A 206,074-nucleotide genomic window follows, 5' to 3' on the forward strand; every position below is an offset into this window, starting at 1 on the left:
ACTAAATCACTCAATCGTAGCAAGCCAAAAGATACAACAACCGTCGCGGGATGGAGCAGCCCGGTAGCTCGTCAGGCTCATAACCTGAAGGTCGTAGGTTCAAATCCTACTCCCGCAACCAAATTCTTACAATGATTACAATGTACTAGCGCCCCAACGGGCGCTTCTTGCGTTTGTCCCGCCGAAAGTGTGGAAGCACTGTGGAAGCATAAGGAACGCGTTTGGGGATGTGGTGAATAAGCAACATTCTATACTCCAGAAAACCACTCTGGGTTCACGGTCACTTGCTCGACCATTTCGGTTTGCACGCCCAGCTTGTTGGCTTTCAACAAGTCGCACAGGCGCTCGCCATCGATCAAATCGATTGCCTTTGCACCGTCGCGCGTTGCTTCCTCTGAGGCTTGGCTGGTGAAATGGCCCGTGGTGATGAACAGGCCCTTATCTGCACGGCCCTCTAATGCGCCGCGAAAATCTCTGATCTCTTTTGATCCAACGCTGCCCTTGTAGCGTTTGCACTGAAAGTAGACCTGGAATGACACCAAGTTGACCCTGAGCACGCCCACGCCATCGATCCCGCCGTCACCGGATTTGCCGCGCACTTCAACCTTCACGAAACCTGCTTCCCTCAACAACCTTTGCGCCAAGCGTTCAAAGGCATCGGGCTGCATGGCCTTCATCACGTCCAACAGATTAGATTTCCAATCGTCGCCCACATCCGGCGTGTCGGGGATATCTTGAGCGCTCTCGTCTTCTGGCACTTTTCCCTGCACCTTTGCCGCCTGTCGTTTGGCTTTGGCGCGGTCGCGCTCTTCCTGCTTTACCTGCTTATAGATCGCCTGGGTGGCCGAAAGCTCCGTTATCTTGGCGCCTGTGTCGGTCAAGGCCCAGACGCCACGCGCCGAGTTCTCCAGCGCGCCGCCGCGTTTCAAATAGGTGCGCGCCCATGACAAAAAGTAGTTCACACGCGGCATATTGTTATTGGCCATCATGTAGCTTTGCTCGGCTTCGGTGACGCCTTCTAGCGATATGGCCTCTTCGTCCAGTTCCTGGATTGTGGCCGAGCCGCCAAGCTTGCGCAGCGCCTCGACTGTGGCCAGCATCATGCCTGCCAGATCCGGAAGGCTGTCTTGGTCGATTTCAAATCTGCGCATAGCTATGTCCAATCATGCCATTAGGCAGCATATTTTCCGTCGTCTGTTTTGTCAGCCTGACCAAGGGCGGCTAGGCTTTCCAGCAGTGGTTGCACGGCGGTGGTGCGGGCGCGTGCAAAGCGGCGGGCGATTTGTTCAGGCGAGGCCTCGCCCATCTCGACCAGAGCCTCGCGCACGGCGGCGATTTGGTCGGGCAAGCCTTTTGGCCATGCGGCTTTTTCCACCTTGGCGACAACGCCGAGATCCATGTCTGTGGTTTTGCCTTTTTCGACCTTGGCGCCGGTTGGGTTTTGATAGTCGGGGCGCAGCCAGCGGATATGGCCTGAAGCCTCCTCTGCCGCGCGTTCCTTGTTGAGGTCCACCAAACGCATTAGGATCTCTTCGTCGCTCAGATCAACAGGCCAGCCATAGGCATCGGCCACGGCGGCGTCGATTTGATCATGCAGATCGCGCAGGATACCGATCAGGCCCTGGTCGTAGATCTCTTTGTCCTTACCCTCGATCGCCTCGCCTGCGCGGAGTTTTTCCAGCACGTTGTACATATTGGTCAGCGTGAGTTTCGGATGCGCCGCCTGTTGGCGTTTGCGGTGCGCGTCGAGCTCCTCTCCCAAAGCGCGGAGCGTTTTCTTTTGGGGGTCTGTGAGGTCGGGGAATGGGAAGGGATCGAAGCAACGGGTTTTGTTATAACGGATATTGCCAACGAAGCCTCCTAAGCTAGCCGCGTTAGCTTCGAACCAAACTCCATGAATACGGCAGGTAAGTACACTCAGGAAATGAGTTTCATCCAACGCAAACATGACGGTTGTGCTATCACAAACCGTGTTTGTATCAAGCATGGAAAACACTCGGTTAGCGGACGTAAGTGTAGTTACAATAACTTTGTCAATTTGTTTAATTGCAGGCCTAAAGGTGCTACGGCACTCCTCAAACAACCACCACCTCTCTCTAACCGCTCTTCGAGCATTTTCACTTCTATCAGGCCAAACGTAGTCAAGTAAGTGTTGATAGATAATAGGAAAGTTCTTCTTAGCCTCCTCTTCGGTATGTGGCCAAAGATCAATTGCGAACATCGGCGCACGTTGTCTTTGGAGGCCCATGCCGTTCATCCAGAGCTTTAATAACGAGGAAACATTCGGATCATCATCAATCCACTTATTACGCTTTTCTGGGCTGATCAGAAAACCCTTTCCATTGATTTGGTAGCCAACACTGGCCAATCCAACATTTGAACTTAGAGACTTGGACGAAAGAATGTCCGCCCCAATACGTAGGTTTGCCAAAATCTTCCCCTTCTGGAGATCAAATTCAAGCGCAACACTATCTTCAGAGGCGTCTTCGGCAACTTCCTTAGATATTGTATGGAGCAGCCCTTCTCGAAGGCCCGAAGCGCAAACCGTCATAGCAATTCTAACTGCAGCTCCATCCGCCGAATCGACCCAAGGATGGTCAGGAATAGCAAATAGTATCGAAAGCGGCTTCTTAGAATCTGAGAGAAACCTTTCCGTTACTGCCCTATTGAAAGTTTAGTTGATGGAGTTTGTTGTGATCAAGCCAAATCTACGCGTTCCTTTTGGGCCAAGCGGCTTCGATGACGGACAGTAACTTGCCGCTTTTTCCCACCAATACATTACGTAATTAGCGTTCTCCGGAATTTTTGGGTATGCAACCCTCAAAGCCTCTACATAGCCATCGGAATAGGCTTTCCGAATATTGCGCAATCCAATAAACGGCGGATTGCCCACGATAAATGTCGCCTTGGGCCATGTGGTCGCTTTGGGTTTGGCATAGTCATAGACCTGCACACGGGCCTCGGGGTCTGGCACCTCTTCGCCGGTGACTTGGTGGCGCACCGTGGTCACCCCGTCCCAACGGGTCACAGGGGTGCCATTTTCATCGACACGCGGCGTGCGGGTGGACCACTCCAACACCGCATCGCGGTTCTCAATGTTTTTGAAGTCGCGCAACACGGGCTCTGACGGGGCGGCAATGCCATGGGTGCGGTAGTGCCATTGCAGATAGCCGATCCACAGCACCAGCTCTGCGACATTGGCGGCCCAGGTGTTCAGCTCAATCCCCAGAAACTGATGCGGATCAACGGTGATGAAACTGGTCTGGGTCTCGCCCAGCTCCTCCATCAGGCTGGTGACCTCGCCCTCCAGCCGTTTCATCATCTCCAGGGCGACGTAGAGAAAGTTACCCGAGCCACAGGCGGGGTCTAGCACGCGCACTTCGCACAGGTCGTGGTGAAAGTCCTTGACCAGTTTGAGCGCCTGATCGGTTTTGCCATCGGCGTTCAGGCGTTGCACCGCGATCTGCACGTTGCGCCAGTCATCGCGCAGGGGCTCCATGATCGTGGGGGTGACAAGGCGTTCGACATAGGCGCGCGGGGTGTAATGCGCCCCCAGTTTGTGGCGCTGCTTGGCATCCAGCGCACGTTCCAGCAGGGTGCCAAAGATGGCGGGCTCAACCTGTTTCCAATCGGCTTCGGCTGCCTCGATCAACAGGCCAAGTTGCAGATTGTCCAGTGGCAGGGCATCGGCATCCTTGAACAGCCCGCCGTTAAAGCGTTTGAGATCATGCATCAGCACCTGCGAAAACCCGCCGCCATTCATGGTCTGCCAAAGACCTTTCAAAGAGGGCTGGGCGTGTTCGGGGTGACCACGCAGTTTTTGCAGCAGCTCGGTGAAACTGCCTGTGGGGATCAGATCGACATCTTCGGCAAACATTGAAAACAGGCAGCGCATGAGGAACCGCGCCACGGTCTCGCTGTCATGGCCCTGGCCTTCAAAGCTCTTGCCCAGCTCGGCCAAATGCTCAGCAATTTCGCGGGTGACTTCGGCGGATTTAAGCGAGGGGTCCAGGCTTTGCGGATCGCTCCAAATGGCGCGCAGCAGATCCAGCGTCTCGGGTTGGCGTAGGTCTTCCAGATATATGCGATAGCGGTTGCCATCGGGAAACTGGGTGTAGCCCTGTCCCTGGCCCGAGAAATCGGAATAGAGCTCAATCACATGGCCGACATCGACGATCATCAGGAAAGGCGGCCAGCCGTCCTCTTTTGACACGGCGCGGGCGTAGTTGTCTGCCTGGGCGCGCGCTTTGAGCATAGTATCGTCAAACTTGGCGGTGCCGCGTTTGCCGTGCCCGGATTGTTTTGGCGCGTCTTTGCCAAGGAACATTTCAAGGGTGTTTTTGTCTTTGGTGTCGGTTGAGGTGAACTGCTTGGCCTCTAAAATGAAGTGGCCCTTCTTGTACAGATCGATGCGACCATTACGCGTGCGTCCCGTGTGGGTCAGCGTGACGGGCCGTTCAAAACGGTAGTCTAGGAAATCGCCGTCCTTGTCCGAGACATAGGGACGCTCCACGCCTAAAACCTCAGTCAGTTCGATCGCAAAACTCTGTGCAGTTGCCATTTCGCTGCCACCAGAGCCTTGCCAGCGCTCAATAAATTCTTCGATATCCATGCCGACTGCCCAAAGATTCAACCAATGGGGAAGTTGCGCATGAAAATAGGGTTTGTTCAATCCCCAGGGGGGAGTTCTACTTAAACCGATACCGCGCGGCTGCCTTGCTTAGGCGTTCTGGTAAGGTCGTGGGGTGTTCTTCTGATAGCCGTTTCAGTGTTTCGATATGGCTATCCAGGAAGTTTTGAAATTCCGCTGGCTGGACCTCAGACGCGGCAGCCCTTGATACGAACAACCCAAGAATTTGCCGGTCCAGCATCCGCATGTGTTCGGCGCGGTTGGTCTCGATCACTTCGCTTGGCAGGACGCCGGAACAGTTCTCGTGCAGGTCATTGGCGATGACGCTGGCGACTGCGTGCCAAAGGCCATGTGTGGGCCAGCGGGCGCGGTTGCTGTCACTGGTGGGGCAGGTGTAGCGGATCTTTTCGCAGAACTCGGTGTAGGCATCGCCCACCAAGTCGCGCAGATCCTGCCAGGACCGCATTTCCCAGCGGTTGCGCAGTTGTTTGGCCCCCATGCGTAGCTCACAGCGCCAGACTTGGCTTGCCAGTCGGTCGGACAGATCCAGGGGCGGGCGGTTCAATTGGGCGCGGGCGTCGTTCCAGATGGTGAGCCAGCCCAGCTTGCCCTTTTGCATGACCTCTTGCCGTTTGTCATAGATCGCCAATTGCCGGTTGGCGACGGCCCCAGCACGCAGACCGGTGACGCGCGCGCCTGTGGCATGGGTCTCGGTTTCATCGACCCCCGTATATTCCTGCACGCGGGTGCCGGGTGGCACCACCAGGGCCTCGCGGTCTGGTTCAAACCAGGGGGCCAGGAAGTCGATGGCATAGTCCACGCGGGTCACGCGCAACAGGTGATCGGCATAGCGGATACCAAACGCATCCATGCAGGTGCGAAAGTGTTTCTCTGCGGCGTCCAGGCCACCAGTGGCCAGCAGGAAGGCGCGAAAGTCTACGGTAATGCCAGGATTGTTTGCAGGGCGGTTTTCCGGGTCAAGAAAGTACCATTCCGCCCCGTACTCGCCAGTATGGGCGGAAAAGGCGGAGCCGCCTGTACGGCGCACTGAGAGAGCTACAGGACCGAATTCCACAACGGTCTCGGCATTGGTCTTGATTGCCAGGGCCTTAGCCTCTGCCAGGGCTTCCCGCAGGGCGGGCGGAATATCGGTTTCCACGGTGAATTTCAGCCCATCAAAGCCAGAATGCAGGGTATCCGCGTCCATTTGCGCTGACCTTCGCTTTCGTATTCGTGGAGGGGGGTGTTACAAGACCCCCCTTAATTTCGCCGTCTTGGCGCTGCGGTGTGGGGAGTGTTTATTGGGTGTTGCCCGCCGGTAATGGTGCCTCCGGCGGGGCAGCTTTAGGTTTTGGGGCCGGGCGGTGCCCGGCTTGGCTGTTAGTGCTGGGCGCTCAGTTGTCTGCTGATCCAGATTTCTGCGCGTTCCGCGCATTTGGCGATATTCAGCAGGTCAGAATGGAAGAACCCGGATGTGTTTTTCCACTCGCCATCCGCGTTTTTGTAAGCGCGGGTAATATCGACGGAGTATGACCCGTCATTTTTCCAGATGGTGGCGGTGGTCAGGCCCAGTTTGATTTTATGGGCGGGAAGATTAGACATGGTATGTCTCCTGAATTGAATGTGTGAATTTGGATGTGGGAAAGGCGCGGGATGCCATTTGACCCCGCGCCTTAGTGAAGCCATCCGGCCCCAAAATCCCGCGCGGTGCTGCCAAGCCCAACGCGGGCAAAACTCATGCGGCGTTGTAGCTGCTGGTGCTGCCGTGGCGGCGTGTTTCGCCCCAGGCCAGAAGGTCGCGGCGGCGATAGCGCACAGAGCGACCCGATTTGTAGAACTTGGGGCCGTATCCGGTGACGCGCCATTTCTGGATGGTGCGGACGCTTTGGCACAGGAAATCTGCGGCCATGCGTTCGTCAATAAACCCGTCCAGGTAATCCTGTGCGGGGGCGTTGTTTGTGTTGGCTGGTGTCTTGTTGAGCATCGTCAACTCCTCTTTGTTGATTTGATGCTCTTGTCTTCGCTCAATTAGAAACCAGTAAAAACAACAGTAAAATCTCCAGCAATTTACTGTTTATTGGTTTTCTTCAACTCATTGAAAAGAGGCGAAAAATGGGTACGAATACCTTCGTCCCCAGGTTTGGTATCGCTGTAGCTTGCTCCAGGTTGGATTGTCTGGAGGCACTGTCGAACGAGGGGGAAGTGGGATTTGGCTGACTTGGATATGTCTATCAAGCCCTTTTGCAAGAGAGTTGCGAAGGCTTCTTCCACATCTGCTTTGATTGATGGGCGGCCCCGTTGCAGATCCGTGGTGGTCTCGTGGCTGATACCGACAAGCCTGTCACGTACTTGTGTCGCCAGCACACGAACTTCGATGAACTCTAAGCCGTTGACCGTGAGTGTCGCGTTGTCCCATCGGACGCGGCCTGCCCAATAGGCTGCGGGGATTTCATAAGGCTGACTTTCCATCCGGCGGGGCGGCTCGAATCCATAGCCAAAGAGATTGCCGTGTGTCAGGTGATGCAGAATAAACTTGCGCATTCGATCATCCCATTCCGTACGTGCAGACAAGATCTTTTGCGGTTCCGTAAGAACTTCGCTCACTGCATCAACGCCAGATCGGCCAGTTTCTTGCATCTTGGCCATGGCGTCAGACCAGGCCGTTATCGCTGATGCCTCATAAAGACGTTTGTACTCTGCCTTGTCCGCTTTGGGAGCGAAGGAATGAGGAGCTTGGTTTAAGCGGATGCCGCGTTGCCAAAGGGCCTGGAGGGTCGTGGTCATGGTGTTCTCTTATGCTTTTCTTCAAATAATCTGTCAGGGCGACGCGGCAATAGGTTACCTAGGCATATGATCTTGGTCGGTGGCTCACGCCCCCCCTACGTAACATAACGTAACGCGCGAGGCAGCCGGTCCGGTAGGCAATCCATTTCCTACGTATAGGTAACGGTCGGTGAGTGGGTCTAGAAACCCTTATACGTAACGTACGGGATTGGCAGCAACCTCGGCTCCCAACGTATCGTTACGTGGTCCTATACGGCACGCAACATCGGTCGCCTCAAATCCCCGACGATAGATCCCAGCCGCGCGGCATTTTCTTCCGCTGCCTGCCGTACCGGATCATCCGCCAGATGGGCGTAGCGCATCGTGGTTTGGATCTGGCTATGCCCCAGCAATCGCCCGACCATCTGAATAGGCATGCCAGAGGATACGGCATTCGACGCATAGGTGTGGCGCAGGTCGTGGATGCGGACCCCGGCCAGACCTGCCCGCGCTCGGATGCGTCGCCAGGGGTGCTGCAAATCTGTGGCGTATTTTCCCGCAAGCTTGCCTTCAATGACATAAGGATTGCCGGGGCTGCGCGGCAAATGGGTCAGGACGTCCCGTGCAGGTTGGGGCAGGGGGATGCGCCGCGCCCCTGTCTTGGTGTCCGGCAGTTCCATCCCGGTGTCGGTAATGTAATCCCATTTCAAAGTCTGGATCTCCCCCAGGCGGCACCCGGTCAGGATCAGCAACCGGAACGCAGCCACCACAAAGGGTGTTTCCGTGCCGTCGCGTTCAACCTCACTCAGGACATGGCCAAGGCGTTGCAACTCATTCTGGTTCAGATAGCGCTCGCGTTTGATTTCGCGGTATTTCGGAACATGGCGGCAGGGATTTGAGCCATCCGGGCGCAGCCCCCAGATCTCAGCCAGATTGAACATCTTGGAGAGCACGCCCAGGGTGCGATTGGCCTGATAAGGCTTGTCGCGGAACTTATGGTGTAGCTCGGCAATGTCGCGGCGTTCCACATCGACCACCTTGAAACTGCCGATGGCGGGAACAATGAACAGGTCGATGGCGCGGCGGTATTCCTTTTGCGTCGAAGGCTTGCAGCGTTCCTTGGCATGGGCCTCAAAGAACCGTTCACAGAGCGCGGCGATTGTGGGGGCTTTGCGGTGCTGGGAAATGTCCTCGGCGGGGTTCTCTCCCTTGGCGACCTGTCCCATGATCTCTTTGGCCAGCTTGCGGGCCTCTTCCACGGTGATCTTGCCATGCCGCCCCACCGAGACTCGCCGGGTGCGCCCGCCCTTGCGATATTGCGCCTGATAGGTCTTGGCCCCGGATGGCATTACCCGCAGCCCAAACCCGGCAATCTGGCTGTCCCAGACAAAGTAATCTTTAGCCGTTGGTTCCAACGCATCAACTGCGCGTTTGGTGAGTTTTGCCATCTCTTTTTCCCTACCCCTGAAAGCTCTCGTGGAAGCACTGTGGAAGCAACTGGAAGCACACCACGGGGTAAGGCGTAGAAGGTGAGCGCGCGGCGCGTCAATTTAAAATAAGCAATAACAATAAGATAGAGTGGGTGGGCGCGAAAGGGCGTAGCCCGTGCAACTCGGCCTAGGCTCTCTCATAACCTGAAGGTCGTAGGTTCAAATCCTACTCCCGCAACCAAAATTAGCGAACAAAATAAGACACTTAACGCCTCCCTTGGGAGGCTTTCTGCGTTGCTGCTATATGGGCAGTGCTACGGTGGTGCTACGCACCACAGCAAACAACAGCAGCATATCTGAAGGATTGGGGCGATCTTCATCGGGTTGCGGGGCAATTGGGGCCCATGATTGGCGTTTCCGAGCATGCCTGGAACCTCGCTCAGGACCGACTTGGGCCTCAAATCGCAACAGCGTCGCTGGTTCTGACCTTTGACAAGCATTGCGCCGGTGAGGTGGCTTCTCCGGGCGGATATCTGCGGGGCATTGTCCAAAAAGCCGGGGCAGGGGAGTTGCACCTCGAGCGCAGCTTCTATGGCAGGCTCAGTGGGCAAGCGGCATGAAGAAGGCGGTCCACCGGTCGATGCCCGCAGGTTTACTGAACAGTGAATCTGCTGGATTTAGCAAATATGAGTCCGAACCTTTCGCGAGCCCGCCTGGGTGCTCTACCATAGATCATAGTGCAGGGCAGGGGATGTGCTAGAAGTGTTTTTCGTGCTGTTCTGCGAATAAACCGGAGATAAATTCGTTTTATGTGGTTTAGATCGGAGTTTATAACGGATTATGATGTGAAACCTTGATTTATGTGAGGCGTGGCTTTATACCGGAGAAAATTCCGGGCTAAGCCTTTGAATCCGGAAAAATGTCCGGCGTAACTCTTGGAGAATGTTGTGAGCTCGTTGCAAGTTATATCCGCTTTGTCGCAGCTCGGTCGCGATATCCAGACGGCGCGCAAAAGGCGCCGCATGTCGGTTGCTGATTTCTGTAGCCGGATTGGTGTCAGCGACAAGACACTTGCAAAGCTTGAGAGGGGCGATGGTGGTGTCCGGCTTGAGACCTTTGCCATGGCGCTCCTCGCTCTGGGTATGCTGGACCGGTTGGCTGAGATCGCAGACCCATCTTCTGATTCCACTGGCATCGGACTGGATAGGGAGAAACTCCCAGAGCGCATTCGGCAGCGCGGCGCGGGCATCAAAACCATCCCCGTTAAATCGAAAGATGCGCCAAAAGGGACGGTTGTTGTTGATGATGATGAAGGGACAGCATTTTAATGCCTGAGGCTTTTGTTGTTCTTGGGGACGCCTGTATTCCCGTCGGTCGTTTGATTTTTGAAACCGATGGACGTCGGTCTCACTCCACTTTCATCTATGATGAACGATGGCTTGAAAACCCGATAGGGTTTGATCTCGCGCCGGACATGCCCCGCGGCCGCGCGCCTTTTCATTCTTCGGCAGAGGGGCGAGAAAGCCGTCGTCGAGATGTTCTGGCGGGGCCCTTCACGGACACATCACCTGATAGTTGGGGACGAAAGCTCATTCGCCGGGTGCATGGCGAGGGCGTGGCGGAGTTTGACTATCTGGTTGCTGCCGACGACAAAGCTCGCCAGGGAGCCTTGCGGTTTTTGAATGAAGAGGGTGAGGTGTTCCACCCGGATCAAGCCCCTGTGCCACGCCTGGCAAATATTGAAGAGCTTCGGGCGATCGCAGCACGGTATGAGCGGGATCCGGATGGAGCTGAAGCCGAAGCGCGTGATCTTGTAGGCGCAGCGGGTTCGCTTGGTGGTGCGCGCCCCAAAGCCAATGTCGTGGACGGTGACGACCTGTGGATCGCAAAATTCACCTCAATTGATGATACATGGCCCGTCGAAAGGTTGGAAATCGCGACTCTCAATATGGCGCACGCGGTCGGTCTTCGAACACCAGAAGCGCGGCTTGAACTGGCGGCGAGCAGGCACCCTGTCGGTCTCATCAAGCGCTTTGATCGCCGCCAAGGTGGTCGCCTCCCTTATATGTCGGCCCGTACCGCTTTGGGGAAAAGAGGTTCTGCCCATGGGTACTACACCGACATTGCGGATGCTCTTCGTCAAATGTCTGTTCTGCCAGACAGGGATATTCTGGAGCTGTGGCGGCGTCTGTTGTTCACCGTGCTGATCACAAACACTGATGATCATCTCAAAAACCATGGTTTGCTCTATGTGCGCGATAATCGGTGGCGCCTGTCACCGATGTTTGACGTAAACCCGCAGCCACGCAGGCAACCCACTTTGGAAACGGGGATCAGCGACATTCATGGCTTTGAGCCTTCCGTGGAAGCGGTGATAGATGCCGCACCCTTCTTTGATATTGAGGAAGCTGATGCCAAGACCATGGCCAGGGAAATGGCAAATACGGTAACCGAGATCTGGGGCGAAACGCTCCGCCAGCATGGCATTACCGGGGCCGCGCATAGAAGATGCGCACCAGCCTTTGAACATGAGAGGATGGAGACGGCTCTCGGTTTGTAAGCTGGTTCAGCTGCAGCAAATTGATTGCTGCATTGATGAATGTCTGAGGACATAAGCCACTAGGAAAGCTAATAAAACTATGGCTTTGGTCAGGTTCACACGGATCCGGTTGCGGCGGTGCACGTTCCGTTTTCAACCTGCTTCAATACAAACGCTTTCCGCGCAACTGTGAACTTGCTCTTCTTCATCGGAATCTCCTTCCACCATTCCTGGAATTATGTGTGGAAAATCCGAGTTTCGGCTGGTACAGCTTTTAGACAGTAGGTCTCTAGGGGGACTGTTGCATTAGTTCGCCCAAGTCGCAGGTGATCAATTCGGTGTGTTGGGTTACGCGGCTTCGAACAGCGCACTTATGAACTGGATTTCGCCTCTGACGCCTGGTTGTTTGTTATGAATGTGGCCACGTTTGATGGTTCGGATTGTCTCGATCCCGCTGAGGGTTGCTTTGGCTGATCGCAAGGTTCGGAAACTTTGTCGGTAGCCGAGCAGACGTTTCATGGCGGCGTGATCGCTCTCGATCAGGTTGTTTCGCCATTTCTTATCGATATGTCGGATGCTGTCGAAGTGCGGATCATACCGATGATTGATGTCGCGAATGACGCGCCTATAAGTCGGCGCTTTATCAGTGCAAATCGTGACGGGACGATGGAGCCGCACGCGTTCAATCGCCTTGTTTATAGAGGCCTTCGCTGCTTTCGTATCGCGCCGGGCGGTAAGGCGGAAGTCGACCATCTGGCCATTTGCGTCGACGGCGCGCCAAAGCTATCGCCACTTGCCGCCAACGCGAATGTAGGTTTCGTCCACGTGCCAGTCGACACTGGCACGCCGCAGATGTGTCTCAGTCCGCTTGGTCAGTTCAGGACCGAACTTCTGCACCCAGCGATACACCGTAGAACGATCAACCGCGATGCCGCGCTCGGCCAGTAAGTCGACAACATCCTGATAGGACAAAGGATAGCGAAGATACCACCGCACGGCACAAAGGATGATCTCACGCGGAAAACGGTGGTGCTTGAACGGTGACTTGCGCGGCATGCCCAACCCCAAAAAACCAAACCCGGCGATTAATGCAACAGTCCCCCGTAAAGCTAATACGGCTGCCCGCATAAAGTGCGACATGGCGGCATGACCGCCCTGAGGCTTTCCTCCAAGTAGATCTCGCGCAGGCGCGGCGCGACCCTGCCTGGGGTTCCGTCGCCCAGCTTGACGCCGTCGATCTCGACCACCGGCATCACGAATTGCGCGGCGGAGGTGATGAATGCCTCGTCGGCCTGCTGCGCCTCGCCAATGGTAAAGCTGCGCTCCTCGACCTCCAGCCGCGCTTCAAAGGCAAAGCGCAGCACGGCGGCGCGGGTGATGCCATGCAGGATATCAGTCGATAGCTGGCGGGTGATAATCTTGCCGTCCTTGACGATATAGGCGTTGTTCGAGGTGCCTTCGGTGACAAAACCGTCCTCCACCATCCAGGCGTCGTCGGCGCCCGCCTGCATGGCCATCATCTTGCCCATGGACGGATAGAGGAGCTGGACCGTCTTGATATCGCGGCGTCCCCAGCGGATGTCGTCGATCGAGATCACCCTGATACCGGTTTTCGCCACCGGATTGTCGGCAAGACCGGGCCTGGACTGGGAAAAGAGCACCAGCGTTGGTTTCACCTGGGCGGGATTAGGAAACGCAAAGTCACGGTCGCCAGCCGAGCCGCGCGTGACCTGCAGATAGATCGTGCCTTCGGTCATATCGTTGCGGCGGATCAGTTCGCGGTGGATGTCCAGCAAATTGTCGAAGGCCGCAGGTTTTTCGATGCCAAGCTCGGTCAGCGAGCGTTCGAGGCGGGTCCGGTGGCCGTCAAAATCTATCAGCTTGCCATCCAGCACGCCGGTGACTTCATAAACGCCATCGGCCATCAGGAAGCCACGGTCGAAGATCGAAATTTTGGCTTGGTCTTCCGGCAGGTAGTCTCCGTTCACATAAACGGTGCGGGTCATCGGGTCATCCTCTCTTGGGTTTGTCTGCATGGTTCGCGCGGAGTTAGGCCGGGGTGCCCTTGGCACTCCTGCACGGGCAGAGGCCGGGTCTGACGGTCTGCCCGCGCAGGTTTGTGTGCAAAGGGCGCACGATTGTTGTGCCTTTTCGGAAAGGTAACCGGTTCATGCACTGCCACGTGCGTGGCGCTCCCGGGATATTGGCAGAATGCATTTCTACAATGTCTCCGAAACGCTCTGGCGGACTTCAAATTTCGGCGGGCCTCATCGTTCAACGCCCAGCATTCGTGATCGGTTAGACTGTCGGGGCAGTGCGCCAGTTGCAAGCTGCTGGAAATGGACAGCGGAGCAGACCTTCAGTATCGCAAAGTCGACTGTCTAGGATTCTGGTTACCCCGAACCAGGTGTCGTTTTGGTGGTTTGCGCAAACGGGTCGCCCACGCGCGGAAAGTAGTTGCCGTCGCGTTTAGTGAGCGGCAGTTTCGCCCGGTCGATTTCGCAGGCGCCGGGACTGCCCATGTGGATCACCTTGGCGGCAATCGGGGCGAAGCCTGCGTAGAAATGGTTCATGGATTTCACCACCAACGCCCTCATCTGCGTGATGTCGATGCCGAGATCGGTGAACACGGATGGGTTGAAACACTGGGCGCGGATCGAATTGACGAGGATATGCACGCCGTCGGCTTCCAGCCAAACCACATCGCCGATGTTCATTGCGGCATCGCCAAGAAACTGCGTCACATTCTTGCGGATCGCGCGGACCGTTGCTTCAAGGTCAACGGGATCACCGGATTCCGGCGCGATCTTGCCACCCACGCGCACCTGCAGCCGTGCTCCTTCTCCCGCATCCTGGCAGATGGCGACCAAAACCGGATCCCAGAACAGCGCCAAGGCAACGTCAGTCATACCCCGGTCAAGCATGGCGCGCAGCACGTGGGTCGACTCCGAAGGTGCCCCTGCTCCGGGATTGTCGGCCATGTCCGCCAGCACATAGGGCCGGTCGCGCGCCGCCGCGACCTCGTCCAGCGCGGCCTCGATCCCCGGGCGCGGAAAATAAAGCTGATGACGCAGAGCCCATAACCGGCGCCCGAACTGCTCAGCCACTGCGCTGGCCTTTTCAGCGTCGCCGTCAGTGATGGCGATCATCCGCATTCCGACCCTCTCCACGTCGCCGTAAGAAAATCCGTGGGTCAGTGACAGAGACAGCACACCATCCTTGCCTTCGGTCTGCTTCATCTCCTGGACGAATGTCCGGCCGGGCTCCATCAGGGTTGGAACCATGACCAGCATCCGGCAGTCATAGTCACGCATCAGCGGCCTGATCTTGCCCTCGGCGGTGTCAGCCGCGATCTGAAACAACTCACGCGCGCGCTCGGGGGCGTCGATGTGGGGGTATTCCTTAAAACTGATAATCGCCGTGGCATTTGTCAGCATGTCTTCGGTCATGTGATTGTGCGGATCAAGTTCCAGCCCGATAAACTGATCCGCCCCCAGAATCGCGCGAGCACGTTTCATCATGTCGCCTTCGCAATCCTCATAACCATCGGCCACCATCGCGCCATGCATCGAGATCAGGAAGATATCCGGCATTGCGGCTTCTAGATCGGTCAGGATTTCGTCGCGCATCGTCTCGTAGACCGATCGTGGCGTAATCCCAGCAGGCTCGGCAAATGTCGACAGGCTCTCGACCACTTCCCAGCCACGATCCTCGGCCATCCGCCTCCATTCATGCAGCGGCGCCGTGAACAGGTTTGCTGGTTCGCGTGTCGCGGTACGGGTGTAATATTTCGCCTTCCATGCGTTCCAGCCGGTTGGAAGTGGCGCATAGGTGTTGGTTTCCGTGGCCAGGCAGGCAATGAAGATTTTCATGTCACTCTTTCTTTCGGTCCGATGTTTGGCGTTCGAGGCAGGCGTACCTAATAAAAGCACGGCCTGACCGGGCGCGTTTAGACGAACAGGTTCGCCGGAACGCAATTTCAACGCATGGCTTCAGGTATTCGTTCGCTCGGATTTCGCCCTCAAACGCGGCGGATCGCCATGCCCGGCCGGGCGCCGGTCGGACTTCCATCGACCCATGTGCACTGTCCGTTTACGAACACACGTTCTATACCCATGGACGCTTGACAAGGTTCTTCGAAACTGGCGGTGTCGATAATTGTCACCGGATCGAACAGCACGAGATCAGCAAAGAATCCTTCCTGCAGGATACCCCGGTTTGCGAGTCCGAAATTACGGGCTGTCAGTGAGGTCATCTTGCGCACCGCCTGTTCCAGCGGAAAAAGTCCGACGTCGCGGGCATAGTGGCCCAGAACCCGGGGGAAGGTGCCCCATGCGCGCGGATGAGGATGCACATCCTGCACGATCCCGTCCGAGCCGATCATAGTGTCGGGATAGGAAAGAATTCGCCGGACGTCCTCTTCGTTCAACTGAAAATAGACCGCTCCGCCCGGAAGCAACCTTTTGGCAGCAACTTCGTCCGAACAGCCCATTTCCCGGGCGATGTCAGAGAGGAACCGGCCAGACGCTTCGGGCATGGCTTCGGACCAGGTTATCAGGACCCGCTCGCTGATGGCCACCCGCTCGGGCAAGAGCACCGTCGAACTGGCGACATATGGGTACACGTCCAGCCCAACACTTTGCGTCTTGCGCGCCTCGTCGATCAGCTTCAGCGTCATTTCTGATTTGCCGTGATTGGCGCAGCCGACGCATTTGTGATGCGACACGATCACCGGCACACCCGCCTTGGCGCCGATCTCGAAGGTCTCTTTCAAGGAGGCGGCGACACCGTCCGCCTCATCGCGCATATGGGTAACGTACAGCGCGTTGAATTTGGAGAGTGTCTGGGAAATCGAGATCACTTCCTCGGTCGGCGCCTCGCGTGCGGCCGGGTAGTAAAGCCCTGTTGAGAGTCCAAGTACTCCAGCATTCAAAGCATCTGTCAGCAGCGCCTGCATCTGGCCTATTTCGCCAGCCGTTGCCGGTCTGTCCATGTGCGACATAACGGCGTGGCGCAGGTTCGAATGGCCACACAAACAGGCGCTGTTCACCGCTGCCGGAGATTTCTCCAACGCGGAAAAATAGCTGGCAAAGTCTTTGAACGTCCGGCGCTCGCCCTGAACGAACAGTGTCAGCGGCGGCAGCGGATCAGGGCGGTCCGGCAGTACCGGGGCTGCGCTGACGCCGCAGTTGCCGTTGATCACCGTGGTCACTCCCTGACTGATTTTTGGTTCAAGAAGAGGTGTTTCGAGAATAGCGTAGTCATCATGGCAATGGCAGTCGATAAACCCAGGGGCCAACGCCAGGCCCTCGGCGTCTATTTCGTGAGCGCCTGATGCGCCGGACAGGTCGCCGATGGCGGCAATCCGGTCGTCCGTAACCGCCAGATCACCGAAGACAGATGGGCCGCCTTCCCCATCAATCAGGCGCGCGTTGCGAAACAGGATGTCAAACTCAGGCATTGGACTCTGCCTCCTCTTTGCTGGATTTGTCACCAGCCCAACGGGCAGCGAGATGCAGTAGGATGACGCTCAGCGAAATCGGCACCGCGATCGCGACATAGACTGTCGAAAACTCGAGCGTCTCCGAAAAGGTCTTGGAATGCCGCATGAGAAACCCGCGCGAGACACGCATGCCTGGTCCGAAGAACGAATAGAACAGCACAGGAAGAACGAATATTAGAACAGAAAGGCTCTGCGCCAACATCGCAATCCGCTGCATTGCAAGCGAGCGATTGGGTTGAAACACGGCTGGGTCGAAATACCGTTTGAATGCCAGCGTCGCGCCGAGCAGCCCTGCCCAGATCATCAGGTAGCGCGAAATCTCTTCGGTCCAGACGGGCGGCTGAAAGAAGACATATCTAGCAAATACTTGAAGCATCACGATAGAGACCAGCAGGATGATGGCCACAGTGGCGATGCGGAACAGAACCGCATCGACCACGTTGCTTGCTGAAACGATCAACTGTCGCATTGCGCACCCAACCTACTTGCGGACCTTGGCAAGCGCATCGTGATACGCTGCAAGGGCTTCTTCCGACAGCACGTCTGAATGCACGGTTTGCGCCAGGGCACGCATCTTATCACGTTCGCCCGGAGCCAGTTGAGTGACCGTTACGCCTGCTTCCGCAAATTTCGCCTCAACCTTCGTGGCCCAGTCGACAACCCATGCCCGATTGGCGGCAACGCCTGCTTCGATTGCTTTTTCAATCGCTGCCTGATCGTCGTCCGACAGACCAGACCACCAGTCTTCCGAAACCATGACAACGCGCATGGAAGGCACCAGATCAGCCGGAGTGAAATGTTTGAGATATTGCGTGTGGCCAAATCGAAGTGCCGAGTTGGGCGGGTTCACATAGCCGTCGACAATGCCAGTTTGAAGGGCGTTCGCGACCTCACCCCACGCCACGACAGCCGAAGCAACACCCATGGACTGGTAGAAGGCAACTTGCCCCTTGTTGAGAGCGCGCATCCGAAGGGTTGTCATATCGTCCAGTGCAGCGACCGGTTTCCTCGAGTTGAAGATACCGGCATCCAGACCACGCTGGTTGAAGGCAACCAGCCTCACGCCGCTTTCAATCAGGGGACCGTTCAGCTTGTCCAGCAGATCGGTACTGGCAAAGGCGGCATCGAACTCTGCGGTGTTCTCGAACAGGAACGGCAACAACAGACCGCGAACCATGGGATTGATCGACGCGGGCGTCGTAGAAGTAGACAGGTTCACATGGATCAGACCTTGTGAGGTTTGCCCCAGACGCTCTTTTTCAGAACCAAGAGAATCCGTTGGGAAGACCTGAACGTCCATGCCGCTGCCTTCCAGCGCATCGCGGAAGCCTACGATAAAGGCGTATTCCGAGTTTGTCTCAATGTCCTCTGCCCCATTCATCGCGATCTTGATCGTTTCTGCTAGCGACGGTGCGGCGGAAGCCGCAACAATTGCCAGCGCGGATATGGCTGCTTTCCAGTGTTTCATATCTTTCTCTCCTTGGTTTTCGTTGTTTGGGTATCCGGCACGGCCTGACCCTCGGTTAGGGCATCAGGCCCAGCCAGGTCGGAAGGGTCAGGGAAATGGATGGGAAGGTGACCAACACAGCCAGCAACAGAACTTCGATCAGAAAGAACGGTAGGGTTGCCTTAATCAGCTTCCAGTAATTCGCGCCTGTGACGGCAGCGATGATCAGGATCACGCCCCCTAGTGGCGGCGATAGCAGGCCCACCGTGATATTGAAGCAGATCACGATACCAAGATGCACCGGATCGACCCCCATCAGCAGCGCAGGAGGCACGAAGATCGGTGCCAGAAGGGCAACCGCTGCTTTCACGTCCATGATCATACCAGCGATCAGGAAAACGATGTTGAGCACCAGAAGATACTGTATCTTGCTCAGGCCAAGCGCGACGACCGCGCCCGAGATCTTCTGCGGCCACTGTGCCAGGGCGGTCACGTAGGTAAAGGTCGAAATGGCGCAGAGAATGATGAAAATTGCCCCCAGCAGCATCAGGGTGCGCTCTGCGGCAAGCACCAGTTGCTCTTTGTTGAGCTCCCGGTAGGCAAAGCCGATGATCAGCGCCGCCACGACAGCGATCCCGGCGGATTCGGCCGGCGTCATCCAGCCGAACAGAACACCGCCTAGGATGATCATCGGCAAGAGCAGGGCCGGAAGCGCCTTGCGCGTACTGGGCCAGAAGGCGGGCAGTTCGCTCCCCTTGCCGCCCGGATGGTCATAGACATGTGCTGCCACACCGTTCACCGCCAGCAACACGCCACCCAGCAACAGGCCCGGCAGAATGCCCGCTGCGAACAGCGCCGCGATCGGCGTATTCATTAGGGCCCCATAAAAGATCAGGATAACGCTTGGCGGAATGATCGGCCCAATAATTGATGAGGCGGCCGTCACGGCTGCAGCGTAATTCAGTGAATAACCCTGCCGCTGCATCTGTGGCACCAGCGTGTTGGACAACGCGGCGGCATCTGCCGCCGCGGACCCGCTGATGCCGGCAAAAAACACCGAGGTCATGATGTTTACGTGTCCCAGACCGCCCTTGAAGCGTCCGACGATGGACATTGAGAAATTGATCAGCGCTTGTGCGATCCCGCCCCGGTTCATCAACTCCCCGGTAAGGATGAACATTGGCATGGCCAGGAATGCAAAAACATCAAGCTGGCTGAACATGCGTTGGGGAAGAATGGCGAGATATTCCGGCCAGCCCATCACAATGAAGGTAAGGACCGACCCAGCGCCAATGGCATAGGCGATGGCGCCACCGAGCACCAATGTCCCGATAACGTAGCCGACGACTAGCCACCCGGTCATAGCGCAACCTCCGTTGGTTGAAGTTTACGATCATTCGGGGTGCGGTCCGTGCCTTGACAGACGCCAGGGTCGGTCACCGTAAACTGCATACAGGGTCGTCCGGCTCCACCGCGCGAATCCCAATCCAAGCCATACCCAGCTCCAAAAAAAAATTTCATCCAAGCCTCCCAACTCGACTCTGATCTAACATGAGTTTTCGTATTCGAAAAGAAAAATTTTCGAATACGAAATATTTGACTGGCCATAGAAGCTGGCGAACCCTACCCTGCAAGCATGACCGAACACCTTGCCAAAGCCTCTTCCGGGAAAGAACAGAACCGCCTGCAAAACAACCTGCGAGCGATACGAAAGCGCAAGAAGGTGACGCTCACAAAGCTCGCCGAGATGTCGGACGTATCAATCGCCACCCTGTCAAAAGTTGAGCGAGGTCTCAGCTCTTTGGGATTCGAGCGATTCAACAGGGTCGCAAGCGCCCTGGGCGTTGATTTCGCGTCACTTTTCTCGGATGGAGAGCCATTTTCACCGGATCTGGTGACCGTCGCACGATCCGGTGATTTCGTGGAGAACATCACCGAAAACTACGACGTGGAAATCCTGTTCCCTCATGTGCATGGCAAAACGATGACCACGATAATGCTGACCCTGAAGAAGGGGCGCATTCCCGACCTGCCGCGATACGTTCGACACTCCGGGCAGGAAATTGTGCATGTCGTTTCGGGATCGGTGCAGATTCTATTCGAACGGAAAGAGTCTGTGATCCTTCATACTGGCGAAAGCGCCTATTTTGATTCGTCCCAAGGCCATCTATATCTCCCATGGAAGGGTAAGACGGCGCGAATTCTGGTCGTTTGCACGGGGCAGAATATCGATCCACCGTCAGGATGATCTCTCGCCGCCTGACTTCGTTCGGTGCACCAGAGAATGGTCAGTCGGCTGAATTTCAAGGTATGCCTGAAACGCTACGGCGCCACTACGATCCAGTCGCGAAAGGCGACAACTGGGGGGTATTGGTCCAGGCTTTCATGCCAAACGAGGTAGTAACTGCCGAAATGGCATTGCCAAGTTGTCTGATACTGGACACGATTAGCCGTAGGCTGTGTCGTCAGGCGTTCATTTCGCGTGCATATCCGTGCCACAGATTGAAAGCGTCGGATCTGGTCGTGGGCGGCGAGGAACCTTTGTGCCTGGCGCGGGGCGTTTTAAACGCCCCATCAGCTTCTCGCGTTTCCGGGTCGGCCGATGTGAGCCTTCAATGAGGTTGTTCAATCTGACCTACCCCCCGAGGCTCCCTCATTCATAAGGAGAGCCTGCGGGTTTGGATTTCATATTCTTCGTCGTTGGTTTGGGCAAGCGCGGCGGGCGCGGAGCCCTCAAATTGCTCAAGCGCCCGCCGCGCTTCTACGGGAGCTTGGTTTCCGAGCGATGAGTGCGGCCTGACTTGGTTGTAGTCGTATCGCCACAGCGCCAGTTTGCGCCTTGCATCATCCAGGCTGTAGAATATCTCCTCATTCAGCAGCTCATCGCGCAGGCTGCCGTTGAATGACTCGATGAAGGCGTTCTGCTGAGGCTTACCTGGGTCAATGTAATGCCAGTCGACGCCGTGGTTGTTGGCCCATTTCAGGATCGCCCGGCTGGTAAACTCGATCCCATTGTCGCTGACAATGCTGGCAGGTTTGCCATAGACGCGGACAAGTGCGTCCAGTTCACGGGCCACCCGCGCGCCCGAGATGCTGGTGTCAGCCATCAGGCACAGGTTCTCGCGGCAGCAATCGTCATTCACAGCCAATATGCGGAACTTGCGCCCCTCTCATGCATGTAAATATGCATTGCCGGGCAGTGGATGCGCCGAACGTATCGGACAGAAAGTCCAGCGACCAACGCTCGCCGGGGTGCAGCGCCTCAGGCATCGGTGTCCGCGATTCACGGGCCCGTTTCCGGCCCCGCCGACGCCTGACGCCCAGCTTCTCCTCGGTATACAGCCGATGCAGCTTCTTGTGGTTCATGATCATTCCTTCGCGTTCCAGCATCACGCAGATCCGTTGGTAGCCGAACCGACGCCGCTTGTTGGCGACAGCTTTCATCTCTGCTCTGATCTCAGGATTATTCGGCGGGCGTTCACGCCGGACGGTCTTCGGATCGACACCGACAAGTCGGCAGCCCCGGCGCTGCGAGATGTCATGATCCCGCATCGCCCTGAGCACTGCCTCTCGCCGCTTATTCGGCGTCGTCAGTTCTTTCCCAGCAGATCCTTCAGCACAACGTTATCCAGCATCGTGTCGGCCAACAGGCGCTTGAGCTTGGCGTTCTCGTCCTCCAGCGCTCTCAGCTTGGCCGCGTCAGACACCTCCATGCCGCCATACTTCGATTTGAACTTGTAGAACGTGCCCTGGCTGAGACCGTGCTTGCGGCACACCTCAGCAGTCGGCATCCCGGTTTCTTGCTCTTTGATCATCCCGATAATCTGGGCTTCCGTGAAACGGCTCTTTCGCATTTATTTGCTCCTTCAAAAGGTTGAGCAAACTCTACTTCAAAACGAGGGAAGTTTCGGGGGGCAGGTCAGGCGCCAAACCGGTTCACCCATTGCCTGACAGTTTCCCGACTGACGATCACTCCGCGTTCGGCCAGCAGGTCTTCAACATCCGCCGTGCTCAGGGGGCGAAGCGATGGTAGGCCCAAACCGCGTATGCGATGATCTCTCGCGGAAAACGGAAGCCTTTCAGACGCTGCATATCGGATGGTATTTTCATCCCCGTCACCTAGGCGAAAACGAGACCGCGAACAACTTGGCGATGCCACCGAGGCCGATCATGCACTAACATTCAAAATGGACCAATTGGGTGGGGCTGATCACGTCATCTACTGGCTATGAATCTTGGCCCTAAGCCCTATCACGTTCAAGGAGCGAGCTATGAAAGCTTAAGTTGTCGTCCACGAAACCGGCAGCAGGCCAAACCGTTTAGTATTTTTCAATACTTGACGCTTCCAGTTTGTAGGCGACATCAACGGCAGTTGAACCATCGATATAGCTTACAGTGTGGGTCGCTTGGTTTGCTCTCAGGCGACCTGATACCCAGACCGCAGTATAAAGACCCTTTGCTTCAAAACCTTCTGGATAGCGCACGTGGACCATTTGGTTTGCGGGAGGAGGCGGGGTATGGATACATGCTCCCACTGTCGGAACCAGAAGAAACTCTGTTACTTTGCGATCATCCACACGTAAGGGCAGCATATAGCCAGCTATTTTCACGGATGTGTTTACTAGTGTTGGATTCGTTCCAGTGGCAGCGGCGGTCCGTTTTTCAATAACTATCTCTCGTTGTCTACGTAGGTAGTCGATATCGAGACCATCGGCCTCTAACCGAGACTTAGCTTGGTTCACGGCGTCTGTTGAAGACAAATCCTCCGCAGTCATCTCGTTTAGCAACACCATGCGTAAGTCTGAGATTTGCTGCGTTGAAAGCTTTTCGAACGGGTTTTCGTAAGGCTCCGCTTCAGGAGCGAGTTCTCTCCAAACGATTTGCCGTTCTTGAGCCTGAGCTATGCCGAACCCAGTCAGCAAGGCGACAAAAAGGACTGTTGACAGACACATTTTCAGAGGGTGCATTTCAGTTATTCTCCGTTTGTCAAAGCCTGATGCTGAGACCATCAGAAAGGGTCTGCCGAAAAACTCGAGATGCCGGGATTACACTAGCCACCAGGGCTGCAATCAAAATGAAGCCTATTATGCCAATTTCCCAACTTGAAAGCGAGCTAAACACTAGCGTAAGTCCATACTTTTGGGTGAACACGGGTGTAAGAATGGGTAGAATTACTGCGAGAGAAAGAAGACCGATCAATATGCCTGCTAAAGCAACCATCATCGCTTCAACCAAAACCAAACCCGCGACATAGGTTGGTGTAGCACCGATGGATCGTAGAATGGCAAATTCTCTACGCCTTGCATCCAGTGTAGCCGTGAACATAACAACTAGTCCGAACAACCCAGCCAAAACCACTGCAGCTGACACCGCACGAAGGGAGGCTTCGGCAATTGATGTTATTGACCATAAACGAAAAAGCGTTGCAGTAGGCATTGCTGCTGTAAGAGGCTCTGCCTGAAACTCGCCGACATATCTCTGAACGGCCAAAGCTGCCTCAGGTGCAGTCAATCCAACATATATTGCATTGATCGAACCCCGCGCGTGTTCATGATCGTCATGGCCTTGGTCCATGCTGTTTGTCGTGGCTCCATCCACATCGGTCGTTGTCATATCCAGGCCAGTATTGGAAAGTGGGTCAAGTGTACTTTCGTTATCTTCGCTGTGTATCGCTGCAAACCCTTCGAGAGATACGAAGACCATGCGATCAACAGGCGATCCCGTTCGCTCAAGCACTGCAGAAATTGTGAACGGTGTTTCGCTGTGTACTTCCGTTTCAATTTCGCCGCCACCATGAGCGTTCACGATAGTCATGCCTACTTGGTACCCCAACGACGAGGCCACTTCGAATCCGATTACCGCATCAGTGTCATCAATAAGCATCTGTCCATCTTTGAGCGCCAAAGGCCGACCTTTTCCATAGCGGTAGTGGTCGAAATACTCAGGCGTGGTACCGACCACCGGGAAACCTGCGTGAGTATCTCCAAGGGCCAACGGAACAGCCCAAGCAACATTTGGCAGATCGCGTATTTCCTCGTACGTTTCCCAGCTTACGCTATTAGCTGTTGAACCGATGCCAAACACCGTAGCCAGCAGTATTTGCAAGTCATCACCCCTGGCGGCAACAATCAGATCAATTCCAGACACCGTGTCGGAGAAACCATTGCGGGCAGCTTCACGTATTCGCTCGACCCCAATCAAAAGAGCCACACTCATTGCAACAGCCAGTACTGTCAAAACAGCAGTGAAAAGTCTGCTCTGCAGGCTTTTTAACGCTAAACCAATCATTTCTAAACAGACCTGTTTTCGTTGACTGTCATCCAATCGATACTTCTATCAAAACGACCTGCGATCCCCGGATCATGGCTGACAAATAGAAGCGTGGAACCTGCATCAAGGCATTCTGCCAGAACTAAATCTAAAAACGCATCGCGTGAAACCGGGTCTAGCGCGGAAGTGGGCTCATCAGCCAAAATTATGGGCGGGTACCCAATGAGAGCACGCGCTGCTGCGACACGCTGTTGCTGTCCGACGCTGAGTTCTGAAACCGGCATGCTAAGAAGCTGCTCTCCATCCATGCCCATAGCTGAGAGTAAACGTCTGGCTTCGATGCGTGGATTGTCCAGATCTTTCTGACGCCGCCGCGAAAAGCGGCAGGGTAAAGTCACATTATCCAAGGCATTTAAGAAGGGAAGAAGATTGAATAGCTGATGTATCATTCCAATGTTGTCTGATCGAAATCGGTCACGCTCGGTGGAAGACAGTTCTGTAAGGTCTGTCCCACAGACGCTTAGCGTACCTCGCTGTGGTTCGATTGTTCCTGCGATCGCGGAAAGAAGCGTGGATTTACCGCTGCCGCTTCGGTCACTGAGCAGAACACGCTCTCCAGGTTCAATGGAAAATGATTTTATGTTCAATGTGCTTTGGTTGGCGCCTGGCCAAGCGAATCTCAAGTTCTGTATTGATAGAATGCTCATCGGTTGCTCGAAGGTCTATTGACGCTATCCGGCTTCGTACTTGAAGTGGAGGCGGCGGATGGCATGTTAATCTCGGAGTCCAGTAAAGCTCTGGCAAACTGGGTGAACACTGCAACAAAAACCCCAACTCCGACGAAGATGTAGAGCACGGTAAATAGCTTGCCAATTTGAGTTTGTGGAGAAAGATCGCCAAGTCCGACAGTTGAAATCGTAGTCACGCTGAAGTACAGCGAGTCTGTCCAACTCCAGCCCTCTACACTGTGGTAAAATAGAGCCCCTGAAAGGAGAATCGCCGAGGCCAGAACCAGCGCAGCTCGGAAGTTTTTATCGTTCCAACTACGCAAAACTGCCTTGATGAACCTGTAAAGTGTGAGGAAGAACGAAATCAATGCACCAATACCAGTTTGAGCTTGCCCGCAAATAGGGTACATGTGAGTAGATAAATTGGATCCATTCATCCATTCATACCATGCTGTGAACTTGCTTCGCCACAAAAAAGTTGACTGTGTTACTCCTTCATGTTTTGCGTATAATCGGTGGTCAGGTTCTCGTGTCGTGATTTTTCTTAATTGCGGTGTGCGAGAAACATTTGCCATGCCTTACCCGCAATCGATGACAGTTGTTACGAGCACTATTTGAGGACAGAAGGGATTTCTGTAATCCGTTGTAAAGGTTTGCTAAGGACAGGACCTATTGATTTCTGCCAGCAGACGTAGTTCTGCCGCTCGCATTCGAAACATGACACACACGAAACCAATGGAAACGCACTGCGTCCTGACCTGCGACTATTCTAAAGGATCGATCGCTTCAGTAAAGAACTGTTCCGAAAAACTGGGTTTGGAAAACCGTGTTTCGAATCGATTGTGGGTCGTGCAGAAAAGTTGAGAAAAGCCCATACCTGACAAATTTCCTGCGCTGTCTTCCCTAAGTTTTTTGCTCAACATACTGACATCCACTCCAGTCGCACGAACCAGGTCATCTAAGGTGCGCAGGGCATTTTTATCTTCATTGAAGTTTGAGGCATCTGCAGCAATCGTTGGTACTTTCGCGCTCTGCTGTAACTCTTGAGCACTAGCATCAGATGCTGAGACAACTGCAACAATGATCATTAAGACCGCGCGCATACACTTGCTTCCCTGTTCATCCCAATTTTCCAGTTTTGGAATGATTTCACGTCATAACAGTTCGGGTGAACACCACCGTTTCGGAGCGGAGCTTTCACGTAAGGCTGTATTGACCAATCAGCTGAGACTGAAATTTTACGTTTCCAAGCCGTAAGCCGCTGTGTAGCCGGTCCCACTGAATGGATTTTCAAAAGGACCGGACTTAGCGTTAGTTATTTGAAGCCGACTGGGCAAGAGAGCCGTCATCAACAGTGAAACCTGCAATAGCATGGTGCCGGTCCCAATTCTCACGCGTTATCGGTTCAAAACGCCCCTCAGCCTCTACGGGAAACCGTATGGATTTCCCTGGGCGTACGTCAAGCTGAAACTCGTTTTCTCGCACAACCTGCACTCCATTTACAATGACATAAGGAATACCGGTAGTAGGAAGCCCCTGCGCCCCGGCCTTATAGGTTGCGTTGTCTTTTACAGTTTCCGGGTCAAAGATGGTAATATCTGCAACCATGCCTTCCTGCAGGCGACCACGTTCTTGCATTCCCTTTAGTCCAGTTAGACCCAAATGATAAGCGGGCCAATAGGCCATTTGTGCTATCGTAAACATTAGTGGTACGCCTTGCTGGCGACCTCCAGCCAAAACTTTTCCACGGGTCCCTGCCGTGCGCGGATGCCCTACATACTCCTCGGGGGGCAGATCCCAAGATTCTAGACCTTTGCCAGACCACATTGCATCTGACGCTACGATCATATGCGGCATTCGTTGCCAGTACGGTAACCACTTGTCCCGGTTCGGGTTGAAAGCAAAAATGGAGCGACCAGGAAACTCCGCAGAAGTCTTTTCCCACTCTTCCTGTGTTAGGAACTTGTCCTGAACGGGATCATAGATCGTTTCCTCGTAAGGTCGTCCACCGGAAATAATCGCAAATTTGTCTGGGTGAAAAAACTCCGCTGAAATAGCTGTCGAGGCCGCAGAGTAAGGGTAATACTCTGACCACACATTGTAGCCTTGCGCGCGCGCTTTTTGCAGCTTTTCCTCATTTTCCCACCATCCGTATTCGTTATTATGGTTGAGAGAAAACGGAGCATCAAGCGCCATAGCGTTTGCCAATAGTTCACTGGTTCCCAACGGCCCCTCGGGGTTCGAAGGATTACCGTGAAAACGGACATGTGCTCCGAGGAAGCGACCATATTTGGCAGCGACTTCCTGAGTTTTATACATTTCGAAAGTGGTGACCCCTTCAGTCATATACCCGATGGTTGAGGCTACACCGAGAGAACCCTGACGCATTTCTTCATCGATGTAGGAAAGGATCTGGTTGAACTGATCCGGATCACTACGAGAAACTGACCATCCGGGCACACCATCCTCTACCGCCTTAGCGCGCAGCTCAAAAACGCTGGTAGCGTCGTGCCAGCCACTGGTATCGACTTCCGGGTCATGGACACGCGTTCGTGTCATTTCCTGACTAACGGCAGTGCCGTAATTCAAGGGCCAGCCGGACTCCTCTTTTGCGGCGTACCAGTCTGCGACATGGATTGCCCCAGCCTCTAGATCCATGCCTGTTGTAACTCCGTCAAGGGCGGCCAACTTAAGCGACAGCCCGTCCAATGCATGAAAATGCAGGTCTATAAAGCCCGGAGCAACCACATGACCGCTGGCGTCGATGGTTTCGGTACCTACGATTTCCGCCGGTGTTATAATTTCGATTCGACCATCCTTTACGCCCACGTTCAATGTTGCATCAAGCATTGTCTCCGGATCCATTACGCGTCCATTCACAATGACAAGATCATATTCCTGTGCATGCGCGGTGGAAGCGGCCAATGAGATCAATAACGTGGTTGTGAGCAGCTTTTTCATAACTTTCATCCTATCATTTTTTCGTTATTTGGGGCGTAAAGATAACTATTAAGGTTATTTAGAAGTTCAGAACCTTATATCCAACTTGCACCGACCAATCTGCCGGTGCATCGCCTCCAAACATAACGCCCGGCTTGATGAATATCTGACTATCGCCACCAAAAGCCTTACCTGTCATCATTCCGAATGTAACCTGAAGACTACCGAACGTCGCGTCTGTCTCCCAATCATGGATAATCGCAGGGTCGGCAGTTATGTAATATTTTGGATTATTCAGCTTAGGTACGTAATAAAAATCGATCGTTGTTGTATTTACATCCACGCCTCTGCTATTGCCGCCCTCCAGTCCGAAAGTATGAACTAGCGCCGGTGCAAAGATCGAACCGTTGTCAAGGAACCACGCATAATAAGCGGAGGCTTCGGCAGCGAACTGGCCGTATCCGGCTGTTTCCGTCTCGGCTGTGTCAAGGAATAGCTCAAAGGTGGCGGCCGCACCATTTTTCTCTGTCACCCCGAAGACCTTGATCAGCATAAGACTTATATCACCCAGCCGTAACTCTTCGCCGACGGATGGATTGGTTGCAGCAATGCCTGCGGTCCCACTGATGAGGGGATGAGCATTAAAGGGACTGTCTGAAAAAGGCAAAGTAAAGCGGAAGGATTGCGAGCCATCTCCAAATGGTTTTGTATACGCCATTTCGAGTAGTCCAGTATTAAGGCTGGAATTAATCTGATTAAATTGGTACTGGAAAGCTATCTGACTGGTGAGCTTGACTGGATTCGTCCCATTATTGATTTCCTCTTGCGCCATTATGGGCGACGCAAGGCTGATCAAAAAGGCCATAGATTTCAATAAAGGCATCCTCATTGTCGCTTGAGCGCACTTCTGGATTTTATTCATATGATCTCCGAATCTCTTAACGTACGGGATATGAAGCTTGTTTGATAATAGCATATGACGCTCTCCTTACTGGTTGATTTAAATCAAACTTTGAAGTGTGGCTCACAAGAAAATCGGCACCATACGGTATATAATTCGGCTTGATCATTTCGCTAAAGATATCTAGATGATGCGCATAGAAACTCTAACGTTCTCTATATTTAGAAAGCCATTCGCATACGCAGGCCGAACAGTGCGATAGTGTCCTCAACTGGATTGAGTGCTGGGTTCTTGATGAGCTGAAGGCTTGGGGTGATCTCGAAACCTTCGGTTAATTGGATCTTGTGGAAAGCCTCGACAGCCAACTGATTATCCAGTTTGCCGCCAAATGTGTCTTGATTTGGCCTGCTCCAGTTCACACCAATTCCGGTCAGGCTTCGAGATGGATCCGCGCTGTACCCCGTGCCGATACTGACCGCTGCTTCGTATAGACTCCCGCCGCCATCGGCCCACCCCCCTCGAATGAATGGAAGCCATGCCCCATCAACCGAGTGGGTGAAAGAAAAGGCGACACCATGCCCCTCGGACGTGCCTGCCGCTTGTCGGTCGTCGATATGCCAGAAAGTTAGATGTGCGTTATTAACGAAAAGCGCCTCAGCCCCAGTTGTCCAGCCGACTTCCAGCGACTTGAACGTTTCGCCAGCGTCAAACAATGTGTCAAATCCGCCAAGCAGATCAGTGGGGTCGGCGTTTGCATCAGCAATACCAGATGCGACGTAAACATTGTTGGATAGAAAGCCTCCCACCATTCCACCGAGTGCCCCGTCCGGCAAGCCGCCTATCGTCCCAGACCCCGTCTGGAAGGCTAAATTAGAAAACCCACTCCACGGACTGGCCAAAGCGTAGACATCAACGAAATCAGTCACGTCTAACCATCCGAGATAGGCAACACCTCTACCCTGCGCAAATTCCTGTTGCCAATACAAATGAGTAGCTCGCCAACCTTGATCGCTGAACACAGAACTGACGAGCCCCGCATACCCAAGTTCCGCGTTGAAACCAGTCGGGGGCACGTCAGAAAAACTGTGCCTATTCTCGAACTTGAAAATCAGGCTACCTGTGTTCGGCCCGTCTCGGTCGATCAGATCCCACGTCCCATACAGGCGGAACGCCCCACTTGCTGAGGTGCTATCAGCAAGACTGGAACTGGCGGTATATCCAAGCGCGTTGTAATCAAACCCGAAATCCAACCCTGATCTTCTTTTGATGCCAGCTTTCCATTCATCGAAACTTTGCTGCATATTTACACCCAGCACATCGTTCTTTTCCTGCGCACCTTCATTCAAAATGTTAGGTGTCGCATTCGGTCCTGAGAGTGCCGCGCTTGCCTGCTGTGCTGATGAAATTGAGGGAACTGTCAATGTCAGATAGGTCATGAACACAAGAAACACTTTTCGGGGCAGAGTATTCAAGTTCAGTCTCCTCAAACCGATACTAAGAAAACTCACTGGGGGCTGGCCCCAGCGAGCCACACACTAAACCCTTCCCCAATACGGAGTGCTATCAGTGACCGAATCTGCATGCTTAATCGTATTCTACCAACTTGATTGGAGTTTGAGGAACGTATTGATTGAAAATCCTGACCTGTTCCCCTGAAAAGTCCGCGGTTTGAAGTTAGCCTGTTTTTCAAACGAAGAGAGACAGACGATGCGGGAAAGCCGTTTCAGCGAAGAGCTGTTCATTGGGATCCTGAACGAACATCAGGCGGGAATAGGCGCCAAGGAACTGTGCTGGAAGCACGCCATCAGCGGCGAAAGTTTTCCAAGTGGCGCTCGAAGTATGGCGGCATGGAAGCATTTGAGGCCAAGCGGTTGAAGGCGTTCGAGGCCTAGAACGCGAAGCTCAAGAAGATGCTCGCGGACCACATGCGTGATGTGGCCACGCCGAAGGAGATGCTGGGAAAAAACTTCTGAAGCCCGGTGCAAGGCGATGAGCTGTGGACTGGGCCATGACAGAGAAGAATTACAACCAGCGGCGGGCTGGTGCGTTGGCTGGGATTGATCCGCGCGTCTATCGGCGACGATCAACCATGCCGATAGATGCGGAATTGCGAACAAGGCTGAAGGAGCTGTCCGGTGAACCGCGGCGCTTTGGCTATCATCGGCTGCACCTTTTGCTGGGGAGACAGGGTTGGACGGTGAACTTGAAGAAGCTCTACCGGATCTACCGTGAAGCAGGCCAGACAGTGGGCAAGCGTGGCGTCCGCAAGCGAGCGATCGGAACCCGTGCGCCCATCGCGATCCCGCAGGGGTCGAACCAGCGATGGTCCCTGAACTTCGTCTCAGACAGCCTCTCGGACGGCCGTCGCTTCCGCGTGCTTTGCGTCATCGACGGACTTCAGCCGGGATTGTCTGGCCTGTATCGTTGATACGTTCTTGTCCGGGCTTCGCGTGGCCGCGGCCTCAAGCGCGTCACGCCATTTCCGCCTCCCGGTTGGGGAAACGGGGACCGTGCCCCCCCACACCTTCACTTCTTCCGGCATCATTCCATCTAGCATTGCCACCTCCTTTCTTCAGGTGGCGCCAGTATCTCAAACCCCTTAATTTATTGAAACATGGGGTCTTTGCACCGCTTACATTGTTACTCCAAGTCGTCTTTGTAGATGGCACCATCTTTCATGATCAGGGCGATGTTGTTCGAATCCATCAACACCCGAATGTCTTGGGTCGGATCACCGTCGACGAGAATGATATCCGCGTAAGCGCCTTCGGCGATGACACCGAGCGGTCCGTCAACGTACGGGTTCTTCAAGCCACTCAAGGAGAGAATCTCTCCGTTCACACCGGTGACTTGCCGCATCTGTTCGATGGGTTCGTAGAACTCGTCACGAAAGGCGAATTCCTGCCGGAACGTTGCAAAGATCTCGTTTGCTCCGAAGACATCACTTCCCCAGCCCGTCTTGACGCCGTGTTTAATACCCCATTCGAAGGCTTGGCGCGCGCCTGCATTGACCTTGGCTAACTTAGCGTTCTGGATCGGATCCTGAAACAGCGGATTGCTCGAGACGTCCTGAAGCGCGAGAAACGCCTGTGGGATCCAGTAAACGCCTTCTTCGGACATTCTCACCATGGTTTCCTCTTCCATGATAAGGCCGTGTTCGACAGTCTTCACGCCAGCATCCAGCGACGCCACAACCGCATTATTGACCTGCGCATGTACGGTCACATAGGTGCCGTAACGCTCAGCCTCTTCCACCGCGGCATTGAGTTCTTCCTGGGTGTATTGGGCTGCCTCCAGCGGGTCTTTGAAACTGGTTACGCCGCCACCGGCATGCACCTTGATTTGGGACGCCCCCCGGAACAGCATTTCACGAACGGCGGCGCGCACGTCATCGACGCCATCCGCGATGATGGTGGTTTTCGTCGTATTGGCGACACCGGAGGCCGCAAAACCGTCAAACCGAGGGTGCCCATCGTTCGTCATCCGAAAGTCGCCATGTCCGGATGTTTGCGTGATACTGGCGCCGCCGCAGTAAATCCGAGGCCCGGGCGAAACGCCCGCGTCGATGACATTCTTTACGCCAAAACAATTTCCGCCCAAGTCTCGCACAGTGGTGAACCCGGCATCCAAATAGGCCTTCGCACGTGCCGCGCCGCGAGCCCCTTGTTCGAAGGTATCCTGCGTAATCAACTGGGTCACGGGATCCGAATGCAGCATGATGTGTGTGTGAGTATCGATCAGCCCCGGCATCAGCGTACGGCCGCCACCGTCGATCACCAGACCACCGGCGACTACAACATCTTCGGTGGTGATCGCCACAATCAGGTTACCGTCGACGACGACATTCACGTCCTCGATCAGTTCCTCGCTCACCCCATCGAAAACATTCACATTGGTTATGACTATAGGGACCGTTGGATCGTTCTGCGCCCCCGCGACCGACGCCGAAAAAGCAAAAGCGGAAGCGGTTAAGAATCGTCTAAGCATCGCAATTCACTCCATGTCGTATTTGTAGATGATACCGTCCTTCATGATCATGCCGAAGTTCGCTTTCGCGTCGCTGATCAGGTCGAGGTTCTCGAGCGGATTACCGTCCACGAGGATCATGTCGGCGTAGGCACCTTCCTCGATCACGCCGAGTGGTCCCAGCGGATATGGCGTGACTTTCTGCGACATCTTCAGCAGTTCCGCATTGTCGCAGGTGGCCATTTTCAGAACCTCGTAGGGCGTGAACCAACGCTCCATCTTTGCCAGCACAGCGCCCTGTCGTTTGGCAAGATCCGCGCTGAAGAGCGTATCGGTGCCGAAGGCAATCTTCAGGCCAAGTTCCTTGGCGGTACGGTAAACGAAGTCGGTTCCGACGACGACGGATGTATATTTCGCTTTCTGGAATTCGTTAAGTGTGGGCGCGTCCTCGTCATCAAGGAAGGGCTGCATGCTGAGCCAGACGCCCTCATCCTTCATCATCTGGAGCGTTTCACGCGTGGCCATGTGACCGTGTTCTACGCTGCGCGCCCCATTCTCGATGGAATGCTTCACCGCCTCGTCGCTGATGGCATGGGTGGTGACGTAGGTGCCCCAGGCTTCGGTCGCTTCCACCGCAGCCTGAAACTCCTGATCCGTGAACTGAATGGTGTGGATCGGATCGTAAGACGAGGTGACGCCACCGCCTGCCATCAGTTTGATATGCGTGGCCCCCTGCATGAGGTTCTCCCGCACCCGCTTCAGAACATCCGGAACGCCGTCGGTAATGTAAAACATGCTGCCGAGCTCGAATGAATGCAGATTATCCCGCGTGGCAGGAACATCCCGCGTCAGGCGAAAATCCTGGTGGCCGGCCGTGATCGACAGGGCCGGACCAGATGGAAAGACGCGCGGCCCGTCGATCAGCCCCTCGTCGGTAGCGCGGGCAACATCGAACATCGGCCCGGCCACATCGCGCAGCGTCGTGAACCCGCGATTCAATGCATTGTTGGATGCTCTGGCGGCCAGAAGGTTCCAGTAGCCTTCGCCGGTCAACATCAGCTGCCCGATCGTCGCCTCGGCGAAAACCCCGTGCCAGTGATTGTCGATCAGGCCGGGGATGAGAGTGTAGCCTTGCGCGTCGATCTCGAAAGCCCCCTCCGGCGCTTCAACGTCTGCGCCGATGGCCGAAATCAGCTGTCCGGAGACCAGAAGATCGGCCTGCGCTAGCTCTTCGTCGCAGCCGTTGAATATCTGGGCGCCGCGGATCACGACGTTGTCGAATCTCATCTTGACGCCCGTCGCTTCAATCTCTCCGACGGCGCCTGCGGGAAGAATGGCATGGTTGTCTTCATGTGCCACGGTAGCAGCAGGTGAAACCACTAACGAGGTGCAAAGAAGAGTGGTAAGAACTCGGATTTTCATGTTATGCCTCGTTTAACAAATGCAGCTAGATACTTTCCACCCGCTGTCCACGCATCTCACGGTCGTGACAGGTACAATAAGCAAGAAATGGAGTTTTCGACTTCATTTTATCGTGGCCTTAGAGATTACTTCCTGTCAAGGTGCATTTACTTCTCAGAAGTTAAGGCCGCCGATTGAACACAAAGGATTTGGTCAGTGCCCCTTTACCTGACGAGCGTTCGCATATTCTGCGCCGTGATCGCGACTGCCAGCGTCGTTCAATTTGGAACATCAGTGGCTCTGGCTCAGTCAAGTCCTTCACTCGTGCAGATGGGAAAACCTACCGCGATTACATCAAGCGACTATGGTCTGCGCAAAGGCTCTTTGATCGTAGCCCCTGTTCCCTTCTCTAACCCAATGATCGGTAAGGGACTGGCCATTGGCGCAGGATATTTGTTTACTCTACCAGGGTCTAAGCCATCTGGCTTTGGCATTGGAAAGATGAAGTCTTCCAACGGCAGTTCAGGCCTAGCTGCAGCAGGGGCTGTCAGTTTTGCAGAAGGAACGTGGGACGTCTCTGTGCTCGCAGGGGAGGCCGATGTTTACTACGATCTCGTTTTTAAAGGGTTGGACGTTCCGGTTCGCCACAATGGAACGTTGATAGCTTTCAGCGTCGAAAGGGCAGCCTCCCAGAATCTGAGTTTTGGTGTCGATCTCGAGTACCTTGAGACAAGCCTCGCTTTGAATAGTCCGGTATTTCAACAGCTGCCCGAGCTGCTAAAGCCACAAGCAGAATTGGACATGACAAAAATTACGCTGAACGCAACTTATGACACTCGGGACAATACATTCTTTCCAACCTCTGGAATGCTCGCTTCTGCCAAAATCGGTTACGCTTTGGACGTCAGTTCCATTTTACAAGGCGGACTAGAATTGGAGCGAAATCGTTACAACAAGAGCATTTTTTCTCTCGCATCGTACCACGAAGTCGGAAACACAGGCGTTCTTGCAGCGCGAGGTGTCCTATGCTCATCTTCCAGTCAAGCACCATTTTTCGACAACTGCGGAATTGGGTTAGCAAGCGGGCTCCGCGGATTTCCAACAATGGAGTTCATCGACGAGGCCTCTGCGACTGCCCAAGTTGAATATAGAGGGCGTATCAACGACCGTTTTGGATACGTCGCATTCGCGGCAATCGGAGGAGGCGGACCTAAAATTTCATCCCTCTCATTAAATGAAGGCGGAGTGTCATTCGGAGCAGGGTTGCGCATTCGGTTATCAAAGAAATACAAGCTTGACTATGCGATAGACTATGCGCAGAATAATAATTCTGAAGGTTATTTGTACATAACACTTGGGCAAAAGTTCTGACGGCACCAAGCTAAGTTCATGACTTCGGTAAAGGGATCGCTTCAGTCAAGCGATGTTACGCAATAGAATTTTGGACTTGGCCAAAAAAGTGTAGAGCACCAACTGAGGAACCAGGAGGTGCGGCATTGCCAACTTGCCGTTATTCCTGGCGGAGTTTAGCTGGTCAACATGAATATTTCAGCTGAGATGCCACGCCTGAAAGGCTATCGTTTCCCCCGTTCAATTGTCGCCTATGCAGTTTGAGCCTATCATCGCTTCGCGCTCAGCACGGCGGATGTTGAGGATTTGCTGGCCGAGCGAGGCGTCATCGTTAGCCGGGAAACCGTTCGAAAATGGGTCAACCGGTTTGGTCGGCATTTCGCCTGTTGCGTAAAACGCGACCGACCTGCTGCGGCGGATAAGTGGCATCTGGATGAAGTCGTTGTCCCGATAAACGGCATTAAGATGTGGCTGTGGCGCGCGGTCGACAGCAATGGCGACGTGCTCGATATTCTGGTGCAACCAAGGCGAAATGCCAAAGCGGCAAGGCGATTTCTTCGGCGGCTGATCGCTCGATTTGGCCAGCCCCGCGTTATCGTCACGGACAAATTGCGCAGTTACATCAAGCCGATCCGCCAGCTGGCGCCGGCCGCAGATCACCGGGCTCACAAGGGCCTGAATAATCGTATTGAGGGCTCGCACCGACCAACGCGGAAACGAGAGAAGCTCATGGGCCGGTTCAAGTCGCTCAGGCAGGCGCAGCGCTTCCTCTACGCCCACGACCAGATAAACACGATCTTCCGTCCCCGCCGCTATCGCCTGTCCAGCATTTCCTACCGCCACGCCCGATCAGATGCCTTCGACCTGTGGCGCAGCTACGCCGCAGACATAACCACGTGATCGTACCCGCCTGGGGCTTTTGCGATCAGTGCAGAACAAGTTGGCAATCCCCATTGACACGTTAAGTTGAAATGAGTTTTCTGTTTCAGCTTACACGGAGAGACAAATGATCTCTACCTGATCAAACTTTTCGAGAAAGGAAGATATGATGAAACTAGATTCGAGCAAAATCCTGATGTTAAAGGGCAGCAAGGCTGCCGCTGCTTCGAAAGTGGGTGAAATAGCCCCGCCAGGTACCGGTTTCTCTGCTTAACGGACACATCAATCCAAGTTTTGAAGAGAGGGGCGGTCTGCAAAATGACGGGCCGCCTCAATCATGCTTCCAGCCTTATCCTGCTTTATTTTGGAAACAAGACAGTTGCTGATGACCACAGACCCGCAAATGGACCAAACGTTTCGTTCAATTGCGCGCTTGACCAAAAATTGGCCGGGCCGTTCAGTTGGACCTCATGGAGCGGGAAGATACCTGAATTCAGCCGGTTCTCTCCCTCCGATCCTGTGGTTCTTCAATGCTGGGCACGAACCAGTGAATTTCTATGCTGCACTGGATCCAGAGCAGCAGTTTTTTGCACTCCGCTCTCTTAGCGTCATCATGAAACCATCGCCTGAACGGGATCAGTTGGGGGCCGAAATGGCACAGCACCTAGCGGAGGAACTGACAGACATACTCCCCAATGACATTGCGCTTGTGGGGGGGAATTGCCAAGGGGCACCTTATGCCATCAGCTTTGCGCAGCGACTCCTGGAACTTGGCCACGACATTAAATCGGTTGCCGCTATTGATGCCATACCCGACAGGGCAATAGCCGTTCCTGCGTTGCTCAATTTTGGCGAAGGAGCCCCGGAAAGAAACCCGTTCCTGAGTGATTTTGCCCTGACCAGCAAGCGGGTGAAAAACCTGTTTCCGGCTTATCGGCAAGCCCGTTTGCCCTGTGGGCATGGCCACTACTTCGATGAGGAAAACCTCCCTTACCTCCTTGCGAACATTGAAAATTTCATAGGGACCCGTATTCGTGCCGAAGTGCATCAGTGAGCGTTACCGGGGTGGAATGTGAAAACAGAATGGATGGATGAACTTCCGTTCCAAGACATCGACCAATCAGGCGACACAGTTCAACGGCTTTCAGGGAATCCCCGCCCAGGTCAAAAAAATCACTGTCTTGCAACAGTTCGGCATCGGGAAAGCAGGTATTGAATGCGTCTGTGACACAATCGCCTAGCTCAGAGGACATGGCATATCTCCGGAGCGTTTACGATCAGCTGATGCAGGTGTGCCCTGGCGACTTTGAGACCGGATGTCTTGGGGAGCGCCTGCATCAGCACGATTTTATCCGGCCTTGTCAGTGGTGACAGATGTGCTCTCAACCGGGTTTTGAAATCACTCAGCTGGCTTGGGGCGGCTTCAATGACGGCAATGATCTGGTCTTCATCACCGGCCGCGCCAGGGCTGGAAATCACGCAGCAAAGCGCCGCGCCGGTAACCATCTGTATTTGATTTTCCAGGTCCGGCGCATTGAAGGAAACGCCGTTGCGGCACAGGTATTCCTGAACTCTTCCCACAACATACAGATATCCGTCGTCATCCAGGTAGCCGCGATCACCGGGGCGAGCGGTATTTTCATTCACCTGCGTTTCAATATGGCCGACCTCATTTGTCGGCAAGGACTGGCCTTGGTCGTCGACGATCCTGATATGATGATGTGGAAGCGGCATTCCGACGGAGTTCGAATGGCTGTCAACCTCATTCCCTTCAAGGCGGGATATTATGCCCGTTTGCGTCGAAGAATAAGTAACGCAAAGCGTGTCTGACAGGATGGACTTTGCTTCGGTCAGAGCAGGGCTAAGTAATGGGCCGCCGATACTTTGCATTTTGACCAAGCGGTCATAGCGCGGCCCATCCCCGACCAGCCCCTGGTCCTTGATGTGCTGGACCAGGCCGCGGATCAATACCGGCGGCAAGGTGACTTCTTCAGCATTCTCGTGCATAAGGGCCGCATCAAGTTCCGCATAGCTGAAAAAAACTGGAACAGTGATGATCTTTCGGCCGCTGATCGCGTTGCGGTACCAGATATAGCGTGTTCCCGGAAAGCTGAGATTGAGGCAGGAGACGGCATTTCCCCAATGGCCTCTTTCGCCACCGAGGGCCATGCGGTCAAGCGCGCTCAAGAGTTCCGCATGAGAGACGGGGTGCAGCGCCGGAACCCCTGTTGTTCCAGAGCTCATGATGAAATCTGCCGTACCACCCGGCACGGCTGGAAAAACCAACCCGTCCGAAGTGTCAGTCGCCACAACAACTCTTGGAAATTCCAAAATTCCATCGTGCTGCGCCAGCTTCCTGAAGTCCGAAAAGATATATGCAGCACGCGCCCTCGTGGCCCTCTCCATAATGTCCGAAGGCGGGCTTCTGAAATCGAGCACCAGGGGCGATACCCCCAATGCCCATAGCGCAAAAATTGCGGCGAACGCGTCAATCTGGTTGGTGTTGGCAAGCCCCACCACCTGACCTGCGGCAACGCCGTGTTCTGCAAAGGCCAACCGCGTCAACTCGATACGTGCTTTGAAGTCTGAGTATGTGAGACGCCCGATCCCGGTTCCGATTCCAGTCCCGCCGCCGACTTCGAAAAGTATGGCTTGGGGGGTGGCCTCTACCTGTTTCAGAAAGGCCGCGCCAATGGTGTCAGCAGCGTACATCTGACATCGCCCTCTGTGCGTCATCAAACAATTGTCGGCCCAATGGCGTCATACGTGCATGCCGCTGAATTTCAGTGGCACAATCCTGATAGATGATAGAAGCCTGCGTGCTTTGGCGGCGCAGCTCTTCGGCGTCCGACCCACAAAAGCCATTGTCGAGAATGCACGTCGCGGACTGCACCATGCGCGCGGACACCCAGGCGGCATGGAAAATCCCTTCCATAGGGCGCGGCGAAGACCGAAGCGGCGACGTGTACCGCTCGGTATCCTTATTCAAAAGGACCGGGTCATCAAGATGATACAAGAACAGCTTTGCATGAGAGCTTTCGTGAACCAGCGTCATCAGAACCGTTGGCAGCCTATCAATCTTGTCAGAATTCACCAAGATCGACCCGAAAGCTGCGAAGACCGTGGCACCGACAAAGCCGCTCTTCGTCGGATCTTCGTTAACGGCAAGGTAGATCTGCGGCGCGAGGAGGTCGAATTCCCTGGCCCAGTCAGGCGCGTAGGTCTGCAGCATCTCTCTTGCCAGATTGATCTTGGCAACCGCTTTCTTCGCCTCCTCGACGCCGGGCGCGTGCAGATCTGCTGTAAGCCCGGCATCATCGCAATAGGCACGACGAAGAAGGTCACATGCGGTGGGCCCCAGTTCTTTTTCAGACAGGCCGCGCACCCTGAGGCCGCTTGCCTGCACCTGATCGGGGAGCTGTAGAAATTCCAGACAGGCCCGTTCAAAGCCGGGTTCATCCTGTGAAAGCGCAGCATTCAATATCGCGTCATGGGCGGCATAAATACAGCTGTCGGGGTGCCCCTGACCAGAGAAAATACGCTTCAGTTTTTCTTCTGCCCTCGCATTGTCTTCGGGGCTGTCCCAGACCTCAAGCAGCAAGTGCCGCAACGAGGTTTCCAGCCTGTCGATTAGCCGAGTGATCGTTTCCCGAATATCATCCGCATTCGGGAGCAAGGTTGTTCCAAACTGGGTTTCCATAAGACTTACCTGGTAGATGATTTGTACTTAAATGATCCTGCTTTCTGGAGAGGTTTGCAGTTCAGCAATAACGCACCCGGGAAAGGTTCAATGCCGTTTTGTCTACCTGCTCCGGTACAATGTATGCGTCGTCAGACGTTCGTTTTTCAAGTGCTGTTTGTGGATTTGCTTCATGCTTAGGGAGAGAGGAGGACCGTTCAGGATACTTCCTGCGCATTACCGGCCTTGTTGCCAACCGCAGCACCGGAGGCGGTTATTGAGGGCGGATGAAACGCAGTTTTCTGCAGTTCGGCCATTGGCCTTCGCCACCGCAACACTTTCATTGCTGTGCCTGGCACAAATGTCGCGATTGGGCCGACTGGAGCCAACTAGCGGTCGGAATCAGGTGCGATATCGCTGCAACCACGCTGCCGCATATCCGCTTCGAGCCCATTTTAACCGATCCTTGCAATGGAAAGGGTAAGAAAGAAGTTTTCGGGAGATCCAATGACTAAGGAAACCGCCACCCTAATCGCCGCGGGCGTTGCGGCTGTAATATCGATCTTGAACTTGCTCTTAACCGCTCAAATTGCGAAAGCAAGAAGAGGTGCGCGGGGCTATTAGGCAAGCTGCGGCAGAAAACCTGAATGATGTTGGACGCTTGGTACATGAAGTTATTGCACTGAGCTATGTGCTTGCGAAGGTCAGTTCTGATCAAGCCCACAAGGAAAAACACGAGAAGGCTCGGGAAGCTGCCGACAGGCTGAAGTCAAAGCGATTGGACGTTAGGTACTCTCTTTGGGGTATTGAAGAAGGCTTGCGAACCCTTACACGAATTCCCGATTGGGTCGCACACATGCGAGTCGATACTAAGCGAAGAGAGCAACTTTTGGTTGCTGCTTCCGAATTGGGCGCAATCTTAAATGATGTTATCCGGAAGACGTACCTTACCGGAGCGGTTCCTGGCAGGTGTTCAAGATGGCGAGTTCAACGAAAAGCGGCCAAAGCAAAGTCGATTTTCGACGACTTTATAAACACCAAGGCTTGAGGCGGTGTCGCAGAGATCGGATAAATAGTCTGCATCCAGTCCATTCGGTGATGATTGGTGGATTCACCCGCGGCGAACGGCCGCTCCTGACATGCTCATGCAGCATGGTTGCTCCTCCCAGCTGACAAGTCCCAAGACTTTGCAAATGGCGCTTTCTGCGCAGAGCTGCCATAGGAAGATATGCTACCGCGTCTTCGAGAACATTAGCTCAGTTGCCCTGTCTACGCTTTCGCGGACCGGGTCCAGGTTTAGCCTGGCATAGATAGCGGTGGACTGTTGCGAGCGGTGGCCAAGCGATTTGCCGATGATATAGCCATTGGCCCCCGTCGCCGCTTGATAGCTGCCAAGTGTGCGGCGCAGGTCGTGTATGCGCAGGTTTTCAATGCCTGCTTCTGCCAAAATACGGGTCCAGGCTTTCTTGGGGTCGGCCAAGTGGCCGCTCTTGCCGGAGCCTGCAAATACATAGGGGCTGTCCGATCTCAGCTTACGTTCGATCAGCAATTCAACGGCTTGCTGCGGCAGGTGGACTGTCAGCGGGTCGGCGTTTTTGGTTTCCTCAATGCGCCAGGTTGCGGCTTCAAAGCTGATATCCTTCCACATCATTGCCAGGGTGTTTGATTTGCGCGCGCCAGTCAGCAGAGAGATCATAAAGAAATCCCGCGCGGCCTCATTGGGTTCATTCGCCAGGGCTTCAAAGAAACGGGGCAGCTCATCTGGTTGCAGGAACCTGTCGCGGCTCTGTTCACGGAATTTCTTGATCCCGGTCGCCGGGTTCACGCCCTTCCACCCCCATTCGATCCCCTTGTTGAAAATGGAACGAATGCGTTCAAGCAGGCGATTAGCCTGATATATGCCGTTTTCCTTACCGATCTTTGCATGCAGCCTTTCAACCTCGGCCCGGTCAATGCTGGAAATTTTACGGCGGAACCAGTGCGACAGATATTTGTTCACCTCGCGCTCGTCGTATTTCCACGATTTTTTATGAACCTTGGAGTATTTATCCATGTATTCACCAAAGAAGAAGCACGGCGCGATGTCTTTGAGTACATCGAACTGTTCTACAACTCAAAACGCAAGCATACGAACAACGGCTTGCTTTCGCCCGTTGACTTCGAAGAAAGACAGCTCAAACTGGAAAAGGTAGGGGTCTAGGAAACTGGGGGCACCTCAAACCCACTGTCGGGGCTGTCAGCACTGTCAGAGGCACACCGTGAAAGCATCGAATCTGACGGCTTTTCAACACGGATACCCCCAAGACTTATAAGATCCGCGCGTATCAGGGCGCGCTGTCCGCCTTCTTCGGGGGGGGGCAGTGGCTGCATAGAGAATCAGCCCCTGCAAGAAGTCGGCTGGCGTTCTGCGTTGGTGCGACACGCGCAGTACACATGTTGAAGCAAGCGGAGCGGAATGAAGCCCTTGAAAGCGCGCTTATGAAGTATTCAAAACCTGGGCCATCACGACAAAGTTCTTGGGTTGGAGCTTTTAGCCCGATTAACTTCTATGATCTAGTCTGACGACCTGTCCCGACAAGGCAGAACTCATGCATGCCAGGGCGACAGCGAGTGCTGAGCGACCATCTTCGGCTGTGGCCGATGGCGTACGATTTGTTGTCACCGCATTGTGGAATTCGTCCAGCGCTCGATAGAATGAGCTATCATAGCGTTCGAGAAAGAAATGTTTGAGCGGTTCGCGGGCAACGGTGCGGCAGTTGTCCCAGCGGACTAGATTGTCCTCCCGGTGGTTCAGCGTCTGCACCATTCCTTTGTCGCCGAATGCTTCAAGGCGTTGGTCGAATCCATAGGCACATGAGCGGGAATTGTTGATGTGAACCAGTGCGCCAGATGGCATTTTCAACGTTGTCATCGTCAGATCGAAATCGCCCTCGGCACCGATTTGGTCGTCGAACATGCAGGAGCCGAAAGCCTGCACTTCCACCGGGCGTTCCCCCGCGATCCAGCATAACAGATCTATATCGTGAATCGTGGCGTCAACGAAATAGCCGCCAGAGGCCCGAACATATTCAATGGGTGGTGTGCTGGGTTCTCTGGACCAGCTCATCAGCATATTTAAACGCCCAACCTCGCCTCTCTTGACCGCCTCGCGCAGCGCATTGTTGTCCGGATCAAACCTTCGGTTGAAGCCGAGCATGAAGGGCACAGGGTTGGCGTCGAGTGCTGCCAGGGCCTGATCCACCCGATCAAGTGACTGATCCAGAGGCTTCTCACAATAGATCGGCTTGCCAGCTTTTGCGGCTGCGATGATATAGTCGACATGCGTGTCTGTCGGGGTTGCGATAATGACCGCATCGACGGCTGAATCCGCCAACACAGTGTCCAGATCATCCATGGCCCGTCCACCATATATTTTTGCGACCTTTTGGGCAGATTCCATGCGCGGGTTGAACACCACTTCCAGCTGCAGTCCGGGGTGTGCGTTAATCTTGGGGCCATAAACATGCGCCATTCGTCCTGTCCCCATCAGGGCCAACTGCAAGGTTTTCATCAAATATTCCTCCGCGTATCTTCAAGGATCATTGCCGCTGCTTTTTCGCCAATCATGATCGAGGCTGCGTTGGTATTGCCCGTCACAATGCGCGGCATGATCGAGGCATCCGCGACCCGAAGCCCGTCGATCCCATGGACCTGCAGGCGTGGATCAACCACGGCGTCTGCGCCTGTGCCCATTTTACAGGTGCCAACCGGGTGCAGCAGCGATAGGCCATTGGCCCGACAATACGCCAGTAGTTCAGCATCTGTTTGCACATTTTCTCCGGGGGAAAGTTCGTAGTCCACACAGTCCGACATTGGGGAAGTTTCTGCAATTTTGCGTCCGAATTTCAAACCCGCGATTGCGGCGCGTTGATCGGCTTCATCTGCAAAGAAATTAAATTGGATCTCCGGCTTGTCCCGCGCAGACGCACCAGAGATCCTGACATGCCCGCGGGAGGACGGGCGCATGTGTTCTGCGAGAATAGTAAACCCGGGAAAAGGGTGAGGCTTGAGCTGTTCATCGGTGCACCATGCCATAAAGGTGACCATCATATCGGGGCGGTCAATTTCTGGACCAGAGCAGATGAACGTATTGGAATAGTTGCCATTGTCCGCAAAAGGTCCGGTGCGGAAAAGCAGATGGCGCAAAAGTTGCAACCCGCCTTTGAACTTGTTGTTATACAGATCATTGACGGTTGAATGTACCGTCGACCGGTATTCGGCACCGATACCAAAATGATCCTGCAGGTTCTCGCCAACGCCGGGCATTTCGTGTTTCACGTCGATTCCGTGCTTTTGCAAAAGCGCACCGGGGCCAATGCCGGAAAGCTGCAATAGTTGTGGTGAGTTGAATGTCCCACCGCTGAGGATGACCTCACGGCGTGCGCGGGCTTCGTGTTTGCCGCGTTTGTCGGTCCATTTCACCCCGGTGGCGCGTCTGCCATTTAGCGTGACCTTGTAGACCATCGCGTTCAACTGCAGGTCGATGTTATCTTTTGCCTTGCCTTTCAGATAGCCTGCAGCGGTGCTCCAACGCATCCCGTTTTTTGTGGTCGTTTGCACGTACCCCGTGCCTTCCTGCTGCGCCCCATTGAAATCGTCATTGTGCGGCACGCCAAGCGCTTCGGAAGCCGCGTGGAATGCTTCGCCCAATTCGTGCTCTGTGCGAATATCGGAAACTGCTACTGGCCCTCCTGTGCCGTGGAACTTGTCCGCGCCACGTTCTTGATCTTCGCAGGATTTGAAGAACGGCAAGACATCGTCCCACCCCCAACCGGTGCAGCCATCCTGTTCCCAACCGTCGAAATCTTGAGGTTGGCCGCGCATATAGATCATGCCGTTGATCGCGCCAGTGCCGCCCAACACCTTGCCGCGCGGTTGGAACAGGCGGCGATTGTTCAGATGCGGCTCGGGCGCGCTTTCATAGCACCAGTTCACCTTGGGATTGGCGTAAAGCATAGAGTAGCCCAAGGGAATGTGGATGAACGGATTGCGGTCCTTGCCGCCAGCTTCGAGCAATAGAACCGAATATCCCGCTTCACCTAACCGCCCAGCGACGGCACATCCAGCTGAGCCAGCTCCGATCACAATGTAGTCGTATTCTGTGCGCGCCATTCTTGTCTCCGCCGATAAACCTTTTGGCGACAAGTTGCACCTCGGTGGCCGATTACTGAACACGCAAATTATCAGTTTTGGACATAATTGCATCTGGCACTCTTTGTCAGGTCTGAAACCATGGCAAGATAGCTCAGGCAGGATGACAGGGGATATCAAATGACACGTGAGGAACTTCTTCGAATCTTGACCTTTGTGGATTCGAACCGAGAGCTGTCTGAAAAACGCACAAGTCTTACGACGGTGGATCCGCGATGGAACATTGTGTCTTATGCGATGCGGCGCCATCTGGAGGGGCGGCTGTTGACCGTGACCTCTGCGGCAATGGCGGCGGACGTACCCTACGGAACCGCCATGCGGCGTATTTCAGAACTTATTGACGAGGGATTGCTGCTAAAGCGCCCCAAATCCCGAACGGGCAAATCATTTTCGTTGCATCCGACACGTGCATTGATTGCCGAATTCGAAAGTTTTGCGATGCAATTGAAGGCGATGGTTGGTAATACGTTCGGTTTTACCACTGGCGACGGGGAAATGAGTGATTTCTATTTTGGTGGCTACTACATGGCATCCAAGACGTTACCCTATCCAAATGCGATGCGTGCGGGTATCGCAGTCGATCGCAGTTTTCGCATTCTCAGTTCGCTCGATCCCACCTTTCAGACACTTAACGAGTTTTCGTCCAATTTGGACGAACTTTGCGGCACCAATATGGAAATCATTAATTTGTCGCTTGATGAACTACACTGTGAGATCATGGTGAATGCGCAGCTGCCGGTTTCCAAATACGATCTGGTTGCGGTGGATTTGCCCTGGATTGGGCAACTTGCCACCGAAGGCCTGATCGAGCCCTTGGATCAAATCATGCTGGAAGAGCGTTATAACCCTTCTGATTTCCACAATGCAGCCTACAAAGGCTCATCCTGGAACGGTAACCAATATGGTTTGCCCATCCAGCCAACCGCAGAATTGCTTTTTTGCCGCTCTGATTTGTTTGCCGAGGCTGGACTGTCCGCGCCCAGGACTACGGAAGAGTTATTGTTGGCGGCGCGTGTCTTGCATCAGTCCAGTTTTAGCATGTCGGGCATTGTCATGAATTTTGGGCGCGGTACGCCGGTTGCGCATAGCTTTGTGCAGACCCTGGCGGATTTCGGTCAACCGATCATCAATCTTGATCCGATTGGTGATGATTTCAATATCACTATGATTGAAAAGGAAAACTACCGGCCTCGACTGGACAGTGATGTGGCGCGTGAAACGGCAGAATTCCTGTTGGAGCTTGTCAGTTTTTCTCACAAGGAAAGCCTGACCTGCAACTGGGATAAAAGGATCAATATTTTCTCCAAAGGCGAGGCAGCAATGACCTATGGCTGGAGCATCCGGGCCGCTGCATTTGAGTTGAACCCGGCCTCTCCGGCCCACGGAAACGTAAAATTCGTGCCTCACCCACATGGCCCGGGTGCGCGCACCGTGTCACCGATTGGAGGCTTTTCGCTCGCGATGCCTGCAGGGTTGGCACCAAAGCGCAAGGCGGCCTCTTGGAAGGTCATGGAATACTTGACCCGCCCGGAGATGCTGAAATGGTATGTGCTGAACGGTAATCTCACCAGCCCGCGGTTTTCCACCAGCGCGGACCCTGAAGTACAGGCCAGTTCGACCTTGATCAGTGAGGTGGACGCCATGGAGCGGCGCGGTGAACTACAGACCTGGCCTCGTCCACCGATCCCGGAATTCAGCAGTCTTCTTAACGTCTTGGGGGATGAGATCCATTTGATGCTACAGGGAACGCAGTCTGTGAAAGAGGCCCTGAGTAAATCTCAAAACCGGATCGACGCCATTATGCGCAAAAGCGGTCACTACTGAACAGAAAAGGCCGCGCCCGAGGACGCGGCCTTGGTTGTCATGCGGCTGCCCTTACCAGGAAGGGCGCCCGAAACTATCTACATTCTCCGGCAGAACTTTTGGCGTTTCGATACCCTGAAGCGACGGCACTTCGATCCCGTTGGCAACCTTGATTGCCGTTTGGATCGCGAGGATCGCATCATCAATTGGGCTTTGCTTGTTCGAGCCTGAGTGCCAGCCGGACTTCATCGCATCCCAACCTTCGCCGAACTGGTTACATGTCACTACCTTCACATCTCCCGGTGCTTTACCAGCGCCTTGCAGCGCGCTGATGACACCTAGTCCCATGCCGTCATCAAAAGCATATACGCCGTCGATCTGGTCGCCAAACTGGGTTAGGAAGGTTTCCATTACGGTCTGTGCCTTCTCACGATTCCACTCGGCTGTCTGGCTGGCCAGAATGTTGATGTTGGGATAATCATCGGCCATCTTGTCGAGGAAGCAGTTTTTACGCAGGATCGAAACTGAATATCCCGGCGTCCCCTCAACAACCACAATATCACCTTCGCCACCAAGCGAGTCGGCAAGCATTTCGGCAGATTGCTCGGCCTGAGCACAGTCGTCGGGACCAGTGTGACTGACGATGTAGCGACGGCCTGCTTCGCCGATGGGCGAATTCGACGTTATCACAGGGATACCTGCGCGCGATGCATTACGGATTGCAGGGATAAGCGCATTTTGTGACGTAGGCCAGACGACGAGTGCGTCCATGTTTTGGGATGCCATATCCTGAATCTGGTCAAATTGAACGGCCGGGTCGCCTTGAGGGTCCATCACTGTCGCCTGAATACCCAGTTCCTTGGTATAGGCCTCGGCGGTTTCTGCGTATTTCGCTTGATAGGCGTTTGAGCCGGGATAAAGCAAGGTTATGCCGATGCGGGTTTCCGACAGTGGTTTTTTCAATTCACCGCCTAACCATTCTGGCGCGTCCTCTGCAAATGCGGCACCTGCGCTGAATGCCACAGCGGTGGCGAGACCGAGTGCTTTGGTCCAATAAATCATGAGTTCCTCCTCTGAATGCCACCATTTTTCCAGTGCGTGACCCCCGTTGGCAGCATTGGCGGGGTGCTTGTCCTCAAGTGTTCTGCAGATCACAACAGCGCTCAATCGTAGAAATATCCAAATCTGATTTTTCCACATTGGCTTTAGTAGCACGATCGCAAGTCCGCGCGCTTCAAAAAGGTCGAAAGATTCATTTTGGATAAATCGGCCGTATCTCGTGAAATATGGGTTGCCTATCGTTGGATCAGGGAGGACGTTTTACTATGCAGCAATCGATCAATACCGTCCTAAGACGTCATGGGCTGATTTTGGGCTTTCTCGTATTTTTGGCAGCGGTTGCCCTTAGTGCAGATGCATTTCTGACGCCGGGCAATATCCTTGATGTCCTACGGCAGGTTTCAATAACAGGAATGATGGCGCTTGGCGTGACTTTTGTCGTGTTGACGGGGCGCCTGGATCTTTCGGTGGGGTCGCTTCTGACGCTGCTCACCGTGATTGTTGTGGATCAGCACAACATTGCAGGGCCCTTTCCAGCGATTATCATGACGCTCGGTGCGGGGATACTCATCGGTGCATTCAATGGGATTTTGGTGGGGTTTGTCGGATTGAACGCGTTGATCGTGACTCTGGCAATGTTATCATTTTTACAAGGGCTTGTGCTATTTTACTCGGGTGGTTCCAACGTGAATGTGCAGGACGCGCAGAACACCTGGTTTGCCGTCTTTGGACGCGGTGATTTTCTGGGCCTACCAGTTCCGGTGATCCTTTTCCTTCTGGGTGCGATCATTGCCGGACTCGTGCTTCAATACACGACCTTCGGACGCCGCGTTTACGCTGTGGGCGGCAATGAAACCGCAAGCGTCTTTTCCGGGGTGGATGCCCGCTGGACTGTGTTCTGGACCTATGTGCTGTCGGGCCTCACCACTGGGTTCGCGGCGATCATCATGGGGAGCCGAGTTATGGGGGCACAAAACACGATCGGGCAGGGGTATGAGCTGACGGTTCTGGCCGGTGTGATCCTTGGCGGTACGTCGTTGCTGGGTGGGTCTGGAAGCATCTGGCGGACGGTGATCGGCATTTCGATGCTTGGTTTTATCCAAAATGGTCTGCTGCTGCTTGGGTTCGCCTACTATGTGCAGTGGCTTGTGACTTGGGCGGTTATCATCATTGCGGTTTGGATTGATCTGGGCGCAAAACGCGGGAGGGTTTTCGCATGAGCCACACTATGGACTCTCGGCCGAACAGGGCGTTAAGCGCGGCGCTGTCATGGCTGCTAAGAAATCACATCTGGGTGTTTCTGGCACTTACGGTGGTGGTGTTTTCGGTGGCCAGCCCGTATTTTTTGACCGTTCACAATATTGGTAACATTTTAACCCAAGGCGCATTTATCGGTATTCTTGCCATTGGCATGACCATGGTCATGATCGACGGCGAGATTGACCTGTCGGTTGGTGCAATTCTTGCGCTGGCCTCGGCATTGGCGATCGGATTGCAGGATCATATGGGCGTCTGGCCTGCAATCTGTCTTGGGCTGTTGTCCGGGGCCGCGCTGGGTTTTGTGAACGGCACTCTGGTCGCTCTGTCAGGCATGCATTCCTTTGTGGTGACACTTGGCGCGCTTATTGGCATTCGTGGGCTGGTGTTTGTCTATACCGGTGAAAATGCCCTGATGGTGCAGGATTTCAGCTATACTGAAATTCCGGAAATCTACATTGGCCCAATCTCGATTACTGCGATCATCTTTTTCGCGATGGCGCTATTTTTCCAATGGGTGCTGTCAAGCACGCGCCACGGGCGCGAAACCTATGCTGTGGGCGATAATATCGAGGCTGCGCATGGCGCTGGCATCAACGTCAAACGACACAAGATCATCAATTTCACCATTTGTGGCACACTCGCGGCGGTCTGCGGAATCCTTCTGTCGATGCGACTTGGCACGGCCGAACCCAATGCTGGCAAGGTTTGGGAGCTTTGGACAATCATTGCCGTTGTTCTGGGCGGCATACGTCTTCAGGGCGGATTTGGCAGTATGTGGATGACCATTGGCGGCGTGCTGACACTGGCTGTCCTGCGCAATGGGCTTCGTTTGCTCAATACACCTAACTACGTTGAGCTGATGGTGATGGGCGCGGTACTTGTGCTGGCGCTGGTATTGGACAAATTGCTGAACCATGGGGGAGATGAGCGATGAATGCCGCTATTCTTAAGGTTAAGGGTATCACCAAGGTGTTCCCTGGGGTCAAAGCGCTAGACAACGTCAGCTTTGATATCCGTCCCGGAGAGGTTCATGCGCTGGTTGGGGAAAACGGTGCAGGGAAATCGACCCTGATGAAGGTTCTGGCCGGGCTACACAAACCTGATGGCGGAGAGATCATCTATCAGGGTGAGCCGATACAGGTGGCGGGACCGCTGGATGCAAGACAAAAGGGCATCCTGCTGATTCATCAGGAACTGTCACTGTCGCCGGAATTGTCAGTTGCCGAGAATATCTATTTGGGGGCTTGGCCGACCAATCGGTTTGGTGTGCTGAAAAAGCGTGAGCTGCGCCGCGATGCATCCCGCGCGCTTGAGGCACTGGGATGCGGGTTTGGGCCCGATGTAAGGGTAGGGACCCTTTCTGTTGCCATGCAGCAAATGGTCGAGATTGCGCGTGCCGAGGCCTTTAGCGCGAATGTCGTGATCTTTGATGAACCGACCGCATCGCTGACGGACAACGAGAAAGATCAGCTGTTCCAGACCATACGGGGGTTGAAAGCGCGCGGTGTGGGCATTGTCTATATCTCGCATAAGATGGACGAGATTTTTGACATCACCGACAGGATCACTGTGTTGCGTGATGGTCAAGTGCAAGGCACGGTAGAGACCCAAGACACCGGTCTGAACCAGGTTACGCGCATGATGATCGGGCGTACGCTTGATGCCTATTTCGTCAAGGCTAAGGAAATGTTCGGGGCAAAAGTGCTGTCTGTCGATGGTCTGAGCAAAAATGGTCAGTTCAGCGATGTTTCTTTCTCGGTTCGCGAAGGTGAAGTTCTTGGGCTGTACGGCCTTGTCGGTGCGGGACGCTCGGAATTGGTTGAAGCCATTTTTGGTGTGCGTCGCGCTGACGCGGGCACGATTTTTTGGAAAGGTGCGCCGATCGAGCTTCCCACCCCGCGTCAAGCCATCGATATGGGCATGGCACTGGTTCCTGAAAGCCGTAAGGAACAGGGGTTGGTCCTGATGATGGGGGGACGTGAAAACACCTCGCTGCCGCATCTGAAACAGTTTTCCGAAATGGCTGTAATGAGCCGGTCGAAGGAATTGGCCACCTATGAGAAATACCAATCGGCGCTTGCGATCAAGACGACCGGACCGGATCAGGCAATGTCGCAACTGTCAGGCGGCAACCAGCAGAAATTCGTGCTGGCGAAATGGCTCTGCGCTGAGCCCAAGCTGATCATCCTTGATGAGCCAACACGGGGCATTGATGTGGGGTCCAAATCAGCGATCCACGAATTGATCGCCGAGCTGGCGGAAAAAGGGCTGGCCGTAATCGTGATTTCTTCGGAAATGCCTGAGGTGCTGGGCGTCAGCCATCGCGTTTTGACCATGTCCGAAGGCGCCGTCGTGGCTGAGTTCAAAGGCGACGACATGACGGAAGAAAACCTGATCGACGCCGTCTCTCATCATCGCGGTTCTGACGCGGCTTAGGCCAAAAAACAAAGAGGGCAAGACATGGGTAAATCGGAGATCGGGATAGGACTTGTTGGGTCAGGCTTCATGGGACGTTGCCATGCGAATGCGTTCCGCTCTGTTTCAGGCCTGTTTGATGTGCAGGCTGAACCGCGCTTGCGCGTGCTGGCGGATATCAATGATGAAATCGCACGCGATGCGGCGCAAACTCTTGGCTTTGAGCAGTCAACCGGAGATTGGGCAACGCTTGTCAATGATAAGGGCGTTGATATCGTTGCTATCACTGCACCGAATATATTTCATGCACCGATTGCCTTTGCTGCGATCAAGGCCGGTAAAACGGTCTACTGCGAGAAACCGCTTTCAACCACAGCAGCCATCGCACTGGAAATGACCCAAGCCGCCGAGGCCGCAGGCATTGTGACCATGGTGGGCTTCAACTTTCAGCGCAATCCGATGATAAAATTAGCGCGGGAGATTATCACATCGGGCGAGATTGGTGAGGTTACAGGCTTTCGTGGGCGTCACGCCGAAAACTACATGTTCGATCCGAACGTGCCCCATTCTTTCCGTACGGATATTCAGGGCGGCGGTGCTTTGGCCGACATTGGCAGCCATATTATCTCGATGGCGCGTTATCTGCTGGGGCCAATGGCAGAGGTTCAGGCGGATTGCCGGACAATCCACCCAACACGGCCCAAGTCCCATCGTACGACAGAGCGCGCGGCCGTTGAGGTTGATGACATGACCCATGCGCTGGTTCGCTTTCAATCCGGGGTGAGCGGCAGTCTGGAGGCCAATTGGGCAGCGACTGCGCGCACGATGGACCTGTCTTGGGAAATTACCGGTACAAAGGGAGCACTGGCGTTCACCCAAGAGCGTATGAACGAGCTTGCCTTTTGGTCTGGTCAGCCCGGACGGAGTGGCTACACGAAAATAGAGGCAGGTCCGGCGCATCCGCCGTACGGCCAATTCTGCCCGGCACCGGGCCATCACCTGGGGTTTAACGACCTCAAGGTGATCGAGGTGGCCGAATTGCTGGCTGCGCATAGTGGTGGTGTTACCTGTGGCCCCGATTTTCGCGAGGCCTATGAAGTTCAAAGAACCGTAGAAGCGATGCAGCAATCGCATGCAAGCAGGCAGTGGGTTTGCCTCTGAGGCTGGGGCACACCTTTGGTGCTTTGGTGCTTTGGTGCGGGTGTCCTTTCCCCCAAAGCCGGGCCGCTTTTTCATGGCTATGATCCCGCGTAGATTCAAAAGTGCACTCTGCGAAATCAAATGCGGCAGGTGTCGACAAAAAGGGTCGTCAAGATCCGCGTGCTGTCCATAGTGCGCCACGGCGGATGATCTTGGTCACTTTCGCGGCCTTGTCGCCAACTCGACGAGGCTGTTAGTGACATCGCAGCCGACCTCGCGGGCGAAGTCGGCTGCTTCATTGAGCGTGCGGTTCCAGACCGTAACCTCATGCCCGGCTCGCACCAGATTGCGCACCATATGTGCGCCCTATTCGGCCATCAGACGCGCATCAGGCGGCTTTGTCTGAAGACAATCCGGAAATGGCTTGTATCAGGCTTTCCTCAGTGACTTCTTCTGACGTGAAAGTTCGCATTACCTTGCCCGAATACATGGCCACGATCCGGTCGCTCACATGCAGTACCTCTGGCATCTCTGAACTGATCACGATCACCGCGTATCCCTGCGCCGCCAAGTCACGGATCAGATTGTGGATTTCGGCTTTTGAGCCCACATCAATGCCACGCGTCGGTTCATCCACAATCAGGACGCTGGGGTGCATGGATAGCCATTTGCCAATGACAATCTTTTGCTGGTTTCCGCCTGATAAGTTCCCAACGATTTGTTTCCAGCCGGGCGTGCGGATATCCAGCTTGTCGCGATATTGGTCAAAGATCGCAACTTCAGACCCTTCAGCCACGAAAGGCCCGGCGGTCAGATCATCGACCTGCGGCAGGGTCATGTTGTCTCGGCAGTTCATGCCCAGAACCAGCCCTTGGCCTTTGCGATCTTCTGGGACCAGCGAGATGCCCTTGGAAATTGCATCGGCTGGGGAGTTGATCGTCGTTTCCACCCCATCAAGCAGGACCGTGCCGGCACTTGGGTCACGTAAGCCAAAGAGGGTTTCGGCAATTTCGGTCCGTCCGGCGCCGACCAGACCGTAAAAACCCAGAACCTCGCCGCGGCGCACTTCGAAACTGACGTCGGTATACAGATTGCCACAGCTAAGCCCGCGTACTTCTAGCGCGACATCGCCCAGTTCATGGTGGCTTTCGTTGCGACTCAGGTCGAGCGAACGGCCGATCATCAGTTGTGTGATGGATTCTTCGTTGGTGTCGGCCGTGTTCACGGTGCTGCGATAGCTGCCATCGCGCAGCACGCTGATGCGATCGGTGATTTTGAAAATCTCTTCCATCCGGTGCGAGATATAGACGATGCCAACGCCCTGCGCCTGTAGGTCGGAAATGACTTCGAACAGCACCACTTTTTCAGCATCGGTCAAAGACGCTGTTGGCTCATCAAAGATCACAGCTTTGGCTTCAACCGTCAGAGCGCGCGCGATTTCCACCATTTGCTGGTTGGCAATTGACAGATCCCCCACAATGGTTTTCGCGTTGAAGCCCACTTTCAACTTGTCGAGGATAGCATCGGTGCGCCTGTAAAGCGTGTCCCAATCGACCATGCCAAAACGTTTGCGAGGTAGCTCGCCGAGGTAGATGTTCTCGGCCACGGAAAGCTCATCCGCGAGGCTAAGTTCTTGGTGAATAAAGACGATCCCCTTGGCTTTGGCATCTAGCGGAGAGGACATCACCGAGGGTGCCTCGCCAACAATAATCTGGCCCTCATCTGGTTGATAAATGCCTCCGAGCACTTTCATCAACGTCGACTTTCCGGCACCGTTCTCGCCCATCAGGGCATGAACTTCGCCGGGCATGATGTTAAGCGACACGCCATCAAGGGCACGTACACCTGGGAAAGTTTTGACGATGCCCTCCAGGCGCAGGACGGGTGTTTGATCAGTCATACCTTCAACTCCTCTTTACCTTTTATGTTCAACTGACGGTCCAAGAAGAGCACTGCGATCAGAATGAGGCCGATCACCAGATTGACGGTCGAAGTGTCTGCGCCGATATGGCTTAGGCCTTTGCGCAAAAGTTGGATCGCAAGAACGCCGCCAAATGTGCCAACGATAGACCCTGCGCCGCCGGTCAGTTTGGTGCCGCCAAGCACAACGGCCGTGATTACCCAAAGTTCGTAGAGTTCCCCGTCGTTCGGGTTGACCGATCCGCTTTCAGAGTAGAACACAACGGCAGACAGTGCCGACAAGAAGCCGATGATCATGAAATTGATCATTATATGTGGGCCGACGCGGATACCCGCATTGACTGCAGCTTCGCGATTGTTGCCAATGGCATAGGCGTTGCGTCCGTGCACCGTGCGGTTCATCAGGAACCAGATTGCGGTGGTTGCGATAAGCAGGAACCATGTCGGCGTGTGCAGCCCCAAAAATTGCGCCTCGGCGAAATCCACTAGTGTCCAGTTGAGATGGCTGGTGGGCTGCTCACCGTTGTACATGAATACCAAGCCGCGATAGCCCAGCATCGAACCCAGCGTCACGATGAAGGCGTCCACGCCGGTTTTCCAGACGATTAGCCCGTTCAATGCACCTAGCAAGACGCCAACCAGCAAAGCCAACGCCCAAGCCACAGGAATCACACCATCGCCAAGCGTTGCGAACATGGGCCATGTCATGCTGTCCAACAATACAATGGCGCAAATGGCATAGATCGCACCGACGCTCAGATCGATGTTCCCATTGACCATGATGATCGTCATGCCCATCGCGATGATCCCGATGGGCGCCGATTGCTTGAAGAGCAGCAACATGTTGTCGGCATCCATGAAGGCTTTGTCAGAGAGCGACAAGAATTCGCCCGCGATGGTGAAGAAGATCAGTTCAAGGACGATAAAGCCCCAAATCGCGCCGCTCTTCAGGTATTTGCTGTATTTGCCGGTTTCCATGTTCAATACCTCACGCAATTGGTGACCAGAGCTTGCCGCGCTTGGCAGCGATATCGAGCCAGACAGCAAGGATGATGATGACCCAAGTCACGACGAACTGGACGTAGAATTGCAGGCCAACGAGCAGCAGACCGTTCTGGATGAACCCCAGAATGAGCACGCCAATGACGGTTTTGAAGATCGTACCGGACCCGCCAAGCAGCGAGGCTCCGCCAAGAATGACGGCTGCCAGCACTTCAAGCTCAAGCCCTTGGCCAACAGTGTTCTGCGAGCCCAGTGACCGGCTGGCTTGAATAAGCCCAGCTGTTGCGACGCAAAATGCTGACAGGATGTAGCACATGAAAACGACGCGCGGCCTGCGGATGCCCGAGAATGTTGAGGCCACGCCATTGCCGCCCACCGCATAGACTTTGCGTCCGAAAGGTGTTTTCGACAGCAGAATTCCCAAAAACGCTGCGAGCAGGACGAAAATCAGGATCGGCACGGGAATACCCAGGGCGCTGCCCTGACCGAACACGCTGAACCAGGTGCCTTCCTTGTCGATGATATCCATGTTTTTGCCGCCCGAATAGGTCAGCGTCAGACCATGGATGGCCGAGAGCATGCCAAGCGTGACAATGAGTGAATTGAGCTTGAGATAACCCACAAGAAACCCGACGAAAGCCCCGAGACACAGCGTCATGGAAAACATCAAAGGGATCGCCATGGTCGGCCCGATCTTGTCGTGCAGATCCAGCACCACAATGGTGGAGAACGACATCATCGATCCAACTGAAAGATCAAGATTGCCGCTAATCACCACAAAGGTGACCCCCAGCGCCATAACGCCCAAAATGGCCGAGGAGCGGATAACGCCCATGATATTGTCGGGATCGAGAAAGCGGCCGTTAGCCAGCGCAAACCCGATCATAAACAAAGCGAAGGCAATCAATATCCCCTGACGGGCCAGAAAGCTTCCGATCTGTGCTTTAGTAACGCCTCCCATGCGCCCCTCCCTTGTAGCACCATGTCGGTGCAAAATCGTTTGTAGAGCGGCGCGCCTTCAAAGCTGTTGCGCAGCCTTTATCAAACCAATGTCATTCCGCCGTCGATCATCACGATCTGACCGGTCATATAGTCGCTGTCCTTTGAGGCGAGGAATGTAGTCGTTCCCGTTATATCCTCTGGCTTGGCCACGCGGCCCTTGAGAATCTCGGAAGAGAATTCGTCCATCGCCTGTCCCGGTTTTTCCGAGGCACCGATTTCCATCAGAGTGCGGTCGACTTCTTCCCACATCTCGGTTGCCACTACGCCTGGCGCGAACCCTGTAACGGTGATATCATGTTTTGCCAGATCGCGTGCGCCTGACTGTGTCAGAGCAACAACACCGAACTTGCTGGCACAATAGGGGGCGACGTTGTCAAACCCCTGACGACTGGCAATCGAGGCGGTGTTGATGATCTTGCCCGGTGTTCCCTGCCGAATAAACTGTTTCGCGGCTTCCTGCATCCCGATAAGACACCCCAGCCCATTGATCCGCATTATGAATTCCCAATTTTCCTCGGTCACATCGAGAAAGTTCATTGGTTTGTTCACGCCCGCATTGTTAAATTTGACGTCGATCTTACCAAAGGCGTCCACTGCCTTGTCAATCAAGGCGCGCACCTGTTCGCGCTCGGCGACATCGACTGCCGCCCAAATGACTCTACCGCCGCTTTGGTCGGCCCGGCCTGCATTGGCCTCTACCACTTTTGCAACCAGATCGCCGTTGATATCTGCAAAGCAAACGTCGGCACCTTCGTCGAGCAGAGCTTCACCAATCGCGCGGCCAATACCGCGTGCAGCTCCTGTCACGATGCATGAACGTCCCGTTAGACGGCCCATGGCACTCTCCCCGAATGTTTGTAATTTTTAGAAATTCTGGGCGCGGTGCTAAGCCGCGCCCACTACGTCGTTTGTCTTAGAAGACAGGCTTGGTGAACTCGCTTTGGTTACCCTGAGTGATCTTCGGCGTGTCGAAGTAGTTCAGGAAAGGCAATTCTTTGCCGTTCAGAATGTCGAGGGCTGTTTTTAGAGCCGCTTCGGCGTCATCAACAGGTGACTGGTAGATGGAACCCCAATACTCGCCGCGTTCCATGGCTTCATAGCCAACCGCGAAGTTCGTAGCGCCAACAAAGATAATGCCTTCGCGACCTGCTGCTTTCGCCGCGTTCAGTGCGCCGACGCCCATGTTGTCGTCGCCAGCATAAACGCCGTCGATGTCGTCATACTTGACAAGGAAGGCTTCCATGACTTTCTGGGATTTCTCACGGTTCCAGTCACCTGGCTGTGTGTCGACGATTGTCACGTTCGGGCAAACTTCTGGCAGACGATCGTCAAAGCCCTTGGCGCGCTCAATTGCTGTGGTGTAACCGGGCTGGCCAGTAATGTGCACAACCTGCGCTTCGTTTTCGATGCCCATGGCCTTGAACTTGTCACACATGATCTCGGCAGAGCGTGAGCCTTGCGTGATGTTGTCAGGACCGGAGAAGGATTTGACGAATTCAAAGCCGGCTTCGGCAATGTTAGAGTTTGTTACGACGACAGGGATACCAGCCTTGTGGGCCTTGCGAACAGCTGGGATTACGGCCTCGCCGTTGGTTGGCCAGATGATGATTGCGTCGACTTCTTGCTGGATCAGGTCTTCCATCTGAGCGATCTGACGCGCAACATCGCCGCCCGCGTCAAGCACAACGGCTTCAACGTTGTCATTTGCTTCTGCTGCCGCGATGAACGCTTTTTCATAGGTCGTCTGGTAGCTGTCCACGCCAACGTTGTTCTGCGTGATACCGATCTTATAGCCGCCGTGGCCGTCAGCAAATGCCGCGCCTGCAAGCGCCAGAGTGGCTGCTGTGGTTGTGGCCAAAATATTGCGAAGTTTCATTTTAGATCTCCTCCCAGGTTGCCCCTAATTAATCTCGACCCTCGACCCTCCTCCGGATCGGGGAATCATTGGCCTCTGCCGAATGACTGGATGAGAGCATGCAGGTTCAGCTCACAGCAAAATCCACCCAATATATCCGATATGAACATTTGAACGTCCAAAATGGATATTTGTCGAGTACACTTTGGACGCCAGAATGAACATTCTTAAGGGAGCTTTGAAGATGAGCGATTCTGATTTGTCCAAAATGAACATCAAGTCAAACCAGAACAGGCGGCATCCAAACCGCAATGATGAGAGCAAAATGAACGTCATGGGAACGAAATTCGAGCAAACACCGTCTTCGCCCCAGGCGAGGACCGAGATGCTTGAGTTCATGGCGTTTCTTCAGGATTTCAATAACGAGTTGGAAACAACGCTGGACCTTATTGCGCCGAACCCTTTCCTCAGAATGGTCCTGCATCTTCTTGAGGCGCATTTTGATGGCAAGACGGTAACGCCGACCTCTCTTATCAGCGCAAGCCGTGTGCCCTACGCAACCGCGAACAGACGCCTAAAAGATATGCATGACGCGGGTTTGATCGAGCAGCGCCCGCGTACGCAGAGCGGGAAAAGCTTTTCGATGCACCCAAGCGAAAAGCTTCTTTCCCAGTGGGTTCAGCTTTTTGGCCGCTTGCGTCGCCTTGGCGAAGCGGAATTTGGTGGCCAGTTAGGAAACCCGGAAACCAAAGACTATTATTTCGGCGGAAGTTATGCTTCTGCCCGCTCTATCCCACCATTGCGCGCCCTTTCAAAGCCACTGAAACTGGCGGGCGGTATCAAGGTGCTCGTGCACGGCGATCCCACCTTCATGATTATGGACAATCTCAAGCGCCGGTTTGAGCAGGTCATAGGCACCCAAATTCACCAGCGCGCGTTTTCGATTGATCGCCTGCGCGAAGAGGCTTTGCGCAACGCGCAGCGGACAAATAGCCAATATGACATTATTGCGGTGGACTTGCCCTGGATCGGGGAGTTTGCGGAAAAATCCGTTTTGATGCCCTTGGATCAAGCAATGGACATCGCCCAGCTGGACCCGGCGGATTTTCACACCGCAGGATGGAAGGGTGCGCATTGGGGCGGACGCCCCTATGCGGTGCCAGCGCAAACCACGCCAGAGTTGCTGTTTTATCGCAAGGATCTATTTGCAAAGGCTGGTTTGACGCCGCCATCCACAACGGATGAGTTATTAAGCTCGGCTCAGGCGCTGCACGATCCACGGCATGGGCGCTACGGCATCGCCTGGAATGCGGCGAAAGGAACGGCATTGGGGCACACCGTTCTTATGACAATAGCGGATTTCGGTCAGCCGGTGCTGAACATGCCCGAGATTGCGGGCGGCTACGGAACCGATGATCTGGCCAGCGGAAGCTACCGCCCTACCATCGACACAGAGCGCGGATTGCAGGCAGCAGAGTTTTTGATGAAACTCATGGAATACTCACCGCCCGATATCCTGTCGATGTCCTGGTACGAACGGGTGCGCCCCTATGCTTCGGGCAAAATTGCCATGGCCTACGGCTATACTTTATTGGCGCCATACTTCGAATTGGACGAAACTTCGCCTGCCTGCGGGCAAACCGGATATCTGCCACACCCTACGGCTGCGGGCATTGATCCGATTGCACCAGTTGGCGGTTATGTGATGGGCATACCTGCGAATCTGGCCCCGGAGCGGGTTCGCGCCGCGGTCGAGGCGCTGCTTGTCTTCACGTCTCCCGAGGCGCAAAAGCTTTACGTTCAGAACGGAAGTTGCACCATTCCACGCTATTCGGTTGGTGCTGATCCAGATGTGCGGCGCATTTCGCCAATTTTTGAGGCTGTCGATGCCATGTCATGGCGCGACGAGCTGCAATATTGGCCACGCCCGCCAGTGCCAGAGATTTGCGACATCATCCAGATCTGCGGCGAAGAATTTCACGACATGCTGCGCGGAATCGTGTCCCCGCGCGAGGCGCTGCGCCGATCTCAGGGCCGTGCGGATGCGCTTTTTCAACCCAATCAATCGCCATAACAGGAGAAAGACCATGGACCCCAATCGTCTCAAAGGCAAAAACGTTCTGATCACCGGTGCCGCACGCGGCATGGGCGCTGCCAACGCCGAAAGTTTTGCAGCCCAAGGGGCGAATGTCTGTATTGGTGACCTTGATGGTGTCGAAGCCCAAGTCATGGCCGACAAGATCAACGCTGCCGGAAACGGTAAGGCGATTGCCGTGACAATGGACGTGACCAAGCGCGAAGACAACGCTGCGGCTGTCGCTGCCACCGTTGAGGCATTTGGCTCTATTAATGTCGGTCTGTTCAATGCCGGTCTCAACAAGCCTCGTTTCTTCATGGATATCGATGAAGACAACTGGGACATGATCATGAACGTCAACACCAAGGCGATGTGGCTGGGCATGCAGGAGACGGCGCGCCAGATGATCGCCCAGGGTCCGATGGAAGATCATCCATACAAACTGATCAACGTGGGCAGCATCGCATCGCGCAAACCGCTGGTTGATGTCACCGTCTACTGCACGTCGAAATATGGCTGCCTTGCTCTCACTGAATGCGGCGCGCTCGGGCTGGCCGAGCACAACATCACCGTGAACGGCTATGCGCCTGGCGTGGTCGTAACACCGCTATGGGAACAGTTGGACAAAGACCTGGTCGAAATTGGCTTCAAAGAGCGCGAAGGTCAGGCTTATGACGACATCGTCGAGAACAACCTTGTGATCAAGCGCGTCTCCTACCCCAAAGATATCGTGGGCACTGCGTCGTTCCTCGCGTCAGACGACAGCGACTACATGACTGGCCAGATGATCTCGATCGACGGTGGTTGGGTCACGAAATAGACCCGCGCTCCCAAAATTTTCAGCAACAAACCGGGTAGGCTTGACCTCACCCGATAGGAGATTTCAATGTCAGAACGTCCGGGCAATGCCCTTATGCCAAACCTGCTCACCCCAATGGATCTTGAACCGAACTGGGAATGGCGCGACAAGCTGCCAGCCCATGGCCACATGTCCGTGGATTTTGAACGCCGCATCGACCACGATCGCCTGCGTCGTTACCGCCTTGCGCGGACTCGTCAGTCTCTTAAGAACTCGAACGCGGGCACGCTGCTCTTGTTTGATGTGAACAATATCCGCTACGTCTCGGCCACCAAGATTGGCGAATGGGAACGCGACAAGATGTGCCGCTTCTGTCTGTTGACAGGTGACGACAGCCCCTATGTCTGGGATTTTGGATCAGCAGCAGAGCATCACAAGCGGCATTCCGACTGGCTGGAACCCAGCCACTGCCTCGCCGGCGTTGTCGGCATGCGCGGAACCATCCCGCCAGAATTCGGCTTGATGCAGAAGTATGCCAAGCAGATCGCCGGTTTGATCCGCGATGCCGGTATGGCCGATATGCCCGTTGGTGTGGATTACGCTGAAACGGCAATGTTCCACGCGCTGCAGCAAGAAGGGCTCAATGTGGTCGATGGCCAGCAGATCATGTTGGCGGCACGCGAAATCAAGAATACGGATGAAATCCAGCTTTTGACCCAAGCCGCTGCCATGGTCGATGGCGTCTATCACATGATCTACGAAGAGCTGAAACCTGGCATCCGCGAGAACGATATCGTCGCTCTGTCCAACAAAATGCTCTACGAGATGGGCTCTGACGATGTGGAGGCGATCAACGCCATTTCTGGTGAACGCTGCAATCCGCATCCGCACAACTTTACAGATCGCCTTATCCGCCCCGGCGATCAGGCCTTCTTTGATATTCTGCAGTCTTATCAGGGCTATCGGACCTGTTATTACCGGACCTTCAACGTGGGCCGTGCGACACCGTCGCAAAACGATGCCTACGTGAAGGCGCGTGAATGGATTGATGCCTCTATCGCGATGATCAAACCGGGCGTGAGCACTGACAAAGTTGCCGAAGTTTGGCCGACAGCCCAATCGCTTGGCTTTGCGAATGAAGACCAAGCCTTCGGCCTTCAGTTCGGTCACGGCCTCGGTCTGGCGCTGCACGAACGGCCGATCATCAGCCGCGCGGTCAGCATGGATCACCCGATGGAGATCAAGACCGGCATGGTCTTTGCACTGGAAACCTACTGCCCGGCGACTGACGGATATTCTGCTGCACGGATTGAGGAAGAAGTCGTCGTCACCGAGACAGGTTGCGAAGTCATCAGCCTATTCCCGGCCGAAGAACTGCCGATCGCCAACCGCTACTGACCGGCGGACGAACCCTGCTCTGCATGCTCTCCCTATTCAGAGCAGGGATCACCCTATCGCCCAAGAGGACATCATGGCCAAGACCAAGACCAACACCGAAGATTACCTGCGGATGTACAAGCAGATGGTCCGCATCCGTTCTTTCGAGGACAATGCCAACCAGCTTTACCTTTCAGCCAAGATGCCGGGGTTGACCCATATGTATTCCGGCGAAGAGGCTGTCGCCGTCGGTATCTGTGAAGCGTTGACAGACGATGATCGCATCACCTCGACGCACCGGGGCCATGGTCATTGCGTGGCCAAAGGCGCGAACTTCAGAGAAATGTTCTGCGAACTCCTAGGCAAGGAAGAAGGCTATTGCCGCGGCAAGGGCGGCTCGATGCACATTGCGGATCAAAGCCACGGAAACCTTGGGGCCAACGCGATCGTTGGTGGCTCGATGGGGATCGCCACAGGCTCCGCGCTTCGGGCGAAATTGCAAGGTGCAGACGATGTGACGGTTTGTTTCTTCGGCGATGGAGCCACCGCGCAGGGCCTGCTTTACGAGGTGATGAACATGGCCGCGTTGTGGAACCTTCCGGTGATCTACGCTTGCGAAAACAACGGCTACTCCGAATACACCAAAACCGAGGAAATCGCCGCTGGCTCAATCACTGCGCGCGCCGAGGCTTTTGGCATCGAGGCCCATCAGGTCGATGGGCAAGATGTTATGGCCGTCAACGAACTGACCCAAAAGCTTGTCGCGCGTGCGCGCAAAGGCGAGGGCCCGTTCTTTATGGAACTGATGACCTATCGCTATCACGGCCATCATGTAGGCGACATCAACCGCGAATATTACCGTTCCAAGGAAGAAGAGCTTGATTGGAAGGAAAACCGCGATCCGATCATCAAATTCCGTGGCTGGCTTGTAGAGCAAGGTATCGCCTCTGAGGGCGAGATCGAGGTGATGAATGCCGAGATCAAGAAAGACGCCGAAGAAGCCGTCGAATATGCGCTGGCCGCGAAGTACCCCGCCGAAAGTGAAGTCGACATGCACGTGTTTGCGGATTGAGGAGATCAGATATGAGAAACATTACCCTGTCCCAAGCCGTGAACGAGGCTTTCGCCGAAGAAATGCGACGGGATGAGACGGTGTTCATCATCGGCGAAGACGTCGCCGAAGCAGGCACGCCATTCAAGATTCTGTCCGGACTGGTCGAAGAATTTGGCACCGAGCGCGTGATTGACACGCCAATTGCGGAACCTGGTTTTATGGGCCTTGCCGTTGGCGCGGCCATGACCGGCTCGCGCCCTGTGGTCGATCTGATGTTTGGCGATTTCATCTTTCTGATCATGGATCAGCTGTGCAATCAGGCCGCCAAGACGCATTACATGTCAGGCGGCAAGATGAACGCACCACTCGTGGTGCGAACCAACATGGGCGCAACCCGCCGTTCGGCCGCGCAGCACAGCCAGTCTTTGCACGCTTTGGTGGCGCATATTCCAGGTCTGAAGGTGGCCATGCCATCCTCTGCCTACGAGGCCAAGGGTTTGTTGAAATCCGCGATCCGTGACAACAATCCTGTCGTCATCTTCGAAGACAAGTTGATGTACAACGACAAGGCCGAAGTCCCTGAAGAGGAATATTTGATCCCCTTCGGCGAAGCGAACGTGAAACGGTCAGGCAGGGATATCACCCTAATCGGCACGTCCTCTATGGTACAAGTCTGCGAGGCTGCCGCTGAAATCCTCGCCAAAGAGGGCATAGAAGCCGAAGTCATCGACCCGCGCACAATCGTGCCACTGGACGAAGAGACTCTAATCGCATCTGCTAAGAAAACCAGTCGCGTCATCGTTGTGGATGAAGGTCACCAAAGCTTTGGTGTGACAAGTGAAATCGCCAGCCGGATAAATGAAAAGGCATTCTACCACCTTGATGCGCCTGCGATGCGTATGGGGGCGATGGATGTGCCTGTGCCATTCTCACCCGCGCTCGAAGATATCACGGTGCCCACGCCTGAAGGCGTCGCAGAACAGGCGCGAAAACTTATGAGTGGGGAGATGATCCATGCCGCATGAGGTGATCATGCCCGCGCTCGGCATGGCGCAGGATACTGGGTTGATCGTCTCGTGGCACAAAAATGCCGGTGACGCAGTCAGCGTGGGTGACGTGCTGTTCGAGGTCGAAACGGACAAAGCCACAATGGAGGTAGAGGCCCAAGCTAAGGGTTTTCTCTCGAACGTAGGCTTTGCTGCGGGCTCTGATGTGCCGGTGGGTGATGTTATCGCGCTGATCAGCGAAACAGCCGAGGCTGCCGCCGACGCAGCGGCAGGCGCGCCTGCCGCTGCACCCGCCAATGAACTGCCCTCGGGCAAAGAGGTGATCATGCCCGCGCTTGGCATGGCGCAGGACACCGGGTTGATTGTCGCTTGGCACAAATCGCTCGGCGATACGGTCAGCGCGGGGGATATCCTCTTCGAAGTTGAGACTGATAAGGCAACGATGGAAGTAGAAGCGGGCCATGACGGCTTTGTGGCCGCTTTGCTGGCAGAGGCAGGCGAAGCTGCTCCTGTCGGCGAGACGATTGCGATTATTTCGGGCGACAAGCCACAAAACCCCGTGCAACTCAGCCGCAACGCAACGCCGGCCCCAACGGGCAAAGCAGCCCAAGCGCTAGCCGAAGCTGAAGCAAAGTCTGCCCAAAAAGAAGCTGAACCGGTGAAGAAAGGCGGAGCAGTCTCCGCTGATGGGCGTATCTTGGCATCTCCAAAAGCAAGACGGCTTGCGCTGGAGCAAGGGCTGGACCTTGGCAGGTTGGTCCAAGTAGGCCATCCGCAACCCTATCATGCTGCCGATATCGAGATTTTGAAATCCTTACCCGAGAAACCTGCGGGAGGCGTAGTGGCCTCTGCTGCGCGCCGTCTTACGGCTGATCTGCCAAGCGAGGGCTTCGCCGCCTTTGCCGCATGGGCCATCGATGCTGCAGGGATCACCGACCAGTACGCGCTTCTGGCTGGGCTGGCTGCTGCGAGCCTTGATCAGGGCGAGACAACAGTTGCGATCGAGAGCTTTGGCCAAACGAAAAGCTATGTCGCGCGGCCTGGCACCTTGGGGGATGTCGCCGAGGCAGACGAGGGGGCCTCAGCCGATCTCATCATCCGCGACCTTCGCATGAGCCGGATCTCCAGCGTCGATCAGGGCGTAGAGGACGTGCCGATTCTGACGCTTATGACCGCAGGCGATGGCCTGCTGATCACACTCGAATGCGCAAGCGACAGTCTTACGGCCGCTCAAGCCATCACACTTCTTTCCAATTTTGCAGGCCGGATGGAGCAACCGCTCCGCCATCTGCTCTGAACCATGGGGACTACGAACATGGAATGCACCGACCTTTATCTCAATGGCAAATGGGTCAAAACGGAGACGCGTTTTGACGTTATGAACCCCGCCACGGAGGAGGTTATCGCCTCGGTCGCTTCAGCCGATATCGCAGATGCGGATGCAGCTCTTGATGCTGCCGAAGCTGCGATGAAGGAATGGGCCGCGCGCACCCCGCGCCAGCGTTCTGAAGTGCTGCGCAAGGCCTGGGAATTGATGACCGAGCGCCTCGATGACTTTGCCCATCTGATCACTTTGGAAAACGGCAAGGCCCGCGCCGATGCGATGAGTGAGGCGACATATGCCGCAGAATTCTTCCGCTGGTTCGCAGAAGAGGCCGTGCGCGCCAATGGTCTGCTGACACATGCGCCTGCATCTGGTGCGCGCATTATGGTGCAGCACAAGCCAGCCGGTCTTGCTGTCCTGGTGACACCTTGGAACTACCCGGCGGCGATGGGCACCCGTAAGATTGCCCCTGCACTCGCCGCTGGCTGCGCCGTGATCATCAAGCCTGCTTCCGAGACACCGCTGACAATGCTGGCTCTCATGCCGCTTCTGGAAGAAGCAGGCGTGCCTGCTGGTCTGGTCAACGTGTTGCCGTCTAAACGCACTGGGGCTCTGGTAGATCACATGCTGCACGACCCACGCGTGCGGGTCGTCAGCTTTACAGGCTCAACTGGGGTAGGGCGTAAACTGCTACATTCTGCTGCTGATCAGGTTCTGAAACCCGCGATGGAATTGGGTGGCAACGCGCCAGTGGTGGTCTTTGAGGACGCCGACATGGATACTGCGATCGAAGGCACGATGTTGGCCAAGATGCGCAACCTCGGTGAGGCTTGTACCGCTGCCAACCGCATTTACGTGCATGAAAGCATCGCCGATGAATTCACCAAACGTCTTTCTGAGGCGATGTCCGCGCTGAAAATAGGTGACGGTACCGATCCATCGGTTGATGTTGGCCCACTGGTCAATGCTGACACCCGAGACAAGGTTGCTAAGTTCGTCAACGACGCCGTTGCAAAAGGCGCGAAGATCGAATGCGGGGGCATAGCGCCAAATGGCAAGGGTTTCTACTACCCGCCAACGGTTCTATCGAACGTACCAGAGAACGCTGAATGCGTGCGCGACGAGATCTTCGGTCCGGTCGCCGCGATCCAGACCTTTAAAGATCAGGAAGACGTTATCGCCCGTGCCAATGACACCGAATATGGCCTTGTCGCCTATGTCTTCTCCGAAGATATGAAACGTGCGTTGCATGTGTGCGAGCGGCTGGAATACGGCATGGTTGGTCTCAACCGTGGTCTGGTCTCCGACCCTGCGGCGCCATTCGGGGGGGTGAAGCAATCGGGTCTGGGCCGTGAAGGTGGTCACGAGGGTATGCTGGAATTCATGGAAACCCAGTATATTTCGGCCAGCTGGTAAGGGGACGAATATGTCAGACGTCATCGCACCTCCTTCGGTCAAGGCTCTTGCCCGCGAAAAGGGGATCGACCTGGAAAAGCTTGCCAAAGAGCTTGGGCGCACTTCGATCGCGCGTGAAGACTTGGACGGAAAGTCAAAACCCGCACCTGCCGGTGACATCTCTTATTGGGATGTAGATCACAGCGCCTTTGGCCCGGTGAGCGAAGAGCCCATGAGCCGGTTTGCGCAAATCGCTTCGGCCAATCTGGCGGCGGCGAATACACTGATCCCGCAGGTCACGCACCATGATCGCGCGAATGTCACAGCTATTGAGGCCCTGCGAAAGGAACTCAAGTCCGAATCACAGGTGCGGGGTGTCAAGTTGACGGCGCTTGCCTTTCAGGTGAAGGCACTTGCACGCGCGCTGCGCGAGTTTCCAAGGTTTAACGCGTCGATCAGCGCTGATGTTAAAACCCTGATCTTGAAGGACTATGTCCATATCGGGATTGCCGTGGATACAGCCCATGGGCTGATGGTTCCGGTTATTCGGGACGCCGATAAGAAAGGTCTCTGGCAAATCGGGGCCGAAATCACCGATCTGGCCAGCCGCGCACAAGCGCGCAAAATTGGGCCTGACGAAATGGGTGGAGCATCCATGTCAATCTCTAACCTGGGCGGAATTGGGGGCACGGCGTTCACGCCAATCGTGAATCCACCTGAAGTTGCCATTCTGGGCATCACAAAGACAGAGACTGTGACGGTTTGGGACGGCGACACACCGCGCCCCCTGCCCATGGTGCCGCTGGACCTGAGCTATGATCACCGAGTGATCAATGGCGCGGAGGCCGCGCGGTTCATGACCTATCTGGCGGGGCTGATCGCTGATCCGCGTCGCATCATGGTTTAGGGGGCGGACATGGCTGAAAATCATGCACCATTCATTGTCTTGGGCGCAGGTCCGGGTGGCTATGCCTGTGCTTTTCGCGCGGCAGACCTAGGGCTGGATGTAACCCTTGTGGACCCGCGCGCCAGCCTTGGCGGCGTTTGCCTGAACGAAGGGTGTATCCCCTCCAAAACGCTGCTCCACGCCGCCGAAGTGATCCGCGAAGCGGCGCATATGGACGACTGGGGGATCGGATTTGCCAAGCCCAAGATTGATCTGGACGCCCTGCGCGCCAAAAAGGACGACATTGTCGGTCAACTGACTGGCGGTCTCGGTGGTTTGGCCAAGCGCCGCAAAGTGACCGTGGTTCGCGGTACAGCGAAATTCACCGACGCAAACAGCCTTGAGATCGACGGCAAAAGCTGGAGCTTTGACAAGGCTGTGATCGCCGTAGGTTCGGCCCCCGTACAATTGCCGGGATGGCCAGAAGATGACCGAATCTGGAACTCGACCGCCGCACTCGAGCTGCGCAACGTGCCCAAACGGCTGGCCATTGTTGGCGGCGGGATAATTGGCCTCGAAATGGCTACGGTCTATTCAACTCTCGGCTCTGATGTCACCGTGATCGAATTCATGGACCAGATCGCGCCGGGCGCGGATGCTGAGGCTGTCAAAATCCTCGCCGCCGCGTTGGAAGGGCAAGGCGTGACGCTCCATACCGCCACCAAGGTCGCAGAGGTGGCAGCCACCAAAGCCGCGCTAAGCCTGTCTTGCGAAGGCATATTTGAAGGAACGATCAAGGCCGACGCGATCATTCAGGCGGTCGGACGTCGTTCGAACGGGGCGAAGGTCTCCCCCGAAAACGCAGGCGTCACGATGGACGAACGCGGCATTATTGCAATTGATGACAGCTGCCGCACGAATGTGGATGGTATCTTCGCTATTGGCGACGTGACGGGTAACCCTATGCTGGCGCACCGTGCCACCCATCAAGGTCATGTCGTGGCCGAAGTCGCGGCGGGTCATGCTTCGGCACTGGATACTGATCTGATTCCCTCGGTTGCCTACACAAGCCCTGAGCTGGCTTGGGCTGGTCTGACACAAGCGCAAGCCAAAGACGCAGGGACGCCTCATAAGGTCGCCAGCTTCCCTTGGGCTGCAAGTGGACGTAATCTTGCATCAGGCGGTGGTGATGGATTGACAAAAATCGTCTATGAACCTGAGAGCCACCGTGTCCTTGGCGCGACCCTCGTGGGCCGCAACGCGGGTGAGTTGCTTGCCGAACTTGTGCTGGCGATGGAAATGAGCGCGACGCTCGAAGACATCGCCCTTACCGTTCATGCGCATCCGACTCTTTCCGAAACGGTCGCTTTCGCGTCAGAACGGGCGCTTGGCACGCTGACGGACTTGTAAAATCGCTTGGGTCACAAATTGACCTGAGCGGAAAGACTGCGCTCGTGACCGATGTCAGCCGCGGGATCGGTTTGGCCATTGCGCGGGTTTTGGCGCAATGTGGCGCAGATGTCATTGGCGTTGGAACCACCATTTCCGGGCAAGGGCTTGCCGCGCATTTCGAGGGCTAGCCTAGCAAGTTTGCAGCTTGGGATTGTGATCTGAGCGACCGTGAACAAATAAACCGCCTGATCGCCGAGTGCGATGCGGTAGGGCACCCACTAGCCCGCGCTTACTTTGCCCTGCTCGATCACCGTGCGGAAGGATGTCGTGAACCGGCACCCGAGGCTGGCTGCGGTGACGAAGTCCATGCTCTCAGGCTTCAGATCGGCCTAGTGAATGATAGCCCTATACCCCCTCTGGCGAGAGGAGGCGGGAACCGCCTTGTCTGACTGTTAGTCTGTCTGGCCCCAGTTCTGATCCTGCATCTCCCGCAACCGGCTTGCCGTGCGCTCGAACTCGAAGGCGCCATCGCCTTCAACATACAGAAACTCCGGCTCTGCCGCAGCGGAACAGATCAGCCGTACGCGGGCCTCGTAAAGCGCATCAATCAGGGTGACAAAGCGCTTGGCTTCGTTGAAATTGCTGCGGCTGAGCTGGGGAATATTTTCCAGCACCAGTACTTTGACTTCCTCCGCGATGGCCAGATAATCGCCCGGCCCCAGCATGGCACCGCAGAGATCAAAAAACGTTGCCCGTGCAACCCCGTTGCGAAAGGCCGGCAGCACAACCTCGCGGCCCTTGACCTCTAGGTGCAGTGGCACGGCTTCACCGCCTGACAGATCCTGCCAGATCGCTTGCAAGCTGGTGCGGGCGGTGGCATCGGCAGGGGTAAAATAGACCGCGCTGCCGGTCAGGCGATCCTGCCGGTAATCCACCGGACTAACCATTTCCCAGACCTGCATCTTGTCTTTGATGAGGTCTATAAAGGGTAGGAACAGCTGCCGGTTCAGCCCGTCTTTATACAGTTCATCCGGCAATCGGTTAGAGGTGGTCACCACACAGACATCAGCGGCAAACAGCGCCTCGAACAGGCGTCCAACGATCATCGCATCGGTGATGTCAGAGATCTGCATCTCGTCAAAGGCCAGGACCCGTACCGAGTCCGCCACCTCCTGCGCCACCGGCGCCAGCGCGTCCTGCACGCCATCCTGACGGGCGGCGTGCATCTTGCTGTGAATTTCCTGCATGAAGGCATGGAAATGCACCCGCCGCGACGGAATATCGCCCAGGCTGTCGACAAAGAGATCCATCAGCATGGATTTCCCCCGGCCAACCCCGCCCCAAAGATACAGCCCCTTGGGGGGCGGCGGTGGGCTGGCACGACGAAACAACCCGCGTTTCACTGGCTCGGCCTGCAGCCCGGCCGATATGCGGTCAAATTGCGGCAGGACGGCTTCCTGGGCGGGGTCGGGGCGCAGATCGCCAGAGGCAATCTTTTGGGCATAGAGCGTGCTGAGATCAGTCATTCCAGAGCCATAGCGCGCGGCGTCACAGATGAAAAGTCAGAGCCGCGCAAAGCTGTGTCGGCGCAACAGATGAAACGCCCTAGCGCTGTTCCTGGCTTGACGCGTCTTGCTGACCGCAAGAGATGGGCAATATGGCGAAAGATAAGCCTGGCGGCAGCAATCCATGACAAGAAGACATGGACTGTCTCTTCATTGGTGGCGACTGCCGGACGGATAGCGTGCACCAGAGGGCGCGTGCATCAAATTCTACACATCAATTTTTCTTAACTATAGAGACAGAATTCTTGATTTGACGCAGGTGGCAATTCCCATACTGTCGCGCGTCTGATCAGGAGAAATATCCATGCCCCGTAGCGCTGCGCCTCTGTTCACGCCAGTTTTGATTGTCGGCTGCGTTATCATCATGGCCAGCTTTGCGGTGCGGGCGTCATTTGGGGTGTTTCAAATCCCCATCGCCGAGGAATTTGGCTGGCTCCGGGCAGAATTTTCCCTGGCGATTGCCATTCAGAACCTGGCCTGGGGCATTGGCCAGCCGCTGTTTGGTGCGCTGGCGGAAAAGATGGGGGATCGTCGGGCCATCGTCCTGGGCGCTATCATCTATGCCGCCGGGCTGGTGCTGAGCGCCGGTGCCACAACCCCCTTTGAGATGCAGACCTATGAATGGCTGGTGGGCTTTGGCATTGCGGGCACCGGCTTTGGCGTGGTGTTGGCGGTGGTGGGGCGGGCCAGTTCCGATGCAAACCGGTCGATGTCACTGGCGATTGTCACCGCAGCCGGATCGGCAGGGCAAATCGTCGGGGCGCCAACGGCAGAGTTCTTGCTGTCTCTGATGAGCTGGCAATCGGTCTTTCTGGTCTTTGCCGGCGTGGTTCTGGCGCTGATCCTGACGCTGCCCTTGATGCGCGCGCCACAGGTCGCCAGCAAGGCGCAGCTAGAGGCAAGCATGGGGACGGTCCTGAAACAGGCATTCAAGGATCCTTCCTTCACGCTGATCTTTCTGGGCTTTTTCTCTTGCGGCTATCAACTGGCCTTTATCACTGCGCATTTCCCGGCCTTTGTAACCGAGATGTGCGGGCCGATCCTTCCGGGCGGCGCGCTGCATAGCATTGGGATCACCACCACCTCGGCGCTGGGGGCGATGTCGATTGCCCTGATCGGGGCGGCCAATGTCGGCGGCACGCTGTTTGCCGGCTGGCTGGGCAATCGCTACAGCAAGAAATACCTGTTGGCGGGGATCTATACGGCGCGGACGATTGTCGCCGCCACCTTCATCCTGCTGCCCATCACCCCGCTTAGCGTGATTGTCTTTTCCATCGTGATGGGCTCACTCTGGCTGGCGACCGTGCCGCTGACCTCGGGGTTGATCGCCCATCTCTATGGGCTGCGCTATATGGGAACGCTCTATGGGATCGTCTTTTTCAGCCATCAGTTGGGCGGCTTCCTCGGCGTCTGGCTGGGCGGGCGGATGTATGACGTCTATGGCGACTACACCTTTGTGTGGTGGATTGGCGTTGCCGTGGGTGCCTTCAGCGCTGTGGTGCACCTGCCAGTGCGAGAGGCCGCGCCCAAGGGGCTGGCGGTCTGAAGCACTGACAATTTAAACGGCAACTGAAACGCCAGAGCAGGCGCTGCGGCGACCTGATCTAGCCGCCTGTGCTCAGCTCTGGGCTTTCCATTTCTGCAAGATATGGTGGCTAGTCATCAGGTCCAGATGCGCGCCACCGCCGTTTTTGAACAGGGTGATTGCGGCAGGGTCAAAGGCCGGAAACTGGTCAATGGCGTAGAAATCCGCCAGCACGTCGCTGCGCTGGATGATACCTTCTGCGAGCGGGATCTTGAATTCGCCAATGTGATCCAGCGTGGTGTCAAAGCTGTCGCAGTAGATCTGCGCCCGCGTTAGGGCGGTGTCATCCGCCTCGCGCATGTCGGGGCGATAGGCCCCGATCATGTTCAGGTGCTGGCCGGGGCGCAGCCAGTCGCCCTTGATCACAGGGGAGGAAGACATGGTCGAGGTCACGATGATGTCAGCCGCTTTCACGGCCTGTTCCAGATCGCTTTCTACGCGGGTGCCGGGGTAGCGCGCCGCCAGCTCTTGTGCCTTGGCCTCTGTCCGGTTGCACAGTCGGATCTGCGCCTGCGGATAGGCGGCGCCAAAGGCTTCGATCAAGGACCCTGCCACGGTTCCGGCACCGACGATCAGCACCTCGCGGCTGTCGGGGTTGGCCAGACGTAGCGCCCCCAGCAGGCTGTCACCCGCAGTCTTCCACTTGGTCACCAGATGGAAATCCACCAGCGCTTCCAGCGTGCCGTCCTGGTCAGAGTAGAGACAAACCGAGCCATTGATCATCGGCTTGCCCGCATCTGGGTTGCGCGGGAAGATATTGGCGGTTTTCACCGCCAGCCCCATGCCATCAATCCAGGCCGAGCGGCTAAGCAATGTGTCGGGGTCGCGGTAGAGAAAGGTATCGCCGATCTTGGCCTTGGGCAGGTCGTGGCCACGGGTCAGGGCCTGGGTGAATTCAATCCAATCCAGCAGGGCTTCTCCGGCGTCAAAGGTGATGAAGGGAATGTTCATTGGGCGTCCTCTTGGCTAAGCAACCCTGCCGAGACCAGACGCGTGGCCCAGCCTTCGGGCGTGGTGAAAAGATGGGTCTGCCAGCCGCGCGCTGCGGCGGCCTCGATGTTTTCGGGCCGGTCATCGGCAAAAAGCAGGCGCTCGGGCAGCACCCCGGTCCCCTGTTCCAGATATTGATAGATTTCATCGCCGGGCTTGATGCAGCCCAGATGACCCGAGATGTAGGATTGATCGAACTCATCCAGAAACGGGTAGGCCTGTCGCGCCAGATCAAAGGTGCCAATGCCAAAGTTGCTGAGTGCCAGAACCGGAACGCCACTGCGACGCAGGGCGCGCATTAGGCGCACCGAGTGGGCGATTTCGCGCGGGGCAAAGTCCAGCCAGTTGTCATGCCAATGGCAGATTTCCTTTTGCCATTCAGGGTGTTGTGCTGCCAGATCATAGACTGAATCGCGAAAGGGGGCGCCGCGATCCAGCCGCAAATTCATCTCATGCAGCGGGACTTCGGCAAACAGGCGTTGCCGAGTCTCTAGGCCGAGACGGGCATCATAGAACCGCTCGGGGTCCCATTCGATCAGCACCTTGCCAATATCAAAAACGACGGCATCTATGGTCATATCGGTTGCTTTCCTACCCGGCTGCGCGTGGGCGCGGGCGGGTGACAGGGCGGTTGTTACGCGTCTCGCGCCATACAGATACAAGACCGGCACCAATGATCAAGGCGCTTCCGATCCAGACCGGCAGATCGGGCCATTCCTGAAACACCAAAATCCCCCAGATCACCGCCATTGGCATGGTGATATATTCAAAGGGCGCTACCAGACCGGCTTCGCACTGGCGATAGGCAAAACTGATCAGATAGCCGCCGATTGATGCGGTAAGACCGAGGCAGACAAAGGCCCACCAATCGCCCGGCGCAGGCCAGATCCAGGCCCGCAGGATGAAATCCACCGCCGCATTGTCGCCGCCGGCAAAGCGGCCATCGCCAGTGGCGAACCCAACAAGACCGCTGATCAGCAGAAAGGCCAGCGAAGGATAAAAGGTCAGCGCCGCCGCACTATCCGCGCCACCTGCACGCCGGGTCAGCACGTGTAGCGTTGCATAGCCGCAGGCGCCTAAGAACGGCAACAGCGCTGCCGCCTGAAAACTGTCGGGACCGGGCCGCATGATCACCAGAACACCGGCAAAGCCCACGGCAACTGCGCCCCAGCGCCAGGGGCCAGGGCGTTCGCCCAGCAGGACAACGGACAAGACGGTGACAATCAGCGGGGTGGCAAAGGCAATGGCAACAGCGTCGGCCATCGGCATGGTGGCCAGGCCAGTATAAAAACAGAGATTGGCGAAAACCACCGCACTGCAGCGCATCAGATGTAACCGGGGCTGGCGGCTGCGCAGGACGTGATAACCGCCCTCTAGCGGCACGATGATCAAGAGCAGGATCGGCATCGCCACCACGGATCGCAGCAGAACCACTTGATAAAGCGGATATTCCCCCGAGAGAAATTTGACCAGCACGTCAATGATGGAAAAACAAACCGCAGAGCCCGCCGCCGCCAAAAGCCCCAGGATGCTGACCTTCAGGCTGTCGCTCATCTTTGTCTCCTGTTGTGCCCCGCCTTGATGCATCGCGCAAAAATTGCGCCGGGGCAATGGGGCGGTGGCAGAAATCAGGACAAAAGCGGTGACAGAGAGTAGGGCGGCAAAACGGTGGATTTTCTGAGAAGCGGTTTGAGGGGAAGAACTGCCCTCAAACGCGCCATACCGAGCCTATGTCTGGCCGATCCCGCCTCAAGGACAAGCCGCTGATGCGGGGGCCTTGCGGCCCTCCTTGACCCGCGATCTGCCAGGGTAGGGTAGGGTAGGGCAGGGCGGGGCAGCAGGTTAGCTGGCGGCTTTGGCCGCGCGGATCTCGCGTTCAAGCGCGTCGAGAAAATGCGAGCGATCCGCCTTGGTGAACCCCTTGCCAGAGCCGCCAGCGCCCAGCGGGTTGGCGGCGCGCAGGTCTGCCATCAGGTCGCGCATCGCCAGTTGTTGGCCGATATTGGCCGGGGTAAAGCGTTCGCCATTGTGGCGCAGTACCTGGGCACCTGCCTCGATGCATTTGGCGGCCAGCGGAATATCCCCGGTGACCACCACATCGCCCGCGCCGCAGCGTTCGGCAATCCACATGTCGGCCACATCCGCCCCATCGGCGACGATGATGTTTTCCACCAGCGGATTGCGCGAGGGGCGCAGGCCGCCGTTGGAGACCACATACATCTTGATCTTGTGGCGGCTGGCGACCCGCTCGGCCTCTTCTTTGACAGGGCAGGCATCCGCGTCGATATATAGCACGCTCAAGTGTTGGCCTGCGAGCCGCCCGCGTCCCCCGAGGATTTCTCCTTGGTATTGACGGTTGTCTTGGCCGATGACTTCGCTGACGTTTGGGCAGGGGGTTCTATGGGGCGCCGGACCTTGAACTCTTTGGGGATTGGCATCCGGTTAAAGGCGTCCAGACCGGCGATCTTATAGGCCTCGGCAAGGGTGGGATAGTTGAAGGTGTTCTGGACAAAATAGTCCACCGTGCCTTTCAGGTTCATCACCGCCTGGCCGATATGGATCAGTTCGGTCGCGCCTTCGCCGACGATCTGCACCCCGAGCAGGCGGCGTGTTTTCAGGCTGATCAGCATCTTCAGCATGCCATGTTCCAGCCCCATGATATGCCCGCGTGAGGTTTCGCGGAACCGTGCGATGCCAACCTCATAGGGGACGCCGCGTTCATTCAGTTCTTCCTCGGACATGCCGCAGGTGGACATTTCCGGCACCGAATAGATGCCATAGGGATACCAGGGGCTTTCGGGTACCGTCGGCACCTCCATCGCGTGGCAGGCGGCAACGCGTCCCTGCTGCAGCGAGGTCGAGGCCAGCGAGGGGTGGCCGATCACATCACCGCTGGCATAGATATGCGGCACCGATGTCTGATAGCTTTTGCGGTCCACCTCAAGCCGACCGCGGTGGTCGGTTTCAAGCCCGACAGCGGCAAGGTTCAGCCGGTCGGTATTGCCCATGCGCCCGGCTGCGAACAGCAGCATTTCGCCGCGGACATGGCGGCCGTTTTCCAGTGTGACCTCGACGTGGCCGCCCGCGTCTTCGATGTGTTCGATGGCAGAGCCAAGCCGCAGATCAACGCCGTTTTCGCGGATCTGATGGGTGAAGTCTTGGATCAGGGTGCTGTCGATGAAATCGAGAAATGTATCGCGTGGCTCGATCAGGGTGACGCGCACATCCAGCGCTGAAAACATGGTGGCATATTCAACACCGATCACCCCGGCGCCCACCACCACCAGCGAGCGTGGGATCTGCCCCATTTCGAGGAATTCGTCGCCATCCACTACTGTGGTGCCGTTAAAGGGTACGGTGTCGGGGCGATAGGTGCGGCTGCCAGTGGCAATCAGGAATTTACGCGCGGTGACGCGGGTGCTGTCGCCTGCTTCTGTTGCCACTTCGATTTCATGCGGCGCGATAAATTTGGCCATCCCGTAAAGGGTTTCGATGTGGTTGCGGTTAAACTGGTGCTCCAGCACATCGACTTCGTGGTCTAGGGTCATATGCAGCCGCGCCTTCAGGTCGTCGGCCTGGATCTCATCCTTGACCCGGTAGGAGCGCCCGTAAAAGCTGCGTTCGCGCCAGCCCGACAGATTCAGCACGGTTTCGCGCAGAGTTTTGGAGGGGATGGTACCGGTATGCACCGAGACCCCGCCCAGCCGATCTTTGCGATCCACCACAAGCACCCGGCGTTTCAGTTTGCCGGCCTGAATAGCTGCGGTGCGCCCCGCAGGGCCAGAGCCGATGATCACCAGGTCGTAGTCGAATTCAGTCTTGGGCATATCTGTCATAGGTCAATCCCGATACAGGGCTTCGGCGTGGAAGGTGACATGATCTTCCATGAAGCTGGAAACAAAGAAATAGCTGTGGTCATAGCCAGGTTGCAGGCGCAGGGTGGCCTCTTGACGCTGTTCGGCGAGGGCCGCTGCCAGGGCCTCAGGGCGCAGCAGGTCGATGAATTGATCGCTGGTGCCGGTATCTATCAGCACGGGGCCGTCAAAGCCGGTGTCGCGCATCATCAGTGTGGCGTCATGTTTGGCCCAGGTGGTCTCATCGCTGCCCAGATAGGCGCTGAGCTGCTTGCGGCCCCAATCGGCCCCCGTTGGGTTGCAGATCGGCGCAAAGGCGGAAACCGAGCGAAAGCGCCCCGGCAGACCCATCGCCAGGGTCAGGGCACCATGGCCGCCCATGGAGTGGCCGGTGATGGCCTGGCGGTTCAGATCAATGGCAAAGTTTTCCGCCAGAACGGCGGGCAGCTCTTCGGCGATATAGTCCCACATTTGATAATGCGCGGCCCAGGGATCCTGAGTGGCATTGACATAAAAGCCCGCCCCCTGGCCCAGATCATAGGCGTCGTCATCGGCGACGCCTTCGCCACGCGGGCTGGTGTCGGGAAAGATGATGGCGATGCCCTGTTCGGCGCACCAGGCCTGTGCCCCGGCTTTGGTCATGGCGTTTTCATGGGTGCAGGTCAGCCCGGAAAGATACCACAGGATTGGCACCGGTCCATCGCGGGCCTCTTCGGGCAGAAATAGGCCAAAGGTCATCTCGCAGTTGGTGGCGCTGCTGTTGTGGCGATAGACGCCCTGCTGGCCCCCAAAGGCCTTGTTTTGCGAAAGGGTTTCCATGGCGGGCTCCTGTGTTTTGGTTGCCTTATCGCTACCTGTCGCGGACGCGCGGGTCCAGTGCAGCCGCGGCGGCTGCGCCTGTTTTTGCGCCATTTGCGTTACAAAATCTTGAAGTCTGACCGCAAAACGGCGCTAGGACAGTGAAACCCAAGCAATGACCATGGGAACGGTCACAATAGAGGCGATGGTTGAAATCAAGATCGCCGCCGAGGCCCGATGCGGTGCAACTCCATAGTGCTGCGCCAGCATATAGACATTGCCCGCCACCGGCAGGGAGGCAGCGGCAATGGCAACGGTGGCGGCAAAGCTGGCAACCGGAAAGAGGTAGAGCACGCAGATCGCAACACAAAGAGGGTGCAGCACCAGCTTGGCAAAGCTGATCCAGGCAGCAATCTGCATCCGTTCCGCCGATTTCGACGCCAGCGAAGCGCCTATCGCAAACAGCGCTCCGGGGGTGGCCGCACCGCCAAGGATCGACAGAAAGTCATTCATCGGCACCGGGATCGGGATTTCAGCGGCAGACCATGCCAGCCCGGCGCAGATCGCCAGGATCATCGGGTTGCGCAGCAGCCCCAGCAATACCAGTTTCAGCGTCGCCAGCCCAAGACCGCTGGCCGGATCGTCCATCTGGATACCGCTTTGCGCCTTGCGTTGACCGATGTTGATCAAAATCACGATCAGCGAGGAAAACACTACAAGATCAATGCTGAGAACCACCATCATCGGTCCGACCGAGGCCTCTCCGAACAGCATCGACATCATTGGCAACCCAAGGAAGCCGACATTGCCAATCGCGGCGCATTGCGCTTCTACGGCGGTGGTTGGCATATCCAGCCCCCGCAGCATGGCGACAAGGGTGACAATCAGATAGACCGCCATGGTGCCCGCCAAATAGGCCAGTACCAGATCCAGCTCAAAAATCTCGCCAAAAGACAGATTGGCGGAAAAGCGGAAAATCATCGCCGACAGGGGGAAGAAAAAGACGAATTTGGTCAGATAGGCGGTGGCTTCTTCACTAAAAAACCGCGTGCGCCCAGCCCAGTATCCCAAGCCAATAATCGCAAAGAAGGGGAGGGTTCTGAGGAAAATATCGATCATTTTCGAAGTGGTAGCGGATTTGCCTGCAAAGGCAAAGTGGAAAGCGCGCCCTAACTGGTCTGCTTGGTTTGAAGGCAATCGCGACGGAAGAGTTGTTGACCCGCACCGCTGTCGTCTAGAATAGGGGTATTCCTGCCAGCGCCTTGAGGTCAGCCATGAACGAACACGCTAGTATCCTGCGAACGGGACGCAAATTTGATCAGGTGCTGCAAGGCGCGCGTGAGGTGTTCCTGGCGGATGGATTTGAGGGGGCCAGCGTCGATGACATCGCCCGCGTGGCGGGAGTGTCCAAGGCGACGCTGTACAATTATTTCCCCGACAAGCGGTTGTTGTTCATGGAGGTGGCGCGCAGTGAATGCGCCCGCCAGGCGGATGCGCCGATGGATCTGGCAGCCTGCAGTCGCCCTGCGCGCGAGATCTTGCGCCTCGCTGCCGGGCATATCCTCTCGGTCAGCCTGTCGGATTTTGGCCTGAGGATGTTCCGCATCTGCGTGGCCGAGGCCGACCGCTTTCCCGATCTGGGGCGGCAGTTCTATGAAAGTGGCCCGATGCTCGTGCGGGGGAAAATTCGCGATTACCTGCGTAGCGCCACTGCCAAAGGTGAGCTGGAGATTGAGGATTTTGACCTAGCAGCGGATCAATTCGCCGAGCTGTGCCGCGCCGATCTGGTGCCACGGTTACTGTTCAAGATCGACACGAGCTTTTCTGAGGCAGAGTGCAGCCGGGTGATCGAGGGGGCCATTGATACCTTTCTGGCCCGCTATGGGGCGCGTAACACCTGATTACCGCCTTTGACTTGCGACATCATTCATATCCTAACACGTTGAAATATTTGTTTCAGGCCGTGTTGGGCGATCCGGCTGCAACGCGAAACGCTTTAGTGTGTCACCGCCTGATTTGGGGTCCGGCGATAGGATTGGTGGCAGCTATGGCAGGCCTGCATCATCGCAGGAATACTGCGGCGCAGTCCGTTCAAAGAACCGACGTTAAGTTGTTTTGCCGCTATCTGGGCGGTCTCGGCGCGCTGCGTGAAATCCTGCCAACGGCTCCAGATTTCGGGGCGCGCGTGCGAATTCGGCTCCATCCGCTGTTTCTTGAACCGCTTGGTGATCTTGCGGGTGCTGCTGATCAGGGATCGCCGGGCAGCTCTGGCCTGGGCGGGGCTAAAGGTGCGGCGTCCGGCGATCATATCGCCGAGGGTGGTCAGGGCGGCTTTCTGGCCCTGCATCAGGGTCAGGCGGTCGCGGACGTGCTTGTCGGTGATGATAGCGCTGCCTGCGTTCAGATCGGCCGCAAGCATCAGCAGGCAAAGCGCCAGGGCAGAGACGAGCCCCCCGATAGGCCGGAGCGCCAGCCTGTGAAGGGCCAGCCTGTTAGCGCCTATCGGGCGCGGTAAAGGGGCAGTCATCGTGGTCTCTCCCTATTGGGTGCGTGGTTAAAGACGAGGTCTTGACCAGAGTAAGTGATCGGCGCGGGGGCGGGCCCTTGCCTGCGCCCCATTGGGCCGCACTGTGCTGTGCTGCCACCGGGCCTGCTGGCAGAGTTTCCGACAGCAGGGTTATTTCCGGGTTAAATATTGCAGCCCTGAGGGCATGCGGCAGCAAAAACCGCGCGGCTTGGCGCAAGGGGGATCAGGCCTGGTGCGAAAGCTCTTGATTTATGCGGCCGTTGCGGTGAATCTTGGGTATGAGCATAGAGAAAAATCCGCCCTCTCAGGGGGCTGTGATCCCGCAACAGGTGGCCTTTGATCGGCGCGAGATGTCGGTGATCCTGTCGCTCTATGGCCGTATGGTTGCTGCCGGAGAATGGCGTGACTATGGCATTTCCTGCCTGCGCGAACTGGCCGTTTTTTCGATTTTTCGCCGCACCGCCGAACATCCGCTGTACCGGATTGAAAAACAGCCCAAGCTGCGCAATCGACAGGGGCAATATGCGGTGGTGGGCATGGACGGCCAGATTTTGAAACGCGGCAGCGATTTGAAAGCAGTGCTGCGGGTGCTGGAACGCAAGCTGATCCGCGCCGTTAAATAGACTCTGCCCCCCGGCTGGAAGCTCTGGTCCAGAGCCTAAGCTGCGGAGAACATTCGCTTATGTGCGGTGACGGGGCCGTCGCCCTGGTCGGCAATGCGCTGGATTGCCGACTGGAGTGGTTCCAGCGCCACGGCCATGGCATGCACATTGGCATGCAGCAGCGTGTCGGGATCATAGACCCAGGCCACATGCCCCTTCCAGAACAACAGATCGCCGCGCTGATAGGCACTCCCCTCGGGCAAGAGGTAGCCGAGGGCATGCTCTTGTGGGGTGCTGTCGCCGGGGCTGGGGATGGCGCAGGCCAGGCAGGCCATCTGCACCAGCCCAGAACAATCAATGCCAAAGCGGCTGTTGCCGCCCCACAGATAGGGGGTGCCAAGGAAGCTCTTGGCCACCGCAACCGGATCGTTCAGATACTGGCCAAGCGGCGTCAGATGCGCCTTTGGCACAAAGCCCTGATCGGTGATGGCAAACCGCCCCTCGAACCCCGAAACCCGAAGCTGGCTGGCAAAACTCAGTGCTGCTGTGTCGCGGGATTTGAAGTCGGCTTGGGAATAGGCGTGGCTGGCCGGGGCGCTGATCCAGTGGCTGGCCTGCTGCGCGGGGGCCAGAGCAGAGCATGGCAGAAAACCGGTATAGCCATCTTTCGCCGCCTGCACCTGGGCCCAGTCCGTGTCTTGCTGCAAAACCGTGACACTCTCGCCGCACAACAGCTGGCGCTCTCGCGGGCCGGCGGGGGCACGCAGGAGATCGACAACCGGCAGGGCAATACGGGCGGTGTTGGCCGACATTGCGATCACAGGTCCAGCAGGGCGGGCAGGGCGGCAAACAGCGCCCGACCGCCCTGGCCGATACCGCCCTTGGGGCGGCCGGGGGCGGCGCTGGGCATCCAGCCGTAGATGTCAAAATGCATATAGCGGCTGTCAGCGGCAAAGCGGCGCAGGAATAGGGCGGCGGTGATTGAGCCGGCGAACCCACCCGAGGGCGCATTGTCGAGATCGGCAATGGCGGGTTCGATCATGCTCTCATAGGGGGTATGAAAGGGCATCCGCCAGACCGGATCCGCCTGCGGCGCCGCAGTGGCGGCCAAGGCCCCGGCATCATTGTCTTGATCGGTGTAAAACGGTGCCAGATCCGGCCCCACGGCAACCCGCGCCGCGCCGGTCAGCGTCGCCATGGATATGATCAGATCGGGGGTACCTTCCTCGGCCAGGGTCAGCGCGTCGGCTAGCACCAGGCGGCCCTCGGCGTCGGTATTGTTGATTTCAACGGTCAGCCCACTGCGCGAGGTTAGCACATCGCCGGGGCGAAAGGCGTTGCCAGCAACAGAATTCTCGACTGCGGGAATCAGGACGCGCAGTTGCAGCTTTATCCCGGCAGACATGATCATCCGGGCCAGCCCCAACACATTGGCCGCGCCACCCATGTCCTTTTTCATCAGCCCCATGCTGGCGCCGGGTTTGAGGTTCAGTCCGCCAGTGTCAAAGCAGACCCCCTTGCCCACCAGTGTCAGGCTTGGGCCGCTGCTGCCCCAGCGCAGGTCAATCAGGCGCGGTGCCTGTTCGGCGGCGCGTCCGACGCTGTGGATCAGCGGCAGATTGGCCTCTAGCAGATCATCGCCCGCGATCACCCCGACCGAGGCGTCAAACTCGGCGGCCAGAGCCTCGACGGCCTCTTCCAGCTGGGCAGGCCCCATGTCGGCGGCAGGGGTGTTGATCAGATCGCGGGTCAGGAACTCTGCCGCCGCCAGGTTTTCGATGGCGCTGGCATCCAGACCTTCGGGCGCGACCAGCTCGGCCTCCATTTCGGCGGCGGCTTTGTAGCGGGTGAAGCGATATTGGGCCAGCAACCAGCCAAGGCATTCAGCGGCCAACTGATCCGGCGACAGAAAGGCAGTTTTCCCGCTGCCGTGGATCAGCTGATAGCTGCCGGCGGGCAGTTTTTCGGCGGCAGCGGCCAGGGTGAATCGTTTGCGCGCGCGCAGTGTCTCTGTGCCGTAGCCCGCCAAGGCCACAGTCACGGCGGGATCTGCGCCCTCTGGTCCCCGTGCCAGTAGGCCGGGCACCAAGAGCGCCTGGCCATATGCGCCGGTAAAGCCATTTTGCGTGACCCATGTCTGCAGCGTCTCTGGCTGATCCGCCAGCCAGTCTTGCAGCTGATCCTGCGCAATCAGATAGAGCGGAACGGTAGCGGCAGTGGCTGGTGCAAAACGAGGGGCCATGGGGATACTCCGGTTGGGCGTCAAGAGCCGTCAGAGTATCTGTCCCCCAGCTGCCTGCAAGCCCTGGCGGTTATTTGTCGAAATAGATTTCCCAACTGGGGCCCCGGAATTGCGGCCAGGCAGCGCAACAGGTCAGGGTCGCCCGGCACCGATCTGGTCACCCTGGCGGCCTGGCCTGCTGCACAGGAGCGCAGAGCTGTTTAGACCGAGAGATCCTGCTGATCCCAGACCACGGTCAAAGAGCGCTCTCCGACACGCAACAGGCGGAACAGAATCGCCGCCACCGCTGGTGAATCTTTGCTATCAATCGCAAGTGTGACATCGCGCGCAATCGACGCCATTGCGCTCATGCCGATCTGATCCGCGATTGCAATCAAGGACCGTGCATTCTTGCGCAGATCAATCATGTTGTCTTGTCGCCATAGGCGTTCGCAATGCGTCAGGCGCACGGCGAGTTCCTCGATGGCGCGGCAGACGACGTCTTCGGCCCCTGCTTCGCCCAATTGTGCATAAAGCATGCCCAGTTTGTCTGGGTCCAGCTTTACGTTTTCTGCCTGCATGACAGTGAGTATATTAGCCACCACATTCACCCTAAAATTAATGTACCCCCACGGCACGCAGCCAATTTGACGCCGAGTGGTTGTCAAAAGGTTTCCGCCCGCCTGTTCAAATCGCTCGAATTTGCTAACAATGCAGGATAATAACCCGGCTAACACTCACACCAGGGGATGCTTCTTATGGAATTTGCCAAACCTCTACCCAGTTATCTGGTCAAGCGTTATCATGGCTGGAAGGCCACATCCTATGAGGAAAACCAGGGCTGGTATCGCCGTCTGGCCACGGAAGGCCAGCGGCCGCGCGCCATGGTGATTTCCTGTTGCGACAGTCGGGTTCACGTGACCTCTATCTTTGGGGCCGACCAGGGAGAGTTCTTTATCCACCGCAATATCGCCAATCTGGTGCCGCCCTATGCGCCCGATGGCGATCACCACGGCACCAGTGCGACGGTGGAATATGCTGTAACTGTGTTGAAAGTATCGCATCTTATTGTCTTGGGCCATTCGCAGTGTGGCGGAGTGCAGGGCTGTATCGACATGTGCAAAGGCCATGCGCCGATGCTGGAAGCCAAGGAGAGCTTTGTCGGGCGCTGGATGGATATTCTCAAACCCAAGTTCCAACTAGTGGCGGAAATCGAAGATGATGACCGCCAGGCCCGGCAGTTTGAACGCCAGGCGGTTGTGGCCTCGCTGGAAAACCTGATGAGCTTTCCTTTTGTCGACGAAGCGGTCAAAGGCGGCGGTCTCAGCCTGCACGGGCTGTGGACTGACATCGGCGAAGGCGGGCTGGAATGTTATGACCCTGCGACAGGTCATTTCGAAAAAGTCTGATCTTTGCCGCCTGGCCAGAGGGGAGGGGGGGGGGCTGTTTCGGCCCCCCGTTCCTGCCGGGCGGGCAAGAAACGCGCCTATTTTCCTATAGTTTTACCCATATTTTTAGCGGCGCGGGTATATCCACCGGCGCTGCCATCGACAAAATGCACGTGATCGTCGCGGCTTGCCGAGGGCACGATGCAGGTCAGGCGGGCCTCTTGCTGGCTGTGCAGGCCAAAGCGCACCTCTTTCGCAGCCTGCGCGCGTTGTAGAATGGCGGTGATCTGATCGCGGATCTCGGGCGTGCAGTCGAGGGTCATCTTCAGCCCATCGTCGAATTTGCGATAGTCGGCATTGGCGCTCATCGTTGCTTTATAGTGGGTGGGATCGAACTGCCCGGTGGGCCTATTGCGGCGAAACAGCAGGCTCGCCAGCAGCGCTGAGCCCAATAGCGCAAGCCGACTTCTCCAGAGCGACCGGCTGCCATGGGTTAGCTTGGCCTCAAGCGTGAGCTCGGGGGGCAGCAGGTTCATGCCGGGGCCTTCCAACGGGACGGGATGCCCCCCACGTGCCAGCTTGGCGGTGAGGGCGAGGATCTCGGCGGTGATATCGGCAAAGCGCGCCGGGCTGGCCTGTGGTCCAGGGAGCATCACCAGCGACAGGATCAAACCGTTGCGGGCTGGAATCGTGTTCCAGCGGCAGGACAATCCGGTCAGGTTTGGCGGGGTGTGATCCGCACTGTCGGCCAGCATGAAGCGGCCCTGTTTCATCTCGGCCTCGGCCCAGGCGAGGCCACCGCCGGAAAACATGGCGTAATCCGCATGATCTGATACAGCGTGGCGGGCTACGGTGACATCCAGCCCCTGGGCGCGGATCTCGGCCAGCGGAATGGCGGCCACCCGCAGGGTAATGCCAAACTCTTGCTGGACCCAATTGCGCAGGCGCACGAGGGTGCGCCGGGCTATATCCGCCTGCGCGGCTGGGACCGCAAACGAGGTGCCATCACCGCCAAAGACAAAGGGAAACGCGACGCCTTCAAAGGCGTTTTGCAGGGCCGCAATCACCGCGGCAGCAATCATGTTGACGGTCTTGTACCGGCCGGCCGCAATAAGACCGGTGGAATCGACGATATCGCTGCAACAGATCAGCCAATCATCCGGCAGCGGCGTAAAGGCGGCGGGCCGGGCCAGATTGGCAAAGCGTGGCTGCCGGGGGAGCGCGTCATAAAAACCGTCGGGTTTTGTCATGGGGCCACTCTCTCTTTGTCGCGGCCGCCCCCTGTCGTAAGGTCTGGCCGCGCTGTTTGTCAGCAACATAGGCTGAACCATCTGATCTATAAACAATTGTGTCGGTGCACCAAACATGCAAGCTCCACCTTCTGTGCCCCTCGCAAGATCCCGTGAGGGGGCGCAGTGTCTTGACCGCAAGAAAGGGAGCGCCGCAAATGCAGGCTGGATTGATCATGTTGTGCCTGGCCTATGTGCTGAGCCAGTTTTTCCGCGCCTTTCTTGGCGTTCTGACTACGGTCCTGGGGCAGGACATTGGCGCCACGCCTGCTGATTTGGCGGATGCCTCGGGCATGTGGTTCCTGTCCTTTGCCGCCATGCAACTGCCGGTGGGCTGGGCGCTGGACAAGATTGGCCCCAGGCGCACGGCCGCGTGGTTGTTGTTTCTGGGTGGCGCGGGCGGTGCAGCGGTCTTTGCGCTGGCAAGCAACCCCTTTCATGTCAGCATGGCGATGTTCTTTATCGGGATTGGCTGCTCGCCTGTGTTGATGGCGTCATATTACATCTTTGCCCGCCAGTACCCAGTGGCCCGCTTTGCCACCTTGGCGGCCTTGATGCTGGGCATGGGATCGGTCGGCAATCTGGTGGCCTCTTACCCGACGGCCTTTGCGGTAGAGCATCTTGGCTGGCGGGCGACGCTTTGGGGGCTGGCGCTGGCCTCTTGGCTCGTGGCTGCTGGTATCTTCCTGACGGTTCAGGATCCGGCCAAACCTGAAGGCGACCACAAGGGATCGGTGCTGGATCTGCTTAAAATGCCGGTTCTCTGGGCGATCTTCCCGCTGATGTTTGTCTGTTACGCACCCTCTGGAGCGCTGCGGGGGCTGTGGATTGGCCCCTATCTCAGCGATGTTTACGGTCTGGATACCGGAGAGATCGGGCTGGCGGCACTGGTCATGGGTGTCGCCATGGTGGCGGGCACCTTTGTTTATGGGCCGTTGGACCGGATGTTTGGCAGCCGTAAATGGGTGATTTTTGGCGGCAATGCGCTGGCGGTTCTGGCACTGGGGGCGCTGATTGCAGTGGACGGGGCTGCGGTCTGGATTCCCGTTGCGATGCTGGCGCTGGTCGGGTTTCTGGGCGGCTCTTTCCCGGTGATCATCGCCCATGGCCGCGCCTTCGTGCCGCCGCATCTGGTGGGGCGCGGGGTCACGCTGCTCAACTTTTTTGGCATCGGCGGCGTGGGAATCATGCAGTTTGTCTCGGGGCGGATACACGCCAGTCTGGCCATTGGCGCCGACCCTGCAGCGCCCTATCTGGCAATTTTTGGCTTTTTTGCCATCGCCCTGTTGCTGGGATGCGCAATTTATCTGTTCAGCCGCGACAGCATGGAGTGAGCAGCCCTTTATTTACAGGGCGTTTGCCTATAAGAGACCCCAGCCGGCCATAAGGCCGGGTGATACTGGAGAAACAATATGGGTTATCGCGTCGTCGTCGTTGGCGCCACAGGCAATGTGGGCCACGAAATGTTGAACATCCTGGCAGAGCGCCAGTTTCCTGCGGATGAGGTTGCCGTTCTGGCCAGCCGTAAATCGCTGGGGACCGAGGTGTCGTTCGGCGAGAAGACGTTGAAGACGCAGGATCTCGACACCTTTGATTTCACCGGCTGGGACATGGCGCTGTTTGCCGTGGGCTCTGACGCGACCAAGATCTACGCCCCCAAGGCCGCCAAGGCGGGCTGCGTGGTGATCGATAACTCGTCGCTTTATCGCTACGACGCCGATGTGCCGCTGATCGTACCAGAGGTGAACCCCGAGGCGATCCATGGCTATGCCAAGAAGAACATCATCGCCAACCCAAACTGTTCAACCGCGCAGATGGTTGTGGCGCTGAAGCCTTTGCATGACCGTGCCAAGATCAAACGCGTTGTGGTCTCGACCTACCAGTCGGTCTCCGGCTCCGGCAAAGAGGCGATCGACGAGCTGTGGGAGCAGACCAAGGCGATTTACAACCCGACCAAAGAGGTGCCGCCAAAGGTTTACCCCAAGCAGATCGCCTTCAATGTGATTCCCCATATTGACGTCTTCCTCGACGATGGCTCCACCAAGGAAGAGTGGAAAATGGTCGCCGAAACCAAGAAGATCATCGACACTTCTATCAAGGTCACAGCCACCTGTGTGCGAGTCCCTGTCTTTGTCGGCCATTCGGAATCGATCAATATTGAAACAGAGGATTTCCTTGACGAAGACGAGGCCCGCGACATCCTGCGCGAGGCCCCCGGCGTCATGGTGATCGATAAGCGGGAAGACGGTGGCTATGTGACGCCGGTCGAATGCGTTGGCGATTTTGCCACGTTTATCAGTCGCATACGCCAGGATTCCACCATCGACAACGGCTTGAACCTCTGGTGTGTCAGCGACAACCTGCGCAAGGGTGCCGCGCTGAATGCGGTTCAGATTGCCGAGCTTTTGGGCCGTGAAGTGCTCAAAAAAGGCTAAAGATCTTTGTACTTTTGGATAGGAGGGCCGCTTCGGATGAGGTGGCCCTCATTCTTTTGCAGGGGTGCCCAAATCTGGCCACAAAACCCAATATCCTAAGGGTGGGATATAAAAGGGGACGTAAGCCATGTACTCGAAAGATTTTGAACGCGAAACGTATACAACCGGTGATGCAGCCATGCAGCAGACCGCTTGGTCCAGCGCCAGTGACCAGGATCGCATGGACACCGAAATGGCAATCCAGCTGCGCATCCTGCTGACGCCGCACTTCCAAGACGCCACGACCTGGTCTGAACTGCGCAGCGGGCTACAGGCCAAGGGCTTTTATATGAAACGCACCAAGGGACATATGCACCTCTTTGATGCGCAGAGCCATGTAAAGATCTGCACCTGCGGGTTTCTGGGGTTTCCCTACAAAGATCTGGAACAGCGCTTCAAGCGGGTGCGCCCGGTGCGCAAGGCCCCGACACGCCCGGTGGCTGCTGCAAAGCCGGTTCAGCACTAAACCACGTTTCCTCCTACTCTCTCTCTAGTGTGTTCCATTGGCCGTGCCGGGGCTAGGCTGCAGTCAATGAGGTTCAAAACGGTGCCAGAATGGCGCCGTTTTTGTATGTGTAGCGCCATATTTTGTTAGGCAGGTTTGTTAGGTAGGGGGCGATGCGGTCTAGGCGGGGTGGCGGCCTTGATAGGGTCGGCGGATTTGTCAGTCACAATGGTCGCGCGGTTGCCCATGCTGGATAAGGGCGGCGATCAATTCTGACAGCACTTCGTCCCGGCTGGTGGTGGGGCGTCTGACGACGCCCAGTCGGCGATGGGCCGGTGGCGTGCCAAAGGGGAACCAGTCGAGCGCGGCAGTGATCGAATCCTGCAACACGACATAGGGGATGATGGCAAAGCCGATCCCGGCCCGTACGCAGCCCACCACCACTGTCATCGTGTTGACTGACACCACCTGTCGCGGCACGATGCCAATCTGGGCGATTTCAGTGTCGATCTGGCGTGCCAGCGGCACCTGCGGGCGATAGCGGATATAGGGCACGTCGCGGAGCAACTCGTGGATCGTCATGCCGCCGACGCCAGGCGGGGTAATCACCACCAGCGGCTCATTGAGCACCTCGGTCCAGCGCAGGCTCGGCGGCACCGCCACGTGTTCGGAGACCAGCGCAGCATCAAGCTGTCCCGAGACCACTTCGGTCATCAACTCTTCGGACATGCCGATACGCAGGCGGAAATTGAGTTCGGGGTATCGCCCCTGCAGGGTGGCCAGCGCATTGGGCACCAGCGAGTTGGCCCCGGTTCGCAGCGTGCCAAATGCAAGCGTGCCGCTGACATGACCACCGGTGACCGAGGATTTGGTTTCGGTAACGATGCGCAGAATCTGCCGGGCGGCGCGCAACAGCTCTGCACCCTTGGCGGTCAGCACCGGCGGTCGGCGTGACCGGTCGAATAATTCGGCATCTAGCTCGACCTCAAGCGCAGAAACCTGCTGGCTGACCGCCGAGGCGGTGATGTTGATTGCCTGCGCTGCCGCAGCAAAACCGCCATGCTGTTCGATGGCGAGAAGGGTTTCAAGCTGACGTGTGTCCATCCCCGTAACTTAAGTAATTCTGAATATAATGGCAAGAATTACGCGCTTTGTGAGCGTATGACTTGTGTTAACCCTGTCGGACAACACACCGTCGGCGGATGAACCGCTGGCCGAAACACAGGGAGCCTCCCCATGAAACTCCGTACGGGCCTTGCCGCCCTTCTTGCCGCCGCCACTCTGGTTGCTGCTCCGGCCAGCGCGCAGGATTACCCCGAGCGCCCGGTTGAATTCATCGTGCCCTGGTCGCCGGGCGGTGGCTCTGACACGCTGATGCGCCTGGTTTCCGGCAATATCGCCGACCACCTGGGCACTGAGATGCCGATCATCAACATGCCTGGCGTTGGTGGCACCATTGGCCTGCGCGAGGCCTCGCGCCGCGCCGCAGATGGCTATACCGTCAGTCAGGTGCACGAGGGTCTTCTTGTTGCCACCGAGGCCGGCATCACCGATCTTTCCTGGGATGATTTCGAACCGATCGCGCTGATGACTGCCTCGCCGCAGTATCTGGTGGTGCACCCCACCGAAGACTATACGGATTTCGCGGAATTCCTTGCCTATGCCAAAGCAAACCCCGGTGCGATCACCATGGGCGTGACTTTGGGCGGTCTGCCGCATTTGCATGCAGCGATGATCGAGCAGGCCTATGGGCTGCAGTTCCAATATGTTGGCTACGAAGGCACCGGAGAGCGCATCCGTGCCCTTGTCGGCGGCAACCTTGATGCGGCCATGGGCGATATCGCCTCGTCAAAGCAGTTTGTCGACAATGGCGACCTGCAGTTTCTTGCTGTCGGCACCCCCGAGCGCGTGCAAGAGGCGCCCGAGGTGCCAACCTTTGTCGAGCTTGGCGCCGATCTCAATCTGTTGGTGACCCGTGGCATCGTGATGCCAAAGGGGGCGCCGCAGCAGGCCCGCGACAAGATGGAAGCCGCACTCGAAGCGCTGTCTAAAGATGAGGCCTATATCGCGCAGACCAACAATGCGGGCTCATCGGTGATGTTCCGTGGCCAGGAGGCCTATCGCATCTATCTGACAAAGCTGGACGAGACAGTGAAATCGCTGGCCGAGGTTCTTGCGCCATGAGCGATGCCGGCTATGACAAGCAGCAGGCTGGGGAGGCAGGCGAGATTGCCCGCCTCCTGAGCTATGTGCTGACCCTCCTCGCCTCGGCTGGGCTGTTTGTCTCGGCCAATGCGATTCCCATCTCGCGTTTTGAACAGCTTGGTGCTGGCGCCTTTCCCAAGATCGTCTTTGCCGGTATCGCGCTGGTGGCCCTTATCGCCATCGTCGAGGCGCTGCGGAAAATTCCCGCAGGTGCCTATGGGCGCTTTGCACGGCAGACGCTGGCCTGGGCCGGGCGTCGCTATCTTGTCTTTGTTACGCTGGGCGCGCTGGCTGTCTATCTGGTGCTGATCCCGGTGCTGGGTTTTTCAATCGCGAGTTTCCTCTTTATTCTTGGGCTTGAGCTGGTCCTGATGCCACGTCGCGCCGCGACGCTGCTGGTTGCGGTGATCGTGGCGGCTGTCTTTTCCTTCGGGCTGAACTGGCTGTTTGCCGAGGGTTTCACTGTCTTCCTGCCGCGCGGGGTGTTTTGATATGGACAGCTTTCTTTCCGGCCTGGTGCAGATTTTCACGCTTGCCACGCTGATCTACATGTTTGCGGGCTCTATCGCGGGCATCATCGCTGCGGCTATTCCCGGCTTTACCGTCACCATGGCCATTGTGCTGACTCTGCCCCTGACTTTCACCATGGAACCGCTGCAGGGGATCGCAGTAATGCTGTCGGTCTATGTTGGCGGCTACACTGGCGGGCTGATCTCGGCGGCGCTGTTGGGCATTCCGGGCACGCCATCTTCGGTCGCCACCACTTTTGATGCCTTTCCGATGGCCCGCAGGGGGGAGCCGGGCCGGGCGCTGTCGCTGGGGATCTGGGCCTCATTCTTTGGCACGGTGATCTCGACGCTGGTGCTGATCGTCGCGGCACCGCCACTGGCGATGTTCGCGGTAAAGCTCGGCCCCTGGGAATATTTCTCGCTGATCGTTTTTGCGCTGACCATTGTTGCCTCTCTGGTGGGCGACAGCGTGATCCGGGGGATGCTGGCCGGGCTTATCGGGCTTGGCATTTCGACTGTCGGCACCGACCCTATCATGGGCCGCCCGCGTTTTGACTTTGGCATAGAGATGCTGCAGGCAGGCCTGCCCTTCCTGGTGGTGCTGATCGGCATCTTTGCGATCTCGCAGCTGACCTCCGAGGTGGAGGATCCGAAATCCGTCCGGTCCGGTAATGCGCTGGTGACCGGTGCCATCGACTTCCAGACCTGGCAGGTGATGAAAGAGGTGCTGATGCGCCCGGTGAACCTTATCCGCTCTTCCGTCGTGGGTGTGCTGATCGGCGCGCTGCCGGGGGCGGGGGGCTCGATCGCCAATCTGGTTGCCTATGATCAGGCCAAGCGGAATTCGAAAGACCCGGAAAGCTTTGGCAAGGGCAACCCTGATGGAGTTGTCGCCTCGGAGGCCGGCAATTCCGCCACTGCTGGCGGCGGGCTGATCCCGCTGATCGGGCTGGGCATTCCAGGCTCTGCAGTGGATGCGATCCTGATGGCCGCGCTGATGGTGCATGGCATTTCCGTCGGCCCGCGGCTGATTATGGATCACGCTGACCTCGTCTACGGTATGTTCATCGCCATGGCGGTCGCCTCGCTGATGATGCTGATTGTCTCGGTGCTGTCGATGCGTCTGTTCCTGCGGGTTGCCGAGGTGCCAAAATGGCTGATCGTACCGGTGGTGATGGTCTGCTGTGTTGTGGGCTCTTTTGCCCTGAACAACCGGGTAAGCGATCTCTACCTGCTGGGCTTTGTCGGGGTTGCTGGCTACACGCTGCGCGCGCTGGGCTATTCGTTGGCACCCTTGGTGCTGGGGGTGATCCTTGGCCCCATCGCCGAGACCAATCTGCGCCGGGCACTGATGACCGACGCGGATCCGACGCTGTTCCTGACACGGCCAGTCAGCCTTATCTTTCTTATGCTTGCCGTGATCTCGATTGCCTGGGCAATTCGCGGCCATCTCAAACACCGTAAACCCTCTGGGAGGAGCACAGATGCATCTGCGTCATAATTCCATCTACCCGTCGCGCCGCTCGCCGGTTCTTGCCGATAACGTCGTGGCGACCTCGCAGCCGCTGGCCACCCAGGCCGGGCTGGCCATCCTGCAACAGGGCGGCAATGCGGTGGATGCCGCAATTGCCACCGCCGCCGCGCTGACCGTGGTTGAACCCACGGGCAACGGGCTTGGCTCGGATGCCTTTTGCATCCTTTGGGATGGCAAGCAGCTGCATGGGCTCAATGCCTCGGGCCGGGCGCCTGCCGCCTGGACACCCGAGCGTTTTCCAGAGGGAATACCGGCGCATGGCTGGGACGCGGTGACAGTTCCCGGCGCGGTTAGCGCCTGGGTTGGGCTGTCAGAACGCTTTGGCAAGCTGGGGCTGGCCACCGTTCTGGCCCCCGCGATCCGCTACGCCGAAGAGGGTTTCATCGTCTCGCCGGTGATTGCAGCGCTTTGGGCCAAAGGGGCTGAAACCCTGGGCGAACAGCCCGGTTTTGCCGCGACCTTCATGCCCGGTGGCTGCCCCCCGAAAGCGGGCGAGCGGTTCTGCAATCCCGGCGCGGCGCGCACCCTGCGGGCCATCGCCGACACCAAGGGGCGGGCCTTCTACGAGGGTGAAATCGCCGAGGAGATTATCGCCTTTTCGCAGGCCAATGGCGGTGCGATGACGATGCAGGATCTGGCCGACCATGCGCCCGAGTGGTGCGGTACGGTCAGCCAGGCCTTTGATGAGGTTGAATTGCACGAGATCCCGCCGAATGGTCAGGGTATTGCTGCGCTCATGGCGCTGGGCATGCTGCAGCACAGCTCTATCCGCGATCATGGTCCGGACGATCTGATGGCTGTGCACCTGCAGATCGAGGCGATCAAGCTGGCCTATGCCGACCTGCATGCCTTTGTCGCGGATCGCGATCACATGACTGACGTGGACGAGATGGCTTTGCTGGACCCCGAGTACCTGAAATCTCGCGCCGCGCTGATCTCGGAAGATAGGGCGCAGGATTTTGGCCCCGGTGCGCCAAAACGCGGTGGCACGGTTCTGCTCAACACGGCTGATGAGTCGGGCATGATGGTCAGTTTCATTCAGTCCAACTATGCGGGTTTTGGATCGGGGGTGGTGGTGCCGGGCACCGGCGTCTCTATGCAGAACCGCGGCTTTGGCTTCACCACAGAAGCGGGGCATCCCAACCGCGTTGCAGGCGGCAAGCGGCCGTTCCACACGATCATTCCAGGCTTTGTGATGAAGAATGGCGCGCCGCTGATGGCCTTTGGCATGATGGGCGGGCCGATCCAGGCGCAGGGTCACATGCAGCTGCTGCTACGCACCGAGCTGTGGGGCCAGGACGTGCAGACCGCTGCCGACGCTCCGCGCTGGCGGATGATCGAAGGACTGGATGTGGCCTGTGAGCCAAGCATGACGCCCGCGCTGCTGGACGGGCTGAAGGCGCTTGGCCATCGGGTGCAGATCGAGGCACCCGACAATGCCTTTGGCTTTGGCGGTGCGCAGCTGGTGCACCGGCTGCCACAGGGCGGTTTTGCCGCCGGTTCGGATCCGCGCAAGGATGGCCAGGCTGCAGGGTTCTGACCCCGCTGGTGACATCTCAGACGAAATCCGGTAGGGCCGTGGCGTCAGTGTCACGGCCCTGCAATATATGGATCTGGCCGACGCGCCAAAGAGAACAAGAGCAGGAACCGAGATGAACTTTCTCAAACGTATCGGCATCGACACCTATATGCTGCTGCTGATCGCCACTGTCTGTCTGGGCCTGCTGCTGCCCGCGCAGGGCGTGGCGGCGCAGGGGTTAAAGCAGGTGACCTTCTGGGCTGTTGCGCTGCTGTTCTTTCTCTACGGGGCAAAGCTTGACCCGGGTGCGGTGCGCGCCGGCTTGCTGAACTGGCGGTTGCAGGGGCTGACCTTTGGCGCGACCTACGTCATGTTCCCGCTGATTGGCCTGGCACTGGCAGCGATTTTTGCACCGCTGCTTGGCCCGACGATCACCCTGGGGCTGCTGTTCCTGGCGGTTCTGCCCTCGACGGTGCAGTCCTCGATTGCCTTTACCTCCATTGCGGGTGGCAATGTGCCAGCGGCGATCTGCGCCGCATCGCTGTCCAATATTATCGGGGTGCTGCTGACCCCGGCACTGGTGGCGCTGCTGCTGCATCAGGGCGACGGCGGGGTCAGTTTTGATGCAGTGATCAAGATCGGCACCCAAATTCTGCTGCCCTTTGCGATTGGCCAGCTGCTGCGCCCCTGGGTTGGCGGTTTTGTGCAGAGACACAGGCTGCTGACCATGATCGTCGATCGCGGTTCGATCCTGCTGATTGTCTATTCGGCGTTCAGCGCCGGGACGACCTCGGGGCTGTGGCTGCAGATCCCAGTGATGAGCCTTATTCTGCTGGGGCTTGTGGTGCTGGTTTTCCTAGCGATTGTCATGGTCTTGATGATCGGCGCAGGTAGGCTCTTTGGGCTGGATTACCCCGATGAGGCGGTGCTGTTTTATTGTGGCTCGACCAAGAGCCTCGCCTCGGGTTTGCCGATTGCTGCCGCTCTGTTTGCCGCCGACCAGGTCGGGGCGATTGTGTTGCCGCTGATGATCTACCACATGAGCCAGCTGTTGGTCTGCGCCTTTGTTTCGCAGAGAGCGGTGGCAGTGCAGGCAAGCTGAACCGGACGGCGATATTGTCTGGCCCCCTGCCATTGGATCCTGTCATCCGGTTTTGCCCTGATGTGGATCTTGCGGCAGCGGGCTCCCGCCCAAAATACAATGGATCAAAGATCCCTGGATTTTCGTTGGGCCCAGCGCCGCTGTCGCGGCGCTGTTTTTGGTGTCGTGGGCCGCTGTCGCGGCGCTGTTCTGGATGATCTGGGTTACGGGATACCGCGCCGCCGGGCGACGGTTGCGGGCACAGAAAAGAGATCTGCTGAGAAGGCCATCAGGGGCAGGCCTGCCCTGATGCGCCTGTTTCAAGTTTTGAAAGGGGGGCGCGTCAAGGGTAAACCGCGCCCTGCGCGGCCGCATCTGCGGCCCTTGACCCGGGGGCTGACCCTAGCGTTTTTCGCGCAGCCGCCCCACGACCCCGGTCGGGAAGAAATAGACGCTAAGTATAAACAGCACCCCAAGCCACAACAGCCAGCGATCAGCGCTGAGCAATTCTGGCAGCAGGGGCAGGTCTTGGACCAGCTCTGAGGCGGCGCCCATCAGATTTTGCAGGTAGTTCTGTGCCAGCACAAAGAGCGTGGCCCCGATTATCGCGCCATAGAGCGTGCCCATGCCACCAATTACCACCATCAAGAGGATGTCGATCATCAGCTCCATCGACAGGACGGTATCGGGGCCGACATAGCGCAGCCAAACCGCATAGAGCGACCCGGCCAGGGCCGCGACAGAGGCCGAGAGGCAGGTGGCGGCCACCCGGTAGTAGACCACCCGATAGCCAATGGATTCAGCGCGGAAATCGTTTTCGCGGATCGCTTGCAGCACCCGCCCAAAGGGGGAGTTCACCACCCGCAGCAGGGTTAGAAACAACACCAGCGCGCCGATAAAGACAAAGTAATAGGCCAAGAGCTTGCCGTTCAGCTTGACGCCAAACAGTACACCACCAAACGTTTCCTTGCCAAATTTGAAGGCAGGACCCAGTTCGCGCGGTGTCTTGAAGGTCAGCCCGTCTTCGCCGCCGGTGAGGCCCGAGAGTTGGCTCACAAGCACTGCCACGGCCGAGGCCACGGCCAGGGTGATCATGGCAAAGAAGATCGCCCGCACCCTGAGCGAGAACAGCCCAATCAGCAGCGCCAGAGCTGCGGCAAACCCGGCGCCGGCCAGGGCGCCGATGGCGATGGCATCAAAGCCGCGCCCCAGATGGATAGAGGTTAGCGCCACGCCGTAGGCGCCGATGCCAAAGAACATGGTATGGGCAAAGCTGACGATGCCGCCATAGCCCAAAAGCAGGTCATAGCTGGCCACCAGCACGATAAAGATGCAGATCCGCGCGGCGGTATCGACGGTGCGCACACCGGGAAACAGGAACGGTGCCAGGGCGAGGCAGGCCAGAATGCCGCCCAAGATCAGGGCCAGCGGCAGGGAACGCGGCATATCGCCAGATAGAAGAGAGCGGATCATTTTGCTTTTACCACCGGAATCATACCCATAGGGCGCCACATCAGGATGGTGACCATCAGGGCAATATTGGAAATCAGCGCCGCCTTGGGTTCAATAAAGGCGATGTAGTTTTGCAGCAGCCCCACCAGCAGGGCACCAATGAAACAGCCCTCAACCGAGCCGAGCCCACCAATGATCACCACGATAAAGATCAGGATCATGGCGTGGTTGCCCATATGGGCGGTGATGACCTCTTGATAGAGAGCCCACATCACCCCACCAAGGCCTGCGAGGGCAGAGCCGGCGATGAAGACGCCGACAAAGACCAGCTTGAGCCGATAGCCGAGCGCCTCGACCATTTCGCCGTTTTCAACACCGGCGCGCACGATCAGCCCAATTTTGGTGCGTCGCAGCACCCAGCGCATCGCGGCAAAGACTGCAAGGCCAACCGCAACGGCCACCAGGCGGTATTTCTCGATTGCAGCCCCGGCAAAGGTCACGGCGCCTTTCAGGGCTTCGGGACGGTTGAAGTAGATCTCTTCCGGCCCCCAGAGCACGATGATCAGTTGTTCCACCACGATCAGCCCGCCCATGGTCACAAGGATCTGTTTCAGATGATGGCCGTAGACAGGCGCGACAATGACCTTTTCAAAGGCCCAGCCCATGGCTCCGGTGGCCAGAATGGCACCGATAACCGCCAAGAGTACGGCACCAAGGTTGAGCAGGAGCGAGGGCGCAGCGGTCATCTGCCCCAGGGCCATCAGCACGGTGATGCCGACAAAGGCGCCGACCGAGACAAAGGCCCCATGGCCAAAATTGATCACATCCATCAAGCCAAAGACCAATGTCAGACCCGAGGCCATGATGAAAATCATCATGCCCATCGCCAGGCCTGAAACGGTCAAGGTCAGCCAGCTTGCGGGGTTCATGATCGCCAAGAAGCCCGCCAGTGCGAGCAGTGGCACCAAGAGCACGGGCATATAGGGGCCGATCCGGTCGGCCAGGGTGGCCTGGGCCATTGTCGGTGCATGTTCAGGTGCGGCGCTCATGTCAGGGCCTCCGGAGGTCTACGGGTGTCTGCTCCAAGGCGGAGCCAAAGGGCGAAGCGCGGCAGGGCGCGGGGGAGGGTCATCAATGCGCTTCCATGCTGAGGCCCATGAGCCGTTCCTGTAGGGCGGCGTCGCGGCCAAGCTCGGCCATCTCGCCGGACCAGATCATGCGGCCATCATCCATCACATTGGCGCTGTCCCCCAGGGCCTTGGCGACAGCAAAGTTCTGCTCGACCAAAAGCACCGAGGATCCCTGCTGCTTGAGATCTTTCAAGGCCTTGGCCATGGTGGAGATAATCGCCGGTGCCAGGCCCTTGGTGGGTTCATCAATCAGGTAGAGCTTGCGTTCCTCCACCATGGCGCGGGCAATGGACAGCATCTGCTTTTGTCCACCTGACAGGGTGCCTGCATCCGATTTCCAAAAGGTTTTGAGCGGCGGGAAGGCCGTGAAGATCCAGTCCAGCCGGGCGGAATTGATCGGCCCGCTGACAGCGGCAAGCTGCATGTTTTCTTCAACCGTGAGATCGGCAAAGATGCCCATGTCCTCGGGGACAAAGCCAAGGCCAAGCCGGGCAATGGCCGGGGTGGGCAGTTTGGTGATGTCTTCCCCGTCAAACAGGATGCATCCTTGATGGGCGCGCCAGTGGCCAATGATGCTGCGCAGTGTGGTGGTCTTGCCCACCCCATTGCGGCCCAGCAGCATGGTGACAGCGCCGCGCGGCACCACCAGATCGACGCCCTGCAGAATGTGATACTGGGCGATATTTGTGTAGACGTTATCCAGCGTCAGGATGGCATCAGACATCTGCGAGAATCCCTTCCAGACCGCGGCCCATATAGGCCTCTTGAACCACATCCGAGGCCATGACCTCGGCCGGGGCGCCATCGGCGGCCAGCGCGCCATTGTGCAACACGATGATGCGATCTGCGAGGCTGCGGATCACATCCATCTTGTGTTCGACCAGCAGGATACTGCGGTCTTTTTGCTCTTTCAGCTCGGCGATGAGATCCAGTACCACCGGGGCTTCATCGACGCTCATGCCGGCGGTGGGTTCGTCAAACATATAGACATCCGGGTCCTGGGCGATCAGCAGCGCCACCTCCAGCTTGCGCTGGTTGCCATGGGATAATTCCGAGACCACCTGGTCGCGCTGATCCAGCAGCCGTACGCGGGCCAGGATGTCTTCGGCCTGATCCGTCAGATCCTGATGGCGCGAGACCATGGACCAGAGGTTGAAGCCCCGACCCAGCTTGGCCTGCACCACCAACCGCAGGTTTTCCAGCACAGATAGGCCGGGAAACAGATTGGTCAGCTGAAAGGCGCGGCCAATGCCGGCTTTGGTACGGGCAGACACGGAGGCGCGGGTAATGTCGCGCCCACGCAGGGCAACCCGACCAGCAGAGGCCGGGATCTGGCCTGAAATCAGGTTGAAATAGGTGGTCTTGCCGGCACCATTGGGGCCGACAATGGCGGTCAGCTCTCCGGCGTGAAAGGCGCAGCTTACGGCGTCTACCGCGACATGGCCACCAAAACGGACAGTCAGATCAGTGGTTTTCAGGATAGGGTCTGTCATTGAGATCTCAAGGTGCCTCTGGCCGTATCCCGTCACCAGGGTGACAGCCGGTCCGTCAGAAAAAAAGGGGCTGCGAAGGCAGGCGCTGCGCTGGCAGGGTGCCAGGTTGGCTTGCTTGAAACCATGGCCCAAAGCGCAACGCTCTGGGCCATGGCAGGCAAAGCGATGCCGCCTTACTGGTTGCGGATCGGGATCGGCATTTCGTCGATGGCCAGCTCGCGCACCAGTTCGGGCACGGCCCATTCAACACCGTCCTGCACGGTCAGCTTGAAGTGGTACATGGTCTGCAGTGCCTGATGGTCTTCGGGACGGAAGCGCATGGTGCCTTTGGGGGTCTCCCACTCCATGCCTTCCATCGCGCTGATCAGCGCCTCTGTATCGGTGGAACCGGCCTTGCGAATGGCCTCAACTGCGGCCAGCCCCGCGGCCATGCCACCGGCGGTGAAGAAATCCGGAGGGCTGTCAAAGCGCTCAAAGTGGGTTTTCACCAGCCAGTCGTTCACCTCGTTGTCGGGCAGCTCATAGTAGTAATAGGTGCCGCCCTCCATGCCTTCGTAGTCTTTAAAGCCCTTGAGCGCGGCGAGAATATTGCCCACCCCGGCAAATTCGATGCCAAAGCGGCCCGGATCCATGGCGTTGATCTTGCCCAGCGGGTTGCCACCGCCAGCCCAGATCACGAACAGCTTCTTGTCGCCGTCCAGATCCTTCATCGCGTTGAAGATCCGTTCGCCGGCGGCGGTGAAATCTGTGGTATCGGTGGGGGCGTATTCTTCGTGGACCAGTTCGATCCCCTGCGCTGCCAGGGCTTCGCGGAAGGCGGCGATACCGTCGCGGCCAAAGGCATAGTCCTGCGCCAGGGTGGCGATCTTGACGTTGTCACCCGCCAGGGCAATGGCGCTGGAAACTGCGTCCTGCGATGAATTGCGCGAGGTGCGGAAGATATAGCGGTTCCAGTTTTCACCGGTGATGCTGTCGGCCACGGCGGGTTCGACAATCAGGATCTTTTCGTATTCTTCGGCCACCGGCAGCATTGCCAGCGCCACGCCGGAACTGACCGGGCCAATGGCCAGATCGACCTCATCGTCGCCGTATGCTTCTTCCAGCAGGGCCTTGCCGTTTTCTGGTTTCAGTTGGGTGTCTTTTTCGATCACCACGATCTTTTCGCCGTTGATTTCCATGGTGCCGCCGGTGGCATATTCCAGCCCCAGCATCAGGCCATCGTGGCTTTGTTTGGCATAGGCTTCAAACGGGCCTGTCTTGCCGTAGATATGGGCAATCTTGATATCTGCAGCGGCGGCCGAAGCCAGTGCCAGTGCAGAGACCATTCCTGCAAGCAAAGTGCGTTTCATGTCGTTCCTCCCTGAGGGCGCGCCTATGTGTAGGGCTGGCGCAGTCTCGCTCCTGTGCCTTCAGGCTAACGGCGGCCTCGCATTTTGGTCAATTGCAGGGAAATACGTATGTCGCGTCTCTCCCCCCGCCCCAACGCTTACTTTGCCTCCTTCCCAGTCGCAAGGCGACAGAGAGAGGTTCGCGGTGGGGAAGAGACGCAGATCGGCGGCTAGAGCTGCGCTGCAATCTCGCAGATTACGGTATGGGCCATCATCACATCTGCCTCGGTGGTTTCAAACTGGCCGGCCTGAAAGCGGATCACCAGATCACCGTCCACCCGCGTCTGGGTCAGGTAGATCCGCCCGTCATCATTGATGGCATTGACCAGCGCCAGGTTCAGCGCATCCAGATCCTCGGTGCCCTGCGGCGCATAGCGAAAGGTCCAGAGCGACCACATCGGCGGGGTGATGATTTCGAAATCAGGCTCTAATGCAAGGGTATCGTGCAGTTTGGTGGACCAGTTGATGTGATTGCGCAGGCGGTCACGCAGGCCTTCCAGGCCATAGCTGCGGATCAGGAACCAGATCTTCAGCGCCCGGAAACGCCGCCCCAGTGGCACCGACCATTCCGAATAGTTGATGATGCCATCCTTGCCGTGGGTTTTCAGATACTCGGGGCTGATTGCCAGGGTTTGCACCAGATCATCCGGGTTTTTCAGGAAATGCGCCGAGCAATCGAATTGTACCCCCAGCCATTTATGCGGGTTGAAGACGATGCTGTCGGCGCGTTCCACCCCTGGCCAGTAGTGGCGATATTCGGGGCAGATCATCGCGGATCCGGCCCAGGCAGCGTCGATATGACTGTAAAGCCCGTATTCCTCGGCGATCTTAAGGCAGTCATCCACCGGATCAGTGGCACCGGTGCCGGTGCCGCCCACACAAAGGATCAGCCCGGCAGGCTGCATCCCGGCGGCAATATCGGCCTCGATTGCCTGACGCAGCGCCGCAGGGTCCATGCCGCGCCATGTGCCTTTGATCGGCACCCGAACCAGGTTTTGCTGGCCAATGCCCGCCACCCAGATGGCGCGATCCACTGAGGTATGCACCTCGGAAGAGCAATAGATGCGCAGCGGTTTCTGCGCGAACAGCCCCTGCTGGTTACCCTGCCAGTTCAGCGCCTTTTCCCGCATGGTCAACACGGCGGCCAGCGTCGCCGAAGAGGCGCTGTCCTGAATGACGCCCTGAAATTCACCGGGTAGGTCCAGCGATTGGCGCAGCCAGTCCATCATCCGCGTTTCCAATTCGGTCGCCGCCGGAGAGGTCTGCCACAGCATGCACTGCGGCGCGATGGCCGCAGTCAGGAACTCTGCCAGCACCGAGGGCGCAGCAGCATTAGAGGTGAAATAGGCAAAGAAGCGCGGGTGCTGCCAATGGGTGATCCCCGGCATCACGATCTCTTCAAAATCGGCAAAGATGGCCTCCATGTCTTCGCCGCCCTCGGGTGGAAAGAGGGGCAGGGAGTCCAGCACATCGCCGGGTTCGGTGTTTGCCCGCACCGGCCTGTCGCCCACCGTCAGGTGGTAGTCTTGCGCCCAATCCGCAATGCGGCGGCCCCAGCCCGAAAATTCATCCCATTTCATTGTCAAAACTCCAGTGTTCGGGCCTTGGCCCGGACAGCCCCCGACCCTCCCCATGGCAGGGGGCTTTCCCCCCCCCCAGCCAGGTTCGGGCGCTGTCCTATTGTTGTACTACGGTGCAATAATCGGCTGTGCTTTCAGTGCGCTGTCCTGTGTGGTGGCCCCTTCAAAGCTTGATCCTTCCTCAAACCAGCTGCGCGGTGCAGCCGCCCCCCAGAGGGTTTGGCGCTGGGGGTCGGTCAGCGACCATTTGATTGCCTCCAGATCGGGGTCAACGGTCTGGTAGTCCGAGCAGTAGATCTCGATCCGGTGATCATCCGGGTCACGTACATAAAGGAAGAAGGCATTGGAAATGCCATGCCGTCCGGGGCCGCGTTCGATATTGGCAACATAGCCGGTGGTGGACATCAGATCGAGCAGATCAATGATGTTCAGCGGCGTTGGCACCCAAAAGGCAGTGTGGTGCAGGCGCGGTCCGGTGCCATTGGTAAACGCCACATCATGCACGCCCCCTTTGCGGTGCATCCAGGCCGCCCAGACCTTGCCGCTTTCGTCATCTTCGGTGTATTCGGTGACCCTGAATCCGATCTCGTTATAGAAGGCGACGCTGGCATCCACATCCGCCGAGAACATGTTGAAGTGATCGATGCGCAGCGGTTTCACCCCATTATAGAGCCTGTATTGTTGATGAATTGGCGCCAGCCGATCCATCTTGACGTAGAACTCCAGTGGTATGCCCCAGGGATCGCGGGTGCGCAGGGTGCGGCCCATATGGGGGCGCTCGACCCAGTCCACCGGCAGGCCCTTGGCGGCAAAGAATTCGGCGGCCTTGTCTAAATCCGGTTCGTCATAGAGCTTGAAGCCCAGTACGCCGACTTCGGCCTCTGCAGCCTGCTCCAGCACGATACAGTGATGGCCACGCTCTTCCATGGCGCGCAGGTAGATGCGTGTGTCGTCTTCGCCGGTGACCTGCAGGCCCAGAATTTCGACATAGAATTTGCGCGACGCAGCCAGGTCAGTGACCCGGTATTCCACATGAGACAGGCGCACAATGTTGAAGGGCGGGTAGAGAACGGGGGCGGGAACGGGCATTTTGGGCTCCTTGGGTCAGGGCAGCAGCGCGCGGCGGCAAGGACCGGATCAAAAGTCGTCCTGCGTCCTATCGTTAACATGTGTAGTTTATTCGGTCCCCAATGTCAATTCTTTGAAAGGCTGCACTGGCAATTGCATTCCAGTCATGTTTGAGGCGATAAATGAGCATGAAAAACAAACTGCCCTCTACCTCCCGTTCTCTGCCCATTGCGCTGCTTCGTGCCCGCGAACGGGTCATGGGACCTATCCGTCACCTGCTGAGCGATGTCGACCTGACGGAACAGCAATGGCGGGTCCTGCGTGTGGTGCAGGAAAGTGGCAAAGTCGATCCCACCGAAATCGCCGAGCAGGCCTGCCTGCTTCTGCCCAGCCTGACGCGAATTTTGCAAAAGCTGGAACAGAAGGGGCTGATCAGTCGCGAACAGGATATGGTGGATCGCCGCCGTCAGGTGATCCGCATCACCGCAGCGGGCGAAAAGATCATCGATGCCAATATCGCTGCCAGCATCGCCATTGTGGACCGCACCCGACAAAAGATGGGCGAAGACCGCTATGAGGCGCTGCTGGATCTGTTGAACCAACTGGACGAGATCGAACTGTAGCTCTGCTTTCGCGTTAGCCGGGACGGCGCAGGAACAGCTGTACATCCGCCACATTGGTGCCGGTCGCGCCGGTGATCAACAACGCCTCTGCGGCTTTCAGCGCGGCATAGCTGTCATTGTTTGCCAAAAGCGCGGCACCGTCTTTGCCCGCCTTGGTAATGGTTTCCCAGGTGTGCGGTGTGACAATTCCGCCTGCCGCATCGGTGGGGCCGTCGCGCCCATCGGTGCCGCCCGACAGGAACAGCCAGTCGCCGCTTAGCTCGGTCGCGCCGCGCTGGGCCAGACGCAGGGCCAGTTCCTGATTGCGCCCGCCCAGCCCAGTCCCTTGCAGGCGCACGGTGGTTTCGCCGCCAAAGATCAGTGCCACGGGGCGATCACTGGGGGCGGACTTGGCCGCCTGAAGGATATCTTCGGCGGCCTCGGCCACGTCTCCGACGAGATGGTCGCTGACCAACTCTGCTTGCCAGCCGTGCGCGGAGGCCAGCTCCAGTATTGCAGCCAGGCTGTGGCGGTTTGATCCGATCAACTGGTTCTGCGCCTCTGGCAGCGGCAGGTTTTGTGGGGTGTGGGGTTGTTCCAGGTGGGAGCGCACTGCGGCCGACAGATCTTGCCAGACCCCGGCCTGTTGCAGCAAGGCGCGGGCCTCTGCCGGTGTTCCCAGGGCAGAGACGGTTGGCCCCGACGCGATGGCGCGCAGATCGTCGCCAATCACGTCCGACAGGATATAGGCCTGTACCGGCGCCGGTGCGGCATGGCGCAGCAGGCCACCGCCCTTAAGCTGCGACAGTTGCTGACGGACCAGGTTCATCTCGTTGATCTCCAGCCCCGAGGACAACAGCGCGGTGCTGACGGTGGCCTTGTCTGCCAGGGTCAGCCCTGGCGCGGGCGCCACCATGAGGGCCGAGCCACCGCCGGATACCAAGACAAAGACACGATCCTTGGCTGTTGTGCGGGACAGAAAATCCAGTACGGCCGCACCGGCCTCTGCGCTGGTATGGTCGGGCACCGGATGTGCCCCGGCCAGCACCCTGGCGCCAGGGACAGGGTGCTGGTTCTCTGGGTTCGTGACCACCAGCGCCTGGCGTGGTTCAGGGCAATGCACCAGCATTTCCTGCATCATCGGCACTGCTGCCTTGCCTAGGGCCAGAATATAGCTTTGCCCGCCTGTTTCCAGCGGTGGCAGCGGGGCGGCCTGAAGGGCCTGACGCAGAGCAGCAGCGGGATCGGCACGGGCAACAGCGGCGTCAAACAACGCTCTGGCCTCTTGGTCGAGAGTTTTCATCTTGGGTCCGCCTCTGTTTCTGTTTGCCAGCGGAGGATCTCTCGCTGTGTTACCGCTAAAGCTGGGGGCGGTTTTGCCCGACATCAGGGGCGTGGGTCAAGGGGCGCTGCGCTGCGCCAGAGCGACACGGTGGCTGTCAGCCCTGCGCCTTGTTCTGGCCGGGGCGCTGGCGCTGGCGCTCTTGCGGCCCTTGGGGGGTGATCGCCTTCAGCGACAGGCTGTGGTCCATGTTGCGCATCCGATGCCGCAGCATATGGCGGCCAAGCCGTGCCAGATCGCCTTGGCGTTCGAGATGGCTGGCGACATTTTCCATTTCGCCGGCGCCGTGATGATCAAACAGAAGCGGTGGCAGATCGGCGGCAAATTCAACCAGGGTGAAACGGGAATCGCGTAAAATACTCAGGTTAGACTCTGATATTTCGGTGCCGAGCGCCTGTTGCCAGTGGCTCGCGCTCTCGGCGCTGCCAAAGTCCAGCTCGGAAAAAGAATAGGAACGCCAGTCGGCGGGCGTCTCGCCACGCAACAGCGGCAGCAGCGAGGCACCATCCATGGAGTTGGGGATCTCTTGCCCGACCCAGTCCAGAATGGTGGGGGTCAGATCAATGGATTCAGTGATCTCTTGTACCACGCTGCCGGCGCGCTGGGCATTGCCGGGCATTCGAATGATCAGGGGTGTTTTATAGGCGGCGTCATAGACCGTCATCTTGCCCCAGCTGTGGCGGTCGCCCAGCATCTCGCCATGATCCGCGCTAAGCACCACCAGGGTGTTGTCGTCTTGGCCGCTGTCTTTCAGGAATTGCAGCACCCGGCCGATATGGGCGTCGACCTCGCTGGCCAGCCCCAGATAGAGCGCCCGCAGCGTCTGGATCGTATCATCGTTGGGCAGCAGATCGGGATGACCCAGCACCATAGAGGCCGGGGTTGCCACCTGAAGCGCCGCGGCAAAGAAGGGATGCAGTGCGGCCTCTGTGGCCTGGCTGCCGTGTCGCTGCGGCAGGGGCAGGCGGGCAGGGTCATATAGGGTGTTGTAGGGGGCCGGGGCCACCAGGGGGGGATGCGGGCGGATATAGGTGAGATGGGCAAACCAGCCCGGCTGCCCGTTGTCTTGTGGGTCAACCCTGGCATAGCCGGGCATGGTGGCCAAAAAACGATTGGTCAAAAAGGCGGTATCGCTGTCTTCGGCCCGGTAGGGGGCGGGGTCGTTCAGCCTTGGCACCCCGCCATCGGGCGCCACCGGCCGGTGCAGATCCCAATAGCTGTTGAATGTATAGCCCTTGTTGATTAGATCGGCCCGCCAAGGATAGGACATCTCCAGCCGCATCTCGAGCATCTCTTGGAAGCCCTCCATGTGCTGTTCATAGGTGCGGATGGCGGGGTCGTTGGGGTGATGGCGACCCGGGTCGCGGCTGGTGTCGGTATAGCCAAACAGCATCGGCGTATAGCCTCCCTTGCGCATCTCGCCGGGCAGAGTGGGGATGTCATGGCGCAGTGGCGTGCCATTGCGCACCGACCGGTGGTTCATGGCATATTGCCCGGTCAGAATAGAGGCGCGCGAGGGGCCGCAGGGATTCACCACCGTGTAGTTCTGGGCAAAACTCACCGCCTCGCCCATCAATGCGCGCAGGTTTGGCAGCGCCACATGGTCGGCCAGTGCCCCCATCAGGCAATCGGCGCGCATTTGGTCGATCAGGATGAACAGCACATTCTTGGGCTGGGGCGCAGCATGGCTCATACGGGGATCCTTTGAGTGCGGTGAGGCAGCAGATGGCGCGGCCAGCTAAGCGCCTTGGCGGTGATTTGAAAAGCAGTTTTGCTACGACCTTGCTGGTTTGTGACCGTTTTATTGGGTTTTTGTGGGTTTTTCCTTGTGGTTTTGGCCTTTCACTGCCAGGTTGGCAGATGTTTTGCCCGACTGTGGAGTCTGATCCAATGTTACCCTCTGCCACGCCATCCCACCGAGAGGTTGCGCTGCTGGATGCATTGCGCCGTCTTGGCGGATCGGGGCGCAGCGCCGAGCTGGCCACCATGCTGGACGTCTCGGAAGAGACCGTACGCCGCACGATCAAATCCCTGGCCAAGGTGGGGTCTGTCGAGCGTGTGCATGGCGGTGCCCATCTGGTGGGACCGGGCAGCACTGGCCAGCGTAGCGCCAGCTTTTTCCGCCGCATGGGGGAAAACCCGCGAGAGAAGCAGGAGATCGCCCAAGTGGTCTTGCCGCGCATTTGCGATGGTATGACGGTGTTTCTCGATGTGGGCTCCACCACCTCGTTTGTCGCCGAGGCCCTGCGGCTACGGCGAAACCTGACGGTGGTGACCAATTCCATTGGTGTGGCGCAGCTCTTGGCCAATCACAATGGAAACCGGCTGCACCTGCTGGGCGGCGAGATGCGCAGCGACGATCGTGGCACCTTTGGCCCGGTGACAGAACAGCAACTGGCCCGCTTTGCGCTGGATGTGGCGGTTCTCTCGGCGGATGCGCTCTCGGCCAAACACGGGTTGCTGTTCCACAACGCCGCCGAGGCACAGCTAACCATGACCATCACCGCCGCCGCCGAGCAGGTTTTTGTGGTGACAACCCATGCCAAATTTTCTGAACAGGCCCCCCACCGTGGCCCGCTGCCACAGCAGCTGGATCTGCTGGTGAGCGACCGTGAACCGGGCAAGAAACTGGCGCGGGCGCTGGTGGACTGGGGCACCGAATTTGCGCTGGCACAGCCGACCCCCGAAGGAGACTAGACGTGGCGATTTTGACCTTTTTGATCAGCCTGGCGGGCGCCACCATGTTCTTGCTCTTTGCGGTGCGCATGGTGCGTACCGGCATTGAACGCAGCTATGGTGCGTCTTTTCAGCGGCTTTTGACCGGCACCGGTAATCAGCTGCAGGCGGGCGGAGTCGGCATTGGCCTGGCGCTGGTACTGCAAAGCTCGGCTGCGGTGGCGCTATTGACCACCGGCTTTGCCTCTGGCGGCTATCTGGCCTTTCCTACCGGGCTGGCGATTGTTCTGGGTGGCGATCTGGGCTCGGCGCTGATCATTCAGATCCTGTCGTTCAAGCTGGACTGGCTGGTGCCGGTGCTCTTGGCGGTGGGCGGCTACCTTTTTGTCAAAACCGAGGGCAAGAAAACCCGCCAGGCCGGGCGTATCCTGATGGGTATTGCCTTTATCCTGATTTCGCTGCGCTTCCTGCGCGAGGCGATGGATCCGATCCGCGACAGTGCCTTTTTGCCTGCGGTGGCAGGCTATCTGGCGCGGGACTATATCACCGCCTTTCTGGTGGGCGCGGGGCTTGCATTTGTGATGCATTCCTCGGTGGCGGCCATCCTGATGTGTGTGACCCTGGTGCAGATTGGTGCCATTCCCTTTGCGGCGGGGCTGTCGCTGGTGCTGGGGGCCAATTTTGGCTCGGCCTTTATTCCGGTCTGGCTAAGCCGTGGATTAAGCCAGAGCGCGCGGCGCATCCCCTATGCCAATCTGGGGCTGCGCGGCAGCTGGGCGGTGGCCTGCCTGCTTGCGGTGAATTCCGCGCTGGGGGCGGGGCTGCTTGAGGGGCCGCAAACTGGGCAGATGCTGGTCTATGTACATCTGTTGTTCAATGGCTCTCTGTTGATATTGGCGCTGCCGATCTGTGGCCAGATCGAACCCTTGATGGTGCGGCTGATGCCGGAACCGCAATTGCCGGATCCCGGCCTGGATGGGCGTCCTGTCAGCGCGTTGGAGCCGGGTGTCTATGGCACGCCTGTCCAGGTTATGGCCAATCTGAAGCGCGAATTGCTGCGGATGTGCGATCTGGTCGAGACCATGTTCCGCCCCTTGGCTGAGCTGTATAAGACCGGCGAGCGCGATCAGATCAAGGCGCTGCAGGCGCTTGATGCAGAGGTCAACGCCTGCCTTTCGGGTATCCGCTCTTATGTGGCGGATATTCCGATCGACAGCTTTGATAAGGAAGCGATGAAGCAGGCGCGCGAGATGGTGGAATATGCCATCCGCCTAGAGACCGCCGGCGATGTGGCCTCGCAGCGTCTGGCAGTGTTGGCCGGGCGGCTGAACAAAAAGAACCTGCGGTTCTCGGCCGAGGGCTGGGGTGAAATCCTGCGTATGCACGAGGCGATCATGGCCAATCTGCGTCTGGCGTCGAATGTACTGATCTCGGATGATCTGGAAAGCGCGCGCCTACTGAACCTGGAAAAGACAGAACTGAAGCGGATGGAACGCGACAGCCGCAAACGCCACCTGAAACGGTTGCAAAGCGGCGAGCGCTATAGTTTCGAAACCTCGGATATCCACTTGGAAACCCTGCGCGCCCTGCGTGAATTCAATAGCCATGTCGCGGCGGTATCCTACCCGGTTTTGTACAAAAACGGCCAGCTTCTTGAAACGCGCCTGATCGAAGATATGGGGGATTCAGAGGTTGGAACATGACGCTAGATCAGGCTCCAATATATGATTTAGAGCCTGATTATTTTCCTTTACCACCATTTCTTTGATCTGTTTGAGCCACCGCGAAAGGTGCTTTGCCGATGACGCCCTTTGTTGTCTTTATCATCCTTTCGGCGGCGCTGTTGCACGCGGTTTGGAATGCGATTGTCAAAACCGCTGCTGATCGCACCACGACCCTGGGGCTGGTCGCCCTGGGCCATGTGATCCCCGGTGTCATCATGGTGATGATCCTACCGCTGCCAGAGCTGGAAAGCCTGGGCTATGTGGCGCTGTCGACCCTGATCCATTTTGGCTATTTCTACATGCTGGGACAGGCCTACAACCATGGCGACCTTAGCGTTGTCTACCCTATCGCCCGCGGTATCGTTCCGGCGTTGGTGGCGCTTTGGGCGATGTTCTTTGCCGATGAGTTCCTGCCGCTGCAGGCCTGGGGCGGCATTGCGCTGATCGCGCTGGGCATCCTGCTGAGCAGTTGGAAGGCGCTCAAATCCGGGGTTGGCGGCGTGGCGCTGCTCTATGCGCTGGGCACCGGGCTTTGTATTTCTTTCTATTCTACCGTGGATGGGCTGGGGGTGCGCCTGTCGGGCAATACGCTGAGCTACTGGGCCTGGGGGGCGGTGGCGCATATATTTGTGACTGCCGCTATCGGGCTGCGCCGCCGCCGGGTGCTGCGGCTGATCCCGCTGCGCAGCTGGGTGATTGGTATCACCGGGGGCTTTGTGTCGATGACGGCCTACGGGTTGGTGCTCTTTGCCAAGAATTTTGCCCCGCTTGGTGCGGTCTCGGCGCTGCGTGAAACCTCGGTGATCTTTGCCGCGCTGATTGGGTTTCTGGTGCTGAAAGAGGGCAACTGGATGCGCCGTCTGGGTGCCGCCATGGTGATGGCGCTGGGGGTGGCGCTGATCGGCCTGTCGGTTTGATCCCCCTTTGGTCAGCCCGGTGATACCTCTCGTGGCAGACTGGCGACAGGCTGTCGATGGGGTGTAGATGGGCCGGTGGTCAGCCTGCCCAGGTTATCCATCCGTCTGTTTTATAGGCATTTCCTGGCGCAGGGCTGTGTTCGGCATCTGTCATGTTGACGGAATGGGCTGCGGCGCGCAAACTCTTGTTACAACACCACCTTATTCTGCCGCAGCTAAGGGGAATCGAGTGGTGTTGTAACAAGACTGGAGCCATGATTTCGCAGTGCTGCGGCATTTTGGCCTTATCAGTTTTTGAAACTGTCACTGTTTGTTGGGCGTAATGCCTCGCACTCTTTCAATATAAAAAAACAATAAGAAACAAGACCAACAACCCACTAGGGAGAAAATTGAACATGACTACCAAATCTAGCGTCACTCGCCGGACCCTGCTGAAAAGCGCCGGTGCGGCTGCTCTTGCAGCGCCGCTCTATTCCAAAAGCGCGCTGGCGTCTTCGGGGGAAGTGAACATTCTGATGTGGTCGGATTATCTGCCGCCTGCCTTCATCGAAGGTTTTGAGGCAAAGACCGGCATCAAGGTAAATTACACTGGTATTGGCTCGAACGAAGAAATCATCAACAAGATGAAAGCCACCAAGGGGCAGGGCTTTGACATTGTTTCGCCGACCAACAACCGGTCGTTGCAGTGGGGCCCGCTGGAACTGCTGAAGCCATTCGACATGAGCAAGGTCAACATCGACGCGGTGAACCCCGCGATGGCCAAGATTGGCACAACCGCCTGGAACTTTGACGGGGCCGGTGTGCATTGGCTGCCACATATCTGGGGCACCGAAGGTATTGCTTATCGCACTGACAAATGGCTGCCAGCGGGCGATGCGCCGTCTTATGGCGATGTCTGGTCCGAAGAAAACGCCGGCAAGACCATGGGCCGTGCCCATTCTATGATGCTGGGTGCGGGGCTCTATATGGAAGCCTCTGGTGAAATGGAGCCGGGTTCTGTCTGGGCCGCCTATGGTGACGAAGACACCATGCGCGATGTCTGGGGCAAGATCACCGATTGGTGCATGGCGCGCAAAGACCGGATCAAGCTGATCTGGAACGATGCCGATACGCAGAAAAACGGGCTGCTGAATGAAGGCGTCGTGGTTGGTCAAACCTGGGATGGCCCACCTCTGGCGCTGAAAGCTGCGGGCGAGCCAGTGCATTACCAAGCCCCTGTTGAAGGTGCGATGGCCTGGGTCGATGGCATGTCTATGCCGGTTGGCGCGAAAAACGAAGAGCAGGTCTATGCCTTCATCGACTATGCCTTTGGCCAGGAAGCCGCCGGCAAGGCGATTGACAGCCATGGCTACAACTCGCCGGTTCTGGGGGCCGACACCTATTCCGGTGACGTCTACAAAAAGAACTTTGCCGAAGCCTATCCCGCCGACAGCCTGGCCAATCTGAACCCATGGCCTGCCGAAGCGCCCTGGTATGCCGCAGTGCGGACCGAGTTCGTCAACAAGTTCAAAAGCGCCTGATTTGTTTTTGACAAACTGGCCTCCGGTTTTCCGGGGGCCAGTCCAAGCGCCCTGTGCGCAGAACACATCTGAATGAATAGAGCAGCCTGTTTGCGCCGGGGGTATTCTCCACCGGGCAGGAGAGCTGTGAGCTGAGGAGAGACCACATGAGTGCTGGGGTCGGCGTAGATCTTGAAAACCTCTGGATCCGCTTTGGAGATTTTGTCGCCGTGCGCGACGCAAAAGTGCATATCAACGGAGGGGATTTCTTTTCCTTCCTTGGCCCCTCGGGCTGTGGCAAGACAACGATCTTGCGCGCGGTTTCGGGATTTCTGGAACCCAGCGAAGGCCAGGTGTTGATTGGCGGCAAGGACATGAAGGGGATCGGCCCCAACAAACGTCCCACCGCGCTGATCTTTCAGAACCTTGCCCTGTTCCCGCTGATGAAGGTCTGGGAAAACATCACCTTCTCGATGGAAATCAAAGGCGCATCGGCGCGGGAGCGGCGCAAGCGCGCTGATGAACTGCTGGACATGATTGCCCTGCCGGATCAGGGGGACAAGCTGCCCTCGGAATTGTCGGGCGGTCAGCGCCAGCGGGTTGCCATTGCGCGTGCGCTTTGTGCTGAACCCGATGTCTTGCTGCTGGATGAACCTCTCTCGGCGCTGGATCTCAAGCTGCGCCAGCACATGCGTACAGAGCTGCGTGAAATCCAGAAACGGGTGGGCATCACCTTTATCTACATCACCCATGACCAGGGCGAAGCCTTGACCATGTCCGATAATATTGCGGTCATGCGGGCCGGTGTCATTGACCAGATTGGTGATGGAAAAACCATCTACAACGATCCCTCGACAGCTTTTGCCGCCTCTTTTGTTGGGGAAAACAATGTCTTTCGTGGCACCGTGAAGCAGGTGCAGGGCGATACTGCGCTGATTGCCACCAATCGATCCGGCGATCTTTTGGCGCGGGTGTCCAGTGCCAATCAGGGCAAGATGAAAGCGGGGGACGATGCGATGATGTTCATCCGCCCCGAAGCCTTTGCGCTGGCGCCGGTGGGCAGCGAGGGCGACCATTTTGTCACCGCCACCGTCACCAACGAGGAATTTGAAGGCAATGCGTTCAACATCTTCATGGAAGGCGACGGCGGTAAGGAAATGAAGGTTTCGCTGCCCAATCTGGGCCAGTCCTTTGATAGCCACAAGGGGCAGTCGATGACCCTGCAATATGATGTCCAGAACGCTGTGGCCTTGCCGGCCGGCGATCTGGCCACCGAATAGGGAGACTGGCGATGCCCCGTTTCCTAAAAGAATTTTTTGATCGCAACGGTCTGGGCATTGGCTCCTTGATGCTGGGGCTGGTGCTGTTCTGGACCATTGGTCTGATCATCATGCCGCAGCTGTCGATGCTGGACTTCTCTTTTCGGCCCAACCTGCCGCCGCCAGAAATTGGCGGGCCAAAAGACGTCTACACGATGGAAAATTACAAATATCTTGTCTTTGGCCCCGAAGGCGGCAGTCAGGACTTTAATGCCGTTGATCTGAAGGTGTTTTACCGCACCCTGATTGCGGCGGTCTTTGTTACCATCTTCAACCTGATCCTGTGCTACCCAATCGCGTATTACCTGGCTCAGACCAAGGGTAATCACATCCGCATCTTTGCGCTGATGCTGATCATTCCCTATTGGATCAACGAGATCCTGCGCGCCTTTGCGCTGCGGATTATCTTTGGCGAGACTGGCGTATTGAACAATCTGCTGGTGGCGGCTGGGGTGTTTGACACGCCGTTTGATTTCATCCGCAATGACATCGCGCTGTATGCCGGGCTGGGCTATGCCTATATCCTGTTGATGATCTTTCCGATCTACAACGTGATCGAAAGCCTGGATCGTAATCAGATCGAAGCTGCCCGCGACATGGGGGCGAGCTGGCCGATGATCCACCGCCGCGTGGTCATCCCCTATGCCAAACCGGGGATTAGCTCGGGCTGTACCATGGTGTTCATGCTGTCTGCCGGGGCGCTTGCGGCGCCACAGATTCTGGGCGGGCCGTCTTCGCTTTGGTTTACCCAGCTGATCTATCAGCAATTCAACGACAACTCTGACTGGCCACAGGGCGCAGCCTATGCCGTGGTACTGCTGGTCACCTGTATCCTTCTGGTGCTTGCAGTGATGCGCCTGTTCAAGGTGGACATGGGGGATATCGGCAAATGAAGAACCTTTCTCTTATGCGCCTAAGCATCTGGGCCTATCTGGCTATCTTCTTTGCCTATTTGCTTGGGCCTTTGGTGATCATGTCGGTCACGGCCTTCAACTCTCCCGAGTTCCCCCGTGCCACCCCCTGGGAATGCCTGACCTTTGAATGGTTTTCGGCTCTGTTTCACGACGAACGGATCCTCAACGGTATCAAGAACTCTGTTCTGGTGGGCTTTGGTACCGTTATCCTGTCGGTGGCCATGGGGCTGGCAGGGGCCCTGATGCTGACCCAAATCTGGCCCAAGTTGCGGGCGACCTATTACACCATCATCATTGCGCCGATCCTGGTGCCCGGTGTGGTGATCGGTATCTCGACGTTGGTGTTCTGGGACCGGATCAACCGGATGCTGGGGCTGGGGGCGGATAGTTTCCTATCCAATGGGCTGTTCCTGACGGTGATTGGCCAATCCACCTTTATTGCCAGCTACTGCATGCTGGTGCTGGTGGCGCGTCTGCAGCGCTATGATGCTGCTCTGACAGAGGCGGCGCTGGATCTGGGTGCCACCCATGCACAGGCCTTTCGCAAGGTTCTTCTGCCCTTCATGAAGCCTGCTATCGCAAGTGCCGCAGTGCTGGCCTTTCTGGCGAGTTTCGAGAACTACAACACCACCACCTTTACCTTTGGCGAATACCCCACTCTGACCATCGAGCTGGCGCAAAAGGTTCGCTATGGCATCACCCCGGCGATTTCGGCGCTGGCCTTTATTATTGTGTTGCTGACGGTCTTTGCCGCGCTGTTCAACGAGGCCAATATCCGTCGCAAGGAACTGGTGTTTGAGGCGCGCAAAGGGGCAACGGTCGAAGAGCTCAGCTCAGGTCGCTTCAAGATGCCGGGCTTTCTCAGCTCTAATTGGGCGGCGGTTGCGCTGGTGGTCGTGGCCTGTGCGACGGTGGTCGTGGTGGGAACCGCAACAGTCTATAGCCCGCAGCAATGTATCGCCAATGTGCAGGAGCAAAAGCGCCTGGAGACAGAGATACGTATCCAGGAGTTGCAGCGCCAGCGCGAGCTGCGCCGCCAGCAGCAAGAGGCAGAGCAGGGCAGCACAGCCCCAGCCCAGTCTCAACCTGCGGATAACAACTCTGGCTTTGGTGGCGTCTTTGCTCCCAATACCCTGTCGGGTGAGGAAGAAAGTGGCGCGGCTGAGCCTGCAGAGGAAAGCTCGGGGTTTGGTGGTGCCTTTGCCCCCAGCACTTTGAGTGGCGATGGCAACTGAGCCTGCGCCTTCTGCGCCCCTCTCCTGCGCGCCGCTATGCAGGAGGCATGATCCCCCGCCCGACATCGCTGTCGGGCGGGGGTTTTGCACCATTTGCATCAAATAGGGGGGGGGCAGGATGCCCTAATGCGGGCTGGCCAGGGGCTTGCTGGTCAAAACACCTGGGGCGTCTGTGGCCAGGGGGGCGCCTGACAGCCGGGCCATATGCCAGGCTAGGGCCTGATTACTGCTGATCACGGGTTTGCCAATGCGCTGCTCCAGATCGTCGATAATGTCCAGTGTGCGCAGATTGGTACAGCTAAGAAACACTGCCTGAACCAATGGATCCGCCCCTACCTGCAGCGCGGCGGCATGGATCGAGGCAGGGTCAATGCGGGCGACATTGGCCTCGACCTCTTCGCCAAAGGAGACAAGGCTTGGAACCTGTAGGCCCGCCGCCTCGAAGGTTTGGCGCATCGGGCCCGAGACCGAGTCTATATAGGGTGAAACCAGCCCTACCGATGTCAGATCCAACGCCGCAAAGGCGGCCAGCGTTGCATCAAGCGGCTGGGCCACATGCCGGGTGGTCAGGGCGCCCTGCACCAGATCAGCCACCCGTTCGGGGCCAATCAGGGTGGTGCCAGAGGTGCAGCCATAGGCGACCACATCAAACGCCACCCCCTGCGGCAAGAGCGCCGCCGCCGCAGGAAGGTCGCGTTCCATCTGGGCGATGGTTTCCGGGGTCAGCGCCGCGCCAGAGGGGATGCGATTGACATAGATCGCGATGTCGCGACTGGGAAACAGGCGGCGAAAATCCTGCTCGATGGTTTCATCCACCTGCAGGGCAATCAGGCCAAGGGTGGCGGTGGATCCGATTGGTCCGGTCAGCTGATATGGGAAATGCTGCATGGCGCTGGGCTCCTGGTAGGGAAAGGGCGAGGCGCAGCTTTGCCGGTTCTGGCCGCCACCGCAAGGCTGCTCCTACGCCTGCCAACTGATGTTGGGCTTTGTGTTCGGCGCTAGCTGTCGTGGCGGCTGCCTGTCTGGTCGTGGCAGCGCAGACCACATTTTTCCCTTGAACGCCATATATTTACCGCAGTTGAGCCGACTCTCTACCGTTTTTACATGACAGAGCTATGCCTTGAAGCGGAGAACTCCACCGGCCTACAGCACGTGTTGCTAGGCGATCCGCAGGTAAGGGCTTGGTAGGGCGACATGGCTGTTTTAGACAATGCAATCTGGTTGACCGGGGCAGACGGCAGTGCCGAAAACGGTAGCACCACCCTGTTCGAAGCGGGGCAGAACACCACGGTCACCGGGCGCTTTACCGCTGCGGCCTGGGATGCCAGTCAGTCTGGCACCAAGGTTTCGGATTTTGGTGCCTTTGGGGTCACCGGGCCGATCACCGCAGAATATAGCTTTTCCAATCCAATCACTCAGCTTGCCTTTGATCTACAGCATGTGAATGCCTCTGGCAGCAGCCATGACGACAAATTCACCCTACGCATTCTGGATGCCTCTGGTGTCCTGGTCCCGGCGGATGAGGTGATCGCAGGCCTGACCGGTGTGACCCACCATAGCGTCACTACAAACCCTGATGGCACCGTTTCAATAGAGGCAGAGGGCAGCACCGCTGATGATATCGGCGTGGCGCTGGAGGGGCCGATTTCGGCGCTGGTGGTGACCTATGAAAATGGCTCTGATGCGCCTCAGTCAGGCGGCGCGGGGATTTCGGATCTGTCATTCTCTATCCCGCCACCGCTGGATTACCAGGTTGAGGGCACCGCCGGTGATGACCTGATTGATGCAAGCTATCTGGGCGATCCCGAAGGCGACCGGGTTGACAATAGCGATGCGCAGGATGGCTCTCAGGATGACACAATTCTGGCGGGCGATGGCAATGACACCGTGCGCGCGGGTGATGGCGACGATTCCATCGAGGCCGGCGATGGCAACGATTACGTCGAAGGCGGTGAGGGCAATGATACCCTGCGCGGCGGCTGGGGCGACGATACGCTTTATGGCGGTGCGGGGAATGACAAGCTGGAAGGGCTCTATGGTAATGACCTGATCTATGCGGGCGATGGCGATGATCATGTCTTTGGCCGTGATCAGGATGACCTGATCTATGGCGAAGGGGGCAACGATACCCTGATCGGCAGCAAGGGCACGGATACTGTCTGGGGCGGCGCGGGCAATGACACCCTGGCGGGCAGCCAGGGCAATGACGAGATGCACGGCGGCGCAGGCAATGACCTGGTGTTTATTGGTGTCCATGAAGATTCCGACCGGATTTTTCTGGATGAAGGCAATGACTTTCTTGATGGGGGCTCGGCCGGGTCGTCGTTTTACGGCGAAGGCGGCACTGGCGATGACCGGATGAACAGCGGCGTCGGCGATGACACACTGCTGGGCGATGCGGGCCGCGACACCCTGGATGGCGGCGCGGGGGCTGATCAGCTGGACGGCGGCGCGGATGACGACAGCATCGTTGGCGGCACCGGCAATGACACGCTGATCGGTGGCACCGGCGCAGATACCCTGCAGGGCGGTGATGACCGGGATGTTTTTTTTGGTGGCAGCGGCGATCTGGTAGATGGCGGCGAGGGCGGCGATGACCACGATGTGCTGGACCTGCGCGGTGCGGGGCGCAGTACGGTCACCTTTGACCCGGATGACGGCGAGGCTGGTCGGGTCGATTTCCTGGATGACGCGGGCAAGGTCACAGGCAGCCTAAAGTTTTCCAATATCGAAGAGGTGATCCCAGAGACGGTGGCCTGTTTCACCCCCGGCACCCTTGTGCTGACCCCGGCTGGGCAGATCCCGGTGGAAGAAATCACGCAGGGGGCGCGGGTTTGCACGCTGGATCACGGGGTCCAGCGGGTGCGCTGGGTTGGGACGCGCCATCTTGATGCCTTGGATCTGGCTGCGCGACCTGGGTTTTGCCCGGTGCGGATTACGGCGGGGGCCCTGGGGGACAACCGCCCCAAGCAGGATTTGCTTGTGTCGCCCCAGCACCGCATGCTGCTAAGCGGTGCCCATGCAGAAATGCTATTTGGTACTGCAGAGGTTCTGGCTGCTGCCCAGAGCCTGGTGAATGGGCGCACAATTCTGCGCGTCGAACCCGGCTCGGTGACCTATATTCATCTGCTGTTTGATAGCCATGAAATCATCTGTGCCAATGGTGCCTGGAGCGAGAGTTTTCAGCCCGGAGAGCAAACGCTGTCCGGTATGGCGGTGGCGCAGCGGGCCGAGGTTCTTGCCCTGTTTCCCGAAGCGGCGCTGATCGGCAAGCGTTTTGCCGCGGCCCGCCCATCGTTGAAATCCTATGAGGTGGAGATATTGCAGAGCTTTGCAGGCCCTCTGACAGGTGCGCTTGAGGGGGCGTACTGATCCAGGAGCAAATGCGGCTAAATGCGCAGGAAACGGGTCGCGCTGCGCGCTGAGCCCCTGCAGGGTTGGGGTCTGTCTGCCCTCTGTTGAAGAAAGCGCGCCCCGTGACCAAACCTGCCTCTCCTGCAATTGATCTGCCAGCCGGGCTCTTGCTGGCGGCGCTGGCGCTGGTCTGGGGCGGGTCGTTCTTTTTTGCCGAGATTGCATTGCGGGCGCTGCCGCCGCTGACCATTACCCTCTTTCGTGTCGCCCTGGCCGTGCCAGTGTTGTGTCTGGTGCTGCGCTATAAACGGATTGCCCTGCCACGGGATCTGCGGATCTGGCGGGCCTATCTTGTCATGGGGGGCCTGAACAATGCGCTGCCGTTTTCACTGATCTTTTGGGGGCAGACCCAGATCGAAAGCGGGCTGGCCTCAATTTTGAACGGCACCACGGCGATATTTGGCGCTGTTGCAGCGGGGCTGTTGCTGAAGGACGAGCCACTGACTCCGGCAAAACTCATTGGGGCGGCCCTGGGCGGACTGGGGGTTGTGGTGATCATGGGGCCTGCGGCCCTGGGTGATTTGGATCTGCGCAGCCTGGGCCAGCTTGCGGTGCTGGGCGCCGCGCTGTCCTATGCCCTGGCCAGTGTCTGGGGTAAGCGCCATCTGGCGGCGCAGCCACCGCTGATGAATGCGCTGGGGATGCTTTTGGGCAGCACGGTCTTGATGCTGCCGGTGGCGCTCTATGTCGATGGGCCGCCCCGGTTTGATTTCGGCACTGAAACCTGGGCCGCGCTGCTGGGGATTGCGTTGCTGTCCACGGCTCTGGCCTATCTGCTGTATTTCGAGATATTGCGCCGGGCTGGTTCGGCCAATCTGATGCTGGTCACCCTGCTGATCCCGCCCGTTGCGGTAAGCCTTGGGGCGGCGCTGTTGGCCGAGCACTTGCCGCAGGAGGCCTATCTGGGATTTCTGGTGATCGGTCTGGGGCTGGTGGTCAGCGATGGCCGCCTGTCCAGAAAGATCCTGAACAGGCGGCGCGGGCGCATTGATGCACCCTGAAGGATTAGTGAACGGGCTTCACCGCATCCGGGTGGGCTGCCGCAAAGGCGGGGTGTGAGGTGCAGGTTTCCTCTACGGTGCAGATCCGTGGCAGATCGGAAAAATCGACCCCCCAGCGACGCGCATTGTAGAGCTGCGGCATCAGGCAAAGATCGGCCAGGCCAGGCTTATCCGCAGTGCAGAACGGCGCGGCGTCATAGGCCTGCAACAACTGTTCAAAGGCCTGCAATCCGGGGCGGATGAAATGCTGCATCCAGCCGCCGGGCATATCCTTGGCCCCATCCGAAAGCAGGGTGGCCTGCTTGGCCACCCGCAGGTTGCAGACCGGATGCAGATCAACCGCAATGCTATGCGCCAGCGCCTGGGCCTGGGACCGCCCCGCCGGATCCTTTGGCAGCAAGCCCAGATCGCGGGTTTGATCCAGATAGTCCAGTATCGCCAGCGATTGGGTCAGGCGCAGCCCGTCGATATCCAGCACCGGCACCAGACCCTGTGGATTGCGCGCCAGATGGGCGGGGCTTTTGTGTTCGCCTTTGACCAGGTCCACCGCGATCGCGCGATAGGGGATGTTGGCAAGGTTCAGCGCAATGCGCAGCCGATAACTGGCCGAAGAGCGCCAGTAGTCATAGAGGGTTACCTCAGACATCCTTGGTTCCCTTGGCAGAGGGTAGCGCGGCGGCGGCCAGCGCCTGTTGCAGCACCGCCGTGTCGCCAATGTGATTGGCCAATATCAGGATCAGCCGGGCGTTGAAGGCCTCGCTATCGGCTTTGTCCCGTCCCTCATGGGCGGCAAGCAGATCGGCGTAGAAATCATCGGCACCATTGATATTTGGCTCTAGGATCAGTTTTGAGTCAGACATTTCGGGTTACTCCTTTCCAACGGCGCGGCGCAGGGCGGCGCGGAATTGGTTGTCGTCATAAGACGGACGGCGGGCTGCGACATGCTGATCGGGGCGGATCAGGTAGACGCCGCTGGGGGCCTTGCCCAGATAGCGATCTTGCAGCGCCCCGGTTTTGTCATCCTTGACCGAAAGCGCCAGGCGTTTCACGGTGAGGCCTGCTTCGGTAATTTCATCGGGCGCTTCTGCGTCGATGGTCAGCAGGATAAACTGATTGCCCAGCTTCGGGAGCAGGAAATCATCCCCCAGCGGCGCATCGGGGCAGGCCGATCCAGGCCGGGTGCGCTCTGGTCCATCGGACAGGGCATCTGCCGAATTCAGCGGCGATCCATCATAGGTGCAGGGCTGTGACAGGCGACCGGAATTCACCAAGGGGCGGGCAAAGGCATGGTGTTCGCTTAGGTCGAGCACCGCATCGCGCAACAGCCGCGACATCTCTGACTTGGGGGTGATGAAATCGGTAGACCGGCTGGAGTTGAGGATGTTTTCCTCGGCACCCTGCACCCGCTCCAGGTTATAGCTGTCTAGCAGGCTTTCGGAGGCCTTGCCGTCGATCACCAGTTTCAGTTTCCAGCACAGGTTGTCGGTATCCTGCAGGCCGGAATTGGCACCGCGTGCCCCAAAGGGAGAGACCTGATGCGCCGCATCGCCGGCAAACAGCACCCGGCCGTGGCGGAAGTTTTCCATCCGGCGGCATTGGAAGGTGTAGATCGAGACCCACTCGAGTTCAAATTCCACCTCATCGCCCAGCATCGCCTTGAGACGGGGAATGACGTTTTCGGGGCGTTTTTCGCGTTCTTTGTCGATGTCCCAGCCCAGCTGCAAATCAATGCGCCAAACACCGTCGGGCTGTTTGTGCAACAGCGCTGATTGCCCCCTGTTGAAGGGCGGGTCAAACCAGAACCAGCGCTCGGTCGGGAAATCGGCCTCCATCACCACATCGGCAATCAGGAAGTTGTCTTCAAAGATGCGGCCAACGAAATCCAGCCCCAGCATGCGCCGGGTCGGCGATCCGGCGCCATCACAGGCGATCAGCCAGTCCGCCTCTAGGTTATAGGCGCCTTCGGGGGTATCGATTTCCAGCGTCACATGGTCGGGGTGGGTGCCGATGGCCGAGACCTTGTTGCGACCGCGGATCTCGATTGGGGCACCTTGATCCTGCAGTTCGCGAAGGCGATCAACCAGATAGGCTTCAAGGTAATACTGCTGCAGGTTGATAAAGGCGGGGCGCTGATGGCCTGTTTCTGGCTGCAGGTCAAAGTCATAGACCTGCCGGTCATCAAAGAAGACCTTGCCCTTGTTCCACAGCACCCCCTTGTCGATCATCGGCTGGCCACAGCCCAGGCGATCAAGGATCTCTAGTGGCCGTTTGGCAAAACAGATGGCACGCGAACCAAAGCTCACCTTGTCGTTTTCATCGAGGATCACGACCTCGACACCTTCCTGTGCCAGCTCGATCCCGGCAGCCAGGCCAATCGGCCCGGCGCCAACCACCACCACGCGGTGGCGGGCCGGGGCGGCACTGTCCTGATCCGCGTGACGGGCATAAGGGTACATCGGGATTTCAAAGATCTTGTTCATCTGGTCTCCTCCCAAAGGGGGTGCCAATCCGATCACCTGATTGGCACAACTTCTCTGTGTCCCGGCAAGCTAGCCCTGCCGGGAGGATATCCGTATTGTCTCACATGTTTCAGCCCGGCGGTACGACCTGGATCAAAACGCGCCATGACAGGCTGAAACATCAGCGTGTGCGGGGGACAGTCGTTTACCCCTGCAGCGCCGCCCACATCTCCAGATCGCGCTCGGCGGTCCAGATGCGCGGTGTGTCAATACCACGGGCCTCGTCAAAGGCGCGGGCCACGTTGAAGGGCAGGCAGTGTTCGTAGATGGCATAGTCTTGGAACTTGGGGTCGCATTCGGCGCGCACCGCATCCCAGGCCTCTTTCAGGGTGCCGTTGCGGGCGGCAACCCGTGCCGCAGGGCGATAGGTGCTTTCAACAAAGTCGCGGGTGTTTTCAATCGCGTCATTGACCATCTCCTTGCCAATCAGCGCATCGCCACGACCGGGGGCAATGGCATCCACATCAAAGGATTTGATGGCATCCAGGGTGTCACCCCAATCGGAAAAATGACCATCGCCGCAGTAGCAGGCAGAATGGTATTCAACGATATCGCCTGTGAACATGACGTTTTCATCCGGCACATGCACCACGATGTCCCCGGCAGTATGGGCGCGGCCCAGATGCATCAGGTCAATACGACGATTGCCAAGATAGACGGTCATGTCTTCGTTGAAGGTGGTGGTGGGATAGGTCAGGCCGGGGATGCTCTCGTGGCCTTCAAACAGGCGGGGAAAACGCTGGAATTCGCTGTCCCAGTCTTCCTGGCCGCGTTCCACCACCATGGCGCGGGCCGCATCGCCCATGATCACCTGACCGGCGCCAAAGGCCGAGGCCCCCAGCACACGCACTGCGTGATAGTGGGTCAGCACCACATGGCTGATCGGCTTGTCGGTGACCGAACGCACACAGTCGATTACCTTGTTGGCCAGGCGCGGCGTCGCCTGGGCCTCGATGATCATTACCGAGTCATCGCCAATGATGACGCCGGAATTGGGATCGCCTTCGGCGGTAAAGGCGTAGATATCCTTGCCGACCTCCGTGAAGGTGATTTTCTTTTCGCTCATGTCCCCCTGGGACGCAAATGCCTTGGCCATGTCTCTATCCTTTTGTCACGGGTCAGGGGCGGAGAACCCGCCGCTGACAAATATCTAATGGGCCTGCCGTCAGGCGACTGGAGGCCAGGCCTTGGCAGGCAGGATCTTGCCCGTGCAATCGCCAAACCCGATGGTAAAGCCATCGCCACGGGCATTGCCGCGCAGGGTCAGGGTGTCGCCATCCTCGATGAAGCCACGGCTTTCGCCGGTCTCCAGGGTGAAGGGCTCGCGCCCGGCCCAGCTCAGCTCCATGAGCGAGCCGAACTCGGACCGCTCAGCGCCGGAAATGGTGCCAGAGCCCAGCAGATCGCCTGTGTTCATCTCGCAGCCACCAATGGCATGATGGCATAGCTGTTCAGCTGCCGAGTAATACATCCGGTTGTAGTTGGTCTTGGCGATCTGAGACGCGGTGGCCGCTCCTTCAGGCTGCATCAGCACTTCCAATTCGATATCATAGAGCCCATCCTTGCTGCCCTTCAGATAGGGCAACAGCTCTTTCTCACGGGCAGGTGTCGGGGCGCGGAAGCTTTCCAATGCAGCAGCGGTGACGATCCAGGGCGAAATCGAGGTGCCAAAAGCCTTGCCCTGGAACGGCCCCAGCGGCTGGTATTCCCAGCCCTGGATGTCGCGGGCCGACCAGTCGTTCAGCAGAACATAGCCAAAGATCATCGCGTCGGCTTCATCCACCGTGATGGGCTGGCCGAATTCGGAGCCGGTGCCAACAATCGCGCCCATTTCCAGTTCAATATCCAGCCGCTTGCTTGGCCCGAACGAGGGCGCTTCGGCATCAGGGGCCTTGGTCTGCCCATTGGGGCGATGGATCGGCGTGCCCGAAACCACAACGGAAGAGGCGCGACCATTATAGCCAATGGGAATATTCAACCAGTTGGCCGGCAGATCAGGTGATCCCCGCAGGATCGCCCCCATGTTCTTGGCATGCTGCATGCCGGCATAAAAATCGGTGTATTCTGCTACAGCCAAGGGCATGTGCAGGCTGGCCTCTGCCTGTGCGACCAACAGGGGCTCCAGCTTTGCCTGCTCCGCAGATCCTTCTTCTAGCAGCGCCGTCAGGCGGGCACGCAGCGCGGCCCAGACCGCAGGGCCCTCTTCCATCATCTCGTTCCAGAAGGGCATCTCAAACAGCGGATAGTCCGCCAGCTGCAGCAAGCCGACCTCTTCGGCGGCCTGGCAATCCAGGATCATATCGCCAATCGCCACCCCGCAGCGCGGATCACTATCGGCGGTGGAGAACACACCATAGGGCAGGTTGTTCAGAGGAAAGGGGTGCGCGGCGTCATTAGCCGAGCTCACCCAGGATTTCAGAAGCGGCATAGAGCCTCCAGTCTGTTGCAAGATCCGCAGATCTCATTTCATCTTTCCGGAAATACCTCCGGGGGTGAATGGGCCCTAAAGGGCCCAGAGGGGGGCGGCGCCCCCTTCTGTTTGTACTTGGTCTACCCGCAGCCTATTTCATACCGGGCGTGCCGTCGAATTTCTTCTCTATGTCGCTCCAGCACTCGATGTAATCATCCTGCATCGGGGCTTCCTTGGCGGCGAATTCGGTCAGGTGCTGCGGGAAACGGGTTTCAATCATAAAGGACATGGTATTCGCCAGCTTCTCCGGGCCGAGGTTGGAATTGGACGCCCCTTCAAAGGCGTCTTTGTCCGGCCCATGCGGGATCATCATGTTGTGCAGGCTCATGCCACCGGGGATGAAGCCCTCTGGCTTGGCGTCATACTGGCCATAGATATTGCCCATCAGTTCGGACATGATGTTCTTGTGGTACCAGGGCGGACGGAAGGTGTTTTCGGCCACCATCCAGCGATCACGGAACAGCACAAAGTCGATATTGGCCGTTCCCGGCACGCCTGAAGGTGCGGTCAGCACGGTAAAGATCGACGGATCCGGGTGATCAAACAGGATTGCACCCACCGGGCAATAGGTCTTCAGATCATATTTGTAGGGTGCATAGTTGCCGTGCCAGGCGACCACATCCAGCGGCGATTGTGCGATCTGTGTCTCATGGAACTGGCCGCACCATTTCATCGTCAGGCTTGATGGGGTTTCGCGGTCTTCAAAGGCGGCTACGGGCGCCTTGAAGTCACGCGGGTTTGCCATGCAATTGGCGCCAATCGGGCCACGGCCTGGCAGTTCGAATTTCTGCCCGTAATTTTCGCAGACAAAGCCGCGGGCAGGGCCGTCCAGCACTTCGACCCGGTAGACCAGGCCACGCGGAATGATGGCGATTTCCTGCGGTTCCACATCAATAACGCCCAGCTCGGTGGCAAAGCGCAGGCGGCCTTCCTGAGGGATCACCAGCATTTCGGAGTCGGCTGAAAAGAAATAGGCGTCCTGCATGCTTTCGGTCACCAGATAGACATGGGTGGCCATGCCGACCTGGGTGTTCACATCCCCGGCGGTGGTCATGGTTTTCATGCCGGTCAGCCAGGTCAGCTTTTGCCCGTCATGGGCAACCGGATCCCAGCGATATTGGCCAAGGCTGGCCAGATCGGGGTCGATACAGGGTGCTGACTTCCAATAGGGAAGGTCGATCTTGGTATAGCGATGCGAATGTTTCACCGAGGGGCGGATGCGATAGCACCAGGTCCGCTCGGGTGGATTGGCGGTGAAGGCGGTGCCCGAGAGCTGCTCGCCATAAAGGCCGTAGTTGCATTTCTGAGGGCTGTTCATCCCCTGCGGCAATGCGCCGGGCAGGGCTTCGCTTTCAAAATCATTGCCAAAACCGGGCAAGTAACCTTCATGCGGGCCAGCAAGAGAGGGGGCCTGAGTCAGTGGGTGTGAATCCGCAGCTTTGTTCATGTCGACGCTCCTTTTCTTCTTGCCGAATTAATAGTTGTTTTTGTAACTAACAAGGGTGAGGAGTATACCATGACTGAAAAAGATGATTTTTCGCTGCAGGATTTTCTGCCCTTTTTGCTGAACCGCGCCGCCGAGGATGCTTCGCTGGCTTTTCAGGCGCATTACAAGAACCGCTATGGCATGCTGCGCAATGAATGGCGGGTGTTGTTTCATCTGGGGGTGTTTGGCCAGATGACGGCCAAGGAAATTGGCCTGCGGGCCAAGATCCACAAGACCAAGATCAGCCGCGCGGTGGCCAAATTGGCGGAACGCCGCTTTGTGTCGCGTAGCCGTGATGAAAAGGACCGCCGAGCAGAGCATTTGCAGCTTACGCCGGCCGGCGAAGCAGCCTATCGTGATCTGCGCGCCGAGGCCGAGAGCTATGACGCCCAGCTGGCGGCACGCTTTGACCCGCAAGAGGTCGCTTTACTGCGGCGCATGCTGCGTAAGCTGGCATCAATAGAAGAGCCAGTTTCAAGCGCGCCAGAGCGAGACTAGGATTGAAGCCTGCGGGCGAATGAGAGAGAGGTAGAGCTAGCATGGACTGTGTGGATGCAAGAACGGCAGAGCTGATCCCTTGGTTGATCGAGCACGGATTGCGCAGCAGTGGCCGCCAGGAACTCCTGAACACCTTTTGCGAAAAATTGGTGGAACAGGGCGTGCCGCTTTGGCGGTTCCATCTGGGACAGCGGGCCTACCACCCGAAGTTTGGCGGCATTGGCTATAACTGGACCCGCAGTGGCGGGATCAGCCATGAACACTATGAACGGCGCCAAAACCCGCGCGAAGCCTGGCTCAAAAGCCCCTTTTATCAGATGCTGGAGCACAACATTGATGTGTTTCAGTCTGACCTGACTGGCCCGTTGCTGACCCGGCACCCCCTGCTGCAAGAACTCAAGGATCAGGGGGCAAGCGAATATCTGGCCCTGGCCCTGCGCTTTACCGAAGATGACACGGTCGCCGATCCCAATGCCCCACCGGAAGGGGTGCTGGCCTCCTGGACGAGTGATCGTGTCGGCGGGTTCTCAGACCAGGACAAGGCGCTGATCCAGGCTCTTTATCCGGTATTGGGGTTGGCGTTGAAATCGATTTCAAACCGGCAGATGGCCAGTGACCTGTTGCAAACCTATCTGGGCCGCGATCCGGGATTGCGGGTGCTCTCGGGGGAATTTCAGCGCGGATCGTCAAATGAGATCGACGCGGTGATTGGCCTGTTCGACCTGAAAGGCTTTACCAGTCTCGCCGGAGAGCTGCCGGGGCCAGCGCTGATCGAGATGCTGAACGACTATTTTGGTATCGCGGTTGAAACGACGCATGCCCATGGCGGCAATATCCTGAAGTTCCTTGGCGATGGGGTGCTGGGGATGTTCAACCTTGGCACGCTGGAGGAGGATGCAAAGGCGGCACTGGATGCCTCGGCAGAGCTGTCTCGCCGAATCAGCCTGCGCAATGAAGAACGCGCGGCAAGCGGGCTACCGGTTGCCGACTGGACGCTGGCCCTGCACGCCGGACGCATTCTGTATGGCAATATCGGTGCGGAAAACCGGCTGGATTTCACCGTGATCGGCCCCGCCGTCAATCAAACCGCCCGGATTGCCGACATGCACCGATCGGTGGGCCAGAACCTGATTTTCTCGCAGGTAGTACAGCGTGCGGCCTCTGGCGGTGCGCATGACATGGTTTCCCTCGGGCGCTATATGCTGCGCGGCGTCAGTGAGCCGATGGAATTGTTCACCATCTACCGACCCGATGGCGCCCTGCCCAGCCTAGCCCTCCATGCCAATGACTAGGCTCTGGACCGGGTTTGCATCTGCCGAGGCTAGATATCGATTTCCACACCGGGCAAGTTCACCGCCTTCATCATGTCGCGCAGTTCTTGCCGGGCGGCGATGTTGGAAATGTTCAGCTGCTTGATGCCAATATCCTTGAGGTCAAGCAGCGTCAGGCCACGCGGGAACAGCTCGCGGAAGATCACCCGTTCGGAAAAGCCAGGGGCAACGCGAAAGCCGATGCGCTTGGACAGCATGTTGATGGCGCGTTCCATCTTTTCCTTATTGACCATGCGCTGGGTGCCAACCCGGTTGCGGATCACCACCCAGTCGATGGGCTTGAGGCCGGCCTGGGCGCGTAGCTGGCGGGCGTTCCAGACCATCTCGGAATAGACCGAGGGGCCGGTAATCTTTTCGCCCTTCTGGTCGGTATGGGCCAGCAGGTCAAAATCAACAAAGCTGTCGTTCAGCGGGGTGATCAGGGTATCGGCCAATGAGTGCGCCACCTGGCTCAATCTTGTGTGCGATCCCGGGCAGTCGATCAGAATGAAATCATTGTCCGGTTCCAGGCTGGATACGGCAGCCGAAAGACGATGATCGTAGACGTTTTCGCCGGGCTGCAGGCTGTCGGCGTCGATCTCGGGGAGTTCGTGCAACTCCACCAGAGGCAGATCCAGCGCCGCCTTGGTCATGAATTCCTTGCGGTTCTCCAGATAGCGCCCGAGGGAGCGCTGCCGCAGGTCGAGATCGAGGGCGGCCACTTTATACCCCAGGCGGGCCAGGGTTGTGGCCACATGGATAGAGACGGTGGACTTGCCTGCGCCGCCCTTTTCGTTACCGACGACTATGATATGCGCCATCTTTTTGTCCCTTTGGTTCGCCGCGCTACGCGGGCCTGTTGTTGGCGCGACTATAGAGTCGGGGCGAATCAATGAAAAGCGCTCAAATGCGGCCAAAGCCCCAAGTTAGGGCCTGATATAGATCTCATTTGACGGGCTGACGCGGGCGCTAAACCGCGCTGTAGCGAAACCGGGCGGGCGACAAAAAAATGCCGCCCCAGAGAGGAACGGCATTTCTGAAAACCAAAAGCTTTGGGTGCTTAGAAGCCCAGGCCTTCGTATTTCTTTTTGAACTTGGAGACGCGACCGCCGGCATCCATCAGACGGGTGTTCCCACCGGTCCAGGCAGGGTGCACTGTGGGGTCAATGTCCAGCGACATCTGGTCGCCTTCTTTACCCCAGGTAGAGCGCATCTTCAGAATGGTGCCATCGGTCATTTTGACGTCGATGAAGTGGTAATCGGGGTGAATATCTTTTTTCATGATACCGCTCCTCAGGCCTTTTTGGCTTTGTAGTGTGAATCTTCAGCGATCCGTGCGGACTTACCGCGCAGGGCGCGCAGGTAGTACAGTTTGGCGCGACGCACGCGGCCACGACGCACGACGGCGATGCTGTCGATATTGGTGGAATGCAGGGGGAACACACGTTCCACGCCTTCACCAAAGGAAATCTTGCGCACGGTGAACGACCCGGAGATGCCCGAACCGTTTTTACGGCTGATGCAAACACCTTCGTAGTTCTGAACACGCGAGCGCGAGCCCTCGGTCACTTTGTAACCGACGCGGATGGTATCACCGGCTTTGAAATCGGGGATGTCTTTCCCCAGGGCGGCAACTTGTTCCGCCTCCAGCTGTGCGATCAGGTTCATCTGATCTTCTCCTATTTTGCTCGTGGTTTTTTCCACGAAGTTTTGCGCGTCCTCAGAGCTCTTGGTCTTCACCGGGTCCCGCAATGCAGCCCGCCAGAGGTTAGGTCGTCCGTTCGTTTAAGCTGTCGGTTCGGGCCGCGCTGCAGGGGCCGAAGAAGGCCGGGCAGGGTCGTGCGGTCCAATCACCAACGACTCGGAGACACGAAAAGCGAATCCAAGTAGGCGGTCTGTAGGCGATATGCGCCCCCGGATCAAGGGCTCTGAGCGCGCAGAGACCTTTGTTTTACTGCTTTTGCAGCAGCGCGCCAAAGAAGTTGATGCCGGTTTCCAGGTTCTCGATCGAAAGCCGTTCGTTGATGCCGTGAAACCGCTCCAGATCGCTGCTATCGATCTTGAAAGGATTGATCCGGTAGGCGGCATCGGCGGCCTGGGCGTAGTGGCGCGCATCGGTTGCGGCAATGGTCAGGCCGGGCACCGTGGCCAGGGGACCAAAGGCGGCAAGAATGGCGTATTCGATATCCAGATAGCCCGGCCCATCCGAGGCAGAGACCGGCGAGGCGGCGCTGGCAAAGCTGGGATCCAGCCGGATCTCGATCTCTGGGTCGTCGATGGTGGCGCGAACATGTTCGACAATACTGTCGACGCTGTCGCGCGGATGAATACGAAAGTTGACGGTGGCAGTTGCCTCGGCGGCCAGCACGTTTTCCTTGCTGGATCCCGATAGCATGGTGGGGGCGGTAGTGGTGCGCAGCATTGCGTCGGTTGACGGTGCGCCGGACAGGATGCCTTCCAGTACCGGGTTGAACAGCCAGCGATTGGCAAAGACCACCCGTTTGTCGATGGGAAAGTAGCGCCCAAGCGCATCAAAGAATTCTTCTGAAATACCGTTCAGCCCACCGGGAACCGGATTGGCCTGCAGCCGATCTACTGCGCGGGCAATACGCCCCACTGCCGTGACGCGCGGCGGCATAGAGGAATGCCCACCGGGAGATGTCGCCACCAGATCCAGTGTCACATAGCCCTTTTCCGACAGGTTGATGCTGGCCACCGGCTGGGTCAGGCCGGGGATGATCTTGTCTAGCACAAAAGAGCCCTCATCCAGGGCCCAGGCCAGCTGCACGCCCTGGGCTGTCAGGTGTTCGGCCACCGCTTTGGCACCATCACCGCCGATTTCTTCATCGCCGCCAAAGCTGAAATAGACGGTACGTTTGGGCGTGAAACCCTGTTGGATCATATGTTCGGCGGCGCTGAGCATGGCGACCAGTGCGCCCTTGTTGTCCAGTGTGCCCCGCCCCCAGACAAAGCCATCCGCCACCGTGCCGGCAAAGGGCGCGTGATCCCAGTGCTGCAGCGATCCGGGCGGGATCGGCACCACATCGTAATGCGCCGCCAAGAGCACGGGTTGCAGGCTGGCATCGCTGCCCTGCCATTTGTACAGCGGTGTCTGCGCGGCCAGCACCTCGCGGCTCATGGTGGCATGTACGACCGGGTAGCTTTGTTCCAGAAACTGCAAGAAGGCGGCAAAATCGGGCCGGGCCAGATCGTCAGACACGGTTTCAAACTGCACCGCCTGCGACAGGATTTCAGTGGCCGCGCCAGTATCCGCCCCCAGGGCAAAGCTTTCGGTTGTGGCGGTGACCTCGGGTGGGGTGTAGCGCATTGTATTGATGGCAAGCACCGCCCCCAGCACCAGGATCAGCACAAACAACCCGGCCAGAATGCGCAGCAAGATACGAAGCATCAGAAATCTCCTGTGTTCAAATGCCCCGCAGTGTCACCAGAGGCCGCTATCAATAAGTCACGTGGTCTGCCCATCTTGCCCAGCGAAACCGCGACTGTCCCGGTTGACGAGGCGTCACTTGGCCCGGCCTTTGCCCTTGGGTTTGGAGGGCGGTGTCTTGGCCTCATGCGTTTGCCATAGATCGGGGCGGCGGGTGCGGGTGATCTCCTCGGACATCTGCTGGCGCCATTCAGCGACCTTGCCGTGGTGGCCGGACATCAGCACGTCGGGGATCTTGCGGCCCTGCCATTCGGCAGGGCGGGTATATTGCGGATGCTCCAACAGGCCAGAGGAAAAGCTTTCTTCTTCGGTCGAGGCCTGATTGCCCAGCACACCGGGGATCAGGCGTACGGTGGCATCGATCAGCGCCTGGGCGGCCAGCTCTCCGCCAGTCATGACAAAATCTCCCAACGAGACTTCCTGGATGTTGTAATGCTCCAGGACCCGCTCATCGACGCCTTCAAAGCGACCGCAGAGCAGCGTCATGCCATCACAGCGCGCCAGGTTTTGCATCATGGCCTGATTCATCGGTTTGCCGCGCGGTGTGAGGTAGATCAGCGGCCAGTTGCCGCCCTGGGGTGCGGTGGTGTCCTGCATGGCGTGGTCGATGGCATTGCCCAGCACATCTGCCCGTAGTACCATGCCCGCGCCACCGCCTGCCGGGGTGTCATCGACGTTGCGGTGTTTTCCGACGCCAAATTCACGCAGATCCACTGTTTCCAGCTGCCACAGCCCTTCCTGCAGCGCCTTGCCGGTGAGGCTCTCGCCCAGCACGCCGGGAAAGGCGGTGGGAAACAGCGTCAGGATCTTGGCCTTCCAGACGCCGACCAGTTCAGGCGTTGGCGTCATCAGTTCACGCGGCTTCAGGGAGGGGCGGATCGCCTTGCGGCCATGGGATTTGTTTGGTGTACTCATGCAACCGTGTTTAGTTCAGATAGATTTGCGCGCAATACAAAGCTTAGGTGTTTTGATGAATTTGGAAAACCCGCTTGATCTCGCCGAGGGGGCTGGCGTCGATGCGGGCAAGGAGGCGCAGGCGCGCACCGAGGCGCTGTGGCCCAGGGTCGCGACCAGTATCGGGCTGCCTGAGGCGGATGTCACGTTTCGCAGATTGCAGGTTAACAGCCGCCGACAGGGCCGCCGCTGTGTTGTCGAGGTCAGACTTCCGGACGGCGACCGGTTTGTGCTGCGCGCGGATTTTGACGCAGAGCGGTTGCCCAGGTTTGCCAATGTCCTGGCGCGACACCGGTCAGCGGTACAGGGTTTGCGCCCTTTGTCCGGGGTATCGGCACCGGCTATTCTGTGGGAAGATCCGCAAAACTCCTATTACCTGATGGCCTTTGCCCCAGGCGATACCGCGTTCCGCACTCTGGCGGCGAGTGACTATGGGTTTGGCGCGCGCGGCGCTGTCTTGCGACAGATCGGCCAGGCGGTGGCGGCGCTGCATCGGGTTTCTGAGGTCGGAGAGCGGCAGTTCCGCCCCAAGTCATTTTTGACCCGGATTTCTGCCCGCGCTCAGGCAGTACGTGGCGGGCAATTGGCCGTGCCCAAGCCCAATAGATTTCTTGGCCTCTGCGCCTTTTTGCATCGCGCGGCGCGGCGGGCGCGGCAACAGTCTTTTATCGGTGCGGTTGAACATGGTGACCTGCATCTGCGCAATATGCTGATGACCGATAGCATGGTCTCTTTCATTGACTTCTCCAACCATAAAGAGACCTACCCGCAGCGGGATCTGGCCTCGATCTGGCTGGCAAACTGTCCGGATCATCTGGCAAAGGATGGGCGCGAACCCGGCTATGGGCTGGTCGCCAAAGAGGATTGGGCGGCCTTTCAGGACGGCTATGGTGCCAATCTGGTAGATGACCCGGTGTTCAGGTTTTTCTTTGCGCTACGCCTTTTTACATCCTGGTCTCTGCTGGCCCAAAAGCCGCAACCGCTGGATGTGAAAACGCTCCGGCGTGCAGATGCGTTTGTTGCCGTCTTCGACGCGCTTCTGGCCGAGGAGACCGACTAGCATGTTGCGCAAAACTGGGCACCGGTTTTGCGCATCTAAAACATGCGAAATCATATGAGTAGAGCTTGTCACGTGAATGTAAGTGAACGCGGAAAGCTCTAGAACAGCCCCTCTGGCGGGTCGGCGATGATGCGGCCCTGCTCCAGATCGACTGTGGGCACGGCTGCCAGGGTGAAGGGCAGAAAGACGGTGCCCTTCAGGCCTTCGCCCTGCAATTCCAGCAGATCGCTGGCGCCGTGGTTCTGCACCGATTTCACTCTGCCCAACAGGGCACCGCCGGTATCATAGACCGCCACCCCGATCAGATCGGCATGGTAATATTCATCGCTGGGCAGGTTCGGCAATTGATCGCGGCTGGTGAACAGGCGCAGCCCTTTCAGGGCATCGGCCTGTTCCTTGGTATCCACCCCGCCGATACGCCCGGTAAAGCCGCCTTTGACGGCCCGGATCAGCGACAGGCTGAAGTGCTGGCTGCCATCTTCATTGCTGAGCGGCGAATAGTGCTCAATCTCGTCGGGGATGGCGCAAAAACTCTTGAGGCGCACTTCGCCGCGTATGCCGTAGGACCCGGCAATGGCACCAACACAGATCAGATCGTTTGCAGGGGGCGTTTGGGGGTCGCTCATTGGGTCACTCTCCCGCGCAAAATCCGGCGCGCATCCATTTGCCGCCAGAAGTTGCGCATAGGTCCTTTTGATGGCTGCGCTCGAATAGAATGCCAGAGGTAAAGGCGATCGCAACAAAAATTACAAGGCGGATCAGACGTCCCATGCACTAGCGCGTCTCGATCGGCAAGGCAGCGCGACGGCTTTCCCAGCCCAGGCGCTCTAGCTCGGGGGTGTCGGCCTGTTCCTGTGGCCAGCCAATGCAGAAATAGCCAATCAACCGCCAGCCCGCAGGCACGGAAAGATCGCGGGCCAGTTGATCCGGGTCCAGCACCGAGACCCAGCCCAGCCCCAGGCCTTCGGCCCGCAGAGCGAGCCAGAATAGGGTCACGGCACAGACCACCGAATAGCGCCGCATTTCAGGCATGGTGGCCGCGCCAAGCCCGTGGCCCTGGCTGGTTTCATCATCGCAGAACACAGCCAATTGCACCGGGGCCTCGCGCATGCCCGAAAGTTTCAGCCCGGCATAGCGGGTTGCCTGATCGCCGGAATATCCTTCCAGGGCGGCGGCATTGGCCTGTTCAAAATTTCGCAGGGCGGCATCGCGGGCGGCATCGCTGTCGATGCGCAGGATGCGCCAGGGTTCGCTTAGCCCCACCGAGGGGGCCTGCTGGATGGCCTCGAGGCAGCGCGCCAGCACTGCCTCGTCAACCGGATCTTTGCGGAAGCGGCGCACATCGCGCCGCATCCGCATCAACAGGTCAAGCTGGTCGCGGAACCCGGAGTCAAAAGCGCCCTCAGGGGGCTCTTGGCTGTGCCCGCTTGGGGGCAGGTCCCGCGAGTCCATTGCCTTATTCCGCGTCGGCGGGTGCGGCTGCCTTGGCTGCTTTTTCTTCAGCGCGTGCCTGGGCTTTCTTGCCAGGAGTACCCTTTTTAGGGTTGGAGCGCTCAGTCTTTTCGCGCACGCCAGCTGCTTCCAGCATACGGGCGATACGGTCAGTGACCTGGGCGCCCTGGTCGAGCCAGTACTGAACGCGCTCCATGTCCATTTTCACGCGCTCTTCGCTGTCTTTGGGCAGCAGCGGGTTGTAGGTGCCGAGCTTTTCAACAAAACGGCCATCACGTGGCATGCGGCTGTCAGCAGCCACGATGCGGTAGAAGGGGCGTTTTTTTGAGCCGCCACGGGCCAGACGAAGTTTGATAGCCATGGGGTAGTCTCCTTTGATGGCGTTGACAGGGATGTCCCTGTTATTCCTGGTGTTTCTTGTGGTGTCTGATGACTTCCTGAATGATGAAACTCAGGAAAGCCTTGGCAAAATCGGGGTCCAGGTTGGCCCGTTTTGCCAAATCTTCCAGCCGTGCGATCTGCGTGCCTTCGCGGGTCGGATCGGAAGGCGGCAGGTCATGTTCAGCTTTCAGCTGACCAACGGCCTGTGTGTGTTTAAAACGCTCGCCCAGAGTATAGACGAGGATTGCATCAAGCCGGTCGATGCTTTCGCGGTGACCGGCGAGAATTTCCGCTGCGCGTGCCACATCGTCGAGATCGGCACTGGCTGTGGTGTTGTGATCAGTCAAGGGCCCATCCTTTTGGTTTGAACAGGGGGTCGGCGTAGTGGCTGATTTCCATTTCGATGCCATGCGCGATCTGGCTGCCCGGCAGCGCCTGCGGGCTGGGGTGGCGATAAACCGCGTCATTACCGTCAATGGTGTGGGCCGCATGGTCTTTCACCGCGCCAAGCCGTTCCGCCAGGCGGATCGAGTCGAGGTTCTTGGGGTCAAGATAGCTGACAGCAGTGTCCCAGCCCAGGGTGTTGTAGAAATAGGCGCGGGCCGCATTTGTGGCCTCTAGCGCATAGCCGCGCCCCGCTGCATCCGGCCAGATGATCCAGGCGATTTCCCGTTCGGGCCAGCCTGCGGGCTGCCAGCCGCCGGCCATGCCGTAGGTTTCATCCGTCACCTTGTCGTGGATCATCCACATGCCAAAGCCATGAATCTGCCAATGGCCGATTTCGGCAGCATAGAGCATCCAGGATTCATAAGCGTTCAGCGGCCCGCCCATGAAGCGTGCCCGGTAAGAGGAGAATGTCGCCTCAAAGTTGGGGTAATCCGACGCCTCGGGGCCGCGCAGCACTAGGCGCTGGGTCTCGATGATGGGGATGCTCTGGCTCATGCTGCGACCTCCATCTTGGGGTGGCGCCAGATCTGACAGGGCTTTCCCAGCAGTTCGGTATCGCGTTCAAAGCTTGCGCCCAGGCGTGTCGCCAGTGCCATGGAACGGCTGTTGCTGGGGGCAATATAGCTGATCACCCCGTTTAGGCCTTGATGACGGGCCGCATAGACACGCGCAGCGGTTGCCGCCTCAAAAGCATGGCCCTTACCCTCGGCGCCCTCAAATAGGGTCCAGCCCAGTTCTGGTTCGGACCAGGTGGGAGCAAAGATCATGCCGGTCCAGCCTATAAAGGCCCCAGAGGCTTTTTCAACGATATGCCACAGCCCATAACCATTGAGCACCCAATGCCCCAGCCGCGAGACCAGCGAAGTATAACTTCCCATGGCATCGCGAGGGCCGCCAACCATATGGCTGCGTGTCGTCTCAAAGAAAGCCACCATTGCTTTCAGATCGCCGGGCTGCGGCGCACGCAGGATGAGGCGTTCGGTTTCGATCACCGGGATAGGCAGTGGGAGCACGGTCATGCGTAGCTCTCCATGCCGCCACTGGCGAGATCATCCGGGCTCATGTGGCGCCAGACCTCCAGAGAGCCCATTCGGACGTGGCTGAAATCGCCGTCCCGGCAGGCGCCCAGGCGCTGCGCGACTTTTCGCGAGGCATGGTTCTCAGGCGCAACCAGGCTGATGGCCGTGGTCCAGCCCAGGGTGTCATAAGCAAAGGTGCGGGCGGCAGTGGCCGCCTCGGTAGCGTAGCCCTTGCCGCCAAAGCCTTCGAACAGGTCCCAGCCGATTTCTGGCTCTGGCCAGCCTTCGGGGTTCCACAAGCCGATGATGCCTGCAGGTTTGCCGGTTTCTTTTTCAACAAGCGTCCAGCGGCCATAGCCTCGCATCTGCCAGTGGCCGATTTCCAGCGCCAGGTGGCGCCAGACCTTGTCGGGCTCCATCTGGCCACCAACAAATTCGGCGCGCGGTGAGGCATAGAAGGCGCACAAGGCGTCGAAATCTTCGAGCATCGGCACGCGCATCACAAGGCGCTGGGTTTCTATGGAGGGGATCTGGATCATGTTATTTCTTTTTGCCAAACCCAGAGAGACCGCCGGGCAGGCCCATGCCGCCCATGCCGCCAAGACCGGGCAGGCCACCGGGCATTCCCTTGCCGCCACCCATGGCTTTGGCCGCCGCTTCCAGCGCCTTGGGGTCCATCTGGCTGGGGTCCATGCCCGCCATATCGCCCATGCCGCCACCTTTGCCGAGCATGCCCTTCATGGCCTGCTTCAGCATCTTGCCTTTGCCCATCTTACCCATCTTTTTCATCATGTCCGACATCTGCCGGTGCATTTTCAAAAGCTTGTTGAGGTCCGAAACCTGCATGCCAGCGCCGGCGACGATGCGTTTCTTGCGGCTCGCCTGCAGCAGGGCAGGGTTGGCGCGCTCTTTCTTGGTCATCGACTGGATCATGGCGATCTGGCGTTTGATGACCTTGTCGTCCATGCCGGCGTCCTGCACCTGCTTGGCCATTTTGCCCATGCCGGGCATCATCGACATCACGCCTTCCATGCCGCCCATCTGCTGCATCTGTTCCAGCTGCACCTTCAGGTCATTCATATTGAAATGACCCTTCATCATGCGCTTCATCATGCGCTCGGCCTGTTCGGCCTCGATGGTTTCCTGCGCTTTTTCGACCAGGGCAACAATGTCGCCCATGCCAAGGATCCGACCTGCGACCCGCTCTGGCTCGAAGGTTTCGATGGCGTCCATCTTTTCGCCAAGGCCAACAAAGCGGATCGGCTTGCCAGTCACTGCGCGCATCGACAGGGCGGCACCGCCGCGCCCGTCGCCATCCATCCGGGTCAGCACCACGCCAGAAATGCCGATCTTGGCGTCAAATTCTTCCGCGACCTCGACCGCGACCTGGCCGGTCAGCCCATCGACCACCAGCAGGGTTTCACGCGGCGAGACCACATTGCGGACGTCTTCGACCTCTTGCATCAGGGTTTCGTCGATATGCAACCGGCCAGCGGTATCCAGCATATAGACGTCATAGCCGCCCAGGGCCGCCTGCTGCTTGGCGCGCTTGGCGATATCCACGGGCTGCTGGCCGGGCACAATGGGTAAGGTGTCGACGCCAATCTGTGCGCCCAGCACTGCCAGCTGATCCATCGCCGCGGGGCGATAAACATCAAGCGAGGCCATGAGGACGCGCTTGCCGTCTTTTTCCTTCAGCCGTTTGGCCAGTTTGCCGGTGGTGGTGGTCTTGCCAGAGCCCTGCAGGCCCACCATCAGGATTGGCGCAGGCGGGCTGTCCACCTTGAGTGTGCCAAGATCTGCATCGCCACGCAGCACATCAATCAGCGCGTCATGGACAATTTTCACAACCTGCTGACCCGGTGTTACCGATTTGGTCACCGATTGGCCCGTAGCCTGTTCCTGAACTTTCTTGACGAAATCACGTGCCACCGGCAGCGAAACATCGGCCTCTAGCAGTGCAACACGCACTTCGCGCAGGGCGGTTTTGACATCTTCTTCAGACAGGGCGCCCTGTTTGGTCAGCCGGTCAAAGACCCCGGAAAGCCGTTCGGATAGATTTTCAAACATGGCTTACGGCCTCCTTTGCCGACGATAAAACCAGACAGCCCCTATGTAGTGAGCGGGGTGCCCATGCGCAATTGCCCCCTGGGCAGCGTGTCAGTGCGAGAGCAATCCAAACAGAATTGCCCCCACGGGCGTAACACGCTGGTGGAGGGCGATCCCCGACATGTCAGGGACCGGAAGACTCGACTGGCTTCCGGATATTCGCCATGCGTTACGATGATTGATGGGCGGAGTCAACAGGGAGGAGCGGCGCGCGGTCTGGCAGCCAGGGCTCAGGTGAAAGGGTCAGCAGGGCAGGAATGGGGCAACCTTGCAATCCAGCCCCCCCCGCGGCGTGACAATCCCGCAAAGGCGCCCTTATGGCGCTTGACAGGCAAGGGGGTGCTTGGCCACCATCAAGGCATAGCCCCGCTGATTCACTCTGCGTGTTTCGCGTGCCGGACCTTACCGGCGCAGGGATCTCAGTCGCATAGAGATCGCAATGACATGGGCTGTCACGGGTGCAGGATAGCTACAGGCGGGGCAGCGCATGGTCGGACGCGTTTTTTTGCCGTCTGCGGGCGCAGCCGGGTGTGCCGTTGGCGCATTTGTCGTCGGCCAGTCAGGCAGTCACTGGCCCCTGGACATCTGGGGGCGTGGGCCCGTTTAGGGCAACCCCAGCCGAGGAAAGGTCCGAAGTCATGCGCGTTGTCACCATTCTAGGTCCATCACAATCGGGTAAGTCTACTCTGACGCGGGCATTGGCGGATCTGGAAGGAACCCTGTGCAAGGTACATGAAACCACAGAGGTGGCCGCCATGGTGTCCTTCACCTTCATGGCAGAAGACTGGGCTGCCATTGATATCTCAGGCGGGGTGGAAAATCTGAACCAGGCAGGCCCGGCGCTGGCGGCCAGCGATGCTGCGGTGCTCTGTGTGCCGGCCGATCCAGAGGCTGCGGTGCTGTCCGCCCCCTATCTGCGCCGGTTGGAAGAGGCGGGGATTCCAGTCTTTTTGTTCATCAACCGCATTGATGAGGCCTCGGCCAGGGTGGCTGAAATTGTTGCGGCGCTGCAGACCTATTGCAATCACGCCATCATCCTGCGCCAGGTGCCGATCCGCGAGGCGGGGCAGGTGGTTGGCGCGGTGGATCTGATCTCGGAACGGGCTTGGAAATATATCGAAGGTCAGCCCTCGGCCTTGATTGAATTGCCCAAAGACATGCAGCAACGCGAACAAGAGGCGCGCGGAGAGATGCTGGAAGCGCTGGCCGATTACGACGATCATATCCTGACAGAGTTGATCGAGGATCAGCAGGTTCTGGCAGAGGAAGCCTATGATGTCGCCCGCCGGGTTTTACAGCATGGCGATCTCTTTCCCGCCCTGTTGGGCGCGGCAGAGCATGGGAATGGCGTCTGGCGGTTGATGAAATCCCTGCGCCATGAAGCGCCGCCGGTGGCAGCTACCCGGTCTCGGCTGGCGGACATGGGGCAGGTGCTGGCTGTTGGCTGCATGGCCGATCAGGTGCGGCATCTGGGCAAAACCGTTGTGCTGCGCATGCTGGACGACGGCCAGGTCGGCAATCCGGCTGATGATCACAATCGTGATCCGGGTGCTGCGCAGAACGGTGGGCGCACAAACCATCAAGGCGCAGCTCTGGGCGGGCATACCCTGGGCGGGCTGGCCGAGATCGCGGCAGGGGACGGCGCTGGCGGCCGCCCTGGAAAGGACAAAGAAAAGACCGGGACAAGGGGCAGGGGCTGGGGATCTGCATGGGCAGATTTGCAACCCGGAGATTTGGGTCAGGCGGTGAAGTCAGATCATCTCAACCTTGGGTACTGTTATTCCGCCGAGGGCAGCACTGCGCTGCCGGGCTGGGCGCAGCCGCGCCCCTCGACCTATCGCCGCTTGTTGATTCCTTTGCGGGAACGGGATGAAACCCGCTTATCCACTGCACTGGCCCGGCTGGAAGAGATCGATCCGGCGCTAAGGGTTGAACAGGATGCGATTTCGGGGCGGGTACTGCTGAATTTGCAGGGGCCACTGCATTTGCGCCGGATTCTGGCAACACTGGAAAGCGAATTCGGCGTCGAGGCGCTCAGCGAGCTGGTGCCGCCGGCCCTGTGCGAGACGATATCGCGTCGGGTGGAACTCCCCTATCGGCATCGCAAGCAATCCGGCGGCGCAGGGCAATTTGCCGATGTGCGCATCGAAATCAGCCCCTTGCCGCGTGGTGGCGGTATTTGTTTCAGCGACCGGATCAAGGGCGGTACCGTACCAAAGGCCTATATACCCGCTGTCGAGGCCGGCGCGCGAGAGGCCCTGCGCGAGGGGCCCAATGGGCATCCGGTGGTGGATCTTGCGATCTGTTTGACGGATGGCAAGCATCACGCGGTGGACAGTTCCGACTTTGCCTTTCGCACGGCTGGCAAAATGGCCACGCGGGCTGCCCTGGTGCAGGCGGGACTGGTGCTGCTGCAACCGATTATGAAGGTCACGATTCACGCGCCCTCTGTGTTTACCGGCGGGCTGGTGCCAGTGGTGAATAACCTCAAGGGGCAGCTTTTGGGCTTTGCGCCGGAACAGGGCGCGGCGGGCTGGGATATATTTGAGGCCTTGCTGCCCCTGACAGCACAGGAGGCATTGAGCCAGAGCTTGGCCCGTGCCACCCGCGGTACCGCCTGGTTTGAGACCGCCTTTGATCACTATGAAGAGGCCAGGGGGCTTGCGCTGGCATAACGTGTGACGGGGGCTTTGCCTCTGCTATTGGCGGCGGGGCGGGGGGGGGCATGCGTGCTGATCCCCTCTTGCATCTGTGGTGATTTCCGCGTGATCTGCGCCCGATGCGATGCCGCAAACGGAGGCCCCCTTTATGACCGCAGCGACAGACATAGCCGCGACAGGTTCAGACGACACTAGGGTAGCTACCCTGCCGATCAGCTCGGATACGCTCTTGGCGCAGTTGGCAGACTGGGGGCTGCAGTATCGCCTGTTCAGCCACATTCCCCTGCGCACGGTGGCCGAAGCCAAACAGGTTGAGGCAGAAATGGCGCAGCCCGGCGTCGCCAGCCTTAAGATCAAGAACCTCTATCTGCGTGATCGCAAGAAGCGCAATTACCTGATTTCGGTAGAGCAGGACCGGGTGGTGGACCTTAAGGCGCTGGGGCAAGAGATCGACGCGCCGGGGTTCAGCTTTGGTTCTGCGGATCGGTTGCTGCAGATGCTGGGGATCCTGCCCGGCGCGGTCAGCCCCTTGGCGATGATTACTGGGGCGCAGAATGATGTGCGCTTTTACATGGATACCGCAGCGCAGGCGGCGGATGTGATCCATATGCACCCTTTGGTCAATGACCGCACCGTGGCGATGCCGCGCGCTGATTTTATGGCCTTCATGCAGCGGCTTGGCTGCACAGTGAATTGGATTTAGGCAGACCCTGCGGGCAGGCTGTCCAGTACATGACAACGGGCCGCCATCCTGCGATTGGATGGCGGCCCGTGCTTGGAGGACGTGTCGCGGCCTTAGGCGGCGAGAGCAGCAATGGCTGACTTGGCCCGCGCCATCGAGCCGTCGGAATCCTTGACCAGTTGGTCTGCAGCGACCAGCTCAACCTCGGTGATGCCAATGAAGCCCAGCACATGGCGCAGATATGTGCTGGCAAAGTCGATGTCAGACCCGACCTGCGTCCCGCCAGAGGCCACTGCGATGATGGCGCGCTTGCCAGTCAGCAACCCCTCTGGGCCTGTTTCGCTGTACTGAAACGTGACGCCGACGCGGGCGACCAGATCAATCCAGGCCTTGAGCGTCGAGGGTACCGAGAAATTGTAGATCGGTGTGCCAATGACCACGGTATCGGCCTGTTTCAACTCTTCAATCAGGGTATCTGATTGCGCCAGCAGCGCCTTTTGCTCTGGCGTGCGCTGATCGGCAGGGGTGAAGTTCGCGTTCACCCAGGCCTCGTCCAGCAGCGGCAGTGGCGTTACCAAATCGCGGCGGATCACGTGATCAGGCGAGAGCTGCGCGGTGATTTCAGCGCTCAGCGAGCGGGTAACCGAGTTTTCGGAACGGGCAGAGGAATCGATATGCAGAACAGTAGAGGTCATGGCCGGGTTTCCCATTTTGTGTTTCGTCTTCTGAGTAAATGGGGTATAGCAAATATGAACGCAACTGCGACATAAGCACTTCTAGTGTGCGTATTTGCGCAGATCTTGCCACTGCAAGTGCTTGGCAGGGCTGTGATGGGGTGCAGGTAGAGCAGCGAGGGCATTTGAATGGAAAATTGGGACGAGGTGCGGACGGCCTATCAAGTGGCACGCATGGGCACGGTCAGCGGCGCGGCAGAGGTTCTCGGCGTCCACCATGCGACGGTGATCCGACATATTGATGCGATTGAGGCGCGATTGGGGGTCAAGCTGTTCCAGCGGCATGCGCGTGGTTATACCCCGACGGAATCGGGGCAGGATCTGTTGCGTGTGGCACAGGCTACCGATGATCAGTTCAGCCAGCTGGTCGGGCGGCTCAAGGGGCAGGGGGACGAGGTTTCTGGCGAATTGGTGGTGACGTCGCTGTCATCGATGTCGCATCTTTTGGTTCCGGTGCTGAGCGAGTTTCAGCAGATGCACCCCGGCCTGGTCATTCGCTATCTGACTGGCGAGCGCCTGTTCCGGCTGGAATATGGCGAGGCCCACGTGGCGCTGCGGGCCGGCAATGCCCCGGATCAGCCCGACAATGTGGTGCAACCTTTCCTGAAGCAACGGGTCGGCCTGTTTGCGGCGCAAAGCTATGTGGATCAGCACGGTATGTTGGACGGGATCGAGGACCTGAAGAACCATCAGTTTGTGGGGTCTGACAATGCCGATAGCCGGGCGCCGTTTAGCAAATGGCTGCGCGAACACACGAGCGAAGAGACCATCACCTTTCGCTGTTCCGATGGGGTGGCGATGAGCGAGGCGGTGATGGCGGGCGCAGGGATCGGCTTTATGTCCCTGTGGGAGGCCTCGCGCCATCCTGGCTTGGTCAAGATGATGGAGCCACGGGCCGAATGGGCTGGCAGTCTCTGGCTGGTGACCCATGTCGATCTGCATCGCACCAACAAGGTCCAGAGCTTTTTGAATTTCTTGAAAGAGCGGGCGAAGGAGTGGCAGGCATGACTCCGGCGCAGCGCGCCCATGGCGCGATGCTGCTGTTTTCGATCCTGGTGGCGGGGTCGTTTTCGCTTGGGGGTCTTATCGCCAACGATATTGCCCCCATGGCGCTGAATGCGGCGCGTTTTGTTATTGCTGCGGTGGTGATTGGTGCGGTGGCTGGCCTGACCGGGCAAATCAGGGGCAGCTATTACCAAGCGCCCTGGCGCTATCTGGTGTTGGGGGCGTTCTTTGCCTGCTATTTTGTGCTGATGTTTTACGGGCTGAAAACGGCAGATCCGGTCAGCGCCTCTGCCGTTTTCACCCTTACCCCGGTGCTCAGCGGTTTCTTTGGTTATCTGCTGCTGCGACAGGTGACATCCCCGCGCATGGCGCTGGCGCTGTGCATTGGCGCGGCAGGGGCGCTCTGGGTGATTTTTCGCGCCGATCTGGCGGCGCTGCGCGCCTTTGACATTGGCCGCGGCGAGGCAATCTATTTTGTCGGCTGCGTGGCCCATGCCATCTATACGCCGTTGGTGCGCCGGATGAACCGGGGCGAGTCAGCGATTGGTTTTACCTTTGGCACCCTGATTGCGGGCGCGCTACTGCTCTTGGTGGTGGGCTGGGGTGATATCTGGGCCACCGATTGGGCAAATCTGCCGCTGCTGGTCTGGGTTGGCCTGTTTTATGTGGCGATCTTTGCCAGTGCGGTGACTTTCGTCTTGCTGCAATTTGCCAGCCTGCACCTGCCGGCCGCCAAGGTAATGGCCTATACCTATTTGACGCCCAGCTGGGTGATTGTCTGGCAGGTGGCGCTGAGCAATCCGGCACCGCGAGGGCTGGTGCTGGTGGGGATCGCACTGACGGTCGTGGCCCTGGTGCTGCTGCTTGAGGACGCGGCCAAGCCGATGCGCCGAGCTAGGGCCTGAAGGGGGCGGTCTCTCTCAGGCCTCGGCAGTGATGTCTGCCGTCTCGGGCTGGTCATCCAGTTCGCTGGCCAGGAAGCGTTCAAAGGCATCCAGGTTGACCGGTTCAAACTGGCCAAATCCCTGCATCCAGACCGAGGCCGCCCGCAGGGCGTCTGGCTGTAGCTTGCACCATTTCACCCGTCCGCGCTTTTCCTGCGCGATCAGTCCGGCCCGTGTCAGAATGGTCAGATGCTTGGAAATTGCGGCCAGGGACATTTCAAACGGTTCTGCCACATCGGTCACGGCCATATCATCCTCTAACAACATGGTGAGGATGCGCCGACGAGTCGGATCGGCCAGGGCGGCAAAGGCAGTATCAAGTTCGCTGGACATCTGGTGCGACCCTAGACTGCAATTCCCGTGAAGGAAAGACGCGCTGACCCACTAGCAGGTCCGGCGCTGGCGGTTTGATTTCTAAATCAACCAAATGGTTGAATAAGGAAAAACCTGCAAAACCTGTGCATGGTGAACCCCAGGGAGATTGACTGAAATCGAAGGTGGCTGGAAAGTCATTTAATTACAGTCGTTTGCGGAAAATTTCGCTGCGGCGCTTGAACAATTGACTCTGCGGCCCCAGCGCCTTAGCACCTCTCATAGAAATCGCGTGAGGATGGCGCCCGTGACAGATGATGACCAAAAGCAGCGCATGGCGCAGCTGGAGGCAAAGCTGGCTGCGGCGCGTAAGGCCCAAGAGCCCAAGCCGCGCGCGGATGAACATTATTCGATGGCCAATCAGGCCTGGCGGATGGTGATAGAATTGGTGGTCGGTCTTGGGATCGGCTTTGGCATCGGATTTGGGTTGGATCACCTTTTTGGGACCCTGCCTATCTTTATGGTGCTGTTCATATTGCTGGGACTTGCCGCTGGCGTGAAGGTGATGCTTCGCACCGCGCAGGAGATCCAGGAACAGAAACTGGCCGAACAGGCCGATGAAAATGCAAAGGCTCAGGACTGATCGCGTGATCAACACCTGACGACAGGAGAAGCGGAACGATGGGCAAGCTGTTCTTTTACGTAGCATTGGCACTGGTAGTGGTGTCTGGCTTGGTTTTTGCGCCACCAGCAGAGTTGGCTAAGCTCGCCATCCATCCGATGGAACAGTTCGGCGTGGCCTCCCTAACGGGTGGTGCCGTCAGCACCTTCGCAATCACCAATGTCACCCTCTGGCTGGCCCTGGCTGTTGTCTGCGTCTTCCTCTTGATGGTTGTGGGCTCTTCGCGCCGCGCCATTGTGCCAGGTCGCGCCCAGTCGGTTGCGGAACTGACCTACGGGTTCATCTACAAGATGGTTGAAGATGTCGCTGGCAAAGATGGCGTCAAGTTCTTCCCATATATCATGACTCTGTTCATGTTCATCCTGATGGCCAACTTCCTTGGTCTGATCCCGATGTCCTTTACCACCACCTCGCATATCGCTGTCACTGCGATCCTGGCGGGTCTGGTGTTCCTTACCGTCACCATCGTTGGCTTTGTCAAAAATGGCACCGGTTTCCTTGGCCTCTTCTGGGTTTCCAGCGCGCCTTTGGCCCTGCGCCCCATCTTGGCCATCATCGAATTGATTTCCTACTTCGTACGTCCCGTAAGCCACAGCATTCGTCTTGCTGGCAACGTGATGGCGGGCCACGCAGTTCTGAAGGTTTTTGCAGGGTTTGCAGGCGCACTGGGCCTGTTCAGCTTCCTGCCGATCTTTGCGATCACCGCGGTCTACGCTCTCGAAGTTCTGGTGGCCTTTATTCAGGCCTATGTCTTTACCATCCTGACCTGCGTGTATCTGAAAGATGCCCTGCATCCGAGCCACTAAGGTTAGGCCCAAGCCAAGTTCCCCGCTGACCCGATCCTGGGTCGGCGAGATCCCAAATCACCACATTCCATCGTAAGGAGAATACCCATGGAAGGCGATATCGCACAACTCGGTCAGTTCATCGGCGCAGGCCTGGCAGCAATTGGTTCCGGCGCAGCCGCAATCGGTGTTGGCCACGTAGCCGGCAACTTCCTGGCAGGCGCTCTGCGCAACCCATCGGCAGCCGCCGGCCAGACAGCTACTCTCTTCATCGGCATCGCCTTTGCAGAAGCTCTGGGCATCTTCTCGTTCCTGGTTGCTCTGCTGCTGATGTTCGCAGTCTAAGACCTTAGGACACTTTATCCTTACGGTCGGGCGGTAGGCCCAAGGCCTGCCGCCCGATGTAACGGCAAGTTCCCTAGGAGGACGACATGGCATCTAATACGCAAGACGCAGCTCACGGCGCCGCCGAGGCCGCGCACGGCTCTGCTCCGGGCATGCCGCAGCTGGATTTCTCGACCTTCGGGAACCAGATCTTCTGGCTGGCAATCGCGCTGGTCGCGATCTATCTCATTTTGTCGCGTGTCGCGCTGCCCCGCATTGCTGCGGTTCTCGCAGAGCGTCAGGGGACCATCACCAACGACCTTGCTGCGGCTGAAGATCTGAAAGCCAAGGCAGTTGAGGCCGAAGACGCATATAACAAAGCGCTGGCAGATGCCCGCGCTGAAGCCCAGCGTATCGCCGCCGAAACACGCGCCGAAATCCAGGTTGGCCTGGACGAAGCCATTGCCAAAGCGGACGAACAGATTGCTGCCAAGACCGCCGAGTCTGAAAAGGCCATCGGTGAAATCAAGGCTGGCGCGCTGGAAAGCGTGAAAGAAGTTGCCGCTGACACCGCCGAAGCTCTGGTAACAGCGCTGGGTGGCAAAGCTGATGCAAAAGCAGTCGCTACAGCGGTTGCCGACCGGATGAAAGGTTAAGGACATGCGCACAGTTCTGGCAATTGCCCTCACCCTTGGGGCCTCCAGCCCGGCCTTCGCCGCCTCTGGTCCCTTCTTTTCGATGAGCAACACCAACTTTGTTGTTCTGCTTGGCTTTCTTCTGTTTGTTGGCATTCTGCTGTTTGTCAAAGTACCTACCCTGCTGGGTGGCCAGCTTGACGCCCGTGCTGACGGCATCCAGAAAGAGCTGAACGACGCCCGTGCTCTGCGTGACGAAGCCCAGACTATTCTGGCCTCTTATGAGCGCAAGCAACAGGAAGTTCAGGCCCAGGCGGATCGTATCGTGGCTGCGGCCCGTGACGATGCTGCTGCGGCGGCCGAAGAGGCCAAGGCGGATCTGGAAACCTCCATCGCCCGTCGTCTCGTTGCTGCTGAAGAGCAGATCGCTTCCGCCGAAGCCTCGGCTGTGAAGGAAGTGCGCGATCAGGCGATTTCAATCGCAGTTGCTGCCGCCGATCAAGTGATCGCCAAGCAGATGACTGCGACCGAAGCCAACAAGCTGATCGACGCGGCCATCACCGACGTCAACGACAAGCTGCACTGATCGAACAAGGATCACTGTATCTGACTAAATAACCCGGCCCCAGTGGCCGGGTTATTGTTTTTTCTGCTGACCCTCATCTCTGGCACGGCAGGGTTGGAAACGTCACTGCAAGGCGCGCTATGCTGCGCTTTTCGGTTGCTCATGTGCCTTGCAGCCGCATTCAGCAGGCATCGGCCCACAGCTAAATTTCGCGCATTGTAAAATCGTAACGACGGCAGGGGGACCGTCTTATCCCTTGCTGCTTTCATGTTCTAGCCGCTGCTGGGCGATTTCGGCGTTACGCAGGCTGAGCTGATGGTCGATCAGCGATTGTTTCACATAGTCCAGATGGGCCTCAACGGCGGTCCGGGCCCCTACGGGATCGCGGGCCTGCAGGGCGGCATTGATGGCACTATGCTGGGCCAAAAGCGCCTCGTAGGTGGTGTGACGGCTGAACATGATGCGGCGATTGTAGAACACACCCTTTTGCAGCAGATCAAACATCGCGCGCATCATATGCAGCATCACAACATTATGGCTGGCATCCATGATGGCGGAATGAAACTGGGCATCCAGATTGGCCGCTGCATCCGAAACTGCGGGGTCTCCGGCGGCGACCATCTTGTCAAAAATAGTCTGGATCACCTTCAGATCTGCGTCAGAGCCAAATTTGGCGGCGCGCTCGGCCGCCAGCCCTTCCATGTCGCGACGAAAGCCGAGGTAGTCAAACACCGCCTCGTCGTGGCGGGCAAACAGTTCAATCAGCGCTGGCGAAAAGGCCGAGCCCAGCACATCTGCGACAAATATCCCCGAACCCGCCTTGGCGCAGAGTAACCCATCCGCCTGCAGTTGCGAGATCGCATCACGCAGCGAGGGGCGCGACACCCCAAGACGCTCGGCCAGTTCGCGTTCTGGTGGCAGGCGCTCACCGGGAGAGAGGATGCCGCGCAGCACCAGCTGTTCAATCTGGTGCACCACCGAGGCAGAGAGTTTTTCGGGCTGGATTTTCTGAAACGGCATCGGGGCCTCTGGCTGATCATCATGTCGCAGTACAGCGGGGCGAGCGCTGCAAATTGGTCAAAACATATGACCACGCCCGGCGCAAGCCTGCAAGCACCCGGCAGGAATCAAAGGCAGGGATTACAGTATTTGAAATTTTAGGTCATAACTATTGACTCATATTGAAATATTCTTACGTTGACCGGGTAAACCTCAAACGGAGCACGCCAATGTTGCTGCAACAGCTCTTTGCCAGCCGAACCCAGCGGATGAAGGCCTCGGAAATTCGCGAGTTGCTGAAACTGCTGAACCGTCCCGGCCTTTTGTCCTTTGCCGGCGGAATCCCGGATCCTGCGCTGTTTCCGGCGGCGGAGTTTTCGGCCGCCTTCCAGGACTGCCTGACACCAGAACGCCAGTCCGAGGCGCTGCAATATTCCCTCAGCGAGGGCTACCTGCCGCTGCGCGAATGGATCCGAGGGCAAATGGCGCAGATGGGTGTGGTCTGTGATGTCGACAATATCTTGATTACATCGGGCTCACAGCAGGCGCTGGACTATCTGGGCAAGCTGTTTTTGTCGCCAAATGATACTGCGCTGGTGGGCTGGCCGACCTATCTGGGGGCGCTGGCGGCGTTCAACGCCTATGAGCCGCGCTATGACCAGCTGAACCCGGGTGGCAACCGATCTGCCCTCAGCTATCGGCAGGCGGCAGAGGCGGCAGGCAGTCAGGTCAAATTCGCCTATCTGTCGCCGGATTTTGCCAATCCCACCGGGCAGACCCTGTCGCAGCAGGCCCGTGACGCGCTGTTGGATCTGAGCGAAGATCTGGGCTGCGCCATTATCGAGGATGGTGCCTATCAGGCGCTGCGCTATGACGGCGACCCGATTCCGTCGATTCTGGGGCTGGAAATCGCCCGGCGCGGTGATCTGGAACAATGTCGCACGATCTATTGTGGCTCTTTCTCAAAGACCCTGTCGCCGGGGCTGCGGCTAGGCTGGGTGGTGGCGGCCAAACCGGTGATCGCACAGATGGTTCTGATGAAGCAGGCGGCGGACTTGCACACAGCGACGTTGAACCAGATGGCGGTGCATCAGGTGGCCGAGCGCTGTTTTGAATCCCATGTCGCGCGGCTGCGGCAGGCCTATGGCAGCCGCCGCGATGCCATGCTTGCGGCGCTGCAGTCACATATGCCCCAGGGCATCACCTGGACCCGCCCGGAAGGCGGTATGTTCGTTTGGCTGAACCTGCCTGCGCATATCGATGCTGCCGCACTGCTGGTGCGGGCGCTGGATGAGGAAAATATCGCCTTTGTCCCTGGCCAAGCATTTTTCGCTGATGGCAACGGCACCAATACGCTGCGGCTAAGCTTCTCTGTGCTGGAGCCAGAGGCGATCCACAGTGGGGTCGCGCGCCTGGGCCGTCTCTTGCAACAGACCTAGGGCAGAGACGTAGGGGGCTCTCGACTTCGCGGGGTTTTGACTGGTTTTCGCGTTTGGATTGCGCCAAGCTGGCCGGGATATGCGCGGTCTTGCTCTTGTCCTGATATTTTGGCTTGCGGCCTGCTCTGGCTGGGTTGGGCATTTTGCCGGGGTGCCCGCGACATTGGTTGAGGTTGGTGGCAGCCGGTTTGAGGTTCGCTTGCGCGGCACCCTGGCCGAGGCGACCCGCGTCAATCCGCAATATGCGCCCCGGCTGGGGCCGCTTCGCAAACAGGCCGCCACCGCCATGGCGCGGGTAAGCGGATGCGAGGTGCGCGGGGTTCTTGGCGATCAGGCGGTAATGACCGGAATCTTGCACTGTTAGGCACGCGGTGGCCCGTCCGTATCACTGTTTCCCCGATCTGACGCTGGGAGGGGAGGATGAGGCGGCTCTTGCTGCCTGTTTACGTTGACATAACAGTCGTGAAGCTGCTCGAGTCAGACAAACATAGAATCACTCAGGGGCAGCTTTGCGCTTTTCCAAACTCAGGCTTACCGGCTTCAAAAGCTTTGTTGATCCGACCGATTTGATTATCGGCGAGGGGCTGACAGGCGTGGTTGGTCCGAATGGCTGCGGTAAATCCAACCTATTGGAGGCACTGCGCTGGGTGATGGGGGAAACCCGCGCCAAGGCAATGCGCGGCGGCGGCATGGAGGATGTGATCTTTGCCGGCACCACCTCGCGTTCGGCCCGTAACTTTGCTGAAGTGAACCTGTTGATTGATAACTCGGATCGGCTGGCACCGTCGGGGTTTAACGATTCCGATCAGCTAGAGATTGTGCGCCGGATCACCCGCGACGCGGGCAGCGCCTATAAATCCAATGGCACGGATGTGCGGGCGCGCGATGTGCAGATGCTCTTTGCCGATGCCTCTACCGGGGCGCATTCGCCGGCGCTGGTGCGTCAGGGGCAGATTTCCGAACTGATCAATGCCAAGCCCAAGGCGCGGCGGCGCATTCTGGAAGAGGCGGCGGGGATCTCGGGGCTGTATCAGCGTCGCCATGAGGCCGAGCTGAAGCTGAAGAATACCGAGCAGAACCTCTTGCGCGTGGATGATGTGATTGAACAGTTGGCGGGGCAGCTGGGGCAGTTGGCCCGTCAGGCCCGTCAGGCCCAACGGTATCGCGACATCGGCGAAAAACTGCGCTTGGCCGAGGGGATGTTGCTGTACCGCCGTTGGCGGGAGGCAGATGATGCCAGGCTGAGCGCTGAACAGGAACTAACCCTGCGCGTTACCCAGGCGGCCAAGGGCGAGGCGCTATCGCGCGCGGCGGCTGCCAACCGGGCCGAGGCCGAAGAGGGCCTGCCTGCCCTGCGCGAAGAACAGGCCATTGCCGCAGCGGTGTTGCAGCGGCTGGTGGTGCAGCGAGACTCGCTTGGTGATCAGGAATCCCAGGCGCGGCAGGCGATTGAACGGCTGGTCAGCCGCATCCAGCAGCTGGGCAATGATATCGATCGCGAAGGTGGGCTGAACCGCGATGCCGGCGACACGATTGAACGGCTCGACTGGGAACAAAAAGAACTGGCCAAGGCAAGCGAGGGCCATGAGGCCCGCCTGCAGGAGGCAGCCGATCTGGCGCGCGAGGCGGCACAAATCCTTGAGTCGCGTGAAGATCACCTGACGCAGCTGAATGAAGATGTGGCGCGGCTCGCGGCACGCTATCAGTCTGCGCAGCGTCTGGTCGAGGACTGCCAGCGCACCCTCGCACGGGCTGAAAACGAAGGCGCGGCAGCGCAAGAGGCTCAGGATCACGCCGCCGAGGCGCTAGAGCTGGCGGGCGAAGGTTTTGAGGCGGCTCTCGCCACCGAGGAAGAGGCCCGCGAGGTGGCCGAACTGGCCGAAGAGACGCTGGCGGCCGCAGACGAGGCGCGCACTGATACCCAGGCGCTAGAATCCGCCGCCCGGGCGCAGCGGTCCGAGGCCGAGGGCGAGCTGGGTGCCATCCGTGCCGAAGTCACCGCCCTGGCCAAATTGCTGGAACGCGACACCGCCGAAAGCGGCCAGATCCTGGATGAGCTTAGCGTATCTCCGGGCTATGAAAAGGCGCTGGGGGCGGCGCTGGCGGATGATCTACGTGCGCCTTTGGCTGCGGCGGATGGTCCAACAGGGTGGTTGACCCTGCCGAGCTATAGCCGTGATGTGCCCCTGCCGGATGGGGTAGATCCGCTGGCGAAATATGTCTCAGGGCCTGACGCCCTGGCGCGCCGCATTGGCCAGATTGGGCTTGTCGACAGTGATACCGCACGCAGCCTGCAGGCGGATCTGCAGCCGGGCCAGCGGCTGGTCACGCTGGAGGGCGATATCTGGCGCTGGGATGGCTACCGTGCCTGGGCCGAGGACGCCCCCAGCGCGGCGGCACTGCGGTTGGAACAGCTGAACCGGTTGGAATCCCTAAAGCAGGAGCTGGAGCGGGTCAGCGCCAAGGCCGATGGCACCCGAGCCGCGCATGAAACGCTGATGCGCCGCTTGGATGAGGTCACCCAAGCCGATCAGAATGCCCGGCAGGCCCGCCGGGTGGCGGATCAGCGGGTGGCCGATGCGGCGCGCGCGCTCAGCCGGGCTGAGGCAGAACGCAACCTGGCAGAAGGCAAGCTGGAAACCCTGGGCATTGCGGTGACGCGCCACGGTGAGGATGCGATGAATGCGGCGTTGCAGCTGTCTCAGGCCCAGACGGCCCAGGCCGATCTGGGGGATCTGGACGCAGCCCGCGCCGGGGTCGAAGACGTTAAACAGGCGGTCGAGGCGGCGCGTATTACTATGCTCACCCATCGCTCTGCTCATGATGAGCTGCGCCGCGATGGCGAGGCGCGCATCAAACGCGCCCAGCAGGTGACAAAGGATCTGTCCGGCTGGCGCCACCGTCTGGAGACCGCCGAACGGCGGATCGCTGAACTGGCGGAACGGCGCGAGGCCTCGCAGGAAGAGCTGGAGGAGGCCCATGCCGTCCCGGCCGAACTCGCTGAAAAGCGCGAGGAGCTGAGCGAGGCCATTGAGGAGGCGGAGGCGCGCAAGGCTGCGGCCTCGGAGGCTCTGATTGCCGCAGAAAACAGCCTGCGCGAAAAGGTACAGATCGAACGCGAAGCAGAGCGGCTCGCCTCGGAAGCGCGCGAGGCGCGGGCCCGGTCAGAGGCCCGGTGCGAGGCCGCGCGAGAGACCGTGACCCATGCGGCAGAACGTATCAGCGAAGTGCAGAATTGCAGCCCGCAGACCCTGTTGGAGCAGCTAGAGGTTAGTCCCGACCAGATGCCTGACGCCGAGGAGCTGGAGGCGGAAGTGAACCGGCACAAACGGCAGCGCGATGCCCTGGGCGCGGTGAACCTGCGCGCCGAGGAAGACGCCCGCGAAATTCAGACTGAACATGATGAGCTGGTCTCGGAAAAGCTGGATCTGGAAGAGGCGATCAAAACCCTGCGCAGTGGTATTGCCAGCCTCAACCGCGAGGGGCGCGAACGGCTGCTGACCGCCTTTGAAGAGGTGAACGCCAGCTTTGCCAATCTCTTTACCCATCTGTTTGGTGGCGGCGAGGCCAATCTGGTGATGGTGGAAAGTGATGATCCACTGGACGCGGGGCTGGAAATCATGTGCCAGCCACCGGGCAAGAAACTGTCGACCCTGTCGCTGCTGTCCGGTGGCGAGCAGACGCTGACGGCCATGGCGCTGATCTTTGCGGTGTTCTTGTCCAACCCGGCGCCGATCTGTGTGCTCGACGAGGTCGACGCGCCGCTGGACGATGCCAATGTGACCAGGTTCTGCGATCTGCTGGATGAGATGTGCCGCCAGACTGAAACGCGGTTTCTGATCATCACCCACCATGCGGTGACAATGGCGCGGATGGACCGGCTGTTTGGCGTCACGATGCAGGAAAAGGGTGTTAGTCAGCTGGTCTCTGTTGACCTGAAAAAGGCCGAAGCCCTTGTGGCCTAGGCGAAATCCGCGCAAGCTTTGACATCTGGCGTCGGCATCACGTCGTGGTCTTGGGGGAAAACAGGACCAAACAGCCCCCTTGTCCAGCAGGGCGATGGATTTATAACCAGAGGCGAGGTCGCTCGCGCCCATGATAAGTATAATACCAATCGGAGGACATTATGAACCTGACCAAATCTTTTGCGGTTGCCGCCCTGGCAGTCACCCCGTTCGCTGCCCTGGCAGAAAATGTGACAGCCAGATCGGCCAGCAGCCTGGAGACTTTCTTTCTGAATGAAGGTGCCGATGTCGAGCGGCTGACCGACAATGTTGGTGATCCGCAGCTGAACGTTACCCATTATGGCAGCGAATTTACGATTTTTTATTATGGCTGCTCTGACAGCACCAACTGTGATTCCATTCAGTTTTATTCAGGCTATGCCAGCAATGGTGGTGTGCGGCTGAAGACGGTGAATGATTTCAACGCTGAAAAGCGCTGGGTGCGGGCCTATGTGGCGGACGACGGCTCCACCAAGCTGGAAATGGATGTCTATATGGGCGATGCGGGCATCAGCGCAGATGATTTTGCCGCCACTGTTGGCCTGTGGTCGCGCCACATGAGCGATTTTGAAACAGCTATCGACTTCAATTAAAGCCAGCATCCAGGCCTGAGAGCGGCTGGGCTGTTCTGGTGGTTTGTCTGGTTGGCGGGGCATGATATTCATCATGCCCCTTTTCTGTTGTGCTTCACTGCTGGTGCTAGAGCCGTTTCAGCAGTGCCGGTGTTGGCCAAGCATCGGCGGGCAGGCCCAGGCGTTGCTGTTCGGTTTGCACGGCGGCACGTGTCTTGGCGCCAAGGATGCCATCAACCTTGCCCACGTCGTAGCCCAGGTTTTGCAGGCGCTGCTGCAGTTGCTTCATTTGTGCGTTGGATAGCCCCTGATCGGGTTTGCCCGCGTTATAGATCGAAGCGCCCTCTAGGCGGTTGGCAAAGTATGCGGCGGTCAAAACATAGGTGAAGCTTTGGTTCCACTCGAAATAGACGTCAAAGTTGGGATAGGCGAGAAAGGCCGGCCCCCTGTGCCCCTGCGGCAAAAGCAGCGAGGCCTTCATATTACCAGAGGCCAAAGAACCCTCTTTGGCGCGCAGCCCCTGGCGCTGCCAGTCCCGGACCGACAGCTTGGTTTCGATGCCTGTTTGTGCCAGATCCAGATCGCGCGGCAGGGTGACCTCTTGCAGCCAGGGCTGCCCCGGCTGCCAGCCCAGATGCGATAGCATCTTGGCACCGGACATCAGCGCATCCGGCGCCGAGGTCTTGAGGCTGACATGGCCGTCCCCATCGGCATCAACCCCGTTGTCGAGAATATCCTGTGGCAGCATCTGCACCATGCCAATTTCGCCCGCCCAGGCCCCGGTGGTTCGGGCAGGATCAAAATTGCCCCTCTTGTACAGTTCCAGCGCGGAAAATATCTGCGGGCGGAACAGTGCGGGGCGGCGGCAATCATGCGCCAGGGTAATCAGCGCATTGCGGGTGTTGAAATCCCCCTGAAAGGCACCGTAGTCGGTTTCAAACGCCCAGAAGGCAAGCAGAACACCGCGATTGATGCCATAGGTGGCCTCGATCCGGCGAAAGGTGCTGTCGTATTTCTGCGCCATGGAACGCCCACGGTCGATACGGTTTTGTGAAATCAGATGGCGCGAGAAGTCGATAAAGGGTTTTTGAAAAACCCCCTGGGCGCGGTCCGCTCTGAGCACCTTTTGATCCTGACGCGCGCCTTTGAAAAATCCGTTGACCGTGGTGCGATCATAGCCTGCGGTCAGGGCCTCTTGTTTCAGGGACTCCACAAAGCCGGAAAAGCTGCCACCACATTGGGCTAGGGCCACAGAAGGTATCAGTAGGGCGGCAAGGGCGAGGGGCAAAATGCGCATGTCGGGCGGTCCTTGATGAAGCTCTAAAGCAATGTATGTGCTAAAAGATGACGGTAAAAGCAACCAGAAGCCCCAGCCCCAGGGCCCAGGTCTGCCAAAGCACATCGCAGCAGCGCCGAATGGCAGGGCCGGTTATGCTCTTGGTGCCGGCCGCATTGACCCAGGCAAAGTTGCGCATTTCGCCATCGTAAGATCGCGGCCCGGCCAGAGAGAGCCCGAGCGCGCGCGCCATGGCAGCCTCGGGCCAGCCGGCATTGGGCGAGCGGTGCTTGGCTGCATCCTGGCCAATGGCAGGCCAGTCACGCAGGCAGCTGCCGACCGTCGCCATCAGCACTGCCGTTAGTCGTGCGGGCAGCAGGTTGACCAGATCATCCAGCCGCGCCGTGGCCCAGCCAAAATCGCGGTACCGGGTATTGCGATACCCGATCATGCTGTCGCCAGTGTTGATCATCTTATAGGCCAGCAATCCCGGCAGCCCGGCCAGCAAGAACCAAAAGGCCGGTGCGACCACACCATCCGACATGTTTTCCGCGCCGCTCTCGATTGCGGAACGTGCAACCTGTGGTCCGGTCATGGTCTCGGTGTCGCGGCTGACGATCATCGCCACCGCCGCGCGGCCTTTGGCCAGCGATTGTGACAGCCCTTCGGCCACGGCGCGCAGGTGCTCTACCAGCGAGCGCTGCGCCAAAAGAATGGCGGCAATCAGCACTTCGACAAATGGGCCGAACAGCGACAGGAGCCAGCCTAGGGTCAAGCCCAGCCCAAGCAGGCTGCCGGCGGCCAGCACCCCCTTGGCGCGTGTGGCCGTTCCAGCGTTCAGCCGGGTGTCTAGCCAGGTGACGCAATTGCCCATCAAGACCGCCGGATGCGGCAACCGCGACCAGAGCCAGTCTGGCTCTCCCAGCAGGGCATCGAGCAAGAGCGCCAACAGCAGAATTTCGGCGGTGTTCATAGCGCGGCCTCCAGCCGATCCCAGCCGGAAGTGGGCGGCAGGCCAAGACGGATATAGGTTTCAGAGTAGGGGAAAGTGCGGCTCCAGATATGGGCCTTGGCCAGACGGTTCTGCCAGGCGGCGGCCTTGTCCACCTCATAGAGGCGGAACAAGTCGGTGCCGCCGACCAGCCGGGCGCCCCGCTGGGTGGCTAGCTGATCCAGGCGCATCGCATCGCGGGCAAGGTTGCGGCGGGTCTGCCTGGCCCAATTGTGATCCTGCAGGGCTTTGATCCCTGTCTTGAGCGCGGGGCCAGAGACGGCCCAGGGTCCCTGCAAATGCGCCAGCGCCTGGATCAAAGCCGGATCGCCAATGGCGAATCCCAGCCGCATCCCGGCCAGGCCCCAAAATTTGCCAAAGCTTTTCAGCACGACCACACCGGGGCGCTCGGCCATATGGATCAGGCTCTGATCGGGGCAGACGTCGCAGAAGCTCTCGTCGATGATGGTGAACGGCGCATCCAGTTCCGCCTCGCGCCACATACGACCATCGGGGTTGTTGGGATGCACGGCCACCTGCGCGGCGGTTGGTGTCGCCGCGGAGAGGGACCAGCCATGATGCGCGAAGGCCGCAGCATGTTCGTTATAGCTGGGCGTTTCGATCCTGACCTGTGCCGCAGGGGCAAGGCCGGGCAGCAGGGCAATCAGCGCCGAAGCACCGGGTGCGGGCAGAACCGCAGCCCCGTCGGGCACCGACCAAAATTGCCGCGCGGCCTGTTGCAGCGCCTCATTGGCGGCACTGTCCGGCAGGGCGGTCCAATCTGTGGCAGAGAAAGACGGCAGCGGATAGGGGGCGGGGTTGATCCCGGTAGAGAGATCAATCCAATTCGCGCGCGGACCGCCATATTGGGTGATGGCGGCGCTTAGGTTGCCACCATGGTCGCGCTGTGTGGCGCCGGTTTCTATCCTGGCTTCAGACGTTTTTGCCGACATGAATAAGGCTCCGACCTGCTATCATCACCATCGCATATCGCGAGTGTGCCATGCGGGTATGAAACAGGCCGGAGCATAAGGCAAGACAGCTCTGTCGGGCCGTTCTAGGGCGGAGCCTAGCCGCGATTATGCGGAGCCTAGCCGCGATTATGCGGGGCCATCCAGTCGATATCCGGGTTCACCGGAATGATGCGGTAGGGGTTTATAGTGTCATGGCTGTAGTGATAGTGGCGCACGATATGGGCCATGCCCACGGTGTCGGCAATACCAGGGGTCTGATACAGCTCGCGGCAATAGGCCCAGAGATTGGGATAGTCGATGATCCGCTTCTTGTTGCATTTGAAATGCAGGTGATAGACCGGATCAAACCGCAGCAGTGTGGTGAACAGGCGCCAGTCTGCCTCGGTCAGTTCTGTGCCCATCAGATAGCGATGCTGCGACAGCAGATCCTCCAGCCAGTCCAACGAGTCAAAGAGCGGCCCCACGGCGGCGTCATAGGCCTCCTGGCTGGTGGCAAAGCCGCATTTGTAGACACCATTATTTACCGTGTCATAGACGCGCGCATTGACCGCTTCGATTGGCTCGCGCAGCTCTTCCGGCCAAAAGTCACGGGTGTTGCCGGTGATGTCATCAAAGGCCGAATTGAACATGCGAATGATCTCGGCGCTTTCGTTTGACACGATGGTACCGCGCTGCTTGTCCCAGAGGATCGGGACGGTGACGCGGCCGGAATATTTCGGATCCGCACGGGTATAGATCTGATGCGCATAGTCGGACTGAAACAGATGATCACCGGTGGCACCATGGTCGTCGCGCGCAAAGGTCCAGCCGTCGCCCAGCATGTCGGGATGCACAACCGAGACCGAGATATGATCTTCCAGCCCTTTCAGGGCGCGAAAAATCAGGGTGCGATGGGCCCATGGGCAGGCCAGTGAGACATAAAGGTGATAGCGCCCGCTTTCGGCCTGAAAACCATCCTTGCCGCTGGGGCCGACACTGCCATCCGCCGTGATCCAATTGCGAAACTGCGATTTGGAACGCTCAAAGGCGCCGCCGGTTGATTTGGTGTCATACCACTGATCTTTCCAGATCCCGTCAATCAAAAGTCCCATGGACGCATCTCTCCTCAACTGTGGGCGGGCCCGTCGGTGCATCGTCGTTGTCATCACAGATAGGCGCAGCTGGTGCTCAGGCCTAGGCTTGTGGTCGCGCAGGGGCTCTGCATCGGCGCACATCACACCTGGGTGTTGCACGCAGGTGGTGCGGTTGTCTCAAAATGTTCACTTGATTTTATCCATTTTCAAGTCACCTTCAGAGGGGAAAGACACAGCCGACCCGACGCGATTCTCCATCGCTCGATCACTTGCAAAAAGGGCCACTGCCATGACCACCTATGTGCCAAAAGCTGTACAAGAGGCGCTGGATGCTGCGCGCGTTTCGGGCCTGAAAAGGAAAAGCCGCCTGCGGGTGGCTGTCGATGGTGGCTATTTCCCGGTGCTGCGCACCTGGAAGACTGGCTTTTCTGTCGAAGAGGCATTTGTGCCGCAGCTGCGCGGGCTGGTCGATATTTACGATGGGGCGCGCCATGTATCGCAGTGCCTGATCGTTGCCTCCGAGGCCGAGGGCGGTGAAATGCGCTATGAGTTCAAGCGTGCGACCGCAGCGGCGGCCAGCGCCCCGCTTGATTTCTACCGCGCCCCGGATGCGCCGGTAGGTCTGCTGGGCAATGAGGGCGCCGAAAGCCGTCTCGGGTAACGACAGCGCGTTAATCTGTGTTGCACAGGCCTAGGCCAGAATGAAAAAGACCCGCAGTCTGATGGCTGCGGGTCTTTTGTTTGGCAGGGCTTTGTATGTTTTACTGCAGATCTGAAAAGGCCCGGGCCAGACGTTCGCCTGCCTCGATCACGCGGCTGCGCTGGGTGCCCATGTTGAAGCGCAGGAAGGTCTCGCCGCCGGTGCCAAAGGTGGTGCCATGGTTGGCAGCAATGCCGGCACCCTGTTCAACCCGTTTGGTGAATTCTTCCCGGCTCATCCCGGTGCCGGAAAAATCAACCCAGGATAGATAGGTCGCCTGCAGCTTCATCGCGCTGAGGCCGGGGATTTCCGCGATAGCGGCATCAAAGACCTGACGGTTGCCATCGATATAGGCGACCAGCTCATCCGCCCATTTGGCACCTTCGGGCGAATAGACCGCTGTGGTGGCCAGCTGTCCGGCTGAATTTGGCGCCAGAGCCAGCGCCAGCATGCGGCGCTGAAACGTTTCCCGCAGATCGGGGTCGGGGATGATCACCTGCCCGGTGTGCAGCCCGGCAAAGTTAAAGGTCTTGGACGGTGCGGTCAGCATCAGCAAGCGGTCGGTGATCTCGGGGACCGCGTTCTGCATCGGGATATGCGTTGCGCCATCAAACACCAGATCATGGTGGATTTCATCCGACAGCAGGATCAGGTCATGGCGTTTGGCAAAATCCGCCACTGCCTGCAACTCTTCCTGGGTCCAGACGCGGCCACCGGGGTTATGCGGCGAACAGAGGATGACCATCTTTTCCTTGCCGGTCATCTGGGCGTCATAGGCTGCCATATCCATTTCATAGCGGCCGTTATTATTGATCATCTGGCATTCGACCACTTCGCGGTCGGCATTGTTAATGACCTTGGCAAAGGCGTGATAGACAGGCGTAAACAGAACGATGCCGTCGCCGGGCCGGGTAAAGGCATCCAGACACATACCAACGCCGTTCACCAGGCCTGTGGTGGTAAAGATCGCCTCTGGCGCGACCGTCCAGCCATGACGATTTTGCATCCACCAGCGGATCGCATCCTTGTAGGGGGTGTCACAGTTGACATAGCCATAGATCCCGTGATCGGCCATTTCGCGCATTTTGTCTGTGACCATGGGTGGCACTGCAAAATCCATATCCGCGACCCACATCGCCAGCCCATCATCAGGAGAGACGCCATAGAGGCTCTCCATATAGTCCCATTTGGCGCAGTAGGTGCCGCGACGGTCAATGATGCTGTCAAAATCCATGAGATCCTCCGGTTGTTTCCAGCGAAGCTAGCGGCAAACGCGCCGTGTGCAAGCGGATCTGTGCCTTCGGCCCGCGATGGCGTGGCGCGTGCGGTACTTTTTGGGCGGCGGGCAGGGATCTGCGGTGCCTAACCGTTGCAGTGATAGGGGCAATGGCCTAAATCACCCCTATGAAACACTCGATCCTGATCCATCCCGATCCCCGTTTGAAAAAGGTCTGCGCCCCGGTGCCGGATCTGTCGGATAAACTGCGCCTGCTGGCCGATGACATGCTGAAAACCATGTATGCAGCCCCCGGCATTGGCCTGGCTGCGCCGCAGATCGGGATTCTGGATCGCCTGATCGTGCTGGATTGCGAAAAGGCAGAGGGTGTCGCGGCCAAGCCTCTGGTGATGTTCAACCCGGAAGTCATCGCCGCCTCGGACGAGACAAACGTCTATGAGGAAGGCTGCCTGTCGATCCCCGATCAATATGCCGAAGTGACCCGCCCCAAAGAGGTTGAGGTGCAGTGGCTGGACCGGAACGGCAAGCTGCAGCGCGAGACCTTTGATGGGCTTTGGGCCACCTGTGTCCAGCATGAAATCGACCATCTGCAAGGCAAGCTGTTCATCGACTACCTGAAGCCGCTGAAACGGCAGATGATCACGCGCAAGATGCAAAAGCTGAAACGCGAAATGGCGCGAGGCTGACGGGGATGGCGCTCTTGCCGATCGTTCAGTGGCCCGATCCCGGCCTGTCTACCCGCTGCGCCCCGGTGGGCGATGAGGATCTGACAGCGCTGATCGCGGATATGTTTGACACTATGTATCACGCGCCGGGGCGCGGCCTGGCTGCGCCGCAGGTCGGGGTGTTGAAACGGTTGTTCGTGATGGATGTCAGCTGGAAAGAGGGCGAGGCGACGCCGCTGGTGATGATCAATCCCGAAATTCTGTCTTTCGGCGAGGCCCAGCAGCCCGGCGACGAAGGCTGCCTGTCCATACCAGGCCTGCTTGTGGCGGTGCAGCGCCCCACCACTGTGACACTGCGCTGGCAGGACGCTGGGCGCGCCTGGCAGCAGGGCCGCTTTGATGGCTTTGCCGCCCGCTGCATTCAGCATGAATATGACCACCTTGATGGGCTTGTCACTTTTGACCGGCTGGCCCCTGCGACCCGCGCCGAGGCCGAAGACACCTATCGCCGCACTCTGGAGAACTCTGCATGACTGCACGTATCTGCCTGCCCTGGCCCGACAAACGCTTGCGGACTGCGGCGGCCCCGGTGGATGAAATCACCGATGAAATCCGCCAGATCTGGCAGGATATGATCGACACGATGGAGGCGATGCCCGGCGTTGGCCTTGGTGCCAATCAGATCGGGGTGATGCTGCGTCTTGCGGTGGTGGATGGCTCCAAGGAACGTGGCCGCGCTGTGCGTATGGCCAACCCCGAGGTGCTGCATGCTTCTACCCAGTTGCGCGAGCACGAAGAAGCCAGTCCCAATCTGCCTGGTGTCTCGGCCAAGATCAAACGCCCGCGTGCCGTCACCGTGCGCTACATGGATGAAACCGGCGCGATGACGGAACGCGATTTTGTTGGCATCGAGGCCACCAGCGTACAGCATCAGATCGACCACTTGAACGGCAAGCTGTATTTTGATCACCTCAGCAAGGTGAAGCGTGACATGCTGATAAAGAAATCCAAGAAATTGAACGGCTAAAGGCCAGGGAGCAGCACCATGCGCATCATCTTTATGGGAACGCCGGATTTCTCGGTGCCGGTATTGGACGCGCTGGTTGCAGCGGGACATGACATCGCCGCCGTCTATTGCCAGCCCCCGCGCCCGGCAGGGCGCGGCAAGAAGGATCGGCCTACCCCGGTGCATGCCCGCGCGCTTGAACTGGGCTTTGAGGTGCGCCATCCGGTATCGCTGAAGGGCGCGGCCGAACAAGAGGCCTTTGCGGCCTTGCAGGCGGATGTTGCGGTGGTTGTGGCCTACGGGCTGATCCTGCCGCAGGCGGTGTTGGATGCGCCGAAACGCGGTTGCCTGAATATTCATGCCAGCCTGTTGCCGCGGTGGCGCGGCGCAGCCCCCATTCACCGCGCGATCATGGCAGGGGATGAGGAAACCGGCGTCTGCATCATGCAGATGGAGGCAGGTCTGGATACCGGCCCGGTGCTGCTGCGCGAAGGCACCCCTATTGGTGCAGAAGAGACCACCAGCCAGCTGCATGATCGCCTGTCGGATATGGGGGCCTCGCTGATTGTCACCGCGCTTGGCCATCTTGATGGGCTGTCGCCGCAGGTGCAATCCGATGAGGGCGTGACCTATGCTGCCAAGATCGACAAGGCTGAGGCGCAGATCGACTGGACCCAGCCCGCCGAGGAAGTCGACCGCAAGATCCGCGGGCTGTCACCCTTTCCCGGTGCCTGGGTGGAAATTGACGGTCAGCGGGTCAAGCTGCTGGCCTCGCGTTTGGCGACCGGAACTGGCCAGCCGGGGCAGGTGCTGGATGGCGATAGCCTGACCATTGCCTGTGGCACGGGCGATGGTGCTGGCGCGATTGAGCTTTTGCGGTTGCAACGGGCTGGCAAAGGCGCGCAGGATCGCGAAATATTTGTGCTGGGCTTTCCGCTGGAAAATGGTCGTCAGCTGTAAGGAGAGCGCGGCGATGTTTTTAGCCCTGATGGGAACCATGGTGATCGCCGGGATCACCGGCTATATTGCCGAAAAAACCGGCTTTACCCAGAATGGCTATCTGGCGTCGATCATCATCTGTATCGGCGGTGCCTTTCTGTTTTATTTTGTGCGGATCATGTTCGGCCTTGGCTTTGCATCGCCGGGGGTGAACGCCATCTTGTCCTCTATCGGTGCGCTGATCATAGTGCCGTTCCACTGGCGTCGCTGAGGGAGAGCTTTCATGGGTATTATCTTTCTGATCATCATCGGCGCTGCGGCAGGCTTTCTGGCAACACGGATCATGGGGCTTGAGATGGATATCATCACCACTGTGGTGATTGGCATCGCGGGCGCACTGATTGGGGGGCTTGTTTTACGGATGCTGCTGGCGGTGATGGGGATGATGGCCGGGCTGGTGGGCGCGGTTCTGGGGGCGCTGGTGCTGATCTGGCTTTGGCAGCTCTATCTCAAACGCTAGCGGCACTGGCCCAACTGGACTGACCTAGCTGCGCGGTGGGCGGCTTTTGTAGACAGGCAGATGCCAGCCAAAAGCGATAGAGCCCGCCCGCAATCCCCAGCACACGCCTGCACAGAGAATAAGCGCCAGCCCCGACGTGACGCCAAGTGAGATTGCGGCAACGGCGACAATGGCGCCGATCATGGCGCAGCTAATGTATAGCTCGCCCTGTTTCAGCACCAGGGGGACCTCTCCCACCACCACATCGCGCATCAAACCGCCAAGGCTTCCGGTGGCCATGCCCATCAAGACGACGATGACGGCGGGTTTGTCCATCGACAGGGCCGCGCCGGTGCCGGCAGAAACCGCGATAGCAAGGGCAAAACTGTCCAGCCAGATCACCCAGCGCATCCGGCTTTCGACAAGATGGGCGGTGAAGAACACCACCACCGCCGCACCGGATGCCAGCAGGATGAAATTGGGATCATCGACCCAAAACACCTGCTCGCGGTTCAGTAAAAGATCCCGCAGGGTGCCGCCACCTACCGCCGTCAGGCAGGAAATGAAGGCAAAGCCGACGATATCCAGCTGCGCCCGGCTGGCCACCAGCGCCCCGGTCAGGGCAAAGACCAGAACCGAGGCATAGTCCAACAGGGTGACCAGGGTCATGGCTGTCTCTCCGTGATCCCTGGCGCGTCAGTCATGCTTTGGATCTGCTCTTTTTGAAGGGTGCCATGCCGGCGCGGGCCAGCTCATCCGCGCGTTCGTTTTCGGGGTGGCCTGCGTGGCCCTTGACCCATTCCCAGGTGACCTGGTGGCGGTTTTGGGCGGCATCAAGGCGTTGCCAAAGCTCGACGTTTTTCACCGGCTTTTTGGCGGCGTTCTTCCAGCCGTTTTTCTTCCAGCCGAAAATCCAGCCGGTGATGCCGTTTTTCACATAGTTGCTGTCGGTCACCACGGTCAGCGTCGAGGGTCGGTCCAGGCTTTCCAGGGCATTGATCGCCGCCAAAAGCTCCATCCGGTTGTTGGTGGTATTGGCCTCGCCGCCCTTCAGTTCTTTTTCTTTGACTACGGTATCGCCATCCATGGCCCGCAATAGCGCGCCCCAGCCGCCGGGGCCAGGATTGCCGGAACAGGCACCATCGGTATAGGCATAGAGATCAGCCATGGGTAGCCACCGAAATCCAGCGGGCCATCTTGCCGTCCAGGCCTTTGCCCTTGCCATAAGAACAATCCAGCACGGTAAACCCGGCAGTCTTGAGCAGATTTTTCAATTCATCTTCCTCGTAGTAGGTATAAAGCCGCCCTAGGGTGTCGCGGGCCTCGCCCTTACCCAGCTTCAGCGCGATATAAAAGGCACCTTTGGGTTTGAGGCTGCGTTTTATCGCCGCCAGATGCAGTGGCAGGTCCTGGCGGGGGGCGTGCAACAGGCTGAAGTTGGCCCAGACCCCATCATAGATGGCGTCTTGTGCGAGGTCGCAAAACGTTGCCTGCCAAGCGGTGACACCGTCTTGGGCATTGGTCAGCGCAACCATTTCGCCCGAGGCATCCATGGCATCGGCCTGCAATCCCGCCTTGGCCATCACCTGGGCCGAGGTGCCGGGGCCGCAGCCAAGATCCAGCACGCGCCCACCTGCGGGGCAGGCAGCAATGAAGCTTTGCAGGCGCGGGTCCTGTAACAGGTGATCGCGATTCCTGGCGGCATAATCCGCTGCGCGGGTGTCATATACCTGCAGGGTTTCGGGATCGCTCATCATCGGGCCTCTAGGCGCGTTCCAGGGCTAGGCGGGCGGCAAGACCTGCAAAAATGGCGGCAAACCCCCGGTTGAGCCAGGTCACCACGGTTTCAGAGCCAAGCACAAATTGCCGTGCCTGGGCGGCAAAGACCCCATAGAGCACAAAGACCACAAAGGTGAGCGCCATGAAGATCGCGCCCATCGCGCCCATTTCAAGTGTTGCGGATGCGGGATCTCCCGTCAGAAACGGCGGCAAGAGCGCCAGAAAGAAGATCGACAATTTGGGGTTGAGGATATTGATCAGGGCGCCGCGTTGGGCAATGCGCAGGCGTGCTTGCGGCTTTGCCTCCGAGGTGATGCTGAGCGCTCCGCCCGCGCGCAGTGCCTGCCAGGCCAGATAAAGCAAGTATAGCACCCCGAGGGTTTTGACGATCTGAAACAAGACAGCCGAGCTGTGCAGTACCGCAGCCAGTCCCAGCGTCGCAGCGATGAGATGGGGCAGGATACCAAGGGTGCAGCCCAGAGCGGCCCAGATTGCGGCGCGCGCCCCTTGGCCAAGCCCTAGTGCAAGCGTGTAGAGAACACCGGTGCCGGGGGCCAGAACAACCACAAGGGCGGTCATCAGAAACTGTGTCGAAATCATCAGGGTATCCCTTTTTGATGCGCGTTTGGCCAATAGGGCGTTGGCCGTAGCCTAGGTGCAAGCGGCGCAGCCGTAAACAGGCGGCGGTGCCAAAGCTTTCACGATCCTGCTGGCTTGCAGCAAGGCCAGGGGAGCATGCAGACAGACAGGCACGGCGCTGTGCGGGTTACGCAGGGGGGGCGGTCGATGTGTCTGCTGATTGACGCAGCACCCGAGGCACCTTGAATTCAACGCGTTCAACCGCAGTTTCAACCACCTCGACCGAGACATCAAATCGGACGCGAAAGGCGTCGATCACTTCATTCACCAGCAGCTCTGGCGCCGATGCTCCGGCGGTGATGGCCACGCTTGAGATCCCCTCTAGGGCGCGCCAGTCGATGTTTTCAGCCCGCTGCACCAGTTGAGTATACTGGCAGCCCGCCTTGGCGCCAACCTCGACCAAACGCCGCGAGTTGGACGAATTGGGCGCGCCGACAACCAGCATGGCGTCGGATTTGGGCGCTACGGCCTTCACCGCCTCTTGCCGATTGGTGGTGGCGTAGCAGATATCTTCCTTGTGGGGGCCGATAATGGCCGGAAAGCGCGCTTCGAGGGCGGCAACGATGCCCTTGGTGTCATCGACCGAGAGGGTGGTCTGGGTCACGTAGGCCAGACGCTGCGGATCGCGGACCTCGACCTGGGCGACGTCTTCGGGGGTTTCCACCAAAAGCACCTCGCCCGCAGGCAGCTGGCCCATGGTGCCGATGGTTTCAGGGTGGCCCTTGTGGCCGATCATGATCATCTGCAGCCCCTGTTCTGCATGGCGCTGGGCTTCGATATGCACCTTGCTGACTAGCGGGCAGGTGGCATCGACATAGACCATCTGGCGCGCTTCGGCGGCGGCGGGCACCGATTTGGGCACCCCGTGGGCAGAAAAGATGACTGGCCGGTCTTCGGGGCATTCTTCCAGCTCTTCGACAAAGACCGCACCCTTGGCCCGCAGCCCATCGACGACAAATTTATTATGTACGATCTCGTGGCGCACATAGACCGGAGCGCCCCATTTTTCGAGCGCCAGTTCCACAATCTTGATGGCGCGGTCCACACCGGCGCAGAAACCGCGCGGCGCAGCAAGATAGAGAGTGAGGGCAGGTTTGGTCATCGGCGTCTCCTTGTGGGCAGAGGTAAGGCTTTGCCGCCGCAAGGTCCAGTCTTGTGGCGGCAGTTTAATGCGCGGGTCTGGCGGGGCTCAGGCGCTGGGCCAAGTTGGGATGCCGCTATTTATCAGAAGAAAAGGGATATCTTAACGGCTCTGGTTCAGGGTCGGTTAACGGCCGATTCTGGTCTGCATTAGGTCTGGGCCTGACTTGGGAATTGGTTGAGAGTAGATCGTATGGTTGACGAGATGTTAGGAAGCTGTGTGCCGGAAGAGTTGAACCAGGTCGGCAGAGGTACCAGTACCGGCAAGCAGAAATTTATGGACCGTCAGTATCAGGTCACCATGGAGCGCCGGTTTCGCACGGTGCGGATAACCTGCAGAGCGGTTATCGCGCTCGCCATCGCCTGGATCACTGTCGGGTTTTACTTGGGTGCGCCTATCGTGGTGCTCAACGCGGTGGTGGCCTTCACCGGCTGCATTGTCGCGCTGGTTCTGCTCCAGACCCGCTATACTCTGCTGGCGCGTGTGCTGTGGTATCTGATTAGCCTCGTGGCGGTGATGGGAGCGGTGTTTTCCATGCCAGAGAACAGCAATGCAGAGTTCTTTTTTGCCGTTCTATTGGGCGGGCCTTTCATGACCTTTTCCATGCGGCGCGAAAAAACGGCGATCTATCTGTTGCTGGCAAGCGCCCTGTCCTGCTGGATTCTGAGCCGCTATCTGGGGTATGATTATTTCGGCCCGCCGGTGCTGAATGATGAGGCATACGCACCCTATCTGTCGGGGGGGATTCTGGTCACGATTTTCACCATCTTCATCGTTGAAATGATGGCCTTCGGGCGAATGGCTGAAAGCTATAGCGACGATCTGCTCGAAGCGCATCAGGAGGAAGCCAAGGCGAACCAGGCCAAGAGCGACTTCTTGGCCGCGATGAGCCATGAAATCCGCACCCCGATGAACGGGGTCCTCGGCATGGTAGAGGTGCTGGGGCGCACCGAGCTATCGCTGGAGCAGCGGCGCATTTTGAATACCATCCAGGATTCTTCGACCTCCTTGTTGTGGATAATCGACGATATTCTAGATGTGTCCCGGATAGAGGCCGGCAAGATGGAGCTGTTTGAGGCGCCGATGCGCCTGTTGCCGCTAATCGAAGGGGCGACGGCCACCCTGCGCCCGCATGCAAGCCAGATGCAGGTGGCCCTGTCGCTCTCTGTTCAGGCGGATTTGCCGGATACGCTGACGGGGGATGCCGGGCGGCTGCGTCAGATCCTGCTCAACCTGCTGGGCAATGCAATCAAGTTTTCCGAACCAATGGAAGGCGAGGATGAGGGCAGGGTTGGGCTGCGCGTTGAAATTCGCAAGCCGGGCTGGATAGATTTCCTGATCGAAGACAATGGTATCGGCATCGAGCCAGAGGTCCAAGAGGCGATCTTTGCGCCGTTTGAACGCTCTGCGATGATGCCCAAACGGATGATCAAGGGCAATGGCCTGGGGTTGACGATCGTACAGCAACTGGTGGCCAAGATGGGCGGCACGATTTCGGTTGATAGCAAGCTGGGAGAGGGAAGCCGCTTTACCGTGCGGCTGCCGGTGCAGGAGCCGTCGGGGCCGATCAAGGCGCCACGGTTGGCGGGCACCAAAGTCATTGCGATGATGCCGGTGGTGGGACAGGACTGTGGCTGGCCGGCCTATGTTCTGGCTGCGGATTGTGACTTGAAATGGGTGGCAAGCCGGGATGAATGGCTAGCGCAGGCGCGGCTGGTCGGCGGCGGGGCAATCTTTGTCTTGCCAGTCCCGCAAGATGGGGATCAGCAGGATGTCTGGTGTCGCACGCGCCTGCAAAAAGAGCTGCCGGATCTGAAGGTTCTGGAATTTAACGCCGGGGATGCGATGCTGCAGGAACGGATAAGCTCTCACTGGGTGGTTGTTCAATCCGAGCCCGTGCTTCCAAGTGACTTCTGGGAGGCACTGGAGGTGCTGGCAGGGCGGGGTCATCAGCAGACCGCGGCCAGGACCCAGGCGGCCCCCCCGTCTGCTACGCAGGACCTGCCAGGCGGGCGTATTTTGGTGGCAGAAGACAATGAAATCAACCGCGCAGTGATTGAGAGCCAACTGGCCCTACTGAACTGCGAGGTGACACTGACGCGCGATGGGGAAGAGTGCCTCTCGGCCTGGATCAGGGGACGGTATGATATGATTCTGGCGGATTGCCAGATGCCAGTTATGGACGGGTTCGAGCTGACCCGGGCCATTCGCAAGATCGAGGCAGAGCAGGGCCTGCGCCATACGCCTATCGTGGCGGTGACAGCGAATGCTCAGGAGTCCGAGATCGAGAAATGCCTGGCAGAAGGCATGGATGCCTTTGTGTCAAAGCCGATAACAATCGCCGGATTGGAGGCCGTGATCCGCCAGCAGCTCCCGACGCCGAATGTCAGCGATGAAACTCGGCGCTGGGCGATAGGCCACAGAGGCTAATCGTCTCTCTGGCATGATCTGGGTCTAAGCCGCGTCTCATCGGTGGCAGGGAGGTCCTGCCCCCTCAAAAGGCCCTCAACACGCCCGAAGGTGAGTGTGGCGGGTCGAGGACCTTTGGAAGATATAGCTTGAAGCGACACGTGGGCGGATACCGCGCCGCAGTATCACATTCCTCTTGAGCAGCTCTGGCACCCTGGTTTGCGGCACCAGAGAATTTGCCTAGGTGCTTGGTGCGGCAGCAACAGGCCGCGTATCAGCGGCATACTCTCGTGGCGGGCGACCGATGACATCTTTCAGCTCTTCCAGTTCGATGAAATTATCGGCCTGGCGGCGCAGTTCATCCGAGATCATCGGGGGCTGGCTGCGGATGGTCGAGACCACAGAGACCCGCACACCCTGACGCTGCAGGCTGGCGATCAGCGGGCGGAAATCCCCATCACCCGAAAACAGCACGATGTGATCCACGTGCGGTGCCAGTTCCATGGCATCCACGGCCAGCTCGATATCCATATTGCCTTTGACTTTGCGGCGGCCCATGCTGTCGGTGTATTCCTTGGCTGGCTTGGTCACCATGGTGAAGCCATTGTAATGCAGCCAATCAACAAGCGGACGGATGGGGGAATATTCATCATTTTCGAGAAGAGCCGTATAATAAAAGGCCCGCAGCATCTTTCCCCGGCGCATAAATTCCTGGCGCAAAAGCTTGTAGTCGATATCAAAACCCAACGCCTTGGCGGCAGCGTAGAGATTTGAACCGTCTATGAACAGCGCAAGCCGTTCGTCTTTGTAAAACATCCTAAAGTGTCCTTCTGGTAAATCCGTTTGCGCCAAATAGTCCGTGAGTGGATTTGATGCGGCGAAACAGGTGGACATATTGTAAGTACTTTGGCACCTGCTTCAAGTATACGGGGTTTCCTAAATGGGGTCAAAAGTGACCATTTTACGTCGAAAAGCGATCATTGCACTGGGTGGTAACTTGCCTTTGGGCGGAATGTTGCCGCGCGAAATACTATTGGCTGCAATTGAGGAAATTATTCCCTCTATGGGGGAAATATGTCAAGTTTCCCGGCTTTTTCAAACCCCTTGTTTTCCGGCTGGGGCGGGACCCGACTATGTGAACGCGGCGCTTGTACTGGATACGGATCTAAAACCTACATCTTTAATGCATCAATTACAGACGGTTGAGCAAAAATTTGCACGTCAGCGGGAACAGCGCTGGGGGATGCGGACCTTGGATCTGGATCTGATTGCCCACGGCGATTCTGTGCTGCCGAGCCCGTCCGAGTACCAGCATTGGCTTGATTTGCCGCTGGAATTACAGATGCGTCAGACGCCGCCTGAACTGATTCTCCCGCATCCCCGATTGCAGGACCGGGCCTTTGTTTTGGTGCCAATGTGTGACGTTTGCCCGGATTGGCGCCACCCTGTGCTGGGCAAAACAGCGTCAGAACTCTGTGCAGCGCTGCCAAAATCTGAACTAGAGGCGGTTCAGCCACTTTAGTCGCTTGTCAACAAAAAGATTAGGGCGTAAAAGTCGCTCTTCCGGACCCACACTGATTTTGGAGAGTCGCCTATGGCCCGCGTAACGGTTGAAGACTGCGTAGATAAAGTACCAAACCGCTTTGAGTTGGTCATGCTGGCGGCCCATCGCGCCCGTGAAATCGCCGCCGGAGCAGCGCTCACGGTTGAGCGTGATAATGACAAGAACCCGGTCGTGTCGCTGCGCGAAATCGCGGAAGAAACCCAGCGCGCCGATGATCTGCGCGAACGTCTGATTGAAAATAACCAAAATCAGATCGAAGTCGATGAGCCAGAAGAAGATTCAATGGCTCTGCTGATGGGTGCTGAAAGCGACAAGCCGGCCGATGACGATATGTCAGAAGAGAAACTTCTGCGTGCCCTTATGGAGGCCCAGGGGCAGGGCTGATATCGGCACTCCCGATCTGAGGCTGCGGACCGGATATGATTACTCCTGAAGACCTGATTGCCCTGGTCCGCAACTACAATCCCAAGACCAATGCAGATAAGATCGCAGAGGCCTTCGCCTATGGCGAAGAGATGCACCATGGGCAGTTTCGCCATTCTGGTGAACGCTATTTTTCCCATCCCGTAGCGGTTGCCGCCCTGTTGACCGAACAGCGCCTGGATGATGCCACCATCATCACCGCGCTGTTGCATGACACGATCGAAGACACCAAGGCTTCTTATGAAGAGGTGGCCGCGCGCTTTGGCGATGAGGTGGCGGAACTGGTCGATGGCGTCACCAAGCTTACCAATCTACAACTGTCCAGCCGCGAGACAAAACAGGCGGAAAATTTCCGCAAACTGTTTATGGCCATGTCCAAGGACCTGCGGGTCATTCTGGTCAAGCTGGCTGACCGGCTGCACAATATGCGCACCATCAAGGCGATGCGCCCGGAAAAGCAGGCGCAAAAAGCCCGCGAAACCATGGATATCTACGCGCCGCTTGCGGGCCGTATGGGCATGCAGTGGATGCGCGAAGAACTGGAAGACCTGGCCTTCAAGGTACTGAACCCAGAGGGCCGCCAGTCGATCATCCGCCGTTTTGTCACCCTGCAGCGTGAAACTGGCGATGTGATCCATCGGATCACTGGCGATATGCGCACCGAACTGGACAAGGCCGGGATTGAGGCCGAAGTCTTTGGCCGCGCCAAAAAACCCTATTCGATCTGGCGCAAGATGCAGGCCAAGGATCAGGGGTTTTCGCGGCTCTCTGATATCTACGGTTTTCGGGTAATTACCCAGTGTGAAGAAGATAGCTATCGCGCGCTTGGCTGTATCCATCAGCGCTGGCGGGCGGTGCCGGGACGGTTCAAGGACTATATCAGCCAGCCAAAATCCAATGGTTACCGCTCGATCCATACCACCGTATCCGGTCGCGATGGCAAGCGGGTCGAAGTGCAGATTCGCACCCGGCAGATGCATGATGTGGCGGAAACCGGGGTTGCGGCCCATTGGTCCTATCGTGATGGCGTGCGCTCGCAGAACCCCTTTGCGGTGGACCCGGCAAAATGGATTGCCTCGTTGACCGAACAGTTTGACGCCGAGGAAGACCACGATGAATTCCTCGAGGCGGTCAAGCTGGAGATGTATTCCGATCAGGTGTTCTGCTTTACCCCAAAGGGTGATGTGACCAAACTGCCCAAGGGGGCGACCCCGATTGATTTTGCCTATGCCATCCATACCCGCATCGGCCATGCCTGCGTTGGGGCCAAGATTGATGGCATCCGGGTGCCACTCTGGACGCGTATCCGCAATGGCCAATCGGTCGAGGTGATCACCGCCGAAGGTCAAAGCCCGCAGGTGAGCTGGCTGGAAATCGCCACCACTGGCAAGGCGCGCACCGCCATTCGCCGCGCCCTGCGCGAGGCCGATCGGGCGCGTTTTGTGAAACTCGGGCGCGAACTCGCGCGCTCTGCCTTTGAACATGTGGAACGCAAGGCCACCGACAAGGCGCTGGAAACAGCAGCGCGGGCGCTGCGGATCGATACGGTGAATGAGCTGCTGGCGCAGCTTGGGGCGGCAGAAATCACCACCCACGACGTGGTGCAGGCGGTCTATCCCGAACTTACCCTGCAAGAAGGCGAGGTGGTTTCCCCTCGGCGGGCGGTCATCGGCCTGGAGGCTGGGCAGAGCTTTGAACGCGCGCCCTGCTGTCAACCGCTACCCGGAGAGCGCATCATCGGTATCACCTACCGCGGCCGCGGGGTTGTGGTGCATGCGGCTGATTGCGATCGCCTGGTCTCCTTTGAGAGCCAGCCCGAACGCTGGATGGATGTGCATTGGCACAGTGGCACCCATGCAGCGGCCTATGGCGTCTCGCTGGAGCTGACCATTGGCAATGATGCCGGTGTCCTGGGACGAATTTGCACATTGATTGGGGAGAAAAAGGCCAATATTTCCAATCTTGAATTTTCAGATCGGAAACCAGACTTTTACCGACTGATGATAAATGTCGAGCTGAGGGATGTGGAACAGCTGCATTCTCTGATGCTGACATTGGAAGCCGAGAGTGATGTTGCCGAGGTTGCGCGCTTCCGGGAAAAACCGGAGACGCGCCAGATTTCGGGATAGGGTGCGGTCGAAACAAGGAAGGACGCAGGGCTTTGGTATTCAGGCGCCGTGATAGACGCTCGCTCCTTCGGGCGGTTGCGGATTTCATCTGGCCCCGAGGGGGCTGGAAGCGGGCGTTTCTATACGTGAAGCACCGGGTCCGCCGCCTGCCCGATTCGCCTGAACGCATTGCCCGTGGGGTCTGGGCCGGGGTCTTCACCACCTTTACCCCGTTCTATGCGATGCATTTTGTTGTCGCCGCCCTTATCGCCCGCTTGATCAATGGCAATATCCTGGCCGCGCTAAGTGGTACCTTTTTTGGCAACCCGCTGACCTATGTGCCCATTGGCATCGCGGCGCTGCAGACAGGACACTGGATGCTGGGCACCGAATTCAATGGAGAGCTAGAGACCTCTCTGGTGGGGAAATTTATTGATGCGGGCAAGGATCTGAAAGACAACCTGTTTGCGCTGTTTTACGATCAGCCTGCCGATTGGGATGGGCTGCATCTGTTCTACGACGAGGTGTTCTTTCCCTATCTGGTTGGCGGTATTGTGCCCGGCATGATCACCGCGACGGTCTGCTACATGCTTAGCCTGCCGGTGATCCGTGCCTATCAGCAGCACCGCCGGTCGCGTATCAAGGCTAAGTTTGACGCCATCAAAAAACTTGCCGAGCGCGAAAGCGGTGGTGTGACCCCGATGGTAGAGTCTGCAAAGCGCAAGCCAAAGCGAAACCTGCCGCGGGTCTGCAAGGCAAAATAGCTTGCTGGGCAGTGGGGCGAGGGGTTGCCCTCGGCGGCATGCCGTCTAATCTTGCGCGTGTCAGAGACGATTTCACGACAGAGCACGGGATAAAAGACATGGGCCAGAATACGCTGCGATTGGGTGTAAATATCGACCACGTGGCCACGGTGCGCAATGCCCGTGGCGGTGACAATCCCGATCCGGTGCGCGCCGCCCTTTTGGCGCAAAACGCGGGGGCCGATGGTATCACTGCCCACCTGCGCGAAGATCGCCGCCATATTGTGGATGCCGATATCGATGGCCTGATGGCAGCGCTGCGCATTCCGTTGAATTTTGAAATGGCCGCAACGCCAGAAATGCTGGCGATTGCTCTGCGTCATAAACCCCACGCGGTTTGCCTAGTGCCGGAAAAGCGCGAAGAACGCACCACCGAAGGCGGGCTGGATGTGGCGGGCAACGATAATGCGTTGGCCGACTATATTGCGCCCCTGCGGGATGCGGGCAGCCGGGTGTCAATGTTCATCGGGGCCGAAAAATCACAGGTCGAGGCCAGCCACCGCATCGGCGCCCCGGTAATCGAGTTGCACGCAGGCGCCTATGCCGACGCCTGGGCCGAAGGGCGCTGGGACGAACGCGACGCAGAGCTGGCCAAGATCACCGAAATGGCGGCCTATGCGTCCGGGCTGGGGCTGGAAGTCCACGTGGGCCATGGTCTGACCTATGAAAGTGTCGGCCCCATTGCTGCGCTGCCTCAGGTGAAAGAGCTGAACATTGGCCATTTTCTGATGGGCGAGGCGATGTTTGTTGGCCTGCCAGCGGCGCTGGCCGAAATGCGCCGCAAGATGGATGAGGCACGAAATGGCTAAGGAGATGCCTGCGGCTCTGCACTCTGCGGCGCTCGTCTGTCTGCTGTCGTTCTCTGGGGTTACCTCGGCTGGGGCGCAAAGCCTGGAGGAATGCGACTGGGTGGCTTCGGCGCGCAATCTGGTGGAACCCTGGCAGGACACAACCCGTACCTATGCCAATGGTGCGATCAGGGTTGCGTTGCTGGACACTGGCGGAGAGCCGACCTGTTGCTCAAACCATCTATTGATCCTGTCGCCGCATCCTGACTATGGCCAGGCTTGTCATGTCTTGTCGCGCCAGCCCGGATTGGGGTTTCGCCAAGTTTTTCTTGATGCGGCGACGAGGGGGTATGATCCTTCGAAGGGGGTGCTGATTTCGGTGCCGGTTGGCCTGTATGATCCAGACACCGGCGGCGTGGATACCGCCAGTGTGTCTGCTGTCCATATCCGGATCAACCAATCCTTGGGGCTGGTCGGCCTGGAGCAGGCCGCGCTGTCACAAGCGGCGGGTGCAGTCTCGGAAGCTGCCAAGAAATAGTGGCGCAGAACCTGCAAGAGCGCCAGATCGAATGGGTGACCAGCGTGCCCTGGAAGGTAAAGAAGAGGGGGGCTGATGATCCTCGGTATCGGAACAGATCTTGCCAATATTGAACGTATCCAGCGCACGCTGGACCGTTTTGGCGATCGTTTCCGCAATCGGGTCTTTACTGAAGTTGAACAACGCAAGGCCGAAAACCGCCGCGATGTGGCAGGCACCTATGCCAAACGCTGGGCCGCCAAAGAGGCGTGCTCCAAGGCGCTGGGGACCGGACTGCGCATGGGGATCGCCTGGAAAGACATGGCGGTGAGCAACCTTTCCACGGGGCAACCTGTCATGGCCGTCACTGGATGGGCGGCGGAGCGCCTAGCCAAGATGACGCCACCGGGCCATAGCTCGGTGATCCATGTGACGTTGACAGATGATCACCCCTGGGCCCAGGCCTTTGTGGTGATCGAGGCCTATCCAATTGCCGCACAGCCCGTTGAAACGGATGGTGGCGCTTGACTCGCGCCCCTTGCGCCCTCATGTAGCGCCGGACCCTTTTATTTATACCCTGGAGAGCCTGATGACGGCAAAATCTAGCGCCGGCCAATCGATCCTCGAGACGGTAAAGACCATTGTTTATGCCCTGTTGATCGCAGGGGTCTTTCGGACCCTGTTTTTCCAGCCCTTCTGGATCCCGTCCGGGTCGATGAAGGAAACGCTGCTCATTGGTGATTTCCTCTTCGTCAATAAGATGGCCTATGGCTATTCCTACGCCTCTTGCCCCAGTGTCCGTCTTGGGGCCATTGGGCTGGATATCGATGCCGAAGATGTCTGTGGCTTTCTGGGGGGCGACAACACCCGCTTTCTGGGCAGCGATCCCGAACGCGGTGATGTGGTGGTGTTTCGTCACCCGGTTACCGGCACCGATTTCATCAAGCGGCTGATTGGCCTGCCCGGTGATAGCATTCAGGTGAAAAACGGCGTCTTGTTCATCAATGGCACCGCAGTCGGCCTGGAGGATGCTGGTAATTTTGAGGAAGCCATGGCGCCGCAGGGGCCGCAGGGCTCTTTCCCGCGGTGTGAAAATCAACCGGTTGGTCAGGGCGGTACCTGCCTGAAGTCACGTCAGATCGAAACTCTGCCCGGTGGCCGCCAGCATGCGATCCTGAATATTGGCAACCAATCGGCCGATCACACCGGCGTGTATAAGGTGCCCGAGGGGCATTTCTTCTTTATGGGCGACAACCGCGATAATTCCAGCGATAGCCGCCTAGCGCAGACCGCCGGAGGCGTTGGCTTTGTGCCGCTGGAAAATCTCATTGGTCGGGCTGATCGCATCATGTTCTCATCTGCTGGCCGCTCTATGCTGTTTTTCTGGACGTGGCGCAGCGACCGCTACTTCAAGGGGATCGTGTGAAACTATCGAAAGAAATGCGCGCCTTTGAACAGCGGATCGGGCATGAGTTTACCCGGCCGGAACTCTTGGTGCGTGCCCTGACCCATCCTTCGGTTTCATCGCCCAACCGCAAGGACAATCAGCGGTTGGAGTTTCTGGGCGACCGTGTGCTAGGCTTGGTCATGGCGACGGCCCTGCTGGACCATGACAAACTGGCCAGCGAAGGCCAACTTGCACCGCGTTTCAATGCGCTGGTGCGCAAAGAGGCCTGCGCCGATGTCGCCCGCGAGATCGACCTAGGCGAGGTGCTGAAGCTGGGCCGATCTGAGATGATGTCCGGCGGGCGGCGCAAGCTGGCGCTCTTGGGTGACGGCATGGAGGCGGTGATCGCGGCCGTCTACAAGGACGCAGGCTTTGAGGTGGCGCAGCAGATGATCCTGCGGCTCTGGGGCGCGCGGGTGCATCAGGTCGAAGCAGACGCCCGCGATGCCAAAACCGCGCTACAGGAATATGTTCAGGCGCGGCGCCAATCGCCGCCCGACTATGTACAGGTGGGGCGTGAAGGCCCTGATCACCAACCCATCTTTACCATTGCCGTTCGGCTGGAAGATGGCACCGAAGAACGCGCCGTCGCAGGGTCAAAACGGCTCGCAGAGCAGGCCGCAGCCAAGGCGCTCTTGGCACGTTTGGAGCAAAAAACATGACAACACGCGCCGGTTTCGTCGCCCTGATCGGAGAGCCCAACGCGGGCAAATCCACCCTCATGAACCGTATGGTCGGGGCCAAGGTCTCTATTGTGACTCACAAGGTTCAGACCACCCGCACCCGTGTGCGCGGTATTGTGATGGAGGGGGATAGCCAGATCGTTTTTGTTGACACGCCAGGCCTGTTTCAACCGCGCCGCAGGCTTGACCGCGCCATGGTGGCAGCAGCCTGGGGTGGTGCTGCCGATGCTGATGTTGTGATGCTGCTGATTGAGGCCACTCGTGGTGTCACTGAAGGCGTTGAACGTATTCTTGAGGGGCTCGCGGAGCTCGGCAAGGGGCGGAAAGTGGCGCTGGTGATCAACAAGATCGACCGGGTGCAATCCGAGGTCCTGCTTGGCCTCACCAAAGATCTGAATGATCGGTATGGTTTTGACGAGACCTTCCTCATCTCGGCTGAACGTGGTCACGGGGTGGATACGCTGCGGCTCTGGCTGGCGGGTGAACTGCCTGAAGGCCCCTGGCTCTATCCCGAAGACCAGATCTCGGATCTGCCGATGCGGATGATCGCGGCGGAAATGACCCGCGAAAAACTGACCCTGCGGCTGCATCAGGAACTGCCCTATCAGATGACGGTGGAAACCGAAAACTGGGAAGAGCGCAAGGATGGCTCGGCCAAGGTTGATCAGGTCATCTATGTGGTCCGTGATGGTCACAAGGGCATCGTGCTGGGCAAGCGCGGCGAGACGATCAAATCCGTTTCCCAGGCCGCCCGAGAAGAGCTGACGGAATTCCTCGGCCGCAAGGTACATCTGTTCCTGCAGGTCAAGGTGCGCCCCAACTGGCTGGAAGAGTCCGAGCGCTATTCCGAAATGGGGCTGGATTTCAAAGACGGAAACGAATGACCCGCCTGACCGCAGACTTCTGGGTGCATGCCTATCTGGCGCGTCTGCGGGGCGTTGGCATTCCGGCCTTTGTCACCGCCCATGGCGACGACACGGCGGGGGCGGTGCTGGTTAAGCTCAACACGCTGAATGGCCAGGCACAGAGCTTTCATCGCTCCTATGATCTGATGAGCGGCGCACGCAAATGGGTGGAACATGCCAGCGGAGCCGAGGCTGATGTCGATGCCGCCGTTCGCCGCCAGCAGGAATTTGATCCCGATCTTTGGGTGATCGAGGTTGAAGACCGGGCTGGCCGTCACCTGTTGGATGAGCCGGGGCTAGAGTAGACCTCGGAAAGGTCAGATAGAGTTCAACGCGGAGGGTGTGATCGGTGGAATGGCGTGACCATGGCATCCTTCTGAGCTGTCGCCGTCACGGCGAGACGGCTGTAATCATCGATGTGTTCACCGAAGACCACGGCCGCCACGCAGGGATCGTGCATGGCGGTGCCAGCCGCAAGAAAGCGCCGGTGCTGCAACCCGGTGCCCAACTGGACCTGTTGTGGCGGGCCAGGCTAGAGGACCATCTTGGCAGCTATCAGGCGGAATCCCTGCGCAGCCGTGCAGCGGCGGCCCTTTCGGGACGTCTGGCTTTGGCGGGGCTGAATGCGGTGACCGGGCTGTTGGGGTTCTGCCTGCCGGAACGCGCGCCCTATCGTGATCTTTACAAGCAAACAGAGCAACTCTTGGATCTTATGGGCCAGGATGACCTCTGGCCGCTGGCCTATCTGAAATGGGAACTGACCCTGCTAGAGACCATGGGTTTTGGCCTGGATTTGAGCGCCTGCGCCGTCTCTGGCCGCAATGAAGATCTGGCATATATCTCCCCCAAGACCGGGCGGGCGGTGTCGCGTCAGGATGCCGGGCAATGGGTGAACCGGCTGCTGCCGCTGCCCCCTGTGCTGCGCGGCGAGGGGACAGGCCCAGATAACGAAGTTGCGCAGGGGCTGCGCACCACTGGGTATTTTCTGGAAATGCATCTGGCACCCAGCCTTGGTAACCGTCCACTACCAGAGGCGCGTGGCCGCTTCATGGATGCCTTTGCCCGCCGTTTGTAGGTGAAACCCTAGCCGTCCTGCACCTCGCTTGGGGTGCGCTTTCAGGGAGGCGCCATGACACTTGGCGCAAGAAGCGGCCCGGCCAATGGCAAATATTGGCCGGGCCTCTCTGGATTGGCGCGCCGATGGTGGTGTAGATCAGGCGAGCAGGCGGCGGGCGATCACCTGAGCCTGAATCTCTGCCGCCCCTTCAAAGATATTGAGGATGCGTGCATCACAGAGCACCCGACTGATCTTGTATTCCAGTGCAAAGCCGTTGCCGCCGTGGATTTGCAAGCCATTGTCGGCCGCCGCCCAGGCGACGCGGGCGCCCAGCAGCTTGGCCATCCCGGCCTCTAGGTCGCAGCGGTGGCCGTTGTCCTTTTCCCAAGCCGAAAAGTAGGTCAATTGACGCGCCACCATGATTTCAACCGCCATCATCGCCAGCTTGCCGGAAACGCGGGGAAATTCGATCAGGCTCTTGCCGAACTGTTTGCGATCCTGGGCGTATTGCATGGCGATATCCAGCGCCGACTGGGCAACGCCAATGGCGCGGGCGGCGGTCTGGATACGGGCGGACTCGAAGGTTTCCATCAGCTGTTTGAAGCCCTTGCCCTCGGCCCCGCCCAGCAGGTTGGCCTGTTTGACCGCAAAGCCGTCAAAGCCCAGCTCATACTCTTTCATGCCGCGATAGCCCAATACTTCAATCTCTCCGCCAGTCATGCCGGGGGTGGGAAAGGGGTCTGTATCGGTGCCGGGGGTCTTTTCCGCCAGGAACATCGACAGGCCACGGTGGTCGGTGGTGTCGGGATCGGTGCGGGCCAGCAGCGTCATCACATGGGTGCGCGCGGCATGGGTGATCCAGGTCTTGTTTCCGGTGATCTCATAATCGCCCGCTTCGGTTTTAACCGCGCGGGTGCGCAGAGAGCCAAGGTCAGAGCCTGTATTGGGTTCGGTAAAGACCGCCGTTGGCAGAATTTCAGCACTGGAAATCTTGGGCAGCCACTGCGCTTTTTGTTCGTCGGTGCCACCGCACAGGATCAGTTCGGCGGCGATTTCCGATCGAGTCGCCAGCGAGCCGACGCCGATATAGCCGCGCGACAGCTCTTCTGAGACCACAACCATCGAGGCCTTGGACAGGCCAAAGCCGCCAAATTCTTCGGGTATGGTCAGGCCAAAAACGCCCATTTCAGCCAGCTCTTCGATGATTTCCATCGGGATCAACTCATCCTTCAGGTGCCAGTCATGGGCGTGGGGTTCGACCTTTTCCTGGGCATAGCGGCGGAACTGGTCGCGGATCATTTCCAGCTCTTCCTCTAGGCCAGAGGTTCCAAACATGGTGGCCCCTGCCTGATCCTGCATCAGTTCTGCAAGACGACTGCGGGCCGCCTGGGTGTTGCCGCTTTCGCACAGTGTCATCACCGAGGGGGCCATCAGCCCACGTTGGGCCTCTTGGCTTACGCCCATATCCTGAAGCCGGATAATTTCTCCCTGGTTCATCTGGATGCCGCCACGGATCTGCCAAAGATATTCGCCAAAGCTAATCTGTTGGATTAGCTGCTCCATCTCGCCGAACTTGCCGTCTGCCTGCAGCGCTTCGGCCCATTTCTGCATCTGTCGCAGGCTGTAAACATAGGTTGCCAGCCACGACAGCCCGTGTGCGGCGGTCTGGTTGGCCTCGATCAATTGGCCCGAAACGCGGCCGTCTTGGCTGACTAGGCTGCGCACAGAATCCTGTGCCGCCTCCAGTATGCCCTCAAGCGGGAGGATTGCCGCGCCGGTGAGCGCCAGCAGATCGGGGAGCACAATAGGTTTCATTTGCAGGTCCTGTCCGTCATGAGCCATTGAATCACGTCCTTCTTGCTGGTTTGGTGGTAAATCACTTTGCAGGTGCAGCGCAACAAAAATACGCCGCGATGCGGCATAATGATCAATAGTTGCGTGATCATATTTTGCTCACCAGGGCGGTTCTCTCTGCATCTAGGGGGTGATAGGCAGGGGCATGGATCAGTTTTTCTCTCTTATTTTCTCGGCGATTGAGCCGACAGATTTGGCGATTGCCTTTGTGATTGCGCTCTTTGCTGGCACCGTCAAGGGCATGGTGGGCTTTGCCTTGCCGATGATTCTGGTCTCAGGTCTTAGCCTGTTTCTGGCGCCCGAGCTGGCGCTGGCCGGGCTGATTCTGCCGACGCTGGTGACCAATGGGATGCAGGCGCTGCGCCAGGGGGTCGGGGCGGCCTTTGCCTCGCTCAAGCGGTTTTGGATCTTTCTGCTGGCGGTGTTGATCTGCCTGCTGCTGAGCGCGCAAACGGTGCGCATTCTGCCGCAACAGGTGATGTTCCTGTTGATTGGGGTGCCGGTCACCCTGTTTGTGCTGCTGCAGCTGTTGGGGCTGGCGCTGACACTGGCCAAGCCGACCCCGCGTGTCGAGGTCATGGTGGGGGCCTTTGCCGGGATGGTGGGCGGTGTTTCTGGTGTCTGGGGGCCGCCAACGGTGGCCTATCTGACGGCGCTGAACCTGGAAAAGAGCGAGCAGATCCGGGTGCAGGGCGTCATCTATGGCATCGGGGCGGTGACCCTGTTTCTGGCCCATATCGGCTCTGGCGTCATCCGCAGCGAAACCCTGCCGTTTTCTATCCTGCTGGTTCTGCCAGCTGTGGTGGGCATGTGGCTCGGCGGGCGGCTGCATGACCGGATTGACCAAAAGCTATTCAAACAGGCCACGCTTATTGTGTTGTTGGTGGCCGGGCTTAATCTGGTGCGGCGCGGGTTGATGGGATAAGGCCGCAATAGGACGCGGTGCAATTGGATATGCCTGCGCCATGAGCGCGAGGCAGCAGGAAATAAGATGCAATCGATGAATGCGGAACGGCTGGCTCTGGGGACGATCCTGATCGCGCTGCTGGTGCTGGGGCTGAAACTAGTGGCCTGGCGGCTGACGGATTCTGTGGCGCTGTTTTCGGATGCGTTGGAATCCCTGGTGAATGTGGGTGGCGCGGTTATGGCCTGGGTCGCAGTTCACTATGCCAAACGCCCAGCCGATGCAGGCCACCCCTTCGGCCATTACAAGGCGGAATATTTTTCGGCTGTGCTGGAAGGGATCATGATCATCATTGCCGCCTTGCTGATTGTGCAGCAGTCGGTGCAGGCGCTTGGCAATCTTAGCTCGCCGCAGGATTGGGGGCGTGTCGGGCTTTTGGTCAATGGGCTGGCGCTGGTGGTGAACCTGCTCTGGGCGCGGTTGCTGGTGTCGCGTGGCAGCCAGTTGAACTCTCCGGCCCTGACCGCAGGTGGGCGCCATCTGATGAGCGATGTCTGGACTTCGGTAGGGGTGCTCTTTGGGCTGGGTCTGGCGCTGGTGACGGGCTGGGCGGTGCTTGACCCGCTGCTCGCGCTCTTGGTGGCGGTGAATATCCTGCGCGAAGGCTACGGCGTTGTGGTGTCATCGGTGAATGGTTTGATGGATTCCGCTGCCCCCGAGGAAGAGCGCAGCCGCATCGAAGAACTGCTGCACCAGGCTGCGGCGGGGGCCCTGCAGGTGCATGGGCTCAAGACTCGCCGCGCAGGCGTGGCATTATTTGTGGAATGTCACATGGTGGTTGATGGCGCGATGACGGTGCAGGCTTCGCATGCAATCTGTGACCGCATCGAAGAGGCGATCCAGGTGGATTTCCCCGAAGCCTTGGTCACCATCCATGTCGAGCCAGAGCACAAGCTGGAGCCTTCGGGCATCGCGCCGGGATAAGCGCCCTGCCCGGTGCAATAGGCCAGGGCGAAGCATTTGCATTCTGACGCGCGCTCCCGTTTAAGCGCAGCACAGGTTTTGTGCAGACAGGGGGCAGGATAATGACGATGCAATGGGACAGGTTGTTGAACGCAGGACGGCTGTGTCGTCCGGATTTCCCCGAAGCCCCCGGCCGCCCCGCCTATCTGCAGGATTATGATCGCATTCTGTTTTCAGAACCCTTTCGCCGTCTGGCGCAGAAAACCCAGGTGCACCCACTTTATGAACACGACCATGTGCATCACCGGATGATCCACAGCCTGGAAACTGCCAGCGCCGGGCGCTCATTGGGGGGGATGGCGGGACAGGCCATGTTGGAGCAGGGCTATATCACAGAGGCACAGCGTGAAGCGATTGCCGGCACTGTGCAGGCTGCCTGCCTGGTGCACGACATTGGCAACCCACCCTTTGGCCATTCTGGCGAAGACAGCATCGGCCAGTGGTTTGCCCAGAAGTTTCAAGCAGAAACCGGGGTGGCCGGGGCGATCCCACAGGCGCAGCAGGCCGAGTTTTCTGCCTTTGAAGGCAATGCCCAGGGCTTTCGCATTGCGGCGACCCTGGAAATGGCACGCCGTCCGGGCGGGATGCGGCTGTCTTATGCGACCCTTGCGGCCTTTATGAAATACCCCTGTACGGCGCAGGCGCGGCAACTGTCGCAGGAGGGCTATGTCGGCCTGAAGAAATTTGGCGTCTTCCAGGCCGAAGCGGCGCTGTTTGCCGAGGTGGCCGAGGCAACGGGGCTGCGCGCCGATGGGGCGGGTCCGGGCACATGCTGGCGCCGCCATCCGCTGGCCTTTCTGGTCGAGGCGGCAGATGATATTTGCTATCGGATCCTGGATCTGGAAGATGCCGCCACGGTGGGCGACCTGACCACCCAGCAGGTGATCACTTGTCTGGAAGAGATCGCAGGCAAGCCCAACCGTGCAGATGACGTGGCGATGACGGCGGGCGAAATCGTGGCGCAGCGTCGGGCCGGGGCAATCCATCAGGCGATCAAGGCCGCAGTCGATGCCTTCATGGCAAACTATGATGCGATCATGGCAGGCGATTTCAATGATGGGCTGATGGAAGCCTCTGCCAAGGCAGCGGTCTTTGCCCAGATGAAAGAGATTTCAAATGCGCGGATCTTTACCGCGCGGCGCAAGACAGAGCTGGAGATTTCGGGCCGTCAGGTGATCTTTGCGGTGCTGGATCACTTTCATGGGCTTTATGCCGATCTGCGCGCCTCTGGCTGGGATGTTGATCTGTTCCTGGCGCAACATGGGTATTGGGCCAAACTGGTGCGGGCGGTGGATCTGGACCTGCGCGGTATCACAGATGAATATACCGCGATGCACAGCCTTGCAGACTTTGTCTCAGGCATGACCGACCGCTACGCCGTGAAGGTCCGCGATATGGTGACCGGGCGTATCTGAAACGCATAGCTCGACAGCGCTGCTGCGAATTCGTTTGGAAAACAAAAAACCCGGCCAGTGGCCGGGTTTTCTATCTTTGCTATTGCGCAGGCCTTAGCTGATCGCGGCGGCTTTTACGTCGTCGTCGATATAGGGCAGGTACTGTTCAAAGTTGTTCGAGAACATCTGCACCAGCTTGGCAGCCTGTTTGTCATAGGCGGCCTGATCGTCCCAGGTGCGGCGGGGGTCCAGCAGGACTTCGGCAACGCCGGGTGCCGAGACCGGCACGTCGAAGCCAAAGTTGCTGTCCTTGCGGAACTCGACCTCGGCCAGGGTGCCTTCAAGCGCGGCGGTCAGCAGGCCGCGGGTAGCGCGGATCGGCATCCGCGAGCCATCGCCATAGGCACCGCCAGTCCAGCCGGTATTGACCAACCAGCAGGTGGCGCCATGCTGGGCGATCTTTTCACGCAACAGGTTGCCGTAAACCTCGGGGCGACGCGGCATGAAGGGGGCACCAAAGCAGGTGGAGAAGGTCGGCTCTGGCTCGGTCACGCCACGTTCGGTGCCGGCCACCTTGGAGGTGAAGCCAGACAGGAAGTGATACATTGCCTGCGCCGGGGTCAGCCGCGCAATGGGGGGCAGCACGCCAAAGGCATCACAGGTCAGCATGATGATGTTCTTGGGGTGGCCACCAATCGCGGTGTCCGAAGCATTGGAAATATAGTGCAGCGGATAGGCGCAGCGCATGTTGGCGGTCAGGCTGTCGTCTTCAAAATCCAGCTCTTTGGTCTCGGGGTCGAAAACCATGTTTTCGATCACGGTGCCAAATTTGGAGGTGGTCGCGTAGATCTCTGGCTCGGCCTCTGGGTTGAGGCTGATGGTCTTGGCGTAGCAGCCGCCTTCAAAGTTGAAGGTGCCCGTGTCAGCCCAGCCATGTTCATCATCGCCGATCAACACGCGATCCGGGTCGGCAGACAGGGTGGTCTTGCCGGTGCCGGACAGGCCAAAGAACACGGCTGTATCAACCGGGTTGTCCTTGGCGTGGTTTGCGGAACAGTGCATCGGCATGATGCCTTTTTCCGGCAGCAGATAGTTCAGCAGGGTAAAGACGGATTTCTTGTTCTCGCCGGCATATTCGGTGCCACCGATCAGGATGAGCTTGCGATCAAAGTTCATCGCGATAACGGTTTCCGACCGGCAATCATGGCGCTTGGGATCGGCCTGAAAGCTGGGGCAGTTGATGACGGTGAAATCGGCAACAAAATCATTCAGGTCTTCGCGCTCGGGGCGACGCAGCATGGTGCGGATGAACAGCCCGTGCCAGGCCAGTTCGGTGATCATGCGCACATTGATCGAATGTTTGGCATCGGCACCGCCAACCAGATCCTGCACGTGGTAGTCACCACCCTTCATATGCTCGAGCATATCGACATAGAGATTGTCAAAGCCTTCGGGCGACATCTCGGCGTTGTTTTCCCACCAGATGGTGTCAATGACGCTGTCGGATTTTACGACGTGTTTATCCTTGGGGGAACGGCCGGTGAACTTTCCGGTGGTCACAAGGAACGCGCCGCCCTTGCCCAGAGTGCCTTCGTCGCGCTTTAGAGCAGCCTCAACCAGGGCGGGCTCCATGAGGTTGTAATGGACATTGCCCAGACCCTCGATACCTTGATCCTCGAGGCGGAAATTCGGGTTTACCCGTCCAGATGCCATGTGTTCTCTCTCCTGTGGCGGCTGCGCCCAGCCGCATACATTAAAAGCTGCGCCCCAAGGCAAATCGGGGCAGAAACGCCGGTGGCGATACCGGTTGGACGGGTCTTAACATGAGGTTTCTATGGCTGAACAGGACGGTTTGGCGCAGTTAGCGCCATCAAGGCGGAGTTTAGCGCAACCATTCCTGACGATGCCCAGCCGCTGGTCGCCGTTCAGCGGATGATAAGACATTTTTGCCCTAATTGTGCCCAAAGATCGCCCTGATTCGCCAATGGGGATTGATTCGATCTCCCAGACGGGCGATGAAGTATGAAAAATTCAGGCGATATAAAGAGCAGGTTTAGGGGCAGATCCGATGTCGAAGATTGCTTTGGTGGATGATGACCGCAACATTTTGACCTCTGTGGCGATGACGCTGGAGGCCGAAGGGTTTGAGGTGGAAACCTATAACGATGGGCAGGCCGCACTGGATGCCTTTAACAAAAAGCTGCCGGATATGGCCGTTCTGGACATTAAGATGCCGCGTATGGATGGCATGGATCTGTTGCAGCGGCTGCGCCAGAAAACCCAGATGCCGGTGATCTTCCTCACCTCCAAGGATGATGAAATCGACGAGGTGCTTGGCCTGCGCATGGGGGCGGATGACTACGTCAAGAAACCCTTTTCGCAGCGTTTGCTGGTGGAACGCATTCGCACCCTGCTGCGGCGCCAGGATGCACTCAAGAGTGACGAAGCTGGCACGGAAGCACCCGAAACCAAGGTCATGGACCGTGGCGATCTTCGGATGGATCCGCTGCGCCACGCGGTCAGTTGGAAGGGCAAGGATGTTTCTCTGACTGTGACCGAGTTCCTGTTGCTGCAGGCGCTCGCTCAGCGCCCTGGTTTTGTCAAAAGCCGGGATCAGCTGATGGATGTGGCCTATGACGATCAGGTCTATGTGGATGATCGCACCATCGATAGCCACATCAAACGGCTGCGCAAAAAGATGCGCATGGCGGATGGTGATTTTGCGGCGATCGAGACCCTCTATGGGATCGGCTATCGCTACAATGAAGAATAGGGCCGGCGGCCCCATCCAGGGAGGCGTGCAGCAATGCGTGACACTGGTCTGACAGGACGTCAGCAAGATGGCGATGTGGTTCTGGGCGACGATTGGGTCTCTCCGGATCAGACTGTTGCGGCGGAAATGCAGGTGAAACGGGCGCGCCGGGGCTTTTTCTCGCTCAAGGGATCGCCGCTGACACGCAAGATCATTACCTTCAACCTGATTGCCCTGATCATTCTGGTCGCGGGGATACTGTATCTCAATTCATCACGTCAAAGTCTGGTCAAGCAGCGCGCAGGTGCGCTGGTGGCCGAGGTCTCGTTGGTCGCGGATGTGTTTGAAGCAGTGCTGCCTTCCTCTGGGGCTGTCAGCCTGACAACCGGAGACGGCATCGACGTTGAACAGACGCTGAGAGCCTTGACCCTGCGCGGCGGGGTAGAGGCCTTGGTCTTTGATGCCTCTGGCGTGCTGGTGGCCCAGGTCACTGGGGTCAACCGCCCCGATACGCTGAATTCTCTGAACGAGGGCGCAAAGAACCGCACCCTGATCTCTGATAGTCTCTCGGCACTGTGGTCGGCGATTGGTTCGGTGTTTCAATCGCAATCCTCGGAGCCTGCGCAAATTCAACCCCTGCAGGACCAGTTGCGCCAGCAGGCGCAACGATCCTTGACCGGTACCGCAAAGATCAATGTGGTGGTAAATACTGGCGGCGGTACCGTCTTTTCGGCCGTGGCCCCGATCCTGAGCAATGGAACGGCGATTGGTGCGGTGGCGCTGGCTTCGCCAGCGGGTGAAATCGATGCGCTGGTGCGCGGCGAGCGTGAGCGGGTCTTGCAGATCTTCATCATCGCTCTGCTGGTTTCTGTCGGGCTGAGCCTGGTGCTGGCCTCGACCATTGCCAACCCATTGGCTGATCTGGCTGAAGCGGCAGAACTGGGGCGTGATCGCGATGCGCGGCGGGCCCAGTCTGGCCGGATCCGCATTCCGGATCTATCCGCCCGCCCCGATGAAATCGGCCGGTTGAGCCGGGCGCTGCGTGGCATGGTCAAGGCGCTGTACAGCCGGATCGACAGCAACGAACAATTTGCCGCAGATGTCGCGCATGAGATCAAGAACCCGCTGGCCAGCCTGCAATCGGCGGTGGGCACCCTGCGGATGGTCAAACGGGATGATCAGCGCGAAAAGCTGCTGGAGGTCATCGAACATGATGTGCGCCGTCTGGATCGGTTGGTCAGCGATATCTCCAATGCCTCACGTCTGGATGCCGAACTGGTGAAAGAGGAAGAAGAAGACTTCGACCTGTTGCAGATGCTGACCAACCTGAACCAGTATCTGGGCGAGGACGCCCGCGCCAAGAAGATCGACTATATTACCGATCTGCCGCAGCGCCCGGTGATGATCCAGGGGCTGGAGGCGCGTCTGGCGCAGGTCTTTGTCAATCTGATCACCAATGCGATTTCGTTCTGCGAAGAAGGCGATGCCATTCGGGTCTGGGCGCGCCGCCGCGACAACCGAGTTCTGATTGTGGTCGAAGACACCGGCCCCGGCATCCCTGAACAGGCGCTGGCAAAGATCTTCAAGCGCTTCTACTCGCAACGACCGGATGAACATTTTGGCAATAACTCCGGCCTTGGCTTGGCGATTTCCAAGCAGATCGTCGAAGCACATGGCGGTGTGGTCTGGGCCGAAAATATTCGCCCCACCGAAGCCGATATCACTTCAGAACCTCTGGGGGCGCGATTTGTTGTTGGTCTGCCCGTCTGATCTGTGAGGCCCGAACAGCCCACTAGCCTGGCCCTGCATGCCAGCTGTGTGGCGCTGGCTGGGCGCGGGGTTTTGATTCGGGGTGCATCGGGCAGTGGAAAATCCGCCCTGGCGTTGCAGTTGATGGGCTATGGGGCCGATCTGGTGGCTGATGACCGTGTTCAACTCTGGAAAGAGCAGGGGCAGATCCTGGCTCGCGCCCCTGCAATGCTGCGCGGCATGATCGAGGCGCGCGGCCTTGGTCTCCTGCGCGCCGAGGCACTGCCGCAGGCGGCGATCTGTGCGATCATAGATCTTGATCATCTGGAAGAGGCACGCCTGCCGGTTCAGCGGTTTGAAAGAGTTCTGGGCCAGGATATAGTGGTCTTTCATCGGGTGGAGGGAGCATATTTTGCCGCTGCCTTGCTGCAATACCTCAAATCCGGAGCGCTGGACCCTGATGCAAAGCCTGAATAGTCTCTGTCGCTGTAATCGGGTGTGTTTGTTTACTTTGACCCGGTTGCCAAATTTGGATCATTGCAATGTCTGATACCAAGGCCATGCCGATTGTTCTGGTGACTGGCCCTTCGGGGGCGGGGCGTACCACCGCGATCAACGTGCTGGAAGACCTCGGCTTTGAGGCCATCGACAACCTGCCACTGCGGCTGTTGCCGGGGCTTGTCTCGGCTGCGGGGGGCGGGGGGCCCATGGCGCTGGGACTGGACAGCCGCAACCGGGATTTCTCTCCGGCGGCGCTGCTGGATGTCATTGATATGCTGGAGGCGCGCGAAGGCTGCGAATTGTCGGTTCTCTATCTGGATGCGCGCCCCGAAGTGTTGCTGCGGCGCTATTCAGAAACCCGCCGCCGCCACCCGCTGGCCCCGGCAGAAACCCCCGAGGTCGGGGTGCATCGAGAGCTGAACCTGATGTCTTCGATCCGCGACAGGGCCAGCCTGGTCTTGGAAACCTCGGATATGAATGTGCATCAGCTGAAGGCGGAAATTGAACATCTTTTTGTGCCGGGCGGGCGCAAGCTGGCGGTGTCGATCCAGAGCTTTTCCTACAAGCGCGGGGTGCCGCGCAGCATTGATATGGCCTTTGACTGCCGCTTTCTGGGCAATCCTTATTGGGTGCCCGAGCTGCGCGAGTTGAATGGCCGCGATGAGGCAGTGCAGGCCCATATCCGGGCTGATGATCGGTATGACGGCTTTTTTGCGCGGGTGCTGGATCTGGTGCAGTTTCTATTGCCGGCCTACCGGGAAGAGGGGAAATCACACCTGTCGATCGCCTTTGGCTGTACCGGTGGTCAGCATCGCTCTGTCACCTTGGCAGAAAGCCTTGCGAAAGCCCTTGCAGAAGATGGCCAGCAGGTGTCAATTAGACACCGCGAGCTGCAAGGCTAGCGGGTATACGGAGTTGCAGGATTGATCGGCATTGTGATCGTTGCGCATGGTGGGCTGGCCAGAGAATACTTGGCGGCGGTCGAGCATGTGGTGGGCCCGCAGCCCAATCTTATGGCGATTGCCATCGGGCCGGATGACGACCGCGAAGACAAGCAATGCGAAATCTGCGCCGCAGCTGACCTGGTTGATAGTGGCGATGGGGTGGTGATCGTCACTGATCTTTATGGCGGATCCCCGTCGAATCTCAGCCTGCGCGCCTGTGCGCCAATCAACCGGCGTATTTTGTACGGTGCAAACCTGCCACTCTTGATCAAACTGGCCAAATCCCGCCATCTTGCGGTGGGGCAGGCGGTGCGCCAGGCAATGGAAGCGGGACGCAAGTATATTAACTCTCAAAACATAAATCCCGAAGGGGAGCAGACGCGTTAAATGACCTTGAAGACATTGAAAATCGTGAACGAAAAAGGGCTGCATGCCCGCGCCTCTGCTAAGCTGGTTGAGGTCGTGGAGGGCTTCGATGCCGTGGCCGAGGTCTCAAAGGATGGTCTGTCGGCATCGGGAGATAGCATTATGGGGCTTTTGATGTTGGCAGCTTCGAAAGGAACGACTATTGACGTCGAGACTTCGGGGCCGGATGCTTGCGCCCTTGCTGAGGCGGTGGAAGCTCTGGTGGCGGACAAATTCGGCGAAGGCTTTTAGCCTCGCCCCCTTCGAACTGACGGGAATGGCACAGTGGCGGATACCGCACATGAGCAGAACACCGGCCCAACGCCGGAGACCGAAGACAGCACTGGCGAGGTCTATGACCGCCGCACCCTGACCTATGCCAATTCTTTTGATGACCGCTGGACCGCCTTGACGATCAAGGCGATTGAGTGGATGACCGGCAAGCTGACCATCCTGCGTATGGTCAAGAAGTTTGAGCGTCAGAATGCCGAATACCGCGGCCAGAAGTTCTGGCGCGGCGCTTTGAATATCATGGGCATCAACCTGATGACCCCGGAAGAGCAGATCAAGCGCATCCCGCAGGATGGCCCGGTGGTGATTGTTGCCAACCATCCGCATGGCATGGTGGATGGGATGATCTTTGCCGATCTTATTGGCCGGGTGCGGCAGGATTACCGGATCCTGACACGCTCTGTCTTGACTGGTCTGGATGAGGCGGCGACCTCATTTATGATCCCGGTGCCTTTTCCACATGATCCCGATGCGCAACGCAAAATGGTTGAGATGCGCGCCAAGACCATGTCCCATCTGAGAGAGGGCGGGGTGGTGGCGTTGTTTCCATCCGGGGTGGTCATGTCATCCGAAACCTGGTTCGGCCCCCCGATCGAGCAGGAATGGAACGTCTTTACCGCCCAGCTGATCCGGCGGTCCGGTGCCCGTGTGGTGCCGATCTTCTTTCCGGGTCGCAACTCTCGCAGCTATCAGATCGCCAACAAGATCTCGCCGATTCTGCGCCAGGGGCTGCTGCTGCATGAAATCGTGCGCTCTTGCAACAAGCCGCAGGCGCCTGTCGTGGGCGAGCCGCTGACCGACGAGCAGATGGCCCGGCTGCACAGTGATCCGCGTGGCTTTATGGCTTGGCTGCGGGCCCATACCCTGGCTCTGGGGGATAAGAGCGGATCGTGATGGCAGCGCGCTTGGTGTGAGCTGTCAGGCTGGCAGATTTTGTCGGCTGCGGTAGGTTACTTCTGAGTCACCAAAGCAGCAGCCCAAGAGCCTGCATGCCTATTCCCTGCCTGACAGCGCCCCTGCCATGTCACAAGCAAAATAGCGGTTTCCACACCGCAAGCGGTGCGGAGCCTCCGCGATTTGGCTGGTGCCCAGTCATGGCTGCCGTGCTGCTGCGATCAGGCGATGAGGGCTCCGAAGCAGCGGCGCGGGGGACCTTAGCGGGTGGGGACGGGGGTTTCGCCGCGATAGTCATAAAACCCGCGTTGGGTTTTGCGGCCCAGCCAGCCTGCCTCAACATATTTGGTCAAGAGCGGGCAGGGGCGGTATTTGGTATCCGCTAGGCCTTCGTGCAGCACGTTCATGATGGCCAGACAGGTGTCCAGGCCAATGAAATCGGCCAGCTCAAGCGGCCCCATTGGGTGATTGGCACCCAGTTTCATGGATTCATCAATGGATTTGACCGAGCCGACGCCTTCATAGAGGGTGTAGACCGCTTCGTTGATCATCGGCATCAGGATGCGGTTGACGATGAAGGCGGGGAAGTCTTCGGCGCTGGCAGAGGTCTTGCCAAGGCGCTCAACCACTTGGCGGCAGCTTTCAAAAGTTTCTTCGTCGGTGGCAATGCCGCGGATCAATTCGACCAGCTGCATCACCGGCACCGGGTTCATAAAGTGGAACCCCATGAAGCGTTCCGGCCGGTCGGTGCGGCTGGCCAGGCGGGTGATCGAGATCGAGGAGGTGTTGGAGGTAAGAATCGTATGCGGCTGCAGGTGCGGCTGCAGATCCTCAAAGATCGCCTGCTTGACGGTTTCACGTTCCGTTGCCGCTTCGATCACAAGGTCGGTGGCACCGATATCGGCCAGCGCCAGGGTGGTGGTGATGCGGGACAATGCGCTGCTGACCTCTGCCTCGGCGATTTTGCCACGGCTGGCCTGACGCGCCATGTTTTTGTGAATTGCGCTGATTGCGGCATCCAGAGATTGCTGACTAATATCATTTAAAACAACGTCATAGCCTGCAAGCGCCATGACATGAGCGATGCCATTGCCCATCTGGCCTGCGCCGATGATGCCAATCTTTTTGATGTCCATGTCTCGGGCTCCTCGTTTGCCTGCGCTGCAACCTTATCGGTGGCTTTGGGGCAGATACAAGGCTCGTCGTTCTGAATTTTAGGTGAAATTTAGGTTTAGGGAAATTGCAATCCTTCACCGCCAAAGTGATCTTCGGGTGAATTATAAGGTGGGACCATGAGCTATGAACTCAAGAGCGCCAATGCGCTTGCAGGGGGAACGTGCTGTTATGCCGGATCGCGGCTGCCGGTACGTGGCCCCAAAAGAGACTTAACGCGTCCATACTTTGCATTTCTCGGTGGAACCGAGATGTTTGGGCGCTTCGTAAAAACCCCTTTTTCTGATGTCAGCGAATCTCTGATAGAGGTGCCCTGTGTCAATATTGCGGCGGTGAATGCGGGATTGGATACTTTTGTCAGTGATGCGGCAGTTCTGAAGGTTGCGCGGCAAGCGCAGGCTACGGTGGTGCAACTGATGGGGGCGCAGAATATCTCTAATCGTTATTACCGGGTGCACCCCCGGCGCAATGACCGTTTTTTGCAGGCGCAGCCCGATCTTAAGGCGCTATTCCCCGAAGTGGATTATACCGAGTTCCACTTTAACAAACATTTGCTGACAACGCTGCAGGCCCTGTCCGAAGAGCGGTTTGATGAGGTGCGCCGTCACTTGCAAGAGACCTGGGTCATCAAGATGCAAAAGGTGATTGAGGCGCTGGAAGGCAGGGTTTTGATGCTCTGGCTGACCTATGACCTGCAGGGGCGGTCTGCCTTCAGCTATGAGCCAACTTTGGTCGAGCGCAGCATGGTGCAAGCCCTGCAAGCCCGTAGCAAGGGTTTGGTCGAAGTGGCGGTGACCCCGGCCGGGCAGGTGAATGATCTTGATGGGATGCTAATGGGAGAGCTGGATTTTCCTGCGGCACAGCATGTGTTGGGCCCAAAAGAGCACGCCCGTATCGGCTGTGCGCTGGCCGAGGCGCTGCAGGGCCTGTCCTGATCGCTGGGCGGGTGCCTGGGGTGGCACCTAAGGTGGAGCGCCTGAATCTGGCGCTGCCAAATAAAAACGGGGCCCGCGATATTCGCGCGCCCCGTTCTGCATTTTGTTGCCTTATATGGCGCGCGGCTTAGCCGAGTTTTTCGGAGAGCTCAGGAACCGCGGTGAAGAGGTCGGCCACCAGGCCAAAGTCTGCAACCTGGAAGATTGGCGCTTCTTCGTCCTTGTTGATCGCCACGATCACCTTGGAGTCTTTCATGCCGGCCAGGTGCTGGATCGCGCCAGAGATGCCGATGGCAATATAGAGATCCGGAGCGACGACCTTACCGGTCTGGCCAACCTGCCAGTCGTTGGGGGCATATCCAGAATCAACCGCCGCACGCGAGGCACCAACCGCCGCGCCCAGCTTGTCTGCCAGGCCTTCGATCAGTTTGAAGTCCTCTTCGGAGCCAACGCCACGGCCACCAGAGACAACCACACCAGCCGAAGTCAGCTCGGGGCGATCGCTTGCGGCAACCTTATCTTCGACCCATTCGGACAGGCCGGGGTTCTCGGCGGCACCAATGGTTTCAACCGTGGCAGAGCCACCGTCGCCAGCGGCGTCAAATGTCGCGGTGCGGAAAGAAATAACTTTCTTTGTATCCGAGGATTTGACGGTCTGGATCGCGTTGCCTGCATAGATGGGGCGTTCAAAGGTGGAGCCATCAACAACAGCAGTCACATCAGAAATCACCATGACATCCAGCAGGGCCGCGACGCGGGGCAGGACGTTCTTGGCATCGGTGGTGGCTGGGGCAACGATGTGCTCATAGTCACCAGCCAGCGAGACGATCAGCGCCGCTGTGGGTTCCGCCAGGCGGTGGCCAAGCGATGGGTCTTCAGCAACCAGAACGCGTGACACGCCAGCGATTTTGGCGGCTTCGGCACCGGCTGCGGCGGCAGAGGCACCAGCGGCTAGAACAGTTACGTCGCCCAGAGCTGCGGCAGCGGTCACAGCCTTTGCGGTTGCGTCCAGCGCCAGGGCGCCATCGGTGACTTCAGCAAGGAGAAGAACAGCCATTACACAGCCCCCGCTTCTTTGAGTTTCTCGACCAGCTCGTCAACCGAACCAACCATGATTCCAGCCGCACGCGCCGCTGGCTCGGAGGTGGAGACCACTTCCAGGCGTGGCGTGGTATCGACGCCGTAATCCGCGGCGGTCTTTTCCGCCATCGGCTTTTTCTTTGCCTTCATGATGTTGGGCAGCGAAGCATAGCGTGGCTCGTTCAGGCGCAGGTCAACAGTGACGATGGCAGGCATCTTCACCGAAATGGTCTGCAGGCCACCGTCAACTTCACGGGTCACTTTGGCGGTGTCGCCGTCGATGTCCAGTTCAGAGGCAAAGGTGCCCTGCGACCAGCCCAGAAGGGCGGACAGCATCTGACCAGTGGCGTTCATGTCGTTGTCGATCGCCTGCTTGCCGGCAAGCACGATGCCTGGCTGCTCTTCTTCCACAACCTTGGCCAGGATCTTGGCAACGGCGAGGGGTTCGATGTCAGTGTGAACATCCTCTGCTGCAACAACCAGGATCGCGCGGTCTGCGCCCATAGCCAGCGCGGTGCGCAGGGTTTCCTGGGCCTGTTTCACGCCGATGGAAACAGCAATGACTTCATCAGCCTTGCCTGCTTCCTTGAGGCGAATGGCCTCTTCGACAGCGATTTCGTCGAAGGGATTCATCGACATTTTGACGTTGGCGAGATCGACACCGCTTCCGTCCGCTTTGACGCGGACTTTCACGTTATAGTCAATCACGCGTTTGACAGGCACGAGTACCTTCATTTGCGTTCTCTCCTTAACAAACGGCATACCGCCAAGACGGCTGCCCTCTCTGCTCTCGCGCTGTTGATACCGGGTCAGTCCGGGGCACAACAGGGGAAAATCGTCACGTTGTCCTTCGCAGACGTCGCGTTTGACCTTTTGTCACGACAATCTTGCAAGAATGTTGCGCGATCTCTGCGTTGAATTTCGCTGGGCGCAACACCTGGCTGGCGGCTTGCTCCGGTGTGACAGGGGCCGGAACAAGGATTTCGTAGGGCCGAATCGCGGCCCTGTCGATAGGGGATTGCCGGGGGTGACGCCGCGACGCAGCATGTGACGCTGGGTGCTTTTGCCACCTTAGGGGATAGCGCCCTCTGGACGGTCTTGTGGTTTAGCGGTTGGCGCCAGGCACCCAGAGCACATCTTTGCCGCCATTGTCATTGGCTTTGCGCGAGGCAACAAAAAACCAATCAGACAGTCGGTTGAGGTAGGTCACCGCCACCTGGTTGATGGACTGAACGCCCGCCAGATCGGTTGCCAGTCGTTCGGCGCGTCGGGCCACGGTACGGCAGACATGCAGATGGGCCGCCAGCGCGCTGCCGCCGGGCAGGACAAAGCTGCGCAGGCTGGCCAGATCCGCGTTCATCGCGTCGATTTCGGCCTCAAGCCGGTCCACCTGCGCCTGCGCCACCCGCAGCGGCGGGTAGTCGGCTTCGGCGTCTTTTTCCATCTCTGGGCGGCAGAGATCGGCACCCAGATCAAACAGATCGTTCTGAATGCGCGACAGTGCGGCGTCCATCTCGCCCTCGGCCTCTAGTCGGGCGACGCCGATAAAGGCGTTCAACTCATCCGAGGTGCCATAGGCGTTGACGCGCGGATCGTGCTTGGCCACGCGGACCCCATTGCCAAGCGCGGTGTCGCCCTTGTCGCCGGTGCGGGTGTAGATCTTGTTTAGAACCACCATGACTTCAGGCCTCCTGTGATGGCCGGGGGTTATTGGCCGCTTTGGCCGCGCAGATAGACATAGGTCACCAAAAGCACCACGGCAATAAACTGAAAGAACAGTCGCAGCCGCATCAGCTTGTTGCCATATTTCTTGCTGATAGCGCCGCCCTTGCCAAAACTGCCAAGCCCGAGAAGCAGAACCACCACCACGGCCGCCATGGCCAGTATTGCCAGTAGATAAAGTGGGTCACCCATGTGATCTCTCTTTCGTATGTACCTGATATCGGTCTAGCCGTTGCCGTTGGGATTGGCGACAGCGAATTGCCTATCCCAGCTTCCTCAGGATGCGGTCAATTGCCCGGGTTGTCAGGATTCGGCGCAGCAGACCGGCCACATGGGTGGGGGTCGTCACATAGTAGCGCGGTCGGGGGCGGGATGATTCGCAGGCCAGGACCAGCTTGGCGGTCACCGCCGAGGCCGGCAGTTCAAAGCGATCCGGCCCGGAGCGTTCGTAGAGCCTCTTTTGCAGGTTCTTTTCGTAAAAGGGCCGTAGGGCAGAGTTGCGCCAATCTATGTAGCGTTCAAAATGGGGAATTGAATTTTCGCGGAATTTTGAGGTAATCGGCCCCGGCTCTATCAGCACCACCTTGATATTGGTGTCCATAAGCTCCACCCGCAGCGTATCTGTCAGCCCTTCCAGGGCGTATTTGGTGGCCACATATGCGCCGCGCCAGGGCATCGTGACAAAACCCAGGATAGAAGAGTTCTGCACAATGCGCCCATGGCCCTGCGCCCGCATCACCGGCAGCACCTGCCGGGTCAGTTCGTGCCAGCCGAAAACGTTGCTTTCAAAGATATCGCGCAGTGCCTCGGTTGGCAGGTCTTCGACCGCGCCGGCCAAGCCGTGGGCACCATTGTTGAATAGGACATCCAGCGTGCCACCGGTTGCTTGCAGTACCTCGGCCAGGCCCTGGGCGATACTGTCAGTATCGGTGTAGTCAATGCGCGGGCTGTCAAAGCCTTCGGCGCGTAGGCGGTCGCAGTCCTGTGCCTTGCGACAAGAGGCAAAGACCCGCCAGCCGCGATCCCGCATGCCACGGGCCGAGTCCAGGCCGATGCCAGAAGAGCAGCCGGTGATCAGAATTGTTTTTTGCATCATGCGACCCTGTAACAAGGACCCCAGAGAAAATTTCCGGGGCTGTTTACAGGGTTATGAAGCTTTCTTGCTGACCAGGGAAGCGGCAACCCAACCGATCTTGTTGCCTTTTTGCGTGCGCAGATTCAGCCAGCCGGTGCCGCTGTCTTCGATCACTAGGACCTTATCCCCGGCCAGCAGGCGGCCCACCACCGGATAGATCGTTCCCGGACCCTGGCGCATATTCACGCGCGAGGCCCGTATTTGGCGAATATCAAGATAGGTCTCGGGGGGTGGGGGCGGGGCGGGTTGTTGCGCTGCAGTGTTGGAAAAGCGGGTGTTCAGCGTCATGCCCTGGTGGTTCTGACCCGATGTCATGGCGACCAGCCCACCCTGAATACCGCCCTGGGCCGCGTCCATATGCAGCAGGCCGGTTTCGGCAGTGGCGGCAAAGGCGCTGCTGGAGCTTTGCAGGCTGGTGCCAGAGGCGGCGATCTTGGCCAGGGCGATGGCCTGGCGCTGTTCGGGATCTGCCTGCGGCCGGGGGAGGGTGGTCGCAGGGTGCGCAGGGGCTGGGCTGGGCTGGTGTTGCGCCGCAGCTCCTACCAGTTCAGCCGCGCGCAGCCTGGCAGGACGCTGGAATTTGTCGTCCAAAGCAGCCTGGCTGCCGGAGGAGATTTCGCGGGTATGAGGGGGATCTGCGTCGGGGCGTTCAGGGGGCACAAAATCGCCGCCGCCGCTGATTTCGTAAAAAGCCAGGCCCAAAAAAGCAAAAGACACAATAACAAAACGCGACATAGCGCATCCCCCTGGATAAACTTTAAAGGCTGCACGGGTTGGTGGCGGGCCCAAATCGCTTGGAACTTGTTGCACGGGCATGGGCCGCTGCGGCAGTGCTAAGACCGCCAGACCCTAGGCAGGTTTGATTAATGTAGTACGAATACCATCAAGGCACAGGCCAATCACAGGGGAGACTGCTTCGGCTTCTCCCCCTTGGTTCTTTCCGATGTGCTGGCCCGAGGACCTGACCGTGGTGAGGACCCGTGAGGCGGGGCGGCGCAGGGGTCAACATAAAAGAGTGGCACTGTCGCCAAGGCGGTGGATAAAAGTGAACCACCGCTTTACCGCGCCGGGTGGGCAAAGTATCACCAAGGGATGAACGATACCGTAGATAATACCGATGCCCCTCTGCCGCAGAACGGCGAGATCCTGGAACCCCTGCGCCGCGCCATTGGTGAGCGCTATCTGACCTATGCGCTGAGCACCATCATGCACCGGGCCTTGCCCGATGCACGCGACGGGCTGAAACCAGTGCATCGGCGGATCCTTTATGCCATGAGCCGACTGCGGCTCAGCTCGACTGGGGGTTTTTTGAAATCGGCCAAGATTTCCGGCGATACCATGGGCGATTTCCACCCCCATGGCGATGCGGCGATCTATGATGCCATGGCCCGCCTGGCGCAGGATTTCAACGTGCGCTACCCGCTGGTTGATGGCCAGGGCAACTTTGGCAATATCGACGGCGATAACCCGGCGGCCTCGCGCTACACAGAGGCGCGTATGACCTTCGTGGCCGAGGCCATGCTGGACGGTCTGTCAGAGGATGCGGTTGATTTTCGCGACAACTACGATGGCCGCCTGACCGAACCTGCCGTTCTGCCTGCGACCTTTCCCAATATTCTGGCCAATGGGGCAGCGGGGATCGCCGTGGGCATGGCGACCAATATTCCGCCGCATAACATTGTCGAGCTGGTCGATGCCTGTATCCACCTGATCAAGTCACCCGGTGCCGATGATGACACGCTGCTGAAACATGTGCCGGGGCCGGATTTTCCCACCGGTGGCATCATTGTTGAACCGCGCGATAACATCGCCAAGGCCTATCGCTCGGGGCGCGGCTCTTTCCGGTTGCGCTGTAGCCATGAGGTCGAAGACCTGGGCCGCGGTCAGTGGCAGATCGTCATCACCGAGATCCCCTATCAGGTGCAGAAATCCAAGCTGATCGAAAAAATCGCCGAACTGATCCAGACCAAGAAGGTGCCGATTCTTGCGGATGTGCGTGATGAATCCGCCGATGATATCCGCATCATTCTGGAGCCAAAGTCAAAGAACGTCGATCCAGATGTTTTGATGAACATGATGTTCCGCAATTCGGATCTTGAGGTCCGGTTCAGCCTGAATATGAATGTGCTGATTGACGGGGTCACGCCCAAGGTCTGTTCGATGAAGGAAGTGCTGCGCGCCTTCCTGGACCACCGTCGCGATGTGCTGCAGCGCCGTTCGCAGCACCGTATGGCCAAGATTGATCACCGGCTGGAAGTGCTGGATGGGTTTATCATCGCCTTCCTCAATCTGGATCGGGTGATCGACATCATCCGTTATGACGATGACCCAAAGGCCGCTCTGATGCGGGAAGACTGGGGGCTGGATCATCCGCGCGCCTATGACGAAGCCGACTATGTCTCGCCAAAAGCGGGCGCGGGCCAGCTGAGCGAAATCCAGGCCGAAGCGATTCTCAACATGCGGCTGCGGTCGTTGCGCCGCCTCGAAGAGGTGGAGCTGACCCGCGAACGCGATGCGCTGCGCGAAGAACGCGCTGGGCTGGTAGAGTTGCTGGCCTCGGATGAGCTGCAGTGGAGCCAGATCACCGATCAGCTGCGCGCCACCAAAAAGCAATTTGGTAAGGATTATGTCGGAGGTGCCCGCCGGTCCCGCTTTGCCGAGGCAGGTGAAGTCGAAGATGTGCCGCTGGAGGCGATGATCGACCGCGAGCCAATCACCGTGGTCTGCAGCCAGATGGGCTGGGTGCGGGCGATGACGGGGCATATCGATCTGACGCGTGAGCTGAAATTCAAGGATGGCGATGGTCCGCGCTTTGTCTTCCATGCGGAAACCACCGACCGGCTGCTGGTCTTTGGCAGCAACGGCCGGTTCTACACCATCAGCGCCGCCAATCTGCCTGGTGGGCGTGGTATGGGCGAACCCCTGCGCCTGATGGTCGATCTGCCCAACGAAGTCGAAATCGTCGATATCCTGATCCACAATCCCGAGGGGCACCTGCTGGTGGCCTCTTCTGCGGGCAATGGGTTCATTTGCGCCGAAACAGACATCGTCGCCCAGACCCGTGGCGGCAAGCAGGTTCTGAACGTCAAGGATGACGACCGTGCCCAGGTCTGCATCCCGGTCACCGGCGATCATGTGGCGATCGTATCTGAAAACGGCAAGTTCCTTGTCTTCTCTGTCGAAGAGATGCCAGAGCTTAGCCGGGGCAAAGGCGTGCGGCTGCAAAAGTACAATATGGCGCGCGGCAAGCAGGGCTCGCTGGAGCTGGATGGCGGCCTTAGCGATATCACCACCTTCAACTGGGAAGAGGGAATTTCCTGGGAGATGGGCGGTGGCAAGACCCGGCATGAAACCGACCTGAGCCAATGGTTGGGCAAGCGGGCCGGGGTCGGCAAACGTCCGCCACATGGATTTCCACGCAGCTATAAATTCAAGTGACCTGGGGCTTTAGTCGTCTTCACCTCTATTTTTCGCGCCTGTTTTCTGTGACGGATCCGCCACCGAATGGCACGACGGCCGCCTTGCCGGTTTACCGGTTGGGCGGCTTTGGTTTATCTGACCCGAGTTTACCCCTGTTGCCCAACTTGATGAGGCCTTTCTGAATGTTTCGAATTCTTGCTCTTCTGGCCTCGATGGTCCTGCTGGCCGCCTGTGAAGAAACCCAACTTGATGAGGCAAAGGAGGATCTTGGCGATTTCAATATGCGGGTTTCCTTTGTCTACACCGACAAGGCGCTGCAGTGGCCCCTGTCGCGTTCGGCAGAACCTTCGGAGTGGAACGAGCCTATTGAGCGGGCGCTTGAGGCTCGGTTGGGGCGCTATGACGGTGCGGGGAAATATGACGTGGCGATCACGCTTGAAGGCTTTTTGTTGGCCACCGGCGGTATCCCGGTTCTGGTCAACCCCAAGAGCGCAGCGGTGGTGAATGTCTTTGTCTATGACGTCAGCACCAAGAGCTATCTGGTCCGCGAACACCAGATGCAGATCTTTGAGGATACTACGGGCGAAAGCGCCATTATCGGCTCTGGTTATAGTCGCACCAAGGCGGAGCAGATCGACGGGCTGGCGCTCAAGATTGTCGATGGTCTAGAAGAGTATATGGCAGAGCAACATGCTGAAAACGGATGGTTTGACGGTGCCTCTGCTGCGGTGGCTGCAGGTCCGGATGCGGCGGCGCCTGCCCCCTCCGACCTCGCCCCCGTGGCCGACTGAGACTTTGTCGGCCAAAGATAGCTAAAAGCAGCTATGTCAAGCAGGAACGGCTTGATTTTGGTTTCTAAATCAAATATGCGGCGCGCGCAGAGGAAATCTTTGGGTCGGTTGTCGGCCCTCTCTTTCAAAAGGGCGCCTACAGAATGGCTAAGGAAAAGTTTGAACGTAATAAGCCGCACGTCAACATCGGCACCATCGGCCACGTTGACCACGGTAAAACCACTCTGACCGCAGCGATCACCAAATATTTTGGTGACTTCAAAGCC

The 206,074-nt window shown here is 58.2% G+C and carries 197 protein-coding genes, 1 tRNA gene and 7 pseudogenes; 98 read left to right on the top strand and 107 right to left on the bottom strand.

Going from position 1 to position 206,074, the window contains the following annotated elements; all coding sequences use genetic code 11:
- Nucleotides 1-44 precede the first annotated feature (44 nt).
- Nucleotides 45-121: transfer RNA gene (locus LRK71_RS15615), tRNA-Met, on the top strand.
- Nucleotides 122-248: 127 nt separating this feature from the next.
- On the opposite strand, the gene LRK71_RS15620 is transcribed toward LRK71_RS15615, so the two are convergent.
- The 8 genes from LRK71_RS15620 to LRK71_RS15655 all read right to left on the bottom strand — a co-directional run bounded on the left by LRK71_RS15620 (nucleotide 249) and on the right by LRK71_RS15655 (nucleotide 8,841).
- A complete protein-coding gene (locus LRK71_RS15620) occupies nucleotides 249-1,103 on the bottom strand; it encodes a restriction endonuclease (protein ID WP_232404761.1) in 855 nt (284 codons plus the stop codon).
- A gap of 68 nt (nucleotides 1,104-1,171) precedes the next feature.
- A complete protein-coding gene (locus LRK71_RS15625; RefSeq protein WP_232404762.1) occupies nucleotides 1,172-2,431 on the bottom strand; it encodes a type IIL restriction-modification enzyme MmeI in 1,260 nt (419 codons plus the stop codon).
- Nucleotides 2,432-2,674: 243 nt separating this feature from the next.
- Entirely contained in the window at nucleotides 2,675-4,612 is a 1,938-nt protein-coding gene (locus LRK71_RS15630; protein WP_232404763.1) for a DNA methyltransferase, read from the bottom strand.
- A 76-nt stretch (nucleotides 4,613-4,688) separates the two neighbouring features.
- Complete coding sequence (locus LRK71_RS15635) at nucleotides 4,689-5,837, bottom strand: hypothetical protein (protein ID WP_232404764.1); 1,149 nt, start codon at nucleotides 5,835-5,837, stop codon at nucleotides 4,689-4,691.
- Between the two features lie 173 nt (nucleotides 5,838-6,010).
- A complete protein-coding gene (locus tag LRK71_RS15640; protein ID WP_232404765.1) occupies nucleotides 6,011-6,232 on the bottom strand; it encodes a hypothetical protein in 222 nt (73 codons plus the stop codon).
- Between the two features lie 133 nt (nucleotides 6,233-6,365).
- Entirely contained in the window at nucleotides 6,366-6,614 is a 249-nt protein-coding gene (locus LRK71_RS15645) for a helix-turn-helix transcriptional regulator (protein ID WP_232404766.1), read from the bottom strand.
- Nucleotides 6,615-6,697: 83 nt separating this feature from the next.
- Nucleotides 6,698-7,414, bottom strand: coding sequence for a hypothetical protein (locus LRK71_RS15650; RefSeq protein WP_232404767.1), 717 nt, complete (start codon nucleotides 7,412-7,414; stop codon nucleotides 6,698-6,700).
- 248 nt (nucleotides 7,415-7,662) lie between these two features.
- The gene (locus tag LRK71_RS15655) at nucleotides 7,663-8,841 is read right to left on the bottom strand and encodes a site-specific integrase (RefSeq protein ID WP_232404768.1); all 1,179 of its coding nucleotides are present in this window, start codon (nucleotides 8,839-8,841) and stop codon (nucleotides 7,663-7,665) included.
- Between the two features lie 284 nt (nucleotides 8,842-9,125).
- Between LRK71_RS15655 and repC the strand changes: the two genes are divergently transcribed.
- The 3 genes from repC (at nucleotide 9,126) to LRK71_RS15670 (ending at nucleotide 11,383) form a co-directional block, all read left to right on the top strand.
- Entirely contained in the window at nucleotides 9,126-9,443 is a 318-nt protein-coding gene (repC, locus tag LRK71_RS15660) for a replication initiation protein RepC (protein ID WP_332460277.1), read from the top strand.
- Nucleotides 9,444-9,770: 327 nt separating this feature from the next.
- On the top strand, nucleotides 9,771-10,151 hold the full coding sequence (locus LRK71_RS15665) for a helix-turn-helix domain-containing protein (protein WP_232404769.1): 381 nt from the start codon (nucleotides 9,771-9,773) through the stop codon (nucleotides 10,149-10,151).
- Nucleotides 10,151-11,383, top strand: coding sequence for a type II toxin-antitoxin system HipA family toxin (locus tag LRK71_RS15670; RefSeq protein ID WP_232404770.1), 1,233 nt, complete (start codon nucleotides 10,151-10,153; stop codon nucleotides 11,381-11,383). Before LRK71_RS15665 ends, LRK71_RS15670 begins: the two co-directional genes overlap by 1 nt.
- A 327-nt stretch (nucleotides 11,384-11,710) precedes the next feature.
- On the opposite strand, the pseudogene LRK71_RS20630 reads toward LRK71_RS15670, so the two are convergent.
- The 7 genes and pseudogenes from LRK71_RS20630 to LRK71_RS15710 form a co-directional block, all read right to left on the bottom strand.
- Nucleotides 11,711-12,418: pseudogene (locus LRK71_RS20630) on the bottom strand (IS6 family transposase).
- Nucleotides 12,419-12,471: 53 nt separating this feature from the next.
- Nucleotides 12,472-13,368, bottom strand: coding sequence for a D-amino-acid transaminase (locus LRK71_RS15685; protein WP_232404773.1), 897 nt, complete (start codon nucleotides 13,366-13,368; stop codon nucleotides 12,472-12,474).
- 387 nt (nucleotides 13,369-13,755) lie between these two features.
- A complete protein-coding gene (locus LRK71_RS15690; RefSeq protein ID WP_232404774.1) occupies nucleotides 13,756-15,234 on the bottom strand; it encodes a M81 family metallopeptidase in 1,479 nt (492 codons plus the stop codon).
- A gap of 149 nt (nucleotides 15,235-15,383) precedes the next feature.
- Nucleotides 15,384-16,823, bottom strand: a complete 1,440-nt coding sequence (locus LRK71_RS15695; protein ID WP_232404775.1) for an N-acyl-D-amino-acid deacylase family protein — start codon at nucleotides 16,821-16,823, stop codon at nucleotides 15,384-15,386.
- Complete coding sequence (locus tag LRK71_RS15700) at nucleotides 16,816-17,334, bottom strand: TRAP transporter small permease (protein ID WP_232404776.1); 519 nt, start codon at nucleotides 17,332-17,334, stop codon at nucleotides 16,816-16,818. The genes LRK71_RS15695 and LRK71_RS15700 overlap by 8 nt, the downstream gene beginning before the upstream one ends.
- Nucleotides 17,335-17,346: 12 nt before the next feature.
- Nucleotides 17,347-18,333: a TRAP transporter substrate-binding protein gene (locus LRK71_RS15705; protein WP_232404777.1), complete on the bottom strand. Its 987-nt coding sequence runs from the start codon at nucleotides 18,331-18,333 to the stop codon at nucleotides 17,347-17,349.
- 55 nt (nucleotides 18,334-18,388) lie between these two features.
- Nucleotides 18,389-19,675 (bottom strand): TRAP transporter large permease, encoded by a 1,287-nt coding sequence (locus tag LRK71_RS15710; protein WP_232404778.1) that lies wholly within the window; start codon nucleotides 19,673-19,675, stop codon nucleotides 18,389-18,391.
- 273 nt (nucleotides 19,676-19,948) lie between these two features.
- Between LRK71_RS15710 and LRK71_RS15715 the strand changes: the two genes are divergently transcribed.
- Nucleotides 19,949-20,560 (top strand): helix-turn-helix domain-containing protein, encoded by a 612-nt coding sequence (locus LRK71_RS15715; RefSeq protein ID WP_232404779.1) that lies wholly within the window; start codon nucleotides 19,949-19,951, stop codon nucleotides 20,558-20,560.
- A gap of 217 nt (nucleotides 20,561-20,777) precedes the next feature.
- Here LRK71_RS15715 and LRK71_RS15720 read toward each other — a convergent pair.
- From LRK71_RS15720 to LRK71_RS15770, 11 genes and pseudogenes are all read right to left on the bottom strand, one after another.
- Nucleotides 20,778-20,941, bottom strand: a pseudogene (locus LRK71_RS15720) (IS6 family transposase); the annotation flags it as partial.
- 28 nt (nucleotides 20,942-20,969) lie between these two features.
- Nucleotides 20,970-22,166 (bottom strand): annotated as a pseudogene (locus tag LRK71_RS15725) (IS3 family transposase).
- A 71-nt stretch (nucleotides 22,167-22,237) separates the two neighbouring features.
- Nucleotides 22,238-22,422: pseudogene (locus LRK71_RS15730) on the bottom strand (IS6 family transposase); the annotation flags it as partial.
- 209 nt (nucleotides 22,423-22,631) lie between these two features.
- A complete protein-coding gene (locus LRK71_RS15735) occupies nucleotides 22,632-23,279 on the bottom strand; it encodes a DUF3299 domain-containing protein (RefSeq protein ID WP_232404780.1) in 648 nt (215 codons plus the stop codon).
- A 19-nt stretch (nucleotides 23,280-23,298) separates the two neighbouring features.
- Entirely contained in the window at nucleotides 23,299-24,636 is a 1,338-nt protein-coding gene (locus LRK71_RS15740; protein ID WP_232404781.1) for an ABC transporter permease, read from the bottom strand.
- A complete protein-coding gene (locus LRK71_RS15745) occupies nucleotides 24,603-25,289 on the bottom strand; it encodes an ABC transporter ATP-binding protein (protein ID WP_232404782.1) in 687 nt (228 codons plus the stop codon). Before LRK71_RS15745 ends, LRK71_RS15740 begins: the two co-directional genes overlap by 34 nt.
- Entirely contained in the window at nucleotides 25,286-25,885 is a 600-nt protein-coding gene (locus LRK71_RS15750) for a potassium channel family protein (protein WP_232404783.1), read from the bottom strand. The genes LRK71_RS15745 and LRK71_RS15750 overlap by 4 nt, the downstream gene beginning before the upstream one ends.
- Before the next feature lie 189 nt (nucleotides 25,886-26,074).
- The gene (locus LRK71_RS15755) at nucleotides 26,075-26,413 is read right to left on the bottom strand and encodes a hypothetical protein (protein WP_232404784.1); all 339 of its coding nucleotides are present in this window, start codon (nucleotides 26,411-26,413) and stop codon (nucleotides 26,075-26,077) included.
- 208 nt (nucleotides 26,414-26,621) lie between these two features.
- On the bottom strand, nucleotides 26,622-28,271 hold the full coding sequence (locus LRK71_RS15760; RefSeq protein ID WP_232404785.1) for an amidohydrolase family protein: 1,650 nt from the start codon (nucleotides 28,269-28,271) through the stop codon (nucleotides 26,622-26,624).
- A gap of 58 nt (nucleotides 28,272-28,329) precedes the next feature.
- Nucleotides 28,330-29,172 carry a hypothetical protein gene (locus tag LRK71_RS15765; protein WP_232404786.1) on the bottom strand — a complete coding sequence of 281 codons (843 nt, stop codon included), beginning with the start codon at nucleotides 29,170-29,172 and terminating at the stop codon, nucleotides 28,330-28,332.
- 200 nt (nucleotides 29,173-29,372) lie between these two features.
- Nucleotides 29,373-30,623 (bottom strand): carbohydrate porin, encoded by a 1,251-nt coding sequence (locus tag LRK71_RS15770; protein ID WP_232404787.1) that lies wholly within the window; start codon nucleotides 30,621-30,623, stop codon nucleotides 29,373-29,375.
- A 235-nt stretch (nucleotides 30,624-30,858) separates the two neighbouring features.
- On the opposite strand from LRK71_RS15770, the pseudogene LRK71_RS15775 reads away from it, so the two are divergent.
- Nucleotides 30,859-31,607 (top strand): annotated as a pseudogene (locus LRK71_RS15775) (transposase); the annotation flags it as partial.
- 184 nt (nucleotides 31,608-31,791) lie between these two features.
- Here LRK71_RS15775 and LRK71_RS15780 read toward each other — a convergent pair.
- Nucleotides 31,792-33,138: a metal-dependent hydrolase family protein gene (locus LRK71_RS15780; protein WP_232404788.1), complete on the bottom strand. Its 1,347-nt coding sequence runs from the start codon at nucleotides 33,136-33,138 to the stop codon at nucleotides 31,792-31,794.
- Nucleotides 33,139-33,144: 6 nt separating this feature from the next.
- Nucleotides 33,145-34,539: a metal-dependent hydrolase family protein gene (locus tag LRK71_RS15785; RefSeq protein WP_232404789.1), complete on the bottom strand. Its 1,395-nt coding sequence runs from the start codon at nucleotides 34,537-34,539 to the stop codon at nucleotides 33,145-33,147.
- A 195-nt stretch (nucleotides 34,540-34,734) separates the two neighbouring features.
- Between LRK71_RS15785 and LRK71_RS15790 the strand changes: the two genes are divergently transcribed.
- The 3 genes and pseudogenes from LRK71_RS15790 to LRK71_RS15800 all read left to right on the top strand — a co-directional run bounded on the left by LRK71_RS15790 (nucleotide 34,735) and on the right by LRK71_RS15800 (nucleotide 37,801).
- Nucleotides 34,735-35,889, top strand: a complete 1,155-nt coding sequence (locus tag LRK71_RS15790) for a BamA/TamA family outer membrane protein (RefSeq protein ID WP_232404790.1) — start codon at nucleotides 34,735-34,737, stop codon at nucleotides 35,887-35,889.
- Between the two features lie 168 nt (nucleotides 35,890-36,057).
- Nucleotides 36,058-36,768: pseudogene (locus tag LRK71_RS15795) on the top strand (IS6 family transposase).
- 364 nt (nucleotides 36,769-37,132) lie between these two features.
- Nucleotides 37,133-37,801: a hypothetical protein gene (locus tag LRK71_RS15800; RefSeq protein ID WP_232404791.1), complete on the top strand. Its 669-nt coding sequence runs from the start codon at nucleotides 37,133-37,135 to the stop codon at nucleotides 37,799-37,801.
- On the opposite strand, the gene LRK71_RS20585 is transcribed toward LRK71_RS15800, so the two are convergent.
- A complete protein-coding gene (locus LRK71_RS20585; protein WP_408636019.1) occupies nucleotides 37,764-37,895 on the bottom strand; it encodes an acyl carrier protein in 132 nt (43 codons plus the stop codon). The genes LRK71_RS15800 and LRK71_RS20585 overlap by 38 nt on opposite strands.
- Here LRK71_RS20585 and LRK71_RS15805 point away from each other — a divergent pair.
- A complete protein-coding gene (locus LRK71_RS15805; protein ID WP_232404792.1) occupies nucleotides 37,839-37,988 on the top strand; it encodes a hypothetical protein in 150 nt (49 codons plus the stop codon). The two genes, LRK71_RS20585 and LRK71_RS15805, sit on opposite strands and share 57 nt — an antisense overlap.
- A gap of 1 nt (nucleotide 37,989) precedes the next feature.
- Here the strand turns inward: LRK71_RS15805 and LRK71_RS15810 are convergent, their stop codons facing one another.
- The 3 genes from LRK71_RS15810 to LRK71_RS15820 all read right to left on the bottom strand — a co-directional run bounded on the left by LRK71_RS15810 (nucleotide 37,990) and on the right by LRK71_RS15820 (nucleotide 42,479).
- The gene (locus tag LRK71_RS15810; RefSeq protein WP_232404793.1) at nucleotides 37,990-39,459 is read right to left on the bottom strand and encodes a class I adenylate-forming enzyme family protein; all 1,470 of its coding nucleotides are present in this window, start codon (nucleotides 39,457-39,459) and stop codon (nucleotides 37,990-37,992) included.
- Nucleotides 39,446-40,228 carry an aKG-HExxH-type peptide beta-hydroxylase gene (locus tag LRK71_RS15815; protein ID WP_232404794.1) on the bottom strand — a complete coding sequence of 261 codons (783 nt, stop codon included), beginning with the start codon at nucleotides 40,226-40,228 and terminating at the stop codon, nucleotides 39,446-39,448. Before LRK71_RS15815 ends, LRK71_RS15810 begins: the two co-directional genes overlap by 14 nt.
- A gap of 1,429 nt (nucleotides 40,229-41,657) precedes the next feature.
- Nucleotides 41,658-42,479 (bottom strand): tyrosine-type recombinase/integrase, encoded by an 822-nt coding sequence (locus LRK71_RS15820; RefSeq protein ID WP_232404795.1) that lies wholly within the window; start codon nucleotides 42,477-42,479, stop codon nucleotides 41,658-41,660.
- 6 nt (nucleotides 42,480-42,485) lie between these two features.
- Between LRK71_RS15820 and LRK71_RS15825 the strand changes: the two are divergent.
- Nucleotides 42,486-42,626: pseudogene (locus LRK71_RS15825) on the top strand (IS3 family transposase); the annotation flags it as partial.
- Nucleotides 42,627-42,965: 339 nt separating this feature from the next.
- Here the strand turns inward: LRK71_RS15825 and iolG are convergent.
- Both iolG and LRK71_RS15835 read right to left on the bottom strand, forming a co-directional pair.
- Nucleotides 42,966-43,976, bottom strand: coding sequence for an inositol 2-dehydrogenase (gene iolG / locus LRK71_RS15830; RefSeq protein ID WP_232404796.1), 1,011 nt, complete (start codon nucleotides 43,974-43,976; stop codon nucleotides 42,966-42,968).
- Nucleotides 43,976-45,610, bottom strand: coding sequence for a GMC family oxidoreductase (locus LRK71_RS15835; RefSeq protein ID WP_232404797.1), 1,635 nt, complete (start codon nucleotides 45,608-45,610; stop codon nucleotides 43,976-43,978). Before LRK71_RS15835 ends, iolG begins: the two co-directional genes overlap by 1 nt.
- A 126-nt stretch (nucleotides 45,611-45,736) precedes the next feature.
- Here LRK71_RS15835 and LRK71_RS15840 point away from each other — a divergent pair, with 126 nt between their 5' ends.
- Nucleotides 45,737-47,440, top strand: a complete 1,704-nt coding sequence (locus tag LRK71_RS15840; RefSeq protein ID WP_232404799.1) for an ABC transporter substrate-binding protein — start codon at nucleotides 45,737-45,739, stop codon at nucleotides 47,438-47,440.
- A 51-nt stretch (nucleotides 47,441-47,491) separates the two neighbouring features.
- Here the strand turns inward: LRK71_RS15840 and LRK71_RS15845 are convergent, their stop codons facing one another.
- On the bottom strand, nucleotides 47,492-48,481 hold the full coding sequence (locus tag LRK71_RS15845) for a sugar ABC transporter substrate-binding protein (protein ID WP_232404800.1): 990 nt from the start codon (nucleotides 48,479-48,481) through the stop codon (nucleotides 47,492-47,494).
- Between the two features lie 263 nt (nucleotides 48,482-48,744).
- On the opposite strand from LRK71_RS15845, the gene LRK71_RS15850 reads away from it, so the two are divergent.
- From LRK71_RS15850 to LRK71_RS15865, 4 genes are read left to right on the top strand one after another with little or no spacing between them, the layout of a single operon-like run.
- Entirely contained in the window at nucleotides 48,745-49,698 is a 954-nt protein-coding gene (locus tag LRK71_RS15850) for an ABC transporter permease (protein ID WP_232404802.1), read from the top strand.
- An 8-nt stretch (nucleotides 49,699-49,706) separates the two neighbouring features.
- The gene (locus LRK71_RS15855; RefSeq protein ID WP_232404803.1) at nucleotides 49,707-50,672 is read left to right on the top strand and encodes an ABC transporter permease; all 966 of its coding nucleotides are present in this window, start codon (nucleotides 49,707-49,709) and stop codon (nucleotides 50,670-50,672) included.
- A complete protein-coding gene (locus tag LRK71_RS15860; protein ID WP_232404805.1) occupies nucleotides 50,669-52,174 on the top strand; it encodes a sugar ABC transporter ATP-binding protein in 1,506 nt (501 codons plus the stop codon). The genes LRK71_RS15855 and LRK71_RS15860 overlap by 4 nt, the downstream gene beginning before the upstream one ends.
- Nucleotides 52,175-52,198: 24 nt before the next feature.
- Nucleotides 52,199-53,314, top strand: coding sequence for a Gfo/Idh/MocA family protein (locus LRK71_RS15865; RefSeq protein WP_232404810.1), 1,116 nt, complete (start codon nucleotides 52,199-52,201; stop codon nucleotides 53,312-53,314).
- A 195-nt stretch (nucleotides 53,315-53,509) separates the two neighbouring features.
- On the opposite strand, the gene LRK71_RS20590 is transcribed toward LRK71_RS15865, so the two are convergent.
- The 6 genes from LRK71_RS20590 to LRK71_RS15890 form a co-directional block, all read right to left on the bottom strand.
- Nucleotides 53,510-53,650, bottom strand: a complete 141-nt coding sequence (locus tag LRK71_RS20590; RefSeq protein ID WP_408636018.1) for an NAD(P)-binding domain-containing protein — start codon at nucleotides 53,648-53,650, stop codon at nucleotides 53,510-53,512.
- A 31-nt stretch (nucleotides 53,651-53,681) separates the two neighbouring features.
- On the bottom strand, nucleotides 53,682-55,193 hold the full coding sequence (locus LRK71_RS15870; protein ID WP_232404811.1) for a sugar ABC transporter ATP-binding protein: 1,512 nt from the start codon (nucleotides 55,191-55,193) through the stop codon (nucleotides 53,682-53,684).
- Nucleotides 55,190-56,191, bottom strand: coding sequence for an ABC transporter permease (locus LRK71_RS15875; RefSeq protein ID WP_232404812.1), 1,002 nt, complete (start codon nucleotides 56,189-56,191; stop codon nucleotides 55,190-55,192). The genes LRK71_RS15870 and LRK71_RS15875 overlap by 4 nt, the downstream gene beginning before the upstream one ends.
- A 10-nt stretch (nucleotides 56,192-56,201) precedes the next feature.
- Nucleotides 56,202-57,176 carry an ABC transporter permease gene (locus LRK71_RS15880; RefSeq protein WP_232404813.1) on the bottom strand — a complete coding sequence of 325 codons (975 nt, stop codon included), beginning with the start codon at nucleotides 57,174-57,176 and terminating at the stop codon, nucleotides 56,202-56,204.
- An 80-nt stretch (nucleotides 57,177-57,256) separates the two neighbouring features.
- Complete coding sequence (locus LRK71_RS15885) at nucleotides 57,257-58,054, bottom strand: SDR family oxidoreductase (RefSeq protein ID WP_232404815.1); 798 nt, start codon at nucleotides 58,052-58,054, stop codon at nucleotides 57,257-57,259.
- 76 nt (nucleotides 58,055-58,130) lie between these two features.
- Nucleotides 58,131-59,093 carry a sugar ABC transporter substrate-binding protein gene (locus LRK71_RS15890; RefSeq protein ID WP_232404817.1) on the bottom strand — a complete coding sequence of 321 codons (963 nt, stop codon included), beginning with the start codon at nucleotides 59,091-59,093 and terminating at the stop codon, nucleotides 58,131-58,133.
- 196 nt (nucleotides 59,094-59,289) lie between these two features.
- On the opposite strand from LRK71_RS15890, the gene LRK71_RS15895 reads away from it, so the two are divergent.
- The 10 genes from LRK71_RS15895 to LRK71_RS20485 all read left to right on the top strand — a co-directional run bounded on the left by LRK71_RS15895 (nucleotide 59,290) and on the right by LRK71_RS20485 (nucleotide 70,571).
- Entirely contained in the window at nucleotides 59,290-61,146 is a 1,857-nt protein-coding gene (locus LRK71_RS15895; protein WP_232404819.1) for an ABC transporter substrate-binding protein, read from the top strand.
- A 13-nt stretch (nucleotides 61,147-61,159) separates the two neighbouring features.
- Nucleotides 61,160-61,969 carry an SDR family NAD(P)-dependent oxidoreductase gene (locus LRK71_RS15900; RefSeq protein WP_232404823.1) on the top strand — a complete coding sequence of 270 codons (810 nt, stop codon included), beginning with the start codon at nucleotides 61,160-61,162 and terminating at the stop codon, nucleotides 61,967-61,969.
- A gap of 66 nt (nucleotides 61,970-62,035) precedes the next feature.
- Nucleotides 62,036-63,346, top strand: coding sequence for a M24 family metallopeptidase (locus tag LRK71_RS15905; RefSeq protein WP_232404824.1), 1,311 nt, complete (start codon nucleotides 62,036-62,038; stop codon nucleotides 63,344-63,346).
- A gap of 73 nt (nucleotides 63,347-63,419) precedes the next feature.
- Nucleotides 63,420-64,397 (top strand): thiamine pyrophosphate-dependent dehydrogenase E1 component subunit alpha, encoded by a 978-nt coding sequence (locus tag LRK71_RS15910; RefSeq protein WP_232404841.1) that lies wholly within the window; start codon nucleotides 63,420-63,422, stop codon nucleotides 64,395-64,397.
- Nucleotides 64,398-64,408: 11 nt separating this feature from the next.
- Nucleotides 64,409-65,404, top strand: a complete 996-nt coding sequence (locus LRK71_RS15915; RefSeq protein WP_232404842.1) for an alpha-ketoacid dehydrogenase subunit beta — start codon at nucleotides 64,409-64,411, stop codon at nucleotides 65,402-65,404.
- Nucleotides 65,394-66,683 carry a biotin/lipoyl-containing protein gene (locus LRK71_RS15920; RefSeq protein ID WP_232404846.1) on the top strand — a complete coding sequence of 430 codons (1,290 nt, stop codon included), beginning with the start codon at nucleotides 65,394-65,396 and terminating at the stop codon, nucleotides 66,681-66,683. Before LRK71_RS15915 ends, LRK71_RS15920 begins: the two co-directional genes overlap by 11 nt.
- An 18-nt stretch (nucleotides 66,684-66,701) precedes the next feature.
- Nucleotides 66,702-68,126 carry an NAD-dependent succinate-semialdehyde dehydrogenase gene (locus LRK71_RS15925; RefSeq protein ID WP_232404848.1) on the top strand — a complete coding sequence of 475 codons (1,425 nt, stop codon included), beginning with the start codon at nucleotides 66,702-66,704 and terminating at the stop codon, nucleotides 68,124-68,126.
- Between the two features lie 10 nt (nucleotides 68,127-68,136).
- On the top strand, nucleotides 68,137-69,012 hold the full coding sequence (locus tag LRK71_RS15930; RefSeq protein WP_232404849.1) for a 2-oxo acid dehydrogenase subunit E2: 876 nt from the start codon (nucleotides 68,137-68,139) through the stop codon (nucleotides 69,010-69,012).
- Between the two features lie 9 nt (nucleotides 69,013-69,021).
- Nucleotides 69,022-70,401, top strand: coding sequence for a dihydrolipoyl dehydrogenase (gene lpdA, locus LRK71_RS15935; protein ID WP_232404850.1), 1,380 nt, complete (start codon nucleotides 69,022-69,024; stop codon nucleotides 70,399-70,401).
- Nucleotides 70,402-70,445: 44 nt separating this feature from the next.
- A complete protein-coding gene (locus LRK71_RS20485) occupies nucleotides 70,446-70,571 on the top strand; it encodes a hypothetical protein (RefSeq protein WP_269751778.1) in 126 nt (41 codons plus the stop codon).
- 264 nt (nucleotides 70,572-70,835) lie between these two features.
- Here the strand turns inward: LRK71_RS20485 and zapE are convergent, their stop codons facing one another.
- Nucleotides 70,836-71,909: a cell division protein ZapE gene (gene zapE / locus LRK71_RS15940; protein ID WP_232404852.1), complete on the bottom strand. Its 1,074-nt coding sequence runs from the start codon at nucleotides 71,907-71,909 to the stop codon at nucleotides 70,836-70,838.
- Between the two features lie 343 nt (nucleotides 71,910-72,252).
- Between zapE and LRK71_RS15945 the strand changes: the two genes are divergently transcribed.
- Nucleotides 72,253-73,494, top strand: coding sequence for an MFS transporter (locus tag LRK71_RS15945; RefSeq protein ID WP_232404853.1), 1,242 nt, complete (start codon nucleotides 72,253-72,255; stop codon nucleotides 73,492-73,494).
- A 72-nt stretch (nucleotides 73,495-73,566) separates the two neighbouring features.
- Here LRK71_RS15945 and LRK71_RS15950 read toward each other — a convergent pair whose 3' ends face one another.
- From LRK71_RS15950 to LRK71_RS15980, 7 genes are all read right to left on the bottom strand, one after another.
- Complete coding sequence (locus LRK71_RS15950; protein WP_232404854.1) at nucleotides 73,567-74,484, bottom strand: ornithine cyclodeaminase family protein; 918 nt, start codon at nucleotides 74,482-74,484, stop codon at nucleotides 73,567-73,569.
- Nucleotides 74,481-75,101 carry an HAD family hydrolase gene (locus LRK71_RS15955; protein WP_232404856.1) on the bottom strand — a complete coding sequence of 207 codons (621 nt, stop codon included), beginning with the start codon at nucleotides 75,099-75,101 and terminating at the stop codon, nucleotides 74,481-74,483. The genes LRK71_RS15950 and LRK71_RS15955 overlap by 4 nt, the downstream gene beginning before the upstream one ends.
- A gap of 13 nt (nucleotides 75,102-75,114) precedes the next feature.
- Entirely contained in the window at nucleotides 75,115-76,077 is a 963-nt protein-coding gene (locus LRK71_RS15960; RefSeq protein ID WP_232404858.1) for a DMT family transporter, read from the bottom strand.
- A 288-nt stretch (nucleotides 76,078-76,365) separates the two neighbouring features.
- On the bottom strand, nucleotides 76,366-76,824 hold the full coding sequence (locus LRK71_RS15965; RefSeq protein WP_232404859.1) for a YaiI/YqxD family protein: 459 nt from the start codon (nucleotides 76,822-76,824) through the stop codon (nucleotides 76,366-76,368).
- On the bottom strand, nucleotides 76,821-78,359 hold the full coding sequence (gene sthA / locus LRK71_RS15970) for a Si-specific NAD(P)(+) transhydrogenase (protein ID WP_232404861.1): 1,539 nt from the start codon (nucleotides 78,357-78,359) through the stop codon (nucleotides 76,821-76,823). The genes LRK71_RS15965 and sthA overlap by 4 nt, the downstream gene beginning before the upstream one ends.
- 3 nt (nucleotides 78,360-78,362) lie before the next feature.
- The gene (fghA, locus tag LRK71_RS15975) at nucleotides 78,363-79,196 is read right to left on the bottom strand and encodes an S-formylglutathione hydrolase (RefSeq protein WP_232404862.1); all 834 of its coding nucleotides are present in this window, start codon (nucleotides 79,194-79,196) and stop codon (nucleotides 78,363-78,365) included.
- A gap of 132 nt (nucleotides 79,197-79,328) precedes the next feature.
- A complete protein-coding gene (locus tag LRK71_RS15980; RefSeq protein WP_232404863.1) occupies nucleotides 79,329-80,294 on the bottom strand; it encodes an AEC family transporter in 966 nt (321 codons plus the stop codon).
- 155 nt (nucleotides 80,295-80,449) lie between these two features.
- Here LRK71_RS15980 and LRK71_RS15985 point away from each other — a divergent pair, with 155 nt between their 5' ends.
- Entirely contained in the window at nucleotides 80,450-81,076 is a 627-nt protein-coding gene (locus LRK71_RS15985; RefSeq protein ID WP_232404864.1) for a TetR/AcrR family transcriptional regulator, read from the top strand.
- A gap of 95 nt (nucleotides 81,077-81,171) precedes the next feature.
- On the opposite strand, the gene LRK71_RS15990 is transcribed toward LRK71_RS15985, so the two are convergent.
- Nucleotides 81,172-81,702, bottom strand: a complete 531-nt coding sequence (locus tag LRK71_RS15990; RefSeq protein ID WP_232404865.1) for a c-type cytochrome — start codon at nucleotides 81,700-81,702, stop codon at nucleotides 81,172-81,174.
- 278 nt (nucleotides 81,703-81,980) lie between these two features.
- On the opposite strand from LRK71_RS15990, the gene LRK71_RS15995 reads away from it, so the two are divergent.
- Complete coding sequence (locus LRK71_RS15995; protein WP_232404867.1) at nucleotides 81,981-82,325, top strand: DUF2794 domain-containing protein; 345 nt, start codon at nucleotides 81,981-81,983, stop codon at nucleotides 82,323-82,325.
- A 35-nt stretch (nucleotides 82,326-82,360) separates the two neighbouring features.
- Here the strand turns inward: LRK71_RS15995 and LRK71_RS16000 are convergent, their stop codons facing one another.
- The 3 genes from LRK71_RS16000 to LRK71_RS16010 form a co-directional block, all read right to left on the bottom strand.
- Nucleotides 82,361-83,116, bottom strand: a complete 756-nt coding sequence (locus LRK71_RS16000; RefSeq protein WP_232404868.1) for a C40 family peptidase — start codon at nucleotides 83,114-83,116, stop codon at nucleotides 82,361-82,363.
- A 5-nt stretch (nucleotides 83,117-83,121) separates the two neighbouring features.
- A complete protein-coding gene (locus tag LRK71_RS16005) occupies nucleotides 83,122-84,546 on the bottom strand; it encodes a leucyl aminopeptidase family protein (protein WP_232404869.1) in 1,425 nt (474 codons plus the stop codon).
- Nucleotides 84,547-84,746: 200 nt separating this feature from the next.
- Nucleotides 84,747-85,106: a hypothetical protein gene (locus LRK71_RS16010; RefSeq protein ID WP_232405057.1), complete on the bottom strand. Its 360-nt coding sequence runs from the start codon at nucleotides 85,104-85,106 to the stop codon at nucleotides 84,747-84,749.
- 177 nt (nucleotides 85,107-85,283) lie between these two features.
- Between LRK71_RS16010 and LRK71_RS16015 the strand changes: the two genes are divergently transcribed.
- Complete coding sequence (locus tag LRK71_RS16015) at nucleotides 85,284-85,934, top strand: carbonic anhydrase (protein ID WP_232404871.1); 651 nt, start codon at nucleotides 85,284-85,286, stop codon at nucleotides 85,932-85,934.
- Between the two features lie 77 nt (nucleotides 85,935-86,011).
- Here the strand turns inward: LRK71_RS16015 and LRK71_RS16020 are convergent, their stop codons facing one another.
- Nucleotides 86,012-87,163, bottom strand: a complete 1,152-nt coding sequence (locus LRK71_RS16020) for a DUF3095 domain-containing protein (RefSeq protein WP_232404873.1) — start codon at nucleotides 87,161-87,163, stop codon at nucleotides 86,012-86,014.
- Nucleotides 87,164-87,360: 197 nt separating this feature from the next.
- Between LRK71_RS16020 and LRK71_RS16025 the strand changes: the two genes are divergently transcribed.
- The 3 genes from LRK71_RS16025 to LRK71_RS16035 all read left to right on the top strand — a co-directional run bounded on the left by LRK71_RS16025 (nucleotide 87,361) and on the right by LRK71_RS16035 (nucleotide 90,142).
- A complete protein-coding gene (locus tag LRK71_RS16025; protein WP_232404874.1) occupies nucleotides 87,361-88,536 on the top strand; it encodes an MFS transporter in 1,176 nt (391 codons plus the stop codon).
- Between the two features lie 78 nt (nucleotides 88,537-88,614).
- The gene (locus LRK71_RS16030; RefSeq protein WP_232404881.1) at nucleotides 88,615-89,637 is read left to right on the top strand and encodes an aspartate-semialdehyde dehydrogenase; all 1,023 of its coding nucleotides are present in this window, start codon (nucleotides 88,615-88,617) and stop codon (nucleotides 89,635-89,637) included.
- A gap of 127 nt (nucleotides 89,638-89,764) precedes the next feature.
- On the top strand, nucleotides 89,765-90,142 hold the full coding sequence (locus tag LRK71_RS16035; protein ID WP_232404882.1) for an aspartate-semialdehyde dehydrogenase: 378 nt from the start codon (nucleotides 89,765-89,767) through the stop codon (nucleotides 90,140-90,142).
- Nucleotides 90,143-90,340: 198 nt separating this feature from the next.
- Here LRK71_RS16035 and LRK71_RS16040 read toward each other — a convergent pair whose 3' ends face one another.
- Nucleotides 90,341-91,225, bottom strand: a complete 885-nt coding sequence (locus tag LRK71_RS16040; RefSeq protein WP_232404884.1) for a LysR family transcriptional regulator — start codon at nucleotides 91,223-91,225, stop codon at nucleotides 90,341-90,343.
- A 132-nt stretch (nucleotides 91,226-91,357) separates the two neighbouring features.
- On the opposite strand from LRK71_RS16040, the gene LRK71_RS16045 reads away from it, so the two are divergent.
- The 5 genes from LRK71_RS16045 to LRK71_RS16065 all read left to right on the top strand — a co-directional run bounded on the left by LRK71_RS16045 (nucleotide 91,358) and on the right by LRK71_RS16065 (nucleotide 96,990).
- Complete coding sequence (locus LRK71_RS16045) at nucleotides 91,358-92,305, top strand: tripartite tricarboxylate transporter substrate binding protein (RefSeq protein WP_232404886.1); 948 nt, start codon at nucleotides 91,358-91,360, stop codon at nucleotides 92,303-92,305.
- Nucleotides 92,302-92,817, top strand: coding sequence for a tripartite tricarboxylate transporter TctB family protein (locus tag LRK71_RS16050; protein ID WP_232404887.1), 516 nt, complete (start codon nucleotides 92,302-92,304; stop codon nucleotides 92,815-92,817). The genes LRK71_RS16045 and LRK71_RS16050 overlap by 4 nt, the downstream gene beginning before the upstream one ends.
- A gap of 1 nt (nucleotide 92,818) precedes the next feature.
- Nucleotides 92,819-94,336 (top strand): tripartite tricarboxylate transporter permease, encoded by a 1,518-nt coding sequence (locus LRK71_RS16055; protein WP_232404888.1) that lies wholly within the window; start codon nucleotides 92,819-92,821, stop codon nucleotides 94,334-94,336.
- A complete protein-coding gene (locus LRK71_RS16060) occupies nucleotides 94,320-95,909 on the top strand; it encodes a gamma-glutamyltransferase family protein (RefSeq protein WP_232404889.1) in 1,590 nt (529 codons plus the stop codon). The genes LRK71_RS16055 and LRK71_RS16060 overlap by 17 nt, the downstream gene beginning before the upstream one ends.
- A 112-nt stretch (nucleotides 95,910-96,021) precedes the next feature.
- On the top strand, nucleotides 96,022-96,990 hold the full coding sequence (locus LRK71_RS16065; protein WP_232404891.1) for a bile acid:sodium symporter family protein: 969 nt from the start codon (nucleotides 96,022-96,024) through the stop codon (nucleotides 96,988-96,990).
- A gap of 381 nt (nucleotides 96,991-97,371) precedes the next feature.
- Here LRK71_RS16065 and LRK71_RS16070 read toward each other — a convergent pair whose 3' ends face one another.
- From LRK71_RS16070 to hpaD, 7 genes are all read right to left on the bottom strand, one after another.
- Nucleotides 97,372-98,442, bottom strand: a complete 1,071-nt coding sequence (locus LRK71_RS16070) for a branched-chain amino acid ABC transporter permease (protein ID WP_232404892.1) — start codon at nucleotides 98,440-98,442, stop codon at nucleotides 97,372-97,374.
- Nucleotides 98,439-99,470, bottom strand: a complete 1,032-nt coding sequence (locus LRK71_RS16075; protein WP_232404893.1) for a branched-chain amino acid ABC transporter permease — start codon at nucleotides 99,468-99,470, stop codon at nucleotides 98,439-98,441. Before LRK71_RS16075 ends, LRK71_RS16070 begins: the two co-directional genes overlap by 4 nt.
- Nucleotides 99,471-99,552: 82 nt before the next feature.
- Complete coding sequence (locus LRK71_RS16080) at nucleotides 99,553-100,275, bottom strand: ABC transporter ATP-binding protein (protein ID WP_232404894.1); 723 nt, start codon at nucleotides 100,273-100,275, stop codon at nucleotides 99,553-99,555.
- Nucleotides 100,268-101,044 carry an ABC transporter ATP-binding protein gene (locus tag LRK71_RS16085; protein ID WP_232404896.1) on the bottom strand — a complete coding sequence of 259 codons (777 nt, stop codon included), beginning with the start codon at nucleotides 101,042-101,044 and terminating at the stop codon, nucleotides 100,268-100,270. The genes LRK71_RS16080 and LRK71_RS16085 overlap by 8 nt, the downstream gene beginning before the upstream one ends.
- Before the next feature lie 173 nt (nucleotides 101,045-101,217).
- Entirely contained in the window at nucleotides 101,218-102,393 is a 1,176-nt protein-coding gene (locus tag LRK71_RS16090; RefSeq protein ID WP_232404900.1) for a substrate-binding domain-containing protein, read from the bottom strand.
- A 209-nt stretch (nucleotides 102,394-102,602) separates the two neighbouring features.
- Complete coding sequence (locus LRK71_RS16095) at nucleotides 102,603-104,012, bottom strand: pyridoxal phosphate-dependent decarboxylase family protein (RefSeq protein ID WP_232404902.1); 1,410 nt, start codon at nucleotides 104,010-104,012, stop codon at nucleotides 102,603-102,605.
- A 108-nt stretch (nucleotides 104,013-104,120) separates the two neighbouring features.
- Nucleotides 104,121-105,101: a 3,4-dihydroxyphenylacetate 2,3-dioxygenase gene (gene hpaD / locus LRK71_RS16100; protein WP_232404903.1), complete on the bottom strand. Its 981-nt coding sequence runs from the start codon at nucleotides 105,099-105,101 to the stop codon at nucleotides 104,121-104,123.
- 167 nt (nucleotides 105,102-105,268) lie between these two features.
- Between hpaD and hpaR the strand changes: the two genes are divergently transcribed.
- Entirely contained in the window at nucleotides 105,269-105,703 is a 435-nt protein-coding gene (gene hpaR / locus LRK71_RS16105) for a homoprotocatechuate degradation operon regulator HpaR (protein ID WP_232405058.1), read from the top strand.
- 13 nt (nucleotides 105,704-105,716) lie between these two features.
- On the opposite strand, the gene LRK71_RS16110 is transcribed toward hpaR, so the two are convergent.
- Nucleotides 105,717-106,985 (bottom strand): glycerate kinase type-2 family protein, encoded by a 1,269-nt coding sequence (locus LRK71_RS16110; protein WP_232404905.1) that lies wholly within the window; start codon nucleotides 106,983-106,985, stop codon nucleotides 105,717-105,719.
- A 136-nt stretch (nucleotides 106,986-107,121) separates the two neighbouring features.
- On the bottom strand, nucleotides 107,122-108,717 hold the full coding sequence (locus LRK71_RS16115; protein ID WP_232404907.1) for a sulfatase-like hydrolase/transferase: 1,596 nt from the start codon (nucleotides 108,715-108,717) through the stop codon (nucleotides 107,122-107,124).
- Between the two features lie 197 nt (nucleotides 108,718-108,914).
- Here LRK71_RS16115 and LRK71_RS16120 point away from each other — a divergent pair, with 197 nt between their 5' ends.
- The 7 genes from LRK71_RS16120 to LRK71_RS16150 all read left to right on the top strand — a co-directional run bounded on the left by LRK71_RS16120 (nucleotide 108,915) and on the right by LRK71_RS16150 (nucleotide 117,308).
- Entirely contained in the window at nucleotides 108,915-109,721 is an 807-nt protein-coding gene (locus LRK71_RS16120) for a DeoR/GlpR family DNA-binding transcription regulator (protein WP_232404909.1), read from the top strand.
- A 2-nt stretch (nucleotides 109,722-109,723) separates the two neighbouring features.
- Nucleotides 109,724-111,403, top strand: a complete 1,680-nt coding sequence (locus LRK71_RS16125) for a Na/Pi cotransporter family protein (protein WP_232404910.1) — start codon at nucleotides 109,724-109,726, stop codon at nucleotides 111,401-111,403.
- 98 nt (nucleotides 111,404-111,501) lie between these two features.
- Nucleotides 111,502-112,341: an EamA family transporter gene (locus LRK71_RS16130; protein ID WP_232404912.1), complete on the top strand. Its 840-nt coding sequence runs from the start codon at nucleotides 111,502-111,504 to the stop codon at nucleotides 112,339-112,341.
- A 395-nt stretch (nucleotides 112,342-112,736) separates the two neighbouring features.
- A complete protein-coding gene (locus tag LRK71_RS16135; RefSeq protein WP_232404914.1) occupies nucleotides 112,737-113,861 on the top strand; it encodes an extracellular solute-binding protein in 1,125 nt (374 codons plus the stop codon).
- A 146-nt stretch (nucleotides 113,862-114,007) separates the two neighbouring features.
- Nucleotides 114,008-115,120 (top strand): ABC transporter ATP-binding protein, encoded by a 1,113-nt coding sequence (locus LRK71_RS16140; protein WP_232404915.1) that lies wholly within the window; start codon nucleotides 114,008-114,010, stop codon nucleotides 115,118-115,120.
- Nucleotides 115,121-115,131: 11 nt separating this feature from the next.
- Nucleotides 115,132-116,052, top strand: a complete 921-nt coding sequence (locus LRK71_RS16145) for an ABC transporter permease (RefSeq protein WP_232404916.1) — start codon at nucleotides 115,132-115,134, stop codon at nucleotides 116,050-116,052.
- Nucleotides 116,049-117,308 (top strand): ABC transporter permease, encoded by a 1,260-nt coding sequence (locus tag LRK71_RS16150; protein WP_232404920.1) that lies wholly within the window; start codon nucleotides 116,049-116,051, stop codon nucleotides 117,306-117,308. The genes LRK71_RS16145 and LRK71_RS16150 overlap by 4 nt, the downstream gene beginning before the upstream one ends.
- 123 nt (nucleotides 117,309-117,431) lie before the next feature.
- Here LRK71_RS16150 and LRK71_RS16155 read toward each other — a convergent pair whose 3' ends face one another.
- Entirely contained in the window at nucleotides 117,432-118,196 is a 765-nt protein-coding gene (locus LRK71_RS16155) for a maleate cis-trans isomerase family protein (RefSeq protein ID WP_232404921.1), read from the bottom strand.
- A gap of 306 nt (nucleotides 118,197-118,502) precedes the next feature.
- Between LRK71_RS16155 and LRK71_RS16160 the strand changes: the two genes are divergently transcribed.
- Complete coding sequence (locus LRK71_RS16160) at nucleotides 118,503-120,680, top strand: Hint domain-containing protein (protein ID WP_232404922.1); 2,178 nt, start codon at nucleotides 118,503-118,505, stop codon at nucleotides 120,678-120,680.
- Nucleotides 120,681-120,784: 104 nt separating this feature from the next.
- Entirely contained in the window at nucleotides 120,785-121,723 is a 939-nt protein-coding gene (locus tag LRK71_RS16165; RefSeq protein WP_232404924.1) for a DMT family transporter, read from the top strand.
- A gap of 4 nt (nucleotides 121,724-121,727) precedes the next feature.
- On the opposite strand, the gene maiA is transcribed toward LRK71_RS16165, so the two are convergent.
- The 6 genes from maiA to hmgA all read right to left on the bottom strand — a co-directional run bounded on the left by maiA (nucleotide 121,728) and on the right by hmgA (nucleotide 128,159).
- The gene (maiA, locus tag LRK71_RS16170; RefSeq protein ID WP_232404925.1) at nucleotides 121,728-122,369 is read right to left on the bottom strand and encodes a maleylacetoacetate isomerase; all 642 of its coding nucleotides are present in this window, start codon (nucleotides 122,367-122,369) and stop codon (nucleotides 121,728-121,730) included.
- Entirely contained in the window at nucleotides 122,362-122,583 is a 222-nt protein-coding gene (locus LRK71_RS16175; RefSeq protein WP_232404926.1) for a DUF2783 domain-containing protein, read from the bottom strand. Before LRK71_RS16175 ends, maiA begins: the two co-directional genes overlap by 8 nt.
- A 6-nt stretch (nucleotides 122,584-122,589) precedes the next feature.
- Nucleotides 122,590-124,203 (bottom strand): FAD-dependent oxidoreductase, encoded by a 1,614-nt coding sequence (locus tag LRK71_RS16180; RefSeq protein WP_232404927.1) that lies wholly within the window; start codon nucleotides 124,201-124,203, stop codon nucleotides 122,590-122,592.
- A 184-nt stretch (nucleotides 124,204-124,387) separates the two neighbouring features.
- Complete coding sequence (locus LRK71_RS16185; protein ID WP_232404929.1) at nucleotides 124,388-125,338, bottom strand: MBL fold metallo-hydrolase; 951 nt, start codon at nucleotides 125,336-125,338, stop codon at nucleotides 124,388-124,390.
- A gap of 69 nt (nucleotides 125,339-125,407) precedes the next feature.
- Complete coding sequence (gene fahA, locus LRK71_RS16190; protein ID WP_232404930.1) at nucleotides 125,408-126,670, bottom strand: fumarylacetoacetase; 1,263 nt, start codon at nucleotides 126,668-126,670, stop codon at nucleotides 125,408-125,410.
- Between the two features lie 133 nt (nucleotides 126,671-126,803).
- Nucleotides 126,804-128,159, bottom strand: coding sequence for a homogentisate 1,2-dioxygenase (hmgA, locus tag LRK71_RS16195; protein WP_232404932.1), 1,356 nt, complete (start codon nucleotides 128,157-128,159; stop codon nucleotides 126,804-126,806).
- Nucleotides 128,160-128,228: 69 nt separating this feature from the next.
- Here hmgA and LRK71_RS16200 point away from each other — a divergent pair, with 69 nt between their 5' ends.
- Nucleotides 128,229-128,696 (top strand): MarR family winged helix-turn-helix transcriptional regulator, encoded by a 468-nt coding sequence (locus tag LRK71_RS16200; protein ID WP_232404934.1) that lies wholly within the window; start codon nucleotides 128,229-128,231, stop codon nucleotides 128,694-128,696.
- 41 nt (nucleotides 128,697-128,737) lie between these two features.
- Nucleotides 128,738-129,988, top strand: a complete 1,251-nt coding sequence (locus LRK71_RS16205; protein ID WP_232404935.1) for an adenylate/guanylate cyclase domain-containing protein — start codon at nucleotides 128,738-128,740, stop codon at nucleotides 129,986-129,988.
- A gap of 29 nt (nucleotides 129,989-130,017) precedes the next feature.
- Here the strand turns inward: LRK71_RS16205 and LRK71_RS16210 are convergent, their stop codons facing one another.
- From LRK71_RS16210 to trmD, 5 genes are all read right to left on the bottom strand, one after another.
- Nucleotides 130,018-130,827: a division plane positioning ATPase MipZ gene (locus LRK71_RS16210; protein WP_232404936.1), complete on the bottom strand. Its 810-nt coding sequence runs from the start codon at nucleotides 130,825-130,827 to the stop codon at nucleotides 130,018-130,020.
- Nucleotides 130,828-131,066: 239 nt separating this feature from the next.
- Nucleotides 131,067-131,288 carry a 50S ribosomal protein L31 gene (gene rpmE / locus LRK71_RS16215; protein WP_027242443.1) on the bottom strand — a complete coding sequence of 74 codons (222 nt, stop codon included), beginning with the start codon at nucleotides 131,286-131,288 and terminating at the stop codon, nucleotides 131,067-131,069.
- A gap of 11 nt (nucleotides 131,289-131,299) precedes the next feature.
- Nucleotides 131,300-131,674, bottom strand: a complete 375-nt coding sequence (gene rplS / locus LRK71_RS16220) for a 50S ribosomal protein L19 (RefSeq protein ID WP_232404938.1) — start codon at nucleotides 131,672-131,674, stop codon at nucleotides 131,300-131,302.
- 283 nt (nucleotides 131,675-131,957) lie between these two features.
- Nucleotides 131,958-133,415 carry a M20 family peptidase gene (locus LRK71_RS16225; RefSeq protein WP_232404939.1) on the bottom strand — a complete coding sequence of 486 codons (1,458 nt, stop codon included), beginning with the start codon at nucleotides 133,413-133,415 and terminating at the stop codon, nucleotides 131,958-131,960.
- A gap of 114 nt (nucleotides 133,416-133,529) precedes the next feature.
- Nucleotides 133,530-134,369: a tRNA (guanosine(37)-N1)-methyltransferase TrmD gene (trmD, locus tag LRK71_RS16230; RefSeq protein ID WP_232404940.1), complete on the bottom strand. Its 840-nt coding sequence runs from the start codon at nucleotides 134,367-134,369 to the stop codon at nucleotides 133,530-133,532.
- A 55-nt stretch (nucleotides 134,370-134,424) separates the two neighbouring features.
- On the opposite strand from trmD, the gene LRK71_RS16235 reads away from it, so the two are divergent.
- Nucleotides 134,425-135,468, top strand: a complete 1,044-nt coding sequence (locus LRK71_RS16235; protein WP_232404941.1) for a phosphotransferase family protein — start codon at nucleotides 134,425-134,427, stop codon at nucleotides 135,466-135,468.
- Nucleotides 135,469-135,566: 98 nt separating this feature from the next.
- Here the strand turns inward: LRK71_RS16235 and rimM are convergent, their stop codons facing one another.
- The 8 genes from rimM to ffh all read right to left on the bottom strand — a co-directional run bounded on the left by rimM (nucleotide 135,567) and on the right by ffh (nucleotide 140,837).
- Entirely contained in the window at nucleotides 135,567-136,094 is a 528-nt protein-coding gene (rimM, locus tag LRK71_RS16240) for a ribosome maturation factor RimM (RefSeq protein ID WP_232404943.1), read from the bottom strand.
- 148 nt (nucleotides 136,095-136,242) lie between these two features.
- Nucleotides 136,243-136,920, bottom strand: coding sequence for a 5,6-dimethylbenzimidazole synthase (gene bluB, locus LRK71_RS16245; protein WP_269751779.1), 678 nt, complete (start codon nucleotides 136,918-136,920; stop codon nucleotides 136,243-136,245).
- A gap of 4 nt (nucleotides 136,921-136,924) precedes the next feature.
- Nucleotides 136,925-137,281 carry a 30S ribosomal protein S16 gene (rpsP, locus tag LRK71_RS16250; RefSeq protein WP_232404945.1) on the bottom strand — a complete coding sequence of 119 codons (357 nt, stop codon included), beginning with the start codon at nucleotides 137,279-137,281 and terminating at the stop codon, nucleotides 136,925-136,927.
- A 40-nt stretch (nucleotides 137,282-137,321) separates the two neighbouring features.
- The gene (locus tag LRK71_RS16255; protein ID WP_232404946.1) at nucleotides 137,322-137,648 is read right to left on the bottom strand and encodes a chorismate mutase; all 327 of its coding nucleotides are present in this window, start codon (nucleotides 137,646-137,648) and stop codon (nucleotides 137,322-137,324) included.
- On the bottom strand, nucleotides 137,641-138,243 hold the full coding sequence (locus tag LRK71_RS16260; RefSeq protein ID WP_232404947.1) for a GNAT family N-acetyltransferase: 603 nt from the start codon (nucleotides 138,241-138,243) through the stop codon (nucleotides 137,641-137,643). The genes LRK71_RS16255 and LRK71_RS16260 overlap by 8 nt, the downstream gene beginning before the upstream one ends.
- Nucleotides 138,240-138,767 carry a GNAT family N-acetyltransferase gene (locus tag LRK71_RS16265; RefSeq protein WP_232404949.1) on the bottom strand — a complete coding sequence of 176 codons (528 nt, stop codon included), beginning with the start codon at nucleotides 138,765-138,767 and terminating at the stop codon, nucleotides 138,240-138,242. Before LRK71_RS16265 ends, LRK71_RS16260 begins: the two co-directional genes overlap by 4 nt.
- Entirely contained in the window at nucleotides 138,764-139,306 is a 543-nt protein-coding gene (locus LRK71_RS16270) for a GNAT family N-acetyltransferase (RefSeq protein ID WP_232404951.1), read from the bottom strand. Before LRK71_RS16270 ends, LRK71_RS16265 begins: the two co-directional genes overlap by 4 nt.
- A gap of 1 nt (nucleotide 139,307) precedes the next feature.
- Nucleotides 139,308-140,837: a signal recognition particle protein gene (gene ffh, locus LRK71_RS16275; protein ID WP_232404952.1), complete on the bottom strand. Its 1,530-nt coding sequence runs from the start codon at nucleotides 140,835-140,837 to the stop codon at nucleotides 139,308-139,310.
- Between the two features lie 677 nt (nucleotides 140,838-141,514).
- Here ffh and LRK71_RS16280 point away from each other — a divergent pair.
- Together LRK71_RS16280 and LRK71_RS16285 are read left to right on the top strand one after the other, a co-directional pair.
- Nucleotides 141,515-143,551 carry a GTP-binding protein gene (locus tag LRK71_RS16280; protein WP_232404954.1) on the top strand — a complete coding sequence of 679 codons (2,037 nt, stop codon included), beginning with the start codon at nucleotides 141,515-141,517 and terminating at the stop codon, nucleotides 143,549-143,551.
- A gap of 133 nt (nucleotides 143,552-143,684) precedes the next feature.
- The gene (locus LRK71_RS16285) at nucleotides 143,685-144,239 is read left to right on the top strand and encodes a prolyl-tRNA synthetase associated domain-containing protein (RefSeq protein WP_232404956.1); all 555 of its coding nucleotides are present in this window, start codon (nucleotides 143,685-143,687) and stop codon (nucleotides 144,237-144,239) included.
- A 92-nt stretch (nucleotides 144,240-144,331) separates the two neighbouring features.
- Here LRK71_RS16285 and LRK71_RS16290 read toward each other — a convergent pair whose 3' ends face one another.
- Complete coding sequence (locus LRK71_RS16290) at nucleotides 144,332-144,913, bottom strand: FMN-dependent NADH-azoreductase (RefSeq protein ID WP_232404958.1); 582 nt, start codon at nucleotides 144,911-144,913, stop codon at nucleotides 144,332-144,334.
- 168 nt (nucleotides 144,914-145,081) lie between these two features.
- Here LRK71_RS16290 and LRK71_RS16295 point away from each other — a divergent pair, with 168 nt between their 5' ends.
- Together LRK71_RS16295 and LRK71_RS16300 are read left to right on the top strand one after the other, a co-directional pair.
- Nucleotides 145,082-145,960, top strand: a complete 879-nt coding sequence (locus tag LRK71_RS16295; RefSeq protein WP_232404960.1) for a LysR family transcriptional regulator — start codon at nucleotides 145,082-145,084, stop codon at nucleotides 145,958-145,960.
- Nucleotides 145,957-146,862: a DMT family transporter gene (locus LRK71_RS16300; RefSeq protein WP_232404961.1), complete on the top strand. Its 906-nt coding sequence runs from the start codon at nucleotides 145,957-145,959 to the stop codon at nucleotides 146,860-146,862. Before LRK71_RS16295 ends, LRK71_RS16300 begins: the two co-directional genes overlap by 4 nt.
- Nucleotides 146,863-146,877: 15 nt before the next feature.
- Here the strand turns inward: LRK71_RS16300 and LRK71_RS16305 are convergent, their stop codons facing one another.
- A complete protein-coding gene (locus LRK71_RS16305; protein ID WP_232404962.1) occupies nucleotides 146,878-147,234 on the bottom strand; it encodes an ArsR/SmtB family transcription factor in 357 nt (118 codons plus the stop codon).
- 277 nt (nucleotides 147,235-147,511) lie between these two features.
- On the opposite strand from LRK71_RS16305, the gene LRK71_RS16310 reads away from it, so the two are divergent.
- From LRK71_RS16310 to LRK71_RS16330, 5 genes are all read left to right on the top strand, one after another.
- The gene (locus LRK71_RS16310) at nucleotides 147,512-147,856 is read left to right on the top strand and encodes an AtpZ/AtpI family protein (RefSeq protein ID WP_232404963.1); all 345 of its coding nucleotides are present in this window, start codon (nucleotides 147,512-147,514) and stop codon (nucleotides 147,854-147,856) included.
- 38 nt (nucleotides 147,857-147,894) lie between these two features.
- A complete protein-coding gene (locus LRK71_RS16315) occupies nucleotides 147,895-148,701 on the top strand; it encodes a F0F1 ATP synthase subunit A (RefSeq protein WP_232404971.1) in 807 nt (268 codons plus the stop codon).
- 87 nt (nucleotides 148,702-148,788) lie between these two features.
- Nucleotides 148,789-149,025: a F0F1 ATP synthase subunit C gene (locus LRK71_RS16320; RefSeq protein WP_008205040.1), complete on the top strand. Its 237-nt coding sequence runs from the start codon at nucleotides 148,789-148,791 to the stop codon at nucleotides 149,023-149,025.
- A gap of 86 nt (nucleotides 149,026-149,111) precedes the next feature.
- On the top strand, nucleotides 149,112-149,660 hold the full coding sequence (locus LRK71_RS16325; protein WP_232404973.1) for a F0F1 ATP synthase subunit B': 549 nt from the start codon (nucleotides 149,112-149,114) through the stop codon (nucleotides 149,658-149,660).
- 4 nt (nucleotides 149,661-149,664) lie between these two features.
- Nucleotides 149,665-150,225: a F0F1 ATP synthase subunit B gene (locus LRK71_RS16330; RefSeq protein WP_232404975.1), complete on the top strand. Its 561-nt coding sequence runs from the start codon at nucleotides 149,665-149,667 to the stop codon at nucleotides 150,223-150,225.
- Nucleotides 150,226-150,453: 228 nt separating this feature from the next.
- On the opposite strand, the gene LRK71_RS16335 is transcribed toward LRK71_RS16330, so the two are convergent.
- Complete coding sequence (locus LRK71_RS16335; protein WP_232404976.1) at nucleotides 150,454-151,224, bottom strand: FadR/GntR family transcriptional regulator; 771 nt, start codon at nucleotides 151,222-151,224, stop codon at nucleotides 150,454-150,456.
- 209 nt (nucleotides 151,225-151,433) lie between these two features.
- On the opposite strand from LRK71_RS16335, the gene LRK71_RS16340 reads away from it, so the two are divergent.
- From LRK71_RS16340 to LRK71_RS16355, 4 genes are all read left to right on the top strand, one after another.
- Complete coding sequence (locus tag LRK71_RS16340) at nucleotides 151,434-152,642, top strand: aminotransferase-like domain-containing protein (RefSeq protein ID WP_232404978.1); 1,209 nt, start codon at nucleotides 151,434-151,436, stop codon at nucleotides 152,640-152,642.
- Between the two features lie 79 nt (nucleotides 152,643-152,721).
- The gene (locus LRK71_RS16345) at nucleotides 152,722-153,006 is read left to right on the top strand and encodes a hypothetical protein (protein ID WP_232404979.1); all 285 of its coding nucleotides are present in this window, start codon (nucleotides 152,722-152,724) and stop codon (nucleotides 153,004-153,006) included.
- A 145-nt stretch (nucleotides 153,007-153,151) separates the two neighbouring features.
- On the top strand, nucleotides 153,152-156,607 hold the full coding sequence (locus tag LRK71_RS16350) for a chromosome segregation SMC family protein (RefSeq protein WP_232404980.1): 3,456 nt from the start codon (nucleotides 153,152-153,154) through the stop codon (nucleotides 156,605-156,607).
- A gap of 161 nt (nucleotides 156,608-156,768) precedes the next feature.
- On the top strand, nucleotides 156,769-157,239 hold the full coding sequence (locus tag LRK71_RS16355; RefSeq protein ID WP_232404982.1) for a YbjN domain-containing protein: 471 nt from the start codon (nucleotides 156,769-156,771) through the stop codon (nucleotides 157,237-157,239).
- A gap of 106 nt (nucleotides 157,240-157,345) precedes the next feature.
- On the opposite strand, the gene LRK71_RS16360 is transcribed toward LRK71_RS16355, so the two are convergent.
- The 4 genes from LRK71_RS16360 to LRK71_RS16375 form a co-directional block, all read right to left on the bottom strand.
- Nucleotides 157,346-158,515 carry a lytic murein transglycosylase gene (locus tag LRK71_RS16360; protein ID WP_232404983.1) on the bottom strand — a complete coding sequence of 390 codons (1,170 nt, stop codon included), beginning with the start codon at nucleotides 158,513-158,515 and terminating at the stop codon, nucleotides 157,346-157,348.
- A gap of 40 nt (nucleotides 158,516-158,555) precedes the next feature.
- A complete protein-coding gene (cbiB, locus tag LRK71_RS16365; protein WP_232404984.1) occupies nucleotides 158,556-159,467 on the bottom strand; it encodes an adenosylcobinamide-phosphate synthase CbiB in 912 nt (303 codons plus the stop codon).
- A complete protein-coding gene (cobD, locus tag LRK71_RS16370) occupies nucleotides 159,464-160,438 on the bottom strand; it encodes a threonine-phosphate decarboxylase CobD (protein WP_232404987.1) in 975 nt (324 codons plus the stop codon). Before cobD ends, cbiB begins: the two co-directional genes overlap by 4 nt.
- Nucleotides 160,439-160,575: 137 nt before the next feature.
- Nucleotides 160,576-161,550 carry a glutathione S-transferase family protein gene (locus tag LRK71_RS16375; RefSeq protein WP_232404988.1) on the bottom strand — a complete coding sequence of 325 codons (975 nt, stop codon included), beginning with the start codon at nucleotides 161,548-161,550 and terminating at the stop codon, nucleotides 160,576-160,578.
- 271 nt (nucleotides 161,551-161,821) lie between these two features.
- Here LRK71_RS16375 and LRK71_RS16380 point away from each other — a divergent pair, with 271 nt between their 5' ends.
- The gene (locus LRK71_RS16380; RefSeq protein WP_232404990.1) at nucleotides 161,822-162,193 is read left to right on the top strand and encodes a hypothetical protein; all 372 of its coding nucleotides are present in this window, start codon (nucleotides 161,822-161,824) and stop codon (nucleotides 162,191-162,193) included.
- A gap of 100 nt (nucleotides 162,194-162,293) precedes the next feature.
- Here LRK71_RS16380 and LRK71_RS16385 read toward each other — a convergent pair whose 3' ends face one another.
- Complete coding sequence (locus tag LRK71_RS16385; RefSeq protein WP_232404991.1) at nucleotides 162,294-163,466, bottom strand: MalY/PatB family protein; 1,173 nt, start codon at nucleotides 163,464-163,466, stop codon at nucleotides 162,294-162,296.
- 170 nt (nucleotides 163,467-163,636) lie between these two features.
- On the opposite strand from LRK71_RS16385, the gene def (LRK71_RS16390) reads away from it, so the two are divergent.
- From def (LRK71_RS16390) to LRK71_RS16415, 6 genes are read left to right on the top strand one after another with little or no spacing between them, the layout of a single operon-like run.
- Complete coding sequence (def, locus tag LRK71_RS16390) at nucleotides 163,637-164,155, top strand: peptide deformylase (protein ID WP_232404993.1); 519 nt, start codon at nucleotides 163,637-163,639, stop codon at nucleotides 164,153-164,155.
- A gap of 5 nt (nucleotides 164,156-164,160) precedes the next feature.
- Entirely contained in the window at nucleotides 164,161-164,667 is a 507-nt protein-coding gene (gene def, locus LRK71_RS16395) for a peptide deformylase (RefSeq protein WP_232404995.1), read from the top strand.
- Nucleotides 164,664-165,161 carry a peptide deformylase gene (def, locus tag LRK71_RS16400; protein ID WP_232404997.1) on the top strand — a complete coding sequence of 166 codons (498 nt, stop codon included), beginning with the start codon at nucleotides 164,664-164,666 and terminating at the stop codon, nucleotides 165,159-165,161. The genes def (LRK71_RS16395) and def (LRK71_RS16400) overlap by 4 nt, the downstream gene beginning before the upstream one ends.
- Before the next feature lie 18 nt (nucleotides 165,162-165,179).
- Nucleotides 165,180-166,100 (top strand): methionyl-tRNA formyltransferase, encoded by a 921-nt coding sequence (gene fmt / locus LRK71_RS16405; protein WP_232404999.1) that lies wholly within the window; start codon nucleotides 165,180-165,182, stop codon nucleotides 166,098-166,100.
- A 13-nt stretch (nucleotides 166,101-166,113) separates the two neighbouring features.
- On the top strand, nucleotides 166,114-166,350 hold the full coding sequence (locus LRK71_RS16410; RefSeq protein WP_232405008.1) for a hypothetical protein: 237 nt from the start codon (nucleotides 166,114-166,116) through the stop codon (nucleotides 166,348-166,350).
- Between the two features lie 12 nt (nucleotides 166,351-166,362).
- On the top strand, nucleotides 166,363-166,599 hold the full coding sequence (locus LRK71_RS16415) for a GlsB/YeaQ/YmgE family stress response membrane protein (RefSeq protein WP_232405010.1): 237 nt from the start codon (nucleotides 166,363-166,365) through the stop codon (nucleotides 166,597-166,599).
- A 24-nt stretch (nucleotides 166,600-166,623) separates the two neighbouring features.
- Here LRK71_RS16415 and LRK71_RS16420 read toward each other — a convergent pair whose 3' ends face one another.
- The 5 genes from LRK71_RS16420 to ispH all read right to left on the bottom strand — a co-directional run bounded on the left by LRK71_RS16420 (nucleotide 166,624) and on the right by ispH (nucleotide 170,098).
- On the bottom strand, nucleotides 166,624-167,247 hold the full coding sequence (locus LRK71_RS16420) for a trimeric intracellular cation channel family protein (RefSeq protein ID WP_232405011.1): 624 nt from the start codon (nucleotides 167,245-167,247) through the stop codon (nucleotides 166,624-166,626).
- 31 nt (nucleotides 167,248-167,278) lie between these two features.
- Nucleotides 167,279-167,746 carry a ribonuclease HI gene (gene rnhA, locus LRK71_RS16425; protein WP_232405018.1) on the bottom strand — a complete coding sequence of 156 codons (468 nt, stop codon included), beginning with the start codon at nucleotides 167,744-167,746 and terminating at the stop codon, nucleotides 167,279-167,281.
- Nucleotides 167,739-168,332 (bottom strand): class I SAM-dependent DNA methyltransferase, encoded by a 594-nt coding sequence (locus tag LRK71_RS16430; protein ID WP_232405019.1) that lies wholly within the window; start codon nucleotides 168,330-168,332, stop codon nucleotides 167,739-167,741. Before LRK71_RS16430 ends, rnhA begins: the two co-directional genes overlap by 8 nt.
- 10 nt (nucleotides 168,333-168,342) lie before the next feature.
- Nucleotides 168,343-168,957 (bottom strand): LysE family translocator, encoded by a 615-nt coding sequence (locus tag LRK71_RS16435; RefSeq protein ID WP_232405020.1) that lies wholly within the window; start codon nucleotides 168,955-168,957, stop codon nucleotides 168,343-168,345.
- 166 nt (nucleotides 168,958-169,123) lie between these two features.
- Nucleotides 169,124-170,098: a 4-hydroxy-3-methylbut-2-enyl diphosphate reductase gene (gene ispH, locus LRK71_RS16440; protein ID WP_232405021.1), complete on the bottom strand. Its 975-nt coding sequence runs from the start codon at nucleotides 170,096-170,098 to the stop codon at nucleotides 169,124-169,126.
- 231 nt (nucleotides 170,099-170,329) lie between these two features.
- On the opposite strand from ispH, the gene LRK71_RS16445 reads away from it, so the two are divergent.
- Nucleotides 170,330-172,567 carry an ATP-binding protein gene (locus LRK71_RS16445; protein ID WP_232405022.1) on the top strand — a complete coding sequence of 746 codons (2,238 nt, stop codon included), beginning with the start codon at nucleotides 170,330-170,332 and terminating at the stop codon, nucleotides 172,565-172,567.
- Between the two features lie 219 nt (nucleotides 172,568-172,786).
- Here the strand turns inward: LRK71_RS16445 and LRK71_RS16450 are convergent, their stop codons facing one another.
- Nucleotides 172,787-173,362 carry a LabA-like NYN domain-containing protein gene (locus tag LRK71_RS16450; RefSeq protein ID WP_232405023.1) on the bottom strand — a complete coding sequence of 192 codons (576 nt, stop codon included), beginning with the start codon at nucleotides 173,360-173,362 and terminating at the stop codon, nucleotides 172,787-172,789.
- Nucleotides 173,363-173,498: 136 nt separating this feature from the next.
- On the opposite strand from LRK71_RS16450, the gene folK reads away from it, so the two are divergent.
- The 12 genes from folK (at nucleotide 173,499) to recO (ending at nucleotide 182,859) form a co-directional block, all read left to right on the top strand.
- Nucleotides 173,499-174,068 carry a 2-amino-4-hydroxy-6-hydroxymethyldihydropteridine diphosphokinase gene (gene folK / locus LRK71_RS16455; protein WP_232405024.1) on the top strand — a complete coding sequence of 190 codons (570 nt, stop codon included), beginning with the start codon at nucleotides 173,499-173,501 and terminating at the stop codon, nucleotides 174,066-174,068.
- Between the two features lie 72 nt (nucleotides 174,069-174,140).
- Complete coding sequence (rpoZ, locus tag LRK71_RS16460; protein WP_232405025.1) at nucleotides 174,141-174,494, top strand: DNA-directed RNA polymerase subunit omega; 354 nt, start codon at nucleotides 174,141-174,143, stop codon at nucleotides 174,492-174,494.
- A gap of 35 nt (nucleotides 174,495-174,529) precedes the next feature.
- The gene (locus LRK71_RS16465) at nucleotides 174,530-176,662 is read left to right on the top strand and encodes a RelA/SpoT family protein (protein WP_232405026.1); all 2,133 of its coding nucleotides are present in this window, start codon (nucleotides 174,530-174,532) and stop codon (nucleotides 176,660-176,662) included.
- 32 nt (nucleotides 176,663-176,694) lie between these two features.
- Nucleotides 176,695-177,405 (top strand): DUF2062 domain-containing protein, encoded by a 711-nt coding sequence (locus tag LRK71_RS16470; RefSeq protein WP_232405027.1) that lies wholly within the window; start codon nucleotides 176,695-176,697, stop codon nucleotides 177,403-177,405.
- A 98-nt stretch (nucleotides 177,406-177,503) separates the two neighbouring features.
- Nucleotides 177,504-178,253: a pyridoxine 5'-phosphate synthase gene (locus tag LRK71_RS16475; protein WP_232405028.1), complete on the top strand. Its 750-nt coding sequence runs from the start codon at nucleotides 177,504-177,506 to the stop codon at nucleotides 178,251-178,253.
- Nucleotides 178,246-178,770 (top strand): hypothetical protein, encoded by a 525-nt coding sequence (locus tag LRK71_RS16480; RefSeq protein WP_232405029.1) that lies wholly within the window; start codon nucleotides 178,246-178,248, stop codon nucleotides 178,768-178,770. The genes LRK71_RS16475 and LRK71_RS16480 overlap by 8 nt, the downstream gene beginning before the upstream one ends.
- Nucleotides 178,771-178,845: 75 nt before the next feature.
- Nucleotides 178,846-179,277 (top strand): holo-ACP synthase, encoded by a 432-nt coding sequence (gene acpS / locus LRK71_RS16485; protein ID WP_232405030.1) that lies wholly within the window; start codon nucleotides 178,846-178,848, stop codon nucleotides 179,275-179,277.
- 61 nt (nucleotides 179,278-179,338) lie between these two features.
- The gene (gene lepB, locus LRK71_RS16490) at nucleotides 179,339-180,175 is read left to right on the top strand and encodes a signal peptidase I (protein WP_232405031.1); all 837 of its coding nucleotides are present in this window, start codon (nucleotides 179,339-179,341) and stop codon (nucleotides 180,173-180,175) included.
- Nucleotides 180,172-180,858 (top strand): ribonuclease III, encoded by a 687-nt coding sequence (gene rnc / locus LRK71_RS16495; protein WP_232405032.1) that lies wholly within the window; start codon nucleotides 180,172-180,174, stop codon nucleotides 180,856-180,858. The genes lepB and rnc overlap by 4 nt, the downstream gene beginning before the upstream one ends.
- Entirely contained in the window at nucleotides 180,855-181,763 is a 909-nt protein-coding gene (gene era, locus LRK71_RS16500; RefSeq protein WP_232405033.1) for a GTPase Era, read from the top strand. Before rnc ends, era begins: the two co-directional genes overlap by 4 nt.
- Nucleotides 181,760-182,089, top strand: coding sequence for a DUF1491 family protein (locus LRK71_RS16505; RefSeq protein WP_232405034.1), 330 nt, complete (start codon nucleotides 181,760-181,762; stop codon nucleotides 182,087-182,089). The genes era and LRK71_RS16505 overlap by 4 nt, the downstream gene beginning before the upstream one ends.
- 44 nt (nucleotides 182,090-182,133) lie before the next feature.
- Complete coding sequence (gene recO, locus LRK71_RS16510; RefSeq protein ID WP_232405035.1) at nucleotides 182,134-182,859, top strand: DNA repair protein RecO; 726 nt, start codon at nucleotides 182,134-182,136, stop codon at nucleotides 182,857-182,859.
- A gap of 138 nt (nucleotides 182,860-182,997) precedes the next feature.
- On the opposite strand, the gene LRK71_RS16515 is transcribed toward recO, so the two are convergent.
- A complete protein-coding gene (locus LRK71_RS16515; RefSeq protein ID WP_232405036.1) occupies nucleotides 182,998-184,683 on the bottom strand; it encodes an acyl-CoA dehydrogenase family protein in 1,686 nt (561 codons plus the stop codon).
- Nucleotides 184,684-184,840: 157 nt separating this feature from the next.
- On the opposite strand from LRK71_RS16515, the gene LRK71_RS16520 reads away from it, so the two are divergent.
- From LRK71_RS16520 to dgt, 3 genes are all read left to right on the top strand, one after another.
- Nucleotides 184,841-185,620: a sulfite exporter TauE/SafE family protein gene (locus LRK71_RS16520; protein WP_232405037.1), complete on the top strand. Its 780-nt coding sequence runs from the start codon at nucleotides 184,841-184,843 to the stop codon at nucleotides 185,618-185,620.
- A gap of 66 nt (nucleotides 185,621-185,686) precedes the next feature.
- Nucleotides 185,687-186,583: a cation diffusion facilitator family transporter gene (locus LRK71_RS16525; RefSeq protein ID WP_232405038.1), complete on the top strand. Its 897-nt coding sequence runs from the start codon at nucleotides 185,687-185,689 to the stop codon at nucleotides 186,581-186,583.
- A gap of 107 nt (nucleotides 186,584-186,690) precedes the next feature.
- Nucleotides 186,691-188,037: a dGTP triphosphohydrolase gene (gene dgt / locus LRK71_RS16530; RefSeq protein ID WP_232405060.1), complete on the top strand. Its 1,347-nt coding sequence runs from the start codon at nucleotides 186,691-186,693 to the stop codon at nucleotides 188,035-188,037.
- 93 nt (nucleotides 188,038-188,130) lie between these two features.
- Here dgt and LRK71_RS16535 read toward each other — a convergent pair whose 3' ends face one another.
- Nucleotides 188,131-189,729 (bottom strand): phosphoenolpyruvate carboxykinase, encoded by a 1,599-nt coding sequence (locus tag LRK71_RS16535; protein ID WP_232405039.1) that lies wholly within the window; start codon nucleotides 189,727-189,729, stop codon nucleotides 188,131-188,133.
- A 355-nt stretch (nucleotides 189,730-190,084) separates the two neighbouring features.
- Between LRK71_RS16535 and LRK71_RS16540 the strand changes: the two genes are divergently transcribed.
- From LRK71_RS16540 to LRK71_RS16570, 7 genes are all read left to right on the top strand, one after another.
- Nucleotides 190,085-190,789 (top strand): response regulator transcription factor, encoded by a 705-nt coding sequence (locus LRK71_RS16540; protein WP_232405040.1) that lies wholly within the window; start codon nucleotides 190,085-190,087, stop codon nucleotides 190,787-190,789.
- A 33-nt stretch (nucleotides 190,790-190,822) separates the two neighbouring features.
- Entirely contained in the window at nucleotides 190,823-192,538 is a 1,716-nt protein-coding gene (locus LRK71_RS16545) for a sensor histidine kinase (protein ID WP_232405041.1), read from the top strand.
- A gap of 3 nt (nucleotides 192,539-192,541) precedes the next feature.
- Nucleotides 192,542-192,994, top strand: a complete 453-nt coding sequence (locus tag LRK71_RS16550) for an HPr kinase/phosphorylase (protein WP_332460276.1) — start codon at nucleotides 192,542-192,544, stop codon at nucleotides 192,992-192,994.
- 65 nt (nucleotides 192,995-193,059) lie between these two features.
- Nucleotides 193,060-193,920, top strand: coding sequence for an RNase adapter RapZ (rapZ, locus tag LRK71_RS16555; RefSeq protein ID WP_232405043.1), 861 nt, complete (start codon nucleotides 193,060-193,062; stop codon nucleotides 193,918-193,920).
- Nucleotides 193,921-193,941: 21 nt separating this feature from the next.
- On the top strand, nucleotides 193,942-194,349 hold the full coding sequence (locus LRK71_RS16560) for a PTS sugar transporter subunit IIA (RefSeq protein ID WP_232405044.1): 408 nt from the start codon (nucleotides 193,942-193,944) through the stop codon (nucleotides 194,347-194,349).
- The gene (locus LRK71_RS16565) at nucleotides 194,350-194,619 is read left to right on the top strand and encodes an HPr family phosphocarrier protein (protein WP_232405045.1); all 270 of its coding nucleotides are present in this window, start codon (nucleotides 194,350-194,352) and stop codon (nucleotides 194,617-194,619) included.
- 33 nt (nucleotides 194,620-194,652) lie between these two features.
- Nucleotides 194,653-195,552 carry a lysophospholipid acyltransferase family protein gene (locus LRK71_RS16570; RefSeq protein WP_232405046.1) on the top strand — a complete coding sequence of 300 codons (900 nt, stop codon included), beginning with the start codon at nucleotides 194,653-194,655 and terminating at the stop codon, nucleotides 195,550-195,552.
- 260 nt (nucleotides 195,553-195,812) lie between these two features.
- On the opposite strand, the gene LRK71_RS16575 is transcribed toward LRK71_RS16570, so the two are convergent.
- On the bottom strand, nucleotides 195,813-196,688 hold the full coding sequence (locus LRK71_RS16575) for a 3-hydroxybutyryl-CoA dehydrogenase (protein ID WP_232405047.1): 876 nt from the start codon (nucleotides 196,686-196,688) through the stop codon (nucleotides 195,813-195,815).
- Nucleotides 196,689-196,844: 156 nt separating this feature from the next.
- On the opposite strand from LRK71_RS16575, the gene LRK71_RS16580 reads away from it, so the two are divergent.
- A complete protein-coding gene (locus tag LRK71_RS16580; RefSeq protein WP_232405048.1) occupies nucleotides 196,845-197,660 on the top strand; it encodes a DUF6473 family protein in 816 nt (271 codons plus the stop codon).
- Nucleotides 197,661-197,787: 127 nt separating this feature from the next.
- Here LRK71_RS16580 and LRK71_RS16585 read toward each other — a convergent pair whose 3' ends face one another.
- From LRK71_RS16585 to LRK71_RS16610, 6 genes are all read right to left on the bottom strand, one after another.
- On the bottom strand, nucleotides 197,788-198,717 hold the full coding sequence (locus LRK71_RS16585) for an electron transfer flavoprotein subunit alpha/FixB family protein (RefSeq protein ID WP_232405049.1): 930 nt from the start codon (nucleotides 198,715-198,717) through the stop codon (nucleotides 197,788-197,790).
- Nucleotides 198,717-199,475: an electron transfer flavoprotein subunit beta/FixA family protein gene (locus LRK71_RS16590; protein WP_232405050.1), complete on the bottom strand. Its 759-nt coding sequence runs from the start codon at nucleotides 199,473-199,475 to the stop codon at nucleotides 198,717-198,719. Before LRK71_RS16590 ends, LRK71_RS16585 begins: the two co-directional genes overlap by 1 nt.
- Before the next feature lie 370 nt (nucleotides 199,476-199,845).
- Complete coding sequence (locus LRK71_RS16595) at nucleotides 199,846-200,418, bottom strand: cob(I)yrinic acid a,c-diamide adenosyltransferase (RefSeq protein WP_232405051.1); 573 nt, start codon at nucleotides 200,416-200,418, stop codon at nucleotides 199,846-199,848.
- A 29-nt stretch (nucleotides 200,419-200,447) separates the two neighbouring features.
- Nucleotides 200,448-200,654, bottom strand: coding sequence for a twin transmembrane helix small protein (locus LRK71_RS16600; RefSeq protein WP_232405052.1), 207 nt, complete (start codon nucleotides 200,652-200,654; stop codon nucleotides 200,448-200,450).
- Nucleotides 200,655-200,724: 70 nt separating this feature from the next.
- Entirely contained in the window at nucleotides 200,725-201,555 is an 831-nt protein-coding gene (locus LRK71_RS16605) for an SDR family NAD(P)-dependent oxidoreductase (RefSeq protein WP_232405053.1), read from the bottom strand.
- A gap of 54 nt (nucleotides 201,556-201,609) precedes the next feature.
- A complete protein-coding gene (locus LRK71_RS16610; protein ID WP_232405054.1) occupies nucleotides 201,610-202,332 on the bottom strand; it encodes an SH3 domain-containing protein in 723 nt (240 codons plus the stop codon).
- Between the two features lie 357 nt (nucleotides 202,333-202,689).
- Here LRK71_RS16610 and LRK71_RS16615 point away from each other — a divergent pair, with 357 nt between their 5' ends.
- The 3 genes from LRK71_RS16615 to LRK71_RS16625 all read left to right on the top strand — a co-directional run.
- Nucleotides 202,690-205,035, top strand: a complete 2,346-nt coding sequence (locus tag LRK71_RS16615) for a DNA topoisomerase IV subunit A (RefSeq protein WP_232405055.1) — start codon at nucleotides 202,690-202,692, stop codon at nucleotides 205,033-205,035.
- A 164-nt stretch (nucleotides 205,036-205,199) separates the two neighbouring features.
- Nucleotides 205,200-205,808, top strand: coding sequence for a hypothetical protein (locus LRK71_RS16620; RefSeq protein ID WP_232405056.1), 609 nt, complete (start codon nucleotides 205,200-205,202; stop codon nucleotides 205,806-205,808).
- Between the two features lie 143 nt (nucleotides 205,809-205,951).
- A partial coding sequence (locus LRK71_RS16625; protein ID WP_232401989.1) for a GTP-binding protein occupies nucleotides 205,952-206,074 on the top strand: 123 nt, incomplete at its 3' end.

Source organism: Pseudophaeobacter flagellatus (assembly GCF_021228235.1).
GTDB lineage: Bacteria > Pseudomonadota > Alphaproteobacteria > Rhodobacterales > Rhodobacteraceae > Pseudophaeobacter > Pseudophaeobacter flagellatus.

Coding starts and splice junctions, on each gene's coding strand:
- LRK71_RS15620 (WP_232404761.1), bottom strand. CDS start 1,103: ATGATGCTGGCCACAGTCGAGGCGCTGCGCAAGCTTGGCGGCTCGGCC.
- LRK71_RS15630 (WP_232404763.1), bottom strand. CDS start 4,612: ATGGATATCGAAGAATTTATTGAGCGCTGGCAAGGCTCTGGTGGCAGC.
- LRK71_RS15635 (WP_232404764.1), bottom strand. CDS start 5,837: ATGGACGCGGATACCCTGCATTCTGGCTTTGATGGGCTGAAATTCACC.
- LRK71_RS15640 (WP_232404765.1), bottom strand. CDS start 6,232: ATGTCTAATCTTCCCGCCCATAAAATCAAACTGGGCCTGACCACCGCC.
- LRK71_RS15645 (WP_232404766.1), bottom strand. CDS start 6,614: ATGCTCAACAAGACACCAGCCAACACAAACAACGCCCCCGCACAGGAT.
- LRK71_RS15650 (WP_232404767.1), bottom strand. CDS start 7,414: ATGACCACGACCCTCCAGGCCCTTTGGCAACGCGGCATCCGCTTAAAC.
- LRK71_RS15655 (WP_232404768.1), bottom strand. CDS start 8,841: ATGGCAAAACTCACCAAACGCGCAGTTGATGCGTTGGAACCAACGGCT.
- LRK71_RS15670 (WP_232404770.1), top strand. CDS start 10,151: ATGCCTGAGGCTTTTGTTGTTCTTGGGGACGCCTGTATTCCCGTCGGT.
- LRK71_RS15685 (WP_232404773.1), bottom strand. CDS start 13,368: ATGACCCGCACCGTTTATGTGAACGGAGACTACCTGCCGGAAGACCAA.
- LRK71_RS15690 (WP_232404774.1), bottom strand. CDS start 15,234: ATGAAAATCTTCATTGCCTGCCTGGCCACGGAAACCAACACCTATGCG.
- LRK71_RS15695 (WP_232404775.1), bottom strand. CDS start 16,823: ATGCCTGAGTTTGACATCCTGTTTCGCAACGCGCGCCTGATTGATGGG.
- LRK71_RS15700 (WP_232404776.1), bottom strand. CDS start 17,334: ATGCGACAGTTGATCGTTTCAGCAAGCAACGTGGTCGATGCGGTTCTG.
- LRK71_RS15705 (WP_232404777.1), bottom strand. CDS start 18,333: ATGAAACACTGGAAAGCAGCCATATCCGCGCTGGCAATTGTTGCGGCT.
- LRK71_RS15710 (WP_232404778.1), bottom strand. CDS start 19,675: ATGACCGGGTGGCTAGTCGTCGGCTACGTTATCGGGACATTGGTGCTC.
- LRK71_RS15715 (WP_232404779.1), top strand. CDS start 19,949: ATGACCGAACACCTTGCCAAAGCCTCTTCCGGGAAAGAACAGAACCGC.
- LRK71_RS15735 (WP_232404780.1), bottom strand. CDS start 23,279: ATGCACCCTCTGAAAATGTGTCTGTCAACAGTCCTTTTTGTCGCCTTG.
- LRK71_RS15745 (WP_232404782.1), bottom strand. CDS start 25,289: ATGAGCATTCTATCAATACAGAACTTGAGATTCGCTTGGCCAGGCGCC.
- LRK71_RS15750 (WP_232404783.1), bottom strand. CDS start 25,885: ATGGCAAATGTTTCTCGCACACCGCAATTAAGAAAAATCACGACACGA.
- LRK71_RS15755 (WP_232404784.1), bottom strand. CDS start 26,413: ATGCGCGCGGTCTTAATGATCATTGTTGCAGTTGTCTCAGCATCTGAT.
- LRK71_RS15760 (WP_232404785.1), bottom strand. CDS start 28,271: ATGAAAAAGCTGCTCACAACCACGTTATTGATCTCATTGGCCGCTTCC.
- LRK71_RS15765 (WP_232404786.1), bottom strand. CDS start 29,172: ATGAATAAAATCCAGAAGTGCGCTCAAGCGACAATGAGGATGCCTTTA.
- LRK71_RS15780 (WP_232404788.1), bottom strand. CDS start 33,138: ATGCTTAGACGATTCTTAACCGCTTCCGCTTTTGCTTTTTCGGCGTCG.
- LRK71_RS15785 (WP_232404789.1), bottom strand. CDS start 34,539: ATGAAAATCCGAGTTCTTACCACTCTTCTTTGCACCTCGTTAGTGGTT.
- LRK71_RS15800 (WP_232404791.1), top strand. CDS start 37,133: ATGACCACAGACCCGCAAATGGACCAAACGTTTCGTTCAATTGCGCGC.
- LRK71_RS15805 (WP_232404792.1), top strand. CDS start 37,839: ATGAACTTCCGTTCCAAGACATCGACCAATCAGGCGACACAGTTCAAC.
- LRK71_RS15810 (WP_232404793.1), bottom strand. CDS start 39,459: ATGTACGCTGCTGACACCATTGGCGCGGCCTTTCTGAAACAGGTAGAG.
- LRK71_RS15820 (WP_232404795.1), bottom strand. CDS start 42,479: ATGGATAAATACTCCAAGGTTCATAAAAAATCGTGGAAATACGACGAG.
- iolG (WP_232404796.1), bottom strand. CDS start 43,976: ATGAAAACCTTGCAGTTGGCCCTGATGGGGACAGGACGAATGGCGCAT.
- LRK71_RS15840 (WP_232404799.1), top strand. CDS start 45,737: ATGACACGTGAGGAACTTCTTCGAATCTTGACCTTTGTGGATTCGAAC.
- LRK71_RS15845 (WP_232404800.1), bottom strand. CDS start 48,481: ATGATTTATTGGACCAAAGCACTCGGTCTCGCCACCGCTGTGGCATTC.
- LRK71_RS15850 (WP_232404802.1), top strand. CDS start 48,745: ATGCAGCAATCGATCAATACCGTCCTAAGACGTCATGGGCTGATTTTG.
- LRK71_RS15855 (WP_232404803.1), top strand. CDS start 49,707: ATGGACTCTCGGCCGAACAGGGCGTTAAGCGCGGCGCTGTCATGGCTG.
- LRK71_RS15860 (WP_232404805.1), top strand. CDS start 50,669: ATGAATGCCGCTATTCTTAAGGTTAAGGGTATCACCAAGGTGTTCCCT.
- LRK71_RS15865 (WP_232404810.1), top strand. CDS start 52,199: ATGGGTAAATCGGAGATCGGGATAGGACTTGTTGGGTCAGGCTTCATG.
- LRK71_RS20590 (WP_408636018.1), bottom strand. CDS start 53,650: ATGGTGCGCAATCTGGTGCGAGCCGGGCATGAGGTTACGGTCTGGAAC.
- LRK71_RS15870 (WP_232404811.1), bottom strand. CDS start 55,193: ATGACTGATCAAACACCCGTCCTGCGCCTGGAGGGCATCGTCAAAACT.
- LRK71_RS15875 (WP_232404812.1), bottom strand. CDS start 56,191: ATGGAAACCGGCAAATACAGCAAATACCTGAAGAGCGGCGCGATTTGG.
- LRK71_RS15880 (WP_232404813.1), bottom strand. CDS start 57,176: ATGGGAGGCGTTACTAAAGCACAGATCGGAAGCTTTCTGGCCCGTCAG.
- LRK71_RS15885 (WP_232404815.1), bottom strand. CDS start 58,054: ATGGGCCGTCTAACGGGACGTTCATGCATCGTGACAGGAGCTGCACGC.
- LRK71_RS15890 (WP_232404817.1), bottom strand. CDS start 59,093: ATGAAACTTCGCAATATTTTGGCCACAACCACAGCAGCCACTCTGGCG.
- LRK71_RS15895 (WP_232404819.1), top strand. CDS start 59,290: ATGAACATTCTTAAGGGAGCTTTGAAGATGAGCGATTCTGATTTGTCC.
- LRK71_RS15900 (WP_232404823.1), top strand. CDS start 61,160: ATGGACCCCAATCGTCTCAAAGGCAAAAACGTTCTGATCACCGGTGCC.
- LRK71_RS15905 (WP_232404824.1), top strand. CDS start 62,036: ATGTCAGAACGTCCGGGCAATGCCCTTATGCCAAACCTGCTCACCCCA.
- LRK71_RS15910 (WP_232404841.1), top strand. CDS start 63,420: ATGGCCAAGACCAAGACCAACACCGAAGATTACCTGCGGATGTACAAG.
- LRK71_RS15915 (WP_232404842.1), top strand. CDS start 64,409: ATGAGAAACATTACCCTGTCCCAAGCCGTGAACGAGGCTTTCGCCGAA.
- LRK71_RS15920 (WP_232404846.1), top strand. CDS start 65,394: ATGCCGCATGAGGTGATCATGCCCGCGCTCGGCATGGCGCAGGATACT.
- LRK71_RS15925 (WP_232404848.1), top strand. CDS start 66,702: ATGGAATGCACCGACCTTTATCTCAATGGCAAATGGGTCAAAACGGAG.
- LRK71_RS15930 (WP_232404849.1), top strand. CDS start 68,137: ATGTCAGACGTCATCGCACCTCCTTCGGTCAAGGCTCTTGCCCGCGAA.
- lpdA (WP_232404850.1), top strand. CDS start 69,022: ATGGCTGAAAATCATGCACCATTCATTGTCTTGGGCGCAGGTCCGGGT.
- zapE (WP_232404852.1), bottom strand. CDS start 71,909: ATGACTGATCTCAGCACGCTCTATGCCCAAAAGATTGCCTCTGGCGAT.
- LRK71_RS15945 (WP_232404853.1), top strand. CDS start 72,253: ATGCCCCGTAGCGCTGCGCCTCTGTTCACGCCAGTTTTGATTGTCGGC.
- LRK71_RS15950 (WP_232404854.1), bottom strand. CDS start 74,484: ATGAACATTCCCTTCATCACCTTTGACGCCGGAGAAGCCCTGCTGGAT.
- LRK71_RS15955 (WP_232404856.1), bottom strand. CDS start 75,101: ATGACCATAGATGCCGTCGTTTTTGATATTGGCAAGGTGCTGATCGAA.
- LRK71_RS15960 (WP_232404858.1), bottom strand. CDS start 76,077: ATGAGCGACAGCCTGAAGGTCAGCATCCTGGGGCTTTTGGCGGCGGCG.
- sthA (WP_232404861.1), bottom strand. CDS start 78,359: ATGACAGATATGCCCAAGACTGAATTCGACTACGACCTGGTGATCATC.
- fghA (WP_232404862.1), bottom strand. CDS start 79,196: ATGGAAACCCTTTCGCAAAACAAGGCCTTTGGGGGCCAGCAGGGCGTC.
- LRK71_RS15980 (WP_232404863.1), bottom strand. CDS start 80,294: ATGATCGATATTTTCCTCAGAACCCTCCCCTTCTTTGCGATTATTGGC.
- LRK71_RS15985 (WP_232404864.1), top strand. CDS start 80,450: ATGAACGAACACGCTAGTATCCTGCGAACGGGACGCAAATTTGATCAG.
- LRK71_RS15990 (WP_232404865.1), bottom strand. CDS start 81,702: ATGACTGCCCCTTTACCGCGCCCGATAGGCGCTAACAGGCTGGCCCTT.
- LRK71_RS15995 (WP_232404867.1), top strand. CDS start 81,981: ATGAGCATAGAGAAAAATCCGCCCTCTCAGGGGGCTGTGATCCCGCAA.
- LRK71_RS16000 (WP_232404868.1), bottom strand. CDS start 83,116: ATGTCGGCCAACACCGCCCGTATTGCCCTGCCGGTTGTCGATCTCCTG.
- LRK71_RS16005 (WP_232404869.1), bottom strand. CDS start 84,546: ATGGCCCCTCGTTTTGCACCAGCCACTGCCGCTACCGTTCCGCTCTAT.
- LRK71_RS16010 (WP_232405057.1), bottom strand. CDS start 85,106: ATGCAGGCAGAAAACGTAAAGCTGGACCCAGACAAACTGGGCATGCTT.
- LRK71_RS16015 (WP_232404871.1), top strand. CDS start 85,284: ATGGAATTTGCCAAACCTCTACCCAGTTATCTGGTCAAGCGTTATCAT.
- LRK71_RS16020 (WP_232404873.1), bottom strand. CDS start 87,163: ATGACAAAACCCGACGGTTTTTATGACGCGCTCCCCCGGCAGCCACGC.
- LRK71_RS16025 (WP_232404874.1), top strand. CDS start 87,361: ATGCAGGCTGGATTGATCATGTTGTGCCTGGCCTATGTGCTGAGCCAG.
- LRK71_RS16030 (WP_232404881.1), top strand. CDS start 88,615: ATGGGTTATCGCGTCGTCGTCGTTGGCGCCACAGGCAATGTGGGCCAC.
- LRK71_RS16035 (WP_232404882.1), top strand. CDS start 89,765: ATGTACTCGAAAGATTTTGAACGCGAAACGTATACAACCGGTGATGCA.
- LRK71_RS16040 (WP_232404884.1), bottom strand. CDS start 91,225: ATGGACACACGTCAGCTTGAAACCCTTCTCGCCATCGAACAGCATGGC.
- LRK71_RS16045 (WP_232404886.1), top strand. CDS start 91,358: ATGAAACTCCGTACGGGCCTTGCCGCCCTTCTTGCCGCCGCCACTCTG.
- LRK71_RS16050 (WP_232404887.1), top strand. CDS start 92,302: ATGAGCGATGCCGGCTATGACAAGCAGCAGGCTGGGGAGGCAGGCGAG.
- LRK71_RS16055 (WP_232404888.1), top strand. CDS start 92,819: ATGGACAGCTTTCTTTCCGGCCTGGTGCAGATTTTCACGCTTGCCACG.
- LRK71_RS16060 (WP_232404889.1), top strand. CDS start 94,320: ATGCATCTGCGTCATAATTCCATCTACCCGTCGCGCCGCTCGCCGGTT.
- LRK71_RS16065 (WP_232404891.1), top strand. CDS start 96,022: ATGAACTTTCTCAAACGTATCGGCATCGACACCTATATGCTGCTGCTG.
- LRK71_RS16070 (WP_232404892.1), bottom strand. CDS start 98,442: ATGATCCGCTCTCTTCTATCTGGCGATATGCCGCGTTCCCTGCCGCTG.
- LRK71_RS16075 (WP_232404893.1), bottom strand. CDS start 99,470: ATGAGCGCCGCACCTGAACATGCACCGACAATGGCCCAGGCCACCCTG.
- LRK71_RS16080 (WP_232404894.1), bottom strand. CDS start 100,275: ATGTCTGATGCCATCCTGACGCTGGATAACGTCTACACAAATATCGCC.
- LRK71_RS16085 (WP_232404896.1), bottom strand. CDS start 101,044: ATGACAGACCCTATCCTGAAAACCACTGATCTGACTGTCCGTTTTGGT.
- LRK71_RS16090 (WP_232404900.1), bottom strand. CDS start 102,393: ATGAAACGCACTTTGCTTGCAGGAATGGTCTCTGCACTGGCACTGGCT.
- LRK71_RS16095 (WP_232404902.1), bottom strand. CDS start 104,012: ATGAAATGGGATGAATTTTCGGGCTGGGGCCGCCGCATTGCGGATTGG.
- hpaD (WP_232404903.1), bottom strand. CDS start 105,101: ATGCCCGTTCCCGCCCCCGTTCTCTACCCGCCCTTCAACATTGTGCGC.
- hpaR (WP_232405058.1), top strand. CDS start 105,269: ATGAAAAACAAACTGCCCTCTACCTCCCGTTCTCTGCCCATTGCGCTG.
- LRK71_RS16110 (WP_232404905.1), bottom strand. CDS start 106,985: ATGAAAACTCTCGACCAAGAGGCCAGAGCGTTGTTTGACGCCGCTGTT.
- LRK71_RS16115 (WP_232404907.1), bottom strand. CDS start 108,717: ATGAGCCATGCTGCGCCCCAGCCCAAGAATGTGCTGTTCATCCTGATC.
- LRK71_RS16120 (WP_232404909.1), top strand. CDS start 108,915: ATGTTACCCTCTGCCACGCCATCCCACCGAGAGGTTGCGCTGCTGGAT.
- LRK71_RS16130 (WP_232404912.1), top strand. CDS start 111,502: ATGACGCCCTTTGTTGTCTTTATCATCCTTTCGGCGGCGCTGTTGCAC.
- LRK71_RS16135 (WP_232404914.1), top strand. CDS start 112,737: ATGACTACCAAATCTAGCGTCACTCGCCGGACCCTGCTGAAAAGCGCC.
- LRK71_RS16140 (WP_232404915.1), top strand. CDS start 114,008: ATGAGTGCTGGGGTCGGCGTAGATCTTGAAAACCTCTGGATCCGCTTT.
- LRK71_RS16145 (WP_232404916.1), top strand. CDS start 115,132: ATGCCCCGTTTCCTAAAAGAATTTTTTGATCGCAACGGTCTGGGCATT.
- LRK71_RS16150 (WP_232404920.1), top strand. CDS start 116,049: ATGAAGAACCTTTCTCTTATGCGCCTAAGCATCTGGGCCTATCTGGCT.
- LRK71_RS16155 (WP_232404921.1), bottom strand. CDS start 118,196: ATGCAGCATTTCCCATATCAGCTGACCGGACCAATCGGATCCACCGCC.
- LRK71_RS16160 (WP_232404922.1), top strand. CDS start 118,503: ATGGCTGTTTTAGACAATGCAATCTGGTTGACCGGGGCAGACGGCAGT.
- maiA (WP_232404925.1), bottom strand. CDS start 122,369: ATGTCTGAGGTAACCCTCTATGACTACTGGCGCTCTTCGGCCAGTTAT.
- LRK71_RS16175 (WP_232404926.1), bottom strand. CDS start 122,583: ATGTCTGACTCAAAACTGATCCTAGAGCCAAATATCAATGGTGCCGAT.
- LRK71_RS16180 (WP_232404927.1), bottom strand. CDS start 124,203: ATGAACAAGATCTTTGAAATCCCGATGTACCCTTATGCCCGTCACGCG.
- LRK71_RS16185 (WP_232404929.1), bottom strand. CDS start 125,338: ATGGCCAAGGCATTTGCGTCCCAGGGGGACATGAGCGAAAAGAAAATC.
- fahA (WP_232404930.1), bottom strand. CDS start 126,670: ATGCCGCTTCTGAAATCCTGGGTGAGCTCGGCTAATGACGCCGCGCAC.
- hmgA (WP_232404932.1), bottom strand. CDS start 128,159: ATGAACAAAGCTGCGGATTCACACCCACTGACTCAGGCCCCCTCTCTT.
- LRK71_RS16200 (WP_232404934.1), top strand. CDS start 128,229: ATGACTGAAAAAGATGATTTTTCGCTGCAGGATTTTCTGCCCTTTTTG.
- LRK71_RS16205 (WP_232404935.1), top strand. CDS start 128,738: ATGGACTGTGTGGATGCAAGAACGGCAGAGCTGATCCCTTGGTTGATC.
- LRK71_RS16210 (WP_232404936.1), bottom strand. CDS start 130,827: ATGGCGCATATCATAGTCGTCGGTAACGAAAAGGGCGGCGCAGGCAAG.
- rpmE (WP_027242443.1), bottom strand. CDS start 131,288: ATGAAAAAAGATATTCACCCCGATTACCACTTCATCGACGTCAAAATG.
- rplS (WP_232404938.1), bottom strand. CDS start 131,674: ATGAACCTGATCGCACAGCTGGAGGCGGAACAAGTTGCCGCCCTGGGG.
- LRK71_RS16225 (WP_232404939.1), bottom strand. CDS start 133,415: ATGCTTCGTATCTTGCTGCGCATTCTGGCCGGGTTGTTTGTGCTGATC.
- trmD (WP_232404940.1), bottom strand. CDS start 134,369: ATGAGTACACCAAACAAATCCCATGGCCGCAAGGCGATCCGCCCCTCC.
- LRK71_RS16235 (WP_232404941.1), top strand. CDS start 134,425: ATGAATTTGGAAAACCCGCTTGATCTCGCCGAGGGGGCTGGCGTCGAT.
- rimM (WP_232404943.1), bottom strand. CDS start 136,094: ATGAGCGACCCCCAAACGCCCCCTGCAAACGATCTGATCTGTGTTGGT.
- bluB (WP_269751779.1), bottom strand. CDS start 136,920: ATGGACTCGCGGGACCTGCCCCCAAGCGGGCACAGCCAAGAGCCCCCT.
- rpsP (WP_232404945.1), bottom strand. CDS start 137,281: ATGGCTATCAAACTTCGTCTGGCCCGTGGCGGCTCAAAAAAACGCCCC.
- LRK71_RS16260 (WP_232404947.1), bottom strand. CDS start 138,243: ATGAGCCAGAGCATCCCCATCATCGAGACCCAGCGCCTAGTGCTGCGC.
- LRK71_RS16265 (WP_232404949.1), bottom strand. CDS start 138,767: ATGACCGTGCTCCCACTGCCTATCCCGGTGATCGAAACCGAACGCCTC.
- LRK71_RS16270 (WP_232404951.1), bottom strand. CDS start 139,306: ATGATCCAGATCCCCTCCATAGAAACCCAGCGCCTTGTGATGCGCGTG.
- ffh (WP_232404952.1), bottom strand. CDS start 140,837: ATGTTTGAAAATCTATCCGAACGGCTTTCCGGGGTCTTTGACCGGCTG.
- LRK71_RS16280 (WP_232404954.1), top strand. CDS start 141,515: ATGCGCGTTGTCACCATTCTAGGTCCATCACAATCGGGTAAGTCTACT.
- LRK71_RS16285 (WP_232404956.1), top strand. CDS start 143,685: ATGACCGCAGCGACAGACATAGCCGCGACAGGTTCAGACGACACTAGG.
- LRK71_RS16290 (WP_232404958.1), bottom strand. CDS start 144,913: ATGACCTCTACTGTTCTGCATATCGATTCCTCTGCCCGTTCCGAAAAC.
- LRK71_RS16295 (WP_232404960.1), top strand. CDS start 145,082: ATGGAAAATTGGGACGAGGTGCGGACGGCCTATCAAGTGGCACGCATG.
- LRK71_RS16300 (WP_232404961.1), top strand. CDS start 145,957: ATGACTCCGGCGCAGCGCGCCCATGGCGCGATGCTGCTGTTTTCGATC.
- LRK71_RS16305 (WP_232404962.1), bottom strand. CDS start 147,234: ATGTCCAGCGAACTTGATACTGCCTTTGCCGCCCTGGCCGATCCGACT.
- LRK71_RS16310 (WP_232404963.1), top strand. CDS start 147,512: ATGGCGCCCGTGACAGATGATGACCAAAAGCAGCGCATGGCGCAGCTG.
- LRK71_RS16315 (WP_232404971.1), top strand. CDS start 147,895: ATGGGCAAGCTGTTCTTTTACGTAGCATTGGCACTGGTAGTGGTGTCT.
- LRK71_RS16320 (WP_008205040.1), top strand. CDS start 148,789: ATGGAAGGCGATATCGCACAACTCGGTCAGTTCATCGGCGCAGGCCTG.
- LRK71_RS16325 (WP_232404973.1), top strand. CDS start 149,112: ATGGCATCTAATACGCAAGACGCAGCTCACGGCGCCGCCGAGGCCGCG.
- LRK71_RS16330 (WP_232404975.1), top strand. CDS start 149,665: ATGCGCACAGTTCTGGCAATTGCCCTCACCCTTGGGGCCTCCAGCCCG.
- LRK71_RS16335 (WP_232404976.1), bottom strand. CDS start 151,224: ATGCCGTTTCAGAAAATCCAGCCCGAAAAACTCTCTGCCTCGGTGGTG.
- LRK71_RS16340 (WP_232404978.1), top strand. CDS start 151,434: ATGTTGCTGCAACAGCTCTTTGCCAGCCGAACCCAGCGGATGAAGGCC.
- LRK71_RS16345 (WP_232404979.1), top strand. CDS start 152,722: ATGCGCGGTCTTGCTCTTGTCCTGATATTTTGGCTTGCGGCCTGCTCT.
- LRK71_RS16355 (WP_232404982.1), top strand. CDS start 156,769: ATGAACCTGACCAAATCTTTTGCGGTTGCCGCCCTGGCAGTCACCCCG.
- LRK71_RS16360 (WP_232404983.1), bottom strand. CDS start 158,515: ATGCGCATTTTGCCCCTCGCCCTTGCCGCCCTACTGATACCTTCTGTG.
- cbiB (WP_232404984.1), bottom strand. CDS start 159,467: ATGAACACCGCCGAAATTCTGCTGTTGGCGCTCTTGCTCGATGCCCTG.
- cobD (WP_232404987.1), bottom strand. CDS start 160,438: ATGTCGGCAAAAACGTCTGAAGCCAGGATAGAAACCGGCGCCACACAG.
- LRK71_RS16375 (WP_232404988.1), bottom strand. CDS start 161,550: ATGGGACTTTTGATTGACGGGATCTGGAAAGATCAGTGGTATGACACC.
- LRK71_RS16380 (WP_232404990.1), top strand. CDS start 161,822: ATGACCACCTATGTGCCAAAAGCTGTACAAGAGGCGCTGGATGCTGCG.
- LRK71_RS16385 (WP_232404991.1), bottom strand. CDS start 163,466: ATGGATTTTGACAGCATCATTGACCGTCGCGGCACCTACTGCGCCAAA.
- def (WP_232404993.1), top strand. CDS start 163,637: ATGAAACACTCGATCCTGATCCATCCCGATCCCCGTTTGAAAAAGGTC.
- def (WP_232404995.1), top strand. CDS start 164,161: ATGGCGCTCTTGCCGATCGTTCAGTGGCCCGATCCCGGCCTGTCTACC.
- def (WP_232404997.1), top strand. CDS start 164,664: ATGACTGCACGTATCTGCCTGCCCTGGCCCGACAAACGCTTGCGGACT.
- fmt (WP_232404999.1), top strand. CDS start 165,180: ATGCGCATCATCTTTATGGGAACGCCGGATTTCTCGGTGCCGGTATTG.
- LRK71_RS16410 (WP_232405008.1), top strand. CDS start 166,114: ATGTTTTTAGCCCTGATGGGAACCATGGTGATCGCCGGGATCACCGGC.
- LRK71_RS16415 (WP_232405010.1), top strand. CDS start 166,363: ATGGGTATTATCTTTCTGATCATCATCGGCGCTGCGGCAGGCTTTCTG.
- LRK71_RS16420 (WP_232405011.1), bottom strand. CDS start 167,247: ATGACCCTGGTCACCCTGTTGGACTATGCCTCGGTTCTGGTCTTTGCC.
- rnhA (WP_232405018.1), bottom strand. CDS start 167,746: ATGGCTGATCTCTATGCCTATACCGATGGTGCCTGTTCCGGCAATCCT.
- LRK71_RS16430 (WP_232405019.1), bottom strand. CDS start 168,332: ATGAGCGATCCCGAAACCCTGCAGGTATATGACACCCGCGCAGCGGAT.
- LRK71_RS16435 (WP_232405020.1), bottom strand. CDS start 168,957: ATGATTTCGACACAGTTTCTGATGACCGCCCTTGTGGTTGTTCTGGCC.
- ispH (WP_232405021.1), bottom strand. CDS start 170,098: ATGACCAAACCTGCCCTCACTCTCTATCTTGCTGCGCCGCGCGGTTTC.
- LRK71_RS16445 (WP_232405022.1), top strand. CDS start 170,330: ATGGTTGACGAGATGTTAGGAAGCTGTGTGCCGGAAGAGTTGAACCAG.
- LRK71_RS16450 (WP_232405023.1), bottom strand. CDS start 173,362: ATGTTTTACAAAGACGAACGGCTTGCGCTGTTCATAGACGGTTCAAAT.
- rpoZ (WP_232405025.1), top strand. CDS start 174,141: ATGGCCCGCGTAACGGTTGAAGACTGCGTAGATAAAGTACCAAACCGC.
- LRK71_RS16465 (WP_232405026.1), top strand. CDS start 174,530: ATGATTACTCCTGAAGACCTGATTGCCCTGGTCCGCAACTACAATCCC.
- LRK71_RS16475 (WP_232405028.1), top strand. CDS start 177,504: ATGGGCCAGAATACGCTGCGATTGGGTGTAAATATCGACCACGTGGCC.
- LRK71_RS16480 (WP_232405029.1), top strand. CDS start 178,246: ATGGCTAAGGAGATGCCTGCGGCTCTGCACTCTGCGGCGCTCGTCTGT.
- acpS (WP_232405030.1), top strand. CDS start 178,846: ATGATCCTCGGTATCGGAACAGATCTTGCCAATATTGAACGTATCCAG.
- lepB (WP_232405031.1), top strand. CDS start 179,339: ATGACGGCAAAATCTAGCGCCGGCCAATCGATCCTCGAGACGGTAAAG.
- era (WP_232405033.1), top strand. CDS start 180,855: ATGACAACACGCGCCGGTTTCGTCGCCCTGATCGGAGAGCCCAACGCG.
- LRK71_RS16505 (WP_232405034.1), top strand. CDS start 181,760: ATGACCCGCCTGACCGCAGACTTCTGGGTGCATGCCTATCTGGCGCGT.
- LRK71_RS16515 (WP_232405036.1), bottom strand. CDS start 184,683: ATGGCTCATGACGGACAGGACCTGCAAATGAAACCTATTGTGCTCCCC.
- LRK71_RS16520 (WP_232405037.1), top strand. CDS start 184,841: ATGGATCAGTTTTTCTCTCTTATTTTCTCGGCGATTGAGCCGACAGAT.
- LRK71_RS16525 (WP_232405038.1), top strand. CDS start 185,687: ATGCAATCGATGAATGCGGAACGGCTGGCTCTGGGGACGATCCTGATC.
- dgt (WP_232405060.1), top strand. CDS start 186,691: ATGCAATGGGACAGGTTGTTGAACGCAGGACGGCTGTGTCGTCCGGAT.
- LRK71_RS16535 (WP_232405039.1), bottom strand. CDS start 189,729: ATGGCATCTGGACGGGTAAACCCGAATTTCCGCCTCGAGGATCAAGGT.
- LRK71_RS16540 (WP_232405040.1), top strand. CDS start 190,085: ATGTCGAAGATTGCTTTGGTGGATGATGACCGCAACATTTTGACCTCT.
- LRK71_RS16545 (WP_232405041.1), top strand. CDS start 190,823: ATGCGTGACACTGGTCTGACAGGACGTCAGCAAGATGGCGATGTGGTT.
- rapZ (WP_232405043.1), top strand. CDS start 193,060: ATGTCTGATACCAAGGCCATGCCGATTGTTCTGGTGACTGGCCCTTCG.
- LRK71_RS16565 (WP_232405045.1), top strand. CDS start 194,350: ATGACCTTGAAGACATTGAAAATCGTGAACGAAAAAGGGCTGCATGCC.
- LRK71_RS16575 (WP_232405047.1), bottom strand. CDS start 196,688: ATGGACATCAAAAAGATTGGCATCATCGGCGCAGGCCAGATGGGCAAT.
- LRK71_RS16580 (WP_232405048.1), top strand. CDS start 196,845: ATGAGCTATGAACTCAAGAGCGCCAATGCGCTTGCAGGGGGAACGTGC.
- LRK71_RS16585 (WP_232405049.1), bottom strand. CDS start 198,717: ATGGCTGTTCTTCTCCTTGCTGAAGTCACCGATGGCGCCCTGGCGCTG.
- LRK71_RS16590 (WP_232405050.1), bottom strand. CDS start 199,475: ATGAAGGTACTCGTGCCTGTCAAACGCGTGATTGACTATAACGTGAAA.
- LRK71_RS16595 (WP_232405051.1), bottom strand. CDS start 200,418: ATGGTGGTTCTAAACAAGATCTACACCCGCACCGGCGACAAGGGCGAC.
- LRK71_RS16600 (WP_232405052.1), bottom strand. CDS start 200,654: ATGGGTGACCCACTTTATCTACTGGCAATACTGGCCATGGCGGCCGTG.
- LRK71_RS16605 (WP_232405053.1), bottom strand. CDS start 201,555: ATGCAAAAAACAATTCTGATCACCGGCTGCTCTTCTGGCATCGGCCTG.
- LRK71_RS16610 (WP_232405054.1), bottom strand. CDS start 202,332: ATGTCGCGTTTTGTTATTGTGTCTTTTGCTTTTTTGGGCCTGGCTTTT.
- LRK71_RS16615 (WP_232405055.1), top strand. CDS start 202,690: ATGAACGATACCGTAGATAATACCGATGCCCCTCTGCCGCAGAACGGC.
- LRK71_RS16620 (WP_232405056.1), top strand. CDS start 205,200: ATGTTTCGAATTCTTGCTCTTCTGGCCTCGATGGTCCTGCTGGCCGCC.